This is a genomic window from Citrobacter sp. TBCS-14 (assembly GCF_005280805.1).
Classification (GTDB): Bacteria; Pseudomonadota; Gammaproteobacteria; order Enterobacterales; family Enterobacteriaceae; genus Citrobacter; species Citrobacter gillenii.
The window spans coordinates 1-230,686 of sequence record NZ_SZWM01001195.1 but is presented as its reverse complement, the minus strand read 5'-3'; the positions used below and the strand labels follow the sequence as shown (position 1 = coordinate 230,686).

Annotated in this window: 212 protein-coding genes, 3 tRNA genes, 1 other RNA gene and 3 pseudogenes (1 of these 219 cut by a window edge); 116 read left to right on the top strand and 103 right to left on the bottom strand. The window is 52.5% G+C overall.

Annotated features, from left to right (window positions below; all coding sequences use genetic code 11):
• A protein-coding gene (gene folB, locus FDX22_RS25870) for a bifunctional dihydroneopterin aldolase/7,8-dihydroneopterin epimerase (RefSeq protein WP_146717978.1) crosses the window boundary here: on the bottom strand, positions 1-18 show its 5' end (the start). 351 nt of this gene lie to the left of the window's left edge; 18 of the gene's 369 nt are visible here — the first part of the coding sequence; the start codon lies at positions 16-18; the stop codon falls past the left edge of the window.
• 106 nt (positions 19-124) lie between these two features.
• Between folB and plsY the strand changes: the two genes are divergently transcribed.
• Complete coding sequence (plsY, locus tag FDX22_RS25865; RefSeq protein ID WP_096759329.1) at positions 125-742, top strand: glycerol-3-phosphate 1-O-acyltransferase PlsY; 618 nt, start codon at positions 125-127, stop codon at positions 740-742.
• 40 nt (positions 743-782) lie between these two features.
• Here plsY and FDX22_RS25860 read toward each other — a convergent pair whose 3' ends face one another.
• The gene (locus FDX22_RS25860) at positions 783-1,715 is read right to left on the bottom strand and encodes a LysR family transcriptional regulator (RefSeq protein ID WP_135911392.1); all 933 of its coding nucleotides are present in this window, start codon (positions 1,713-1,715) and stop codon (positions 783-785) included.
• A 210-nt stretch (positions 1,716-1,925) separates the two neighbouring features.
• Here FDX22_RS25860 and ttdA point away from each other — a divergent pair, with 210 nt between their 5' ends.
• The 3 genes from ttdA to FDX22_RS25845 are packed head-to-tail and all read left to right on the top strand — an operon-like array spanning position 1,926 to position 4,951.
• Entirely contained in the window at positions 1,926-2,837 is a 912-nt protein-coding gene (ttdA, locus tag FDX22_RS25855) for a L(+)-tartrate dehydratase subunit alpha (RefSeq protein ID WP_096755621.1), read from the top strand.
• Entirely contained in the window at positions 2,834-3,439 is a 606-nt protein-coding gene (gene ttdB, locus FDX22_RS25850; RefSeq protein ID WP_115454410.1) for a L(+)-tartrate dehydratase subunit beta, read from the top strand. Before ttdA ends, ttdB begins: the two co-directional genes overlap by 4 nt.
• 48 nt (positions 3,440-3,487) lie before the next feature.
• Positions 3,488-4,951: an anion permease gene (locus tag FDX22_RS25845; protein WP_146717977.1), complete on the top strand. Its 1,464-nt coding sequence runs from the start codon at positions 3,488-3,490 to the stop codon at positions 4,949-4,951.
• A gap of 67 nt (positions 4,952-5,018) precedes the next feature.
• Here the strand turns inward: FDX22_RS25845 and tsaD are convergent, their stop codons facing one another.
• On the bottom strand, positions 5,019-6,032 hold the full coding sequence (gene tsaD, locus FDX22_RS25840; protein ID WP_096755618.1) for a tRNA (adenosine(37)-N6)-threonylcarbamoyltransferase complex transferase subunit TsaD: 1,014 nt from the start codon (positions 6,030-6,032) through the stop codon (positions 5,019-5,021).
• A gap of 235 nt (positions 6,033-6,267) precedes the next feature.
• On the opposite strand from tsaD, the gene rpsU reads away from it, so the two are divergent.
• The 3 genes from rpsU to rpoD all read left to right on the top strand — a co-directional run bounded on the left by rpsU (position 6,268) and on the right by rpoD (position 10,592).
• The gene (rpsU, locus tag FDX22_RS25835; RefSeq protein WP_001144069.1) at positions 6,268-6,483 is read left to right on the top strand and encodes a 30S ribosomal protein S21; all 216 of its coding nucleotides are present in this window, start codon (positions 6,268-6,270) and stop codon (positions 6,481-6,483) included.
• A 234-nt stretch (positions 6,484-6,717) separates the two neighbouring features.
• On the top strand, positions 6,718-8,463 hold the full coding sequence (gene dnaG / locus FDX22_RS25830; protein WP_117342687.1) for a DNA primase: 1,746 nt from the start codon (positions 6,718-6,720) through the stop codon (positions 8,461-8,463).
• A 284-nt stretch (positions 8,464-8,747) separates the two neighbouring features.
• Complete coding sequence (rpoD, locus tag FDX22_RS25825; RefSeq protein ID WP_096755616.1) at positions 8,748-10,592, top strand: RNA polymerase sigma factor RpoD; 1,845 nt, start codon at positions 8,748-8,750, stop codon at positions 10,590-10,592.
• A gap of 45 nt (positions 10,593-10,637) precedes the next feature.
• Here rpoD and mug read toward each other — a convergent pair whose 3' ends face one another.
• Positions 10,638-11,144: a G/U mismatch-specific DNA glycosylase gene (gene mug, locus FDX22_RS25820; protein WP_115257458.1), complete on the bottom strand. Its 507-nt coding sequence runs from the start codon at positions 11,142-11,144 to the stop codon at positions 10,638-10,640.
• Between the two features lie 124 nt (positions 11,145-11,268).
• On the opposite strand from mug, the gene FDX22_RS25815 reads away from it, so the two are divergent.
• Together FDX22_RS25815 and FDX22_RS32815 are read left to right on the top strand one after the other, a co-directional pair.
• A tRNA-Ile gene (locus FDX22_RS25815) sits at positions 11,269-11,344 on the top strand.
• A 264-nt stretch (positions 11,345-11,608) separates the two neighbouring features.
• Entirely contained in the window at positions 11,609-12,001 is a 393-nt protein-coding gene (locus tag FDX22_RS32815) for a LysR family transcriptional regulator (RefSeq protein ID WP_370317892.1), read from the top strand.
• A gap of 147 nt (positions 12,002-12,148) precedes the next feature.
• Here FDX22_RS32815 and FDX22_RS25805 read toward each other — a convergent pair whose 3' ends face one another.
• The 7 genes from FDX22_RS25805 to FDX22_RS25775 all read right to left on the bottom strand — a co-directional run bounded on the left by FDX22_RS25805 (position 12,149) and on the right by FDX22_RS25775 (position 18,856).
• Positions 12,149-12,796, bottom strand: coding sequence for a hypothetical protein (locus FDX22_RS25805; protein WP_135953047.1), 648 nt, complete (start codon positions 12,794-12,796; stop codon positions 12,149-12,151).
• A 68-nt stretch (positions 12,797-12,864) separates the two neighbouring features.
• Positions 12,865-13,203, bottom strand: coding sequence for a LysR family transcriptional regulator (locus tag FDX22_RS25800; protein WP_135911380.1), 339 nt, complete (start codon positions 13,201-13,203; stop codon positions 12,865-12,867).
• Positions 13,204-13,902: 699 nt separating this feature from the next.
• The gene (locus tag FDX22_RS25795; RefSeq protein WP_115257453.1) at positions 13,903-14,202 is read right to left on the bottom strand and encodes a DUF1889 family protein; all 300 of its coding nucleotides are present in this window, start codon (positions 14,200-14,202) and stop codon (positions 13,903-13,905) included.
• A gap of 134 nt (positions 14,203-14,336) precedes the next feature.
• Positions 14,337-16,151 (bottom strand): diol dehydratase reactivase subunit alpha, encoded by a 1,815-nt coding sequence (locus FDX22_RS25790; protein ID WP_146717975.1) that lies wholly within the window; start codon positions 16,149-16,151, stop codon positions 14,337-14,339.
• Positions 16,152-16,161: 10 nt separating this feature from the next.
• Positions 16,162-16,590 (bottom strand): diol dehydratase small subunit, encoded by a 429-nt coding sequence (locus FDX22_RS25785; protein ID WP_146717974.1) that lies wholly within the window; start codon positions 16,588-16,590, stop codon positions 16,162-16,164.
• A gap of 2 nt (positions 16,591-16,592) precedes the next feature.
• Entirely contained in the window at positions 16,593-17,177 is a 585-nt protein-coding gene (locus FDX22_RS25780; RefSeq protein WP_096755611.1) for a propanediol/glycerol family dehydratase medium subunit, read from the bottom strand.
• Positions 17,178-17,188: 11 nt separating this feature from the next.
• Positions 17,189-18,856, bottom strand: a complete 1,668-nt coding sequence (locus tag FDX22_RS25775; RefSeq protein ID WP_146717973.1) for a propanediol/glycerol family dehydratase large subunit — start codon at positions 18,854-18,856, stop codon at positions 17,189-17,191.
• Positions 18,857-19,247: 391 nt separating this feature from the next.
• Between FDX22_RS25775 and FDX22_RS25770 the strand changes: the two genes are divergently transcribed.
• From FDX22_RS25770 to FDX22_RS25755, 4 genes are read left to right on the top strand one after another with little or no spacing between them, the layout of a single operon-like run.
• Positions 19,248-19,676: a heme-binding protein gene (locus FDX22_RS25770; RefSeq protein ID WP_096755609.1), complete on the top strand. Its 429-nt coding sequence runs from the start codon at positions 19,248-19,250 to the stop codon at positions 19,674-19,676.
• A gap of 22 nt (positions 19,677-19,698) precedes the next feature.
• Positions 19,699-20,862 carry a 1,3-propanediol dehydrogenase gene (gene dhaT / locus FDX22_RS25765; RefSeq protein WP_096755608.1) on the top strand — a complete coding sequence of 388 codons (1,164 nt, stop codon included), beginning with the start codon at positions 19,699-19,701 and terminating at the stop codon, positions 20,860-20,862.
• A gap of 16 nt (positions 20,863-20,878) precedes the next feature.
• The gene (locus FDX22_RS25760) at positions 20,879-21,232 is read left to right on the top strand and encodes a glycerol dehydratase reactivase beta/small subunit family protein (protein ID WP_146717972.1); all 354 of its coding nucleotides are present in this window, start codon (positions 20,879-20,881) and stop codon (positions 21,230-21,232) included.
• Positions 21,233-21,763 (top strand): cob(I)yrinic acid a,c-diamide adenosyltransferase, encoded by a 531-nt coding sequence (locus tag FDX22_RS25755; RefSeq protein WP_146717971.1) that lies wholly within the window; start codon positions 21,233-21,235, stop codon positions 21,761-21,763.
• Here the strand turns inward: FDX22_RS25755 and dhaR are convergent.
• The 3 genes from dhaR to FDX22_RS32205 form a co-directional block, all read right to left on the bottom strand.
• Positions 21,741-23,666 carry a dihydroxyacetone kinase operon transcriptional regulator DhaR gene (dhaR, locus tag FDX22_RS25750; protein ID WP_117342703.1) on the bottom strand — a complete coding sequence of 642 codons (1,926 nt, stop codon included), beginning with the start codon at positions 23,664-23,666 and terminating at the stop codon, positions 21,741-21,743. The genes FDX22_RS25755 and dhaR overlap by 23 nt on opposite strands.
• A gap of 91 nt (positions 23,667-23,757) precedes the next feature.
• Complete coding sequence (locus tag FDX22_RS25745) at positions 23,758-24,855, bottom strand: glycerol dehydrogenase (protein WP_146717970.1); 1,098 nt, start codon at positions 24,853-24,855, stop codon at positions 23,758-23,760.
• Between the two features lie 258 nt (positions 24,856-25,113).
• The gene (locus tag FDX22_RS32205) at positions 25,114-25,236 is read right to left on the bottom strand and encodes a hypothetical protein (protein WP_255433080.1); all 123 of its coding nucleotides are present in this window, start codon (positions 25,234-25,236) and stop codon (positions 25,114-25,116) included.
• A gap of 183 nt (positions 25,237-25,419) precedes the next feature.
• On the opposite strand from FDX22_RS32205, the gene FDX22_RS25740 reads away from it, so the two are divergent.
• The gene (locus FDX22_RS25740; RefSeq protein WP_146717969.1) at positions 25,420-27,078 is read left to right on the top strand and encodes a glycerone kinase; all 1,659 of its coding nucleotides are present in this window, start codon (positions 25,420-25,422) and stop codon (positions 27,076-27,078) included.
• A gap of 252 nt (positions 27,079-27,330) precedes the next feature.
• On the opposite strand, the gene cfa is transcribed toward FDX22_RS25740, so the two are convergent.
• Positions 27,331-28,485: a cyclopropane fatty acyl phospholipid synthase gene (gene cfa / locus FDX22_RS25735; RefSeq protein WP_096755602.1), complete on the bottom strand. Its 1,155-nt coding sequence runs from the start codon at positions 28,483-28,485 to the stop codon at positions 27,331-27,333.
• 67 nt (positions 28,486-28,552) lie between these two features.
• On the opposite strand from cfa, the pseudogene FDX22_RS25730 reads away from it, so the two are divergent.
• Positions 28,553-29,400: pseudogene (locus tag FDX22_RS25730) on the top strand (helix-turn-helix domain-containing protein).
• On the opposite strand, the gene FDX22_RS25725 reads toward FDX22_RS25730, so the two are convergent.
• Positions 29,397-30,179 carry a siderophore-interacting protein gene (locus tag FDX22_RS25725; RefSeq protein ID WP_146717968.1) on the bottom strand — a complete coding sequence of 261 codons (783 nt, stop codon included), beginning with the start codon at positions 30,177-30,179 and terminating at the stop codon, positions 29,397-29,399. The pseudogene FDX22_RS25730 and the gene FDX22_RS25725 overlap by 4 nt on opposite strands.
• A 238-nt stretch (positions 30,180-30,417) precedes the next feature.
• Between FDX22_RS25725 and FDX22_RS25720 the strand changes: the two genes are divergently transcribed.
• Positions 30,418-31,038: a PadR family transcriptional regulator gene (locus FDX22_RS25720; protein ID WP_146717967.1), complete on the top strand. Its 621-nt coding sequence runs from the start codon at positions 30,418-30,420 to the stop codon at positions 31,036-31,038.
• A gap of 44 nt (positions 31,039-31,082) precedes the next feature.
• On the opposite strand, the gene FDX22_RS25715 is transcribed toward FDX22_RS25720, so the two are convergent.
• Positions 31,083-32,603 carry a PAS domain-containing methyl-accepting chemotaxis protein gene (locus tag FDX22_RS25715; protein WP_096755599.1) on the bottom strand — a complete coding sequence of 507 codons (1,521 nt, stop codon included), beginning with the start codon at positions 32,601-32,603 and terminating at the stop codon, positions 31,083-31,085.
• 430 nt (positions 32,604-33,033) lie between these two features.
• Between FDX22_RS25715 and ygjG the strand changes: the two genes are divergently transcribed.
• Positions 33,034-34,413 (top strand): putrescine aminotransferase, encoded by a 1,380-nt coding sequence (gene ygjG, locus FDX22_RS25710; protein ID WP_168246938.1) that lies wholly within the window; start codon positions 33,034-33,036, stop codon positions 34,411-34,413.
• A gap of 89 nt (positions 34,414-34,502) precedes the next feature.
• Here ygjG and FDX22_RS25705 read toward each other — a convergent pair whose 3' ends face one another.
• The gene (locus FDX22_RS25705) at positions 34,503-34,835 is read right to left on the bottom strand and encodes a tRNA-binding protein (RefSeq protein ID WP_137400181.1); all 333 of its coding nucleotides are present in this window, start codon (positions 34,833-34,835) and stop codon (positions 34,503-34,505) included.
• A gap of 209 nt (positions 34,836-35,044) precedes the next feature.
• Here FDX22_RS25705 and ebgR point away from each other — a divergent pair, with 209 nt between their 5' ends.
• The 7 genes from ebgR to FDX22_RS25670 all read left to right on the top strand — a co-directional run bounded on the left by ebgR (position 35,045) and on the right by FDX22_RS25670 (position 46,986).
• Entirely contained in the window at positions 35,045-36,028 is a 984-nt protein-coding gene (gene ebgR, locus FDX22_RS25700) for a transcriptional regulator EbgR (RefSeq protein ID WP_137400182.1), read from the top strand.
• A gap of 207 nt (positions 36,029-36,235) precedes the next feature.
• The gene (gene ebgA, locus FDX22_RS25695; RefSeq protein ID WP_146717966.1) at positions 36,236-39,328 is read left to right on the top strand and encodes a beta-galactosidase subunit alpha; all 3,093 of its coding nucleotides are present in this window, start codon (positions 36,236-36,238) and stop codon (positions 39,326-39,328) included.
• Entirely contained in the window at positions 39,325-39,774 is a 450-nt protein-coding gene (locus FDX22_RS25690; protein ID WP_146717965.1) for a beta-galactosidase subunit beta, read from the top strand. The genes ebgA and FDX22_RS25690 overlap by 4 nt, the downstream gene beginning before the upstream one ends.
• A gap of 65 nt (positions 39,775-39,839) precedes the next feature.
• Entirely contained in the window at positions 39,840-41,273 is a 1,434-nt protein-coding gene (locus FDX22_RS25685; protein WP_096755593.1) for an amino acid permease, read from the top strand.
• An 83-nt stretch (positions 41,274-41,356) separates the two neighbouring features.
• Positions 41,357-42,418, top strand: a complete 1,062-nt coding sequence (gene ygjJ, locus FDX22_RS25680) for a protein YgjJ (protein WP_146717964.1) — start codon at positions 41,357-41,359, stop codon at positions 42,416-42,418.
• Positions 42,419-42,434: 16 nt separating this feature from the next.
• The gene (gene ygjK, locus FDX22_RS25675; RefSeq protein WP_146717963.1) at positions 42,435-44,786 is read left to right on the top strand and encodes an alpha-glucosidase; all 2,352 of its coding nucleotides are present in this window, start codon (positions 42,435-42,437) and stop codon (positions 44,784-44,786) included.
• Between the two features lie 181 nt (positions 44,787-44,967).
• A complete protein-coding gene (locus FDX22_RS25670; RefSeq protein ID WP_096755590.1) occupies positions 44,968-46,986 on the top strand; it encodes an NADPH-dependent 2,4-dienoyl-CoA reductase in 2,019 nt (672 codons plus the stop codon).
• Between the two features lie 130 nt (positions 46,987-47,116).
• On the opposite strand, the gene rlmG is transcribed toward FDX22_RS25670, so the two are convergent.
• Positions 47,117-48,253, bottom strand: coding sequence for a 23S rRNA (guanine(1835)-N(2))-methyltransferase RlmG (gene rlmG, locus FDX22_RS25665; RefSeq protein ID WP_115257432.1), 1,137 nt, complete (start codon positions 48,251-48,253; stop codon positions 47,117-47,119).
• 84 nt (positions 48,254-48,337) lie between these two features.
• Between rlmG and FDX22_RS25660 the strand changes: the two genes are divergently transcribed.
• The 4 genes from FDX22_RS25660 (at position 48,338) to sstT (ending at position 52,637) form a co-directional block, all read left to right on the top strand.
• Positions 48,338-48,841 carry a M48 family metallopeptidase gene (locus FDX22_RS25660; RefSeq protein WP_117342711.1) on the top strand — a complete coding sequence of 168 codons (504 nt, stop codon included), beginning with the start codon at positions 48,338-48,340 and terminating at the stop codon, positions 48,839-48,841.
• Positions 48,842-48,910: 69 nt separating this feature from the next.
• Positions 48,911-49,909, top strand: coding sequence for a Gfo/Idh/MocA family protein (locus FDX22_RS25655; RefSeq protein WP_096755587.1), 999 nt, complete (start codon positions 48,911-48,913; stop codon positions 49,907-49,909).
• Between the two features lie 270 nt (positions 49,910-50,179).
• Positions 50,180-51,148 carry a TerC family protein gene (locus tag FDX22_RS25650; RefSeq protein ID WP_137400186.1) on the top strand — a complete coding sequence of 323 codons (969 nt, stop codon included), beginning with the start codon at positions 50,180-50,182 and terminating at the stop codon, positions 51,146-51,148.
• Positions 51,149-51,392: 244 nt separating this feature from the next.
• On the top strand, positions 51,393-52,637 hold the full coding sequence (gene sstT, locus FDX22_RS25645) for a serine/threonine transporter SstT (protein WP_096755585.1): 1,245 nt from the start codon (positions 51,393-51,395) through the stop codon (positions 52,635-52,637).
• Positions 52,638-52,653: 16 nt separating this feature from the next.
• Here the strand turns inward: sstT and FDX22_RS25640 are convergent, their stop codons facing one another.
• The 3 genes from FDX22_RS25640 to uxaC all read right to left on the bottom strand — a co-directional run bounded on the left by FDX22_RS25640 (position 52,654) and on the right by uxaC (position 56,342).
• Positions 52,654-53,208 (bottom strand): YgjV family protein, encoded by a 555-nt coding sequence (locus FDX22_RS25640; RefSeq protein ID WP_115257430.1) that lies wholly within the window; start codon positions 53,206-53,208, stop codon positions 52,654-52,656.
• Between the two features lie 220 nt (positions 53,209-53,428).
• Positions 53,429-54,916 carry a UxaA family hydrolase gene (locus FDX22_RS25635; RefSeq protein ID WP_146717962.1) on the bottom strand — a complete coding sequence of 496 codons (1,488 nt, stop codon included), beginning with the start codon at positions 54,914-54,916 and terminating at the stop codon, positions 53,429-53,431.
• Between the two features lie 13 nt (positions 54,917-54,929).
• Positions 54,930-56,342: a glucuronate isomerase gene (uxaC, locus tag FDX22_RS25630; protein ID WP_096755582.1), complete on the bottom strand. Its 1,413-nt coding sequence runs from the start codon at positions 56,340-56,342 to the stop codon at positions 54,930-54,932.
• Positions 56,343-56,815: 473 nt separating this feature from the next.
• Here uxaC and FDX22_RS25625 point away from each other — a divergent pair, with 473 nt between their 5' ends.
• The 11 genes from FDX22_RS25625 (at position 56,816) to FDX22_RS25555 (ending at position 64,875) form a co-directional block, all read left to right on the top strand.
• Complete coding sequence (locus FDX22_RS25625; RefSeq protein ID WP_096759328.1) at positions 56,816-58,117, top strand: MFS transporter; 1,302 nt, start codon at positions 56,816-56,818, stop codon at positions 58,115-58,117.
• A gap of 132 nt (positions 58,118-58,249) precedes the next feature.
• A complete protein-coding gene (gene exuR, locus FDX22_RS25620) occupies positions 58,250-59,026 on the top strand; it encodes a transcriptional regulator ExuR (protein WP_096755581.1) in 777 nt (258 codons plus the stop codon).
• A 350-nt stretch (positions 59,027-59,376) separates the two neighbouring features.
• Positions 59,377-60,039 (top strand): DedA family general envelope maintenance protein YqjA, encoded by a 663-nt coding sequence (yqjA, locus tag FDX22_RS25615; RefSeq protein ID WP_045447871.1) that lies wholly within the window; start codon positions 59,377-59,379, stop codon positions 60,037-60,039.
• A 3-nt stretch (positions 60,040-60,042) separates the two neighbouring features.
• On the top strand, positions 60,043-60,426 hold the full coding sequence (mzrA, locus tag FDX22_RS25610; protein WP_096755580.1) for an EnvZ/OmpR regulon moderator MzrA: 384 nt from the start codon (positions 60,043-60,045) through the stop codon (positions 60,424-60,426).
• 147 nt (positions 60,427-60,573) lie between these two features.
• Positions 60,574-60,942 carry a DUF1090 domain-containing protein gene (locus FDX22_RS25605; protein WP_096759327.1) on the top strand — a complete coding sequence of 123 codons (369 nt, stop codon included), beginning with the start codon at positions 60,574-60,576 and terminating at the stop codon, positions 60,940-60,942.
• A 33-nt stretch (positions 60,943-60,975) separates the two neighbouring features.
• Entirely contained in the window at positions 60,976-61,281 is a 306-nt protein-coding gene (locus tag FDX22_RS25600) for a YqjD family protein (protein ID WP_096755579.1), read from the top strand.
• A 2-nt stretch (positions 61,282-61,283) separates the two neighbouring features.
• Positions 61,284-61,679: a phage holin family protein gene (locus FDX22_RS25595; protein WP_096755578.1), complete on the top strand. Its 396-nt coding sequence runs from the start codon at positions 61,284-61,286 to the stop codon at positions 61,677-61,679.
• A complete protein-coding gene (locus FDX22_RS25590; protein ID WP_096755577.1) occupies positions 61,679-61,978 on the top strand; it encodes a YqjK-like family protein in 300 nt (99 codons plus the stop codon). Before FDX22_RS25595 ends, FDX22_RS25590 begins: the two co-directional genes overlap by 1 nt.
• Positions 61,979-62,196: 218 nt before the next feature.
• Positions 62,197-62,589 (top strand): DoxX family protein, encoded by a 393-nt coding sequence (locus FDX22_RS25585; protein ID WP_135324236.1) that lies wholly within the window; start codon positions 62,197-62,199, stop codon positions 62,587-62,589.
• Between the two features lie 71 nt (positions 62,590-62,660).
• On the top strand, positions 62,661-63,647 hold the full coding sequence (yqjG, locus tag FDX22_RS25580) for a glutathionyl-hydroquinone reductase YqjG (RefSeq protein ID WP_096755575.1): 987 nt from the start codon (positions 62,661-62,663) through the stop codon (positions 63,645-63,647).
• An 862-nt stretch (positions 63,648-64,509) separates the two neighbouring features.
• On the top strand, positions 64,510-64,875 hold the full coding sequence (locus tag FDX22_RS25555) for a DUF805 domain-containing protein (RefSeq protein ID WP_115257427.1): 366 nt from the start codon (positions 64,510-64,512) through the stop codon (positions 64,873-64,875).
• Between the two features lie 106 nt (positions 64,876-64,981).
• Here the strand turns inward: FDX22_RS25555 and yhaJ are convergent, their stop codons facing one another.
• Entirely contained in the window at positions 64,982-65,878 is an 897-nt protein-coding gene (yhaJ, locus tag FDX22_RS25550) for a DNA-binding transcriptional regulator YhaJ (RefSeq protein WP_115257426.1), read from the bottom strand.
• A 104-nt stretch (positions 65,879-65,982) separates the two neighbouring features.
• Here yhaJ and FDX22_RS25545 point away from each other — a divergent pair, with 104 nt between their 5' ends.
• Together FDX22_RS25545 and FDX22_RS30300 are read left to right on the top strand one after the other, a co-directional pair.
• Positions 65,983-66,684, top strand: a complete 702-nt coding sequence (locus FDX22_RS25545) for a pirin family protein (protein WP_146717961.1) — start codon at positions 65,983-65,985, stop codon at positions 66,682-66,684.
• 25 nt (positions 66,685-66,709) lie between these two features.
• The gene (locus tag FDX22_RS30300) at positions 66,710-66,871 is read left to right on the top strand and encodes a hypothetical protein (protein ID WP_096755571.1); all 162 of its coding nucleotides are present in this window, start codon (positions 66,710-66,712) and stop codon (positions 66,869-66,871) included.
• Positions 66,872-66,925: 54 nt separating this feature from the next.
• On the opposite strand, the gene FDX22_RS25540 is transcribed toward FDX22_RS30300, so the two are convergent.
• From FDX22_RS25540 to garP, 14 genes are all read right to left on the bottom strand, one after another.
• Positions 66,926-68,236: a serine dehydratase subunit alpha family protein gene (locus tag FDX22_RS25540; RefSeq protein ID WP_117342714.1), complete on the bottom strand. Its 1,311-nt coding sequence runs from the start codon at positions 68,234-68,236 to the stop codon at positions 66,926-66,928.
• Between the two features lie 24 nt (positions 68,237-68,260).
• Complete coding sequence (locus FDX22_RS25535; protein ID WP_096755569.1) at positions 68,261-69,592, bottom strand: amino acid permease; 1,332 nt, start codon at positions 69,590-69,592, stop codon at positions 68,261-68,263.
• 281 nt (positions 69,593-69,873) lie between these two features.
• The gene (gene tdcG / locus FDX22_RS25530) at positions 69,874-71,238 is read right to left on the bottom strand and encodes an L-serine ammonia-lyase (RefSeq protein ID WP_115257423.1); all 1,365 of its coding nucleotides are present in this window, start codon (positions 71,236-71,238) and stop codon (positions 69,874-69,876) included.
• Positions 71,239-71,328: 90 nt separating this feature from the next.
• Complete coding sequence (locus FDX22_RS25525) at positions 71,329-71,724, bottom strand: enamine/imine deaminase (RefSeq protein WP_096755567.1); 396 nt, start codon at positions 71,722-71,724, stop codon at positions 71,329-71,331.
• Between the two features lie 13 nt (positions 71,725-71,737).
• Entirely contained in the window at positions 71,738-74,032 is a 2,295-nt protein-coding gene (gene tdcE / locus FDX22_RS25520) for a 2-ketobutyrate formate-lyase/pyruvate formate-lyase (RefSeq protein WP_096755566.1), read from the bottom strand.
• 28 nt (positions 74,033-74,060) lie between these two features.
• Positions 74,061-75,269 (bottom strand): propionate kinase, encoded by a 1,209-nt coding sequence (tdcD, locus tag FDX22_RS25515; RefSeq protein WP_096755565.1) that lies wholly within the window; start codon positions 75,267-75,269, stop codon positions 74,061-74,063.
• 31 nt (positions 75,270-75,300) lie between these two features.
• Entirely contained in the window at positions 75,301-76,632 is a 1,332-nt protein-coding gene (gene tdcC / locus FDX22_RS25510; protein ID WP_115257422.1) for a threonine/serine transporter TdcC, read from the bottom strand.
• A 22-nt stretch (positions 76,633-76,654) separates the two neighbouring features.
• Positions 76,655-77,644, bottom strand: coding sequence for a bifunctional threonine ammonia-lyase/L-serine ammonia-lyase TdcB (gene tdcB / locus FDX22_RS25505; RefSeq protein ID WP_096755563.1), 990 nt, complete (start codon positions 77,642-77,644; stop codon positions 76,655-76,657).
• Positions 77,645-77,742: 98 nt separating this feature from the next.
• Entirely contained in the window at positions 77,743-78,681 is a 939-nt protein-coding gene (gene tdcA / locus FDX22_RS25500) for a transcriptional regulator TdcA (protein WP_096755562.1), read from the bottom strand.
• Positions 78,682-79,462: 781 nt separating this feature from the next.
• Positions 79,463-79,839, bottom strand: an RNA gene (gene rnpB / locus FDX22_RS25495) — RNase P RNA component class A.
• 32 nt (positions 79,840-79,871) lie between these two features.
• Positions 79,872-81,017 (bottom strand): glycerate 2-kinase, encoded by a 1,146-nt coding sequence (gene garK / locus FDX22_RS25490; RefSeq protein WP_117342717.1) that lies wholly within the window; start codon positions 81,015-81,017, stop codon positions 79,872-79,874.
• Between the two features lie 65 nt (positions 81,018-81,082).
• Positions 81,083-81,973: a 2-hydroxy-3-oxopropionate reductase gene (garR, locus tag FDX22_RS25485; RefSeq protein WP_096755560.1), complete on the bottom strand. Its 891-nt coding sequence runs from the start codon at positions 81,971-81,973 to the stop codon at positions 81,083-81,085.
• Between the two features lie 30 nt (positions 81,974-82,003).
• The gene (garL, locus tag FDX22_RS25480; RefSeq protein WP_117342718.1) at positions 82,004-82,774 is read right to left on the bottom strand and encodes a 2-dehydro-3-deoxyglucarate aldolase; all 771 of its coding nucleotides are present in this window, start codon (positions 82,772-82,774) and stop codon (positions 82,004-82,006) included.
• A 15-nt stretch (positions 82,775-82,789) separates the two neighbouring features.
• On the bottom strand, positions 82,790-84,124 hold the full coding sequence (gene garP, locus FDX22_RS25475; protein ID WP_096755558.1) for a galactarate/glucarate/glycerate transporter GarP: 1,335 nt from the start codon (positions 84,122-84,124) through the stop codon (positions 82,790-82,792).
• 396 nt (positions 84,125-84,520) lie between these two features.
• On the opposite strand from garP, the gene garD reads away from it, so the two are divergent.
• The 7 genes from garD to FDX22_RS25440 all read left to right on the top strand — a co-directional run bounded on the left by garD (position 84,521) and on the right by FDX22_RS25440 (position 92,908).
• On the top strand, positions 84,521-86,092 hold the full coding sequence (gene garD, locus FDX22_RS25470; protein WP_146717960.1) for a galactarate dehydratase: 1,572 nt from the start codon (positions 84,521-84,523) through the stop codon (positions 86,090-86,092).
• Positions 86,093-86,445: 353 nt separating this feature from the next.
• Positions 86,446-87,705, top strand: coding sequence for a sugar ABC transporter substrate-binding protein (locus FDX22_RS25465; protein WP_146717959.1), 1,260 nt, complete (start codon positions 86,446-86,448; stop codon positions 87,703-87,705).
• A 74-nt stretch (positions 87,706-87,779) separates the two neighbouring features.
• Positions 87,780-88,724 (top strand): carbohydrate ABC transporter permease, encoded by a 945-nt coding sequence (locus tag FDX22_RS25460; RefSeq protein WP_146717958.1) that lies wholly within the window; start codon positions 87,780-87,782, stop codon positions 88,722-88,724.
• Between the two features lie 9 nt (positions 88,725-88,733).
• Positions 88,734-89,558 carry a carbohydrate ABC transporter permease gene (locus tag FDX22_RS25455; protein ID WP_146717957.1) on the top strand — a complete coding sequence of 275 codons (825 nt, stop codon included), beginning with the start codon at positions 88,734-88,736 and terminating at the stop codon, positions 89,556-89,558.
• 11 nt (positions 89,559-89,569) lie between these two features.
• Positions 89,570-90,676, top strand: coding sequence for an ABC transporter ATP-binding protein (locus FDX22_RS25450; RefSeq protein WP_146717956.1), 1,107 nt, complete (start codon positions 89,570-89,572; stop codon positions 90,674-90,676).
• A 36-nt stretch (positions 90,677-90,712) separates the two neighbouring features.
• Positions 90,713-91,969: a Gfo/Idh/MocA family protein gene (locus FDX22_RS25445; protein WP_146717955.1), complete on the top strand. Its 1,257-nt coding sequence runs from the start codon at positions 90,713-90,715 to the stop codon at positions 91,967-91,969.
• An 18-nt stretch (positions 91,970-91,987) separates the two neighbouring features.
• Complete coding sequence (locus tag FDX22_RS25440; RefSeq protein ID WP_146717954.1) at positions 91,988-92,908, top strand: ROK family protein; 921 nt, start codon at positions 91,988-91,990, stop codon at positions 92,906-92,908.
• A 32-nt stretch (positions 92,909-92,940) separates the two neighbouring features.
• On the opposite strand, the gene agaR is transcribed toward FDX22_RS25440, so the two are convergent.
• Both agaR and FDX22_RS25430 read right to left on the bottom strand, forming a co-directional pair.
• Complete coding sequence (gene agaR, locus FDX22_RS25435) at positions 92,941-93,711, bottom strand: transcriptional repressor AgaR (RefSeq protein ID WP_146717953.1); 771 nt, start codon at positions 93,709-93,711, stop codon at positions 92,941-92,943.
• 321 nt (positions 93,712-94,032) lie between these two features.
• Entirely contained in the window at positions 94,033-94,836 is an 804-nt protein-coding gene (locus tag FDX22_RS25430) for a DeoR family transcriptional regulator (RefSeq protein ID WP_115257418.1), read from the bottom strand.
• A 220-nt stretch (positions 94,837-95,056) separates the two neighbouring features.
• Between FDX22_RS25430 and kbaZ the strand changes: the two genes are divergently transcribed.
• The 8 genes from kbaZ to kbaY all read left to right on the top strand — a co-directional run bounded on the left by kbaZ (position 95,057) and on the right by kbaY (position 102,464).
• Entirely contained in the window at positions 95,057-96,382 is a 1,326-nt protein-coding gene (gene kbaZ / locus FDX22_RS25425; protein WP_115257417.1) for a tagatose-bisphosphate aldolase subunit KbaZ, read from the top strand.
• Positions 96,383-96,401: 19 nt separating this feature from the next.
• Positions 96,402-96,875: a PTS N-acetylgalactosamine transporter subunit IIB gene (gene agaV, locus FDX22_RS25420; protein ID WP_117342721.1), complete on the top strand. Its 474-nt coding sequence runs from the start codon at positions 96,402-96,404 to the stop codon at positions 96,873-96,875.
• 10 nt (positions 96,876-96,885) lie between these two features.
• Positions 96,886-97,665: a PTS N-acetylgalactosamine transporter subunit IIC gene (gene agaW, locus FDX22_RS25415; protein WP_115257415.1), complete on the top strand. Its 780-nt coding sequence runs from the start codon at positions 96,886-96,888 to the stop codon at positions 97,663-97,665.
• A complete protein-coding gene (gene agaE / locus FDX22_RS25410) occupies positions 97,655-98,533 on the top strand; it encodes a PTS N-acetylgalactosamine transporter subunit IID (protein WP_115257414.1) in 879 nt (292 codons plus the stop codon). Before agaW ends, agaE begins: the two co-directional genes overlap by 11 nt.
• A 16-nt stretch (positions 98,534-98,549) precedes the next feature.
• Complete coding sequence (agaF, locus tag FDX22_RS25405; RefSeq protein WP_115257413.1) at positions 98,550-98,984, top strand: PTS galactosamine/N-acetylgalactosamine transporter subunit IIA; 435 nt, start codon at positions 98,550-98,552, stop codon at positions 98,982-98,984.
• Positions 98,981-100,114 (top strand): N-acetylglucosamine-6-phosphate deacetylase, encoded by a 1,134-nt coding sequence (nagA, locus tag FDX22_RS25400; protein ID WP_115257412.1) that lies wholly within the window; start codon positions 98,981-98,983, stop codon positions 100,112-100,114. Before agaF ends, nagA begins: the two co-directional genes overlap by 4 nt.
• Before the next feature lie 301 nt (positions 100,115-100,415).
• A complete protein-coding gene (locus FDX22_RS25395) occupies positions 100,416-101,570 on the top strand; it encodes an AgaS family sugar isomerase (RefSeq protein ID WP_146717952.1) in 1,155 nt (384 codons plus the stop codon).
• A gap of 12 nt (positions 101,571-101,582) precedes the next feature.
• Positions 101,583-102,464: a tagatose-bisphosphate aldolase subunit KbaY gene (gene kbaY / locus FDX22_RS25390; protein WP_146717951.1), complete on the top strand. Its 882-nt coding sequence runs from the start codon at positions 101,583-101,585 to the stop codon at positions 102,462-102,464.
• 55 nt (positions 102,465-102,519) lie between these two features.
• On the opposite strand, the gene rsmI is transcribed toward kbaY, so the two are convergent.
• Positions 102,520-103,383 (bottom strand): 16S rRNA (cytidine(1402)-2'-O)-methyltransferase, encoded by an 864-nt coding sequence (gene rsmI / locus FDX22_RS25385; RefSeq protein ID WP_115257408.1) that lies wholly within the window; start codon positions 103,381-103,383, stop codon positions 102,520-102,522.
• 62 nt (positions 103,384-103,445) lie between these two features.
• Here rsmI and FDX22_RS25380 point away from each other — a divergent pair, with 62 nt between their 5' ends.
• Genes FDX22_RS25380 through dolP form a run of 4 tightly spaced genes read left to right on the top strand, consistent with a single transcriptional unit; the run spans position 103,446 to position 107,049 of the window.
• Positions 103,446-105,500 carry a penicillin-binding protein activator gene (locus FDX22_RS25380; RefSeq protein ID WP_146717950.1) on the top strand — a complete coding sequence of 685 codons (2,055 nt, stop codon included), beginning with the start codon at positions 103,446-103,448 and terminating at the stop codon, positions 105,498-105,500.
• On the top strand, positions 105,458-105,853 hold the full coding sequence (locus tag FDX22_RS25375) for a YraN family protein (RefSeq protein ID WP_096755549.1): 396 nt from the start codon (positions 105,458-105,460) through the stop codon (positions 105,851-105,853). The genes FDX22_RS25380 and FDX22_RS25375 overlap by 43 nt, the downstream gene beginning before the upstream one ends.
• Positions 105,854-105,873: 20 nt before the next feature.
• A complete protein-coding gene (diaA, locus tag FDX22_RS25370; protein WP_048213380.1) occupies positions 105,874-106,464 on the top strand; it encodes a DnaA initiator-associating protein DiaA in 591 nt (196 codons plus the stop codon).
• Positions 106,465-106,473: 9 nt separating this feature from the next.
• Complete coding sequence (gene dolP, locus FDX22_RS25365; protein ID WP_115257406.1) at positions 106,474-107,049, top strand: division/outer membrane stress-associated lipid-binding lipoprotein; 576 nt, start codon at positions 106,474-106,476, stop codon at positions 107,047-107,049.
• 99 nt (positions 107,050-107,148) lie between these two features.
• Here dolP and FDX22_RS25360 read toward each other — a convergent pair whose 3' ends face one another.
• Both FDX22_RS25360 and FDX22_RS25355 read right to left on the bottom strand, forming a co-directional pair.
• Positions 107,149-107,784: an NAD(P)H-binding protein gene (locus FDX22_RS25360; RefSeq protein ID WP_137400195.1), complete on the bottom strand. Its 636-nt coding sequence runs from the start codon at positions 107,782-107,784 to the stop codon at positions 107,149-107,151.
• 32 nt (positions 107,785-107,816) lie between these two features.
• Positions 107,817-108,245 (bottom strand): YhbP family protein, encoded by a 429-nt coding sequence (locus FDX22_RS25355; RefSeq protein WP_146717949.1) that lies wholly within the window; start codon positions 108,243-108,245, stop codon positions 107,817-107,819.
• Between the two features lie 52 nt (positions 108,246-108,297).
• On the opposite strand from FDX22_RS25355, the gene FDX22_RS25350 reads away from it, so the two are divergent.
• A complete protein-coding gene (locus tag FDX22_RS25350; RefSeq protein ID WP_115257403.1) occupies positions 108,298-108,597 on the top strand; it encodes a GIY-YIG nuclease family protein in 300 nt (99 codons plus the stop codon).
• Here FDX22_RS25350 and FDX22_RS25345 read toward each other — a convergent pair.
• Complete coding sequence (locus tag FDX22_RS25345; protein ID WP_146717948.1) at positions 108,584-109,087, bottom strand: GNAT family N-acetyltransferase; 504 nt, start codon at positions 109,085-109,087, stop codon at positions 108,584-108,586. The genes FDX22_RS25350 and FDX22_RS25345 overlap by 14 nt on opposite strands.
• Positions 109,081-109,605, bottom strand: coding sequence for an SCP2 domain-containing protein (locus FDX22_RS25340; RefSeq protein ID WP_115257401.1), 525 nt, complete (start codon positions 109,603-109,605; stop codon positions 109,081-109,083). The genes FDX22_RS25345 and FDX22_RS25340 overlap by 7 nt, the downstream gene beginning before the upstream one ends.
• Before the next feature lie 219 nt (positions 109,606-109,824).
• On the opposite strand from FDX22_RS25340, the gene FDX22_RS25335 reads away from it, so the two are divergent.
• From FDX22_RS25335 to FDX22_RS25325, 3 genes are all read left to right on the top strand, one after another.
• On the top strand, positions 109,825-110,820 hold the full coding sequence (locus tag FDX22_RS25335; protein ID WP_096755542.1) for a peptidase U32 family protein: 996 nt from the start codon (positions 109,825-109,827) through the stop codon (positions 110,818-110,820).
• An 8-nt stretch (positions 110,821-110,828) separates the two neighbouring features.
• Positions 110,829-111,707 carry a U32 family peptidase gene (locus tag FDX22_RS25330; RefSeq protein WP_137400196.1) on the top strand — a complete coding sequence of 293 codons (879 nt, stop codon included), beginning with the start codon at positions 110,829-110,831 and terminating at the stop codon, positions 111,705-111,707.
• Between the two features lie 80 nt (positions 111,708-111,787).
• Complete coding sequence (locus FDX22_RS25325; protein WP_117342729.1) at positions 111,788-112,795, top strand: luciferase-like monooxygenase; 1,008 nt, start codon at positions 111,788-111,790, stop codon at positions 112,793-112,795.
• Between the two features lie 86 nt (positions 112,796-112,881).
• On the opposite strand, the gene mtr is transcribed toward FDX22_RS25325, so the two are convergent.
• The 12 genes from mtr to FDX22_RS25265 form a co-directional block, all read right to left on the bottom strand.
• Positions 112,882-114,126 (bottom strand): tryptophan permease, encoded by a 1,245-nt coding sequence (gene mtr, locus FDX22_RS25320; RefSeq protein ID WP_146717947.1) that lies wholly within the window; start codon positions 114,124-114,126, stop codon positions 112,882-112,884.
• A gap of 270 nt (positions 114,127-114,396) precedes the next feature.
• Complete coding sequence (locus FDX22_RS25315) at positions 114,397-116,346, bottom strand: DEAD/DEAH family ATP-dependent RNA helicase (protein WP_146717946.1); 1,950 nt, start codon at positions 116,344-116,346, stop codon at positions 114,397-114,399.
• Entirely contained in the window at positions 116,339-116,419 is an 81-nt protein-coding gene (gene yrbN / locus FDX22_RS25310; RefSeq protein WP_010723222.1) for a protein YrbN, read from the bottom strand. Before yrbN ends, FDX22_RS25315 begins: the two co-directional genes overlap by 8 nt.
• Before the next feature lie 106 nt (positions 116,420-116,525).
• Entirely contained in the window at positions 116,526-117,410 is an 885-nt protein-coding gene (gene nlpI / locus FDX22_RS25305) for a lipoprotein NlpI (protein WP_096755537.1), read from the bottom strand.
• Positions 117,411-117,518: 108 nt separating this feature from the next.
• Positions 117,519-119,651, bottom strand: coding sequence for a polyribonucleotide nucleotidyltransferase (gene pnp / locus FDX22_RS25300; protein WP_096755536.1), 2,133 nt, complete (start codon positions 119,649-119,651; stop codon positions 117,519-117,521).
• 248 nt (positions 119,652-119,899) lie between these two features.
• On the bottom strand, positions 119,900-120,169 hold the full coding sequence (gene rpsO, locus FDX22_RS25295; protein ID WP_096755535.1) for a 30S ribosomal protein S15: 270 nt from the start codon (positions 120,167-120,169) through the stop codon (positions 119,900-119,902).
• A 273-nt stretch (positions 120,170-120,442) separates the two neighbouring features.
• Positions 120,443-121,387 (bottom strand): tRNA pseudouridine(55) synthase TruB, encoded by a 945-nt coding sequence (gene truB / locus FDX22_RS25290; protein ID WP_096755534.1) that lies wholly within the window; start codon positions 121,385-121,387, stop codon positions 120,443-120,445.
• On the bottom strand, positions 121,387-121,791 hold the full coding sequence (rbfA, locus tag FDX22_RS25285) for a 30S ribosome-binding factor RbfA (RefSeq protein ID WP_115257397.1): 405 nt from the start codon (positions 121,789-121,791) through the stop codon (positions 121,387-121,389). The genes truB and rbfA overlap by 1 nt, the downstream gene beginning before the upstream one ends.
• Before the next feature lie 150 nt (positions 121,792-121,941).
• Entirely contained in the window at positions 121,942-124,638 is a 2,697-nt protein-coding gene (gene infB, locus FDX22_RS25280) for a translation initiation factor IF-2 (RefSeq protein ID WP_096755532.1), read from the bottom strand.
• Positions 124,639-124,662: 24 nt separating this feature from the next.
• The gene (gene nusA, locus FDX22_RS25275) at positions 124,663-126,150 is read right to left on the bottom strand and encodes a transcription termination factor NusA (protein ID WP_096755531.1); all 1,488 of its coding nucleotides are present in this window, start codon (positions 126,148-126,150) and stop codon (positions 124,663-124,665) included.
• A 28-nt stretch (positions 126,151-126,178) separates the two neighbouring features.
• Positions 126,179-126,631 (bottom strand): ribosome maturation factor RimP, encoded by a 453-nt coding sequence (rimP, locus tag FDX22_RS25270; protein WP_135911333.1) that lies wholly within the window; start codon positions 126,629-126,631, stop codon positions 126,179-126,181.
• Between the two features lie 208 nt (positions 126,632-126,839).
• Positions 126,840-126,916: transfer RNA gene (locus tag FDX22_RS25265), tRNA-Met, on the bottom strand.
• Between the two features lie 345 nt (positions 126,917-127,261).
• Between FDX22_RS25265 and argG the strand changes: the two genes are divergently transcribed.
• Complete coding sequence (gene argG / locus FDX22_RS25260; RefSeq protein WP_115257395.1) at positions 127,262-128,605, top strand: argininosuccinate synthase; 1,344 nt, start codon at positions 127,262-127,264, stop codon at positions 128,603-128,605.
• Between the two features lie 199 nt (positions 128,606-128,804).
• Here the strand turns inward: argG and FDX22_RS25255 are convergent.
• The 3 genes from FDX22_RS25255 to FDX22_RS25245 form a co-directional block, all read right to left on the bottom strand.
• Positions 128,805-128,891: transfer RNA gene (locus FDX22_RS25255), tRNA-Leu, on the bottom strand.
• Between the two features lie 13 nt (positions 128,892-128,904).
• Entirely contained in the window at positions 128,905-129,237 is a 333-nt protein-coding gene (gene secG / locus FDX22_RS25250) for a preprotein translocase subunit SecG (RefSeq protein ID WP_003025000.1), read from the bottom strand.
• A 169-nt stretch (positions 129,238-129,406) separates the two neighbouring features.
• Entirely contained in the window at positions 129,407-130,300 is an 894-nt protein-coding gene (locus FDX22_RS25245; protein ID WP_146717945.1) for a LysR family transcriptional regulator, read from the bottom strand.
• A gap of 151 nt (positions 130,301-130,451) precedes the next feature.
• Between FDX22_RS25245 and iadA the strand changes: the two genes are divergently transcribed.
• Positions 130,452-131,585 carry a beta-aspartyl-peptidase gene (gene iadA, locus FDX22_RS25240; protein WP_117342733.1) on the top strand — a complete coding sequence of 378 codons (1,134 nt, stop codon included), beginning with the start codon at positions 130,452-130,454 and terminating at the stop codon, positions 131,583-131,585.
• A 10-nt stretch (positions 131,586-131,595) separates the two neighbouring features.
• A complete protein-coding gene (dcuC, locus tag FDX22_RS25235) occupies positions 131,596-133,062 on the top strand; it encodes a C4-dicarboxylate transporter DcuC (RefSeq protein ID WP_115257391.1) in 1,467 nt (488 codons plus the stop codon).
• Between the two features lie 43 nt (positions 133,063-133,105).
• Here the strand turns inward: dcuC (FDX22_RS25235) and glmM are convergent, their stop codons facing one another.
• The 4 genes from glmM to rlmE all read right to left on the bottom strand — a co-directional run bounded on the left by glmM (position 133,106) and on the right by rlmE (position 138,229).
• Positions 133,106-134,443 (bottom strand): phosphoglucosamine mutase, encoded by a 1,338-nt coding sequence (gene glmM, locus FDX22_RS25230; protein WP_115257390.1) that lies wholly within the window; start codon positions 134,441-134,443, stop codon positions 133,106-133,108.
• Positions 134,436-135,284, bottom strand: a complete 849-nt coding sequence (gene folP, locus FDX22_RS25225) for a dihydropteroate synthase (RefSeq protein WP_146717944.1) — start codon at positions 135,282-135,284, stop codon at positions 134,436-134,438. The genes glmM and folP overlap by 8 nt, the downstream gene beginning before the upstream one ends.
• Positions 135,285-135,568: 284 nt before the next feature.
• On the bottom strand, positions 135,569-137,500 hold the full coding sequence (ftsH, locus tag FDX22_RS25220) for an ATP-dependent zinc metalloprotease FtsH (protein ID WP_115257388.1): 1,932 nt from the start codon (positions 137,498-137,500) through the stop codon (positions 135,569-135,571).
• Between the two features lie 99 nt (positions 137,501-137,599).
• On the bottom strand, positions 137,600-138,229 hold the full coding sequence (rlmE, locus tag FDX22_RS25215) for a 23S rRNA (uridine(2552)-2'-O)-methyltransferase RlmE (protein WP_004106110.1): 630 nt from the start codon (positions 138,227-138,229) through the stop codon (positions 137,600-137,602).
• A gap of 125 nt (positions 138,230-138,354) precedes the next feature.
• Here rlmE and yhbY point away from each other — a divergent pair, with 125 nt between their 5' ends.
• Positions 138,355-138,648: a ribosome assembly RNA-binding protein YhbY gene (gene yhbY, locus FDX22_RS25210; RefSeq protein ID WP_096755522.1), complete on the top strand. Its 294-nt coding sequence runs from the start codon at positions 138,355-138,357 to the stop codon at positions 138,646-138,648.
• Positions 138,649-138,801: 153 nt separating this feature from the next.
• On the opposite strand, the gene greA is transcribed toward yhbY, so the two are convergent.
• Positions 138,802-139,278, bottom strand: a complete 477-nt coding sequence (gene greA / locus FDX22_RS25200) for a transcription elongation factor GreA (RefSeq protein WP_096755520.1) — start codon at positions 139,276-139,278, stop codon at positions 138,802-138,804.
• A gap of 247 nt (positions 139,279-139,525) precedes the next feature.
• On the opposite strand from greA, the gene dacB reads away from it, so the two are divergent.
• Positions 139,526-140,962, top strand: coding sequence for a serine-type D-Ala-D-Ala carboxypeptidase (gene dacB, locus FDX22_RS25195; protein ID WP_146717943.1), 1,437 nt, complete (start codon positions 139,526-139,528; stop codon positions 140,960-140,962).
• 129 nt (positions 140,963-141,091) lie between these two features.
• On the opposite strand, the gene cgtA is transcribed toward dacB, so the two are convergent.
• The 4 genes from cgtA to rplU form a co-directional block, all read right to left on the bottom strand.
• On the bottom strand, positions 141,092-142,264 hold the full coding sequence (cgtA, locus tag FDX22_RS25190) for an Obg family GTPase CgtA (RefSeq protein ID WP_096755518.1): 1,173 nt from the start codon (positions 142,262-142,264) through the stop codon (positions 141,092-141,094).
• A gap of 15 nt (positions 142,265-142,279) precedes the next feature.
• Positions 142,280-143,245 (bottom strand): DMT family transporter, encoded by a 966-nt coding sequence (locus FDX22_RS25185; RefSeq protein WP_096755517.1) that lies wholly within the window; start codon positions 143,243-143,245, stop codon positions 142,280-142,282.
• Positions 143,246-143,372: 127 nt separating this feature from the next.
• Positions 143,373-143,630 carry a 50S ribosomal protein L27 gene (gene rpmA, locus FDX22_RS25180; protein ID WP_096755516.1) on the bottom strand — a complete coding sequence of 86 codons (258 nt, stop codon included), beginning with the start codon at positions 143,628-143,630 and terminating at the stop codon, positions 143,373-143,375.
• Positions 143,631-143,649: 19 nt separating this feature from the next.
• Positions 143,650-143,961, bottom strand: a complete 312-nt coding sequence (rplU, locus tag FDX22_RS25175; RefSeq protein WP_003025032.1) for a 50S ribosomal protein L21 — start codon at positions 143,959-143,961, stop codon at positions 143,650-143,652.
• A 258-nt stretch (positions 143,962-144,219) separates the two neighbouring features.
• Between rplU and ispB the strand changes: the two genes are divergently transcribed.
• Both ispB and sfsB read left to right on the top strand, forming a co-directional pair.
• Positions 144,220-145,191 (top strand): octaprenyl diphosphate synthase, encoded by a 972-nt coding sequence (ispB, locus tag FDX22_RS25170; protein ID WP_115257385.1) that lies wholly within the window; start codon positions 144,220-144,222, stop codon positions 145,189-145,191.
• 236 nt (positions 145,192-145,427) lie between these two features.
• Positions 145,428-145,712: a DNA-binding transcriptional regulator SfsB gene (gene sfsB / locus FDX22_RS25165; RefSeq protein WP_115257384.1), complete on the top strand. Its 285-nt coding sequence runs from the start codon at positions 145,428-145,430 to the stop codon at positions 145,710-145,712.
• A gap of 56 nt (positions 145,713-145,768) precedes the next feature.
• Here sfsB and murA read toward each other — a convergent pair whose 3' ends face one another.
• The 7 genes from murA to mlaF all read right to left on the bottom strand — a co-directional run bounded on the left by murA (position 145,769) and on the right by mlaF (position 150,619).
• Positions 145,769-147,028 (bottom strand): UDP-N-acetylglucosamine 1-carboxyvinyltransferase, encoded by a 1,260-nt coding sequence (gene murA / locus FDX22_RS25160; RefSeq protein WP_096755510.1) that lies wholly within the window; start codon positions 147,026-147,028, stop codon positions 145,769-145,771.
• A gap of 53 nt (positions 147,029-147,081) precedes the next feature.
• A complete protein-coding gene (gene ibaG / locus FDX22_RS25155) occupies positions 147,082-147,336 on the bottom strand; it encodes a BolA family iron metabolism protein IbaG (protein ID WP_005121314.1) in 255 nt (84 codons plus the stop codon).
• A gap of 171 nt (positions 147,337-147,507) precedes the next feature.
• Entirely contained in the window at positions 147,508-147,801 is a 294-nt protein-coding gene (gene mlaB, locus FDX22_RS25150) for a lipid asymmetry maintenance protein MlaB (protein ID WP_096755509.1), read from the bottom strand.
• Positions 147,801-148,436 carry a phospholipid-binding protein MlaC gene (gene mlaC / locus FDX22_RS25145; RefSeq protein WP_115257382.1) on the bottom strand — a complete coding sequence of 212 codons (636 nt, stop codon included), beginning with the start codon at positions 148,434-148,436 and terminating at the stop codon, positions 147,801-147,803. Before mlaC ends, mlaB begins: the two co-directional genes overlap by 1 nt.
• Positions 148,437-148,454: 18 nt before the next feature.
• Positions 148,455-149,012: an outer membrane lipid asymmetry maintenance protein MlaD gene (gene mlaD, locus FDX22_RS25140; protein ID WP_146717942.1), complete on the bottom strand. Its 558-nt coding sequence runs from the start codon at positions 149,010-149,012 to the stop codon at positions 148,455-148,457.
• Positions 149,013-149,016: 4 nt separating this feature from the next.
• A complete protein-coding gene (gene mlaE, locus FDX22_RS25135) occupies positions 149,017-149,799 on the bottom strand; it encodes a lipid asymmetry maintenance ABC transporter permease subunit MlaE (protein WP_045448070.1) in 783 nt (260 codons plus the stop codon).
• A 7-nt stretch (positions 149,800-149,806) separates the two neighbouring features.
• Entirely contained in the window at positions 149,807-150,619 is an 813-nt protein-coding gene (gene mlaF, locus FDX22_RS25130) for a phospholipid ABC transporter ATP-binding protein MlaF (RefSeq protein ID WP_115257381.1), read from the bottom strand.
• A 215-nt stretch (positions 150,620-150,834) separates the two neighbouring features.
• Between mlaF and FDX22_RS25125 the strand changes: the two genes are divergently transcribed.
• From FDX22_RS25125 to npr, 11 genes are all read left to right on the top strand, one after another.
• On the top strand, positions 150,835-151,812 hold the full coding sequence (locus FDX22_RS25125; protein ID WP_096755506.1) for a calcium/sodium antiporter: 978 nt from the start codon (positions 150,835-150,837) through the stop codon (positions 151,810-151,812).
• A 13-nt stretch (positions 151,813-151,825) separates the two neighbouring features.
• The gene (gene kdsD / locus FDX22_RS25120) at positions 151,826-152,812 is read left to right on the top strand and encodes an arabinose-5-phosphate isomerase KdsD (RefSeq protein ID WP_096755505.1); all 987 of its coding nucleotides are present in this window, start codon (positions 151,826-151,828) and stop codon (positions 152,810-152,812) included.
• 31 nt (positions 152,813-152,843) lie between these two features.
• A complete protein-coding gene (gene kdsC, locus FDX22_RS25115; RefSeq protein WP_115257379.1) occupies positions 152,844-153,410 on the top strand; it encodes a 3-deoxy-manno-octulosonate-8-phosphatase KdsC in 567 nt (188 codons plus the stop codon).
• Positions 153,407-153,982, top strand: coding sequence for an LPS export ABC transporter periplasmic protein LptC (gene lptC / locus FDX22_RS25110; protein ID WP_115257378.1), 576 nt, complete (start codon positions 153,407-153,409; stop codon positions 153,980-153,982). Before kdsC ends, lptC begins: the two co-directional genes overlap by 4 nt.
• Positions 153,951-154,505, top strand: coding sequence for a lipopolysaccharide ABC transporter substrate-binding protein LptA (lptA, locus tag FDX22_RS25105; protein WP_115257377.1), 555 nt, complete (start codon positions 153,951-153,953; stop codon positions 154,503-154,505). The genes lptC and lptA overlap by 32 nt, the downstream gene beginning before the upstream one ends.
• Positions 154,506-154,511: 6 nt before the next feature.
• Complete coding sequence (gene lptB, locus FDX22_RS25100) at positions 154,512-155,237, top strand: LPS export ABC transporter ATP-binding protein (protein WP_040234138.1); 726 nt, start codon at positions 154,512-154,514, stop codon at positions 155,235-155,237.
• Between the two features lie 46 nt (positions 155,238-155,283).
• Complete coding sequence (gene rpoN, locus FDX22_RS25095) at positions 155,284-156,717, top strand: RNA polymerase factor sigma-54 (RefSeq protein ID WP_135911328.1); 1,434 nt, start codon at positions 155,284-155,286, stop codon at positions 156,715-156,717.
• 22 nt (positions 156,718-156,739) lie between these two features.
• Entirely contained in the window at positions 156,740-157,027 is a 288-nt protein-coding gene (hpf, locus tag FDX22_RS25090) for a ribosome hibernation promoting factor (protein WP_003025078.1), read from the top strand.
• Positions 157,028-157,110: 83 nt separating this feature from the next.
• Positions 157,111-157,602 (top strand): PTS IIA-like nitrogen regulatory protein PtsN, encoded by a 492-nt coding sequence (gene ptsN, locus FDX22_RS25085; RefSeq protein WP_096755500.1) that lies wholly within the window; start codon positions 157,111-157,113, stop codon positions 157,600-157,602.
• Between the two features lie 45 nt (positions 157,603-157,647).
• Complete coding sequence (rapZ, locus tag FDX22_RS25080; protein WP_096755499.1) at positions 157,648-158,502, top strand: RNase adapter RapZ; 855 nt, start codon at positions 157,648-157,650, stop codon at positions 158,500-158,502.
• On the top strand, positions 158,499-158,771 hold the full coding sequence (gene npr, locus FDX22_RS25075) for a PTS phosphocarrier protein NPr (RefSeq protein ID WP_096755498.1): 273 nt from the start codon (positions 158,499-158,501) through the stop codon (positions 158,769-158,771). The genes rapZ and npr overlap by 4 nt, the downstream gene beginning before the upstream one ends.
• A gap of 137 nt (positions 158,772-158,908) precedes the next feature.
• Here the strand turns inward: npr and mtgA are convergent, their stop codons facing one another.
• The 4 genes from mtgA to FDX22_RS25055 all read right to left on the bottom strand — a co-directional run bounded on the left by mtgA (position 158,909) and on the right by FDX22_RS25055 (position 163,975).
• On the bottom strand, positions 158,909-159,628 hold the full coding sequence (gene mtgA / locus FDX22_RS25070; protein WP_137400200.1) for a monofunctional biosynthetic peptidoglycan transglycosylase: 720 nt from the start codon (positions 159,626-159,628) through the stop codon (positions 158,909-158,911).
• A complete protein-coding gene (elbB, locus tag FDX22_RS25065; protein ID WP_117342736.1) occupies positions 159,625-160,278 on the bottom strand; it encodes an isoprenoid biosynthesis glyoxalase ElbB in 654 nt (217 codons plus the stop codon). The genes mtgA and elbB overlap by 4 nt, the downstream gene beginning before the upstream one ends.
• Positions 160,279-160,507: 229 nt before the next feature.
• Positions 160,508-162,850 (bottom strand): aerobic respiration two-component sensor histidine kinase ArcB, encoded by a 2,343-nt coding sequence (gene arcB / locus FDX22_RS25060; RefSeq protein WP_146717941.1) that lies wholly within the window; start codon positions 162,848-162,850, stop codon positions 160,508-160,510.
• Positions 162,851-163,045: 195 nt separating this feature from the next.
• Entirely contained in the window at positions 163,046-163,975 is a 930-nt protein-coding gene (locus tag FDX22_RS25055) for a TIGR01212 family radical SAM protein (protein WP_115257371.1), read from the bottom strand.
• A 687-nt stretch (positions 163,976-164,662) separates the two neighbouring features.
• On the opposite strand from FDX22_RS25055, the gene gltB reads away from it, so the two are divergent.
• The 6 genes and pseudogenes from gltB to FDX22_RS25030 all read left to right on the top strand — a co-directional run bounded on the left by gltB (position 164,663) and on the right by FDX22_RS25030 (position 174,708).
• On the top strand, positions 164,663-169,123 hold the full coding sequence (gene gltB, locus FDX22_RS25050) for a glutamate synthase large subunit (protein WP_135953049.1): 4,461 nt from the start codon (positions 164,663-164,665) through the stop codon (positions 169,121-169,123).
• A 12-nt stretch (positions 169,124-169,135) separates the two neighbouring features.
• On the top strand, positions 169,136-170,554 hold the full coding sequence (locus FDX22_RS25045) for a glutamate synthase small subunit (protein WP_146717940.1): 1,419 nt from the start codon (positions 169,136-169,138) through the stop codon (positions 170,552-170,554).
• A gap of 211 nt (positions 170,555-170,765) precedes the next feature.
• Entirely contained in the window at positions 170,766-171,833 is a 1,068-nt protein-coding gene (locus FDX22_RS25040; RefSeq protein ID WP_146717939.1) for a YhcG family protein, read from the top strand.
• 21 nt (positions 171,834-171,854) lie between these two features.
• Positions 171,855-171,953 (top strand): annotated as a pseudogene (locus FDX22_RS32810) (glutamate synthase); the annotation flags it as partial.
• A gap of 197 nt (positions 171,954-172,150) precedes the next feature.
• Positions 172,151-173,438, top strand: a pseudogene (codB, locus tag FDX22_RS25035) (cytosine permease).
• A complete protein-coding gene (locus tag FDX22_RS25030; RefSeq protein WP_115257369.1) occupies positions 173,428-174,708 on the top strand; it encodes a cytosine deaminase in 1,281 nt (426 codons plus the stop codon). The pseudogene codB and the gene FDX22_RS25030 overlap by 11 nt, the downstream one beginning before the upstream one ends.
• A 64-nt stretch (positions 174,709-174,772) precedes the next feature.
• Here FDX22_RS25030 and nanQ read toward each other — a convergent pair whose 3' ends face one another.
• The 5 genes from nanQ to nanR all read right to left on the bottom strand — a co-directional run bounded on the left by nanQ (position 174,773) and on the right by nanR (position 179,621).
• Positions 174,773-175,240, bottom strand: a complete 468-nt coding sequence (gene nanQ / locus FDX22_RS25025) for an N-acetylneuraminate anomerase (RefSeq protein ID WP_117342745.1) — start codon at positions 175,238-175,240, stop codon at positions 174,773-174,775.
• Complete coding sequence (locus FDX22_RS25020; RefSeq protein WP_135911318.1) at positions 175,237-176,112, bottom strand: N-acetylmannosamine kinase; 876 nt, start codon at positions 176,110-176,112, stop codon at positions 175,237-175,239. The genes nanQ and FDX22_RS25020 overlap by 4 nt, the downstream gene beginning before the upstream one ends.
• Before the next feature lie 88 nt (positions 176,113-176,200).
• Positions 176,201-177,691, bottom strand: a complete 1,491-nt coding sequence (nanT, locus tag FDX22_RS25015; protein WP_117342747.1) for a sialic acid transporter NanT — start codon at positions 177,689-177,691, stop codon at positions 176,201-176,203.
• 110 nt (positions 177,692-177,801) lie between these two features.
• Complete coding sequence (gene nanA, locus FDX22_RS25010) at positions 177,802-178,695, bottom strand: N-acetylneuraminate lyase (RefSeq protein WP_146717938.1); 894 nt, start codon at positions 178,693-178,695, stop codon at positions 177,802-177,804.
• 134 nt (positions 178,696-178,829) lie between these two features.
• Positions 178,830-179,621, bottom strand: a complete 792-nt coding sequence (gene nanR, locus FDX22_RS25005; protein WP_115257365.1) for a transcriptional regulator NanR — start codon at positions 179,619-179,621, stop codon at positions 178,830-178,832.
• 359 nt (positions 179,622-179,980) lie between these two features.
• Here nanR and dcuC (FDX22_RS25000) point away from each other — a divergent pair, with 359 nt between their 5' ends.
• The gene (gene dcuC, locus FDX22_RS25000) at positions 179,981-181,348 is read left to right on the top strand and encodes an anaerobic C4-dicarboxylate transporter DcuC (protein WP_137362169.1); all 1,368 of its coding nucleotides are present in this window, start codon (positions 179,981-179,983) and stop codon (positions 181,346-181,348) included.
• A 46-nt stretch (positions 181,349-181,394) separates the two neighbouring features.
• Here dcuC (FDX22_RS25000) and sspB read toward each other — a convergent pair whose 3' ends face one another.
• The 5 genes from sspB to zapE form a co-directional block, all read right to left on the bottom strand.
• On the bottom strand, positions 181,395-181,898 hold the full coding sequence (gene sspB, locus FDX22_RS24995) for a ClpXP protease specificity-enhancing factor (RefSeq protein ID WP_096755484.1): 504 nt from the start codon (positions 181,896-181,898) through the stop codon (positions 181,395-181,397).
• A gap of 5 nt (positions 181,899-181,903) precedes the next feature.
• Positions 181,904-182,542, bottom strand: coding sequence for a stringent starvation protein SspA (sspA, locus tag FDX22_RS24990; RefSeq protein WP_096755483.1), 639 nt, complete (start codon positions 182,540-182,542; stop codon positions 181,904-181,906).
• Between the two features lie 314 nt (positions 182,543-182,856).
• On the bottom strand, positions 182,857-183,249 hold the full coding sequence (rpsI, locus tag FDX22_RS24985) for a 30S ribosomal protein S9 (RefSeq protein ID WP_062774136.1): 393 nt from the start codon (positions 183,247-183,249) through the stop codon (positions 182,857-182,859).
• A 15-nt stretch (positions 183,250-183,264) separates the two neighbouring features.
• Positions 183,265-183,693: a 50S ribosomal protein L13 gene (gene rplM, locus FDX22_RS24980; RefSeq protein ID WP_096755482.1), complete on the bottom strand. Its 429-nt coding sequence runs from the start codon at positions 183,691-183,693 to the stop codon at positions 183,265-183,267.
• A 218-nt stretch (positions 183,694-183,911) separates the two neighbouring features.
• Positions 183,912-185,039, bottom strand: a complete 1,128-nt coding sequence (gene zapE, locus FDX22_RS24975) for a cell division protein ZapE (protein ID WP_135911316.1) — start codon at positions 185,037-185,039, stop codon at positions 183,912-183,914.
• Between the two features lie 192 nt (positions 185,040-185,231).
• Between zapE and zapG the strand changes: the two genes are divergently transcribed.
• From zapG to degS, 3 genes are all read left to right on the top strand, one after another.
• Positions 185,232-185,630, top strand: a complete 399-nt coding sequence (zapG, locus tag FDX22_RS24970) for a Z-ring associated protein ZapG (RefSeq protein ID WP_045448139.1) — start codon at positions 185,232-185,234, stop codon at positions 185,628-185,630.
• Positions 185,631-185,798: 168 nt separating this feature from the next.
• Positions 185,799-187,166, top strand: a complete 1,368-nt coding sequence (gene degQ / locus FDX22_RS24965; protein ID WP_096755480.1) for a serine endoprotease DegQ — start codon at positions 185,799-185,801, stop codon at positions 187,164-187,166.
• A gap of 89 nt (positions 187,167-187,255) precedes the next feature.
• Positions 187,256-188,323, top strand: coding sequence for an outer membrane-stress sensor serine endopeptidase DegS (gene degS, locus FDX22_RS24960; protein WP_115257362.1), 1,068 nt, complete (start codon positions 187,256-187,258; stop codon positions 188,321-188,323).
• Positions 188,324-188,511: 188 nt separating this feature from the next.
• Here degS and mdh read toward each other — a convergent pair whose 3' ends face one another.
• On the bottom strand, positions 188,512-189,447 hold the full coding sequence (gene mdh / locus FDX22_RS24955; protein WP_115257361.1) for a malate dehydrogenase: 936 nt from the start codon (positions 189,445-189,447) through the stop codon (positions 188,512-188,514).
• Positions 189,448-189,883: 436 nt separating this feature from the next.
• Here mdh and argR point away from each other — a divergent pair, with 436 nt between their 5' ends.
• Both argR and yhcN-B read left to right on the top strand, forming a co-directional pair.
• Positions 189,884-190,354 (top strand): transcriptional regulator ArgR, encoded by a 471-nt coding sequence (argR, locus tag FDX22_RS24945; protein ID WP_115257360.1) that lies wholly within the window; start codon positions 189,884-189,886, stop codon positions 190,352-190,354.
• 375 nt (positions 190,355-190,729) lie between these two features.
• Positions 190,730-190,996 carry a DUF1471 family stress response protein YhcN-B gene (gene yhcN-B / locus FDX22_RS24940; protein ID WP_096755476.1) on the top strand — a complete coding sequence of 89 codons (267 nt, stop codon included), beginning with the start codon at positions 190,730-190,732 and terminating at the stop codon, positions 190,994-190,996.
• Between the two features lie 58 nt (positions 190,997-191,054).
• Here the strand turns inward: yhcN-B and FDX22_RS24935 are convergent, their stop codons facing one another.
• The 4 genes from FDX22_RS24935 to aaeX all read right to left on the bottom strand — a co-directional run bounded on the left by FDX22_RS24935 (position 191,055) and on the right by aaeX (position 194,567).
• The gene (locus tag FDX22_RS24935) at positions 191,055-191,333 is read right to left on the bottom strand and encodes a hypothetical protein (RefSeq protein WP_115257359.1); all 279 of its coding nucleotides are present in this window, start codon (positions 191,331-191,333) and stop codon (positions 191,055-191,057) included.
• 117 nt (positions 191,334-191,450) lie between these two features.
• On the bottom strand, positions 191,451-193,418 hold the full coding sequence (aaeB, locus tag FDX22_RS24930; protein WP_096755474.1) for a p-hydroxybenzoic acid efflux pump subunit AaeB: 1,968 nt from the start codon (positions 193,416-193,418) through the stop codon (positions 191,451-191,453).
• A gap of 5 nt (positions 193,419-193,423) precedes the next feature.
• Positions 193,424-194,356 (bottom strand): p-hydroxybenzoic acid efflux pump subunit AaeA, encoded by a 933-nt coding sequence (aaeA, locus tag FDX22_RS24925; RefSeq protein ID WP_096755473.1) that lies wholly within the window; start codon positions 194,354-194,356, stop codon positions 193,424-193,426.
• Between the two features lie 7 nt (positions 194,357-194,363).
• Positions 194,364-194,567, bottom strand: a complete 204-nt coding sequence (gene aaeX, locus FDX22_RS24920) for a p-hydroxybenzoic acid efflux pump operon protein AaeX (RefSeq protein WP_003025177.1) — start codon at positions 194,565-194,567, stop codon at positions 194,364-194,366.
• A gap of 184 nt (positions 194,568-194,751) precedes the next feature.
• Between aaeX and aaeR the strand changes: the two genes are divergently transcribed.
• Positions 194,752-195,681 (top strand): HTH-type transcriptional activator AaeR, encoded by a 930-nt coding sequence (gene aaeR / locus FDX22_RS24915; protein WP_117342751.1) that lies wholly within the window; start codon positions 194,752-194,754, stop codon positions 195,679-195,681.
• 93 nt (positions 195,682-195,774) lie between these two features.
• Here aaeR and tldD read toward each other — a convergent pair whose 3' ends face one another.
• From tldD to mreB, 7 genes are all read right to left on the bottom strand, one after another.
• Positions 195,775-197,220 carry a metalloprotease TldD gene (gene tldD / locus FDX22_RS24910; RefSeq protein ID WP_146718004.1) on the bottom strand — a complete coding sequence of 482 codons (1,446 nt, stop codon included), beginning with the start codon at positions 197,218-197,220 and terminating at the stop codon, positions 195,775-195,777.
• Between the two features lie 88 nt (positions 197,221-197,308).
• Positions 197,309-201,109: an AsmA2 domain-containing protein YhdP gene (gene yhdP, locus FDX22_RS24905; protein WP_146717937.1), complete on the bottom strand. Its 3,801-nt coding sequence runs from the start codon at positions 201,107-201,109 to the stop codon at positions 197,309-197,311.
• 105 nt (positions 201,110-201,214) lie between these two features.
• Positions 201,215-202,684 carry a ribonuclease G gene (rng, locus tag FDX22_RS24900; RefSeq protein WP_096755470.1) on the bottom strand — a complete coding sequence of 490 codons (1,470 nt, stop codon included), beginning with the start codon at positions 202,682-202,684 and terminating at the stop codon, positions 201,215-201,217.
• Entirely contained in the window at positions 202,674-203,267 is a 594-nt protein-coding gene (locus FDX22_RS24895) for a nucleoside triphosphate pyrophosphatase (RefSeq protein WP_115257357.1), read from the bottom strand. The genes rng and FDX22_RS24895 overlap by 11 nt, the downstream gene beginning before the upstream one ends.
• Before the next feature lie 7 nt (positions 203,268-203,274).
• Positions 203,275-203,763, bottom strand: coding sequence for a rod shape-determining protein MreD (gene mreD / locus FDX22_RS24890; protein WP_103928680.1), 489 nt, complete (start codon positions 203,761-203,763; stop codon positions 203,275-203,277).
• Positions 203,764-204,786 (bottom strand): rod shape-determining protein MreC, encoded by a 1,023-nt coding sequence (gene mreC, locus FDX22_RS24885; RefSeq protein ID WP_096755467.1) that lies wholly within the window; start codon positions 204,784-204,786, stop codon positions 203,764-203,766.
• Positions 204,787-204,850: 64 nt separating this feature from the next.
• Positions 204,851-205,894, bottom strand: a complete 1,044-nt coding sequence (gene mreB / locus FDX22_RS24880; protein ID WP_146717936.1) for a rod shape-determining protein MreB — start codon at positions 205,892-205,894, stop codon at positions 204,851-204,853.
• Between mreB and FDX22_RS30290 the strand changes: the two genes are divergently transcribed.
• Positions 205,863-206,192, top strand: coding sequence for a hypothetical protein (locus tag FDX22_RS30290; protein ID WP_186805474.1), 330 nt, complete (start codon positions 205,863-205,865; stop codon positions 206,190-206,192). The two genes, mreB and FDX22_RS30290, sit on opposite strands and share 32 nt — an antisense overlap.
• A gap of 8 nt (positions 206,193-206,200) precedes the next feature.
• On the opposite strand, the gene csrD is transcribed toward FDX22_RS30290, so the two are convergent.
• Positions 206,201-208,141: an RNase E specificity factor CsrD gene (csrD, locus tag FDX22_RS24875; protein WP_115257356.1), complete on the bottom strand. Its 1,941-nt coding sequence runs from the start codon at positions 208,139-208,141 to the stop codon at positions 206,201-206,203.
• Between the two features lie 225 nt (positions 208,142-208,366).
• Between csrD and FDX22_RS24870 the strand changes: the two genes are divergently transcribed.
• The 13 genes from FDX22_RS24870 to FDX22_RS24805 all read left to right on the top strand — a co-directional run bounded on the left by FDX22_RS24870 (position 208,367) and on the right by FDX22_RS24805 (position 219,958).
• Positions 208,367-209,341, top strand: a complete 975-nt coding sequence (locus FDX22_RS24870; RefSeq protein ID WP_117342754.1) for an MDR family oxidoreductase — start codon at positions 208,367-208,369, stop codon at positions 209,339-209,341.
• A 77-nt stretch (positions 209,342-209,418) separates the two neighbouring features.
• Positions 209,419-210,420: a protein-methionine-sulfoxide reductase catalytic subunit MsrP gene (gene msrP, locus FDX22_RS24865; protein WP_117342755.1), complete on the top strand. Its 1,002-nt coding sequence runs from the start codon at positions 209,419-209,421 to the stop codon at positions 210,418-210,420.
• The gene (msrQ, locus tag FDX22_RS24860) at positions 210,421-211,020 is read left to right on the top strand and encodes a protein-methionine-sulfoxide reductase heme-binding subunit MsrQ (RefSeq protein WP_117342756.1); all 600 of its coding nucleotides are present in this window, start codon (positions 210,421-210,423) and stop codon (positions 211,018-211,020) included. It abuts the gene before it with no gap.
• A 392-nt stretch (positions 211,021-211,412) separates the two neighbouring features.
• Positions 211,413-211,883 (top strand): acetyl-CoA carboxylase biotin carboxyl carrier protein, encoded by a 471-nt coding sequence (gene accB, locus FDX22_RS24855; protein WP_096755462.1) that lies wholly within the window; start codon positions 211,413-211,415, stop codon positions 211,881-211,883.
• A 10-nt stretch (positions 211,884-211,893) separates the two neighbouring features.
• Complete coding sequence (gene accC, locus FDX22_RS24850) at positions 211,894-213,243, top strand: acetyl-CoA carboxylase biotin carboxylase subunit (protein ID WP_096755461.1); 1,350 nt, start codon at positions 211,894-211,896, stop codon at positions 213,241-213,243.
• Between the two features lie 107 nt (positions 213,244-213,350).
• Positions 213,351-213,593, top strand: a complete 243-nt coding sequence (locus tag FDX22_RS24845; protein WP_096755460.1) for a YhdT family protein — start codon at positions 213,351-213,353, stop codon at positions 213,591-213,593.
• Entirely contained in the window at positions 213,583-215,034 is a 1,452-nt protein-coding gene (gene panF / locus FDX22_RS24840) for a sodium/pantothenate symporter (protein WP_096755459.1), read from the top strand. The genes FDX22_RS24845 and panF overlap by 11 nt, the downstream gene beginning before the upstream one ends.
• An 11-nt stretch (positions 215,035-215,045) precedes the next feature.
• Entirely contained in the window at positions 215,046-215,927 is an 882-nt protein-coding gene (gene prmA / locus FDX22_RS24835) for a 50S ribosomal protein L11 methyltransferase (protein WP_096755458.1), read from the top strand.
• 446 nt (positions 215,928-216,373) lie between these two features.
• Positions 216,374-217,153 (top strand): carbonic anhydrase, encoded by a 780-nt coding sequence (locus FDX22_RS24825; protein WP_146717935.1) that lies wholly within the window; start codon positions 216,374-216,376, stop codon positions 217,151-217,153.
• Between the two features lie 298 nt (positions 217,154-217,451).
• Positions 217,452-218,417: a tRNA dihydrouridine synthase DusB gene (gene dusB / locus FDX22_RS24820; RefSeq protein WP_096755457.1), complete on the top strand. Its 966-nt coding sequence runs from the start codon at positions 217,452-217,454 to the stop codon at positions 218,415-218,417.
• A 25-nt stretch (positions 218,418-218,442) separates the two neighbouring features.
• Entirely contained in the window at positions 218,443-218,739 is a 297-nt protein-coding gene (fis, locus tag FDX22_RS24815; RefSeq protein WP_000462905.1) for a DNA-binding transcriptional regulator Fis, read from the top strand.
• 87 nt (positions 218,740-218,826) lie between these two features.
• Complete coding sequence (yhdJ, locus tag FDX22_RS24810) at positions 218,827-219,711, top strand: adenine-specific DNA-methyltransferase (protein WP_135911307.1); 885 nt, start codon at positions 218,827-218,829, stop codon at positions 219,709-219,711.
• Between the two features lie 82 nt (positions 219,712-219,793).
• Complete coding sequence (locus FDX22_RS24805; protein ID WP_003025279.1) at positions 219,794-219,958, top strand: DUF2556 family protein; 165 nt, start codon at positions 219,794-219,796, stop codon at positions 219,956-219,958.
• A 62-nt stretch (positions 219,959-220,020) separates the two neighbouring features.
• Here FDX22_RS24805 and envR read toward each other — a convergent pair whose 3' ends face one another.
• Positions 220,021-220,677, bottom strand: coding sequence for an acrEF/envCD operon transcriptional regulator (gene envR, locus FDX22_RS24800; protein ID WP_096755455.1), 657 nt, complete (start codon positions 220,675-220,677; stop codon positions 220,021-220,023).
• A 413-nt stretch (positions 220,678-221,090) separates the two neighbouring features.
• On the opposite strand from envR, the gene FDX22_RS24795 reads away from it, so the two are divergent.
• The 7 genes from FDX22_RS24795 (at position 221,091) to FDX22_RS24765 (ending at position 230,479) form a co-directional block, all read left to right on the top strand.
• On the top strand, positions 221,091-222,248 hold the full coding sequence (locus FDX22_RS24795; RefSeq protein WP_115257348.1) for an efflux RND transporter periplasmic adaptor subunit: 1,158 nt from the start codon (positions 221,091-221,093) through the stop codon (positions 222,246-222,248).
• Positions 222,249-222,259: 11 nt separating this feature from the next.
• Positions 222,260-225,373 (top strand): efflux RND transporter permease subunit, encoded by a 3,114-nt coding sequence (locus FDX22_RS24790; protein WP_146717934.1) that lies wholly within the window; start codon positions 222,260-222,262, stop codon positions 225,371-225,373.
• Between the two features lie 270 nt (positions 225,374-225,643).
• Positions 225,644-225,865 carry a lipoprotein gene (locus FDX22_RS24785; RefSeq protein WP_096755452.1) on the top strand — a complete coding sequence of 74 codons (222 nt, stop codon included), beginning with the start codon at positions 225,644-225,646 and terminating at the stop codon, positions 225,863-225,865.
• A 458-nt stretch (positions 225,866-226,323) separates the two neighbouring features.
• Entirely contained in the window at positions 226,324-227,349 is a 1,026-nt protein-coding gene (locus FDX22_RS24780) for an amino acid ABC transporter substrate-binding protein (protein WP_146717933.1), read from the top strand.
• 69 nt (positions 227,350-227,418) lie between these two features.
• Positions 227,419-228,600, top strand: coding sequence for an amino acid ABC transporter permease (locus tag FDX22_RS24775; RefSeq protein WP_115257346.1), 1,182 nt, complete (start codon positions 227,419-227,421; stop codon positions 228,598-228,600).
• Positions 228,601-228,609: 9 nt separating this feature from the next.
• Entirely contained in the window at positions 228,610-229,713 is a 1,104-nt protein-coding gene (locus tag FDX22_RS24770; RefSeq protein ID WP_146718003.1) for an amino acid ABC transporter permease, read from the top strand.
• Positions 229,714-229,720: 7 nt separating this feature from the next.
• Entirely contained in the window at positions 229,721-230,479 is a 759-nt protein-coding gene (locus tag FDX22_RS24765; RefSeq protein WP_096755448.1) for an amino acid ABC transporter ATP-binding protein, read from the top strand.
• The last annotated feature ends 207 nt before the right edge of the window (positions 230,480-230,686 follow it).

Here is a 230,686-nt window from a genome sequence, read left to right as displayed (position 1 = left end):
TATAAATACAATATCCATCACGACCTGCCTGCTTTTTGGCTAACCCGGATACCACTTCCGGCGAAATATGCGTATTATCCACGGAAGTAGTGTTTTACACGACATTTTCAAAACGGAACAGCTTATGAGTGCAATCGCGCCTGGAATGATTATCTTCGCGTACCTCTGCGGCTCAATTTCCAGTGCTATTCTGGTATGCCGCCTCGCTGGATTGCCGGACCCACGTGATAGCGGTTCTGGAAATCCGGGCGCGACAAACGTATTGCGAATTGGTGGCAAAGGAGCCGCCGTCGCCGTGCTGATTTTTGACGTCCTGAAGGGTATGTTACCCGTGTGGGGTGCATACGCGCTAGGCGTTAGTCCTTTCTGGTTGGGGTTGATTGCTATCGCCGCCTGCCTGGGACACATCTGGCCGGTGTTCTTCGGTTTTAAAGGTGGGAAAGGCGTCGCCACCGCCTTTGGCGCCATTGCGCCGATTGGCTGGGATTTAACCGGCGTCATGGCGGGCACCTGGTTGCTGACCATCTTGCTGAGCGGTTATTCCTCGTTAGGAGCCATCGTCAGCGCCCTGATAGCCCCGTTCTATGTCTGGTGGTTCAAACCCCAGTTCACTTTCCCGGTATCCATGCTGTCGTGCTTAATTCTGCTGCGCCATCATGACAACATCCAACGTCTGTGGCGTCGACAAGAGCCGAAGATCTGGACCAAGCTGAAGAAAAAGCGCGAAAAAGATCCCGAGTGACGATACTGCCGGATAATGACGCGACGGTGTCTTATCCGGCTTACAGGATCTGATACCCGTCAACCGGCTTACCCAACCGCTGCTGGCACCACGTTGCCAGAAACTCTACGCACACCCGTAGCTTTACGCTGCGATACAATGGCTCCTGATACACCGCCCAGATATTGGCGCTCTGCGCATATTCTGGCAGCACGCGAACCAGTTCACCGCTGAGCAGAAACGGCTGTACGTCCCACTCAGAACGCAGCATGATCCCTTTTCCCTGTAACGCCCACTGCAACACAATCTCGCCGCTGTTAGAAGAAAGATGCCCCGCCACCTTAACCGATTTTTTCTCATGCCCATTATCAAGTTCCCAAACCCCGTGCGTCATATCGCGCTCTTTGGTAACCAGGCAATCATGGCGACTTAATTCCTGTAACGTCTTTGGATCCCCGTATTCTCGTAAATATGTCGGTGCAGCACACAATATTCTTTTATTTTTCGTTAACAAATGCGCAATATAATAATCGGGAATTTCATCATTAATACGAATATCCAGATCGATATTATCCTGCGCTAAATCAATTTGCCGATCGTACAGTTCAAAATGCACCTGTAATTCAGGATAGCTATGCATCAATTCGGTAATCGCTGGGGCGATATAACTGCGCCCAAACCCAAAGCTACAACCAATACGGATCATCCCTTCCGGACGCGTTTTGATTTGCGTGACGTCATCCACCAGATGCTGATAGCGGGCGAGGATCTCCTGCGCATGTTCATAGCACCGCTGACCGCTTTCCGTTAACGCCACACCGCGTGCGGAGCGGTTAAGCAGCGTGGCCCCTAGCGTAGACTCCAGAATCTGAATGCGTTTTGTCACAAACGCTGGCGTCTGCCCAAGGGTCGCTGCCGCCGCGCTAAAGCTGCCGCTATGCACAATTTCAACCAGCACCTGCAGGTCTTTCGCCAGGGGATAGGTGTTCAGCATGTTCAGGATATCCGTGAGGGTGTGAATCGCAGTGTAATTCCCCTGGACATAATAAACCCTGCCTTTGCGCAATTTTTATTATCTTAAGCGGACATCATTCACGAACTGTTAATTGGTTATTCACAGCGCTAAAAAATATAAAGCCACATTTTTAGTGGTAGTTTGTCCGGGAGAATTTATTTCCAGATAAATAAAAGAACTGGAGTTGACATGATGAGCCATCAAAATAACCAACATGCGATAAATACGCTGACTAACATTGTCGCTGATTTTACCGCCATGATTTCTACCCGTATGCCCGACGATGTCGTAGATAAATTAAAACAGCTACGCGAAGGCGAAACCTCGCCGATGGGTAAAATTATCTACCACACCATGTTTGACAACATGCAGAAGGCGATCGACCTGAATCGCCCGGCGTGTCAGGACACCGGTGAAATCATGTTCTTTGTGAAGGTCGGTTCCCGTTTTCCACTGCTGGGCGAACTGCAAAGCATCCTTAAGCAGGCCGTTGAAGACGCCACCGTTAAAGCGCCGCTACGCCACAATGCGGTAGAGATTTTTGACGAGGTAAACACCGGCAAAAATACCGGTACCGGCGTGCCATGGGTCACCTGGGACATCATCCCCGACGCTGACGACGCAGAAATTGAAGTCTATATGGCGGGCGGCGGCTGTACGCTGCCGGGGCGTTCCAAAGTGTTAATGCCTTCCGAAGGCTACGAAGGTGTCGTGAAGTTTGTTTTTGAGAATATCTCCACGCTAGCAGTAAACGCCTGCCCACCGGTGCTGGTCGGCGTAGGTATTGCGACCTCCGTTGAAACCGCCGCCGTGCTGTCACGCAAAGCCGTACTGCGCCCGATTGGCTCACGCCATCCCAATCCCAAAGCTGCCGAGCTGGAACTGCGTCTCGAGGAAGGACTTAACCGTCTGGGTATTGGCCCACAGGGGCTAACGGGTAACAGCTCCGTGATGGGCGTACATATCGAATCGGCCGCACGCCACCCGTCGACTATCGGCGTGGCCGTTTCTACCGGCTGCTGGGCGCACCGTCGCGGCACGCTGCGGGTTCATGCCGATCTCTCCTTCGAAAATTTGTCTCACACCCGGAGCGCGTTATGAAAAAGATCCTGACAACCCCGATCAAAGCCGAAGATCTGGCAGACATTCGCGTCGGCGATGTCATTTACCTGACCGGTACGCTGGTGACCTGTCGCGACGTGTGTCACCGCCGTTTGATCGAACTCAAGCGCCCGATCCCGTACGATCTGAACGGTAAAGCCATTTTTCACGCTGGCCCGATCGTGCGTAAGAACGGGGAAAAATGGGAGATGGTCTCCGTCGGCCCAACCACCAGCATGCGTATGGAAGCCTTTGAGAAAGAGTTCATCGAGCAAACCGGCGTCAAACTGGTGGTCGGCAAAGGCGGCATGGGACCGTTGACCGAAGAAGGGTGTAAACAATTCAAAGCACTGCACGTGATCTTCCCGGCTGGCTGCGCGGTTGTTGCCGCCACGCAGGTTGAAGAAATTGAAGAAGTGCACTGGACGGAATTGGGCATGCCGGAATCCCTGTGGGTGTGCCGGGTTAAAGAGTTCGGCCCGCTGATTGTTTCCATCGATACCCATGGCAACAACCTGATCGCCGAAAACAAAAAGCTGTTCGCTGAACGTCGCGACCCGATCGTCGAAGAAATCTGCGAGCACGTGCACTACATCAAATAACCCTCCCGGAGAGGCGCATACCTCTCCCCCTTTCGCAGGGATACAACAATGGCACCTTTAGCTGGTTGGTGGCGATACCTGGCTCCGCTGGTGGTCATCGCCATTATTGCTGTTTTGCCCGTTCCTGGCGGTCTTGAAAGCCACACCTGGCTCTATTTTGCCGTCTTTACCGGGGTCATCGTCGGGCTTATCCTGGAACCTGTTCCCGGTGCGGTAGTGGCGATGATTGGTATTTCTATCATTGCCGTGCTGTCGCCGTGGCTGTTGTTCAGCCCTGAGCAACTCGCCCAGGACGGATTTAAATTTACCGCCAAATCGTTGTCATGGGCGGTGTCGGGGTTTTCTAACTCGGTTATCTGGCTGATTTTCGCAGCCTTTATGTTCGGTACCGGTTACGAGAAAACGGGTCTGGGTCGGCGTATCGCGCTGATGCTGGTAAAGAAGATGGGGCATCGCACGCTGTTTCTCGGCTATGCGGTGATGTTCTCCGAACTGATCCTCGCCCCCGTAACACCGTCTAATTCCGCACGCAGCGCAGGCATTATCTACCCGATCATTCGTAACCTGCCGCCGCTGTATCACTCTCAACCCAACGATCCCAGCGCCCGCTCCATTGGCTCTTACATTATGTGGATGGGGATCGTCGCCGACTGCGTCACCAGCGCTATTTTTTTAACGGCGATGGCACCAAATCTGCTGCTAATTGGCCTGATGAAAGGCGCTTCCCATACAGCGTTAAGCTGGGGTGACTGGTTCTTAGGCATGCTGCCGCTGAGCATTTTACTGGTGTTGATCGTGCCCTGGCTGGCCTACGTGCTGTACCCACCGGTGCAGAAATCTGGCGATCAGGTCCCGCGCTGGGCGGAAACCGAGCTGAAGGCGATGGGGCCACTGTGCGCGCGTGAGAAAAAGATGCTGGTATTGATGGTGGGAGCGCTGGTGCTGTGGATCTTTGGCGGAGACTATATTGATGCCGCAATGGTCGGCTACAGCGTGGTGGCGTTGATGCTGGTACTGCGCATCATTTGCTGGGATGACATTGTCAGTAATAAAGCGGCATGGAACGTCTTTTTCTGGCTGGCTTCGCTGATTACCCTTGCCACCGGGCTGAACAATACTGGCTTTATCTCCTGGTTCGGCAAACTGCTGGCAAACGGACTCAGCGGCTACTCGCCGATAATGGTAATGGTGGCGTTGATCGTGGTGTTCTATCTGTTGCGTTATTTCTTTGCCAGCGCCACGGCCTATACCTCTGCCCTCGCGCCAATGATGATTGCAGCCGCGTTGGCGATGCCGGACATCCCGCTGCCGGTATTCTGCCTGATGGTCGGTGCCGCCATTGGTCTGGGCAGCATTTTGACCCCGTACGCTACCGGACCAAGCCCGATCTACTACGGCAGCGGCTACTTGCCGACGGCCGATTACTGGCGACTGGGCGCCATCTTCGGCCTGATATTCCTCGTCCTGCTGGTGATAACCGGCCTGCTGTGGATGCCTCTGGTTTTACTGTAAATCCCGCCGGGGCGGCGTAGTGTCGCCCCTTTTCCCTACGCATCTCACCAGTCCGCTCCCGGTGCGCTTACGCCGCCGGTAACTCCGCCAACGGCCAGCGTGGACGCACGGTGACACCAAGGTCTGCCGTTGCTCCGGATTTAAAACGCACCATGCCCGCATAGGCGATCATCGCCCCGTTATCGGTACAAAATTCCGGGCGCGCATAGAACACTTCGCCACGACGTTTTTGCATCATTTCCGCAAGTGCGGCCCGCAGGGTACGGTTAGCGCTCACGCCCCCCGCCATCACCAGACGCTTAAAACCGGTTTGATCCAGCGCGCGTTTGCACTTGATCATCAGCGTATCGACCACCGCATCTTCAAATGCACGGGCGATATCCGCACGGGTCTGATCGTCGTTTTCGTTATTACGAATGGTATTTGCGGCAAACGTTTTCAAGCCTGAGAAGCTGAAATCCAGCCCCGGACGATCGGTCATCGGGCGCGGGAAGACAAAACGCTTTTCCACGCCCTGAGACGCCAGCTTAGACAGCATCGGGCCACCTGGATAATCCAGCCCCAGCAGTTTGGCCGTTTTATCGAACGCTTCACCGGCCGCATCGTCAATCGATTCTCCCAGCAACTCATACTGTCCAATACCGGTGACGCTAATCAGCTGCGTGTGTCCGCCAGAAACCAGCAGCGCTACAAAAGGATATTCCGGCGGATTATCTTCCAGCATCGGTGCCAGCAAATGGCCTTCCATATGGTGTACAGGAATGGCCGGAACATTCCAGGCGAACGCCAGAGAACGCCCTACGGTCGCCCCCACCAGCAGCGCACCGACCAGACCCGGTCCTGCGGTATAGGCCACCGCATCAATATCTTTTGCCGTTAACCCTGCTTCAATTAGCGCCGCCTGAATCAACGGTACGGTTTTACGCACGTGATCGCGCGAAGCCAATTCAGGCACAACTCCACCGTAGTCAGCGTGCAATTTCACCTGACTATACAATTGGTTGGCTAAAAGACCTTTTTCATCGTCGTAAATGGCGATGCCGGTTTCATCGCAGGATGTTTCAATTCCCAGTACACGCATGACTTGTTTTACCTCGCTCTAATACCGCGCAGTGTAGGTCGAATGCGGGTTGATGTAAAACTTTGTTCGCCCAAGGAAGAACCCTCGTGTATACTCCTCACCCTTATAAAAGTCCCTTTCAAAATCGCGTCGGTGCTTTACAAAGCAGCAGCAATTGCAGTAAAATTCCGCACCATTTTGAAATAAGCTGGCGTAGATGCCAGCGGCAAACCGAATTTATAAAGGTGAGAGTTACATGCCGGTAATTAAAGTACGTGAAAACGAGCCGTTCGACGTAGCACTGCGTCGCTTCAAGCGTTCCTGCGAGAAAGCAGGTGTTCTGGCGGAAGTTCGTCGTCGTGAGTTCTATGAAAAACCGACTACCGAACGTAAGCGCGCTAAAGCTTCTGCTGTGAAACGTCACGCGAAGAAACTGGCTCGCGAAAACGCACGCCGCACTCGTCTGTACTAATCTATTGGGAGCTAAGGCTCTCAATTCAGACTGAGTTGTAGTTGTAAGGCCGTGCTTCCGGAAGGAATGCGCGGCTTATTTTCGTTTATACATCAGTAACTACACAAAATCATTCACACTGTATCAAGACGGCAAGTGAGTGAATCCCCGGAGCTTACTTAAGTAAGTGACAGGGGTGAGCGAGCGCAGCCAACGCAGAGACAGTTTGAAGGATGAAGTGTAATAACGGGGCATATGGCTGGACGAATCCCACGTGTATTCATTAATGACCTGCTGGCAAGAACCGACATCGTCGATCTCATCGATGCACGAGTTAAGCTGAAAAAGCAGGGCAAAAATTATCATGCGTGTTGTCCGTTCCATAACGAGAAAACCCCCTCTTTCACCGTAAACGGTGAAAAACAGTTTTATCACTGCTTTGGGTGTGGCGCGCACGGCAACGCCGTCGACTTTCTCATGAACTACGACAAGCTCGAGTTTGTGGAAACCGTCGAAGAACTGGCCGCAATGCACAACCTTGAAGTGCCTTATGAAGCAGGCAACGGCCCCAGTCAGATAGAGCGCCATCAACGGCAAAGCCTCTATCAATTGATGGACGGCCTGAACACTTTTTATCAACAGTCTCTGATACAACCCGCCGCTACCCCTGCGCGCCAGTACCTGGAAAAGCGAGGACTCAGTAGCGACGTGATCGATCGTTTTGCTATTGGTTTTGCCCCCCCCGGTTGGGACAACGTCCTGAAACGGTTTGGCGGCAACCCTGAGAATCGCCAGGCATTGATTGACGCGGGTATGTTGGTGACCAACGATCAGGGACGCAGTTACGATCGCTTCCGTGAGCGAGTGATGTTCCCTATCCGCGACAAACGCGGTCGGGTCATTGGTTTTGGTGGACGCGTGCTGGGCGATGCCCTGCCGAAGTACCTGAACTCCCCGGAAACCGATATTTTCCATAAAGGTCGCCAGCTGTATGGCCTTTATGAAGCCCAGCAGGATAACGCCGATCCGCAGCGCCTGTTAGTGGTTGAAGGCTATATGGATGTGGTGGCGTTGGCCCAATACGGCATTAACTACGCCGTGGCCTCCCTCGGGACGTCAACCACTGCTGATCACATCCAGCTGTTGTTCCGTGCGACGAACCAAGTGATTTGTTGTTACGACGGTGACCGGGCCGGACGCGATGCCGCATGGCGCGCGCTGGAAACTGCACTGCCGTATATGACGGACGGACGCCAGCTGCGCTTTATGTTTCTACCTGACGGTGAAGATCCCGATACGCTGGTGCGTAAAGAAGGGAAAGAAGCCTTTGAAGCCCGGATGGAGCAAGCCTTACCGCTCTCCGCGTTTCTGTTTAACAGCCTGTTACCACAGGTAGATTTGAGTACCCCGGACGGACGAGCACAGCTCAGTACGCTGGCATTGCCGCTGATCACGCAGGTCCCGGGCGAAACGTTGCGCATTTATCTGCGGCAGGAGTTGGGAAACAAGCTCGGCATTCTGGATGACAGCCAGCTTGAACGTTTAATGCCAAAACTGGCAGAAAATGGAGCTTCCCGCCCTGTTCCACAGCTAAAACGTACGACCATGCGTATACTTATAGGGTTACTGGTACAGAACCCAGGTTTAGCCCCGCTGGTGCCGCCGTTAGGCGCTCTGGATCAAAATAAGTTGCCCGGCCTTGGCTTATTCAGAGAACTGGTCAACACTTGTCTGGCCCAGCCAGGTCTGACCACCGGACAACTGTTAGAACACTATCGTGGCACAAATGATGCGGCCACCCTTGAAAAACTGTCGATGTGGGACGATATAGCAGATAAAGATATCGCGGAAAAAACCTTCACCGACTCACTCAACCATATGTTTGATTCGATGCTTGAACTGCGCCAGGAAGAGTTGATAGCTCGTGAGCGCACACATGGTTTAAGCAACGAAGAACGCCGGGAACTCTGGACGCTGAACCAGGAACTGGCCAAGAAATAAGAGAAAGACAAAACAAAGACAAAATCATTCGCGTTGTATCAAGGCAGCAAGTGAACGAACGCCTGGGAGTGTACATAAGTACATGACCAGGAAGAGAGAACGCAGCTAACGCAGAGACAACGTGAAAGATGAAGTATTTAACGGCTTAACTGCCGAATATCGATCGGGAAGCCCCCGACAGCCGCACGGAGAGGCAGCGGCAAAATATAAGTATGCCCTCGTTTTGCCGTTGGCGGTTTTACCGCCCAACACCAATCAAACGAATTAAGTGTGGATACCGTCTTATGGAGCAAAACCCGCAGTCACAGCTGAAGCTACTTGTCCAACGTGGTAAGGAGCAAGGCTATCTGACCTATGCCGAGGTCAATGACCATCTGCCGGAAGATATCGTCGATTCAGATCAAATCGAAGACATCATCCAAATGATCAATGACATGGGTATTCAGGTGATGGAAGAAGCACCGGATGCCGATGATCTGCTGCTTGCTGAAACCTCCAACAGCACCGATGAAGACGCGGAAGAAGCGGCTGCCCAGGTTCTGTCCAGCGTTGAGTCCGAAATCGGTCGTACAACTGACCCGGTGCGCATGTACATGCGTGAAATGGGTACCGTTGAACTGTTAACCCGTGAAGGCGAAATTGACATCGCTAAACGTATCGAAGACGGGATTAACCAGGTTCAATGCTCCGTTGCAGAATACCCGGAAGCCATCACCTATCTGCTCGAGCAGTACGATCGCGTAGAAGCTGAAGAAGCGCGTCTTTCCGACCTGATCACCGGCTTTGTCGATCCGAACGCGGAAGAAGACATGGCACCAACGGCGACGCACGTCGGGTCTGAACTCTCTCAGGAAGAGATGGATGACGACGAAGACGAAGATGAAGAAGAAGACGACGACAGCAGCGATGACGACAACAGCATCGACCCTGAATTAGCGCGCGAGAAATTCGGTGAACTGCGTACTCAGTACGAAATCACCCGCGACACTATCAAAGCGAAAGGCCGCAGCCATGCTGCCGCGCAGGAAGAAATTCAGAAGCTGTCTGAAGTGTTCAAACAGTTCCGCCTGGTGCCGAAGCAGTTCGACTACCTGGTAAACAGCATGCGCGTCATGATGGACCGCGTGCGTACTCAGGAACGTCTGATCATGAAGCTCTGCGTTGAGCAGTGCAAAATGCCGAAGAAAAACTTCATCACCCTGTTCACCGGCAACGAAACCAGCGAAACCTGGTTCAACGCGGCTATCGCGATGAACAAACCGTGGTCTGAAAAACTGCACGACGTGGCAGATGATGTCCACCGCGGCCTGCAGAAACTGCGTCAAATTGAAGAAGAAACCGGCCTGACCATCGAGCAGGTTAAAGACATCAACCGTCGTATGTCCATCGGTGAAGCGAAAGCCCGCCGTGCGAAAAAAGAGATGGTTGAAGCGAACTTGCGTCTGGTTATCTCTATCGCTAAGAAATACACCAACCGCGGTCTGCAATTCCTCGATCTGATTCAGGAAGGCAACATCGGTCTGATGAAAGCGGTAGATAAGTTTGAATACCGTCGTGGTTATAAGTTCTCCACCTATGCAACCTGGTGGATCCGTCAGGCGATCACCCGCTCTATCGCAGATCAGGCGCGTACCATTCGTATTCCGGTGCATATGATTGAGACCATTAACAAGCTCAACCGTATCTCCCGCCAGATGCTGCAAGAGATGGGCCGCGAGCCAACGCCGGAAGAGCTGGCTGAACGCATGCTAATGCCGGAAGACAAGATCCGTAAAGTGCTGAAGATTGCCAAAGAGCCTATCTCCATGGAAACGCCGATCGGCGACGATGAAGATTCGCATCTGGGTGATTTCATCGAGGATACCACCCTCGAGCTGCCGCTGGACTCTGCCACTACCGAGAGCCTGCGTGCCGCAACGCACGACGTTCTGGCTGGCCTGACAGCGCGTGAAGCAAAAGTTCTGCGTATGCGTTTCGGTATCGATATGAACACCGACCACACGCTGGAAGAAGTCGGGAAACAGTTCGACGTTACCCGCGAACGTATCCGTCAGATCGAAGCGAAGGCGCTGCGTAAACTGCGTCACCCGAGCCGTTCTGAAGTGCTGCGTAGCTTCCTCGACGATTAATCTCGCCGTATAAACATCAACGCCACCGCAAGGTGGCGTTTTTTTTCACATCCCACGCATAACCAGCGCGTCATCTAATTCCCGATACGCCGCCACTAACTTATCCAGCGTAATCCGGCTTAACCCACTCGGGTTCGGCAACACCCAGATCTGCGTCGCGCCAATCGTCAGCGTCTGTTTCCCCCACTGTGCACCACGCTGGCTAAAGCCTTGCTCAAATGCCTGTTTTCCCAAAATAGCGAGCGCCGCTGGCTGATAGTCTTCAATCTTCTCAACGAGCTGACGACCACCGCTACGCATCTCCTCGAGCTTCACTTCATTGGCCTGCACCGTCGGCCTGTCGACAAATTTGGTGACGCCACAGCGAAAATCCAGCAGGTGTTGTGCCTCTTCTGGCTTTAGCAGGCGATCGGTAAATCCCGCCTGATGGATGACCTTCCAAAAGCGGTTAGCAGGATGCGCAAAGGGAAAACCTGTACCTGCCGAAGAAAGCCCCGGATTGATGCCGCAAAAAACCACCCGCAGCCCCGGCGCCAGTATGTCCTTAACCATAATCACTCCGCACAATACATCAGGCAACCAGTATAACGGACTGAAAACACATTGTTTATAAAAACAGCATCCGTACGCTTATGGCTGGATTGCAACGCAGAGTTACTTTATAATCCACCGCCACGGCCCCTTAGCTCAGTGGTTAGAGCAGGCGACTCATAATCGCTTGGTCGCTGGTTCAAGTCCAGCAGGGGCCACCAAACAAAACAAGGAGTTAGATGAGAGATCGTCTGACTCCTTTTTCTTTGGATGCAATTTGGGTCCGCTTCCCCAACATGCAATACGGCTATGATCCCCATCCATTCTCAGGTATGTCTTCTTGAACACTACATCCTTGGTGATGGCGATGTCAGGAAAAGCCCTCTTATGCCGACATTGAATTGAAGGGAAAAATCAGAAAGGGTGGCTAACCCTCTATTTTCATTACATTATATCAAAACGTATATTTAGATATATCTATTATATTGTTTGTTTTGATTTTCTTATATGTTTATATTCTTTTAAGAAAATTAATTCAAAAGGATAATTCATTGCTTACACAATCTGATTTTTCAAAATTCAAAAACCTGAATATTTCGATTAACAACATTCTTGTTTTTGCCGCAGTCATGAATACAGGGGGGATAGTTTCTGCTTCATACTATATGAACTGTTCACCATCTGCAGTGAGCCTTTCGTTGAAAAAATTTTGTACTTGTTTTCCCGAAAAACTATTCAGCAGAGAGGGCCGTTGTTTAATACCAACAGAAGAGGCACAATTACTGTATAACGACATTAGCCCTGCAATAAGGAATCTCTTATATGCAATGACGTCCAGCACTGACATTTCCTCAACTGCCGTAGAGCAGATTTCATAAACGTCGTGGCAAGCACATAGTTATTCACAACGAGAACCCTAAATTGTGCATGCTGAGGTAAACTGACAATCGCTTTAATAATAAAATCACGACTACATTGCTGTCGGCAATCCGTACAGCGGGATATGGCAATATTATCTCTCTCACTTATAATCGTGACACTCTTTCATTAATTTCACGTAAACTTAATTGAAGACGGACTGATATTCTTTTCCGATAGGTAGCAGCAGTTTTATAGCTAATCCCCATTCGCCTCGCTGTTTCGTTCAGTCCTATTTTTTCTGTCTGCAGGACAAACCACTGCAATTCCCTTTGTGGTAATCGAACTCCGCTGACCTGGCCGACTTTCCTGGTGATTAACGGACTCATGATCGTGCCTGATGATGCGTCAGCGGAGAAAAACATGAGTTTAGATAAGATATTAATCGCCTCCGCGCGATGAACAATGCCCATAGGTTGAAGATTTGCGACTGCTGCCAGCAACAGAGGGTCACGTAAACGGGTAAAAACAATAATACTATATTGGTCTGCAGGCCACTCGTCCTTTGCAAATTTTAAGAATGCTAATCCTTCCGCCAGCGTCTCACTTTCGCTCGTTAACTCGGTAATAACGAGTACCCGCCCTGGTTCCCCATGACGGGCTGACACTTGTTTCTGCAATGCAGAAAGCGTCATTACTCTTAGACTAATTGAGCGACCTGCCAGGCTATCAATAAAGGCACATAGCCCAACGGCACTATAATAGATAGTGTCCATAACCAATACCCGCTCGTAGGAAAAATTTAAATTTTCCATATTATGCTCTATTTTTTGTCGAATACATTTTAAAAGCACTATTTAGCATAACCAATGGTTATGTTTCATTAATTTTTATTTTCACCGATAGCTAATTCACAATCGGCAACAGCACTTTCCCCATGACAGACAGTATCAAGATTATAAAATGCAAGTTTAAGTTGATGACTTAATTCCACAGCATATTCAGTAGGATTGAGATTGCGACCTTCACGTATGAAAAGGGTGTCATTAAAGTAACTTCTGACTCTTTTCAAGTGCAGGCTAATAGATGATGCAGAACAACCAAGTACCAGTGAGGCACCATACAAACTGCCCGTGTCAACAAAAACGATAAACGTTAGTATGGACCTAAAATCCACATCCATAAGATGACGAAGCCTAGAGTCATAATTAATTAAATCCATATTAAACGCCTCAATAACTTTTTACCAAAATATACTTTTCTTTTCAAAGGTGCAATAACCATGCAAAAATAGAAACATTAGGTAAAAACAATTAATAAAAGCAAAAACAAAGACGATTATTTCATACCTTTTTTAATAAGGAAGTGAAAAAAATCAGATAAATCAAAGCAGATAGAGTTAAATTCCGAAAACATTAAAAAATGAAATAGTTAAATATTACTCAATGATTTAATAAGTTTTATTATTTGAGATACTATCAATAATAAAATAAGAAACCGAATTCTATTAAAGCCCATGTTATTTAAGAGTTTTCTATTCTTAAAACTTACATTAGTCGTCGAAAAATGGTTGGCAAAACAAAAGAAATGTCGATTTATCAGTTAGGTTTCATAAATAAATAAATTCGAGAAAAGTCTTAACCGTCGTTTAGCAAAGTATTAAAAATTAGTTTCAATAGGGTAACCACGCACATTCCGGGCAGCGTAAAAGCACCCCCACCGTCCAGTGTTAATCTGATAATGTTAATGCTGAAGTTAAATTAGAGGATTCAACACGTTCAATTAAGCGGAGCGGTACACAATGTGTCCATCTGCACCAACGCAAAAAAATCGGCACTGTCTGGCTGGTTGAGGGCAACTCTTTTGGACGCCACCACCTTGAAAGTGGAAACGTCCGTTAGCGTGTTATTCGATAGTCAGCTCACACGAGTTCTTTGAGCTGCTCCTGCATATAGGTCGAAAAGTACTCAGGGTTCTTGATAAGGATACGGTTACCGGAGGCGACTTTTTCAGCCCATCCAGCGACTTTTTTTGTGAACTCAGGATTCCATCCCTCTTGCTCACCGCGTGCCATCACATCTGCTGCGCTCACTGGCACACCTAAATCATGCAAATATTTTAAAATTCCCTTGGCCGTACTTTCATCCATGGAATGGGGTACTGGCGCCGATGTGTTCATACCACCAATAAAATCCAATGCTTTCTCAATTGCTGTTGGCATGCTCTTATCCTTAAAATTAACCGCGTATTAAACACCTTTATACTATGTACCCAAGTCAGCCGGGATATCAAAGAGAACGTTGCCTTTATTTGATTTATGCCGCAGCCAAACGCTTGCGGTGGTGGTTTTCTGCACTATTTTTTCGCATCACCAGCCAAAACCAGCCCGGTTGCCACCGCATTTCGTGGCCCTTCGGTTCCCCGAATATTGCCCTGACCGGCAACAACGCCGTAATGCGCCAGCGCGTCGGTGATCATCTGCGGGATTTCAAAATCCAGCGATGAACCGCCCACCAGCACCACAAAAGAGATGTTGCGAATTGAGCCGCCGGGTGAGACCTGCCGCAATGCGCGCAGGCAGTTCGTCACAAAGACCTTCTCCTTGGCCTGACGACGTACCAGCCGAATTTTCTCCAGCGACGTCTGGTTCTCAATGGGGATGGCTTTGCCCGCTTTCAGATACACCACTTTGGCAAACACCGACGGGCTGAGCGGTTCACGAAAGAACTCCACCGCGCCGTTCTCGTGGCGAATACTGAACAGACTCTCCACTTTCGCCAGCGGATATTTTTTTATCTCCTCTGCCAGAAAAGAATCGCTCAAGCCGAGCTCCGTTTTGATAAGCAAGCTGACCATGTTCCCTGCTCCCGCCAGATGTATCGCCTTAACGGTGCCATCGTTATGGATAATCGCGGCATCGGTGGATCCGGCACCTAAGTCGAGGATCGCCAACGGCGCGGCGCATCCTGGCGTCGTCAATGCCCCGGCCACCGCCATATTGGCCTCCACGCCCCCCACTTCAACCGGCGTATTCAGCCGCACACTCAGCTCACGGGCGATCGTCTGCATCTGTAGCCGATCGGATTTCACCATCGCCGCAATGCCAACCGCGTTTTCCATTGAATATTCCCCGGCAACACCGCCCTGGACTTTACGGGGAATAAACGTATCGACCGCCAGCAGATCCTGAATATGTACTGAATTCATATCGTGCCCGCTCAGCGAGGCCATCACCTTACGCACGCGCTCCAGCATGCCACCCGCGTGAGTACCAGCCTCACCGCGAATGTCGCAGACCGGCGCACAGGCGTTCATCGCTTGCATAATTGCCTGAGCGCCTTGGGCCACATCGGCTTCTCCGCCGCGCTTTTCACCACTGATAAAGATCTTGCCCGCCGGGATCACCCGTGATTGCACTTCGCCCTGCGGGGTTTTCAGCACCACAGCGGATCGGTTGCCGATCAGTGCCCTGGCGATCGGGACGATCGTTTTTGTTTCCTCCGGCGTCAGGGCAAAGAAAGTGGCGATGCCATAAGGATTCGACAGTACCCGAACCACCTGTCCTGCTGCCGCCACTTCTACCGCCGCCAGCACCCCTTCCGGGACCTTCTCCAGCAGCGTGACTTCATCAATCACCGGCAGCGTTCGTCGCAGACGATTATTGACCAGTACGCCATCGTCCTTTTTCAGGATCGCCGCCACCACGTCGACGCCGCGATCCAGCGCCGCATTGATAAGCCACACCGCCTCGAGAAAATCCATCTCTGCGCCCACCAGCGGGATCCAGCCCTGCGCAAACCGATCGAGGCTCAACGATGCCAGTTTCTCCACGGCGATCGTGGTACCCATCCCTACGCCAACACCGCCTGGCGTTTGCGGGTTATGACCAATCATTGTCGATTCAGTGATGATGGTTTCGGTGATCGTCTCCATCGCCACATCACCAATGACCGGCGCGGCCTCGTTGATGCAGATTTTCGTCACATCCTGAAGCGACGACGACGTTTTTTCCAGCGCCTGCTGCAGGGAGGCCACTACCCCGGCAATGTTATCCCGCGTGCCTTTCATGCCCGTGGTCGCGACGATCCCGCTGGCAACAAACCGGCCATCCTGCGCCAGCGCCACTTCCGTGGTGGCGTTGCCGATATCAATCCCTGCAATTAACGGCATACCGCCTCCGTCACTGACTGCCTTTACGCAGCTTGTTTCTCTGCTGGTACACGTCTGCCGACTCGCGGACAAACCCGGCATTCACCGTGGCATGCCAGGTGTGCTCCAGTTCATCGGCAATGGCCTGTAACTCCGTAAATGAAGAACGAAATGGGCGCAGCGCATTGTAGATTTCCAGAATGCGAGCATCTGGGATGTCAATCAGTTCCGCCGCACGGCGGAAATTACGCGCCACGGCGTGACGCTGCATCTGCTCGGCGATCTGCGCCTGATACTCCAGCGTTTGCTGAGAAATACGCACATCCTGTGGCCCCACACGCCCTGCCAGTACATTCTCAAGAGTAATATCAGTTAACGGCTTTCCGGTGGGCGTGAGGATTTTCTCCGGGCAGCGAGTCGCTAACGGATAATCCTGCGCGGTCATGATGTTTTCGTTCATCGTCATTCCCTTACTAAGGCAATATGCAGCGTGACAGGCGCGGCATCCTGCACCACGTGTTTGGTTTCTTTAATGTGGAACAGCGCAGCCTTGGCCATAAATTTCGGTCGCACCATCTGGTCATTAACGACCGGTACCGGCGAGGGCGACTCTTTGCGTGCGTAACGCGCGGCGTTCTTACCAATCTGGCGATAGGTTTCCAGCGTCAGCAGCGGGGCCTGAGAAAAAAGCTCCAGGTTGCTCAGCGGCAGCAAATCACGCTGATGAATCACCGTGGTTCCTTTCGACTGAATACCAATGCCGATGCCGGAGCCGCTCAGATTTGCTGCATCCCAGGCCATAAAGGAGACATCCGAAGTGCGCAAAACTCTGACCACCCGCGCATGTAATCCCTCTTCTTCAATTCCGGCCACCAGCTCTTTCAGGATCGCCTTGTGCGGCATATCAATCAGGGTCTTATGCTGGTATTTATCAAAGGCTGGCCCAACGCCAATCACCACTTCATCCGCGCGATCGTCCGCTTTTGCCGCCTCGCCTTCGCTAACCTGCAAGGTGAAAACCGGCTTACGTTCAGTTGTACATTCCACCGCATACCGCCTTATTCAATGCTGCCAGGCTGAACCACACCCGCAATATTTTTAATTTCCGCCCAGCGTTCGGCAGAGATGCGATAGCCGGTGCCGGGCCCCTGATAATCATTGATGTCATTAACGGCGCTGACCACCTCAAACTGGCGATCCAGAATGGCGGATGTTTGCAGATAATCGCCGGTCACACGCTGCCTCAACATGTTGAGAATGTTGCTGGCGATATCGTCAAAACCGCTGGCACTCAGCGCGCCAACAACATCCAGCCCGGTGATATTGCGCTTCATCATTTCTTCCACCGCGGCCAAATCCTCTACCACATTACGCGCGGGCATATCTTTGCTGCCGTGAGCATAGGTGGCGGCGTCGACCTCTTCATCGCTAATCAGCGGCAGGCCCAGCTCGCGAAACACCGCCTGAATAGCGCGAGCCGCCTGATTGCGAATAGCGATAGTTTCCTCTTCCGTTACCGGACGCAGACCGCCATCAACCATCAGATCACGTTGCAGAATGTTGTAATCATCAAAGTCCTCGGCATCGAAGTTCGACCCAGCAAACATGTTGTCGTAGTTCGGTACCGCGCTGTAGCCGGAAAAGATAAAGTCGGTACCGGGCAGCATCTGCATCAATGTGCGGGCGGTGCGGCGAATATCGGAGTGCGAGAAGGTCTGGTCATTCGCCGACGCCACTTCGAGGTCGAGCATCGAGGCAATCAGGTTTTCCGCCAGCACAGCACGGATCCCCGACGGTACAGCCCCGGTCATACCAATACAGCTGACCGCGCCGTTTTGCAGCCCCTGAACGCCCGCGCCCTTAGTGATAAAAATGCAGCGCGACTCCAGATACAGCATTGATTTGCTTTCTGAGTACCCCATCAGCGCCTCCGAGCCAGTGCCAGAGGTGTAGCGCATCTTCAGCCCGCGGGAAGCGTAGGCCGAGGCGAGAAAGGATTTTGACCACGGCGTGTCATCGCCGTCAGTAAACACTGACTCTGTACCGTATACCGACACCGTTTCGGCGTAGCTGGTTAAGCCGCGCATACCCAGTTCCAGTTCGGTGGCTTCTTCAACGGAACATTGGGTAAGCACGCCAGGACGGCCGCACTGCGAACCAACCAGCAGCGCCAGCGCGTTAAACGGCGCATAGCGGGCGATGCCTACGGTCGTTTCTTGCTCGGAAAAACCACGGATCCCCGCCTCGGCGGCATCGGCGGCAATTTGCACCGGGTTATCTTTCAGGTTGGTGACGTGACACTGGTTAGAGGGTGTGCGTCTGGCGCGCATTTTTTGCAGCGCCATCATCATTTCCACCACGTTCATTTTTGCCATCACCTCCACCGCTTTCGCCGGGGTGATGGCGGTGGTAATGGCAATAATATCTTCCCGACTGACGTGGATATCCACCAGCATTCTGGCGATGTCCAGCGCGTCGAGTTGCATTGCCCGTTCGGTTTCCGCGACGTTAATCGCGTAGTCAGCAATAAAACGGTCAATCATGTCGAACTGTGCACGATCTTTACCGTCCAGTTCCACAATACGGCCATTTTCCACCTTCACCGACGACGCGGGATCGTAGGGGCTTTCCATGGCGATCAGCCCCTCTTCCGGCCATTCGCCAATCAGCCCATCCTGATTGACAGGCCGCTGGGCAAGAACTTCGAATCGTTTTGATCTTCTCATAGCGCGTTGACTCAAAAAGTAAATAATAAGGACGCCGGGCCGTATCGCTGGTGGTTTACCGTCCCAGCAATCGCCTTTATCAGCAATAGCCGAACTTTAAATGAGCAGAATAATAAAAAAATAAAATTAATTACGTTCCAATTTGGCACGCAATTAAAACGCATCGTTTCATATTGAAACGCGTATTTGGAATATTCATAGAGAATTGTGACGAGGTTAAATGATCATTATCAATAAACGCCAAAGGAAGATCACTCACTTGCTATTTTAGAATTTTTTACTGTATTGACTTAATAACGTGCTGCGCGAAAATAAAGAAAACCCAATGATAAAAATAGCTGCGCGCGATATTTTTCGTGACCTCAGCCCTACACAATTAACAGGAGATACCGTGAATAAGAGCCAACCCATCGCCACCATCACGCTGGCGGCCGCACAGAAAATGGCGGCCGCCGTTGAGGCTAAAGCGCTTGAAATCAACGTCCCGGTCGTCTTTTCCGTTGTTGACCACGGCGGAAACACGCTGCTGATCCAGCGTATGGATGAGGCGTTTGTCACCAGCTGCGATATTTCACTCAATAAGGCCTGGACCGCCTGCTGCCTGCGACAGGGTACTCACGAAATTACCGATGCGGTGCAACCCGGTGCATCGCTTTATGGCCTGCAGCTCACCAACCAACAGCGCATTATTATTTTCGGCGGAGGGCTTCCAGTTATATTAAATGGAAAAATAATTGGCGCCGTCGGCGTGAGTGGTGGCACCGTCGAACAGGACCAGCTATTAGCTGAAACCGCACTATATTGCTTCTCTGAATTATAAAATAAACGTAAGAAGGTATATTATGAGCTATCGTATGTTTGATTATCTGGTGCCAAATGTGAACTTTTTTGGCCCCAATGCTGTTTCCGTAGTGGGTGAACGCTGCAAACTACTGGGTGGGAAAAAAGCCCTGCTGGTGACCGATAAAGGCCTGCGGGCAATTAAAGACGGTGCGGTAGATAAAACGCTCGCGCATTTGCGTGAAGCCGGTATTGAAGTAGCAATATTTGACGGCGTCGAGCCAAACCCCAAAGACACCAACGTACGCGATGGCCTTGCGGTGTTTCGTCAGGAGCAATGCGATATTATTGTCACCGTCGGCGGCGGTAGCCCACATGACTGCGGTAAAGGTATTGGTATCGCGGCCACTCACGAAGGCGATCTCTACAGCTATGCCGGAATTGAAACCCTGACCCACCCGCTACCGCCTATCATTGCGGTCAACACCACCGCCGGTACCGCCAGTGAAGTGACCCGTCACTGCGTACTGACCAACACCAAAACAAAAGTGAAATTTGTCATTGTCAGCTGGCGCAACCTGCCGTCAGTATCGATTAACGATCCGCTGCTGATGCTTGGCAAACCTGCGCCTCTGACCGCGGCCACCGGGATGGATGCCTTGACCCACGCCGTGGAAGCCTACATTTCCAAAGATGCAAATCCGGTCACCGATGCCGCCGCTATTCAGGCAATCCGCCTGATCGCCCGTAACTTACGCCAGGCCGTAGCGCTGGGCAGCAACCTGAAAGCTCGCGAGAACATGGCCTACGCTTCACTGCTGGCGGGGATGGCCTTTAACAACGCCAACCTCGGCTACGTACACGCCATGGCGCACCAGCTTGGCGGCCTGTATGACATGCCGCACGGCGTGGCGAATGCCGTACTGCTACCGCACGTGGCACGTTATAACCTGATCGCTAATCCGGAAAAATTTGCCGATATCGCCGAGTTTATGGGCGAGAACACCGACGGCCTGTCTACCATGGACGCCGCCGAGTTGGCGATTCACGCTATTGCCCGCCTGTCTGCTGATATCGGCATTCCACAGCATCTGCGCGAACTGGGCGTAAAAGAGGCCGATTTCCCGTATATGGCAGAGATGGCCCTGAAGGACGGCAACGCATTCTCGAACCCACGTAAAGGTAACGAGAAAGAAATTGCCGCGCTCTTCCATCAGGCTTTCTGACAACAAAGGGGACGCGATGCCACTTTCATCACCGAGCGTAAACCTGTTTTATCACCCATGCTGGCAGGATTCCCGCGTGCTTGATGAACTATGCTGGGGGCTGGAAGAGCAAGGCGTCCCGTGCCGGGCCATCAGCTGCGACGACAGCGGCAACGCGCTGGCGCTCAGCAGACGGGCTGCAAAAAGCTCGGCGCTGCGCGTAGGTCTCGGCCTCAGCGTGAGCGGCGAGATTGCCTTAACGCATGCCCAGTTGCCCGAGGATCGGGCGCTGATCTGCGGGCATATCGCCGCCGGGATCGAGCAGATCCGCACGCTCGGCGCCAACGCAGGCCAACTGGTCAACGTGCTTCCCTTCAGTGAGATAACATAAATGTATCGCATCTATACCCGAACCGGCGATAAAGGCACCACCGCGCTATTTGGCGGCAACCGCATCGACAAAGACGACATCCGCGTTAACGCCTATGGCACGGTAGATGAACTGATTTCCCAACTGGGCGTATGCTATGCCACAACCCACCAGACCGAGCTACGCAAGGATCTGCATACCGTCCAGAAGACGCTGTTTGTGCTGGGTGCGGAACTCGCCAGCGACGATAAAGGGATCATTCGCCTGAAGCAGACGATTAGCGATGAAGATATTCAGAGACTGGAGCGGCTGATTGACCGCAATATGGCGCACAGCGGCCCGCTGAAAGAATTTGTCATTCCGGGGAAAAACCTCGCATCGGCACAACTACACGTAGCGCGCACGCTGGCACGTCGGCTGGAGCGTATTCTCACGGCGATGGACAGAACGCTCGCCGTGCGCGACGAACTAAAGCGGTACATCAATCGCTTGTCCGACGCGCTCTTTTCGATGGCCAGAATCGAAGAAACTACTCCAGATGTTTGCGCTTAAACTGGCTGGCGTCGATGTCGTATTGCTTCATCTTGCGCCACAGCGTGGTGCGCCCAATGTTCAGCAGCTGCGACATCTCCTGCACGCGCCCGCTGGTGACGCGGGCGGCGTGGATAATCGCCTCTTTTTCGATGGCGGTAAACGTCAGGCTGGCAGGCAGCAGCGAAGATGTCGTATCCATACCCGGTCGTTCGGCAAACAGATAATCTGGCAGGTTGCTCAGGCGAATATGGCCATTCTCGCTGCTGATGGCGATGTTCTCGATAATGCTGTTCAGCTCGAAATCATTACCCGGCCACGAATAAGCCACCAGCTGCGCCAGCGCGTCATCATCCACCTTCAGGCTGGATGAAAAGCGTTTTTTCAGGCTGTTCAGGCGAGTATAAATCAGCGCCGGAATGCTGTTGCGCCGCGCGCGCAGCGGCGGAATAACGATTTCAAACGAGTGCAGCGCGTAATACAGCTGACGACTAAAGCGGTTTTGTTCCACCAGATTGGCAAGATCGACCGTGGTGGTGGCGATCACTTTCACATCCACCGGGATCAGGCGTCGAGCGTCGAGACGGGTCAGCACCCCCTGCTTGATCACCTGCAATAATGCAGACTGTAACTCCGGTGCCAAATATTCGATTTTTTCCAGAAACAGCGTACCGCCGTTCGCCAGTTCAAGGCGGCTCAGTCGGCCGTTTTCATCATCGGTTGGCGCGCTGCCCATAAAATCCTGTCCCAGCACGCTGTTGGCATACAGCTGACAGTTAACGGCGATATACGGGCCGCTGGCCCGTTCACTTTCATTGTGGATCGCCTGACTGAGCAGCTCTTTACCGACGCCCTCTTCGCCGCACAGCAGGATCGGAAAACTTCCCCTCGCCGCCTGGCGGCCAAAATGGATCAGCCGTCGGGTTTCCGGATCGTCCGCCGACATCTGCTCAAAAGTATGGCTTACTTTGCCCAACTGACTGGTCATCAGCTGGCGCATTTGCTCGACCGGATGCAGCAGCAGAATAAAGCTGTTGCCCTGCTCTTCCACAATCGGCTTTAAAGTGATCACCGCATCAACAAACTGGTGCTGGCTCTCAAAGGTGACTTCGACGTGATTGAGGCCACGAGCATGTTTGATTGCCCGGCGCAACAGCATCGGCATATTCACCAGGTCATGAAGATTTTTCCCCTGACTGGCCTGCACATCCAGATGTAACAGCATGGCGGCACGCGCATTGAGGAACTGCAACACACCCTGTTCGTTCCATGCCATCACGCCATCATCCATGCTCTCCAGCAGCCCGTACATCTGATTCAGATGGCGATTAGATTCAGCCAACAGGCTGTCGGTCAGCAACGAATTGCCTACCTCTCTGGCAATCGCCAGCGTCAGGGAGAGATCGGAAACGGACTCATGTTCCACCAGGCAGCACAGCGAGATGGAGCCAAACAGTCGCCCGTGGTTATCAAATACCGGCGTTGAGCAGAACGACCACGGATGTAGCGCTTTTTTAAAGTGCTGATCGCCTGAAGTTTTTGTTGGCTGCCCCGGCATAGTCGCCAGCGACAGCGCACAGCTACCAATAATACTCTCCGCACAGTAGCTGCCGTCGAGAAAACCCAGCTCCGCCAGCTGTTCCACCGTCTGTGGATCGCCGCAGCGGCTGAGAATACAGGCGGACTCATCGAGGATAAACAGTGCACAGGGACGACCATCCATAAACTCCCAGGCGTCTTCCAGTGCGGCCTGAGCAATCGTCACCAGCGCAGTCTTGCGGCGGCAAATCGAGGCAAACGTCAGCCCTTGCGCCTGATGCGGCGCCTGCCAGGTTTCCCGCTGCATAAACTTACTGCAACGGTGCCATGACTGGGCAATAACCGAAGAGACGTCCTTTCCAATGTTCTGAGTGTGCGCCGTCATATTCCTTTCCGCTGTTTTACCCTGGACACCCCCTCCGACAGAGACGGTCAGAGGGGAGAAAATGCCGGCGCAGAGCGTTACTGATGTCTGATTAACGCGCCAGCCACTGCTGTCCCAACAGGTCTGCCGTCAGAATAGCGGCATGCACGCTTTCAGGCGTCACCGGGAACGGCATGTTGTGAATGGTTTCACCTTCTGTGCAGGTGGCTTTGGCAACAGCATGAATTTTGTCGTCAATGCCGTCTTTCACGCCCATTTGCGCCAGGGTGACTGGCAGGCCGACTTTTTGACAGAACGCCAGCACGGTTTCGATCTCTTCCATCGGGCTGTTCTGCAACACCAGCTGCGCCAGCGTACCAAACGCGACTTTTTCGCCATGGTACAAATGGTGGCACTCTTCCAGAATCGTGAAGCCGTTATGAATCGCATGCGCCCCCGCGAGGCCGCTGCTTTCAAAACCAATACCGCTAAGATAGGTGTTCGCTTCCACAATGCGCTCCAGCGCATCGGTTACGACGCCTGCCTGCGCCGCGCAGCGGGCTTTTTCGCCTTCTGCCAGCAACGTATCATAACACAGGCGCGCCAGGCTCAATGCTGCCACGGTGGACTGTCCACCCGCCATGCTGGTCGCGCGGGCGTCATAACAGGCCTTCGCTTCAAACCAGGTAGAGAGCGCATCGCCCATCCCGGCAACCAACAAACGCACCGGTGCTTTGGCGATAATCGCGGTATCCATCACCACCATATCCGGGTTTTTCGGGTAGATCAGATACTCTTCAAACTCACCGGCTTCGGTATAAATGACCGACAGCGCGCTGGTTGGCGCATCGGTCGAGGCGATGGTCGGGATCACCACCACCGGCAGCTTCTGGTAATAGCCAATCGCTTTGGCGGTATCCAGCGTTTTGCCGCCACCGATCCCGACCACGCCACGGCAACCGTGTTGCTTCAGAATGGCAATCAAACGATTAATTTCCACATGGCTGCATTCGCCGTTAAAGCGTTCCGCATGGCAGCTAATATCGTGATTATGCAGGCCATTGAGCACTTTCTCTCCCGCCAGATTCATCACGAAATCATCCGCAATCACAAAAAAGCTGTCCGCCAGATTTTTAGCATATTGACCAAATAAGATAGATGCATCAGGGCCCTGGAGATATTTGGCTGGAGATTGAATAACGTTTAGCATTCCTTTCATCCTCAAATAAGTACATGTTTTGACATGATGAGCCCTGGCATTGACCTGTTTAGCCTGATGCTAACGGCGAAAACAAAGCGCTACCGGAGCGATGCAATCACTGTATGGCGAGGCGAGTACAAAAAAATCATTCGTCTTTTTGTTCTGATATGAAACGGATAAAAGGAACATACGTTCCACATTGAAACAATTAACCCCAAAAAAGATAAGGTTTGCGATCCCGATCCGTTCCTTTAGCCCATATTTCTGTCACGCAAAGAGGCCCGGTTTCGCCTTTTCGTTATCTACCGCCGGAATAACCGGCAAAAAAAAGCGCTCTGTCCCGAACAGCCCGCCCTGACGGCCGGTGAAAAAAGCCGCGTGGGTTCGCATTTAGCCATTTCCATTCGTCATTACGTTCCATTTAGGAACAAAAAACAGTTTTTACGTTCCGAAATGAAACTCATTTTACTTGAGTTTTTTTCCGCGCTGACTCGGCCAGAATCTCTCCATCGCCTCCGCTACCATGACCATGCATTCGGGGGTTTGTTTAATACTCAACCTGCCGGAGCCGTTATGTCTCAATTCTTTTTTAACCAGCGTACCCATCTCGTTAACGATGTCATCGACGGTACGATTATCGCCAGTCCGTGGAATAACCTGGCACGCCTGGAGAGCGATCCGGCCATCCGCATCGTGGTGCGTCGCGATCTCAACAAAGAGAACGTCGCGGTGATCTCCGGCGGTGGCTCAGGTCACGAACCCGCCCACGTTGGATTTATCGGTAAAGGCATGTTAACCGCCGCGGTTTGCGGTGACGTGTTTGCCTCCCCGAGCGTCGATGCGGTACTGACCGCCATTCAGGCGGTGACCGGTGAGGCAGGCTGCCTGCTGATCGTGAAGAACTACACCGGCGATCGCCTAAATTTTGGCCTGGCCGCCGAGAAAGCGCGTCGGCTCGGTTATAACGTCGAAATGCTGATCGTCGGCGACGACATTTCGCTACCGGATAACAAGCACCCACGCGGGATCGCTGGCACCATCCTGGTGCACAAAGTTGCCGGCTATTTCGCCGATCGTGGCTACAACCTCGCTACCGTGCTGCGTGAAGCACAGTATGCGGCGAACAACACCTTCAGCCTGGGCGTCGCACTCTCCAGCTGTCATTTGCCACAGGAGACCGACGAGGCTCCGCGTCACCATCCGGGCCATGCAGAGCTGGGCATGGGCATTCACGGCGAGCCGGGTGCGTCGGTGATTGACACGCAAAACAGCGCGCAGGTGGTTAATCTGATGGTAGAGACGCTGATGGCCGCCCTGCCGGAAACCGGCCGTCTGGCAGTGATGATCAATAACCTCGGCGGCGTTTCCGTTGCCGAAATGGCCATCATTACCCGCGAACTGGCCAACAGCCCGCTGCACGAACGTATCGACTGGCTGATTGGCCCGGCCTCGCTGGTCACCGCGCTGGATATGAAAGGCTTCTCGCTGACCGCCATGGTGCTGGAAGAAAGCATCGAAAAAGCGCTGTTGACCGAAGTGGAAACCAGTAACTGGTCAACGCCCGTGCCGCCACGTGACATCACGACCGTGCCGTCATCTCAGCGCAGTGCACGCGTGGAATTTCAGCCTTCGGCTAACGAACAGGTTGCCGGGATTATTGAGCAAGTCACCGCAACGCTCGCCAATCTTGAAGCACACCTCAATGCGCTGGATGCGAAAGTCGGCGACGGCGATACCGGGTCAACCTTTGCCGCAGGTGCGCGTGAAATTGCCGACCTGCTACATCACCAGCAGCTTCCGCTGGCTAACCTTGCCACGTTGTTTGCACTGATTGGCGAGCGCCTGACCGTGGTCATGGGTGGCTCCAGCGGCGTATTGATGTCAATTTTCTTCACCGCTGCCGGACAAAAGCTGGAGCAGGGTGCCGAGGTCGCCGATGCGCTGAATACGGGGCTAGCCCAGATGAAGTTCTACGGTGGTGCAGATGAAGGCGATCGTACGATGATTGATGCGCTGCAGCCCGCGCTAACATCGCTACTGGCACAACCACATAACCTGCAAGCCGCCTATGACGCTGCGCTGGCAGGCGCAGAACGGACCTGCCTGTCGAGCAAAGCCAACGCCGGGCGCGCGTCGTATCTCAGCAGTGAGAGCCTGCTTGGTAATATGGACCCCGGCGCACACGCGGTGGCAATGGTGTTTAAAGCGCTGGCAGAGAGTGAGTTGGGCTAAGTTCTTCGTTCTACGGGTTATCAATGCCTGATGGCGCTATGCTTATCAGGCCTGCGGTTTACTCGCTTTTGTAGGCCGGATAAGGCGCTTGCGCTGATATCCGGCGAAGAAATGCCTGATGGCGCTTCGCTTATCAGGCCTACGGTTTGCTCACTTTTATAGGCCGGATAAGGCGTTTGCGCCGCCATCCGGCGAAGAAAGGCTGTTGCGCTTCGCTTATCCGGCCTACGAAGTACGCACTCCGGCAAAACATTAACGATAAACGCGAAGTCCTCCCTCTACGCCCCGGCTAAACAGCACCTGCCAAAGCTCGATATCTCTGGCACGGAATGCCCCAGCACACGCGCATAAATAGTAATTAAACATCCTTTTGAAGGTCGCGGAATAACGCGACGACAGAGTCGGCCATGCCTGGTTAAACCGTTCATGCCAGGCCATCAGCGTTTTATCGTAGTCGCTGCCGAAGTTATGCCAGTCCTCCATCACAAACCGCGATTCGCTGGCCTCGGCAATGTGGGAAATCGCCGGTAAACAGCCGTTTGGGAAGATATATTTATTGATCCACGGATCCACACTCATCCCTTTTTTATTGCTACCAATGGTATGCAGCAGGAACAGTCCATCGGGTTTTAAGCAGCGGTCGGCAATACTGAAATAGGTGTCGTAGTTTTTCGGGCCCACGTGTTCAAACATCCCCACGGAGACAATACGATCATAGTGTTTATCGAGGTCGCGATAATCCTGCAGCAGAATAGTGACATCCAGCCCGTCACAGCGCTGCTGCGCCATTTTCTGCTGTTCTTTCGAGATGGTAACCCCGTCTACCGCTACGCCATAATGGCGTGCGGCATATTCAGCCAGCCCGCCCCAGCCGCAACCGATATCCAGCAAACGCATGCCCGGTTGCAATTGCAGCTTCTCGCAAATCATTTTTAATTTGGCATTCTGCGCGTCGTCTAATGTTGTCGCGTCTTTCCAGTAGCCGCAGGAATATTGCATGTGGGGATCAAGCATCAGGGCGAAAAGATCGTTACCTATATCGTAGTGTTCTTTGCCGACAATCCAGGCACGGCTGCGTGATTGCAGATTAAACAAACGCGCGCTGGCAATGCGTAAAATATCTTTCAGATTGCCCGGCATTTTTTGGTCGAGTTTTGCTTTAAGGATTTTGCAGAACAGAATATCGAGCCGCTCGCAATCCCACCAGCCTTCCATATAGCTTTCACCCAGCCCTAACGAGCCTTGTTGCAGCACCCGTTTAAAGAAACCGGCATGGTGAAGTTGAATGTCCCAGGCGCGCGAACCATTAATCTGGATATCAGCCTGCTGGAGCAGGTCTTTCCCCATTCGGGTCCAGTTATCATTTGTTTCATTGACGATGACAGCATCAGAACACAGCGAATTCATGGTATTTACCAAAGGTGGACGAATAATTCTTACGCAAGATTATTATGGAAAACAGGGTGTATGTATTATGATTTGCGGACAAGATCTATCGAACAGAAGCCACATCACCGGAAGTATCAGGTATTTTTTATGGACACCCTCAGGCAAAAACAGTGGAGTTCTTTCCCGGATGATTCAATGGCGGAACTGCCGCAGGACGTGTACTTTCGTTCTTATGTCCTTGAAGCGAATAACCATGTTCCACCGCATTCACACGCATTTACCCAGTTTCACTTCGCCCGTAAGGGCAGTATGCGCATTGATGTCGCCGGTAAATGCTGGATAATTCCCGCACATTACGGTATCTGGATCCCGAATAATATTGAGCATGCGGTATGGGCGCTGGATGACGTGTATTTAGAGAATCTGGATATTAAGCCAGGCTTTCTAGAGAAGCGCATCGACGAGTGTAAAGTGGTGGCGATCAGTGATTTCGCCAGAGAGTTTATTCATTACGCCACCAACGTTATTTCAGGCCATTATGATAGCCAGTCAAAAGAAGGAAAACTGGTGAGCGTGCTGGTCGATATTATTTTGCAATTACCGGAAGTCGCCTTTGTATTACCCTGGCCGCAGGATGCAGAATTAACAAAAGTGTGCCGGACAATACAGGAATCTCCTGCACGGGAACACTCGGTGGAGTACTGGGCTAATCATCTTGGCATGTCCGCCCGAACTTTCTCGCGTCATTTCAAAAAAGAAACCGGGTTACCGTTCAGCGTCTGGAAGCAAAAGATGCGTATTCTGGAATCGGTGTTAATGCTGAAGAAAAATAAAAGCGTTACCGCCGTGGCGCTCGACGTGGGGTATTCGAGCACCGCGGCGTTTAGCTACGCGTTCCGCCAGGCATTTGGCGTTCCGCCGTCAAATTATTAATCAGCCGCTTTCCGCTGATGCCAGTAGGCTGCCGCACGCACCCGCTGCGGGTCAAACGCTTCGGTTTCAAAGCGGGCGCTCAAATTTTTTACCACTTTCCCTTCGCCGGTTACCCAGATGAAATAATCGTCTGCAGGCACCGTCAGCCGAGCCAGCGCGTCATCCACCGCCTGTTCGTCATGCCCGACAAACCACTGGATAGCAAACCCATCCAGATGGGCAAGGTAGTCCTGATACGCCGCATCCTGCACGCTCACCAGCGCCGTGACGTTCGGGCGTCGCGCTAAACGACAGAGCGCTTCCAGGCGACGGCGCAATGCAGGCATTCCCGATTCATCGCACACATAAACCTGATACGCATACTCTTCCGGTACCACCAGCGAGCCGCGCGGTCCGCCAATCGTCAGTGTATCCCCTGCACGGGCATGCATCGCCCACGTACTCGCCACGCCACCGTCGTGAATATAAAAATCCAGCGCCAGTTCATGACGCGCATCATCGTATAGCGGCGTGTAATCCCGGGACGCAGGGCGCACACCGTCAGCCCAGACGATGCCCTCATCGGTAACCACCGGCGGCACAAAATGGCTGCCTGGCTCAGGAAAGAAAACTTTGGCGTGGTCATCAAAGCCGCGTGAGCTGAAGCCGTCCAGCGCCTCCCCGCCCAGCACGATGCGCTGAAAACCTGCGCTGATACGCTCAACGTGCAGGACGGTAAGTTCACGGAAGCGCAGTTCATTACGAACGCGCTGGGGGTAGCGTGAGGTGTTTTTTGTCATTTTTCGCCTTCGTGAGGATAATACGATATATCTAAATTAACATTCAAATGATAATGATTGCTAATAACAAAGATTGCAAGCATTTTTTTGATACACGCCACGGCGTAAATCCCCTTCTCACCATTGATAATAATTGACATAAAAATCAATCAATTAAAACACCAGCCTATCACGCACTTGCAAAATCATAACTTTTAGATATAAATTAGATATATCGAAATAACATCTGGAGACTACTATGCAAAACCACCATGACGGTTGCTGCAAACATACAGATCACCCACACGAAGGTTGCTGCAAAGGCGAAGAACATCGCCACGAAGGCTGCAACAGTGAAGGACATCACCACGAGCACGGCTGCGGGCATCGCCATGGCCGCGGTGGCGGCGGGCGTCGTCAGCGTTTCTTCGGTCACGGCGAATTACGCCTGGTGATTCTGGATATTTTGACCCGCGATGCCAGCCACGGCTATGAGCTGATCAAAGCCATCGAAACGCTGACCCAGGGCCACTACACGCCGAGTCCAGGGGTGATTTATCCGACGCTGGATTTCTTGCAGGATCAAGAGCTGATTGTCATCAGCGAAGAGGAAGGTGGGCGTAAACAGATCACGATCACGGCGCAAGGCCAGCAGTGGCTGGAGGAGAATCGCGAGCATCTGGCGCTTATTCATGAACGCGTTAAAGCACGCTGCGTTGGCTTTGAATTACGTAAAAACCCGCAGATGAAACGCGCGCTGGAAAACTTTAAAGCCGTGCTGGATCTGCGGGTCAATCACGGTGACACCAGCGATGCGCAGATCAAAAAAATCATCGGTATTATCGATCGCGCAGCGCTGGATATCGCTCAGCTGGATTAATCGGGTCATCGGGCGGAACCGTTGTTCCGCCCGAATAGCGGTGCTTAATGCAGCACCGTCACCGCATCTTCCAGGCGCCCGGCGCGATGTTTCACCCGCACTGAAATTTGCGCGCTCTCTTCAACCAGTTCGGCATTTTTCTGCGTAATGTTGCTCAACTCATTCACCGCACGAGTCAGGCTGGTCAGCCCGTCTGCCTGTTCCAGCGTCGAATGACTGATTTGTGCAATCAGTTGGGTGACGTTCTGTACCTGCGCCACAATGTCGTCCATCGTGCGGCCAGCGGCGTGAACCTGGCTGGATCCGGACTGCACCTTGTCGGCACTGGCATCAATCAGCTTGCGGATGTCATTCGCCGCACTGGCGCTCCGGCTGGCAAGATGGCGTACTTCCCCCGCCACGACGGCAAACCCTTTCCCCTGCTCGCCCGCTCGCGCCGCTTCAACCGCCGCATTCAATGCCAGGATATTGGTCTGGAAAGCAATATCGTTAATCAGCGTGGTGATGGTGCCGATACGCTGGGTGCTGCTGGCGATATCGTCCATCGTTTTGATCACCGTCTCCATCGCCTCGCCTCCCTGCGTTGCCGCACTGCTGGCGGCAATCGAGAGTTTGTCAGCCGCAGATGCTGTCGCCGAGTTTTGCTTCACCGACGCCGCCATCTGGTTCATCGTCGTCACCGTTTCCTGCACGTTTTCAACCGTTTGCTGGGTGTGCTTGTTTAAATCATCGCTACCTTTTGCCAGCGTATCGCTGTCGTTACGCACGCAGGAAACCTGGCTTGAAACGTCGTGAATAAGCCAGCGGCACATTAATCCCAGTTGCCCCACCGCCCGCAGCATCAGGCCCAACTCATCGCTGCGGTTCAGGTGCGTCACGCTGTTGCGCTCGCCGGTCGCCACTTTCAGCGCCTGGCGGGCGACATTTTCTATCGGGCGTACAATTTGCCATTCGAAAATCGCCGTACCCGCCAGCATCACCAGCGCACTCACCAGCAGCAGCGGCCACGCCGCGCCCATTTGCTGCAACGCTGCCGCCAGCACGGCAAACATCAGTGTCATCACGCTGCGCACCCGCCAGCGAACCGGCAGCGCCGGCAGCTTTCCCAGCCAACTTTTACGCACCACGAGTCCCTTATGGATGCGTTTGTTGCAACGTCCTTCATTTAGCGCCTGATACAACGGCTCGACCGCCGCAATCTCCTCCTGCGTCGCCCGGGTTCGAATCGACATATACCCGGTCATTCGCCCTTCACGTACCATCGGCACCGCATTGGCTCGCACCCAGTAGTGATCGCCGTTTTTACAGCGATTTTTTACAATACCGCTCCATGGCTCCCCCTGTTGCAGCGTGTACCACATATCAGCAAATGCCGCCTTGGGCATGTCCGGGTGACGAACCTGATTATGCGGCTTGCCGAGCAGCTCGCTCAGCTGATAGCCGCTAACCTGGACAAATGTGTCATTCGCATGAGTGATGTAGCTTTGTAAATCGGTAGTCGACATGAGGGTAATATCATCATCCAGCGGAGTATGCTGCTGACTAACGTAGGGATCAGAAGACATGGTTGCGTCCTATGCAGGTTATCTGGTTGTTAACTTTTTCGGCATATGTTATTTCGGCGATAATTTTTTTATCTTTAGTTGTTAAATTTGATTTAGATCGCAATTTGCGATTAAACCTCAGAATTTGTATGTTTTCTAATTCATTGATTTAAAATACTTTCACCCTGTAACTATTCAATCAGGCTTCACTCTGCGCACCGTCACAGTGCAACTTCTGCCTGTTTTTGGCGCAGAAGATCGCGTATCTCACCTGTTTTCAGAGAGTCAACCTGGGCAAAATACCGCCAAATGTTAACTTTTGGCATTAAATGTTTCGCAAATGAAATGTATCCTGGTGTTTATCCCGATTTTCGTTAAGCGCGCCGGGATGGCGTAATCCCTGCAATACTTAATTCAGTATCATGTGATACGCGAACTCCGGGAGCATATTTTGAACAGGTTACCTTCCAGCGCATCGGCCCTGGCCTGCAGCGCACACGCACTGAACCTCATCGAAAAGCGAACGCTTGATCATGAGGAAATGAAAGCACTTAACCGAGAGGTCATTGAATACTTCAAAGAGCATGTCAATCCGGGGTTCTTAGAGTATCGAAAATCTGTAACTGCCGGCGGGGATTACGGAGCCGTAGAGTGGCAAGCGGGAAGCCTGAATACGCTTGTCGACACCCAGGGACAGGAATTTGTTGACTGCCTGGGCGGTTTTGGAATTTTCAACGTGGGGCACCGTAATCCAGTAGTGGTCTCCGCCGTACAGAATCAACTCGCTAAACAACCTCTGCACAGCCAGGAATTACTTGACCCCTTGCGGGCCATGTTGGCGAAAACGCTCGCCGCACTGGCGCCCGGCAAGCTGAAATACAGCTTCTTTTGCAACAGTGGAACCGAGTCGGTTGAAGCGGCGCTGAAGCTGGCGAAAGCCTATCAATCGCCACGCGGCAAATTTACGTTTATTGCCACCAGCGGCGCGTTCCACGGTAAATCGCTGGGCGCACTGTCCGCGACGGCCAAATCCACGTTCCGTAAACCGTTTATGCCATTGCTGCCGGGCTTCCGTCATGTTCCGTTTGGTGACATTGACGCGATGCGTACCATGCTCAGCGAGTGTAAAAAGACCGGTGATGATGTAGCTGCCGTGATCCTCGAGCCGATTCAGGGTGAAGGTGGCGTGATCCTGCCACCGCAGGGATACCTGACCGCCGTGCGCAAACTGTGCGACGAGTTTGGCGCGCTGATGATCCTTGATGAAGTGCAAACCGGCATGGGTCGTACTGGCAAGATGTTCGCCTGCGAGCACGAAAACGTGCAGCCCGACATTATGTGTCTGGCGAAAGCGCTAGGCGGCGGCGTAATGCCTATCGGTGCGACCATCGCTACCGAAGAGGTGTTCTCCGTACTGTTCGATAACCCATTCCTGCACACCACCACCTTTGGCGGCAACCCGCTTTCCTGTGCGGCGGCACTCGCAACCATCAATGTCCTGCTGGAGCAGAATTTACCGGCTCAGGCAGAACAAAAAGGCGATATGTTGCTGGATGGCTTCCGACATCTGGCGCGGGAATACCCGGATCTGGTGCAGGACGTACGCGGTAAAGGCATGCTGATGGCGATCGAATTTGTTGATAATGAGATCGGCTACAACTTTGCCAGCGAGATGTTCCGCCAGAGGGTGTTGGTTGCCGGAACGCTGAACAACGCGAAGACGATCCGCATCGAACCGCCGCTCACGTTAACCATCGAACAATGTGAGTTGGTATTACGCTCAACGCGTAAAGCGCTGGCCGCATTACGCGTCAGCGTGGAGCAAGTGTGACAGACGCCGGATGGCGCTGCACTTTTCCGGCCTACGGGATCAAATGTAGGCCGGATAGGGCATAGCCGCCATCCGGCAGCATCACACGCTTACACAATCCGCACGCCTGCGGGCATCACGCGCTCTGGCGTCAACAGCACGCTTTCACTGCCATCGTCCGTTTCCGCACACAACAGCATGCATTCTGACGTTTCGCCGCGCATTTTCGCTTTTTGCAGATTACACAGCACCACCACCGTTTTCCCCATCAGCTCATCTTCGCGGTAGTAAGGCACCAGGCTGGTCACGGTTTGCAGCGTTCGTTCGCCGACATCGACCTGAACGATGTAGAGTTTATCGGCATTGTCATGACGCTTTACCTGGGTAATTTTTCCCACGCGAATTTCCATTCGGGTGAAATCCGTAAATGCGATCGTGTCCATTCTTTTCTCCTTTGGTAAAATTTTACTAAATGTTAGCAAAAAACCGTCCTGGCATTGTTCTCAAAAGCCGTAAAATGATGCGCCCATCACACTCTGAAAGCGGGGTTTTACCGTGAATATGTCAATTAGAAGTACTTTTTTTACTGAAAACAGGTGAATAGATAAGCACTTCATTTACAATGCGGGGGTAACTCAGGGAAAAGGTAAACATGGCAACACTTAAAGACATCGCAATCGAAGCTCGTGTATCCCTGGCGACAGTGTCCCGGGTGTTAAATGATGACCCTACGCTAAACGTAAAAGAAGAAACCAAGCGTCGCATTCTGGAGATCGCGGAAAAGCTGGAGTACAAAACCAGCAGCGCGCGTAAACACCAGACCAGTACGGTCGGCCCCCAGCATATTCTGGCGCTCTACAGCTACCAGCAGGATTTGGAAATCAACGATCCTTACTATCTCGCCATACGACACGGGATTGAAACGCAATGTGAAAAGCTGGGGATCGAACTGACCAACTGCTATGAACACAGCGGGTTGCCCGACCTTAAAAATATTACCGGCATTCTCATCGTTGGTAAGCCATCTCCTGCCCAGCGCGCCGCAGCAACCGCGCTGACCGACAATATCTGCTTTATCGACTTTCATGAACCCGGTAGCGACTATGATGCCGTCGATATCGATCTGACCCGCATCAGCAAAGAGAGTATCGATTTTTTCATCGCCCAGGGCGTGACCCGCATTGGCTTCATCGGCGGTGAAGACGAGCCGGGCAAAGCGGATATCCGCGAGGCCGCGTTTGTCGAATACGGTCGCCTGCAGCAGGTGGTCTCGGAACACGATATCTATCGTGGCGGATTCTCCAGCTCGTCAGGTTATGAGTTGGCGAAAAAAATGCTGGCCAAAGAAGATTATCCCAGCGCCCTGTTTGTCGCCTCAGACTCAATCGCCATTGGCGTTCTGCGCGCAATTCACGAACGTGGCCTGGCGATTCCACAGGATATTTCGCTGATTAGCGTCAATGACATTCCGACGGCACGATTCACCTTCCCTCCGCTGTCCACCGTGCGTATCCATTCAGAAATGATGGGCAGTCAAGGCGTTAACCTGCTGTTTGAAAAAGCCCGTGACGGACGCGCGCTGCCGCTGCTGGTTTTCGTGCCCAGCAAGCTGAAACTGCGCGGCACCACCCGCTAACCTCCCTTTTTTCGCGCCCGGTTTCTTCTGATACCGGGCATGCTTTGTCATGCCTTGTTTTTCTCTGCACGGGTTATTTTCGTGATCAAGTTAAAGTAAATCATCTTACCCGCTATATTTTAGTAAAACTTTTACTAAAATCACCTGCAATGACACTTACTCACCATCACTTTGAATGGTTCCGATTTCTCTCCACCGGGAGGCCTTATGAATCGCTGGGAAAACATTCAGCTCACCCACGAAAATCGACTGGCGCCACGCGCATACTTTTTCTCTTATGACTCGGTTGCGCAGGCTCGCTCGTTTGCCCGTGAAACCAGCAGCCTTTTTCAACTGCTGAGCGGTCAGTGGAATTTTCAGTTCTTTGAGCATCCGCTGCAGGTGCCAGAAGCCTTTACGTCGCAGTATATGCACGACTGGGGCAGCATCACCGTCCCCGGCATGTGGCAGATGGAAGGACACGGCAAGCTGCAATATACCGACGAAGGTTTCCCGTTCCCGATTGATGTGCCCTACGTCCCCACCGATAACCCGACCGGTGCATATCAGCGGATGTTTACCCTCAGCGAAGGCTGGCAGGGAAAACAAACGCTGATTAAGTTCGACGGCGTTGAAACCTACTTCGAAGTGTACGTCAACGGCCAGTACGTGGGCTTCAGCAAGGGCAGCCGTCTGACGGCCGAATTTGATATCAGCGCAATGGTGCACACCGGTGACAACCTGCTGTGTGTGCGCGTGATGCAGTGGGCAGACTCTACCTACGTTGAAGACCAGGATATGTGGTGGTCTGCGGGGATCTTCCGCGACGTCTATCTGGTGGGCAAGCAGGCGACCCATATTCAGGATTTTACCGTTCGTACCGAGTTCGATGATAACTACCGTGATGCCACTCTTTCCTGCGACATTGTGCTGGAAAACCTTGCCGATTCACCGGCACAGACCTCGCTGGAATACACCTTATTTGACGGCGAGCGGGTGCTGCACAGCGGTGTTATCAGTCATCTGACTCTCGATAAGCTCACCCGTACTGCCTTTGATTTCGAGGTTAGTGCGCCACAGCAGTGGTCGGCTGAGTCGCCGTATCTTTATCATTTAGTGATGACGTTAAAAGATGCCAGCGGCAATATTATTGAGGTGGTTCCGCAGCGCGTCGGATTCCGCGACATTACGATCCGCGACGGGCTGTTTTACATCAACAACCACTACGTAATGCTGCACGGTGTTAACCGCCACGATAACGATCATCTGAAAGGCCGCGCGGTCGGAATGGATCGGGTCGAAAAAGATCTGCTGCTGATGAAGCAGCACAACATTAACTCGGTGCGTACCGCGCATTACCCGAACGATCCGCGCTTCTATGAGCTGTGCGATATCTACGGCCTGTTTGTGATGGCCGAGACCGACGTCGAATCCCACGGCTTCGCCAACGTCGGCGATATCAGTCGCATCACCGACGATCCGACCTGGGAACCGGTATACGTTGAGCGCATCGTGCGCCACATCCACGCACAGAAAAACCATCCGTCGATCGTCATCTGGTCACTGGGCAACGAATCCGGGTACGGCTGTAATATTCGTGCCATGTACCACGCTGCGAAAGCGCTGGATAACACGCGTCTGGTGCATTACGAAGAAGATCGCGACGCCGAAGTGGTGGACATTATTTCCACCATGTATACCCGCGTGCCGCTGATGAATGAGTTTGGTGAATATCCGCATCCGAAACCACGCATCATCTGCGAATACGCCCACGCCATGGGTAACGGCCCCGGCGGGCTGACGGAATATCAAAACGTTTTTTACCAGCACGATTGCATTCAAGGACACTATGTCTGGGAATGGTGCGACCATGGCATTCAGGCAAAAGATGATAACGGCAACGTCTGGTATAAATTTGGTGGTGACTACGGCGACTACCCGAATAACTACAACTTCTGCCTCGACGGCCTGATTTACCCCGATCAAACACCGGGACCGGGTCTGAAAGAGTATAAGCAGGTGATCGCCCCAGTGAAGGTCTACGCGAAGGACCTGACGCGCGGTGAACTGCGTGTCGCAAATAAGCTGTGGTTCACCACGCTTGACGACTACACCCTGCAAATTGAAGTGCGGGCCGAAGGAGAAACGCTCTCCACGCAGCGGATTAAACTTCACGACGTGGCCCCCAACAGCGACACACTGCTGCACTGCACGCTGCCGACGCTGGATGAGAGGGAAGCCTTTCTCAATGTCATCGTCAGCAAAGACTCCCGCACGTCCTACAGCGACGCCGGGCACCATATTGCCACTTACCAGTTCCCGCTGAAGGCCAGAACCGCTACGCCAGTGCCGTTTAGTCAGCAAAACGCCAGCGCCCTGACGCTGGAGGACGATCGCCTGCGCTGCACCGTTCGCGGCTATAACTTCGCGATAACCTTCTCAAAGCTGAACGGGAAGCCGATCAGCTGGAACGTGAATGGCGAAGAGCTCATTACCCGCGAGCCGAAGATTAATTTCTTCAAGCCGACGATTGATAACCACAAACAGGAGTTCGAAGGTCTCTGGCAGCCAAATCATTTACAGATTATGCAGGAGCATCTGCGGGATTTTGCCCTCGAACACACTGACAATGCGGTGGTGATTACCAGCCAGACGATCATCGCCCCGCCGGTATTTGATTTCGGTATGCGTTGCACCTACCGCTGGCGGGTAACGGTCGACGGTCAGCTGAATGTTGAGCTTTCCGGTCAGCCTTACGGCGAGTATCCGCACATTATTCCGTGCATTGGCTTCACCATGGGCATCAACGGTGATTTGGGGCAAGTCGCGTATTACGGACGTGGTCCGGGCGAGAATTACGCCGACAGCCAGCAGGACAACATTATCGATATCTGGCGTTCGACCGTGGATGCGATGTTCGAGAACTACCCATTCCCCCAAAACAACGGCAATCGCCAGGATGTGCGCTGGGCAGCGCTGACCAACCGCCATGGCAACGGTCTGCTGGTCGTCCCACAACGTCCTGTCAATTTAAGTGCCTGGCGCTATACGCCCGAAAATCTCTTTGCCGCACAGCACTGCAATGAACTCCAGCGCAGCGATGACATCACTCTGAATCTGGACCATCAGCTACTGGGCCTGGGTTCCAACTCCTGGGGAAGCGAGGTGCTCGACTCCTGGCGCGTCTGGTTCCGCGAGTTCAACTACGGCTTTACGTTGCTGCCCATTTCCGGCACCGAGGCCACCGTTCAGACCACTGCTAATCGCGCCTTTGGCACGGAGTTCTTTTCCACGAATTTGCACAGCGAGAATACAAAATGAGGATCATCGATAACTTAGAGCAGTTCCGACAACTCTACGCTTCAGGTCGGAAGTGGCAGCGCTGCGTTGAGGCGATTGAAAATATCGACAACATTCAGCCCGGCGTCGCCCATTCCATCGGTGATTCGCTCACTTACCGCGTGGAGATCGACTCCGCTACCGATGCGCTATTTACCGGTCATCGCCGTTACTTTGAGGTGCATTACTACCTGCAAGGGCAGCAAAAAATTGAGTATGCCGCCAAAGAGGATTTACAGGTGGTTGAATACTATCGCGATGAAACCGATCGCGAATACCTGAAGGGATGCGGAAAAACGGTAGAAGTACACGAAGGGCAGCTGGTTATTTGCGACAACCACGAAGCCTACCGCTTTATCTGTAATAGCGCGGTGAAGAAAGTCGTACTCAAAGTCACCATCGAAGATGGTTATTTTCATAATAAATAAAAAGACAGGCGGCACAGAAGTTGTGCCGCCAGTACCCTACAATAATCAGGAATCGGAGATGTGCTATGTCTGATACCAAGCGTAATACCATCGGCAAGTTCGGCTTACTGTCGCTGACCTTTGCCGCCGTTTATAGTTTTAACAACGTAATCAATAATAATATTGAGCTTGGTCTGGCATCTGCACCGATGTTTTTCCTCGCCACGATTTTCTACTTTATTCCGTTCTGCTTAATCATTGCCGAATTTGTTTCACTGAACAAAAACTCCGAAGCCGGTGTTTACGCATGGGTAAAAAGCTCACTGGGCGGGCGCTGGGCATTTATTACCGCCTACACCTACTGGTTCGTTAACCTGTTCTTTTTTACCTCGTTACTTCCGCGCGTAATCGCCTATGCCTCCTATGCATTTTTAGGCTACGAATACATTTTGACGCCGTTCGCTACCACCGTGTTAAGTATGGTGCTGTTTGCCTTCTCAACCTGGGTTTCGACCAACGGCGCAAAAATGCTCGGGCCGATTACCTCCGTCACTTCCACGCTGATGCTGCTGTTGACGCTGTCTTATATTTTACTGGCGGGGACTGCGTTGGTTGGCGGCGTACAGCCTGCCGATCCCATCACCGTGGATGCCATGATCCCGAATTTTAACTGGGCCTTCCTCGGTATTACGACCTGGATTTTTATGGCGGCAGGCGGCGCGGAGTCCGTGGCGGTGTACGTCAACGACGTGAAGGGTGGCTCAAAATCATTTGTGAAAGTGATTATTATCGCCGGGATTTTTATCGGTGTGCTTTACTCAATCTCCTCAGTACTGATCAACGTTTTTGTCAGCAGCAAAGAGCTGAAGTTTACCGGTGGCTCGGTGCAGGTATTCCACGGTCTGGCCGCATACTTCGGCTTACCTGAGCTGGTGGTTAACCGCTTTGTCGGTCTGGTGTCCTTTACCGCAATGTTTGGGTCACTGCTGATGTGGACCGCAACGCCGGTTAAAATTTTCTTCTCCGAAATCCCGGAAGGTATTTTTGGCAAGAAAACCGTCGAACTGAATGAAAACGGCGTTCCCGCTCGCGCAGCCTGGATCCAGTTTTTGATCGTGATCCCGCTGATGATTATCCCCACGCTCGGTTCGAATACCGTGCAGGATTTAATGAATACCATCATTAACATGACCGCTGCGGCATCCATGCTGCCTCCGCTGTTTATTATGCTGGCCTATTTGAATCTGCGCGCCAAGCTGGACCACTTACCGCGCGACTTCCGCATGGGATCGCAAAAAACCGGGATTATCGTGGTATCGATGCTGATTGCCCTGTTCACCATTGGATTTATCGCTTCAACGTTCCCAACCGGCGGCAACATTATCACCATTATTTTCTATAACGTCGGTGGTATTGTTATTTTCCTCGGTTTTGCCTGGTGGAAATACAGTAAATACATCAAAGGACTAACCAAAGAAGAAAAAGCCATTGAAGCCGCACCAGCTTCAGACAGTCATTAATTCATAAAACATAATAACAATAAACAATATTCGCCAAGGCTATAACAATAAAAACATTATTTTATTTTGCTTAGGATAGAAGCATGAAAATCAATAGCCATTGTTGCAGGGTATTTATTGCCCTGCCCTTTTTCTGTGTCTCCTCTCTGGGTGCAGAAGAAGTGCGACCGGCAGAACACGACGACACAAAAACGCCCGCAATATCCTCTCCCTCATTTCGTTTTTATGGCGAACTGGGAATGGGGGGATATATGGATTTAGAGGGACAGGATAAACATAAATACAGTGACGGAACCTATATCGAAGGGGGCCTGGAAATTAAACACGGCTCGTGGTTTGGTCTGATCTATGGCGAAGGCTGGACCGTACAGGCGGATCACCAGGGAAACGCCTGGGTGCCCGATCATAGCTGGGGCGGGTTTGAAGGTGGAATTAACCGATTTTACAGCGGTTACCGCACCGATGACGGCACGGAGCTAATGCTCAGCCTGCGCCAGGACTCATCGCTCGATGACCTGCAATGGTGGGGAGACTTCACGCCGGATCTGGGCTACGTCATCCCCAACACGCGCGACATCATGACCGCCATTAAGGTGCAAAACCTGACCGGCCCGCTGCGTTATAGCGTGACCGCCACGCCTGCCGGACATCATGATGAAAGCAAGGCCTGGCTGCACTTCGGCAAATACGATCGCTACGACGATAAGTATACCTATCCAGCCATGATGAATGGCTACATCCAGTACGACCTGACCGAAGGCGTAACCTGGATGAACGGTCTGGAGATCACCGACGGCACCGGACAACTGTTCCTGACCGGCCTTCTCTCGCCTAACTTTGCTGCGCGCGCCTGGCATCACACCGGACGCGCCGACGGCCTGGATGAATGGGGTACAGAGACCGGCTATATGGTCAGTGCCATGTATGAAGCGCTCAAAGGCGTCTACCTCTCCACCGCCTACAGCTATGCCAAACATCGGCCAGACAACGCCGAGGATGAAACCACCTCTTTTATGCAGTTCGGTATCTGGTATGAATACGGCAGCGGTCGTTTCGCCACCGCCTTCGACAGCCGGTTCTATATGCAAAATGCATCTGGCGACCCGAGCGACCAGATCTTCCTGATGCAATATTTCTATTGGTAACAAGGACCGGAATACCATGAACATGACACCTATTCTTACGCCGCTGGCGTGTGGGCTGCTGATGAGTTTTTCCGCACTGGCTGCTAACGTAGACAGCGTTAAAAACGTCATCAATCGCACCGGCGCGCCAGGTTATATGCACGACTACGATTATGACGACCATCAGCGCTTTAATCCCTTTTTCGACCTCGGCGCATGGCACGGACACCTGTTGCCGGATGGCCCTGCAACAATGGGCGGCTTCCCTGGCGTGGCGCTACTGACGGAAGAGTACATCAACTTTATGGCCACAAATTTTGACCGGCTGACGGTGTACCAGAACGGTAAAAAGGTCGATTTCACTCTCGAGGCTTACAGCCTGCCCGGCGCACTGGTACAGAAACTGTCATCCACTGCGGTGCAGATCGAGATGACGCTGCTCTTTGCCAGTTCACATACCTCACTACTGGAAACCAAAATCACCAGCAATACGCCGCTGGATCTGGTGTGGGACGGAGAGTTACTGGAAAAGCTGGAAGCGAAAGAGGGAAAACCCCTCTCCGATAAAACCATTGATGGCGAGTATCCGGACTACCAGCGAAAAATCATCGCTACGCGCGACGGCCTGAAGGTCACCTTCGGTAAAGTGCGATCAACCTGGGATCTGCTGACCTCCGGCGAGTCGGAGTATCAGGTACACAAATCACTTGCCATGAACACCACTGTTGATGGCCACCGATTTACCAGTAAAGCGCATATCAATGGCTCTACCACGCTTTACACCACCTATTCACATCTGTTGACCGCGCAGGAGGTCAGCAAAGAACAGGCGCAGATCCGCGATATTCTGGCGCGCCCGTCTTCTTACATGCTCGCCTCACAGCAGCGCTGGGAATCCTATCTCAAAAAAGGTTTAAACAACCCGGATGCCACCCCAGAACAAACCCGCGTGGCGGTGAAGGCTATCGAAACGCTGAACGGTAACTGGCGCTCACCGGGCGGCGCAGTTAACTACAATACCGTGACGCCGTCGGTAACGGGCCGCTGGTTCTCTGGCAACCAGACCTGGCCGTGGGACACCTGGAAGCAGGCGTTTGCAATGGCGCACTTTAACCCGGATATCGCGAAAGAAAATATTCGCGCTGTTTTCTCGTGGCAGGTTAAACCCGGCGATCCGGTGCGCCCACAGGACGCGGGATTTATTCCCGATCTGATTGCCTGGAACCTCAGCCCGGAACGCGGTGGTGATGGCGGTAACTGGAACGAGCGCAACACCAAGCCCAGCCTGGCGGCATGGTCGGTGATGGAAGTCTACAACGTCACCAAAGACAAATCCTGGCTCGAAGAAATGTACCCGAAACTGGTGGCATACCACGACTGGTGGCTGCGTAACCGCGATCATAACGGCAACGGCGTTCCAGAGTACGGCGCCACTCGCGATAAAGCGCACAACACCGCCAGCGGCGAGATGCTGTTCACGGTGAAAAAGGGTGACAAAGAAGAAACCCTGTCAGGGCTGCAAAACTATGCCGCTGTTACCCGCAACGGCCAGTATGACAGCCTGGAGATCCCGGCGCAGGTCGCCGCCTCGTGGGAATCCGGACGTGACGACGCCGCGGTGTTTGGTTTTATCGACAAAGAACAACTGGATAAGTACGTCGCTAACGGTGGCAAACGCAGCGACTGGGTGGTGAAATTCGCTGAAAATCGCAGCCACGACGGAAAATTACTGGGCTATTCGCTACTCCAGGAGTCGGTCGATCAGGCCAGCTACATGGTCAGCGATAACCATTACCTGGCGGAAATGGCGACCCTGCTCGGGAAAACGCAGGTGGCGAAACGCTATCAGGCACTGGCGACGAAACTGACGGATTACATCAATACCTGTATGTTCGATGCGAATACGCAGTATTTCTATGACGTTCGCATTGAAGATAAGCCGCTGGCAAACGGCTGTGCCGGAAAACCGATTGTCGAACGAGGGAAAGGGCCGGAAGGCTGGTCACCGCTGTTTAACGGCGCGGCCACGCAGTCTCATGCTGACGCGGTGGTGAAGGTGATGCTAGACCCGAAAGAGTTCAACACCTTTGTGCCGCTGGGCACCGCGGCGCTCACCAACCCGGCTTTCGGCCCGGATATTTACTGGCGCGGGCGCGTGTGGGTGGATCAGTTCTGGTTTGGCTTAAAAGGCATGGCGCGCTACGGCTACCGCGATGAAGCGCTGAAAATGGCGGATACGTTCTTCAATCATGCCAAAGGACTCACCGCGGACGGCCCGATTCAGGAAAACTATAACCCGCTGACCGGCGCGCAACAGGGTGCCCCCAACTTCTCCTGGAGCGCGGCGCATCTGTACATGTTGTATAATGATTTTCTTAAAAAACAGTAAGCTGTGACCTATTGCCGGATAAAGTGCTTGCACCGACATCCGGCAAATTCTTTCTCTGGCCCCACTCCTTTTTTGAATCCCATCACAATCACGGCATTCCCCTTTTCCCTTTTGCGCCGCGACGGCTAAATTAGTAACTCATCCGACCACATAACAATAATTTTACATACTGGACACCATTATGAGCTATCCGTCGCTGTTCGCCCCGCTCGATCTGGGATTCACCACGCTTAAAAACCGCGTGTTGATGGGTTCAATGCATACCGGTCTGGAAGAGTATCCCGATGGCGCAGAACGGCTGGCCGCGTTCTACGCCGAGCGCGCCCGTCACGGCGTCGCTCTGATTGTGAGCGGCGGTATTGCCCCTGCGCTTTCCGGCGTGGGTATGGAAGGCGGCGCGATGTTAAACGATGCCAGCCAGTTACCACATCACCGCGTAATTACCGACGCGGTGCATGACGAAGGCGGCAAAATCGCGCTGCAAATTCTGCATACCGGACGCTATAGCTATCAGCCGCACCTCGTCGCGCCCTCCGCTATTCAGGCGCCGATCAACCGCTTTACCCCGCACGAGCTGACCCACGATGAAGTACTGCAACTGATTGAGGATTTTGCCCATTGCGCACAGCTGGCGCGGGAAGCAGGCTACGACGGCGTAGAGGTCATGGGCTCGGAAGGCTATCTGATCAACGAATTTCTCACCCTGCGCACCAACCAGCGGACTGACCAATGGGGCGGCGATTACGCCAACCGCATGCGTTTTGCCGTCGAGGTGGTACGGGCCGTTCGTCAACGTGCCGGTAACGACTTTATTATTATCTTTCGTCTGTCGATGCTCGACCTGGTGGAAAATGGCGGCACGTTTGACGAAACTGTCCAACTGGCGAAAGCCATTGAGGCGGCAGGTGCTACGATCATCAACACCGGGATCGGCTGGCACGAAGCACGGATCCCGACCATCGCCACGCCGGTGCCGCGCGGGGCGTTTAGCTGGGTGACGCGCAAGCTGAAAGGTCACGTAACGGTTCCACTGGTCACCACTAACCGCATTAATGATCCGGGCGTTGCCGACGATATTCTGGCCCGTGGCGATGCTGATATGGTGTCGATGGCACGCCCGTTCCTCGCCGATGCCGAGCTGCTGTCAAAAGCGCAAAGCGGGCGAGCGGATGAGATCAACACCTGCATAGGCTGTAATCAGGCCTGTCTGGATCAGATCTTCGTCGGCAAAGTGACGTCCTGCCTGGTGAATCCCCGCGCCTGTCATGAAACCAAAATGCCGATCGTAGCGGCGACACATCTGAAGAATCTGGCGGTAGTCGGTGCCGGTCCTGCGGGGCTCGCCTTTGCCATCAACGCCGCTTCACGCGGTCATCAGGTCACGTTGTTTGATGCCAACGCGGAGATCGGCGGACAGTTCAATATCGCCAAACAGATCCCCGGCAAAGAAGAATTTTACGAAACATTGCGCTATTACCGCCGGATGATCGACGTCACCGGCGTGACGCTGAAGCTGAATCATTTTGTCACCGCAGACGATCTGCTCTCGTTTGATGAAGTGATCCTCGCCAGCGGGATCGAACCACGCACGCCGCCGATCGACGGCATCGATCATCCTAAGGTACTGACCTATCTTGATGTCTTACGAGATAAAACGCCGGTAGGTCAACGCGTGGCGATTATCGGCAGCGGCGGGATCGGCTTTGATACCGCCATGTATCTGAGCCAGCCCGGCGAGCCCACCAGCCAAAACATTGCAGAATTCTGCGTGGAATGGGGAATCGATACCAGCCTCCAGCAAGCAGGTGGTTTACGCCCGGAAGGGCCACAGTTATCCCGTAGCCCGCGCCAGATAGTCATGTTGCAGCGTAAAGCCAGTAAACCGGGACAAGGGCTAGGTAAAACCACGGGCTGGATCCATCGCGCCACCCTGCTGTCTCGTGGAGTGAAAATGATCCCGGCGGTGAGCTATCAGAAGATCGATGATGATGGACTGCACGTGTTGATCAACGGCGAGCCTCAGCTCTTGAACGTGGATCATGTGGTAATTTGTGCAGGTCAGGAACCTCGTCGTGGACTGGTCGATCCGCTGCATGCTGCCGGTAAAACAGTACATCTGATCGGCGGGTGTGATGTGGCGTTAGAACTGGATGCCCGACGCGCCATCGCGCAAGGCACTCGACTGGCGCTGGAAATTTAACGTTATGTCTTTACGTTGGCCGGATAAGGTAATTGCACACATCATTGCCTGATAAGCGTAGCGCCATCAGGCCTACGAGGCAGTTCGTTGTAGGCCTGATAAGGTGTTAACCGCCATCCGGCATCAGCGATTAGCGGCGACGCCCTAATTTCACCGCTTTCAGCACCACAAATTTGTTGTTGGTGGCGATGGTTTCGCAGTTGCCGAAAATCTTCTTCAGCTTGTGGAAGTAGTCGAGGTGACGGTTTGCCACGATATACAGCTCGCCGTTAATCTTCAGGCAACGGCGGGCGTGGTGGAACATCTCCCACGCGATGTTATCGGTCAGCGCGTGCTTCTGATGGAACGGCGGATTACACAGCACAGCGTTATAGCGGAACGGTTCCACGCCAGACAGTGCGTTGTTGATCATAAACTCGCAGCGATCCAGCGCGTCTGGCATGTTGGTTTCCACGTTCAGGCGGCTGGACGCCACCGCCATCGGCGATTCATCCACAAACACCACGCTCGCTTGCGGGTTCTTCTCCAGCAACGTCAGACCCACTACGCCATTACCGCAACCGAGATCGACAATCTCACCTTCCAGATTGTCCGGCAGATGTTCGATAAAGAAACGTGCGCCAATATCCAGCCCGGTACGGGAGAAGACGTTAGCGTGATTGTGGATCGTCCAGTCGGTGCCTTCCAGCTTCCAGCTCAGCGTTTGTGAGGCGTCAGCCAGTTCAGGATTGCTGAACGTACAGTTGATCAGACGGGCTTTTTTCCATGCCAGCGTGGTGGTGGTTGGGCCCAGCACCTTTTCAAACAGCTCAAGCGTCGAGGTATGCACATCGCGCGCCTTCGCCCCGGCGATAATACGCGTTTGCGGCGTGACGACCAGGCGTAACGCACGCAATTGCTGTTCCAGCAGCGCCATGGTTTTTGGCAGCTTAATCAGTACCACGCCCGGCGCCTGTGGGTAATCGACCGTGCTGTCGAGGAACTGGACGCTGGATTCGGCAATGTCGTTATGACGCAGGTTTTCACGCGTTGCCAGTTCGCTTAAATAAGAGTCGCCAATGCTGTACGGCGAATGTTCCGCCAGCGCACAGCCCAGCGCACCGAAGGTATCATTCAGGAGCAGCACCGGGCCGCAAATCTCGGTATCGTCCAGCTGTTGCAGCAGATATTCATCTGCAGCTTCCCACGCCAGCAGCGGGTTAACGTCATCCGTTTCCGGGAAACGTTTAAGTGACAGCGAACGGAAACCGTTGTCTATGTGGCTCATCGGCCCTCCTGAATGGTAAAATTTCGGCGTATCCCTGAAAAGGGTGCGTGAGTATACACTTTTTATACTTTATATGGGGCAAAAATGAGTCAGTTGACCTATCTGCAGGGCTACCCGGAGCATTTACTTGATCAGGTTCGAACCTTGATCAGCGAGCAACGTCTGGGCGCGGTCCTGGAAAAGCGTTACCCGGGTACGCATGACTTCGCGACCGATAAGGCGCTCTGGCAATATACCCAGGATCTGAAAAGTCAGTTTCTGCGCAATGCCCCACCGCTCAATAAAGTGATGTATGACAGTAAGATCCACGTGTTGAAGAATGCGCTTGGACTGCATACTGCCGTCTCTCGCGTGCAGGGCGGCAAGCTGAAAGCAAAAGCGGAAATTCGCGTCGCCACCGTATTTCGCAACGCCCCGGAACCTTTTTTACGCATGATCGTGGTTCATGAACTGGCGCATCTGAAAGAAAAAGAACACGACAAAGCGTTTTACCAGCTGTGCTGCCATATGGAACCTCAGTATCACCAACTGGAGTTCGACACCCGCCTGTGGCTAACGCAACAATCGCTAAAGCAAACTGCGCAGTAGCGCACTGGCTTTGTCAGCAAGGCATGCTAAATTGGCGCAAGGATCCCTTTTCGCAGCCTGAAGGCCTTTATGATACGTTTCGCAGTGATTGGCACAAACTGGATCACCCGCCAGTTTGTGGATGCCGCCCATGAAACCGGCAAATATAAGTTAACCGCAGTCTATTCCCGCAGCCTTGAACAGGCGCAAAGCTTCGCTAACGATTATCTCGTCGAGCATTTGTTTACTTCGCTGGATGCAATGGCGCAGAGTGACGCTATTGATGCAGTGTATATCGCCAGCCCAAACTCTCTGCACTTCCCGCAGACCGAGCTGTTCTTACGCCATAAAAAGCACGTCATTTGTGAGAAACCGCTGGCATCAAACCTGGCAGAAGTCGATGCCGCTATCGCCTGCGCTCGGGAAAATCAGGTGGTGCTGTTTGAGGCGTTTAAAACCGCCTGCCTGCCCAATTTCCTGCTGCTGCAGCAATCTCTGCCCAAGGTAGGAAATGTCAGAAAGGCGTTTATCAATTACTGCCAGTACTCTTCACGCTACCAGCGTTATCTGAACGGTGAAAACCCGAATACCTTTAATCCAGCGTTCTCAAATGGCTCGATTATGGATATCGGCTTTTACTGCCTGGCTTCGGCGGTTGCGCTGTGGGGCGAACCGCAGAGCGTACAGGCCAGCGCCAGCCTGCTGGCAAGCGGTGTTGATGCCCACGGCGTTGTGGTGCTGAACTACGGTGATTTCAGCGTCACGTTACAGCATTCCAAAGTGAGCGACTCGGTGCTGGCCAGCGAGATTCAGGGCGAATCAGGGTCACTGGTCATTGAGAAAATCTCCGAATGCCAGAAAGTCTGTTTTGTTCCGCGTGGTGGAAAAACGCAGGATCTGACGGTGCCTCAGCACATCAATACTATGCTGTATGAGGCAGAGCGCTTTGCTCATCTGGTTGAATCCGGCGAAGTGGATCACCCGGCACTGGCTGTCAGTCGCATTACCGCTAAGCTGCAAACGGAAATTCGCCGCCAGACCGGCGTCGTTTTCCCAGCAGATAGCGCGAATACGTCGCTGATTGCGTAAAACTGTGTAAAACAAATGTTGCAGGCCATTGACTGAAAGCGTGGCCTGTAATACTTTGTTACCCGCAAAGGGGAGTAACTTCGTTGTCGGTTGATCGTCATTACGATGTGTGAAAAACCACATCCGGTCGCCGGGCGATAACAAAGGAATACGTCAACGTATTCCTTTGTTGTTGTAAGTGAGACCTTGCCGAATGGCAAGGTCTATGCATGAAAAGCAGCGGCTAACGTCATTCGGCGTTGGCCGTTTTTTTATGCATGGGGAAATATAATGAATACTGTCGGCACACCGTTGTTATGGGGTGGCTTCGCTGTTGTAGTGGTGATTATGCTGGCCATCGACCTGCTGTTGCAGGGTCGTCGCGGCGCGCATACGATGTCAATGAAGCAGGCGGCTGCCTGGTCAATCGTCTGGGTCACCTTGTCGTTACTGTTTAACGCCGTATTCTGGTGGTATCTGGCAGAAACCCAGGGGCGTGCGGTCGCAGACCCGCAGGCGTTGGCGTTCCTCACCGGCTATTTGATCGAGAAATCATTGGCGGTGGATAACGTCTTTGTCTGGCTGATGCTGTTTAGCTACTTCTCGGTGCCGCCAGCGTTGCAGCGTCGAGTGCTGGTGTATGGCGTGCTGGGGGCGATTGTTCTGCGTACTATCATGATCTTCGCGGGCAGTTGGCTAATCACCCAGTTCGAATGGCTGCTGTACGTGTTCGGCGCGTTCCTGCTGTTTACCGGCGTGAAGATGGCGCTGGCAAAAGATGATGCTTCCGGGATTGGCGACAGGCCGTTAGTGCGCTGGCTGCGCGGTCATCTTCGTATGACCGACACCATCGAGAACGAGCATTTCTTCGTACGTAAAAACGGTCTGCTGTTCGTTACGCCGCTGATGCTGGTGCTGATTCTGGTTGAGTTGAGCGATGTTATCTTTGCCGTCGACAGCATTCCGGCAATCTTTGCCGTGACCACCGACCCGTTCATCGTGCTGACCTCTAACCTGTTTGCCATCCTTGGTCTGCGTGCGATGTACTTCCTGCTGGCCGGCGTGGCGGAGCGTTTCTCGATGCTGAAGTACGGCCTGTCGATCATTCTGGTGTTTATCGGCATCAAGATGCTGATTGTCGACTTCTACCATATCCCTATCGCTATCTCGTTAGGCGTGGTGTTCGGGATCCTGTTTGTGACGCTGATTGTGAATGCGTGGGTCAACCACCAGCACGATAAAAAGCAGCAAACGCAGTAACACTCATCCACTAGCCTACAAAGCCCGACGCCCACTGTGTGTGCGTCGGGCTTTTTGTTTAACATGTCATCACAATGTTAATTTAAAGTTATAAAATATGATCTCAGCGTAAAATCCAGGATATTTCGCTTCCCGAAGCGTGTTCTTTCCTTATACTCAGCCATGCAAACATTTGCCTCACTCTGAAAGATGCGTCTATAGAACGCACAAGGGTCAGGCGACAACACAATAAAAGGATTACGAAATGACTACGCAACGTTCGTCGGGGCTGATCTCGCGTTTGGCGCAAGGGAGCCTTGTTAAGCAAATTTTGATAGGTTTAGTACTGGGGATTGCGCTGGCACTGATCTCAAAACCGGCTGCAGAAGCCGCTGGTTTGCTGGGCACCCTGTTCGTCGGCGCATTAAAAGCCGTCGCTCCCATCCTGGTTCTGATGCTGGTAATGGCCTCTATTGCGAACCATCAGCATGGGCAAAAAACCAATATCCGTCCGATTCTGTTCCTCTACCTGCTCGGTACCTTCTCCGCGGCATTAGCGGCAGTGGTGTTCAGCTTTGCCTTCCCCTCGACGCTGCATCTTGCCAGCAGCGCTAACGATATTGTGCCACCATCGGGCATTGTCGAAGTGATGCGTGGGCTGTTGATGAGTATGGTGTCGAACCCGATTGATGCCCTGCTTAACGCGAACTATATCGGCATTCTGGTATGGGCCGTCGGCCTGGGCTTTGCCCTGCGCCACGGGAATGAAACGACCAAGAATCTGGTCAACGATATGTCCAACGCCGTCACCTTTATGGTGAAACTGGTGATTCGTTTCGCCCCGATCGGTATTTTCGGCCTGGTCTCCTCCACGCTTGCCACCACGGGTTTTGCTACATTGTGGGGCTATGCGCAGCTGTTGGCAGTGCTGGTAGGTTGTATGCTGCTGGTGGCGTTCGTGGTTAACCCGCTGCTGGTGTTCTGGAAAATTCGTCGCAACCCGTATCCGCTGGTGCTGGCTTGCCTGCGTGAAAGCGGCGTGTATGCCTTCTTTACCCGCAGCTCTGCCGCCAACATTCCGGTGAATATGGCGCTGTGTGAGAAGCTGAATCTGGACCGCGATACCTACTCGGTTTCTATCCCACTGGGTGCAACCATCAACATGGCTGGCGCGGCGATCACCATTACCGTGCTGACGCTGGCAGCGGTGAATACACTGGGGATCCCGGTTGATTTACCGACTGCGCTGCTGTTGAGCGTCGTGGCATCGCTTTGTGCCTGTGGCGCATCTGGCGTGGCGGGTGGCTCTCTGCTGCTGATCCCACTGGCGTGTAATATGTTCGGTATCCCGAATGATATCGCCATGCAGGTAGTTGCCGTCGGCTTTATTATCGGCGTGTTGCAGGACTCCTGTGAAACCGCACTGAACTCCTCAACCGACGTATTGTTTACCGCTGCAGCCTGCCAGGCTGAAGACGAACGTTTGGCAAACAACGCCCTGCGCGGCTAATCACTTTTCCCCTCCGTCATGGTGCGGAGGGGTTTTCTTTCTGTACGCTTTTTTCAATTTTGAAGGGATCTATCCCCCGTTTTTGCATGCGTCTGAAACGAATAATATTCAGGCCGTTCATCACCAGAAAACTGCCTTCAATCATCGTGCCGCCAATCGATCCCAACCAGAAATTATGCACCACCCAGCAGGCAGTCGCGCACCACATCACACAGCGGACGGTTAATCCTTTACAGCGAAACAGCGCCCAAGTGCTGGCCAGCGTGCCAATAATGGGGAGTAACTCCATCGCATGCTGTAGTTTCGCCAACCCAAGAACCAGCGTGAGAACGATAAAAACGGTCATCACCCACAGTTTGCGGGTGCGCATCGAGACCAGGGTTCGGATGGTGTTTAGCTCCGCACTCATCCCCGCGGGCCAGGCCCCCATCAAAAAGAAGTGTACCCCGATAGTGGCACTATAGACGGCAAGCTGCAGCCGGAAGCGGCGCTCATCGCGGTTGAAAAAGGTGGTAATCCCGATCAGAAAGGCGATGACACCTACGCCCTGGGCCAGCCAATACGCGGTCATGAAAAATCCTTGTGAGGAAATGCAAAAACAAACGGCGCCTCATATTATGAAACGCCGTTTTTAAAATCTACTCTATTTCGATTACCCAATAGATTTCGTGCGACAGCAAGGCGGCAAGCATGTAGGCCGGATAAGGCGTTTACGCCGCCATCCGGCAACGGTTTATGCCTGATGGCGCTACGCTTATCAGGCCTACTGATCGCGTAGGCCTGTACAATTATTACAACGTTACGCCACTTTTGAAAATAGCCAGCTCGCGGAAGTCATTACGTTCGTTACAGGTCGGTTTACCATTAGCAAACTCGACGATGGTATCGACAAACTCATTCAGCAGTTGAGGCATGGCTTTACCGTGGATCAGCTGTCCCGCATCAAAATCGATCCAGTGCTTTTTCTTCGCCGCCAGCTCGCTGTTCGTGGCGATTTTCACCGTCGGTACAAATCCGCCGTAAGGCGTGCCGCGACCGGTACTGAATAGCACCATATGGCAGCCAGCACCCGCCAGCGCGCTGGTGGCAACGGCGTCGTTCCCCGGTGCGCTTAACAGATTCAGACCGTGCGTTTTTAGCCGTTCGCCGTAACGCAATACATCGACAACCTGGCTGGAACCCGCTTTCTGCGTGCAGCCCAGTGATTTATCTTCCAGCGTGGTGATGCCCCCCGCCTTGTTACCCGGTGACGGGTTCTCATAAATCGGCTGGTCGTGGGCAATGAAGTACTGCTTGAAGTCATTGACCATCGTCACCAGCTTGCCAAACGTCTCTTCGTCACGGCAATGGCTCATCAGCAGTTGCTCAGCGCCAAACATTTCCGGAACTTCGGTCAGCACGGTGGTGCCACCGTTGGCAATCACATAGTCGGAGAAACGTCCCAGCATCGGGTTAGCCGTGATGCCGGACAGGCCGTCAGACCCGCCGCATTCCAGACCAAACTTCAGCTCGCCCAGTTTACCCGGCTCACGCTTATCGTGGCGCATCACGTTGTACAACTGATGGAGATGTTCGATCCCCGCCTCCACTTCGTCTTCCTGATGTTGGCAGACCATGAAGTGCACGCGTTCAGGATCGAACTCGCCCAACGTTTCGCGGAAGGCATCCACCTGGTTGTTTTCACAACCAAGCCCCACCACCAGCACCGCCCCCGCGTTCGGGTGACGCACCATGTTTTGCAGCATGGTGCGGGTGTTGATGTGATCGTCACCCAGCTGCGAGCAGCCGTAGGTGTGGCTGAAAAGATGAACGCCATCGATGCCTTCAGCATCGTTGGTCTCTTTCAGGAAGCGGGTCTGCATCAGACGCGCCATGGCGTTAACGCAGCCGACGGTCGGCAGGATCCACAGTTCGTTACGCACCCCGACATCACCGTTGGCACGACGGTAGATCTGCACATCGCGATCTGCCGGTTGTACCTCAGGTTCCTGAAAGTCGGGTTGATAGCTATATTCATCCAGATCGCTCAGATTGGTGCGCGTATTGTGAGCATGGATATGTTCACCCGCCGCAATATCCGCCAGAGCATGGCCAATCGGCAGGCCATATTTAATGACGTTCTCACCCTGAGCAATATCGCTCAAGGCAAATTTGTGTCCACGTACAACGTCCTGTCGTAGCGTTACGGTATGGCTATCTACACTAACCTGCGTGCCTTGCGCCAGATCGGCCAGCGCAACCGCAACGTTATCCAGCGTATGGATCTTGATGTATTGCATATCAACCCGGACCTTAGTTCAGTTCAATGGCAAAATAATCGCGCGCATTGTTGAAGCAGATATTTCTCACCATTTCACCCAGCAACTGGATATCTGCCGGGGCTTCACCCGCGGCAACCCAGCGGCCAATCATCTGGCACAGAATGCGGCGAAAATATTCATGGCGCGTATATGACAGGAAGCTACGGCTGTCGGTCAGCATGCCGACAAAACGGCTCAGCAGACCGAGCTGCGCCAACTGCGTCATTTGGCGTTCCATTCCGTCTTTCTGATCGTTGAACCACCAGCCGGACCCGAACTGCATTTTTCCCGGCATACCTTCGCCCTGGAAGTTGCCGATCATGGTGCCCAGCACTTCGTTGTCGCGCGGGTTCAGGCAGTACAGGATGGTTTTTGGCAGCAGGTTTTCTTCATTCTGCTTGCTCAGCAGTTTGGAAAGTTCTTCCGCAACCGGACGATCGTTGATCGAATCGAAGCCCACATCCGGCCCCAACAGTTTGAACTGACGCAGGTTGTTATTACGCAGTGCGCCAATATGGTACTGCTGGACCCAACCACGACGGGCATATTCCGCACCAAGGAACACCAGCACGGCCGTTTTAAACTGCGCCACTTCATGCTCGCTCAGCGTTTCACCGGCCAGACGACGCGTCAGGATGTTGTCGAGTTCAGATTCATTAGATTCAGCAAACAGCACCACATCCAGCGCATGGTCAGACACTTTACAGCCGTGTGCAGCGAAGTGATCCAGGCGTTTGGTCAGCGCGGTTTGCAGATCGGTGAAGCGACGGATATCGGTGTCGGACACCTCACCCAGCTTCGTCATGTAGTCGTTAAAGGTTGCCTGCTCAATATTGAAGGCTTTATCCGGGCGCCAGCTCGGCAGCACTTTGACGGCAAAGGTGCTGTCCTTGGCGACCGAGGCGTGATGTTCCAGTGAATCAATCGGATCGTCAGTGGTACCGACCATTTTCACGTTCATCTGCTGCATGATGCCGCGCGCGGAAAATTGTTCCTGCGCCAGCAGTTCATTGCACTGATTCCAGATTTCATCCGCCGTCGCAGGCGACAGCAGCTTACCTGTAATACCAAACGGGCGACGCAATTCAAGATGCGTCCAGTGGTAAAGCGGGTTGCCAATAGTGTGCGGAACCGTCGCGGCCCAGGCGTCAAACTTCTCACGATCGGACGCATCGCCGGTACACAGGCGCTCAGCAACACCGTTAGTACGCATAGCGCGCCATTTGTAGTGATCGCCTTTCAGCCAGATGTCATACAGGTTGTTAAAACGGTAGTTATCCGCGATTTGCTGCGGCGGCAGATGGCAGTGGTAATCGAAGATTGGCTGATCTTTGGCGTAATCATGATACAGACGGCGGGCAAATTCGGTATCCAGCAGAAAATCTTCAGTCATAAACGGGGTCATTATCGTCTTCCTCTCAGCGAGTGCGTCAGATTGCTTATGTTTTGATGCTGACAAAGTTATCACACCAATTTCCACAGACTGAAGATATTTTCGTGAGTTAGATCAATAAATGGCGACAAAAAAATTACTCTCAAAGAGGTAAATCTTACGCCAACCCGCGCCAGCACTGGCTTTGCTGAATCGAAATAATGACCACACGAAGATTCACACTTTTGTGATGGCACTCACCTTTTAAAGCTGTATGACAAGTTATCTTTTTGCCGTCGCAATACATAAGCCGACGGAATGCAAATTACCGATGGTCCACCATCGGATTGACCGGTACGGAAACCGAATTAGCACGATTCTTGAAATGGCAAAGTTCGGGGAGTACCGGTTTTTTTCGGTCACCCCTTTCGTAAAAAGAACATCCTCCGCCCTACACAGGAAGATGACCGCTCGTTCGCGGAAATAACAAAACGATGAGGTTTTACATGCGTAAAATTAAAGGGTTACGTTGGTATATGATCGCACTGGTGACGCTTGGCACCGTGCTGGGTTACCTGACGCGTAACACTGTGGCGGCAGCTGCGCCAACGCTGATGGAAGAGTTACACATCTCCACTCAACAGTATTCCTATATCATCGCAGCGTACTCTGCTGCTTACACCGTTATGCAACCCGTTGCTGGCTACGTTCTGGACGTGCTGGGAACAAAAATAGGTTACGCGATGTTCGCCGTTCTGTGGGCCGTCTTCTGTGGCGCGACTGCACTGGCTGGAAGCTGGGGTGGACTGGCGCTGGCGCGAGGCGCGGTCGGTGCAGCTGAAGCGGCGATGATCCCAGCGGGTCTGAAAGCCAGCTCGGAGTGGTTCCCGGCCAAAGAGCGCTCCATTGCCGTCGGTTACTTTAACGTCGGTTCCTCTATTGGTGCGATGATTGCACCGCCGCTGGTAGTCTGGGCCATCGTGATGCACAGCTGGCAGATGGCGTTCATTATCTCTGGTGTCCTGAGCTTCATCTGGGCTATGTGCTGGCTTGTGTTTTACAAACACCCACGCGATCAGAAAAAACTGTCCGACGAAGAACGTGATTACATTCTCAACGGCCAGGAATCACAGCATAAAAACGGCACGGCGAAGAAAATGTCCGTCGCGCAGATCCTGCGTAACCGCCAGTTCTGGGGCATTGCACTGCCGCGTTTCCTGGCAGAGCCGGCCTGGGGTACCTTTAACGCCTGGATCCCGCTGTTCATGTTTAAAGTTTACGGCTTTAACCTGAAAGAAATTGCCATGTTCGCCTGGATGCCCATGCTGTTTGCTGACCTCGGCTGTATCGTTGGTGGGTATCTGCCGCCGCTGTTCCAGCGCTGGTTCGGCGTCAACCTGATTGTGTCACGTAAAATGGTCGTCACCATGGGCGCATTCCTGATGATTGGCCCGGGCATGATTGGTCTGTTTACCAGCCCGTATATTGCCATCGCGCTGCTGTGCGTCGGGGGCTTTGCTCACCAGGCCCTGTCCGGTGCGCTGATCACCCTCTCTTCTGACGTCTTTGGTCGTAATGAAGTGGCTACAGCGAACGGTCTGACCGGGATGTCTGCCTGGCTGGCAAGCACCCTGTTTGCGCTGGTCGTGGGCGCCCTGGCTGACACCATCGGCTTTAGCCCACTGTTTGCGGTACTGGCAGTATTCGACTTGCTCGGTGCGTTAGTCATCTGGACGGTGCTGCAAAACAAACCGGCCAGCGAGGTCGACTCGGGACCGCAAACCGGCGATCCCGCACCACAAAGTTGACCTGACTCAATCACCAACGAAATACGTTCAAAGCCGCCAGCGTTCTGGCGGCTTTTTTATCGTCACAAGTGGAGCCAAATTCGCAAAAGTGGTATAACAAATAGAGTCTGCCGTATCATGCCTGGAGCGCATATGGAAATCACCGAACCACGACGTTTGTACCAACAACTTGCTGCCGATCTGAAGGCGCGCATTGAGCAGGGTGTTTACCTGGTGGGTGAAAAACTTCCCGCCGAGCGCTTTATCGCCGATGAAAAGAACGTCAGCCGTACCGTGGTCCGTGAAGCCATTATCATGCTCGAGGTTGAGGGCTACGTTGAGGTGCGTAAAGGATCCGGGATCCACGTCATCTCTAACCAGCCAAAACACTACGTCGCGCCAGATGCCAATCTTGAGTTTGCCAGCTACGGTCCATTTGAACTGCTGCAGGCACGCCAGCTTATAGAGAGCAATATTGCCGAGTTTGCCGCCACCCAGGTGACTAAACAGGACATCATGAAACTGATGGAAATCCAGGAGAAGTCGCGCAACGAAAAAAGCTTCCGTGACTCCGAGTGGGATCTCCAGTTCCATGTGCAAGTGGCGCTGGCAACGCAAAATACCGCACTGGCGGCGATTGTTGAAAAAATGTGGACTCAGCGTGTTCACAACCCGTACTGGAAGAAATTGCACGATCACATCGACCTGCGCACGGTAGATAACTGGTGCGATGACCATGACCAGATCCTACGGGCATTAATCCGTAAAGATCCTCATGCTGCCAAACTGGCGATGTGGCAGCACCTTGAGAACACCAAACAGATGCTGTTTAACGAAACCAGCGATGATTTTGAGTTCAACGCCGACCGTTATCTTTTTACCGATAATCCGGTGGTTCATCTGGATACGGCCGCTAACGGGGCAAAATAAGCGTTCTCATATTCACAGGCGCGCCAGGGCGCCTGTTTCTGACGCTCGGTAAGCATTAGGTATAAAGTGTCAGCCTGTGTAAATCCTCTCGCCACCCTCCTTTGCGATAAGCAAAATCACGGTTCAGCGACCGTAATTTCTATAACGGACTACGTTGACCTTTGTTACAATTACATGCGTTTTGAATTTTTGTGTATCAGTGCTTGCTTACTTTGCAACTTAACAGGGAACAGTTCAGGCCGTGAATTTGTGTCAGACCGCGATACATGCAAAAAAAGATCAATAATATTGCGGCGTTACAAAATCCAGAAAACCGGCATGACGACAACCGATTTCTCCAGGAATACTGAATGGAACTACTGACTCAATTACTGAATGCCTTGTGGGCTCAGGATTTTGAAACTCTGGCCAATCCGTCGATGATTGGCATGCTGTATTTTGTCCTGTTTACCATTTTGTTTCTGGAAAACGGGCTGCTTCCTGCGGCCTTTTTACCTGGTGACAGCTTACTGGTGCTGGTCGGCGTGCTTATTGCTAAAGGCGCAATGGGCTTTCCACAAACGGTGCTGCTCCTCACCACCGCGGCCAGCCTCGGCTGTTGGGTCAGCTACATCCAGGGACGATGGCTGGGGAATACCCGCATCGTGCAAAACTGGCTTTCTCATCTTCCCGCGCATTATCATCAGCGCGCGCACCATCTGTTCCATAAACATGGCCTGTCTGCGTTGCTGGTCGGGCGATTCATTGCCTTCGTCAGAACGCTGCTGCCGACCATTGCAGGACTCTCCGGCCTGAACAATGCGCGCTTTCAGTTCTTCAACTGGATGAGCGGACTGCTGTGGGTCTTGATCCTGACGTCACTCGGTTATCTGCTGGGCAAAACGCCGGTGTTCCTCAAGTACGAAGATCAGTTAATGTCGTGCCTGATGCTGCTTCCCGTTGTTTTACTGGTGTTTGGCCTCGCCGGTTCACTGGTTGTTTTATGGAAAAAGAAATACGGGAACCGGGGATAAATTATGCTGCTACCACGCATAACGCTCCGACGATTGGCCTGGACAACCACCTTTATCCTGTTTCTAGGCGCGCTTATCCTGACCTGGTCTGCCATTCGTCAGCAGGAGTCGACGCTAGCCATTCGCGCCGTTAATCAGGGCGCCAGCATGCCAGACGGTTTTTCTATCTGGCATCATCTGGATGCCAACGGCATTCGCTTTAAAAGCATTACCCCGCAAAATGATGCGCTGCTGATCACCTTTGATTCCAGCGCGCAAAGCGCAGCCGCGAAGGTCGTTCTCGACAGAACGTTGCCGCATGGCTTCGTCATCGCCCAACAGGATGATGATAATCAGGCAGTGCAGTGGTTATCACGTTTGCGTGATAACCCACACCGTTTTGGTTAACTTCCAGGAATCTGAATTATTTCACCCACTTTGGTGATTTCGCCGTTTAGTGCCTATGATTAATAAGCTGGGTTTATGGCCCACGCTTTTTTATCTGGAGCAACGACCCTCGCGTTACCGGGTCGAATCACAATGGAAGGTTCAAGTATGAAATACCGCATCGCTTTGGCTGTTACCCTTTTCGCTCTCAGTGCCAGCAGCTACGCCAACACCCTCTGTCAGGAAAAAGAACACGATATTCAGCGGGAGATTAGCTATGCCGAAAAGCACAACAATCAGAGTCGTATCAACGGCCTGAACAAGGCCCTGAGCGAAGTCCGGGCCAATTGTTCTGACAGCAAGCTACGTGCCGAGCATCAGAAAAAAATTGCAGAACAGAAAGATGAGATCGCCGAGCGTAAACGTGATCTCGCCGAGGCGAAACAAAAAGGCGATACAGATAAAATCACCAAACGCGAGCGCAAGCTTGCCGAAGCTCAGACTGAACTGAAAGAACTCGAGTCACGCGATTACTAAGTACGGTAACGACCCACTCACCTGGAGAAAACTATGTCAAAAGATAATGCTACGGAACACCTGCGCGCTGAGCTGAAATCCCTTGCGGATACGCTTGAAGAGGTACTGAGCTCCTCTGGCGATAAGTCGAAAGAAGAGTTGAGTAAAATTCGCAGTAAAGCAGAACGCGCGCTGAAAGAGAGCCGCAATCGCCTGGGTGAAACCAGCGATGTGATTGCTAAGCAAACTCGCGAAGCCGCGGCAAAAGCCGACAACTACGTACGCGAAAATCCATGGACAGGCGTCGGTATTGGCGCTGCGGTCGGCGTGGTGCTTGGCGTACTGCTGTCGCGCCGCTAACAATGGCGGACTCCGATCACGCACAAGGTCCAGGCAAAAACGTACTGGGTATCGGACAACGGATCATCACGATCCTCGTCGAGATAGTTGAGACCCGGTTACGTCTGGCCGTTGTTGAACTGGAAGAGGAAAAAGCCAACCTCTTTCAGCTACTGCTGATGCTGGGGCTAACCATGCTGTTCGCAGCATTTGGCCTGATGAGCCTGATGGTGCTTATCATCTGGGCCATTGACCCTCAGTACCGTCTCAACGCGATGATAGCCACCACCGTTGTGCTGTTGCTTCTGGCGCTCATTGGCGGGATATGGACGCTACGTAAAGCCCGTAAGTCAACGCTGTTACGTCATACCCGCCATGAACTTGCTAACGACAGGCAGGCCCTGGAGGATGATGCATAATGAGCAGTAAAGTCGAACGCGAAAAACGTAAGGCGCTGCTGCTTAGTCAGATCCAGCAGCAACGGCTGGATCTGACCGCCACCCGCCGCGACTGGCTGGAGGTCACTGCTGCATACGATCGCGGCTGGAACACGCTGTTGAACCTGCGCTCGTGGATACTGGTTGGCAGCAGCATCATAGCCGTTCGTACTATTCGCCACCCAAATATGCTCGTCCGTTGGGCCAAACGCGGCTTTAGCGTCTGGAGCGCCTGGCGACTGGTCAAAGCGACCATCAGACAGCAGCAACTGCGCGGTTAATCTCTTCTGTTCTCCCCACGTAGGCCTGATGGCAAGGCCTACTTCATTCTATCACCCCCCTTCACTCAAAATTTTTGAAAAATACTGACAGTTTTCCTTGCTAACAATTGTCATTCGTCACGTTTATGATTCTCTCCATCGACAGCAATAACGCCCTATACAGCGTTAATGCAACAAAAAACAAAATCAGCCGCCTGAGTGGTTTCCTGGAGAGTACGATGAAAAAATTAGAAGATGTTGGTGTACTGGTAGCGCGCATTCTGATGCCAATCCTGTTTATTTCTGCAGGCTGGGGAAAAATCAGCGGATATGCGGGTACCCAACAATATATGGAAGCCATGGGCGTTCCGGGATTCATGTTACCGCTGGTTATTCTGCTTGAGTTCGGCGGCGGCCTGGCCATTCTGTTCGGCTTCCTGACCCGTACTACCGCGCTGTTTACCGCAGGCTTCACGGTGCTGACCGCGTTCATCTTCCACAGCAACTTTGCGGAAGGGATGAACTCGCTGATGTTCATGAAAAACTTAACCATCGCAGGCGGTTTCCTGCTGCTGGCTATCACCGGTCCAGGCGCATTCAGCATTGACCGCGTACTGAATAAAAAGTGGTAAGCAAGCTATACTAAACGCATCAAAAAGCGAGGAGACATCTCCTCGCTTTTGCTATCTGAGGAGGCAAAACCATGGGACAACTTATTGACGGCGTCTGGCATGACACCTGGTATGACACAAAATCTACCGGGGGAAAATTTCAACGTTCTGCATCGGCTTTCCGTAACTGGCTCACCGCGGATGGCGAACCTGGCCCGACCGGCACAGGCGGTTTTGCCGCCGAAAAAGACCGTTACCACCTGTACGTTTCCCTCGCCTGTCCGTGGGCGCATCGCACGCTGATTCTACGCACGCTCAAAGGTCTGGAGCCATTTATCTCCGTTTCCGTTGTGCATCCGCTGATGCTAGAGAACGGCTGGACGTTTGATGATAATTTCCCGGCCGCCACGGGAGATACGCTCTACCAGCACGAGTTTCTCTATCAGCTCTATTTGCACGCCGACCCGCAGTACAGCGGCCGCGTCACCGTACCGGTGCTGTGGGATAAAAAGAATCACACCATCGTCAGTAATGAATCGGCGGAGATCATCCGCATGTTTAACACGGCGTTTGATGCACTGGGCGCCAAAGCCGGTGATTACTACCCGCCTGCCCTGCAAAGTAAAATTGACGAGCTGAACAGCTGGATTTATGACAACGTCAATAATGGCGTCTATAAAGCCGGTTTTGCCACCAGTCAGGAGGCATATGATGAGGCGGTTGATAAAGTGTTTCACTCACTGGCGCGACTGGAGCAGATTCTGGGTCAGCATCGCTATCTGACCGGTGACCAGTTGACCGAGGCAGATATTCGCCTGTGGACCACGCTGGTACGCTTTGATCCGGTGTATGTTACCCACTTCAAGTGCGATAAGCACCGCATCAGTGACTACCTGAATCTGTACGGTTTCCTGCGCGATATTTACCAGATGCCGGGCATTGCGGAGACCGTCAATTTTGACCATATCCGTCATCACTACTTCCGTAGCCACAAAACCATCAATCCGACCGGTATTATTTCAATCGGGCCATGGCAGGATCTCAGCGAGCCACATGGACGAGACAGCCGTTTTGCATGATTTACACGGGTCTCATCTGGGCAATGCCGTTCAGTTAACGCTTCAGTTTCAGAAAGTATAAACCTGTATTGACGGAAGTAATGAACATGCTACCTCAGAGAAAGGGTTCCGTTCACCTCATGTTAATCATTTCTCTGAAGCACTGATTACGGTGAACGTGTAAAGGGCGTTCTTCGCCACGCCCTTTACAATCCCGGCTCCCGGCACGGAAAATTGTTGCTTCGCAATCCCCTACGCTTATTCCTCCAGGCTATCGGGCCGGGCGCGAGGTAGCATCCCTGCAAAACGCGCCCTGAACCCGCATCCTTGCGGGTTCTCCCGGCCTTACGGAAACACGTCGGCAATTTTCAGCCGGACCAGCCCACACCTGACCACTTGCGCTTTAATTTGAATATCTCTGAACAGCAAAACGGATATAGCTGAAAGTCAGAGCGCTGAAGCGACACCCTGGTCCGGCTGAAAATCGATGAGGCGTTGACGGCTGACCGGGTCTGTCCGCAGGGATGCGGACAGAGGGGACGGCCTGCGGGGATGCAGGCTCGGCCCCGACCCGACAGGCAGACGGAATAAGACGAATGAATCGCGCAGCGACGATTTTCCCGCCGGGAGCCTGGGTTGCAAGGGAGGCGGCGGTGAGCCTCCCTTGCACGTTCACGGGTATCTGCGCTTCAGAGAAATGACATCGCTGAGGTGAACGGAACCCTGAGTTGGAATCACATGTTCTCCATAATGTTTAACTGACAAGCAATACTCCTATAGGCGCCAATAATTAATACGACAAATATTTACCACCATTTCATTCGCAGCTATTCTTAATTTGATTACTTTAAAAACAAGTGATTGAACGCAAAATGAGGCGCAAATGGATTGGTATCTAAACGTTCTTAAGAACTATTTTGGTTTTGGCGGCCGGGCTCGGCGCAAAGAGTACTGGATGTTTGTTCTGGTCAACATCATCTTTTCTTTCGTACTCAGCATCCTGGACAACATGCTTGGCTGGCAACGCGCCGGGGGAGAAGGCGTATTAACGACGATTTATGGTGTGCTGGTATTTATACCGTGGTGGGCAGTGCAGTTCCGTCGTTTGCATGACACCGACCGTTCTGCATGGTGGCTGCTGATCCTGTTGATCCCCATCATTGGCTGGTTGGTTATCATTATTTTCAACTGTCAGAACGGCACGCCGGGTAGCAACCGCTTCGGTGCAGACCCTAAACAACTGTCCTGACGTAGCACGTAGAGATGCCTGATGGCGCTGCGCTTATCAGGCCTACAACCTACTCCGTTTTGTAGGCCGGATAAGGTGCTTGCACCGCATCCGGCTTAACCCCACCTTATTTCCCCGCAAACAGCTTCGGAATTTCCCGCAGACACCAGGATTTGGCCTCACCCATACTGTCCCGTCGCCAGGCCATGATGATATCAATTTCGTTGGTGGACTCCGGGCTCACCACGCGCAAACGACCTGCGGCAATATCCTCTTCCACCAGCGGATACGGCATGGTCGCCACACCCAGCCCGGCCAACAGCGCCTGGCGCTTATCTTCGATTGAACTCACCGTCAGGCGCGGCTGTTTATCCAGTAACTGGACGGTCAGCACCGGGCGCTCACGGGCGGTATCCGCCACCGCAATGCCCCGGTATTTCACTCGGGTCACTTCCGACAACGGCTCCGGCTCCTGATGGATAGGATGATCCGGCGCAGCCACGTAGACGTTCATCAGCGTGTACAGCTTGCGGGAATTAATTTCTGACGATGAACGAAAATGCATATCCGGGGCGATCACGATATCCGCCCTTCCCTGCTCCAGGCGTTCCCATGCCCCAGCCAGCACCTCAGTGATCACTGAAAGCTGAGTATTGGCCTTCACGGCGAGCCGGTCGATGAGCGGAAAGAACGCTGCCGTGGGTACCAGCGCTTCGGTGACGATCGTCAGATGCGTTTCCCAGCCGCGGGCCAGCGCTTCGGCATCGGTGGTCAGCTTATCAGCCGCCTCGAGCAGCACGCGCCCACGTTCCAGTAGCATGCGTCCAACGTTAGTAAATTTTGTGCGATGGCCTGAGCGGTCAAACAACACCACATCCAGCTCTTCTTCCAGCTTTTGCATGGTATAGCTGAGAGCGGAAGGAACGCGCCCCAGTTCGTCCGCCGCAGCGGCAAAGCTGCCACGTCTGTCGATTGCATCCATTACGCGTAACGCTTCAAGCGTTAATGCCCTTTCTTTGGCCATGTCGTTCTCATTCAGGAAATTTGAACATACCGGGCAGAATATCTGGCTAACAATACAGCGTCCAGCCATTTAACATAAAAGGAAGTAAAGAGAGGTCAAGAAAGATGATTACTACCCGAACAGCAAAACAGTGCGGACAAGCAGACTACGGCTGGCTGCAAGCCCGTTATACCTTCTCCTTTGGACACTATTTTGATCCTAAGCTGCTGGGTTACGCCTCGCTGCGTGTTCTGAACCAGGAAGTTCTGGCACCGGGGGCCTCTTTCCAGCCGCGTACCTATCCGAAGGTGGATATTGTCAACCTGATCCTTGAAGGGGAAGCGGAATATCGCGACAGCGAAGGCAACCATGTCCGGGCAAAAGCCGGTGAGGTTTTACTGCTCGCCACGCAGCCTGGGATTAGCTACAGCGAGCACAACCTTAACAAGGATAAGCCATTAACCCGCATGCAATTATGGCTGGACGCCTGCCCGCAGCGGGAAAATGCCTGTGTACAGAAAGCCACGCTGGAGACCGGCAAGCATCAACTGATCGCCTCCCCGGACGGAGAACAAGGCAGCCTGCATCTTCGCCAGCAGGTGTGGATACACCATGTCGAATTGAAGCAAGGTGAATCACTGAGTTTTCAGTTACATGGCCCACGCGCCTATCTGCAGTCGATCCACGGCACGTTCCATGCGCTAACGGCTGGAGCAGAAAAAGAAGCGCTGACCTGTGGTGACGGCGCATTTATTCGTGACGAAGCTAACATAACATTAGTTGCCGATACGCCTTTGCGCGCTTTGCTGATAGATTTGCCCGTATAGTCAGGAAAAACAAGGGAGTACGACTATGAGCAAGAAAGCGTCAAAAAAGCGTAAGCCGGCGGTCAAAGCCAAAATTCAGGACACGGTCGTCCAGACCAAAACCTTTGGCTATGAAGATATGCTGACGGAACTGGAAGCGATTGTTGCCGATGCCGAGCAAAGGCAGGAAGAAGAAGACGCCGCCTGATAAGGCGGCTCAGACTGACGCCGGGTGGCGGTTACGCCTTACCCGGCCTACAGATTAATGCGCTTTGCTGGCCATGATCTCAATGATCTGCTTGTCGGTTTCCTGCATCGAACGACATGCCAGCGCACACAGATTCGCAATAGATTGCTCGACATTATGCGCCACAATCCCTTCGTTACCGGTCACTGCCGTATCGTCCAGCGCCATGAGTACCGCCTTCCATGCCGCCGACGCGCTGGTAGACACTTTCATCGCACAGCTGTTTGACGCGCCATCGCAAATCATCCCACTCACATCGCCAATCATGCTGCTGATCGCCATAGCGATGGTGTTATAGCGCCCATCCACCAGCCATGCCATCCCCGCCGCCGCGCCCATCGCCGCCGTCGTTGCCGCACACAGAGCCGACAAGCGAGGAAGCTGATGATGGATATAGATTGCACTCAGGTGTGACAACATCAGCGCACGCGCCAGTTTTTCATCATCCGCACCAAAGTGCTCGGCCACCACCATCACCGGAACCGTGGCGGTGATCCCCTGGTTCCCGGAACCGGAGTTACTCATCGCCGGCAGCGTCGCGCCGCCCATTCTCGCATCCGACGCCGCACTGGTACGGATCAGAATAGCGGTTGAAAGATCGTTTGCCAGCAGGCCACGGGCACACTGCTTCTCCAGCGTAGCACCGATATGTAATCCCCATGTCCCGCGTAACCCTTCCTGAGACAGCGCCCCGTTTAGTTTTGCCGCCTGCAGAATAAAGCGGATGGACTCAAACGGCACCGCATTCACAAACGCCAGAATCTCTTCCAGCGAGGTGTGGGATAACACCGCCAGCGGCGAATCCAGCTCTTCATCCTGCGTCTGTTCTTCTTTACTGAACACCACACCATTATGGGTTTCGATGTGCACAATGTTGGTATGACCGCCAACAATCGTGACGCACGCCCACCCGTCACGGCTGTACACCTTAGCGCGTGAGAAGAGAATATCTTCGCAAGGTTGCTGCAGCATCACCGCCACGTTTCCGGCAGCCAGCATGGCTTTGGCGTCGGCGATGGCCTCTGCGGACGCATCCTTCAGCACTTCTAAACCCGCGTGGGCATTGCCACCCAGCGCACCCAGCGCAGCGGCGACGGGCAACCCGACCATTCCGGTGCCCGGTACGGTCACGCCCATGCCGTTTTTCATCAGGTTGGGTGAGACCCACGCATCAATGCGTTCAACCGCGCCGTTCAGCTCAGCGGATGCGACTGCCGCCGCCAAAGCCAGAGAGATAGGTTCGGTGCAGCCCAGGGCAGGTTTGACTTCTTCCTGCACCGCGCGGATAAAACAGTCCCATAATGGATTCAATGTAGTCTCAAACATAGCAACGACCTTCACTCAGATAACTCAAGAAAATGCCAGGAACGGAGAAACGCACAACAGCAGGCCTGTGATGATGATCAGGTACAGGGAAGCGCCTTTATATTTGTGCAGTGCAGGAACTTTGTAGACCAGCCAGGCCGGGATCAAACAGCCCACCATGCCGAAGATTGGGCTACAAATAGAGGTGAAGCTCAGTACCGGCGCATTGAGCACAATTGCACTCCAGGCCAGTAAAATAGCGAAGACCATGATGCCGCGCTGAACGAAGATTTCGTTGATCTTCTCAGCAGGCATGTAGCGACGCAGCACATTCATCACAATGCCTTGAGTCGCTTCACGGAAGCCTAAGTACACACCGAAGAACGCGGTCATCACGGCAAAGATGTTCAGAATAACGCTGACGATTTTCACCCAACCCGCGCCGTCACCGCTAATAAACTGTGCGGCAATCGCCAGGGCGGAAATGTTCTGCTCGTAGGCTTTCACCGCTTCATCATGGCCCATTGCCAGGGTGAAAGAGACGGCGTAGAAGAAGACGGTGACAAACAGTATGCCAAACGCGATGTTCATGGCGCGCAGCGCTTTATGACGCGCGACCTCAATGGATTTTGCGCGAGAACGGTACGAGATAACCATCGGGCTTAAGGTTTGAATAAACAGAATCGAGGTCAGCGTAAAGGGCAGCGTAATAATCGCATTCTTAATCAGCAGCCCCATCGGTGGCAGCGAGCCAGCGTTATGCAAATGCCACATCCCGACCATCGACACGCCAAGGGCGGCAACGACCAGCAGCTTGGTCAACACCATGCCGGTGGAGATTTTAAACAGTAATTTTTCACCGCGTGACGAGATAGCCACCAGGATGCAAATCAGCACCAGGCCATAGAACGGGCTGTCGGACAGTAACCCTTCGGTCACGCCAAATGTATGCAGATACGAAGCGCTGTCGTTAGTGATGGCGGTGGAATAAACAAACATCCAGATAACCAACATCACAAAATACAACGCCCCTAACAGAATGCCCCAGTTTTTGCCTAAATAACCGCTAATGACGCTTGGGTAATCTTTGCACTCAGGAGACTCAGCCAGCGTGTTGATGAACAGACGCTGGAACAAATACATCGCGGGATAGCCGATAATCGAGGACAGCAGGAATACCCACAACCCCATCAGACCCACCTGGACGGGAAGAAAAACAATCCCCGCGCCAATCGCCATACCGATACTCATAATGACCCAACCGGTGTCCATGCTGTCGAATTTAATGGCTTCCTGCCATTCACTTTCGGTCATTCCCGCCCGGCGCGCCGGAGCGGATGCGTCGAGTATTACGCTGTTATTCGTAGCCGTTTCCATAATTTCCCGCTTAATGTGTAGGTAGAGGTTTTTTTATTTTTTTCGTATTGCGTCAAGGCGATACGCAATTCATAAGATGCAGGCGAGCTCTTAGAATGAAGAAAATCATACGCTCAGGGTCAGAGAAAAACTTCACAAACAAAACCCTATAATCCCTACAGGTAAAGAAAGATTTTCTCTTGAAAGCATCAAAGGTGGGATCGATTTCTGTTTTTGAAGCAGATCACAACAAAAAAAGGTGCACTTCTGTGCACCTTTTTGGTCATGCTATTTTGATTAACTCACATACACACTACTTTGATCGCCAGACCGCCGCGTGAGGTTTCGCGGTATTTATCGTTCATGTCTTTGCCAGTTTCATACATCGTCTCGATAACTTTATCGAGCGACACCCGAGGTTCTGACGTGCGGCGCAGCGCCATACGTGCGGCGTTAACCGCTTTTACTGCGTTGATCGCATTACGTTCAATGCACGGAATTTGCACCTGTCCGGCGACCGGATCGCAGGTTAACCCCAGGTTATGCTCCATGGCGATTTCAGCGGCAATACAGACCTGCGCCGGGCTCCCGCCAAGCAGTTCTGTCAGTCCGGCGGCAGCCATGGAACAGGCCACACCAATCTCACCCTGGCAGCCCACTTCGGCCCCAGAGATAGACGCATTCATCTTATACAGCGCGCCTATCGCCCCCGCAGCCAGTAAATAACGGGCGATGGAGTTCGCATTCACCGGGCGGCGGAACTTGTCGTAATAGGCCAGCACGGCGGGGATAATGCCACACGCACCGTTTGTCGGGGCGGTAACAACCCGGCACCCGGCGGCGTTCTCTTCGCTCACGGCCAGTGCGAACATGTTAATCCAGTCGATGACGTTCATTGGGTCACTGGACAGATTGTCGCTGGAAACCAGCAACCGACGTAATGCCACGGCGCGACGCGGAACGTTAAGCGGACCGGGCAGGACGCCTTCGGTGTTCATACCGCGCTCGATACCGGCGTGCATGACATCCCAGATTGCCGCAAAACCCGCGTCAATCTCATCTTTACTGCGCATCGCCAGTTCGTTTTGCATCATCAGGCCGGAAACGGAAAGCCCGTTTCGCTCACACAGTTTCAGCAGCTCGCTGGCAGAATGGAAATTGTACGGCACATGCGCTTCAACGTCGTGCGCCTGACCAAAGTGATCCTCCTCAACGATAAAACCACCGCCAACGGAGTAATAGGTTTTGCTTAATAGCGTCTCGTTGCTGTTCCACGCGGTGATGCGCATACCATTTTCATGGCGCGGGAGCGTTTCGCTATGGAAGAGAATGTTCTCAGCAGGAGGGAAATCAACGATATGCGTGCCCTCTGCCACCGGGAGACGTCCGGTACGGGCCACGTCCTGGGTAAAACCCGCAATGGTATCAATCTGCACGTTTTGCGGACTGTTACCTGCGAGGCCCATCATGATGGCGACATCGGTCGCATGACCTTTTCCGGTCAGGGAGAGTGAACCATAAAGATCGACCACAATGCGCGTGGTCTGGTGCAATTCTCCGCTACTGACCAGTTGGTCGATAAAGCTTTTACCTGCGTTCATTGGCCCCACGGTATGGGAGCTGGAAGGTCCAATGCCAATCTTAAAAATATCGAATGCGCTAATCATATCCACACCCTCGGATTGCCGTTCAGTGAAGACCAGGTTTCACACTCATTAACGGGATCGGGGCGATCCTGACGATCGCCCCGCGGGGAGTTACACCGTGTCGCCGCGTACGGCGATGGCTTCAATCTCCAGCTTCACATCCTTCGGCAAGCGAGCAACCTGCACACAGCTGCGTGCCGGATAGATAGCCTCGTGCTCATCAAAGAACTGCTGATACACCTGATTAATGGTGGCGAAGTCGTTCAGATCGGCCACGAAAACGGTGGTCTTCACGATATCGTTCACTTTCAAACCGGCGGACTCAACGATCGCTTTCACGTTTTCCAGACTCTGACGCGCCTGATCGGTCACGTGTTCGGCAACTTCACCGGTCTGCGGACATACCGGGATTTGACCTGAGGTCAACACCATGCTGCCCAGATCCACGCCCTGTACGTAAGGCCCAATCGCCCCTGGCGCACAGTCGGTTGCAATAACTTTTCTCATAAACCCTCCGGCGTTAAAGCGCCTGGGTGAAAGTGCGTGAAATAACGTCCTGCTGCTGTTCGCGGGTTAGCGCGTTAAAGCGCACCGCATAGCCAGACACGCGGATCGTCAGGTTCGGATAGTTTTCCGGGTGCTCAATAGCATCCATCAGCATTTCGCGGTTCATGACGTTGACGTTCAGGTGCTGACCGCCTTCGACATGCGCTTCATGATGGAAATAACCGTCCAGCAGACCGACCAGGTTGGTTTTACGCACGCTATCTTCTTTGCCCAGTGCAGCCGGCACAATCGAGAAGGTGTACGAGATACCATCTTTGGCATAGGTAAACGGCAGTTTAGCCACCGAGGTCAACGAGGCGACGGCACCTTTGCGATCGCGGCCGTGCATCGGGTTCGCACCTGGCGCAAACGGCGTACCTGCGCGACGCCCGTCCGGGGTATTCCCGGTTTTCTGGCCGTACACCACGTTAGAGGTGATGGTCAGAATGGACTGCGTCGGCACCGCGTTGCGATAGGTTGGCAACACTTTAATTTTCTTCATAAAGCGTTCAACCAGGTCGCAGGCAATGCTGTCTACGCGCTCATCGTTGTTACCGTACTGCGGATAGTCACCTTCAATTTCGAAGTCGACCGCCAGGCCGTTTTCATCACGGATCGGTTTGACGCGAGCGTACTTGATAGCCGACAGGGAGTCCGCAGCAACGGACAGACCCGCCATACCGCATGCCATGGTGCGATAAACATCACGATCGTGCAGCGCCATCAGCGAGGCTTCGTAGCTGTACTTGTCGTGCATATAGTGAATGATGTTCAGCGCACTGATGTACTGCACGGCCAGCCAGTCCATAAAGTGGTCCAGGCTCTCCATCACCGTGTCGTAATCCAGCACGTCATCCATCAGCGGCGCAGTTTTCGGCCCGACCTGGATTTTCAGCTTCTCATCCACACCGCCGTTGATTGCGTACAGCAATGTTTTGGCGAGGTTGGCACGCGCACCAAAGAACTGCATTTGTTTGCCGATGACCATCGGGCTGACGCAGCAGGCAATGGCATAGTCATCGCTTTCAAAGTCAGCGCGCATCAGATCGTCATTTTCATACTGTAAAGACGACGTGACGATAGACACCTGTGCGGCATATTTTTTGAAGGCAATCGGTAAGCCTTCAGACCACAGCACCGTCAGGTTCGGCTCAGGTGCCGGTCCCATGGTGTGCAGCGTATGCAGGTAGCGGAACGAGTTTTTGGTGACCAGCGTGCGGCCGTCCAGCCCCATCCCACCAATAACTTCGGTCGCCCAGATAGGATCGCCGGAGAACAGGGTGTCGAATTCCGGGGTACGCAGGAAGCGCACCATGCGGATCTTCATGATGAAGTGGTCGATCAACTCCTGCGCCTGCTGCTCGTTTAAGATACCGGCTTTGAAGTCGCGCTCAATGTAAATGTCGAGGAACGATGCAGTACGGCCCAGCGACATCGCGCCGCCGTTCTGCGATTTCACCGCGGCCAGATAAGCAAAATACACCCACTGTACGGCTTCCTGTGCGTTACGCGCCGGACGGGAAATATCGCAACCGTACTTCGCCGCCATTTCCTGCATTTGCAGCAGCGCACGACGGTGCTCAGACAGCTCTTCACGCAGGCGAATCGTCGCCTCCAGATTCTGCCCCCACTCCAGATTTGACTGGAGATCGGCAAACTGCTGCTCGCGTTCACGCACCAGGTAGCGAATACCGTACAACGCAACACGGCGGTAATCGCCAATGATACGACCACGGCCATAGCCATCCGGCAGACCGGTTAATACGCCGGACTTACGGCAGCGCAGCATATCCGGGGAATACGCGTCGAACACGCCCTGGTTATGGGTTTTACGCAGTTCGGTATACTGGTACTCAAAATCAGCATCCATTTCACGACCGTAAGCATCAAAAGAGCTTTTGATCATGTTGATGCCGCCGAACGGATGCAGCGCACGCTTCAGCGGCTTATCCGTTTGCAGACCGACGATCTTTTCCAGTTCTTGTTCAATATAACCGGCATCGTGCGCGGTGATCGTAGTGGCAATATTGGTATCGAAATCTACCGGCGCATGCGTCGAGTTTTCAATACGGATGCCCGCCATGACTTTTTCCCACAATGCGGTGGTTGCCGGCGTCGCTTCGGCGAGGAAAGATTCATCCCCTTCATAAGGCGTGTAGTTATGCTGAATAAAATCACGGACATTAATTTCTTCTTTCCAGTCCGTACCTTTAAAGCCAAGCCACGCGTCGGCATACAGCATATCGCTGGTATCGATATTTACCTTCATGAAAAATAATCTCTCTACAGAAAATTAATTATGCAAATTCTACTGGTGTGTTAATTCTGCCTAAATGAATGGCATCACGAGCAATCATTTTCTCTTCATTCGTCGGAATAACTGCACAAATAACTCGAGCATCATTAGCAGAGATAATTCTCTCGCCATGAGAATTTGGCAGACTATTCATTTCGCTGTCGATATTCACACCTAATACGGCCAGATGTTCAATCACCAGACGGCGAATTAAGACTGAGTTTTCACCAATGCCGCCGGTGAAAATAATCCCATCAAGACGATGTAACGATGCAGCATGTCCGGCGATATGGCGTGCAATACGATGCACAAAGGTTTTAATCGCCAGCTGCGCACGCTCGTGTCCTTCGTGCCAGGCTTTTTCCAGCGTACGTAAGTCAGAGGACAAACCGGAAATACCCAGCAGGCCAGACTCTTTATTAACGACACGCTCAAGGTCGCTCAGCGTCTGATTGGTTTCACTGGCGATCCACGCCATTGCGCCAAAGTCCACATCACCGCTACGCGTGCCCATCATCAGTCCTTCCAGCGGCGTCATACCCATTGAGGTATCCACGCTTTGTCCGTTACGGACCGCACAGATGGACGCGCCGTTACCCAGGTGCGCGACAACCAGGCCAGAATCATCATCCTGGAGGTCGAGAAGCTCGTGCGCTCGCTGAGAAACATAGCGGTGCGACGTGCCGTGGAAGCCATAACGACGAACACCCAGCTCCTCGTAATATTTCCACGGTAAACCGTACAGATAGGCTTCAGGTGCCATCGTCTGGTGGAAGCTGGTATCAAATACCGCCACCTGCTGTACACCCGGAAAAAGATGCTGTGCGGATTCAATCCCGCTCAGGTTCGCATAATTATGTAATGGTGCTAAAGGAGATACCCGACGAATATTGTCGATAACGTCATCTGTAATTATCGCTGATTCCGTAAAGATACTTCCACCGTGGGCAATGCGGTGGCCAATTAAGGCCACGCTGTCCATTAAATTACGTTGTTCCAGTTCAGCGGCAATAGCCTTTAATGCGTCTTCGTAGCTGTGGTGAGCCAGCTTAGCCGGCTCCCCACCATTAATTGCTATGAACGCATTTTCAGAGTTAATACCGTCTGCAATTCCCGCCATTAAAACATCACAGTTGGCTGCATCCAGCACTGAGAATTTAATGGAAGATGAACCACAATTAATAACCAGTACTACCGGAAACTCATTCATTTCACTACTCCGCTCATCCTGAGCTTAAGGATTAAAACAGTTTGTAGACGATGTTCAGGATAGTCAGCAGACCAATCGCAGTAACAAACACGTTATCCAGACGGCCACGGTATTTCGCCAGAGACGGCGCTTTACGGATGGCATACATCGGCAGCAAGCAGAGCAGTGAGGCGATAATTGGCGCGCCCATCGCTTCAATCAGGTCCAGGATGTTCGGGTTGGCGTAAGCCACAACCCAGGTGGAACCCATGATGAAGATCATGCTGATGGTGTTAAGTTTGCCAACAGAGACTTTGTTCTTATCACCTTTATAACCAAACTTCAGGACCAGACCGTTCAGACCTTCCAGCGTGCCCAGATAGTGGCCGAAGAAAGATTTGAAGATAGCGACCAGTGCGATGATAGAAGCACCGTATTCCAGAACGGTTGCGAAGGTCGACTTGGTGCCGGACAGTGAAGCAAAGTGGTTCGCCAGGTATGACAGTACCGGAATGTTCTGCGCTTTGGCTTCGGCCATATTTGCCGGAGACAGCGTGAACAGGCAGCTAAAGGCGAAGAACATGACCACTGCAACCATCAGCATACTGGCGCGGGAGATGATCTTGGAACATTTCTGCTCGGTAAATTCGCGGCCATAATCTTTTTCATACTCTTCGCGTTTAGACACCACGAAAGAGGAAACAATTGGCGAGAAGTTGAAGGAGAACACCATGATGGAAATACCCAGCCATACGGTGACCAGAATACCGTCATGCCCGGTCAACGCTATATTGCTGAGATCCACCTGCTGGATAACCGCTGAGTTCCAGTAAGGGATCAGGGACAGAGAGATAAGTACCAGGCTGGCAATAAATGGCCATACCAGGAAGCTCATCACTTTAACCATCAGATCTTTACCGAAGTAGATGACGAATGCCATCAACAGCAGCAGGAACAGCGCGACGAAGCCACGATTAAGCGCTGGCATCTGCAACTGGTTTTCCCAGAAGGTCATAAAGGTGTTGGTAATGGTGACGCCATAAATCCACAGCAGTGGGCAAATTGCAAAGAAGTAGAGGAACGTGATGACCACGCCGCCCGTTTTACCAAAATGCTCTTCAACCGTTTCTGTGATGTTGCCGGAAGGGTTAGAACCGGAAAGACACAGGCGCGCCAGTGCACGGTGGCAATAGAACGCGATGGGGTACGCTAACACCAGCATTAACAGAATGGGGATCAGCCCGCCAAAGCCTGCGCGGATAGGGAAGAACAACACCCCGGCGCCGATGGCTGTACCAAATAAACCCAGTGTCCAGGTGGTGTCCGATTTGCGCCAGGACGATTGTTTTGTCTGGCTGGATACAATGCTATCAGTAGTACTCATATCCTATCCTCAACGAAATATATTAAGCGTCAACTAAACCAGTAATTTGGGATACACGAGAAAGGTCGATATTACCGCCAGAAATAATGCTGACTGTTTTTCTATTCTGGATGTAGCTATCTAATTTCCCGCTTAATAATGCAGCACATGCCAGCGCACCTGCGCCTTCTGTCACAACTTTATTTCGCTGAATTAATGCCACCATACTGTTGCGAATTTCATCTTCGCTGACCAGGACAATGTCATCCACTAACTCACGAACGATTTCATAGGTCAAAGTACCCGGGCGGGAGACGTCACAACCATCCGCCAGGGTGCCGGTCGTTCGGTGTGTGGTTATTTCTCCAGCGTGGAAAGAAGCCGCCATGCCGTGAACGTTTTCAGACTGTACGCCAATAATTTTTATGGTCGGGTTGATGGATTTAATGGCTATCGCAATACCGGCAATCAGTCCGCCGCCACCAATTGGCACAATCACGTTATCGACATCATACAGATCTTCCAGAATTTCCAGACCGATAGTCCCCTGGCCGGCAATCACTTTCGGATCATCATAAGGCGGAATAAAGATGCGGCCTTCAGTTTCAACAATCTCGCTCACTTTAGCGATCGTGTCGTTGAAGTTGTCACCGTGCAGCACAACTTCTGCGGAGTAGTCGCAGGTAGCAGCCACTTTAGACTTCGGTGCGCCTTTTGGCATCACCACTTTGCCGTCAATACCGAGCATCGCACAAGAGAGGGAAACCCCTTGCGCATGGTTACCTGCAGAGCAGGCCACCACGCCTTTACATCTTTCCGCTTCAGTTAAAGAACTGAGCTTGTTAAAGGCGCCGCGAATTTTAAATGAACCAGTACGCTGCATGTTCTCAAACTTAAGGAAAATTTCCCCTTTGCAACGTTCACTAAAATAGTTAGAGCGAGGCATTCCCGTTTTATAAATTTTCCCCGCCAGTCTTTTTTTCGCTTCGAGGATATCTTCAATTGCAACTGGGAGATCGTATGTAATGTGCATTAGAACCTCTTACCTGGGTATTAAAGTAAATAGATAGCCGTGACCAACGTCTGATATAGACCGATGGCATTAATTCCGTATTAAATCGAGTTTAATCTTTAATCAACTTCAATTAATTGCTTTCGTCGCTGGCAATTATATGATGAATATTCTTTGGCTAATTCCACCAAAATTGATGCTGCTTTTTTAATTCGATAATTTTTAGACCAGACGGCGGCGTAACGCGCGACCGGTAAGGCCTCTTCTACCGGAATAGTAATAAACTGGTTTGAACCAAATGGAGTGGTCATATCGCAGGGAATTACTGTTAAGAAATCAGCATTGAGAACAAGATTATAAATTGTGACGACCGAGTCTGTTTTAACGATGTTTTCACTGCTGATGCCATTTTTTTGTAACGTAGTAAGAAGCTCGCTGTAGTAACCCATATTCGTTTGCGGCAACACCCACTGTTCATTTTGCAATGCGCTCAGCGTAGTGATGCCGGTGCGTGTTCGGGACTTACTGGCAACCAGAACAAACTCTGACTCGAACAGCGGCTCCACATGCAGGTCGTGCAATTTCATCTCATCGCTTAACGTGCCGATTGCAAAGTCCAGACGCCCATCACGAACCGCTGGTAAGAAAGAGGAAAGCTGGGCTTCATACATGGAAACCTGCGCGTTCGGGAACACCTCTTTAAACTTCTTAATCATGCCGGACATGATGGTAAAGGCGATCAGTGAGGGGAAACCGAACGACACATCAACAACCGCATTGCTCGTCATGCTATTCATCTCATCAACCATGTTTTTCATTTCACGGGTAATAGATTCAGACCATGAGAGCATCACCTGACCGGCTTGGGTCAATGTGACGCCTGTATTTTTACGCACCACCAACTCAATACCAAAATAAGCCTCAACATCATTAATGATTTTGCTTACTGCGGGTTGAGTTAAACCTAATTCTTTTGCAGCTGAGCCGATAGAACCACTTCTAATGACTTCCTGAAAGACCACTAAGTGCTGTGTTTTAGGGAGAGAAATAGTATTCATATCGGCCTGCTCTAATTACTTTGTTGACGGCAGGAAGTGTACCAAATTAAACGTTCACGGATATGTGCGACCACTCACAAATCCCCTTCACTTACATTTTGTAAGATTATTATAAACCAATAAAATCGTTATTTATCAATGCAATAAAGAAAAACGATCTCACTTTAACCTGACTTTAATCAAAAAAAGATGGGGGGATAACGAAAATTTATGGCGATAACACATGCACGTTAACGGTTATTTAACCGACGGTTGAAAGATGATAATTCAAGCAATTACAGAGTAATTATCGGTCGGGATAACGTTTAAATTTAATGAGCAATTTATCAAATAAAATTATATTTTAATTATTATCGTGGTTAAATAACGCCATGCATCACACTATTTTGCCTTATTTGTTTGTAAAGAAACATTGCGTTTATCATTATTCAAAACAAAACAAACAATAAATTATCAAATGCAACAATAAATTAACGCTGGTTTTTGATGTTTTCACAGCAAGTAATTTTGTGATTTCGATCGATTGCGTGTGTTTTTTCTATAGCGAAACGTATCGATAAGCGTTTTGTGTTAGCTGTCACAAAACTGGAAATTTTCAGCAACCCCTTTGCCGCTGAAAAAGACGTTTTCGAATAAATAACGGGAAAATAAAAATGAGATTTACCGCAAATTTGCCGGATGGCGGTGCAAGCACCTTATCCGGCCTACAAAAAATCGGGGCCAGCAGGCATAAAAAACACGCCATAAAAGCAAAAACCCCGCCGAAGCGGGGTTCTATAAAGAGTGAAGCTGACCGATAAGCCGGGTTCTGTCGTGGACAGTCATTCATCTAGGCCAGCAATCGCTCACTGGCTCAAGCAGCCTACCCGGGTTCAGTACGGGCCGTACCTTGTGAACCCCTATTTGGCCTTGCTCCGGGTGGAGTTTACCGTGCCACGGACTGTTACCAGCCGCGCGGTGCGCTCTTACCGCACCCTTTCACCCTTACCTGATCCCACTTGCGTGGGCCATCGGCGGTTTGCTCTCTGTTGCACTGGTCGTGGGTTTCCCCCCCAGGCGTTACCTGGCACCCTGCCCTATGGAGCCCGGACTTTCCTCCCCTCCGCCCGTCTCCCCCGAAGAGGACGACGACGAAGCGGCGACTGTCTGGTCAGCTTCGGCGCGAAGTATAGAGGGTTTGCGGGCCAATGTCACCCCGCACTGCGCATTCCTATCGCCAGCGTAGCGGCGATGTTTCTGGATGACCGATAAATATTATCAAATGCTCCCCGGAAGGCCTCTTCCAGCGTACCTATGCTGGTCAATACGCTAAACACGGCATCGATACCATATTGATGCACCACGCCCACATCGCGTGTCAGGCTGCCCGCAATACCAATCACCGGCTTGTGGTATTTCTTCGCCACACTTGCCACGCCGACAGGCACTTTGCCGTGAATACTCTGGCTGTCGAGGCGTCCTTCACCGGTAACCACCAGCGTACAGTCGTGAATATGCTCTTCCAGATTCAGCGCCTGGGTCACAATCTCTATCCCGCTACGCAGTTCTGCACCTAAAAATGCCATTAATGCCGCCCCCATACCGCCAGCGGCTCCGGCTCCGGGCACATTTTTCACATCAACGCGCAACGATTTTTTTATGATGTCGGCAAAGTGAGACAAATTTCTATCCAGCTCGATAATGCGTTCTTCAGTCGCGCCCTTCTGCGGACCAAAAATGCGGGATGCACCGTTTTCGCCGGTCAATGGATTCGTCACATCACAGGCAACACGAATCGAACAGGTTTTTAAGCGCGGGTCCAGACCCGAGATATCAATGGTATTCAGGCTATTCAGGCAACCGCCGCCAAAGCCAATGTCAGTACCGTTGGCGTCACAGAGTTTCGCCCCCAGCGCCTGTACCATACCCGCACCACCGTCGTTGGTCGCACTGCCGCCAATACCAATAATGATATTTTGCGCGCCGCTTTCCAGCGCCTTGAGAATCAACTCCCCGGTACCACGCGACGTGGTGACTAAGGGGTTGCGTTTTTCTGGAGGGACCAGCGCCAGCCCACTGGCTGCCGCCATTTCGATAAACGCGGTGTTACCGTCTCCGGACATGCCCCAGCTGGCATTCACTTTTTCGCCCAACGGTCCCGTTACCCACGCGAAATGTTCCGTTCCCTGCGTGGCGGCAATCATCGCTTCAACGGTCCCTTCGCCGCCATCGGCGACCGGAACAGAAACATAGTGCGCATCGGGAAAAATTTCCCGAAATCCTTTTTCTATCGCCTGCGCTACCTCGGTGGCAGAAAGGCTTTCTTTATAAGAGTCTGGGGCAATTACGATTTTCATAGTTATGTAGCCTGACAGTGCCGCGCGAGGCAAGAATTACAGGGCGCGCAGTCGCGCCCTTCTTGTTAGCGAGTGACTTCCACTTTCGCCAGTTTTTCGTAGTAGCATGCCAACGCACTGTGGTCAGCCGTTCCCAGCCCGTCAGCGCGCAGCGCCTGCATCATTTCCATTACCGCTGCAGTCAGCGGCAGCTGTGCACCCACGCCGTGTGAGGTATCCAGCGCATTCGCCAGATCTTTGATGTGCAGGTCAATACGGAAGCCCGGTTTAAAGTTACGGTCCATCACCATCGGCGCTTTGGCATCCAGCACGGTGCTGCCCGCCAGTCCGCCGCGAATAGCCTGATACACCAGATCCGGGTTCACGCCCGCTTTGGTCGCCAGGGTCAGCGCTTCAGACATCGCCGCAATATTCAGCGCCACGATCACCTGGTTTGCCAGCTTAGTGACGTTACCCGCACCAATGTCGCCGGTATGCACCACAGAACCCGCCATCGCTTTCAGCAGATCGTAGTACTTGTCGAAAATCGCTTTATCACCACCGACCATCACCGACAACGTGCCATCAATCGCCTTCGGTTCGCCGCCACTCACCGGTGCATCCAGCATATCCACGCCTTTCGCTTTCAGCGCATCGCTGATTTCACGACTGGCTAACGGGGCGATTGAACTCATGTCGATCAGAACGGTGCCCGGCTTCGCGCCTTCGATGATACCGCCTTCGCCCAACGCCACTTCTTTTACGTGTGGAGAATTCGGCAGCATGGTGATAATCACATCGCACTGTTCAGCAATGGCTTTCGCCGTGGTAGCGGTTTCTGCGCCTGCGGCGATGACTTCCGCAATCGCTTCTGGGTTACGGTCAGCAACCACCAGCGAGTAACCTGCCTTGAGGAGGTTTTTACTCATTGGTTTACCCATAATACCGAGGCCAATAAAACCTACTTTCATTGTCATGTCTTTATCTCTCTATACTGTCGATGGTGGTTATTTCTTAAAAGAATCAGCCAGTTTTTGCGTCGCTGAACGGAACACGCCGAGATCGCTACCGACGGCAACAAACGTCGCGCCCCAGTCCAGATAGCGACGGGCATCTGCATCAACCGGTGCCAGAATGCCGCTTGGCTTACCGTGCTTTTTCGCGACCGCAAAGATGTGCTGAATCGCCTTTTGCACTTCCGGATGGGAGGCATTGCCCAAGTGGCCTAACGCGGCGGCCAGGTCGCTTGGGCCGACGAAAATACCGTCCACGCCTTCGGTTGCGGCAATCGCATCCACGTTATCAACACCCTGCTGACTTTCGATCTGCACGATGATGGTGATGTTTTTGTTTGACTGTGCGAAGTAGTCCGGCACGGTGCCAAACATATTGGCGCGGTGAGAAACCGATACGCCGCGAATACCTTCCGGCGGATAGCGGGTAGATGCCACGGCGTTCACCGCATCTTCTTCGGTCTCAACAAACGGAATCAGGAAGTTATAGAAACCAATATCCAGCAGACGCTTGATGATCACCGGCTCGTTGGTCGGCACACGTACAACCGGCGCGCTGGAACTGCCTTTCAGCGCCATCAGCTGTGGGATAAACGTCGAGATATCGTTTGGCGCATGTTCACCGTCCAGCACCAGCCAGTCAAAACCGGCCAGGCCTAATACTTCGGTACTGATCGGGCTTGCCAGCGCGGACCAGCAGCCAATCTGAACCTGATGCGCCGCAAGTGCCGCTTTAAATTTGTTTGGGAAAATCGTGTTATTCATCGCCTATACCTTTGTTTATTTCTGCAATTCCATACGTTTAATGTCACCGACAATAAACAGGTAGCAAACCATCGCCATCAGCGCCGAGCACCCTACAAACACCAGCGCAGCATTAAATGAGTGCAGCTCGCTCACCAGGTAACCAATCACCAGCGGGGTTACGATAGAAGCCACGTTACCAAATACGTTAAACACGCCACCGCACAGACCCACAATCTCTTTCGGGGCGGTATCGGAAATCACCGGCCAACCCAGCGCGCCAAAACCTTTACCGAAGAACGCCAGCGCCATCAGCGCCACTACGAAGGTGGTATTATCCGTGTAATTGCACAGGATAATGGTTGAGGCGAGCAGCATTCCGAGCACGATCGGCAGCTTACGCGCCAGGGTGATGCTAGCGCCGCGTTTAATCAGGTAATCCGAGAACACGCCGCCCAGTACACCTCCGGCAAATCCACACAGTGCCGGAATAGACGCGACCAGGCCGACTTTCAGGATCGACATACCTTTTTCCTGCACCAGGTAGATAGGGAACCAGGTCAGGAAGAACCAGGTGATGGTGTTGATAAAATACTGTCCAAAGAACACCCCCAGCATCATGCGGTTTGTCAGCAGTTGCTTGATGTAATGCAGTTTCGGACCGCTCGCCGCAGCACCACCCGGCTTCTTGTGGTCCATATCCACTACCGCGCCGTTATCCGAGATAAACTTCAGCTCTTCCTGCGACATCCGTGGGTGATCGGTAGGGTTATGGATCAGTTTTACCCACAGTCCGGTCAGCACAAAGCCAATCACGCCCATCACGGTAAAGACGTGTTCCCAACCCCAGGCGAAGGTCAGCCAGCCCAGCAACGGTGAAAACAGCGCCAGTGAGAAATACTGCGCGGAGTTAAAAATCGCAGAGGCCGTGCCACGCTCTTTGGTCGGGAACCAGGCCGCAACAATACGGGCGTTAGCCGGGAAGGAAGGCGCTTCCGAGAAGCCCAGCATAAACCGCATGATAAACATGGAGATCCCCGCCCAGGCCAGCGGGAACATATCGACAAAACCCTGCAGGAAGGTAAACAGCGACCAGAAGAAAAGACTGTAGGTATAGACTTTCTTCGAACCAAACTTGTCGAGCAGCCAGCCGCCGGGAATTTGCATCAGCAAATAGGCCCAGCCGAAGGCGGAGAAAATGTAACCCATTGATATGGCGCTGAGCTGCAACTCTTTGGCCACTTCGGTACCGGCAATAGACAACGTCGCGCGGTCTGCATAGTTTACGGCAGTGACAATAAATATTATCAGCAGTATTAAATATCGGGTGTGCGTACCTTTCTTTTTCTCTACAACCGTATCCAGTATCATTCTATTTACCTCAGGTACAAAAAGATTTTTATTATTATTTTGAAGGATGTTTACGCTGATAAATTACCGTAAGATAAAATACGCTTTTATTTATCAGTCGCTATTAAACCGTGATTCAGTATAATCAGCGCAGCGTCGTTAATCATTGTGCAAGCGCTCATTAAAAGCATAATATTAAAATATTATTTTATGCATATGCACATAACCATGGGCGCTGATGCACACATTTACGTATTGATACCCTTGGTGGCGCGGCGTTTCTAAGTTTAAGTGATCTCGCTCACATTCTTAAATTAAAACTCCTGACATTCTTATTCCACGACACTGAGTCTTTATTACTTATAATTAGATTCGATATATATCTATTATCACCACCTGGCTGGAGAATACTGGACAATGGCCGACATCGAAATTAGACAAGAATCGCCCACGGCGTTTTATATTAAAGTACACGACACTGATAATGTGGCGATTATTGTCAATGACAATGGTCTGAAAGCCGGGACACGTTTCCCGGACGGACTGGCGCTGATTGAACATATTCCCCAGGGTCATAAAGTGGCGCTAACGGATATTGCTGTTCACGGCGAAATCGTGCGCTATGGTGAAGTGATCGGTTACGCCGTTCGCGACATCGCACGCGGTAGCTGGATTGATGAGTCAATGGTTGAGCTGCCCAAAGCCCCGCCGCTGGAGACGCTGCCGCTGGCAACCAAAGTGCCGGAGCCGCTTCCTCCTCTTGAAGGCTACACCTTCGAAGGCTACCGTAATGCCGACGGCAGCGTGGGCACCAAGAACCTGCTCGGCATCTCCACCAGCGTACACTGCGTAGCGGGCGTGGTGGATTATGTGGTGAAAATCATTGAGCGCGATCTGCTGCCCAAATACCCGAACGTTGACGGCGTGGTGGGGCTGAACCATCTGTATGGTTGCGGTGTAGCCATCAATGCACCGGCCGCTATCGTGCCAATTCGAACCATCCATAACATTGCCCTGAACCCCAACTTCGGTGGCGAAGTGATGGTTATCGGACTCGGCTGCGAAAAACTCCAGCCGGAACGCCTGTTAGAAGGCACGCACGATGTGAAAAGCATCCCGGTAGACAGCGCCAGCATTGTCAGCCTGCAGGATGAAAAACACGTAGGCTTCAAATCGATGGTTGAAGACATTTTGCAGGTTGCCGAGCGCCATCTGGTAAAACTCAACCAGCGTCAGCGAGAAACCTGCCCGGCCTCTGAACTGGTGGTCGGCATGCAGTGCGGCGGCAGCGATGCGTTTTCTGGCGTCACAGCTAACCCGGCAGTGGGCTACGCGTCCGATCTGTTGGTGCGCTGCGGTGCCACCGTGATGTTTTCGGAAGTGACTGAAGTGCGTGACGCCATCCACCTGTTAACGCCACGCGCCATCAATGAAGAAGTGGGCAAGCGCCTGCTCGAAGAGATGGCCTGGTACGATAACTACCTGGATTTGGGACAAACCGACCGCAGCGCTAACCCCTCTCCGGGCAACAAGAAAGGCGGTCTGGCTAACGTGGTCGAAAAAGCGCTGGGCTCCATTGCCAAATCGGGTAAGAGCGCCATTGTGGAAGTGTTATCGCCGGGCCAGCGTCCGACCAAACGCGGCCTGATTTACGCGGCAACGCCTGCCAGCGACTTTGTATGCGGCACGCAGCAGGTCGCGTCCGGGATCACCGTGCAGGTGTTCACCACCGGTCGCGGTACACCGTACGGTCTGATGGCAGTTCCAGTGATTAAAATGGCAACACGCACCGAACTGGCCAACCGTTGGTTTGATCTGATGGATATCAATGCCGGAACCATCGCTACCGGTGAGGAAACCATTGAAGATGTCGGTCTGAAGCTGTTCGAGTTCCTTCTCGACGTGGCGAGCGGACGTAAGAAAACCTTCTCGGATCAGTGGGGACTGCACAACCAGCTGGCGGTGTTTAACCCGGCACCGGTGACCTGATTTTCGAAATGAAAGCCAAAAGCAAAACGGGGATTTATCCCCGTTTTTATTCTCTGTTCATAAAGAGATAAAGTGATAGCCTTCGCATTTTCAACGGTTTTTTTTCTTGTCTCATTTTTTCGTTTCTGTGAGTCAAAAAAGTTTAAGTACATGAAATAAAAAGAAATATAGATAATATCAATTTATATCATATTTTCGTTTTGATAAAAAAGAAACCTACCGAAAGCCCCTCCTGTTTTTATATGATAACCCCCTCTTTTTCCCCCTTTGACTTTGCCCCTTGTTATACAGATTATTCAATAGCTCCTGTAATTTACCTCCCAAGCACTCTGACCTAAATAAAGAGGGAAGTTATGTCTACCCTGAATAAAAATAATATCGCATTGGCGTGCCTTGTTTCATGTTTACTGGCTACTCCTGTCGTCGCAAACGCTGAAGGACAGGCTGACGCTAAGCCTGTGAAATTACGCTACACGCTGTGGGACCGAAATCAACTTCCCGGCGAGCAGCAACTGGTTAATGAGTTTGAAAAAAATAATCCCAACATTAAAGTTGAAATTGAGTTAACGCCTTATGATCAGTATTTCATCAAGCTGAGCTCAGCGGTCGGTGGAAATGTGGCTCCGGATGTATTCTGGATGAACATGCCTAATTTCCAGCAATACGTTAAGAACGGTATGCTGGAACCACTGAGCGATTATTTAAAGGATAAGTCATCTCCTAATCTTGATGACTTTGTGAAAAGCTCGGTAGAAGCCTATCAGTACCAGTCTAAACAATATGCCATTCCTCGTGATATTGACGCCATTGCCGTCTGGTACAACAAAAAACTTTTCGATCAGGCTGGCGTTACCTGGCCAGATAAAAACTGGACATGGGACGATTTAAAACAAAAAGCGGAACAACTGCGTAAAGGGCTGGATAAGCAATCTTATCCGCTGGCCATGGAATTCAGTAGCGGACAGGACAGTTACTTTAACCTGCTACTGCAGGCCGGAGATAAGATAGCCCTGCCGGACGGTAAAACAGATGTTGCCAATGACAAAGCCATCGCCATGTATCGCGATGTTCAGGGCATGCTGAAGGCTGACCTTATCCAGCCACCAGGAGAAATGGAGGCCTCAGATGTCTTTCAGTCCAACCGAGTAGCCATGGTATATGCAGGCTCATGGTGGGCACTGCCATTCTCACAAAATGAGCTGATTAAGGATCATATCGGCGTGGTGCCCATGCCGAAAATGGCCGAGCAGGCTGGCGTGTCTCATAGCCTAGCCTTTGCCATGTCAGCGAAAAGCCAGAATAAAGAAGCGGCCTGGAAATTCATTGAGTTTATGAGCTCTGAACATGCGCAAAATACGCTGGCAACAGGAAAAGTCGTTATTCCTGCTAACCAAAAAGTGGCGAAAGAGTGGGCTGCAGGCTTTAAAGATATTGATGTTTATGCCTATATCGACTCACTGGCTTTTTCGCATAAGTACCCAACTGCAGGTTCAAATACGGCTAAATGGAATAGCATCCTGAATGATGGCTTGAAAAAAGTATGGACGGGTAATGATCCGGAAAAAGTCATGCCCGGTGTTGCAAAACGTGTTGAACGTGAAATGCAGAAATAATCCTGAGGGAGCACAGCTCCCTCTCACCTTTATTATTTCTTTTGTGATTGTAACGTGAGCATCCCGGAGTCTGTATGAGCTATTCAGATGAAGCAGCATCCTCGCAATTACCGGCCAGGGAAGAACAACAAAAAACCCTTTCAAAGCTGGAGAAAGAGGAACGATTTTGGGGTTGGATAATGATTATGCCCCTACTGGCGGGGTTGATTATTTTCTACTTTACGCCATTTTTCCAGAACGTTTTTTATAGTTTCACCGACCTTGGCGAATTTCAAATTTGGACGACGCTAAGCTTAGATAACTATATTAATTTATTCAGCGATGATGAGTTTCGTGCGGCAATATATAACACGCTGGCCTATGTATTTATTTGTGTCCCCATTATCACCGTCCTGTCATTACTGCTCGCCATTGGCCTGAATCAGGCGATACGTGGGCAGTGGCTGTTTCGCACATTGCTGTTCCTGCCAGCTGTCACTATGCCTGCTGCTATTGCGATGGTCTGGCAATGGCTGATGAACCGTAACTTTGGTTTAATAAATCAGGTTCTGGCTTTCTTTGACATTCCCGCCATTGGCTGGCTATCCGATCCGGAGGTCGTTCGCCTGAGCGCCTCACTGGTCATAATTTGGTCGGCAATTGCGCTAAAGATGATCATTCTACTCGCTGGGCTCCAGGGTATCCCCAAACAAATTTATGAAGCGATGTCCCTGGATGGCATCAGCAAATTACGCGGATTCTGGTCTATCACATTGCCGTTGATGATCCCGACGCTGTTTTTCGTTCTGGTTATCTCGTTTATCGAAACGCTGCAAATATTCGATGTCGTGTACCTGCTGTTTGGCAGCTCATCCATGGTTGATGATCAGACGATGACCATCGCCTATCTCTTCTACAAATACGCCTTTATCTACCACGAAAAAGGGTATGCCTCAGCCATTGCCGTCGTGATATTTGTGATCACGATGGTACTGACCTTGCTGCAGGTATGGCTTGGCAAACGACTTAAAGCACAGTAAGGCATCGCTATGTTTATGACAAAACGTGAAAAATGGCTTATTTACGGCCTGATGACCCTGGCGACACTGGTCACTGTGGTTCCCTTTATCTGGATGATCATCACCTCTTTTAAAACCCAGGCAGAAAGTATCGCTTTTCCCCCGGTCCTTCTGCCCTCCAGACCTGGATTTCAGGCTTACTACAAAATATTACATGAAATGCCCTTTGGCAGTTTTTACGCTAACTCGATCATCTCCACGTTAGTCATCGTCATTTTGCAGACATTGATTGCGGCCATGGCGGCATATGGGTTCTCACGACTGCGCTTCAAAGGCCGTGACGTCCTGTTTATGCTGTGTATTTCCATTCTGATGGTACCTGGGCAGATATTTTTAATCCCGCAGTTTTTGACCATTGAGAAAATGGGTCTGTTGAACTCGATTCCGGGTCTGGTGCTTCCAGGATTATTCAGTATTTATAGCGCCTTTTTGTTACGCCAGTTTTTTCTTTCCGTACCGAAAGAACTTGAAGAAGCCGCCATTATGGATGGCTATAACCATCTGACCATTTTTTTCAAAATCATGCTGCCGTTAATTAAGCCAGGACTGATTGCCTGCGTCATTATTAACGGATTATGGAGTTGGAATAACTTGATGTGGCCGCTGATCGTTAACACCTCAATGGATAAAATGACGTTGCCGGTAGGACTGGCCTCACTTTCCGGCCGCTCAGGTGTTGAATATCCGATGTTAATGGCGGGCGCATTGCTGGCGATTATCCCTATGTTATTACTTTATATTTTCTTCCAGCGCTATTTTATTCGTGGCATCGCAGGTGCCGGAATTAAAGGATAAGGGGCAGTGTTATGTCAGGCATTCAGTTACAGGCAGTAAGTAAAGTCTATCCCAATGGTTTTCAGGCAATTCACGGCGTTGACCTTGAAATTCACGATGGCGAATTTATGGTTTTTGTTGGGCCGTCGGGGTGCGCAAAATCAACGTTACTGCGCATGATCGCCGGTCTGGAAGATATCACTCAAGGTCATATTGCCATCGGAAAACGCTGCGTAAATGATCTGCTGCCGAAAGAACGCGGCGTAGCCATGGTCTTCCAGAACTATGCTCTCTATCCCCATATGACAATTTATAAAAATATGGCGTTCAGTCTGCAGGGAAAAATGAACAAGCAGGAAATTGATGCGCGCGTACGAGAAGCGGCACACAAGCTAGAAATTGAAACGCTACTTGATAAAAAGCCGGGTCAGCTTTCAGGTGGGCAATGCCAGCGCGTAGCCGTTGGCAGAGCCATTGTACGCAAACCTGAAGTCTTTCTATTTGATGAGCCCCTGTCCAACCTTGATGCCAAACTGCGTGTTTCCATGCGCGTACGTCTCACGGAACTGCATCGTCAGCTACGCCACGAAGGTGTCAGTGCCACCATGGTATATGTCACCCACGATCAAATTGAAGCCATGACCATGGGGGATCGAATTTGCGTGCTGAACGGCGGTCGTATAATGCAGGTAGATACCCCCGGCAATATCTACCATCATCCAAAGAATAAATTCGTAGCTGGGTTTATTGGTAATCCCGCGATGAATATTCTGCTTCTCAATGTCGAATCCAGCGGTCGGGGACTCCGTCTTGCTGACAATTTAATCCTGCCATTGAATACGCAACTGGCTAGCCTGCTGGAGCAATATCCGCATACCAGCGTCTGGTTTGGCATCCGTCCAGAGGCTATTCAGATAGCACCGCTGAATGATAATTCAGCATTCAACGCAAAAATTACCAACGTTGAAAGAATGGGAAATGAAGATCTCCTGCATTTTGTTATTGGCGAACAACATATGATTTTGCGAATTAACTCTTCGGCGGACTGGAACCCTCTGCCGGGCGAATCTATCAACGTTAAATTTAATCTTGAAGCCGCCTTTTTATTTGATAAGCAGCATGAAGAGAATTTGGCCTAACCGTCATTCGGGTAGGGTACAAAATGAGAGGTTTATATGTGTGCGAATAAAGTGACCGTTTTAGTGGTAGGGGCAGGTGCGCGCGGCGAAATATACTCACGCTATGCGCTTGAGCATCCGGACAGAATGCAAGTGGTTGGCGTTGCCGAGCCCAGAGAGGCTTATCGCCAACAATTTGTGGCGCAGCACAGCATTGATCGAAATAACGTATTTCGCAATTGGCAAGAGGCCGCAGCCCAGCCCAAAATGGCTGACGTGGTGCTTATTTGTACGCAAGATAATATGCACAAAGATCCTGCCGTGGCGTTTGCCAACCTTGGTTACCACATCTTACTGGAAAAACCGCTCGCCCCGACGCCAGAAGATTGTCGCATCATCATTGATGCCGTCAAACGTAATAACGTCCTGCTGGCCGTCGCCCACGTCCTGCGTTACACCCGTTATACGCAAAAGCTGAAATCCCTGCTAGATGACGGTGTGATTGGCGACATTGTCAGCATGCAGCACTTCGAGCCAGTGGGGTACTGGCATCAGGCCCACTCTTTTGTACGCGGTAACTGGCGTAACGAAACAGAGTCGTCGTTTATGCTGCTGCAAAAATCCTGTCATGATCTGGACTGGATCCGTTACATCATGAGCGACAACTGCCGGGATGTGGGTTCATTTGGCAGCCTGAGCCACTTTGTGAAGGAAAACCAACCCGCCGGCGCGGCAGATCGCTGCCTCGATTGCCTGGTTGAGGCTACGTGTCCCTGGTCCGCCTGCAAAATATATCTGGGAGATAACCACAAATGCACTCCACACTTCCGTCGCGTACTGACCGCCGATCCCAGCGAAGAAAACGTGCGTCAGGCATTGCGTGATGGGCCATACGGCCGCTGCGTTTATCGTTGTGATAATGACGTAGTGGATCATCAGGTTGTTAATCTACGCTTTGCCCACCAACAGACTGTAACGTTCACCATGACCGCCTTTACCAAAATGGAGGATCGAAAAACACGCCTGTTTGGTACAAGAGGTTATCTGGAAGGCGATGGTGAACAAATCCGGGTATTTGATTTCCTGACCGACAAAGAAACAGTGCATCAGATTGAGGAGATCGCTGAAGGAACACAAACGCAGATGGGTGGCCATGGCGGTGGCGATTATTACCTGATGGACCGTTTTATTCATGCCGTGATGGCTGAAGATCAAAATATGATCCTCTCCGGTCCTGATGAATCGCTGGAAAGCCACTTAATGGTCTTTGCCGCTGAGCGCGCTCGCAAGGAAAACTGTCTGGTTACGCTGTGAAGTCGGAGGAGATAAGGCATGTTTTACGGTGTTGATATTGGTGGAACAAAAACTGAAATTGTCGCTTTTGATAAGGAAATGCAGGTTTGCTGGCGCAAGCGCGTTGCCACGCCTGTTCAGGATTATGAACTCTTTCTTTCGACTTTTACCTCTCTTATCGATACCGCCGACTGGGCGACTGGCACGCAGGGTAAAATTGGTATCGGCATGCCCGGATTGATGGACCGACATACAGGAAAACTGCTGTCATCTAATGTCCCTTGTCTGACCGGGCGCCAGGTAATGGACGACCTGGCTCGTCGGCTCAACCGTTCAGTCGAACTAGACAATGACTGTTGCTGCTTCGCGCTGTCTGAAGCCCATACCCAACAAGCTCGTCAGTTCTCCAGAATTTTTGGCGCCATCATTGGCACCGGTATGGGCGGCGGACTAGTCATCGACGGTCAGCTTTATCGAGGGCGTAATCGGATGGCCAGTGAGTTTGGTCATTTACCGCTTCCGGCAACGTTTATGCGTCGATATCACCTGCCGGAACTGAAATGCGGCTGCGGCTTGCAAGGGTGTCTGGAACGATATCAATCTGGTCCAGGCCTACTCTGGCTGCACAAGCATTTCTGCGGCGAACAGCTCAAAATGGAGACCCTGCTGGAACACTACCGCCATGGCAATAGCAGTGCGGTGATCACCGTTGAAGCATGGATAGATATGCTGGGCTGCACGCTGGCGCAGTTACAACTGATCCTGGATGTCGATGCCTTTGTGCTCGGCGGTGGCGTTTCCAATATTGAGGAAATCTATACGTTACTGCCCACCGCCATGTCACGTTATCTTTTCCCAGGGTTAGAGCCCGCCCGCGTGTTTCCGGCCATCCATGGCGCTTCGAGCGGCGTACGTGGCGCGGCATTGCTACTGGTTGAGCACGGTACACCTGTCCACTAAAACAGGACTGGCGAGCACACCTCGCCAGTTTTTTATTCGTCAGCAATCACCACATCAATACCAAGCTGGATTAACGTCTGATGATAATGCTCCGGGATGCCGCTATCGGTAATCACCCGATCAATCCCGCTGATTTCGCTAATCATGCAGAAGCTTTTCCGCCCAAACTTACTGGAGTCCGCCACGACGGTGACCTCCTGCGCCACCTGACACATCACCTGATTAAGATGCGCTTCACCCGGATGTGGCGTAGTGATCCCTGCTTCGAGACAGAATCCATCTACACCTAAAAACAGTTTATCAAACCGATATTGTCTGAGCTGGTGCTCGGCCGACGGTCCGTACAGCGAATACACGCTTTGCCTTACGTTTCCGCCCAGAATCATGACATCTACACGTTCAAAATTGGCGAGTTCCCAAGCGATGTTCAGCGCATTGGTCATCACCACCAGGTCGCGTCGATTTTTTAACATAGGAGGGATTAGCGTCGTCGTAGATCCAGAATCAAGAATGAGCGTGTCGCCATCTTTCACAAAGCTGGCGGCTTTCTCCGCGATACGTGACTTCACATCGCGATTAAGCCGATCTTTATCCTGCAAGGGCCGATCAAGCGCAAAGTGCTGATTCAATACCGCACCGCCGTAAGAGCGCATGACGCACCCTTTCTGCTCCAGATAACGCAAGTCGTTGCGGATCGTGACAGATGACACGCCAAAGTGGACGCTGAGTGGCTCCACTCGAACGCAGCCCTGATCGCACAGCAGGTCGATAATCTGCTCGCGACGTCTTAAGTTATCCAGCATTTCTATTGCTCCATCAGCTATTCATGTTGTTATGTTTTAGCGCTTTAGCACTTTCGTTTTGTTATGAATATATTACATCAGAAGCTATAAGGTGAATTTGTGAACACCACTCCAGCATTTATTTTTGAATAAATTAGGTTTTTTCTTTCGTTTCAGACAAACCGAAAAAGCAATAAGCGAAAGAATGAAAAGGGGCAGAGTACATGATGTGGTAGAAAGAGGCAGAAAAACGAAAGCGGGCCTTCTGAAAGAGCCCACTTATTTATTCTTTCCATTTAATTGAAGGAAATCACATTTTTGTATTTTGACGGTAGAACACGATCACTGAACAATGATCACTTCGACGCCGCTACGGTGTAATTCTTGTAGACATTCCGCTGGAATACCTTCATCCACAATGATGGTATGAATACGTTGTGTATCAATGATTTTATGCAGGCTGGAGCGATTGAATTTGCTGGAATCAGTCACCACGATAATCCGCTCAGCCACTTCGCACATCCGACGGTTAAGCCGGGCTTCGTCTTCATTGTGCGTACTCACACCGCGTTCTAAATCAATAGCATCAACACCAAGAAACAGCATGTCGAAGTGGTAATTCTGCAGAGACTGCTCGGCCTGATCACCATAAAAAGACAGCGACTGACGACGCAGATGTCCACCGGTCATCAGCAGCTCGACACCTTCAGCTTCCAACAAGGCACTGGCGACATTCATCCCATTGGTCATCGCAATCACATCGGTATGCTGGCGCATCAGACGGGCAATTTCATAGGTCGTAGTGCCGGAATCCAGGATCACGCGATGCCCTGGTTTGATCATTTCAGCGGCAGCCTTGGCGATACTGCGTTTAACCGCCGTATTCAGCGAGCTCTTATCTTCAACAGAAGGCTCCACGCCCGGCGTATTGCTGTCACAGATCAGCGCCCCACCATAGGCACGAACGGCAATACCCTGCTTTTCCAGAAACGCCAGATCGTTGCGGATCGTCACCGTAGAGACGCCAAATAAAACAGAAAGATCGTTCACCTGCACGCTTCCTTGCTGTCGCAACCGCTGGATAATCTGCTCGCGCCGCTCGCTGGTACCTGTTACCCGCTTACTTGCAGAATCGGTATTGCTCATAAGAGATCCTTTAGTTAATTCTTTCGTTTCATTTCGTTTTGCCTATTAACGCCTTTCTTTTACCGGATTGCAAGCACTACAACCGGCTCAGATAGCGATAGAATCGCCGCTGAAACCTTTCATTATGTTTCTTTTGTGAAACAGATCGGAAAACAAGAATCTTTCGTTTTATTTTTATGGCAACTTGGATCAGTATCAAATGAAACAAAACGAAAGATTGATGTCGCAGCAATCTGACCTGGAGAGGAAAGTGAAACATCTAACTAAAATGGTGGAGCAGCATAAACGGGGGAAAGCAAACGGGATTTATGCCGTTTGTTCCGCGCATCCATTGGTACTGGAATCAGCAATACGCTACGCCCATGCAAACCATACACCGTTGCTGATAGAAGCAACGTCCAATCAGGTTGACCAGTTTGGCGGCTATACCGGTATGACGCCAGCCGATTTTCGCAGTTTTGTCTGTCGCCTGGCAGAATCTTTTGACTTTCCTCAGGAAATGCTAATTCTGGGTGGGGACCATCTCGGACCAAACCGTTGGCAAAACCTACCCGCAGAGCAGGCAATGGCCAATGCTGACGACCTCATTAAAAGCTACGTGGCTGCAGGATTTAAAAAAATCCACCTGGATTGCAGCATGTCCTGCCAGGGCGATCCTGTTCCATTAACGGATGCCATCGTCGCTGAACGCGCGGCACGCCTGGCGAAGGTTGCCGAAGAAACCTGTAAGGCACATTTTGGCGAGTCCGATCTGGTTTACGTGATCGGCACGGAGGTTCCGGTTCCCGGCGGTGCCCACGAAACGTTAACGGAGCTGGAAGTTACTACACCTGACGCGGCACGTGCCACGCTGGAAGCTCATCATCATGCGTTTGAAAAACAGGGTCTGGACGCCATCTGGCCACGCATTATCGCGCTGGTGGTGCAACCCGGCGTTGAATTTGACCACACACATATTATTGATTATCAGCCGCAAAAAGCCGTTGCTTTAAGCAAGATGGTAGAAGCCTACGACACATTGGTCTTTGAAGCGCATTCCACCGATTATCAAACACCACAGTCACTGCGCCAGTTGGTCAAAGATCACTTTGCGATCCTGAAAGTTGGCCCAGCCCTGACCTTCGCCCTGCGTGAAGCGTTGTTCTCACTGGCCGCTATTGAAGAAGAATTACTGCCAGCAAAGGCCTGCTCAGGTCTACGCCATGTTCTGGAAAGCGTGATGCTCGATCGCCCGGAATATTGGCAGAGCCATTACCACGGAGATGGCAACGCACGTCGACTGGCACGAGGTTACAGTTACTCCGATCGGGTTCGTTACTATTGGCCAGACAGCCAGATTGATGACGCCTTCGACCGACTGGTACGCAACCTGGCAGACGAGCCAATTCCGCTGCCGCTCATCAGCCAATATTTACCGTTGCAGTACGTAAAAGTGCGCGAGGGAGATCTCAACGCCACACCACGAGAACTCATCATTAACCATATTCAGGACATACTGCAGCAATACCACCGTGCCTGCCAGGGCGCATCATCCCATAACGCATAAAAAGAAAGAGAAAAACACTATGCCAAACATTGTATTAAGTCGCATTGACGAACGTTTAATTCACGGTCAGGTCGGTGTGCAGTGGGTCGGATTTGCGGGGGCAAATCTGGTTCTGGTTGCCAATGATGAGGTCGCTGAAGATCAGGTTCAGCAAAACCTGATGGAAATGGTGCTCGCGGAAGGGATTGCCGTGCGCTTCTGGTCACTGCAAAAAGTGATCGACAATATCCACCGTGCTGCCGATCGTCAGAAAATTCTGCTGGTCTGCAGAACCCCGGCAGACTTCTTACGGCTGGTTGAAGGCGGCGTTCCGGTTAACCGCATCAACGTTGGCAATATGCACTACGCCAACGGCAAGCAGCAAATCGCTAAAACCGTTTCTGTAGACGCGAACGATATTACGGCATTTAACGGGCTGAAAGCCGCCGACGTGGAATGCTTCGTTCAGGGCGTACCAACCGAACCCGCCCAGGACCTCTTTAAACTTCTCTGAGGAATTCACAATGGAAATTAGTCTGTTGCAGGCTTTTGCGTTGGGTATTCTCGCCTTTATCGCAGGCCTGGATATGTTCAACGGGTTAACGCATATGCACCGCCCGGTGGTTCTTGGACCGCTGGTCGGGCTGATACTGGGCGATCTGCATACCGGTATTTTAACCGGTGGTACGCTGGAACTGGTGTGGATGGGCCTGGCCCCACTGGCGGGTGCTCAGCCACCAAACGTCATCATCGGGACCATTGTCGGAACAACATTTGCTATTACGACCGGCGTAAAACCAGAGGTTGCCGTTGGTGTGGCTGTGCCATTCGCCGTAGCGGTTCAAATGGGGATTACCTTCCTGTTCTCCGTGATGTCGGGTGTTATGGCTCGCTGCGATCGGATGGCAGCGAATGCCGATACAGCCGGAATTGAGCGGGTGAACTATCTGGCATTACTGGCATTGGGGACGTTCTACTTCTTATGCGCCTTCCTGCCGATTTACTTTGGCGCGGAACATGCCAAAACCGCCATTGATGTGCTACCCACACGCCTGATTGACGGCCTCGGCGTCGCCGGCGGCATCATGCCAGCAATCGGTTTTGCCGTACTGCTGAAAATCATGATGAAGAACGTCTACATCCCCTATTTTATTCTGGGTTTTGTTGCCGCTGCCTGGCTCAAGCTCCCGGTACTGGCTATCGCCGCCGCCGCACTGGCAATGGCGCTGATCGATTTTCTGCGTAAATCACCTGAACCTACAGCCCCGGTAGCACAAAAAGAGGAATTCGAAGATGGAATCTAACCAAACGGCTCTGCCGAACGTTTCCGATACCGAAGATACGCTGCTTACCGGCACCAATGAAAACATCTATGAAGATCAGAACATTGGGGCGGAGCTGACAAAAAAAGACATCAACCGCGTAGCCTGGCGTTCCATGCTGCTACAGGCATCTTTTAACTACGAACGTATGCAGGCATCAGGATGGCTGTACGGTCTGTTGCCCGCACTGAAAAAGATTCACACCAATAAACGCGATCTTGCGCGTTCAATGAAAGGCCATATGGGGTTCTTTAATACCCATCCGTTTCTGGTGACGTTTGTTATTGGCATCATCCTCGCGATGGAACGCTCCAAGCAGGACGTGAACAGTATTCAAAGTACCAAGATTGCCGTAGGCGCACCGCTCGGGGGCATCGGGGATGCGATGTTCTGGTTAACGCTGCTGCCCATTTGCGGAGGGATCGGAGCCAGCCTGGCGCTACAGGGGTCTATTCTTGGCGCAGTCGTGTTTATTGTTATGTTCAACGTTGTCCATCTTGGTTTGCGTTTTGGCCTGGCACACTACGCGTATCGGATGGGCGTCGCGGCCATCCCACTGATTAAGGCCAATACCAAGAAGGTTGGGCATGCGGCATCCATCGTTGGGATGACGGTGATTGGCGCCCTGGTTGCAACTTACGTTCGCCTTAACACCACGTTGGAAATTACCGCAGGTGATGCGGTGGTAAAACTGCAGACGGATGTTATTGACAAACTGATGCCGGCTTTCCTGCCACTGGTCTACACATTAACCATGTTCTGGTTGGTTCGTCGTGGCTGGAGTCCTCTGCGTCTTATCGCCATTACTGTGGTGCTCGGCGTAGTCGGCAAATTCTGTCATTTCCTGTAAATACAAGGGGCTGTAGATGTTAGGTATTATTTTGACGGGTCATGGCGGGTTTGCCAGCGGAATGGAAAAGGCGATGAAACAGATTCTGGGGGAACAGTCTCAGTTTATCGCCATCGACTTTCCAGAAACCTCAACCACCGCCTTGCTCACTTCGCAACTTGAACAAGCGGTGAGTGAACTGGACGCTAAGGAAAATATCATTTTTCTGACTGACCTGCTGGGTGGCACTCCGTTTCGTGTCGCGTCTACCCTGGCGATGCAAAAACAAGGAAGTGAAGTGATCACCGGTACCAATCTGCAGCTTCTGCTGGAGATGGTGCTGGAGCGTGAAGGCTTGAGCAGCGAAGAATTTCGTCTACAAGCACTGGAGTGCGGGCATCGCGGCCTGACCAGCCTGGTCGATGAGCTGGGACGGTGTCGCGAGGAACACCCCGTTGAGGAAGGGATATGACACAACTGCTGCGCGCCAGACGTCTGCTGACTGAACAGGGCTGGTTGGACGATCATCAATTACGTATAGAAGAAGGCACTATCACGACGATTGAGCCTATCCCCTCTGGCGTGATGGGGCGTGATGCCGACCTGCTGTGCCCTGCTTACATCGACACCCATGTCCACGGAGGGGGTGGCGTCGATGTTATGGATGAAGCGGCAGACTCACTCGACAAGCTGGCGATGCACAAAGCACGTGAAGGGGTAGCCAGCTGGCTGCCCACTACCGTCACCGCCCCATTGCAGGATATTCACGGGGCACTGCAACGAATTGCCCATCGCTATCATTCAGGTGGCCCCGGTGCGCAAGTGCTGGGCAGCTATCTGGAGGGACCGTATTTCACGCCACAGAATAAAGGCGCGCACCCGCCTGAGTTATTTCGGGAGCTGGAACTTAACGAGCTGGATGAGCTGATTGCAATTTCCCGGCAAACTTTGCGCGTGGTGGCGCTGGCACCAGAGAAACCAGGCTCATTGCAGGCTATTCGGCACCTCAGGCAACAGGATGTCAGGGTGATGCTGGGTCATAGTGCTGCAACCTGGGAACAAACCCGAGCCGCCTTTGACGCCGGTGCAAATGGGTTAGTGCACTGCTACAACGGCATGACAGGGCTGCATCATCGGGAACCCGGTATGGTCGGCGCGGGGTTAACCGATCCGCGCGCATGGCTGGAGCTTATTGCCGACGGACACCACGTCCACCCGGCAGCCATGACGCTGTGCTGCAATTGTGCAAAAGATCGGATAGTGCTAATCACCGATGCAATGCAGGCCGCCGGTATGCCCGATGGGCGCTATACGCTGTGTGGCGAAACGGTAGATATGCGCGGCGGTATCGTACGGACCGCTTCTGGCGGTCTGGCCGGCAGTACGCTGTCCGTTGATGCGGCCGTTCGCAATATGGTCGAATTCACCGGAAGTACGCCAGAAGATGCTATCCATATGGCTTCACTGCATCCTGCTCGCTTGTTAGGTATTGATCACCAGCTAGGATCTTTAAAAACGGGCAAGCGTGCCAGCATTATTGCCCTTGATAGCGCTCTGCATTTACAACAAATCTGGATCCAGGGCCGCACGTTCCCACTCTAGACCTTTCACTATGTATGCTATTGGCCTTCGCTTAAACACCGCAAGGCCTTTCTTTTCCTTTCGAAGTAACAAACACCATACGCTACGATTCCAAATTTAAATCTTATATATCAACAAGATAATAAAACCATACTCTTGCACGATCACAATTTTCGTTTTATTTCCTTTTATTCATTTGAACTTTCAATTTCTTTTCTATACATTTAATTCAACTGATTACATGTACAAGTGAAACGAAACGAAAGATAGCGACAAGTTTGCCAGCGTCTGATGTGGAATTCACACGACTAAGGACTGAGTTATGCCAGAAACCTACACCCCTGTTCGCGCGATAACGGGCACCTGGACAGAAGAAGAAATTCGCCAGCAGCCCGCCAGTTGGATCCGCTCACTCAGCAATATCGAAAAAATCCGATCCTCCATCGACAGTTTTCTCGCACCCTTGTTGCGTAAAAGCGATCTGCGGATCGTACTGACGGGAGCGGGAACCTCCGCGTTTATCGGTGACATTATTGCTCCATGGCTCGCCAGCCACACCGGAAAGAACATCAGCGCCATCCCGACAACCGATCTGGTCACCAATCCAATGGATTATTTGGCACCAGCGCATCCGCTGCTGTTGGTCTCTTTTGCCCGGTCGGGTAACAGCCCGGAAAGTGTTGCAGCAGTTGAGTTGGCGAATCAGTTTGTCCCTGAATGCTATCACCTCTCAATCACCTGTAACGAAGCGGGCAGCCTGTACCAAAACGCGGCCGATAGCGATAACGCGTTTGCACTGCTCATGCCTGCAGAAACGCACGATCGCGGTTTCGCGATGACCAGCAGTATCACCACTATGATGGTCAGTTGTCTGGCGGTATTTGTTCCAGAGAAAATCAACAGCCAGACATTCCGCAACGTGGCCGATCGCTGTCAGGCGATCCTGACGTCACTGGGCGATTTTAGCCACGGCGTGTTTGGTAACGAACCGTGGAAACGGATCGTTTACCTCGGCAGCGGTGGATTACAAGGTGCCGCACGTGAATCAGCGTTGAAAGTTTTGGAACTCACGGCGGGTAAACTGGCCGCATTCTATGACTCGCCAACCGGTTTTCGCCATGGTCCTAAATCACTGGTCGATAACGAAACGCTGGTCGTGGTGTTTGTCTCCAGCCATCCCTATACACGTCAGTACGATCTCGATCTGCTGGCAGAGTTACGTCGTGATCAACAGGCACTGCGCGTTGTGGCCATTGCCGCAGAGACCGATGCCATTATTGAAGCCGGTCCACATATTCTATTGCCACCTTCACGCACTTTTATCGATATGGAGCTCGCTTTCTGCTTCCTGATGTATGCCCAGGTGTTCGCACTGACGCAATCCATCAGTATCGGCAATACACCGGATACGCCTTCTGCCAGCGGTACAGTCAACCGCGTCGTTCAGGGCGTTGTTATTCATTCCTGGAACGGCTAAAAGGATCGCATCATGAGCATTATTTCTACGAAATACCTCCTGCAGGATGCCCAGGCAAAGGGCTATGCCGTACCTGCGTTTAACATCCACAATGCCGAAACGATCCAGGCTATCCTCGAAGTCTGTAATGAAATGCGATCGCCGGTGATCCTCGCCGGAACACCAGGCACCTTTAAGCATATTGCGTTAGAAGAGATCTACGCGCTATGCAACGCCTACTCCACAACCTATGACATGCCTCTGGCACTGCATCTTGACCATCACGAATCGCTGGACGATATCCGTCGTAAGGTGAACGCTGGAGTGCGTAGCGCGATGATTGACGGCAGCCACTTCCCGTTCGAAGAAAACGTGAAGCTGGTGAAATCCGTTGTGGATTTTTGCCACGCCAAAGATTGCAGCGTTGAAGCTGAATTGGGTCGTCTGGGTGGCGTTGAAGATGACATGAGCGTGGATGCAGAAAGCGCTTTCCTGACAGATCCTCAGGAAGCAAAACGTTTTGTCGAACGTACTGGTGTAGACAGTCTCGCCGTCGCTATCGGCACCGCGCACGGTCTCTATACCAAAACCCCGAAAATTGATTTCCAGCGTCTGGCAGAAATTCGTGAAGTGGTCGATATCCCACTGGTATTGCATGGCGCAAGCGATGTACCTGATGAATATGTCCGCCGCACCATTGAGCTGGGGGTGTGTAAGGTCAACGTCGCCACCGAACTGAAAATCGCCTTTGCCGATGCGGTCAAAGCCTGGTTTGCAGAAAATCCACAGGGTAACGATCCCCGTTACTACATGCGTGTCGGTATGGATGCCATGAAAGAAGTGGTACGCAGTAAAATTAATGTCTGCGGATCGGCAAACAGATTATTAATTAGCGAAACTCTCGTTCATTCTTGAAAGTCATGCTGAATGATGTCCACACCCTGGCTGGTGTGGACATCAACAATTGGAATTACTCCCCCTGCTGTTCCAGGGCGTACTTATACAACGCATTCTTTTTCACGCCGTGGATTTCGGCAGCCAGTGCGGCGGCCTTTTTCAGCGGCAGTTCTGCCTGTAACAGCGCCAGCGTCCGCAAGGCATCGGCCGGGAGATCGTCGTCCTGCGCTTTATGGCCCTCAACAATCAGCACCATTTCGCCTTTACGGCGGTTTTCATCTTCTTTTACCCACGCCAGCAATTCGCCGACCGGGGCGCCGTGAATGGTTTCCCAGGTTTTAGTCAGCTCGCGCGCCAGCACTACATAACGCGACTCTCCCCATACGGCGACCATGTCTTCCAGGCTGTCGAGCAGACGGTGGGTGGACTCATAAAAAATCAGTGTACGAGGTTCCGCTTCAATGGCCTTCATTGCATCGCGACGGCCTTTGGATTTGGCGGGCAAAAAGCCTTCGTAGCAAAAACGGTCTGATGGCAGGCCTGCAGCACTTAATGCGGCGATGGCCGCGCAAGGACCCGGTAGCGGCACAACTCGAATACCCGCCTCACGACAGGTACGCACCAGGTGATAGCCAGGATCGTTAATCAGCGGCGTTCCGGCATCGGAAACCAGCGCGATGTTCTGGCCCTCCTTGAGCTTCGCCACCAGCATTTGGGCTTTTTGTTGCTCATTGTGATCGTGTAACGCAAACATACGGGCGCTAATCGCGAAGTGTTGTAATAATAATCCGGTATGACGGGTGTCTTCAGCAGCAATTAAATCAACGGCTTGTAAAACTTCGAGCGCTCGTTGGGTAATATCAGCCAAATTTCCGATAGGAGTAGGTACAATAAAGAGTTGGCCTTGAGAATTATCCGCCGATTCGTGTTGTTTCATTGTGTCGTCCGTATTGCCGATTTAATATTGAGCATTGCGTAAAAAATATCACTGGATACAGTATGGTACCCTCAACATTTTCTCGTATGAAAGCCGCGCGCGCTCTGCCAGTCATTCTGGCAGCATTGATTTTCGCCGGTTGTGGCACCCAGGCGCCAGACCAGAGTGCAGCCCATATGCAGGGCACAGCACAAGCTGATTCCGGCTTTTATCTGCAACAGATGCAGCAAAGCTCAGATGATAGCAAGACCAACTGGCAATTACTCGCCATTCGTGCACTGCTGAAAGAAGGTAAGAGCCAGCAGGCTGTCGATCTGTTCAACCAATTGCCGCAGAACCTGAACGATGCCCAGCGTCGTGAACAATCCCTGCTGGCCGTTGAGATCAAACTTGCGCAGAAAGATGTCGCGGGCGCGCAGGCCCTGCTGGAGAAGCTAAAACCAGCCGATTTCGATCAGAACCAACAGGCGCGTTACTGGCAGGCACAAATTGATGCCAGCCAGGGGCGTCCATCGTTAACACTGCTGCGTGCGCTAATCGCTCAAGAGCCGCTGTTGGCCGCCAATGATAAGCAGAAAAACATCGATGCGACCTGGCAGACACTCTCGTCAATGACACCAGAGCAGGCGCAGGCTCTGGTCATCAACGCTGATGAAAATGTTCTGCAAGGCTGGCTGGATCTCCAGCGCGTCTGGTTTGATAACCGTAGCGATGCCGACATGATGAAGGCCGGCATTGCCGACTGGCAAAAACGCTATCCGCAAAACCCGGGGGCAAAATTACTGCCCACGCAGTTGGTTAACGTCCAGAGCTATAAGCCAGCGTCCACCAGCAAGATAGCCCTGCTACTGCCGCTGAACGGTCAGGCCGCTGTTTTTGGTCGCACTATTCAGCAGGGTTTTGAAGCAGCGAAAAACAATGGCACGCAACCGGTATCAACCCCTGTCGCCGCAGCACCTGCAGCCGTCACGGACGCCACCACGCCCGTTGCACAGCCGCAGTCTGTCGACGGCGTGGCCAGCCCTTCCCAGGCCTCGGTGAGCGATCTGACCAACGATGCGCCAGCACAGCCAGCCACACCGGTTAGCGCGCCGCAAACAGCACCAACTCAGCCAACGACGGCCAGCGCCCCGGCGAATCCTTCCGCAGAGCTGAAAATTTATGACACCTCGTCACAGCCGCTGAATCAGATCCTGGCCCAGGTGCAGCAGGATGGTGCCAGCATTGTTGTCGGCCCTCTGTTGAAGAACAATGTTGAAGAACTGATGAAGAGCAGCACGCCGCTGAACGTACTGGCGCTTAATCAGCCTGAAGCCGTGCAGAACCTGGCGAATGTGTGCTACTTCGCGCTGTCACCGGAAGATGAAGCGCGCGATGCCGCACGTCACATCCGCGATCAGGGAAAACAAACCCCGCTGCTGTTAACGCCGCGTAGCGCGTTAGGCGATCGCGTGGCCAACGCCTTTGCACAGGAATGGCAAAAACTTGGCGGCGGCGTGGTGTTGCAACAGAAATTCGGCTCTACAGCAGAACTGAGAATGGGCGTCAACGGTGGTGCAGGGATTGCCCTGACGGGCAGCCCGGTCGTCTCCTCTACACCAGCACAGCCTGGCGTCACGATTGGTGGACTCACCATCCCGGCTCCGCCGACCGATGCGCAAATCACCGGTGGTAGCGGTCGTGTTGACGCCGTGTATATTCTGGCCACGCCGGAAGAGATCGCCTTTATTAAGCCGATGATCGCCATGCGTAACGGCAGCCAAAGCGGTGCCACGCTGTATGCCAGCTCCCGTAGCGCGCAGGGTACTGCCGGTCCTGACTTCCGCCTGGAAATGGAAGGCTTGCAGTACAGTGAAATTCCGATGCTGGCCGGCGGTAACGAACCGCTCATGCAGCAGGCGCTTAGCGCCGTGCACAACGATTACTCGCTGGCACGCATGTACGCCATGGGCGTCGATGCGTGGTCGCTGGCTAACCACTTCACGCAAATGCGTCAGGTGCAGGGCTTTGAAATTAACGGCAACACTGGCGCATTAACCGCCACGCCGGATTGTGTGATTAACAGGAAGTTATCATGGCTCAAATACCAGCAAGGACAGGTCGTCCCCGCCAGTTAACGAGTAAACAGACCGGTGACGCGTGGGAAGCCACCGCGCGTTGCTGGCTGGAGGGCAAAGGACTGCGTTTTATCGCCGCCAACGTGCGCGAACGCGGCGGCGAAATCGACCTGATAATGCGTGAAGGCAAGACCACCGTCTTTGTTGAAGTCCGTTTTCGTCGTTCCGCTCTTTTTGGCGGGGCGGCGGCGAGTGTGACCCGCAGCAAACAACAGAAATTATTACACACCGCCCGCTTGTGGCTTGCGCGCCACAATGGGAGTTTTGATACTGTGGATTGTCGGTTCGATGTGTTAGCCTTCACCGGAAATGATGTTGAGTGGTTAAAGGATGCCTTTAACGACCACTCATAATTGAAGATTTAAGGATTAGCGTGTTAGACAGAATTAAAGTCTGCTTTACAGAAAGCATTCAAACTCAGATTGCTGCGGCTGAAGCGCTCCCGGATGCGATTTCCCGTGCAGCCATGACGCTGGTTCAATCCCTGCTCAATGGCAACAAAATTCTCTGTTGTGGTAATGGGACATCCGCTGCCAACGCACAGCATTTTGCTGCCAGTATGATCAACCGTTTTGAAACAGAACGGCCCAGTTTACCTGCTATTGCACTAAATACTGATAATGTGGTCTTAACTGCGATTGCCAACGATCGCCTGCACGACGAAGTTTATGCAAAACAAGTCCGTGCGCTGGGACATGCAGGTGATGTTCTGTTGGCAATTTCTACGCGTGGCAACAGTCGCGATATCGTTAAAGCCGTTGAAGCTGCCGTCACCCGCGACATGACGATCGTCGCTCTGACCGGTTATGACGGGGGAGAGCTGGCCGGATTATTAGGGCCGCAGGATGTCGAAATCCGCATTCCCTCACACCACAGCGCACGCATTCAGGAAATGCATATGCTGACGGTGAACTGCCTTTGCGATCTTATCGATAACACGCTTTTCCCTCACCAGGATGATTAAGGAGTACACATGAAGGCATTTTCGCCGCTCGCAGTGGTTCTTTCTGCGCTGCTGTTGCAAGGCTGTGTCGCTGCCGCCGTTGTCGGAACGGCAGCTGTCGGAACGAAAGCCGCAACTGACCCTCGCAGCGTCGGCACCCAGGTAGATGATGGAACCCTGGAATTACGCGTCAGTACCGCGTTATCAAAAGATGCCCAGATCAAGAAAGAAGCGCGCATCAACGTCAGCGCCTATCAGGGTAAAGTGCTACTGGTGGGGCAGTCTCCTAACAGCGAGTTGTCTGCGCGGGCGAAACAGATTGCAATGGGTGTAGAAGGCACGACGGAAGTGTTTAACGAAGTCCGTCAGGGTCAGCCAATCGGCCTGGGTGAAGCCTCCAACGATACCTGGATCACCACCAAAGTGCGCTCCCAGCTGCTCACCAGCGATCAGGTAAAATCATCCAACGTTAAAGTGACCACCGAGAACGGGGAAGTCTTCCTGCTGGGTCTGGTTACCGACCGTGAAGCGAAGGCTGCGGCGGATATCGCCAGCCGGGTCAGCGGCGTGAAACGCGTCACGACCGCGTTTACATTTATTAAGTAATACTGCTACAGATGCCGGATGGCGACGCCTGGGCGTCTTATCCGGCCTACAGGACTTCATCGTTTGTAGGCCGAATAAGCGTCAGCGCCATCCGGCATTTTATTTAGCCCTTTCGCGCAGCTCGGACGAGGTCAGGATCGAAACCCCTTCATGTCCTGGCGCAAGTGCCTCCACCAGCATTGCCCGTGCGACATCACGTGCCTCAATAGATTTCCAGTTCCCCGGTAGCAGCTTGAATAATGGCGCAAAGAGCTTTTCATTCGCTCGCTGTTGTTCCCTGTCACCCAGCAACATCGAAGGCCGTACAATCGTCAGCCGGGGCCATTTCTGCGCAATCAGCGCCTCTTCCATCTCACCTTTAACCCGATTGTAGAAAAATGGCGAGTGCGCATTGGCCCCCATCGAACTCACTACCAGCATATGCTGAGCCCCCAGACGACGCCCCGTCAGGGCGGTATCTACCACCAGCGTATAATCAGCGTGGATAAAGGCCTCTTTACTGCCCGCTTCACGTCGGGTGGTTCCCAGACAGCAAAAAACAATGTCGACCGGATCGGTGACCTGTGCCAGCGCATCGGTCAACTGCGGATCGTGAGGGTTAAAGACGCCAACCGTATCGGCGAGCGGGCGGCGCGTTGGAGCCGTAATCGCATGGACCCGGGGCTCGTTCAGTAGCATCCGCAATAAATGTCCGCCCACCAGACCCGTGGCTCCGGTTATTAACACCTGGCTCATCGCTTATCCTTTCCCTTCAATCATTCCTCTAACTATAGATCACGTAGCCAGAGCAGCTTTTTACCAAAGCCCAGCGTGTTGTCAGTGAACTTGATTTCATCAAGACGAATCTCCCACACGGGTGCAGACAGCATTCTGGCGACGGGGAAGCGACGATTATACGCTTTACGCGCGTCGTCGCTCTCCTGCCCCTCCAGACGCCTGATTTCGCCTTTAAACTGGACGCCACGGATCAGCGCGACCGTTTTAGGTTGACCGTTTACCGTCCCGGCAACGGACGCGCATGGGCCGGACATCTGGGCATGGCGAGTTTTATCTTCGGTGAGCACATAGAAGGCAACCTTCTGCGCATCAAACAGATAAAACGCATTGGCGCACCACAGTTCACCGTCATGATGCACACACCAGGTCACGACGTGCTGTTTTGCCAGCCAGCACGTCACCGCAGTCAGTGTTTCCATTTCTGTTCTCTTTTATACTGTAGGCCTGAAAATTATCACGTCGATGGTGACAATGACACCCTGGTATCTGTACCTGATCCGTACCGCAGACAACGCCCTGTACACCGGAATAACCACCGATGTGCAGCGCCGCTATAAGCAACATCAAAGCGGAAAAGGCGCGAAAGCCTTGCGTGGGAAGGGAGAGTTAACTCTGGCATTTGCCGCGCAGGTCGGCGATCGTTCGCTGGCCCTGCGTCTGGAATATCGAGTCAAGCAGCTCACAAAGCGTCAGAAAGAACGCCTTGTAGAAGGTGAAGGGCTTGAGGCATTGCTGAGTAGCCTACAAGCCCCGGTGCTTAAAAGCGATTGAAGTACTCGTGGTATTCCACCAGACCAGACACGCCCTCCAGCGCATCTTCTGCCAGGCGATGCACCTGGAACGCGCTTTCGGTGCCCGGCCAGCGGCAGTGTAGATCGTGGTGGGCTGCCAGCTCAAAGCCAAAGCGACTGTACAGTGCCGGATCGCCCAGCGTGACCACCGCGGCGTACCCAAACTCGTTCAGTGAATCCAGTCCCTCATAGACCAGCTGACGCGCCAGGCCCTGCCCACGGTAGTTTTCATCTACCGCTAACGGAGCCATACCGACCCATTGCAGATCTTCACCTTGCACATCAACAGGACTGAACGCGACGTAGCCGACCACCTGACCTTCGTCGTCGGTGGCAACCAGACCCAGCGTCAGAAAACCGTCTTCACGCAGGTCGTGCACTAACTTCGCTTCCGCATCGCTTTCAAAGGAACGACGCAGCAGCGCATCAATACCTGGGGCATCAATGGGAATTTCAACTCGAATCAGCATGGTTCACCTACCGAGGTCTGTTTGGTTTCTGGCGAATGTTTCATACCCGCCTCAACAAAGTCCGCCAGTTGCAGCAGCATAACGCGTAATGCTTTCGGCATCTGCTCCAGTTCAATGGCGTCCATCAGATTTTTCACATGTAGCCCTAATTCTGTATCGCCTTCAATCACCAGGCGACGCTGGAAGAAAAGCGTATCCGGATCCTGCTTACGCGCCGCAATCATCAATAAATCGCTGGCGTCTGCGCTAAAACTCACATCAGCGTCTGCGTTCTGACTGACGATAAGTTTGTCGTTCTCAACAGAGGTATACCATCTGAGGCCAATATCACGAACATTTATGCTCAACCAGCGACCGTCGAGAAACTCCAGTTCCCCGTCGGCCAGCGCCTGGCGAAATTGCCAGCTCAGAACCTGTTCCAGTACCTGGCGCTTGAGCGTAAAGGGCGTCAGTTTAACCGGTACACTCATCAGAGAAGGACCAAAATGTACTAAGCGTGAACGCAGTTTATCCAACACGAGCTTTACTCCCTGTTTCTATAGTCCGGCTATTTTGCCATATCAAATAAACGACATAGCGGCATAAATCAACAATTCGATACGAAATTGTTACCTCTTTATTGGTGATACCAATACGACTTTAACTGCCTCAAATCAAAAATTGTCTCAGCAAGGTTAACTAAAATCCCTCTTCGTTAACATTTTTGCGCCCAGGCGGCGTAACTTTCAGGATAAATTATGGAGCTGCTGTGCCCTGCCGGAAATCTCCCGGCGCTTAAGGCGGCCATCGAGAACGGCGCTGATGCTGTGTACATCGGGCTAAAAGATGATACCAACGCCCGTCATTTCGCCGGCCTTAATTTTACCGAGAAAAAATTGCAGGAAGCGGTGAGTTTCGTCCATCAACATCGCCGTAAGCTGCACATCGCGATTAACACCTTTGCCCACCCGGATGGGTACGCTCGCTGGCAGCGTGCCGTGGATATGGCGGCACAACTGGGCGCGGATGCACTGATCCTCGCCGATCTCGCCATGCTTGAGTATGCCGCAGAACGCTACCCGCATATTGAGCGCCATGTCTCTGTTCAGGCATCGGCAACCAATGAAGAAGCGGTAAATTTCTATCACCGTAACTTTGACGTCGCACGTGTGGTGCTGCCGCGTGTGCTGTCGATTCATCAGGTGAAACAACTCGCGCGCGTAACACCAGTTCCTTTGGAAGTGTTTGCCTTCGGCAGCCTGTGCATTATGGCGGAAGGCCGCTGCTATCTTTCGTCTTATCTGACGGGCGAATCCCCCAATACCGTCGGCGCGTGTTCCCCAGCCCGTTTTGTACGCTGGCAGCAGACCGCGCAGGGGTTGGAATCTCGCCTGAACGAAGTGCTGATTGACCGTTACCAGGATGGTGAAAACGCCGGATATCCCACGCTGTGTAAAGGGCGTTATTTGGTGGATGGCGAGCGCTATCATGCGCTGGAGGAGCCCACCAGCCTCAACACCTTAGAACTGCTACCTGACCTGCTGGCCGCCAATATTGCCTCGGTGAAAATCGAGGGGCGTCAGCGTAGCCCGGCCTATGTCAGCCAGGTGGCGAAAGTGTGGCGTCAGGCGATCGACCGCTGCAAAGCAGATCCGCAAAACTTCGTTCCGCAAAGCGCCTGGATGGAAACGCTCGGCTCTATGTCCGAAGGCACGCAGACCACACTTGGCGCGTATCACCGTAAATGGCAGTGAGAAAAGCAATGAAATATTCCTTAGGACCGGTGCTCTACTACTGGTCGAAAGAGACGCTGGAAGACTTTTATCAGCAGGCAGCCACCAGCCATGCCGACGTTATCTATCTTGGCGAAGCCGTGTGCAGCAAGCGCCGGGCGACCAAAGTGGGTGACTGGATCGACATGGCGAAGTCCCTCGCCGGGAGCGGTAAGCAGGTGGTCCTGTCCACGCTGGCACTGGTGCAGGCGTCATCTGAGTTGGGTGAGTTGAAACGCTATGTAGAAAACGGTGACTTCCTGCTGGAAGCCAGCGATCTCGGCGTGGTCAATATGTGCGCCGAACGTAAGCTGCCGTTCGTGGCCGGGCACGCACTCAACTGCTACAACGCCGTAACGCTGCGTATTCTGCTCAAGCAGGGCATGGTGCGCTGGTGTATGCCGGTTGAGCTGTCACGTGATTGGCTGGTGAACCTGCTTAACCAGTGTGACGAACTGGGTATTCGCGACCAGTTTGAAACCGAAGTACTGAGCTACGGGCATTTGCCGCTGGCCTACTCTGCCCGCTGCTTCACCGCACGCTCCGAAGATAAGCCTAAAGACGAGTGCGAAACCTGCTGCATCAAGTATCCCAACGGGCGTGATGTCCTGTCGCAGGAGAATCAGCAAGTGTTTGTCCTCAACGGTATTCAGACCATGAGCGGCTACGTCTACAACCTCGGTAATGAGCTGGCGTCCATGCAGGGGCTGGTTGATATTGTGCGCCTGTCCCCGTTGGGAACCGAGACATTCGCCATGCTGGATGCCTTCCGTGCCAACGAGAATGGTGGTGCCCCGTTACCGCTTGCCACCCACAGTGACTGCAACGGCTACTGGAAACGACTGGCAGGCCTGGAACTGCAGATGTGATTAATAGCTCACTTTGTTAACAACAATCGCTAGTCTTTAATGCAATATTAAAAGATTAACCGGTAACAAAGTGAGCCGTTATGACTGACAAAACCATTCCGTTCTCGGTGCTCGATCTAGCGCCGATCCCTGAAGGATCCAGCGCAAAGCAGGCCTTCTCGCACTCTCGTGATCTCGCCCAACTGGCGGAAAAGCGCGGCTACCATCGCTACTGGCTGGCTGAACATCACAATATGACCGGCATCGCCAGTGCGGCAACCTCGGTGCTCATCGGTTATCTGGCGGCCAATACCACAACCCTGCATCTGGGTTCTGGCGGCGTGATGTTACCCAACCATTCCCCGCTAGTGATTGCCGAACAGTTTGGCACGCTGAATACGCTGTATCCGGGACGTATTGACCTCGGTCTGGGTCGAGCGCCGGGCAGCGATCAACCAACCATGCGCGCGCTGCGCCGCCATATGAGTGGTGATATCGATAACTTTCCCCGCGACGTAACAGAACTGGTGGACTGGTTTGACGCACGTGATCCGAATCCCCACGTGCGTCCGGTTCCCGGCTACGGAGAGCAAATCCCGGTTTGGCTGTTAGGCTCCAGTCTGTATAGCGCACAGCTGGCCGCTCAGCTTGGCCTGCCGTTTGCCTTCGCCTCCCACTTCGCCCCGGATATGCTGCACCAGGCGCTGCATCTTTATCGCACTCAGTTCAAACCCTCCACGCGTCTGGCAACACCATATGCGATGGTGTGCATCAACATCATCGCTGCCGACAGCAATCGCGACGCTGAGTTTCTCTTCACCTCTATGCAGCAGGCGTTTATGAAACTGCGTCGGGGTGAAACCGGACAACTCCCACCGCCGGTGGAGAATATGCATCAGCTGTGGTCCGCATCCGAGCAATATGGCGTACAGCAGGCATTAAGCATGTCGCTGGTGGGGGACAAAGCGAAAGTGCGTCACGGGCTGGAGTCAATCCTACGTGAAACCCAGGCCGATGAGATTATGGTTAACGGGCAGATTTTTGACCATCAGGCACGCCTGCATTCGTTTGAGTTGGCGATGCAGGTGAAAGAGGAGTTGGTTGGGTAGGTTTGGGTTGCCCGGTGGCGCTACGCTTACCGGGCCTACGGGTTCGAGTAGGCCGGATAAGGCGTAGCCGCCATCCGGCACGCTACTTACTGATACACCGGCAACAAATTAACGCTCGACAGGATATGGATAACCGCGTTGCCGACACCGAACACCAGAATCAGCGCAATCATCGGCTTGCCGCCCCAGACGCGGAATTTCGGGCTACCAAACCGCTTGCGGGATTTACGTGCCAGCAGCGCCGGCACAATGGCCGCCCAAATAGTGGCTGCGAGCCCTGCATAGCCAATGGCGTACAGGAAGCCGTTCGGCCACAGCAGGCCACCGACAATCGGTGGGACAAAGGTCAGTAAAGCGGTTTTCAAACGCCCCATTGCTGAGTCATCAAAACCAAACAGATCCGCCAGATAGTCGAACAGGCCCAGCGTCACGCCAAGGAACGAACTCGCCACGGCAAAGTTGGAGAACACCACCAGCAGCAGGTCCAGACTGCGGCTGTTCAGCACCCCACTCAGCGCCTGTACCAGTACATCAATGTTACCGCCCTGCTTAGCAATGCCAATGAATTCCGGGCGTGGAATATTGCCCATCGTCCCCAGCAACCATACGGTGTATAGCACCAGCGCCAGCAACGTGCCGTACACCAGGCACTTCGCGATGGTCTTCGGATCTTTACCGTAATACTTCATCAGACTCGGTACGTTACCGTGATAACCAAAGGATGCCAGACAGAACGGCAGCGTCATCAGCAGATACGGTGTGTACGACGCATTGCTTTCTGCGACGTTAAACAGCGTGGTTGGGGATACATGTCCCATCAGGCTGCCGAAGGTCAGGAAGAAGGTGATCACCTTCGCACCCAGCACGATGGCCGTCATGCGGCTCACCGCTTTGGTACTCAACCACACCACAAACGCCACCAGTAGCGCGAAACCAAACCCTGCCGCTCGCGCCGGGACGTTCAGCGACATCTCGGCAAAGGTATGGTGCAGAATCGAGCCGCTCGCCGAGATATACGCATAGGTCAGGATATACAGTACGAACGCAATCGAGATGCCGTTGACAACGTTCCAGCCTTTTCCCAGCAGATCTTTGGTGATGGTGTCGAAGCTCGAACCAATACGATAATTGAGGTTAGCCTCGAGGATCATCAGCCCGGAATGCAGCATGCAGAACCAGGTAAAGATCAGTGCCGCCATTGACCAGAAGAACCACGCCCCGGACATGACCACGGGCAGAGAAAACATCCCCGCGCCAATAATGGTGCCGCCGATAATCACCACGCCGCCAAGCAGCGATGGTGACGTTTGGGTGGTGGTTAGTGTTGCCATTTAGCCTGATCTCCAGTGTATTTACCCGTCATACTTCAAGCTGTAGATGCCTTGGCTGCACTCCGCCATCCCAGTCACTTACTTGAGCAAGCTCCTGGAATGTCCTCGTTTGCCGCCTTCCTACAACTCGAATTATTTAGGGTTAAAATTAGCTAATACAGTTCAATGCGCTGCACTGTACCAGTACACGAGTACAAAAGGAATAAAAAAAGCCCCGACCGTTAAGATCGGGGCTGTATATTTTACTTTACAGCTATGAAGCCAAGAGGCTTATGCGTCACCGCCGAAACGACGACGACCTGCGGAGTCATCACGACGCGGAGCGGAAGTATCGTCACGACGTGGAGCACGGCTGCCTTCACGACGTTCGCCACTGAAACGACGACCATCACCACGGCCACCTTCACGACGCTCAGTGCTGTTACCACGGTTTTCGCCACGACCACCTTCACGACGTTCGCCGCTAAAACGACCACCGCCGCCGCCACGACGCTCACCACCGGTGTGCGGTACTGCATCGCCAACCAGCTGCATGTTCATCGGCTTGTTCAGGATGCGAGTACGGGTAAAGTGCTGCAGCACGTCGCCCGGCATACCTTTCGGCAGTTCGATGGTGGAGTGCGTACCGAACAGCTTGATGTTACCGATGTAACGGCTGCTGATGTCACCTTCGTTAGCGATAGCGCCAACGATATGACGTACTTCAACACCGTCATCACGACCCACTTCAATGCGGTACAGCTGCATATCGCCAACGTCACGACGTTCACGACGCGGACGGTCTTCACCACCGCGTTCCGGACGGTCACCACGCGGGCCACGATCGTTACGATCATTACGATCGCCACGTGGAGCACGTTCATCACGGTCGCGGAATTCGCGCTTAGGACGCATCGGTGCATCTGGTGGCACGATCAGCGGACGTTCACCCTGTGCCATTTTCAGCAGTGCTGCGGCCAGCGTTTCGATATCCAGCTCTTCTTCCGGCTGCATTTTCGCCAGCAGAGCACGGTACTGATCCAGATCGCTGCTTTCCAGCTGCTGCTGTACTTTCGCGGCGAATTTTTCCAGACGGCGTTTGCCCAGCAGATCTGCGTTCGGCAGTTCAACTTCCGGAATGGTCAGCTTCATGGTGCGTTCGATGTTACGCAGCAGACGACGCTCACGGTTCTCAACGAACAGCAGCGCACGGCCAGCACGACCCGCACGACCGGTACGGCCGATACGGTGAACGTAAGACTCGGAGTCCATCGGGATGTCATAGTTAACAACCAGGCTGATACGCTCAACGTCCAGGCCACGGGCCGCAACGTCGGTTGCAATCAGAATATCCAGACGGCCGTCTTTCAGACGTTCCAGAGTCTGCTCACGCAGGGACTGGTTCATGTCGCCGTTCAGTGCAGCGCTGCTATAGCCGCTACGCTCCAGCGCTTCTGCCACTTCCAGGGTCGCATTTTTGGTACGAACGAAGATAATCGCCGCATCAAAATCTTCTGCTTCCAGGAAACGCACCAGCGCTTCATTTTTACGCATGCCCCAGACAGTCCAGTAGCTCTGGCTGATGTCAGGACGCGTGGTGACGCTGGACTGAATGCGTACTTCCTGCGGCTCTTTCATAAAGCGGCGGGTAATACGGCGAATCGCTTCCGGCATGGTTGCAGAGAACAGAGCGGTCTGATGACCTTCCGGGATCTGCGCCATAATCGTTTCAACGTCTTCGATGAAGCCCATACGCAGCATTTCATCGGCTTCGTCCAGCACTAAACCGCTCAGTTTAGAGAGGTTCAGGGTACCGCGCTTCAGGTGATCCAGCAGACGACCCGGCGTACCGACGACGATCTGCGGGCCCTGACGCAGGGCACGTAACTGCACGTCATAACGCTGGCCGCCGTAAAGGGCTACCACGTTCACGCCGTGCATATGTTTAGAGAAATCCGTCATGGCTTCTGCAACCTGAACCGCCAGTTCGCGGGTCGGTGCCAGCACCAGAATCTGAGGTGCCTTCAGCTCAGGATCAAGATTGTTGAGCAGCGGTAAGGAGAACGCTGCAGTTTTGCCGCTACCGGTCTGGGCCATACCCAGAACATCGCGACCGCCCAGCAGATGCGGAATGCACTCTGCCTGGATTGGAGATGGTTTTTCGTAACCCAGATCGGTAAGGGCTTCAAGGATAGGAGCCTTCAGGCCCAGATCTGCAAAAGTGGTTTCGAATTCAGCCATGTAGTACGTGTGCCTCAAAATTAATGGCGGCCAGTCTACATAACTCATCATGAAATTGATCTGCAATTTTCATTGAAAAGTGTGAACCGGCTCAAAGTAGGTGTATTAACGAACAACAACGCCCTCACCGGTGAAGGTGATGGCAATCAAAAAAGATTACGGGCTGATGTGTACGTCAGCTATTGCTGGTCCGATTCTGCCAGGTCATCTTGGTCCTGGCCCAGGAGCGATAATTCCAACAATGCGTATCGGTGCTCAACAAAGTTATGAACGTTGTTAGCCACCGCCAGTTTGAACAATGCCGTAGCGTTGTCCAAATCCCCCAGACTTAGGTAGTACTTACCTAAATAGAAGTTGGTTTCACTGAGATGCTCAGCGAGCGAGGTGTTATCCGTTGCGTCCGCCTTCAGGCGCTCCATCAGCGTTGCTTCGCTAATGTTGCCCAGGTAGAACTCGACAATGTTCCATCCCCATTGCTCTTTATCCGATTTCTCGAAGCGCTGTATTAACGCTTCTTTAGCCTGCTTCTCATCGAGCTTCTGCTCGGCGAGATACAGCCACAGACTGCGGAATGGATCATTGGGATCGTCTTGATAAAACGCTAGCAGATCATCTTGCGCTAACTTGTCGCGACCGCCGTAATACAATGCGATACCGCGATTTAAGTGCGCGTAGTTGTAAGTTGGATCAAGCTCAAGTACAGAATCAAACGCTTCATAGGCAGCATCAAAATTGCCTGCCTGCGTTAAATATATACCTAAGTAATTGAATACTTCAGGCATATCTGGTCGGATTGCCAACGCTTGTGAAAAATCATTTCGCGCTAGTGCCCTCAGACCGAGACTATCATACAACACTCCGCGCTCATATAAAAGCTGTGCGCGTTCGTCATCGGTTAAAGCCCGACTGGCAAGAATTTGTTCCATACGTGCCAGAATCACTTCCTGCTGTAAAGTCGGTTGCAGTGGTACTGCGAGGACTTCACTCTTACGCCAGGCGGAATTACTGCATCCAGCCAGCGTGAGTGCTGTCGCAACGAAACACCAGCGCAAAAAAGGCTTCATTTCCCACTCCCGAAGACAACGATTGAATGAACGTCCTGTTCCCCGGTTGCTAACAAGGCTTCCTGCCGGGTTAAAGGCCCCCCGCTCACGCGGAGGGCAATGGCAACCTTACTCGCCGAGGCTTGCCGGTGCTTCCGGCGCAGCTGCTGGCTGAGACTGCTCAGTTGCTTCTTTAATGCTCAGACGTACGCGGCCCTGGCGATCAACTTCCAGAACTTTAACCGGTACTTCCTGACCCATCTGCAGGTAATCGGTCACTTTCTCTACGCGCTTGTCAGCGATCTGAGAGATGTGTACCAGACCTTCTTTACCGCCACCGATGGCAACGAATGCGCCAAAGTCAACGATACGGGTCACTTTACCATTGTAGATACGGCCAACTTCGATCTCTGCAGTAATCTCTTCGATACGACGGATAGCATATTTCGCTTTTTCACCGTCGGTCGCCGCGATCTTCACAGTACCATCATCTTCGATTTCGATGGTGGTGCCGGTTTCTTCGGTCAGAGCACGGATAACAGAACCGCCTTTACCGATAACGTCTTTGATTTTGTCCGGGCTGATCTTAATGGTGTGGATACGCGGAGCGAACTGAGAGATGTCGCCGCGCGGCGCATTGATCGCCTGTTCCATCACGCCCAGGATGTGCAGACGCGCACCTTTAGCCTGGTTCAGAGCAACCTGCATGATCTCTTTGGTGATACCTTCGATTTTGATATCCATCTGCAGTGCAGAGATACCATCGCGGGAACCCGCCACTTTAAAGTCCATGTCGCCCAGGTGATCTTCGTCACCCAGAATGTCAGACAGAACCACAAAGTTATCGCCTTCTTTCACCAGACCCATCGCGATACCCGCAACAGCGGCTTTGATCGGCACACCTGCGTCCATCAGTGCCAGAGAAGCACCGCACACTGAAGCCATGGAAGAAGAACCGTTGGATTCGGTGATTTCAGACACAACACGTACGGTGTACGGGAATTTGTCCAGTTCCGGCATCACTGCCAGCACGCCGCGTTTCGCCAGACGGCCGTGACCAATCTCACGACGCTTCGGAGAACCGACCATACCGGTTTCGCCTACGCAGTACGGAGGGAAGTTGTAGTGGAACAGGAAGTTGTCAGTACGCTCGCCCATCAGTTCGTCGAGGTTCTGCGCATCACGGGTGGTGCCCAGGGTCGCAGTAACCAGCGCCTGAGTTTCGCCACGGGTGAACAGTGCGGAACCGTGAGTACGCGGCAGTACGCCAGTACGCACGTCCAGACCACGGATCATGTCTTTTTCGCGGCCATCGATGCGCGGCTCGCCTGCCAGTACGCGGCTACGAACGACGTTTTTCTCGATAGCGTGCAGGATTTCACCCAGTTCGTTAGCGTCCAAGGTTTCGTCTTCTGCAACCAGCTGAGCGATGGTTTCAGATTTGATCACGTCAACCTGAGCATAACGCTCTTGTTTGTCGGTGATACGGTAAGCATCGCTCAAACGCGTTTCTGCCAGCGCGGCAACGCGTGCATTCAGCGCTTCGTTGACAGCTTCTGGCTGCCAGTCCCAACGCGGTTTGCCAGCGACTTTAACCAGCTCGTTGATTTCTTTGATAACAATCTGCTGCTGTTCGTGACCGAATACGACAGCGCCCAGCATCTGGTCTTCGCTCAGCAGTTCAGCTTCGGATTCAACCATCAGTACGGCAGCTTCAGTACCGGCAACAACCAGGTCCAGCTTGCTTTCTTTCAGTTCGTCTTGAGTCGGGTTCAGTACATACTGGTCATTGATATAACCAACACGAGCAGAACCGATCGGGCCGTTGAACGGCAGACCAGACAGGGACAGCGCAGCGGATGCGCCGATCATTGCCACGATATCTGGGTTAACCTGCGGGTTAACGGAGACAACGGTCGCAATAACCTGAACTTCGTTGATGAAACCTTCCGGGAACAGCGGACGAACCGGGCGGTCAATCAGACGCGCGATCAGGGTTTCGCCTTCACTCGGACGGCCTTCACGACGGAAGAAGCTACCCGGGATACGGCCAGCAGCGTAGGTACGCTCCTGATAGTTAACGGTCAGCGGGAAGAAATCCTGGCCTGGCTTGGTCTTTTTCTGACCAACAACGGTCACAAATACCGCGGTGTCATCCATGCTAACCATAACAGCAGCAGTAGCCTGACGAGCCATCATGCCGGTTTCCAGCGTTACGGTATGTTGGCCGTACTGGAATTTACGAACGATCGGATTAAGCAAAATAATATCCTTTCTCTTTTTTTAACGGCGTATTTATACACGCCATCGTTAATACCCGACCTTCTGCGCATCCTCGCGACTAATGACAACCCTAACCCACGCGTATTGGGTAAAGCCTCTCATTAGCCGCGCGAACCTCTGCGACGGAAGATCATTCATAGCAACAATACATTAGTTTCCAGCGAATTGCTGCCATCTGCTGGAAAAAAGGGGCCATGAAGGCCCCCTCTTTCTGAAACTCGAAAGACTTAGCGACGCAGACCCAGACGCTCGATCAGCGCAGTGTAACGTGCAACATCTTTACGCTTCAGGTAGTCGAGCAGTTTACGACGCTGAGAAACCATACGCAGCAGACCACGACGGCTGTGGTGATCTTTTTTGTGTTCAGAGAAGTGACCCTGCAGGTGGTTAATCTGTGCAGTTAACAGAGCAACCTGAACATCGGTAGAACCGGTGTCGTTTGCATCACGACCAAACTCAGAAACAATTTTAGCTGTAGCTTCAGTACTTAGAGACATTTTAAAACTCCAAAGTGTTAAGAATGTAAGGACGCCGATCTCTAATTCAGCGATCCCAGTGTATACACTTCATCCTTCAAACTGCCTCTGCGTTGGCTGCGTCCGCTCACCTCAGTCACTTACTTCAGTAAGCTCCTGAGGATCCTCAGACTTGCCGCCTTGATGCAGCTCGAATGATTTTGTGTACACGCCGCGCGAACTGTTAAATAATTTACGCGACGTTAAGCGGCGGTATTCTACTCGCAGCGCCTTCTTATCGCAAGACAGAGAGCGCTATGCAGGATACTCAACCACCAGTCGACGAGGGGCGACACGACCTTCATCGTCGATCTCCCCCATGCCGATAAATTTGCCATCATCGCCTTCCGTCACGCGAACCAGCCCTTCCAGCGGCACGCCCGACGTACGTACCGGATTACCATTTTTAAAGTAAACCGATGATGTTAAAGGCAGATTAACAATGGGATAGTCCGATGCCGGACTGTCCATTGGCATCAGCAGCGGATCAAGTAATTCTGCCGCCGGAATGTTCTGCTGTTCAGCCTGTTCAACCAGGCTGTGCAGATGTTCCAGCGTGACCATGCGGTCTACCGGATACTTGCTGACCGTCAGACGACGCAGATACGTCACGTGCGCGCCGCATCCGAGCTTCTCGCCCAGATCGTCAACAATCGTGCGAATGTACGTGCCTTTGGAGCAATGGACTTCCAGCTCCAGTTCATTACCTTCGTGGCGAATAAACAGCAGTTCGTACACGGTAATCGGTCTGGATTCACGCGGGACCTCAATACCCTGACGCGCGTACTCGTACAGCTTTTTACCCTGATACTTCAGCGCTGAGTACATCGACGGGATCTGTTGGATGTCACCGCGAAACGTCTCCAGCGCACTGGCAAGCTGTTCCGGGGTAAACGTCACCGGACGCTCCTGCACAATTTGCCCATCGGCATCAGAGGTATCAGTACGCTGCCCCAGGCGGGCCACCACGCGATAGCGTTTGTCAGAGTCCAGCAGGTACTGCGAAAACTTGGTCGCTTCTCCCAGGCAGATAGGCAGCATGCCTGTCGCCAGCGGATCCAGCGCACCGGTATGACCGGCACGGTTGGCATTGTAGAGGCGTTTTACTTTTTGCAGCACGTCATTGCTGGACATGCCTTGCGGCTTATCCAGCAACAGGACGCCATGAATGTCGCGACCACGACGACGAGGACGACTCATTAGTCCTCCTTGCTGTCGTCCGCAGGATTCACACGACGTTCATCGTCATGCTTCACCACGCTGGTCACCAGGTTAGACATGCGCATCCCTTCGACCAACGAGTTGTCGTAGAAGAAAGTCAGTTCCGGCACGATACGCAGGCGCATGGCTTTACCCAGCAGAGAGCGGATGAAACCAGAGGCTTCCTGCAAGGCTTTAATACCGTTCTTCACGGCAGCTTCGTCCTTGTCATTCAGGAACGTCACGAACACTTTGGCATACGCCAGGTCACGAGACATCTCAACGCCGGACACGGTAGTCATCACGCCGACGCGCGGATCTTTGATTTCGCGTTGCAGGATGAGTGCGATCTCTTTTTGCATCTCCTGGGCCACGCGCTGCGGGCGACCAAATTCTTTCGCCATAATAAATTCTCCAGAATAAAGACAAAAAAGGGGCCATAAGCCCCTTTTTAAATTTCATTGCCGGGTGGCGCTTCGCTTACCCGGCCTACCTCAAATAAGCTTCTATGCCTTGAACTGCCAACACAGCGGCAGCCCAAAAGACGACGAAAATTATGCGATGGTACGTTTGATCTCGATGATTTCGAACACTTCGATCATATCGCCAACGCGAACGTCGTTGTAGTTCTTAACGCCGATACCACATTCCATGCCGTTACGGACTTCGTTAACGTCATCTTTGAAGCGGCGCAGGGATTCCAGCTCGCCTTCATAGATAACCACGTTGTCACGCAGAACGCGGATTGGGTTGTGACGTTTAATCGTACCTTCGGTAACCATACAACCTGCGATGGCGCCAAATTTCGGTGATTTGAACACGTCACGTACTTCAGCCAGACCGATGATCTGCTGTTTCAGTTCCGGAGACAGCATGCCGCTCATCGCAGCTTTCACTTCGTCGATCAGGTGATAGATGACGGAGTAGTAACGCAGATCCAGGCTTTCAGATTCAATCACTTTACGTGCAGAGGCATCAGCACGAACGTTGAAGCCAACCAGAATCGCGTTGGATGCCGCAGCCAGCGTGGCGTCGGTTTCGGTGATACCACCTACGCCGGAACCGATGATCTTCACTTTCACTTCGTCGGTAGACAGTTTCAGCAAGGAGTCGGAGATCGCTTCGACAGAACCCTGAACGTCAGCTTTCAGGACAACGTTCACTTCGTGAACTTCGCCTTCGGTCATGTTGGCGAACATGTTCTCGAGTTTAGATTTCTGCTGGCGAGCCAGTTTAACTTCACGGAATTTGCCCTGACGATACAGTGCAACTTCACGCGCTTTTTTCTCGTCACGTACGACGGTAACTTCGTCACCCGCAGCCGGAACGCCGGACAGACCCAGGATTTCAACTGGAATAGACGGACCTGCTTCCAGGACTTCCTGACCCAGTTCGTTACGCATTGCACGAACGCGGCCATACTCGAAGCCACACAGTACGATATCGCCCTTATTCAGGGTACCTTCACGAACCAGGACGGTAGCAACTGGGCCACGACCTTTGTCCAGGAAGGATTCGATTACCGCACCGCTTGCCATACCTTTACGAATCGCTTTCAGCTCCAGAACTTCAGCCTGCAGCAGGATAGCGTTCAACAGGTCATCAATACCGGTACCTGCTTTCGCAGAAACAGGGATGAACTGAGATTCGCCGCCCCACTCTTCCGGCATAACGCCGTACTGAGACAGTTCGTTCTTAACGCGATCCATATCGGCTTCTGGCTTATCGATTTTGTTGACTGCAACAACCATCGGCACCTGCGCTGCTTTCGCATGCTGGATAGCTTCAATGGTCTGAGGCATCACGCCATCATCTGCTGCAACAACCAGAACAACGATATCTGTTGCCTGTGCACCACGAGCACGCATAGAGGTAAACGCGGCGTGCCCCGGGGTATCCAGGAAGGTGATCATACCGTTGTCAGTTTCAACGTGGTATGCACCAATGTGCTGGGTAATGCCGCCCGCTTCGCCAGAGGCGACTTTCGTTGAACGAATGTAGTCCAGCAGAGAGGTTTTACCGTGGTCAACGTGACCCATGATAGTCACAACCGGTGCACGCGGTTCAGCCGCTGCGCCAGTGTCACGGTCGCTCATTACCGCTTCTTCCAGCTCGTTTTCACGACGCAGGATAACTTTGTGGCCCATCTCTTCAGCAACCAACTGCGCGGTTTCCTGATCGATGACCTGGTTGATGGTGGCCATCGCACCCAGCTTCATCATCGCTTTGATGACCTGAGAACCTTTAACCGCCATCTTGTTCGCTAAGTCGCCAACGGTGATGGTTTCGCCAATCACTACGTCACGGTTAACGGCCTGAGCTGGCTTCTGGAAGCCTTGCTGCAGGGAAGAACCTTTACGCTTGCCGCCTTTACCACCGCGACCAGCAGCACGTGCTTCTTCGCGATCGGCTTTAGATTCAGCGTGCTTATTGCCTTTCTTCTGAGGACGAGCAGCTTTCGTCGCAGTACGCGTACGGCCACGGCCGCCTTCTACTTCGCGATCGTTTTCGTCTTCTGCCTGGCGAGCATGCTGAGAAGTGGTGACGTGATAATCGGTCTTATCCTCTTCACCTTTTGCTTTCTCTTGCTCTGCCCAAACACCGGCATTTTCTTCCGCCATACGACGGGCTTCTTCAGCCACACGGCGAGCTTCTTCTTCAAGCTTGCGACGCGCTTCTTCTTCCGCTTTACGCTTCAGTTCTGCGGCTTCATTTTCACGGCGGGCTTTTTCGGCCTGGGCGGTTTTAGTCATATCGTCGGTCTGTTGATTGCTCACTTTGTCTTTTTCCGCAGCTTCACGTTTCGCTTTATCAGCGGCTTCACGTTTAGCTTGTTCTGCGGCCTCACGTTCGGCTTTTTGTTGCGCCTCGCGTTTAGCAGTTTCTTCTGCCTCACGACGGGCTTGCTCTTCCGCTTCACGCTGCGCCTGCTCTTCCGCGGCAAGGCGTTCTGCCTCTTGCGGATCGCGTTTCACAAAGGTGCGTGTCTTGCGGACTTCGATTTGTACCGATTTACTTTTTCCACCGGTACCAGGAATATTGAGAGTACTGCGCGTTTTACGCTGCAATGTCAACTTATCTGGTGCAGAGCCGTTCTCACGGTTCAGGTGCGCCAGTAAGGTTTGTTTCTCTTGTGCGGACACAGAGTCGTCAGCAGACTTCGGGATACCTGCATCAGCAAATTGCTGTACCAGGCGATCCACGGAGGTCTGTATCTCTGCAGCCAGCGTTTTTACGGTTACATCTGTCATACTGTTCCTTCCTGCTACAGTTTATTACGCTTCGTCACCGAACCAGCAAATATTACGGGCAGCCATAATCAGCTCACCGGCTTTTTCGTCGGTCAACCCTTCGATATCAGCCAGATCATCAATGCCCTGTTCAGCGAGATCTTCCAGCGTACAAACACCACGGGCAGCCAGTTTGAAGGCCATATCACGATCTAATCCTTCCAGATTCAGCAGATCGTCAGCCGGTTTGTTATCACCGAGGCTTTCTTCCTGGGCCAGTGCCAGAGTGGTCAGTGCGTTTTTAGCACGCTCGCGCAGCGCTTCAACGGTTGCTTCATCCAGGCCGTCGATTGCCAGAAGCTCTTTCATTGGCACGTAGGCCAGCTCTTCCAGCGTAGCAAAACCTTCTTCTACCAGAACCGTCGCGAAATCTTCATCGATATCGAGATATTTGGTGAAGGTATCAATAGCAGCATGCGCTTCAGCCTGATGCTTAGCCTGCAGGTCATCAACGGTCATTACGTTGAGTTCCCAACCGCTCAATTGTGAAGCCAGGCGGACGTTCTGACCATTACGTCCAATCGCCTGAGCCAGGTTACCGGCTTCAACCGCGATATCCATGGTGTGTTTATCTTCATCCACCACGATAGACGCGACGTCTGCAGGCGCCATTGCGTTGATCACGAACTGTGCCGGGTTATCATCCCACAGGACGATATCGATACGTTCGCCGCCCAGTTCGGTAGAAACCGCCTGAACGCGTGCACCGCGCATACCTACGCAAGCACCCACCGGATCGATACGCTTATCGTTGGTTTTCACCGCAATTTTCGCACGAGAACCCGGATCGCGAGCCGCCGCTTTAATTTCAATCACTTCTTCGCCAATTTCTGGCACTTCAATACGGAACAGTTCAATCAGCATTTCCGGTTTGGAACGCGTCACAAACAGTTGCGCGCCGCGTGCTTCCGGGCGAACGGAGTACAGAACACCACGGATACGGTCACCCGGGCGGAAGTTTTCACGCGGCAGCATGTCTTCACGCAGGATCACTGCTTCAGCATTACTGCCGAGGTCCAGCGCAATGTTGTCACGGTTAACTTTCTTCACCACACCGGTGACGATCTCACCTTCGTGCTCGCGGAATTGATCAACAACCATCGCACGTTCAGCTTCACGTACTTTCTGTACGATAACCTGTTTCGCCGTCTGGGTGGTGATACGGTCAAAGGTGACTGATTCAATCTGGTCTTCAACGTATTCACCCACGTTCAGACTCTCGTCTTCGTAACGTGCGGCTTCCAGAGTAATTTCTTTGGTTGGCTGAGTGACTTCTTCCACAATTACCCAACGGCGGAAGGTATCGAAATCACCGCTTTTACGATCGATTTCTACGCGAACGTCGATCTCTTGTTCGTATTTTTTCTTTGTTGCTGTAGCCAGCGCACTTTCCAGCGCTTCAAAAATTTTCTCGCGTGGCAGCGATTTTTCATTGGATACGGCTTCAACAACAGCCAAAATTTCTTTGTTCATCGCGGGCTTTTCACCTCAATCCAGACTGTTAAAAGTGGGGAACCAGGTTCGCCTTCTGGATATTACTCAGCGCGAACACTTCATCTTTACCGTCGACTGTGACAGTGATCATCTCACCATCCACCGCTTTGATAACGCCCTGCCATTTACGGCGATTTTGTACCGCCATACGAAGAACCAGCGTGACTTCTTCACCCAGGAAACGCACGTAGTGTTCAGCCGTGAACATAGGACGGTCGAGACCCGGTGAGGATACTTCCAGGTTATAAGCAACGGTGATCGGATCTTCAACGTCCATCACGGCGCTAACCTGGTGGCTCACATCAGCACAATCATCAACATTGATGCCATCTTCACTATCAATATAGATGCGCAGTGTGGATGTGCGACCACGAATAAATTCGATGCCGACCAGCTCGTAGCCCAAGGCTTCAACTGGTGCTTTAATCATCTCTGTTAATTTTTGCTCTAATGTGGACAAGCCCACCCCCAAGACATAAAAAAAGGGCCTAAAGCCCAGTTATTCTGTAATCAGATAACAAAAAACCCCGATAAATCGGGGCTTTAGATAACTGAACCCTATAACCGCACCTGCGGTTCGGAGAACCTTCCGAAAGAATTTTTTTTCAAATCCATCTACGAAGGCCTAAGTCTTCACAGTATATTTGAAAAAGAACTCTAAGGGAAAGTGGTTGCGGGGGCCGGATTTGAACCGACGACCTTCGGGTTATGAGCCCGACGAGCTACCAGGCTGCTCCACCCCGCGCCTGAAACGTGGCAAATTTTACTCGCTTTGGGTAAAAAATGCAAATACTGCTGGGATTTGGTACCGAGGACGGGACGTAAAATCTGCGCACAGTATATTGATTTTCTATCCCTTATGTCAACCTTGTTACTACTATGCAAATGAATGAATGCCAGCCTGCGCAAATTTAGCAAAGTACAACAAAGATAAATCTGCCTTCAACGCCGTTATTTAACGAAATTATCACTAAACTCTTCCTGTCACCGTTAAAAGGTGATTAAATGAAAACTCATTTATTTTGCATAAAAATGCACTTAGCATAAAAAACCAACCTCTTCACCAGTCTATCAAGCAGGGTTTTATTTTATGACGACGATTCTCAAGCATCTCCCGGTAGGTCAACGTATTGGTATCGCTTTTTCTGGCGGCCTGGACACCAGTGCTGCACTGCTGTGGATGCGACAAAAAGGGGCTGTCCCATATGCATATACTGCGAATTTGGGACAACCGGATGAGGATGACTATGACGCCATCCCTCGCCGTGCAATGGAATATGGTGCTGAGAACGCTCGCCTGGTTGATTGCCGCAAGCAACTGGTTGCCGAAGGGATCGCAGCGATTCAATGTGGTGCATTCCATAATACCACCGGCGGACTGACCTATTTCAACACCACGCCACTAGGCCGCGCGGTGACCGGCACCATGTTGGTGGCCGCCATGAAAGATGACGGTGTGAATATCTGGGGTGATGGCAGTACCTATAAAGGCAACGATATTGAGCGTTTCTATCGTTACGGTCTGCTGACCAATGCCGAACTGCAGATTTACAAACCATGGCTGGACACTGACTTCATTGACGAACTCGGCGGTCGCCATGAGATGTCTGAATTTATGATCGCCTGCGGTTTCGACTACAAAATGTCTGTCGAAAAAGCGTATTCCACTGACTCCAACATGCTCGGCGCTACGCACGAAGCGAAAGATCTGGAATTCCTTAACTCCAGCCTGAAGATCGTTAACCCGATTATGGGCGTCAAGTTCTGGGATGAAAGCGTGAAGATCCCGGCGGAAGAAGTAACCGTACGTTTTGAGCAGGGACATCCAGTTGCGCTGAACGGCAAAACCTTCAGCGACGATGTTGAGATGATGATGGAAGCCAACCGCATTGGCGGCCGTCATGGTCTGGGCATGAGCGATCAAATTGAAAACCGTATTATCGAGGCGAAAAGCCGTGGTATTTACGAAGCCCCGGGGATGGCGCTGCTGCATATCGCTTACGAGCGTCTGCTGACCGGTATTCACAATGAAGATACCATTGAGCAGTATCACGCTCACGGCCGCCAACTGGGTCGTCTGCTGTACCAGGGTCGCTGGTTTGACTCCCAGGCGCTAATGCTGCGTGACGGTCTGCAACGTTGGGTTGCGAGCCAAATCACCGGCGAAGTTACGCTGGAGCTGCGTCGCGGTAACGACTATTCCATTATGAATACCGTCTCCGACAACCTGACCTACAAGCCAGAACGTCTGACCATGGAGAAAGGGGATTCCGTCTTCTCACCGGACGATCGTATCGGTCAGTTGACTATGCGTAACCTGGATATTACCGATACCCGTGAGAAGCTGTTCGGCTACGCCCAGTCAGGCCTGCTGACCGCCTCTTCCGCCACCGGTCTGCCGCAGGTAGAGAATCTGGAAAACAAAGCGAAGTAATCGCCAACAGAAATGACAAAAGCCGCGCAAGCGGCTTTTTTATGCGCGGAATTTAAGGCGTGTAGCCGCCATCCGACAATTTGCAGGACATGCCTGATGGCGCTATCGCTTATCAGGCCTACGTGCTACTACGCACACCTACGGATCACAACATACAGACGAAAAAAAGACGCTTTTCAGCGTCTTTCTTTCGGAATATTGGTACTGAGGATGGGACTCGAACCCACAAGCCCGTTAGGGCACTACCACCTCAAGGTAGCGTGTCTACCAATTCCACCACCTCAGCACAGATACTACTATTAGCGCGGGATATCGCTGGTCGGCTGAGCCGGAGCAGCTGGCTGAGTTTGCTCGGTTTTCGCCGGTGCACTCAGATTTTCCCACTCACTTCCTTTATTGGTCTTATTGCTGTTCATGTTACCCAGCACCAGACTGATAATGAAGAACAAGGTTCCCAATACAGCTGTCATTCGGGTCATGAAGTTACCAGAACCACTTGAACCAAACAGTGTACCAGAAGCGCCTGCGCCAAAAGAGGCTCCCATATCAGCGCCTTTGCCTTGCTGCAGCATGATCAAGCCTACCAGGCCAATTGCTACAATAAGGAAAACTACTAAAAGAGCTTCGTGCATAATCAACCTGTTCCTTGCGGAGTTGCCGCGTACCAATGCTTCGACCATTAAAGCGGGAATGTTTAACTGTTTCCCACTGAAGCGGGTGTGAATACTAACCAATGCGAATAACCTTCGCAAGGGCAATTTAAGTGTATTGTATCAACTGAAGAAAAAATCGCCACATCAATCAAAAACGCAGCAATTTATCCCAGCATCGCTGCATCACGGGTCGCTGATCGTCAAGGTTTGCCCAAACAACGACCGGGATTTCACCTATCAGATCTGAATTATCTGGCCAACAGTGGATAACTTCATTATTCACTAATTCTTCAGCCACCATCGACTCGGGCAACCATGCCATTCCCATATGGCGCAGCACCATTTCCCGGATTGTTTCGCTTAACCCACTCTCAAAGACCTTTTTCAGTCGTGGGTGAACCTGTTGCTCTAGCGGATCGATAATGCGTCTGACAAAGGTATAGTCGCTGTAGCAAAGCCAGGGAATCGGAGCATCTGGAGAATCAAGCTTGTCCGCCAGTTGGGCTGAAATCACCGGGATGAACCGCTCATATCGCCACAATGAGCGTTTTAGCCCCCCGACAATCTCCAGCCCCGGCTGCGAAGACGGCAAATCGTAGGTCACCAGAAAATCAATTTTCCGGTTTATCAGCGCGTTAAAGTGATTATCAATTCCCTGGATGCTGGCGTTTACCGTAAAACTTAATTGCGGTTCGCTTTGGCGCAGGTAATTGATCATGTCAGGCAGGATATTCACCGACAGCGTGTGAAGACTGACCATCACCAGCGTATTTTCCGTTGCCGGCATCATGGCGGCCAGTTCATGACGCGCCTCCGTCAGCGTACTGAGGACATGCCGGGCATAGGGTTCAAACCGTTCACCATAACGGGTTAACGTAACGGGTGTCGTGGTACGATCAAATAGCGGGACGCCTAACGTCTCTTCCAGTGCTTTAATACGCCGACTTAGTGCAGGCTGAGTAATATGCCGCTGTATGGCGGCCTGGGAGTAATTCCCATGCTGACTTAAAGCCAGGAAATCATCTAACCACTTACTATCCACGTCGCATTCTCCACCATTCCATATCCGTATCCTCCGATAACAAATCGGAAATAGTCACAGTTATAGTAATGGCTTTAGTGTGGACCGCATAACAACAATATTCTGTTTCACCTGCCGAGTCTCCCTCCCCTTGACGTTTGACAGGACTAATATGTTTACTTTACTGACTAATGCCCGTGTCTTTTCCCCGGAGGATTTAGGCCTCTGCTCTCTGCTCATATATGCCGATCGTATTGTGGCGGTAGGCAACGATATTTCACGTTTCGATGGCGTCAACGAGGTCATCGATTGCCGGGGTAAATGGGTAATTCCGGGGATTATCGACCAGCATGTCCATCTGACCGGCGGCGGTGGTGAAGCAGGATTTGCCAGCCGAACGCCTGCCGTAAAACTGCGCGATCTGCTTCAAGCTGGCATTACGACGGTCGTCGGCGTGCTGGGCACCGATGCCATTTCTCGCTCGCCCAAAGATCTGTACGCCAAAATGCAGTCACTGAATCTAGAGGGCGTGCGCGCGTTTATGCACACTGGGGCTTACGCGGTACCCAGCCCGACGATTACGCAATCCATTCGCGATGACATAACCTTTATCCCGGCCATTCTCGGCGTTAAAATCGCCCTCGCCGATCATCGGGGTTCATATCCCTCTTTCCAGGAGCTGCTGAGAATCGTCAGCGATATCCGCGTGGCCTCACTGCTGGCGGGGAAAAAAGGGCTGCTGCATGTGCACCTGGGCAACCTGCCGGAAGGCATGTCGCAACTTATCGCGCTTTGCGATGCTGGTATTCCGATCCACCATATTTCACCGACTCACGTGGCCAGAACCGAAGCCCTGTTCAACCAGGCGATCGCTTTCGCCCATCGCGGCGGCCATATTGACGTGACGTCTGGCGGTAGCCGTTTTATGCCCCAGGAACAGGCCATTCTCCACGCGCTGGAGGCTCAGGTTCCAGCCGATCGCATCACCATCAGCTCAGATGGCAATGGCAGCGTGCCGCGCTTTAATGCTCAGGGTATGGTTGAAGGACTCACGGCCGCGCCGGTAGGCGGTAACCTTGCACTGCTCCCTCGCCTGATTGATGCGGGCATTCCGATCGCACAGGCCGTGGCCATGATGACGGCAAACGTTGCATGCTCGCTGGGAATTTCCGGCGGCAAGCTTTGTGCCGGAGAACGCGCCGATATTTGCGTCCTCAATGATGACCTGTCGCTGGCGCATCTGTTCGCCGCGGGTAGGCTGTTACTGCGCGATGGAGAGTGTTTGGTCAACGGCAACTTTGAGTGAGGATGAAAGAATGTCTTTATTGCTGGCGCTAGTCGCCATTGTCTTTGCCGGACGGCTGATCCTGAAAAAGTACCATCCCCAGTCCGTGCTGCTGCTCACCGGGATTGTATTACTACTCATCGCCCATTTTAGCGGAATGACCACGCTCAGTAGCCTGGTGAAGAAAAGCACCGGGTTTGGCCCCTTTGATGCGTTTGAGTTTATCCGCGATACCCTGAGCGTGCGCCTGGGTGGCCTTGGTCTGCAAATTATGCTGATTGGCGGCTTTGCCACCTATATGTCAGCCATTGGTGCCAGTCAGGTGCTGGTTCGGGTGACTTCGCGTCCATTACAGCGTCTGAACTCGCCATATCTCCTACTGGGGCTGGCGTTGCTGCTGGGGCAATTTTTGTCGCTGTTTATCAGTAGCGCTACGGGGTTGGGTTTGTTGCTGATGGCAACGCTTTATCCGCTGCTCACCCGCCTTGGCTGCAGCCGTGCCGCCGTCGCCGCCGTTATCGCCAGTACCTGTGCGGTTGAATTCGGCCCCGGTTCCGGTAACTCGGTTCTTGCCGCCAAAACAGCGGGTATCGAGGTGGTGAACTATTTTGTTCACGATCAGCTTCCCATCGTCGTGCCGGTCATTCTTTTCATCGCCCTGCTCCATATTGTCGTCCAACGCTTTTTCGATCGCCGGGAAAGCGGCGGCGATGTAACCCAGCAGATGCAAACGTTGACCGCCACAGAAGAAACCCACGCCCCGATCGCCTGGCTGTTTCTGCCGATGCTACCGTTGGTATTGATGCTGCTGTGCAGTGATTTACTGTTTAGCTCGCTCAAAATTACGCTGGATACCGCCGTTCTGATTAGCCTGGCCATTACGCTGATTTGCGAGTATTGGCGTCATCGCAAGGCACGTGAAGTGATGGCTGGCGTGCAAAAAGTTTTCGACAGCATGGGCAGCGTGTTTGCCACCGTCGTAACGTTGATTATCGCGGGTGAAGTTTTTTCAGCCGGGCTAAAAGCCATTGGTGCAGTCGACGCGCTGCTCTCACTCTCCGGTGAATTTGGTCTCAGTGCCGCCTCGATAATCCTGCTGATGACGCTGATCACCTTTGCGATTTCTGCGTTGATGGGGTCGGGGAATGCCGCTTTCTTCTCCTTCGCCCCCATGGTGCCGGATATCAGCCGCCATATCGGCAGCGACATCGCCGTGATGATGCTACCTATTCAGATTTCGGCGGGTATTGGCCGGACGTTATCGCCGATCGCTGGCGTGATCATTGCCATTGCCGGGATCGCAGGCGTATCGCCAGTGGATATTGTTAAACGTACCGCAATTCCAATGCTGGGAGGGTGGTTGTTGATGATTGCCCTGACATTTGCCCGTTCAGGGCATTTGCTGGCGGTCCTGCCGTGGCTGGCTGCTCTTGTGCTGATGATGGCCGGGGGCTACTTCTGGCAGCATCGACGCAAACAAGCACTTTCAGTAGGATAAAAAAAAGCCGGAGTCTCGGACTCCGGCTCTCAAACTTCAGGACTTATACGGCTTTCACCGCATCTGCAATACGGTGCGCGAACTCAGTAACCTGCGCTTCATCTTCGCCTTCAACCATCACACGGATTAACGGCTCAGTGCCTGATTTACGCAGCAGAACACGACCTCGGTTACCCAACGCCGCTTCAACGTCCGCCATCACCGCTTTCACGGTTTCATGTTCCAGCGGATCGCCGCTACCGGCGGTAAAGCGAACGTTAACCAGCAGTTGTGGGAACATTTTCATACCGCTGCACAGGTCGTGCAAACTCATATGGTTACGTACCATTGCTGCCAGCACCTGCAGACCCGCCACAATACCGTCACCGGTGGTGGTTTTATCCAGCAGGATCACATGCCCTGAGTTTTCAGCCCCGATGCGCCAGCCTTTTTCCTGCATTTTTTCCAGCACGTAGCGGTCACCCACTTTCGCCCGAGCAAAGGGAATACCCAGCTGCTTCAGCGCCAGCTCGAGACCCATGTTGCTCATCAGCGTACCGACAGCACCACCACGCAGTTGCCCCTGACGTAACGCTTCACGGGCAATGATATACATGATCTGATCGCCATCGACCTTATTACCTTCGTGGTCCACCATGATCACGCGGTCGCCATCACCATCCAGCGCAATACCCAGATCGGCTTTTTCTGCAATCACGCGCGCCTGCAGCGCACGAACGTCGGTCGCACCCACTTCTTCATTGATGTTGACGCCATCCGGCTCACAGCCAATCGCAATGACATTTGCGCCCAGTTCACGGAGTACATTTGGCGCAATGTGATACGTCGCGCCGTTCGCACAATCCACCACGATTTTTAGCTCGTTCAGGCTCAGCTCGTTCGGGAACGTACCTTTGCAAAATTCGATATAGCGGCCCGCAGCATCGACAATACGGCTGGCTTTCCCCAGTTCAGCAGAGTCCACACAGGTGAGCGGCTTTTCCATCTCGGCTTCGATAGCTTCTTCAACGGAGTCAGGCAATTTGGTCCCGTCGATGGAGAAGAACTTAATTCCGTTATCATAAAACGGGTTGTGCGAGGCAGAGATGACAATCCCTGCTTCGGCGCGGAAAGCGCGCGTCAGATACGCAACCGCGGGGGTTGGCATTGGCCCGGTGAATGAAGCAGACAGGCCCGCTGCGGCCAAACCAGCCTCCAGCGCTGACTCCAGCATATAGCCAGAAATACGCGTATCTTTACCGATAATAATTTTACGTGAACCATGACGTGCCAGCACTTTTCCTGCCGCCCAGCCCAGTTTAAGCACAAAATCAGGCGTAATTGGGGTATCGCCAACGCGACCGCGGATACCGTCAGTGCCAAAATATTTACGATTACTCATAGCGTTTTTTTTCCTTTGCAGACAATGTGGCTTCCACCACACGCATCGCTTCTACGGTTTCTTTGACGTCATGGACACGAATAATCTGCGCGCCCTGCATGGCAGCAATCACCGCACATGCCAGGCTTCCGCTCAAACGTTCAGATGGCCCCACGTTCAGTAACTGACCAATCATTGATTTTCGTGACATCCCGACCAGCAGCGGCAGATTAAAATGATGAAACTCCGCCAGGCGTGCCAGTAATGTGTAGTTGTGGGTAAGATTTTTACCGAAACCGAATCCCGGGTCGAGCAACAATTTATCTTTTGCGATCCCAGCCCTTTCACAACGTGCTATTTGCTCAACAAAGTAGCGATTTACATCAGCAAAAACATCTTCGTACTTTGGCGCTTCCTGCATGGTCTTCGGCTGCCCCTGCATATGCATCAGACACACGGGTAATCCAGTTTCCGCCGCAGCTTCCAGTGCGCCTGGTTCTGTCAGGGAGCGAATATCATTAATGATATGCGCACCGACTCGGGCACATTCACGAATCACCTCCGGTTTTGAGGTATCCACCGAGATCCACACCTCAAAGCGTTGGGCAATGGCCTCAACGACCGGGATCACCCGTTCCAGTTCTTCTTCTACGCTGACGTCTGCCGCCCCCGGCCGCGTGGATTCGCCACCCACATCAATGATAGTCGCCCCGGCGTTAATCATCAGATTGGCGTGTTTCACCGCCTCAACCAAGGTGTTGTGCGCGCCGCCATCGGAAAAAGAGTCCGGCGTGACGTTTAAAATCCCCATGACGTGGGGATGGCTGAGATCCAGCGAAGAACCCTGAGCAAAGAGTTTCATAGTGTTATCCCTGGTATATACCCATCGTCTTTCAAGCTGCATCTGCGTTAGCTTTATTCGGCCTTCGGCCTCACCCCTTCGGGGCCAGCGCAAGCGCTGTTCAAACCGGCATAGCCGGTTTGTCCTCGCTCACCCCAGTCACGTACTGATGTACGCTCCTGGGGATTCCCTGCGTCGCCGCCTTGATGCAACTCGAAATTCATTGGGTATAAGTTGATAAATAAAAAAACCCCGGAGCAAGCCCCAGGGTTTTCAATTAAAGCACGGTCATCAGCAACGATAACTTATTTGTCACCTAACTGCTCTGACATGTTACCCGGATTCGGCGAGGTCGGTTCATCAACCGGACGCGGCGCACTTGGGGTGCCATTATTGCCAGAGTTGTTAGACGTACCTGACTCTTCCCAACCTGCTGGCGGACGCACATCGCGGCGAGCCATCAGATCGTCAATCTGCGGTGCATCGATGGTCTCATATTTCATGAGCGCATCTTTCATCGAGTGCAGAATGTCCAGGTTATCGTTCAGAAGACGACGAGCACGCTCGTAGTTACGTTCAATCAGCAATTTAACTTCCTGATCGATAATGCGCGCGGTTTCATCGGACATATGTTTTGCTTTAGCAACAGAACGACCGAGGAACACTTCGCCTTCTTCTTCCGCGTACAGCAACGGACCCAGCTTTTCAGAGAAGCCCCACTGCGTCACCATATTACGTGCCAGGTTAGTCGCGACTTTAATGTCGTTCGACGCGCCGGTAGAAACATGTTCAGCACCGTAGATAATCTCTTCAGCCAAACGACCGCCGTACAGCGTAGAGATCTGACTTTCCAGTTTCTGACGGCTAGCGCTGATTGCATCGCCTTCCGGCAGGAAGAAGGTCACACCCAACGCACGACCGCGTGGAATAATCGTTACTTTGTGCACCGGATCGTGTTCCGGTACCAGGCGACCGATAATCGCGTGGCCTGCTTCGTGGTACGCGGTAGATTCTTTCTGCGCTTCCGTCATCACCATGGAGCGACGTTCCGCACCCATCATGATTTTGTCTTTCGCTTTCTCGAACTCAACCATCGATACAACGCGCTTGTTACCACGGGCAGCGAACAACGCTGCTTCGTTCACCAGGTTCGCCAGGTCTGCACCGGAGAAACCAGGCGTACCGCGGGCAATAATTGCCGCATCGATGTCCGGAGACAGCGGTACGCGACGCATATGCACTTTCAGAATCTGCTCACGACCACGAACATCCGGCAGACCTACAACCACCTGACGGTCAAAGCGACCTGGACGCAACAGCGCAGGGTCAAGAACGTCCGGACGGTTAGTTGCCGCGATAACGATGATACCTTCGTTACCTTCGAAGCCATCCATCTCAACCAGCATCTGGTTCAGCGTCTGCTCACGTTCATCGTGACCACCGCCCAGACCCGCGCCACGTTGGCGGCCGACGGCGTCGATTTCATCGATAAAGATGATGCACGGTGCTGCTTTCTTGGCCTGTTCGAACATGTCACGCACACGAGATGCGCCGACACCCACAAACATTTCCACGAAGTCAGAACCAGAAATTGTGAAGAATGGAACCTTCGCTTCACCCGCGATGGCTTTTGCCAACAGGGTTTTACCGGTACCCGGAGGGCCGACCATCAGGACGCCTTTCGGGATCTTACCGCCCAGCTTCTGGAAACGGCTCGGTTCGCGCAGGTACTCAACCAGCTCAGCCACCTCTTCTTTCGCTTCGTCACAACCTGCAACGTCGGCAAAAGTGGTTTTGATCTGATCTTCCGTCAGCATGCGCGCTTTACTCTTACCGAACGACATGGCGCCTTTGCCACCCCCGCCCTGCATTTGACGCATGAAGAAGATCCAGACACCAATCAGCAGCAGCATTGGGAACCAGGAAATGAAGATAGAAGCCAGCAGGCTCGGCTCTTCAGGCGGCTCGCCAACAACCTTGACGTTTTTGGTCAGCAGGTTATCAAGCAGCTTCGGATCGTTAACCGGGATGTAGGTCGTGTAACGGTTACTGTCTTTCTTGGTAACGTTAATCTCACGTCCGTTGATACGCGCTTCACGAACCTGGTCCTGATTGACCTCTTGCAGGAAGGTAGAGTAATCCACCTTACGGCCATTAGACTCGCTGGGCCCAAAGCTCTGGAATACTGACATCAGCACAACGGCAATGACCAGCCAGAGTATTAGGTTTTTCGCCATGTCACTCAAGGGATTAACCTCTTATTACAACTGTGTTAAAAACAGCGTCAGGATACTCTATATCCAGCGTCTTTCAAACTTTCGTTTAAAATCTGCCGGTTATGGTTTACGCCCGGTCGCTACAATGTACACTTCACGCGAACGAGCGCGGGAAGAGTCCGGCTTACGAACTTTGACCTTCGTAAACAGGGAGCGAATCTCTCTTAGATACTCATCGAAGCCTTCGCCCTGGAACACCTTAACTACAAAACTACCACCTGGCGCTAATACATCACGAGCCATTCCAAGCGCCAGCTCTACCAAATACATGGCCCGGGGAATGTCCACCGCCGGTGTTCCACACATATTTGGTGCCATATCGGACATGACAACTTGTACTTTACTGTCACCTACGCGCTCAAGTAACGCTTTCAGGACTAATTCATCACGAAAGTCGCCCTGAAGGAAGTCCACACCAACGATTGGATCCATAGGTAAAAGATCGCAAGCGATAATGCGGCCGCTGTTTCCGATCTGCGTAACCGCGTATTGCGACCAGCCACCGGGTGCAGCGCCGAGGTCAACTATCGTCATCCCCGGTTTAAAAATTTTGTCACTTTGCTGTATTTCATCAAGTTTAAACCAGGCACGGGAACGTAACCCCTTTTTCTGTGCCTGCTGAACATATTTATCGCTAAAGTGTTCCTGAAGCCAGCGGCTTGAGCTGGCAGAACGCTTTTTACCTGTCATTTTACTTTCCCATCGGGCAGTTCATCGTAACCAATGGTGTAAATTTCTACACTGCTATTTGGTGATATATGGGAGATGGCGGTAGAATGACCCGTTTTCAATCCCAACCTAAGCAAAAATATACGATGAATCTGAGTACTAAACAAAAACAGCACCTGAAAGGTCTGGCACATCCGCTCAAGCCTGTAGTCATGCTTGGCAATAATGGTTTGACCGAAGGGGTACTGGCCGAGATTGAACAAGCGCTAGAGCACCATGAACTTATCAAGGTGAAAATCGCCTCGGAAGATCGCGATAACAAAACCTTGATCGTGGAAGCTATCGTACGCGAAACCGGCGCCTGTAACGTACAGGTCATCGGCAAAACGCTGGTACTGTATCGCCCGACTAAAGAACGTAAAATCTCGCTGCCACGCTAAGAATATCCCAAAGTTGAACACGTAGTTTGTGTAAAACGCGGGAATTTCCGCTAGCAGGAGAGCAAAATGCCACGCTCTCTTCGTTGATAAAAGGCCGCTATGCGGCCTTTTTCCTTTCTTTACAATGTATCAACATCTTAACCAAGATGCGAATTACAGGTATTCTACTTTCACCACTTCATATTCCACTTCACCGCCCGGCGTTTTGATAACCACCACGTCATCCTGCTCTTTGCCAATCAGGCCACGAGCAATAGGCGAGTTAACTGAAATCAGGTTCTGTTTAAAATCGGCTTCGTCATCACCTACGATGCGCCAGGTCTGTTCTTCATCGTTATCAAGATTCAGAACGGTCACCGTTGCACCGAAAACGACACGGCCATTGTTCGGCATTTTAGTGACGTCGATAACCTGCGCGTTAGACAGCTTAGCTTCGATATCTTTAATGCGTCCTTCGCAGAATCCCTGCTGTTCACGGGCCGCGTGGTACTCCGCGTTCTCTTTCAAGTCACCGTGTTCACGCGCATCGGCGATCGCGGCAATGATTTCAGGGCGGCGCACAGATTTCAGAAAATCCAGCTCTTCACGCAGTTTTTCAGCACCACGTAAGGTCATCGGGATAGCTTGCATTTGTTATACCTCTTGAACATTCCTGTAGGGGGCGGTTGTCCTCACCCCGGCTGCTAAGCCCACCCTGGCAAACGCGATGCCAGAGTCAGAAGCAAAAAAATACCGACCCGGGCCCGAGGACCCAGGTCAGCTACAATTCTCTATTTGATGATCATTTTACCCTGGAGTTCCCTATGGGTCATCGTTTACTTTTTGGGGCGTTGCGCCGTAGTATGACGGCCTGTTTCCAGGTTGTTAGCGCGAGATTATGCGATTTCCCAGATTTACCATCGGATTGACTGCCAGTATTGCGGCGTTCAGCGTTCAGGCTGCGAATGTTGACGAGTATATCAACCAGCTCCCTGCCGGGGCCAACCTCGCCCTTATGGTACAGAAGGTTGGGGCTCCGACGCCTGCTATTGATTACCATAGCCAACAAATGGCCCTACCCGCCAGCACCCAAAAAGTCATCACCGCCCTGGCGGCCTTGATCCAGCTTGGGCCGGACTTCCGTTTTACTACTACGCTAGAAACCAAAGGTAGCGTGGAAGGCGGGGTATTGAAAGGTGACTTGGTGGCGCGATTTGGTGCCGATCCGACGCTAAAACGTCAGGATATTCGCAATATGGTAGCAACCCTGAAAAAATCAGGCGTGACGCAAATTGCCGGAAATGTCCTCATCGACACGTCCATTTTCGCCAGTCATGATAAAGCACCTGGCTGGCCCTGGAACGACATGACGCAGTGTTTTAGCGCACCGCCTGCGGCAGCGATTGTTGATCGTAACTGCTTCTCGGTGTCGCTTTACAGTGCGCAAAAACCTAACGATCTCGCCTTTATTCGCGTGGCATCATACTACCCGGTAACCATGTTCAGCCAGGTTCGCACCCTCGCACGTGGTTCTGCAGAAGCGCAATATTGTGAACTGGATGTCGTTCCTGGCGATTTAAACCGCTTCACGCTAACCGGTTGTCTGCCCCAGCGCACCGACCCACTGCCGCTGGCGTTTGCCATTCAGGACGGCGCCAGCTATGCCGGGGCAATTATTAAAGATGAGCTGAAACAAGCGGGTATCGCCTACAGCGGTACGCTGCTTCGCCAGACGCAAGTCAACGAGCCGGGTACCGTTGTCGCCAGCAAGCAGTCAGCACCTTTACATGACCTGCTTAAGATTATGCTGAAAAAGTCGGACAACATGATTGCTGACACCGTTTTTCGTATGATCGGCCACGCGCGATTTAATGTCCCTGGCACCTGGCGCGCAGGTTCCGATGCCGTACGCCAGATCCTGCGCCAGCAGGCGGGTGTCGATATTGGTAACACGATCATTGCCGACGGATCCGGCCTCTCTCGCCACAACCTGATTGCGCCTGCCACCATGATGCAGGTGCTGCAGTACATCGCACAGCATGACAACGAGCTGAACTTTATTACGATGCTGCCGCTGGCAGGCCATGACGGCTCTCTGCAATACCGTGCGGGTCTGCATCAGGCTGGCGTGGATGGCAAAGTCTCCGCGAAGACCGGCTCGTTACAGGGGGTGTATAACCTTGCAGGATTCATTACCACGGCAAGCGGGCAACGCATGGCGTTTGTACAGTATCTGTCTGGCTATGCGGTAGAACCCGCTGACCAGCGTAACCGCCGTATCCCGCTGGTACGCTTTGAAAGCCGGTTGTACAAAGATATTTATCAGAACAACTGACGGTGATGCTGTCGGATAGCGCTTGCGCGTATCCGACCTACAGCGCACATAACAAAACGGGCCGCATTTGCGGCCCGTTGATATTGTTGGCCGGATAAGACGCAATCGCGTCGCCATCCGGCACCAGGATTAACGCTTGTAGATGAACTCAACGCCTTCTTCGTCGTCTTCGTCCCAATCTTCATCCCAGTCATCTTCCGCTTCGTCTTCGACTTCAGCGAGCTGCTGACGGTGATAATCGTCCCACATGAACTCCACTTTCTCTGGCTGCTTCGCTTCTTCAGCCTGAACAATTGGGTTCTCAATGATAAACGTCATCACATCCCAGCAAAGATCCTTCACGCCCAGCTGACTGGCAGCAGAGATCAGGTAATATTTACCTTCCCAGCCCAGCGCTTCAGCGATCGCTTTCGCTTTCTCTTCCGCTTCGTCTTTGTCCATCAAATCAATTTTGTTGAACACTAACCAACGCGGCTTGGAGGCCAGATCCTGACTGTATTTCTCCAGTTCGCCAATAATAATACGGGCGTTTTCTACCGGATCTGAACCGTCAATCGGATCGATATCGATGAGGTGCAGCAGGACGCGGCAACGCTCCAGGTGCTTCAGGAATCGGATCCCCAGACCCGCGCCTTCCGCAGCGCCTTCAATCAGACCCGGGATGTCAGCAACCACAAAGCTCTTTTCGTTGTCCATACGCACAACGCCCAGACTCGGCACCAGCGTGGTGAACGGATAATCCGCCACTTTCGGTTTCGCTGCAGAGACCGCACGGATAAACGTTGATTTACCGGCGTTTGGCATACCCAGCATACCGACATCCGCTAACAGCATCAGCTCCAGCATCAGATCGCGTTTATCGCCCGGCGTACCCATTGTTTTCTGACGTGGAGTACGGTTGACCGAGGATTTGAAACGGGTGTTACCCAGACCGTGCCAGCCGCCTTTAGCGACCATCAGACGCTGACCGTGCTTGGTCATGTCGCCCATGGTTTCGCCCGTGCCCTGATCGATCACACGCGTACCGACAGGCACTTTAATCGTAACGTCTTTACCACGCTTACCGGTGCAATCACGGCTCGCGCCATTCTGACCACGTTCCGCACGGAACGATTTTTCGAAGCGGTAATCGATCAGCGTGTTCAGGTTTTCGTCGGCTTCCAGCCAGACGTCACCACCATCACCACCATCACCGCCGTCCGGACCGCCTCTCGGGATGTACTTTTCGCGGCGGAAGCTGACGCAACCATTACCGCCATCACCTGCAACGACCAGAATCGATGCTTCATCAACAAACTTCATTTTACTCTCCGTAAATCATTCGCCTGAGCGGGGTTGCGAAACCACCGTTTCATGCTTACGTAAACCGCCCCAAATACGATGACCAATGGCGGAATACATCGCGCCCGCAACCACGATAAACGCACCGAGATAACCTAAAAGGTTTAGCATCGGTCTGGCGAAGAAATCGGGCCAGGCCAGTGATAATAAATCTGAAAATAATAACGTAAACAGCGGTGTGAGCGTAATAATGGCGCTCACCTGAGCCGCCTGCCAGCGCGCCATTGCTTCCGCAAGTGCGCCGTATCCTACCAGCGTATTCAGGCCGCAGAATATCAGGCAAGCCAGCTGCCAGTCACTGAGCTGCGTTATCACACCGGGTTTAGCCAGCGGCAACAACGCGAGCGTACATAAAGTGTACAGTAAAAACAGGATCTGCTGTGATGCCAGGCGACGCAATAACACCTTTTGCGCAACCCCATAGCTCACCCAGACCGTCGCCGCACCCACACCAAAGATCACACCCCAGGTGTAATCAGTGAGTTTGGTAAAAATCTCGATCAGACTGGTATTAAAAAACATCACCAGTCCACTCAGCAGCATTATGGCGCCAATAATCTGCGTACCGCGCATCTTTTCCTTCAGGATAAAGACGCTAGCGACCATCATGCCAACCGGTGACAATTGTCCGATAACCTGCGAAGTCGTTGGGCTCAAATATTGCAAAGATGAACTAAACAGAATGAAGTTACCAAACAGCCCACCGGTGGCGATTGCCAACAGTACCAACCAACGCGCTTTGCGAAAAATACGCAATGGCGGGAGCTTTTTTTTAACCGCAAGAATCGCCCCAAGGCCAATACTTGCCATTAAAAAACGGTAGAACACTACCGTAGGAGGCTCCATCACCTCCAGCACTTGCTTCATCGCTATTGGTAAAGCGCCCCAACAGACTGCCGTCGTCAGCGCTAAAAGAATACCAATACCTGCCTGCTGCTTCATGCCGTATTCCCTGCAAGAGCTCGTTTCCGGGTTGTCACGGCGAGACGAGCATATTTACCGGCCATCGAATGTAAAAAGCCCCGCAACACGTTGCGGGGCTTTCATCCGTTACCGGGACGCGAAAAACTTATTCAGCAACAATGCTGATGAAACGACGGTTTTTCGGGCCTTTCACTTCGAATTTCACTTTACCGTCTGCTTTAGCAAACAGAGTGTGGTCTTTGCCGCAGCCCACGTTAGAACCAGCGTGGAACTGAGTACCACGTTGACGAACGATGATGCTACCTGCCAGAACTGTTTCGCCGCCAAAGCGTTTTACGCCCAGACGTTTAGCTTCTGAATCGCGACCGTTACGAGTCGAGCCGCCAGCCTTTTTATGTGCCATTTAATCTGCTCCTCTTAACTTAAGCGCTGATGCCAGTGATTTTCACATCAGTGAACCACTGACGATGGCCCTGCTGCTTACGGTAGTGTTTACGACGACGAAACTTAACAATTTTAACTTTCTCGCCACGACCGTGAGCAACAACTTCAGCTTTGATAACGCCGCCATCAACGAAAGGAACGCCGATTTTGACTTCTTCACCGTTTGCGATCATCAGAACTTCTGCGAATTCAACAGATTCGCCAGTTGCGATGTCCAGCTTTTCCAGGCGAACGGTCTGACCTTCGCTTACTCGGTGTTGTTTACCACCACTTTGGAAAACCGCGTACATAAAAAACTCCGCTTCCGCGCACACCTTTTTGATGATTCAGAGTGCGCTATAAATATTCACAATAGGGCGCGAATATTACGCAAAACGCGAGCCTTTGACAAGTGCTACCGTCAATACATGCAGAAAAAAAACACAACGTGTATGGTAACGTTTATCTGTGGCGTTTTTTCAGTACAATCAGCATATATTTCTAACCCTAAACCCGTAGTTACCTTGCCATACAGTGAGGTAATCGGGGCGAGAAGCCCGGCTTTTGCGATGAATTTAGAAAAAATCAATGAGTTAACCGCGCAAGATATGGCGGGTGTCAATGCGACAATCCTTGAACAGCTCAATTCCGACGTCCAGCTGATCAATCAGTTGGGGTACTACATCATCAGCGGCGGCGGAAAACGCATTCGCCCAATGATCGCCGTACTTGCTGCTCGCGCCGTTGGCTATCAGGAAAACGCCCACGTTACGATCGCGGCCCTAATCGAGTTTATCCACACCGCAACCCTGCTTCATGACGATGTGGTGGATGAATCCGACATGCGCCGTGGGAAAGCAACGGCAAACGCAGCGTTTGGTAATGCAGCCAGCGTACTGGTCGGCGATTTTATCTATACCCGCGCCTTTCAGATGATGACCAGCCTTGGCTCACTGAAAGTGCTGGAAGTGATGTCTAAGGCAGTGAACGTCATTGCTGAGGGTGAAGTTCTGCAATTGATGAACGTCAACGACCCTGACATTACCGAAGAAAACTACATGCGCGTCATCTACAGCAAGACAGCGCGCCTGTTTGAAGCGGCAGCACAGTGCTCTGGTATTCTTGCCGGCTGCAGCGAAGAACAAGAGAAAGGCTTGCAGGATTATGGCCGCTATCTTGGCACAGCTTTCCAGTTAATCGACGACTTACTCGATTACAGCGCAGACGGCGAGCAGCTGGGTAAAAACGTGGGCGACGATCTCAACGAAGGGAAACCGACGCTGCCGCTGCTGCATGCGATGCGCCACGGCACCCCAGAACAGGCGCAAATGATTCGTCAGGCTATCGAGCAAGGAAACGGGCGTCATCTTCTGGAGCCGGTTCTGGAAGCCATGAACGCCTGCGGCTCGCTGGAATGGACCCGCCAGCGTGCAGAAGAAGAGGCCGACAAGGCCATCGCCGCGCTTCAGGTACTTCCTGAAACGCAATGGAAAGAAGCCCTGATTGGCCTGGCACATATCGCCGTACAGCGCGACCGTTAATCCTTTCCTCACCTTTCTTCGTATAACATCATCCCGTGCACTGCACGGGGTTTTTTATATTCCAGTAAATTCCAATAAGCACAACAATTTTACATAACACTAGAAAAAATCTTGATTTATTCTGAATATACAAACCCTTTACACGAACATTTTAGAACATTCGTTCTCCGCGAGTATAGTGTCACTACTGGCTAATTGTTAAACCATAAGTGGTGAACCAAAGGAGAAAGGGACGTATGGAAAGCAAACTCATTGACTGGCATCCAGCTGATATCATCGCAGGACTGCGCAAGAAAGGGACCTCAATGGCCGCAGAGTCGCGGAGAAATGGGTTGAGTTCATCAACGCTGGCAAATGCGTTAACTCGTCCATGGCCAAAAGGAGAAGTCATTATCGCGAAAGCGCTAGGCACTGAACCCTGGGTAATTTGGCCGTCGCGATATCACGACGCAAAGACGCATGAATTCATCGACAGAACACGGATGATGAGAGTGCGTAAAGAGAAAATGCCCCTCGAGTGAAGTGCTGAACAGTGACCCCTGAGCAAAAACCAAGGGGTCACTAGACACGTTGGCTATTACTCGCCTTTCACGCGCTCGATATTTGCGCCCAGCGCACGCAGCTTATCTTCGATGCGCTCATAGCCACGATCGATGTGATAAATGCGATCAACTACCGTGGTGCCTTCTGCAATACAGCCTGCCAGTACCAGGCTTGCTGATGCACGCAGATCCGTTGCCATCACCTGCGCGCCGGAGAGCGTTTCAACGCCGTGACAAATCACGGTATTGCTTTCAATCTCTGCGTGAGCGCCCATACGGCTAAGTTCAGGCACGTGCATGAAGCGGTTTTCAAACACGGTCTCCGTGATGAAACCGGTGCCTTCTGCCACCAGATTCAGCAGCGTGAACTGTGCCTGCATGTCAGTCGGGAACGCCGGATGCGGAGCAGTGCGCACATTGACCGCTTTCGGACGCTTGCCGTGCATGTCGAGGCTAATCCAGTCGGCCCCGACTTCAATATCCGCACCTGCATCACGCAGTTTCGCCAGAACGGCATCCAGCGTGTCCGGTTGTGCGTTATGGCAGATGATTTTGCCGCGAGAAATCGCCGCTGCCACCAGGAACGTCCCGGTTTCAATACGGTCTGGCAGAACGCGATACACGCCGCCACCGAGACGCTCAACGCCCTCGATGGTGATACGATCGGTGCCCTGACCGGTGATCTTCGCACCCAGTGCAATCAGGAAGTTCGCGGTATCAACGATTTCCGGCTCGCGCGCGGCGTTCTCGATGATGGTCGTACCTTCGGCAAGCGTAGCCGCACACATGATAGTGACCGTCGCGCCGACGCTCACTTTATCCATCACGATGTGCGCGCCTTTCAGACGGCCATCAACGGACGCCTTCACATAGCCTTCTTCCAGCTTGATGGTCGCCCCTAACTGCTCCAGACCGGTAATGTGCAGGTCAACTGGACGCGCGCCAATCGTGCAGCCGCCCGGCAGTGATACCTGGCCCTGACCAAAGCGAGCCACCAGCGGCCCCAGCGCCCAGATAGACGCACGCATGGTTTTTACCAGGTCGTATGGCGCGCAGAAGACGTTAACGTCGCGAGCATCAATGTGCACGGAACCGTTACGTTCAACCTTTGCGCCCAGCTGACTCAGCAGCTTCATCGAGGTGTCAACGTCCTTCAGTTTCGGGACGTTTTGGATTTCGACAGGTTCTTCTGCCAGCAATGCCGCAAACAGGATTGGCAGTGCGGCGTTTTTAGCGCCTGAAATTGTGACTTCGCCCTGGAGCTTAGTCGGCCCCTGTACACGAAACTTATCCATTATTCTGTTCTCTGTTAAGAATTCATATTCGCTACCGGCGCATCACCCGTAGCTCAAAAACCGTTAAGTTTGCGATCGCGTGCCCATTCCGCTGGGGTAAATGCTTTGATCGACACGGCATGAATGCGGTTGTCCGCAATGTACTCCATCAATGGGCCATAGACCGATTGCTGCTTCTTGACCCGGCTCATGCCGTCAAACATCTCACCCACGGCAATAACCTGAAAGTGACTGCCATCGCCAGAGACGTGGACTTCCTGGAGGGAGAGTGCGTTCATCAGCACGCTCTGAATTTCATTATTTTCCATGGGCTCTTCATTCGTCAGATAGTGAAAACAGCCCAACATCTTAGAGCAAAGTTGCGCTGTCATAAATAAGCAAAAAGCCTCGCCGATAAATCAGACAAGGCTTTGGTGGCTGCTACCCCCTCAGGGGGTTTGCCGGATGGCGGCACAAGACCTTATCCGGCCTACAAAAAATTAACGCGGAAGGACATCGTCAGGCAGATTGTAAAGCTTTGCCAGCGTATAAACCTTATCGTTCACACCGCTGAGTACAACACGGTTCCCCTGCCTCTTGCCCTGGTCAATAAGATGGACCAGCAGTGCCAGTCCACCGGTATCAACCCGGGAAACCTGGCTCAGATCGATGCAGGTAACCCCTTTCATCGCTTCAACACGCGCATCCCATAATGGGTTTAACACGTCCTGATCCAGTTCCCCCACCAGCAACAACTTGTCACCTTCACGCGCCCAGGCGAGTGACTGCGTCATTATTTTTTCTCTTCCAGCGTGATTTTCTGCTGAGAAATAGATTTCAGCTGCGCCGTCAGGCCATCAATACCTTTGGTCCGCAGCAGGTCACTCCACTCATTTTGTTTGGTGGTGATCATGCTGACGCCTTCGGCGATCATGTCATACGCCTGCCAGTGACCGGTCTGGGAGTTTTTACGCCACTGGAAATCCAGACGTACCGGAGGACGGCCGTTCGGATCGATGATGGTGACACGGATCGGCACGATGGTCGCATCGCCCAGCGGTTGTTCCGGGGCAATCTGATAAGTCTGGCCATGGTACATCGCCAGCGCCTGGCCGTAGGCCTGTTTCAGGTACTCACGAAACGCAGCAAAATACGCGTCACGTTGTGCAGGCGTCGCTTCTTTGTAATAACGACCCAGCACCAGCGCGCCGGCATATTTCACCTGCACGTACGGCAACAGCTCCTGATCGACGATATCACGCAGGTAATCCGGGTTAGAACGGATTTTCGGCTGTTCGTTCTTCAGACGGTCGAAGGTTTTCTGCGCCGCCTCATCCATCTGTTTGTAAGGGTTGGCTTGATCCGCTGCCGTTGCTGCGCTAAGTGGAGCAATGACCAGCATAGCCACCATCATCAATCGTTTAAACATATGTCGATTCTCCTGAGATTATTTCGTCGCGCCCGCAGGCGTGGTGGCTTCATTATTACCCTGAGCCGCAGTCGGCGCATCGCCAGAATTCTTATTGTCATCGCCTTTACTGTTACTGTTGTAAAGGAACTGACCAATCATATCTTCCAGCACCATCGCCGATTTGGTGTCCTGGATCGTATCACCATCCTTGAGAATAGCGGTTCCCAGTTCAGGATCCTCAAAACCGACGTTCAATGCCAGATATTGCTCACCCAGCAGACCGGAAGTGCGGATACTCAGCGAACTGGTATCTGGAATCTGGTTAAAGCGCGATTCAATCTCCAGCGTCACACGCGGCAGGTACGATTTCGGATCCAACGAAATGTCCGACACGCGTCCAACAACTACCCCGCCAATCCGCACCGGAGAGCGTTCTCTCAAGCCGCCAATGTTATCAAAGGTCGCATAAATCGTGTAGGTCGGCTCAGTACGCATAGAGGTGACGTTAGCTGCTTTCAGGCAGACAAACATCGCCGCCAGCAGCGCAACCAACAGGAATAACCCGACCCAAATTTCATTTTTTTTCGTTTGCATGAACTCAATTCCCAAACATCAGTGCGGTCAGCACAAAATCCAGCCCCAGAACGGCAAGAGAGGCGTGCACAACGGTACGTGTCGTTGCCCGGCTAATCCCGGCAGAGGTCGGGATTGCATCATAACCATTGAACAATGCAATCCATGTGACCGTAATGGCGAACACCACGCTCTTAATTAAACAGTTGACCAGGTCCAGGCGCCAGTCGACGGCATTTTGCATCGCAGACCAGAAAAAGCCTGCATCAATACCTTTCCAGCTTACGCCGACCAGTGAACCGCCCCAGATACCTACCGCGACAAAAATAATCGTCAGCAGCGGCAGTGAAATCACCCCCGCCCAAAAGCGTGGGGATATCACCCGACGCAGGGGATCAACCGCCATCATTTCCATACTGGAAAGCTGTTCGGTTGCCCGCATCAGACCAATTTCTGCGGTTAAGGCCGACCCGGCTCGCCCGGCGAACAGCAGCGCCGCCACAACCGGTCCCAGTTCACGCAGCAGCGAAAGCGCCACCAGCATACCAAGACTGGTTTCCGCACTGTAGGTGGTCAGAACCAGGTATCCCTGCAGCCCCAACACCATACCGATGAACACGCCAGAAACGATAATAATCAGCATCGATAAGACGCCGACATTATAGAGCTGACGGATCAGAAGCGGCGCATGTTTGCGAAACTCCGGCTTGCCGACTACCGCATTGAACAACATTAATCCAGCACGCCCGAACGTCCTGAGGGTTTTAATCCCTCGATGTCCGAGTGAGGCCAGCGCATTTAACAACATGGATGGCTTAACTCCCTGTTTTAAGTAAATCGGAGTGGTAATCGCCCGCCGGGTAGCGGAACGGAACCGGCCCATCAGCAATGCCATCGAGGAACTGACGTACACGCGGATCGGCATTTTCTTGCAGTGCCTGAGCACTACCGTAGGCCACAATTTTTTTATCCGCCATTATATAGGCGTAATCCGCAATACTCAGAACCTCCGGCACATCATGAGACACCACCACACAGGTGACGCCCAGCGTGCTGTTCAGTTCAGAGATCAGCTTCACCAGCACGCCCATGGTGATGGGGTCCTGACCGACAAACGGCTCATCAAACATGATCAGGTCTGGTTCCAGCGCAATGGCGCGTGCAAGTGCGGCACGTCGCGCCATCCCACCAGATAATTCAGAAGGCATTAATTTTGCTGCACCGCGCAGGCCAACGGCCTCAAGCTTCATCATCACCGTGCTTTTCAGCAACGGCGCGGGTAGCGTCGTATGCTCACGTAGCGGATAAGCAACGTTGTCGAACACGTTCATATCGGTAAACAGCGCACCCGATTGAAACAGCATACTCATACGTTTACGCACGGTGTATAACCGCGAACGAGACATGGCCGGGACGTTCTCGCCATCAAACAGGATCTCACCCTTATCCGGGGGAATTTGTCCGCCAATCAGACGCAACAGCGTCGTTTTGCCGATGCCTGATGGCCCCATGATCGCCGTTATCTTGCCGCGCGGCACCGTCAGGGAAATATTATCAAAAATGCAGCGGTCGCCTCGGGAAAAGCTGACATCGTGCATATCGACTAGATTCGCCACAGACTGACCCATTGATTCATCCTTTACTATTGCCTCGTTGATCGAAGAGTTTGGCGCTCAATTTAGCCATGAACCCAACATATTTACAGATTATTACCCGCTCTGGTTAGCGAAAGCTGGCATTTGTTTTACTTTTTAGCCGCATAAAGTCAAAATTAAGACTTCGTTACGGCTTCCAGAAGATCCTTCACGTGGACCGGCGAGTATACCTGAAGAAAGGACTTTAGATGCTTTTAGCGACGGCGCTGTTAATAATTGGTTTACTTCTGGTGGTCTACGGTGCCGACCGTCTGGTATTTGCCGCCTCTATTTTATGCCGCACCTTCGGCATTCCCCCCATCATCATTGGGATGACCGTCGTCAGCATAGGCACATCGTTACCTGAAATTATTGTCTCCGTTGCCGCCTCTATGAATGGGCAGCTCGATTTAGCCGTCGGCACCGCGCTCGGCTCAAACATCACCAATATTCTCCTGATTTTAGGCCTGTCAGCGCTGATTCACCCTTTTACCGTGCATTCTGATGTTCTGCGTCGCGAATTACCGCTAATGTTGCTGGTCAGTATTCTGGCCGCATCCGTGCTGTACGACGGGGAACTAAGCCGCAGCGATGGTTTTTTTCTTCTGCTTCTGGCCGTGCTATGGCTGCTATTCATTGTTAAAATCGCGCGGTTGGCGGAACGGGAAGGCAATGACAGCCTGACCCGGGAGCAAGTGGCAGAACTGCCGCGCGAAGGAGGACTACCTGTCGCCTTTCTGTGGCTGGGCATTGCGCTGATTATTATGCCAATGGCAACGCGAATGGTGGTCGATAACGCCACCGTACTGGCGAATTACTTTGCCATGAGCGAACTCACCATCGGATTAACGGTGGTGGCGATTGGCACCAGCCTGCCAGAGCTGGCAACGGCTATCGCGGGCCTGCGTAAGGGTGAAAATGATATTGCTGTCGGCAACATCATCGGGGCCAACATTTTTAATATTGTTATCGTTCTCGGACTCCCCGCACTGATCACACCGGGCGAGGTCAATCCGATGGCCTTCGTCCGTGACTACAGTGTGATGCTACTGGTAAGTGTTATTTTTGCATTACTCTGCTGGCGACGTCCGCGCCAGATTGGTCGCGGCGCGGGTGCGCTGCTGACCGGCGGTTTTATCATATGGCTGGCGATGCTGTATTGGGTATCGCCACTTCTCGTTGGATAACTGGAAACGCATTATGTCGCACTTAGAGTTGCAACCGGGTTTTGACTTTCAGCAAGCAGGCAAGGAAGTCCTGGCTATTGAACGTGAAGGCCTGGCGGAGCTTGATCAGTACATCGACCTGAACTTTACCCTCGCCTGTGAGAAAATCGTCAACTGCGCGGGTAAAGTTGTGGTGATGGGAATGGGGAAATCCGGGCATATCGGGCGCAAAATGGCCGCCACGTTTGCCAGTACCGGTACGCCGTCCTTTTTCGTACATCCTGGTGAAGCCGCACACGGCGATCTGGGCATGGTATCGCCGCAGGACGTGGTGATCGCCATTTCTAATTCCGGTGAATCCAATGAGATTGCCGCATTAATTCCGGTGCTCAAACGCCTTCACGTCCCGCTTATCTGCATGACCGGTCGTCCGGAAAGCAGCATGGCGCGTGCAGCAGATGTGCATCTGTGTGTTAAAGTACCCAAGGAAGCCTGCCCATTAGGTCTGGCGCCGACCAGCAGCACAACCGCGACGCTGGTGATGGGCGATGCGCTCGCCGTGGCATTATTGAAAGCCCGCGGCTTTACTGCGGAAGATTTTGCGTTGTCGCACCCCGGTGGCGCACTGGGGCGTAAGCTTTTGCTGCGCGTTAACGATATTATGCATACGGGCGACGAGATCCCGCATGTGAATAAAAACGCCAGCCTGCGCGATGCGTTACTTGAGATTACGCGTAAAAATCTCGGCATGACCGTCATTTGCGATGACACCATGAAGATCGACGGCATCTTCACGGATGGTGACTTACGCCGCGTCTTTGATATGGGCGTTGACGTTCGCCAGTTGGGGATTGCCGACGTGATGACCCCCGGGGGCATTCGCGTGCGTCCGGGCATTCTTGCCGTGGACGCTCTGAATTTAATGCAATCCCGCCATATTACCTCGGTGATGGTTGCTGATGGCGACCGTTTACTCGGTGTGTTACATATGCATGATCTCCTGCGTGCAGGCGTAGTGTAAAAAGTAGAGTAGAAACGCAAGGATAAAAGAAATGAGTAACGCAGGTGCGTCGCTTGCGACCTGTTATGGACCCGTCAGCGCTGAAGTCATCACCAGGGCAGAGAATATTCGTCTGCTGATCCTTGATGTGGATGGCGTACTGTCTGATGGCCTGATTTATATGGGCAACAACGGCGAAGAGCTCAAGGCGTTTAACGTCCGTGATGGCTACGGAATTCGTTGTGCGCTCACTTCCGGTATCGAGGTTGCTATTATTACCGGACGAAAGGCTAAACTTGTAGAAGACCGCTGTAACACGTTGGGGATTACCCATCTGTACCAGGGACAGTCGGACAAACTGGTCGCCTTCGACGATCTGCTCAACAAGCTGGCGATCGCGCCGGAACAGGTGGCATACGTCGGCGACGATCTGATCGACTGGCCGGTGATGGCGAAAGTCGGATTAAGCGTGGCGGTAGCGGATGCCCACCCGCTGCTGATCCCCCGTGCCGACTATGTCACGCGCATTGATGGAGGGCGCGGCGCGGTACGTGAGGTCTGCGATTTATTACTCCTGGCGCAGGGCAAACTGGACGAGGCCAAAGGTCAATCGATATGAGCAAAACCAGACGTTGGGTTATCATTCTACTGTCGCTGGCCGTCCTTGTGCTGATCGGTATTAACCTGGCAGACAAAGACGACACCACTCAGGTGGTAATCAATAACAACGAGCCGACCTATAAGAGCGAACATACCGACACTGTCGTGTATAGCCCGGAAGGCGCACTGAGCTATCGACTTATCGCTCAACACGTTGAATATTATTCCGATCAGGCTGTTTCGTGGTTTACTCAACCGGTATTAACCACGTTTGATAAGGATAAAGTGCCGACCTGGTCTATCAAGGCTGATAAAGCAAAATTGACTGAGGATCGGATGCTGTATCTGTATGGCCATGTTGAAGTCAACGCCCTGGTGGCAGACTCTCAACTACGCAGAATTACGACCGATAACGCGCAGATTAACCTGGTGACGCAAGATGTCACCTCAAACGATCTGGTCACGTTGTATGGAACAACATTTAACTCCAGCGGACTGAAGATGCGCGGCAATTTACGCAGCAAGAACGCCGAGCTGATTGAAAAGGTTAGAACCTCATATGAAATCCAAAACAAACAAACTCAGCCTTAATCTTGTGCTTGCCAGCTCCCTTCTGGCCGCCAGCATTCCGGCATTTGCCGTCACCGGCGATACCGAGCAGCCGATTCACATTGAATCGGATCAGCAGTCCCTGGATATGCAGGGTAACGTGGTGACATTTACCGGTAATGTTATCGTGACGCAGGGCACCATCAAAATTAATGCCGATAAGGTTGTCGTGACCCGTCCGGGCGGTGAAGACGGTAAAGAAGTAATCGATGGCTACGGCAATCCGGCAACGTTTTACCAGATGCAGGATAACGGTAAACCCGTTAATGGCCATGCCTTACAGATGCACTATGAACTGGCAAAAGATTTCGTTGTGCTGACGGGTAAAGCCTATCTGGAGCAGGTGGACAGCAACATCACCGGCGACAAAATTACCTATCTGGTAAAAGAGCAGAAAATGCAGGCCTTCAGCGATAAAGGCAAACGCGTCACTACCGTTTTAGTGCCGTCACAGCTGCAGGATAAAAACAAAACCAAAGCTCCGGCAGAGAAAAAAGGTAACTGATTCGTTATGGCAACATTAACTGCAAAGAACCTTGCAAAAGCCTATAAAGGCCGCCGTGTGGTGGAAGACGTCAGTCTGACCGTCAACTCCGGGGAGATCGTCGGTCTGCTCGGCCCTAACGGTGCGGGCAAAACAACGACCTTTTACATGGTGGTGGGCATTGTGCCGCGCGATGCGGGTAACATCATCATCGATGACGAAGACATCAGCCTGCTGCCGCTGCATGCACGCGCCCGTCGCGGCATCGGTTATTTACCGCAGGAAGCCTCTATTTTTCGTCGTCTGAGCGTGTTTGATAACCTGATGGCGGTACTGCAAATTCGTGACGATCTCTCCAGCGAACAGCGCGAAGATCGTGCTAACGAACTGATGGAAGAGTTCCATATCGAACACCTGCGTGACAGCCTGGGACAGTCGCTGTCCGGAGGGGAACGTCGCCGTGTGGAAATCGCTCGTGCATTGGCTGCAAATCCGAAATTTATCCTGCTGGATGAACCGTTTGCCGGCGTTGACCCGATCTCCGTTATTGATATCAAACGTATCATTGAACACCTGCGCGACAGCGGACTGGGCGTGCTGATCACCGACCATAACGTGCGTGAAACGCTGGCGGTCTGTGAACGCGCCTATATTGTGAGTCAGGGACATCTGATAGCACACGGCACGCCAACCGAAATACTGCAAGACGAACACGTTAAGCGCGTATACCTTGGGGAAGACTTCAGACTCTGATAGGGTAGAAGACGTCACGTTACTGCAGGAGAAAACCACTCTGAACATGAAGCAAGGTTTGCAACTCAGGCTTAGCCAACAACTGGCAATGACGCCTCAGCTACAACAGGCTATCCGTCTGTTGCAGTTGTCTACGCTGGAACTTCAGCAAGAACTTCAGCAAGCGCTGGAAAGTAACCCACTGCTCGAGCAAACCGATCTTCACGACGAAATTGATACCCAGGAAAAACAGGACAGCGATTCCCTCGATACCGCAGATGCTCTCGAACAAAAAGAGATGCCGGAAGAACTGCCGCTGGATGCCAGTTGGGATGAAATTTACACCGCAGGCACGCCGTCGGGCACCAGTGGGGATTACATCGACGACGAACTGCCTGTGTATCAGGGTGAAACTACGCAATCATTACAAGATTACCTGATGTGGCAAGTGGGATTGACCCCGTTCTCGGATACCGATCGCGCCATTGCGACGTCAATTGTCGATGCGGTTGATGACACCGGATATCTCACCGTTTCTCTGGATGATATTCTCGAGAGCATGGGTGATGACGACATTGGTCTCGATGAAGTCGAAGCCGTGCTAAAACGCGTTCAACGTTTTGATCCAGTTGGCGTGGCGGCGAAAGATCTCCGCGACTGCCTGTTGATTCAACTGTCGCAGTTTGACAAAGCCACAGCATGGCTGGAAGAAGCCCGCCTGATCATCAGCGATCACCTCGATCTGTTAGCCAATCACGATTTCCGCTCGCTCATGCGCGTTACCCGGTTGAAAGAAGATGTGCTGAAAGAAGCCGTCAACCTGATCCAGTCGCTGGATCCGAGACCCGGGCAGTCGATCCAAACCGGTGAGCCAGAGTACGTGATCCCAGATGTACTGGTGCGCAAACATAACGATCGTTGGGTCGTCGAACTGAACAGCGACAGCATTCCGCGTCTACAGATTAATCAGCACTATGCCGCCATGTGCAATGGCGCGCGCAACGATGCCGACAGCCAGTTTATTCGCACCAATCTCCAGGATGCAAAGTGGCTGATTAAAAGTCTGGAAAGCCGTAACGACACGCTGTTGCGCGTCAGTCGATGTATCGTTGAGCAACAGCAAGCCTTCTTTGAGAAAGGCGAAGAATTTATGAAGCCGATGGTGCTGGCGGATATCGCCCAGGCCGTCGAGATGCACGAATCAACCATTTCCCGAGTGACCACGCAAAAGTATCTGCACAGTCCACGCGGCATTTTTGAACTCAAGTATTTCTTTTCCAGCCACGTCAACACTGAGGGCGGGGGCGAAGCCTCTTCTACAGCGATACGCGCACTGGTGAAGAAATTAATTGCTGCGGAGAACCCTGCGAAACCGCTGAGTGACAGCAAGTTAACCTCTATGCTGTCAGAACAGGGTATCATGGTGGCGCGCCGCACCGTTGCGAAGTACCGAGAGTCTTTATCCATTCCGCCGTCTAACCAGCGCAAACAGCTGGTCTGACCCAACCGATAAGGAAGACACTATGCAGCTCAACATCACTGGAAACAACGTCGAAATCACTGAAGCACTGCGTGACTTTGTGAACACAAAGTTCGCCAAACTTGAGCAATATTTCGACCGGATTAATCAGGTCTATATTGTGTTGAAGGTGGAGAAGGTGACACACATCTCGGATGCAACACTGCATGTGAACGGTGGCGAAATTCATGCCAGCGCGGAAGGTCAGGATATGTACGCAGCCATTGACGGTTTAATTGATAAACTGGCTCGGCAGTTAACAAAACATAAAGATAAACTGAAACAGCACTAACTTGTCCGGGCAGTTAGCGGGTGCAGGACGGCCTGTTGTGCAGCACAACGGGCCATTTGTACAGTTAGCGCTTAGGTGAAATTATGACAAATAACGATACGACTCTACAACTGAGTACTGTTCTTAACCAGGAATGTACGCGCTCTGGTGTTCACTGCCAAAGCAAAAAACGCGCTCTGGAAATCATCAGCGAACTGGCAGCAAAGCAGCTCAGCTTGCCTTCTCAGGTGGTATTTGAAGCCATTCTGACGCGTGAAAAAATGGGCAGTACCGGCATCGGCAATGGTATTGCCATTCCGCACGGAAAGCTGGAAGAAGACACGATGCGCGCGGTCGGCGTGTTTGTGCAGCTCGAAACGCCTATCGCATTCGACGCCATTGATAATCAACCGGTCGATCTGTTGTTCGCCCTGCTGGTTCCCGCAGACCAAACCAAGACGCATTTGCACACCTTGTCACTGGTTGCAAAACGTCTGGCGGATAAAACCATCTGTCGCCGCCTGCGTTCCGCGCAGAGCGATCAGGAGCTGTATCAAATCATCACGGACACCGAAGGTGTACAGGATGAAGCATAACAACCCAATGGCACCCTTTTTTGTCGTTGTGAGGAGAAACAGTACATGGTACTGATGATCGTCAGCGGTCGTTCAGGGTCAGGCAAATCTGTTGCCCTGCGAGCGCTGGAAGATATGGGTTTTTACTGCGTGGATAACCTTCCCGTAGTGCTGTTGCCCGATCTGGCCCGCACCCTGGCCGATAGCCAAATTTCTGCGGCCGTCAGCATTGATGTGCGCAATATGCCTGAGTCACCAGAAATTTTCGAGCAGGCAATGAATAACCTGCCTGAAGGTTTCTCGCCGCAGCTGCTGTTCCTCGATGCTGATCGTAACACGCTGATCCGTCGCTACAGTGATACCCGTCGACTGCACCCACTCTCCAGCAAAAATCTGTCACTGGAAAGTGCTATCGATAAGGAAAGTGACTTACTGGAGCCACTGCGTTCTCGCGCGGACCTGATCGTCGATACCTCTGAAATGTCCGTGCACGAGCTGGCAGAAATGTTGCGTACCCGACTGCTGGGCAAACGTGAACGTGAACTGACCATGGTATTCGAGTCCTTTGGCTTCAAGCACGGCATCCCGATTGATGCGGATTACGTCTTTGACGTGCGCTTCCTGCCAAATCCACACTGGGACCCTAAACTGCGCCCGATGACCGGCCTGGACAGGCCCGTTGCCGCGTTTCTCGACCGTCACACAGAAGTACACAATTTTATCTACCAGACTCGCAGCTATCTTGAGCTATGGTTACCGATGCTGGAGACTAACAACCGCAGCTACCTCACCGTAGCCATCGGCTGTACCGGCGGGAAACACCGATCGGTGTATATTGCAGAGCAACTGGCTGACTACTTCCGCTCTCGCGGTAAAAACGTGCAGTCACGCCATCGCACGCTGGAAAAACGCAAATCATGACCGTAAAACAGACTGTCGAAATCACCAATAAGCTGGGCATGCACGCCCGGCCTGCGATGAAGCTGTTTGAATTAATGCAGGGTTTTGAGGCGGAAGTGCTGTTGCGTAACGATGAAGGTACAGAGGCGGAAGCGAACAGCGTCATCGCCCTGCTGATGCTGGATTCCGCCAAAGGTCGCCAGATAGAGGTTGAAGCCTCTGGCCCACAGGAAGTAGAAGCCCTGGCAGCGGTGATTGCGCTGTTTAATTCGGGGTTTGACGAGGATTAGTCAGTACAGAGCTACCATTTCAGCACGTAGCGAGTAGGTCGGATAAGGCGTTTACGCCACATCCGGCAATGTCGTTGTGTCGTATTCTGCCTGATGCGCTGCGCTTATCAGGCCTACAAAAACAGCGTCAGCATCGACTAATACAGCTTATTTTCCCGCATAAACGACTCACCGCCTAACTGGCGCATTTGCCGCATGATCCATGCCTGCCGGTTACGTACATAGCCTGACGGGGCATTCGCCTTAAAACGCAGAGGATTTGGCAGCACCGCCGCCAGCAGCGCTGCTTCAGACTGACTCAGGCGGCTGGCCGGTTTATGGAAATAACGTTGTGCTGCCGCTTCTACGCCGAATACACCGTCGCCAAACTCGGCGATATTCAGATAAACCGTCAGAATACGTTTCTTACTCCACACTGTTTCCATACCCAGTGTGAGTCCGGCCTCAAGACCTTTACGCACCCAACTGCGTCCATCCCACAGAAAGAGATTTTTTGCTGTCTGCTGCGAGAGCGTCGATGCTCCACGAATGCGGCTTTCATTGCGCTCATTATGCGCCAGCGCCTTTTCTATCGCAGAGACATCAAATCCCCAGTGCTGCGGAAATTTTTGGTCTTCTGCGGCAATAACCGCCAGCCCCATCCACGGTGAGATCTCATCCATACTGACCCAGTCAGAATGCGCCACATAGCCGAAATCACCGTGCAACCAGGCGCTAATTTGTCGTTCAGCCATCACCGCTGAAAAGGGCACGGGCAGCACGCTGAAGAGGGCGATGCCCCCGCCCCAGAACACGGCGAGGACAATGACCGCCCGCAGAAAGAGTCGCCGCAAACTGGCGGTCACCCCTTTTTTCATTCAGTCAGCACCAGCACACGCGAGACCAGCTTGTCGATACCGCTCGCCGCCTGGGCAATATCCTGCGCCAGCATATAAGCCGGCGTGGTGACGATTTTGTGGTCTTCATCAACCACAATATCATCGACCGGACACGGCACATGCTCTGCCCCCATATCCTCCAGCACTTCCGCAGTATCGATATCGGTGCCAATCGTCAGACGCAGCGGAAAATCGAATATTTTAGGCAGCATCGCTGGAGCAATACACATGAACCCCAACGGCTTACCGGATTGATGCATGGCGACTGCCAGCGCGGCTAAGTCGCTATCCACCCGGCATTCGCTTCCCTGGCTGGCGAAATTGCTCAGGTTCTTCGCTGCACCGAATCCACCTGGGACAATCAGCGCATCCAGTTCAGCAGAGACCGCCTGGGCAAGCGGGCGAATATCACCACGGGTTATACGTGCAGCCTCAATCAGGACATTGCGGGTCTCCTGCATGGGTTCGCCCGTCAGATGATTAATCACATCTGCTTGTTGTTTATCCGGCGCAAAGCAGATGGCCTGAGCCCCGTTGCGGGCAATAGCCAGCAGCGTTAACACGGCTTCATGGATCTCCGAGCCGTCATACACGCCGCATCCACCGAGCACTACGCCAATTTTCTTCATCGTGATACTCCTTTCGCAACTGGCTGTAGCATATTAATAATTCTTATTAAAATGCTACGCTTCACACATTTAACTGATTCATGTAACAAATTATTTAAGATTTGCTATCTTAACTGCGTGCGGCCTGAAAATTAGGGCTGCGCCCTTGTAAACAATGATAATAATTTACGGCGCAGCCACGATTTCCCTGGTGTTGGCGCAGTATTCGCGCACCCCGGCTAAGCCGGGGTCATTTTTTTTCAACACTCGCCACCCAGGCTCTTAATACCGCCACGTCGTGCTGCCACTCCTGCTTCATCTCTTCAATCCATTCCCCCACGTTGTCCTCCCAGGCAGGAAGGTCCGGGGATTGAATTTGCTGACCCAGCTGCTGCAGATGGCGCAGTCCCACTGACCCCGCGGCACCTTTGATTTTATGGCCTTCCTCAACAACGCCTTTTTTATCACGCGCGGTCAGGTTGGACTCCAGCACACTTAAATAACCCGGCATCATCTTCTCAAATACCGCCAATCCGTCGGTAATTAACTTCGGTCCCACCAGCTCGAGGTATTGTTCCAACATGGGAATATCTAACAGCGCTTGCGATTTACTGCTTTCTTCAGATGTCACAGTGCTCTCCTCTTTGTTTCGGGTATCCCAGTATTTTTTAATCATGGCGGTTAACGCCGGTACCGACAGTGGCTTGCTCAGCACGTCATCCATACCCGCTTCCAGATATTCTTTTTTGTCTTTCAGAACGTTAGCAGTGAGCGCCACCAGCGGCGGCAGATCTTCCCGCGCGTACTTTTGCGTTAACTCTCTGGAGATATCCAGACCCGTCATATCCGGCAACTGAATATCCAACAGCACCAGGTCGTCCTCACCCGGTTTGAACATTTCCAGCGCGGCTTTCCCGGTCATGGCGACGTCCACGCTGTTACCCAGTTTTTCCAGCACCGAACGGGCGACAATCACGTTCAGTTCAATGTCCTCAACCAGCAGCACATTCAGGGCAGGCAACGGCATGTCGTCTTCTTCGAAGGCGTCTTCAATCTCTTCCGCAACGGCTGGGGCATGAACGGTAAGGGTAAAGACGGAACCTTTCCCCGGCTGGCTGGAAACCGTAATATCGCCGCCCATGTTTTTCGCCAGACGACGAGACACCGCCAGACCAATCCCGGTCCCGGTCCCGGTGGCCGGTTTACCGCCATTGCTGTCCTTCACCTGATAATACATGGCGAAGATTTTATCCTGCTCATCCTGCGGAATACCGATACCAGAATCTTCCACTTCAAAATGCAGCATGTTGCCTTTGTCATAGCGCGCCCGCACGGTGACCTGCCCTTTCTGGGTAAACTTCACGGCGTTGCTGATCAGATTCCACAGGATTTGACGCAGACGCGTCCCGTCGGTAATGACCTTATGCGGCAGCGGCAAGGTCGGATCAAGTACAAAGCGCAGCCCTTTTTGCTGCGCCTGCAGGCCGGAGAGGTTTTCCAGATCCGCCATAAAGCTGGTGAAATCTATCGGCTGGTTATCGAGCTGAACTTTACGCCGCTCCATCTTATCCATGTCGATAATATCGTTGAAAATATTCTCAAGCGTAACGGCAGAAACATGGATAGTTTTCAGGTATTTTTCCTGCTCTGCGGTCAGATCCGTATCCAGCAGGATCCGACTCAAACCGACAATACCGTTCAGCGGCGTACGCAGTTCGTGGCTGATGGTGGAAATAAAGGTCGTCTTGTCACGGCTGGCACGTTCAAGTGCATCCTGGTAGCGCTTGCGCTCGGTAATATCGCGGCCAAAGCCCATCAGGCCGTGTCGTTTACCGACGCGGTCGTAATAAGGCACTTTACGAATTTCAAAGCAGGCTTTACGTCCGTCCGGGTAATCCAGCCATTGTTCATAGGTCAACGAGACATTATGGCGGAACACTTTCTCGTCGGTTTCGATAACTTTTTCAGCCGCTTCTGGCGAGTAAACTTCAATCGGTTTTAAATTCACCAGTTGCTTTTCGCTCTTGCCTGTCAGCAATTCCATGGCGCGGTTACAGCCGGAGAACTCTTTATCTTCATTGCGATAAAAAACCAGATCCGGTGAAGCATCGAGAAAAGAACGCAGAAAAGAGGATTGTTGTTCCAGTTGGATCTGCGCTTCTTCACGCTCTTTAATTTCGACTTTGAGTTGTTCAAACGTTTCCTGGCGCTCCGCTTCCGCCTTTTCACGTTCGACAATCTCCTGGTTAAGCTGCGCAATATTGTCCTTTAACTGCACGTTAAGCTTGAGATCGCGTTCGCGCATCTCTTCCAGCTTCTGCACCAGTCGTGACAGGCGTTGCCGGGACTCCTCCAGTTGCTCCACGACCACTGACAGGAAATAGACCGCCCAGGGGGTAATTAACAGGCCAAAAAAGATGGAACGTATTACATCAATACTTTCTACCTGGCCATGCAGCACCATGGTGACGGCCATTTGCACCACTATGGCCAACACCACCAGAGCCAGCGCCAATAGCAGCGAAAAGCGCACCAGACCTAATTTCATCATCAGGTCGACATAATACTGCGCCAGCATTCGAATTTGCTTCATAGAGGGTTCCTTCACGACAACTTGGCACAATAATACTCAATTCTCGGCGTGACGTTTGAGATTGTGCAATAAATGCGGAGGCTATCGGTGAAATGACTGAGGAGAGGTCATCGTAGACCTGATAAGCGAAGCGCCATCAGGCAAGCAGGCGCAGATTGCCGGAGGTCGGCTTTGCCTTATCCGGCCTACAGAGGGTTAGCTCCCCGGCTGAGCCCACGGCGTTCCAAGAGCGGAGCCTTGTACACCATGCTCATTGAGATAACGGTCCAGTTCGACCATCCCGGTCCAGCGATTTTCACACCACAGCGGCGCCAGTAACGTCGGGCGACGGGCGCTGGCAGAAATACGATGATAAATAACCTCTGGCGGCGTATGGCGAATCATCTCGCCCGCCGTCACGGTGTAATCGGCCAGCTCAATACCGCTCAGACGCCCTGCTTCCCAGGCCTTCGCCATAATGCTGCCCTTCACGATATGCAGCGGATGCAGCTTAATGCCATCAACGCCGGTCTCCACCACGCGCGCCAGCGTTTGCAGACATTCCGCTTGCCCTTCTCCCGGCAGGCCGACAATCAGATGTGAGCACACTTTCAACCCACGCTCACGCGCCAACTGCGTGGTGCGTTGATAGCAGGCAAAGTCATGCCCACGGTTAATACGGTGCAGCGTTTTATCATGGGCCGTTTGCAGCCCCAGTTCCAACCACACCTCGTAGCCCTGATCTTTATATTCGCACAGCAGATCGAGCACCGCCTCTGGCACGCAGTCAGGGCGTGTCCCGACGCACAGCCCGACAATATTGGCCTGAGTGACCGCCTGCTGGTACATCGAACGCAGCACCTGCACTTCGGCAAACGTGCTGGTATAAGCCTGAAAATAGGCCAGGTAGCGCTTGGCGCGATTCACCAGTTGAGCCTGATGTTCGAGCTGCTCAGCAATCGAATGATGCTGCTGTGCCTCATCGGCAAAGGAGGCGACATTACAGAAGGTGCACCCGCCACGTCCAATGGTGCCATCGCGATTTGGGCAGCTAAACCCGCCGTGCAGCGTGAGTTTATGAACCTTTTGCCCATAACGACGAGAAAGATCCCCACCAAACATATTGACTAATTTCTGTAACTGCATAATCTGATAGACCGCGCCTTGAAAAGAGGCCAAAGCCTGCCATTTTTAGCCCCCGTCGGCGATGACCTGGATCAATCGCCCCGGCTTGCTTTTACTCATTGCATATTCAAGCAAAATAAATGAAATTTCATTCAATCAAAATGTGATTACTTTTCCTTATATCCGATGATTTTTTTTATCTTCCGACGGCCAACGGATAAAAACAGTATCTTTAAGACGCGTAAACTCTATAAACCAGCATAAAATACCAAACATCGCGATAAACAAAGGGAGGACAAGCGATAACGGACCTTTCTGACAGTGAGACAGATCACACTTCCCTCGCCATCCACTGTGCGTTAAATCAATGTAAAAACGCTATTAATTTCAATATATTCATATCGTTAATCGACCTATAGCACATTTCTGCATAAATAAGATTGCCATTTGACCTGTGTGTGGATTCCCGATAACGTGGAAATCCGCTGGAAGCTTTCTGGATGAGCAGCCTGCTCATCATATTTATGCAGTAATTGAGATTCCCTCTGAAGCAAGTCCTCAAACTTGTTTGACCTATGCGAAAAGGATTAAAGAGGGCGAATGCGAGGTGAGCGTATAACGCGCAACCCCCGTCGCCATGCTCTTGGTGTGCCTGTGCGCAAACGGTATCGGAGAGGCGTCCCGCAGAGCCTGGGGAGGTTCACTGATATGTTGTACGATAAATCCCTTGAGAAGGATAACTGTGGTTTCGGCCTGATCGCCCACATAGAAGGCGAACCTAGCCACAAGGTAGTGCGTACCGCCATACACGCACTAGCCCGTATGCAGCACCGTGGAGCCATCCTCGCGGACGGTAAAACCGGCGACGGCTGTGGCCTGTTATTACAAAAACCCGATCGCTTTTTCCGCATTGTTGCGCAAGAGCGCGGCTGGCGTTTAGCCAAAAACTACGCGGTCGGCATGATCTTTTTAAATAAAGACGCTGAACTGGCGGCGGCATCTCGTCGCATCGTTGAAGAAGAGTTACAGCAGGAAACCCTGTCGATTGTGGGCTGGCGCGACGTGCCGACCAACGACGGTGTTCTCGGTGAAATTGCCCTCTCCTCCCTGCCCCGTATTGAGCAAATTTTTGTTAACGCCCCTGCGGGCTGGCGTCCACGCGATATGGAGCGCCGTCTGTTCATCGCGCGTCGCCGCATCGAAAAACGTTTACAGGACGATAAAGACTTCTACGTCTGTAGCTTGTCCAATCTGGTCAATATCTATAAAGGTCTGTGTATGCCGGCGGATCTGCCGCGCTTTTACCTGGACCTCGCGGACCTGCGTCTGGAATCGGCCATCTGCCTGTTCCACCAGCGCTTTTCCACCAACACCGTACCGCGCTGGCCGCTGGCCCAACCGTTCCGCTACCTGGCGCACAACGGCGAAATCAATACCATTACCGGTAACCGCCAGTGGGCGCGCGCCCGTACATATAAGTTCCAGACCCCGCTGATCCCGGATCTCCACGATGCCGCGCCGTTCGTCAACGAAACCGGCTCCGACTCCAGCTCAATGGATAACATGCTCGAACTGCTGCTGGCAGGCGGGATGGACATCATCCGCGCGATGCGCCTGCTGGTGCCACCAGCCTGGCAGAACAACCCAGATATGGACCCGGAGCTGCGCGCATTCTTTGACTTTAACTCCATGCACATGGAGCCGTGGGACGGCCCGGCAGGCATTGTCATGTCTGACGGTCGCTTTGCCGCCTGTAACCTTGACCGTAACGGCCTGCGCCCGGCGCGCTACGTCATCACCAAAGACAAGCTCATCACCTGCGCCTCCGAAGTGGGTATCTGGGATTATCAGCCCGATGAAGTCGTCGAGAAAGGTCGCGTCGGTCCCGGCGAACTGATGGTGATCGACACCCGCTCGGGTCGCATTCTGCACTCGGCGGAAACCGATGATGACCTGAAAAGTCGCCATCCGTACAAAGAGTGGATGGAAAAGAACGTCCGCCGTCTGGTGCCGTTTGAAGACCTGGCTGACGATCAAGTCGGCAGCCGTGAGCTGGACGACGACACCCTTGCCAGCTACCAAAAACAGTTTAACTACAGCGCCGAAGAACTGGATTCCGTGATTCGCGTGTTGGGTGAAAACGGCCAGGAAGCGGTCGGTTCAATGGGCGATGACACCCCGTTTGCCGTGCTTTCCAGCCAGCCGCGCATCATTTATGACTACTTCCGTCAACAGTTCGCGCAGGTGACCAACCCGCCTATCGATCCGCTGCGTGAAGCGCACGTGATGTCGCTGGCCACCAGCATTGGTCGTGAGATGAACGTCTTCTGTGAAGCCGAAGGCCAGGCGCATCGCCTGAGCTTTAAATCACCGATCCTGCTGTACTCTGATTTCACCCAGCTCACCACCATGAAAGAGGAACATTATCGCGCTGACCGGCTCGATATCACCTTCGACGTGAGTGAAACCACGCTGGAAGAGACCGTCAAGGCGCTGTGCGATAAAGCCGAACAGATGGTGCGTAACGGCACGGTATTGCTGGTGCTCTCTGACCGTAACATCGCCAAAAATCGCCTGCCGGTCCCGGCACCGATGGCGGTTGGTGCGGTGCAAACGCGTCTGGTGGAACAAAACCTGCGCTGCGACGCTAACATCATCGTCGAAACCGCCAGTACCCGCGATCCACATCACTTCGCGGTACTCCTCGGCTTTGGTGCCACAGCAATCTATCCGTATCTGGCCTATGAAACGCTGGGGCGTCTGATTGACACTCACGCTATTGCCAAAGATTACCGGACCGTGATGCTGAACTACCGTAACGGCATCAACAAAGGTCTGTACAAAATCATGTCCAAAATGGGCATTTCGACCATCGCCTCCTACCGCTGTTCGAAGCTGTTTGAAGCCGTCGGTCTGCATGACGACGTGGTGGCACTGTGCTTCCAGGGCGTGGTCAGTCGCATCAGCGGCGCAGGCTTTGCCGACTTCCAGCAGGATCTGCTGAACCTCTCCAAACATGCCTGGCTGGCGCGCAAACCGATTAGCCAGGGCGGCCTGCTGAAGTACGTTCACGGTGGCGAATACCACGCCTACAACCCGGACGTAGTACGCACCCTGCAACAGGCAGTACAAAGCGGCGAATACAGCGACTACCAGCAATACGCTAAGTTGGTTAACGAGCGTCCGGCAGCAACGCTGCGCGATCTGCTGGCTATCGCACCTGGCAATGAAGCAGTAAGTATTGACGACGTCGAACCCGCAACCGAGTTGTTTAAACGTTTTGATACCGCAGCCATGTCCATCGGCGCGTTAAGCCCGGAAGCGCACGAAGCGCTGGCCGAAGCGATGAACAGCATCGGCGGCAATTCCAACTCCGGCGAAGGCGGTGAGGACCCAGCACGCTATGGCACCAACAAGGTGTCACGCATCAAGCAGGTGGCTTCTGGTCGCTTCGGTGTAACCCCGGCGTATCTGGTCAACGCTGACGTCATTCAGATTAAGGTCGCACAAGGCGCGAAGCCCGGCGAAGGCGGTCAGTTACCGGGAGATAAAGTTACTCCGTACATCGCCAAACTGCGTTATTCGGTGCCGGGCGTGACGCTGATCTCCCCGCCGCCACACCACGATATCTACTCTATCGAGGACCTGGCGCAGCTGATTTTCGACTTAAAACAGGTTAACCCGAAGGCGATGATCTCTGTGAAGCTGGTTTCCGAACCGGGCGTCGGCACCATCGCCACTGGCGTGGCAAAAGCCTACGCGGATCTGATAACCATTGCCGGTTACGACGGCGGCACCGGTGCCAGCCCGCTCTCTTCGGTGAAATACGCAGGTTGTCCGTGGGAACTGGGGCTGGTAGAAACTCAGCAGGCACTGGTGGCTAACGGTCTGCGCCATAAGATCCGTTTACAAGTTGATGGCGGTCTGAAAACCGGCGTCGACATCATCAAAGCAGCCATTCTCGGCGCGGAAAGCTTCGGCTTTGGTACCGGGCCGATGGTCGCGCTGGGCTGTAAATACCTGCGTATTTGCCACCTGAACAACTGTGCAACCGGTGTAGCAACCCAGGACGAAAAACTGCGTAAGAACCACTACCACGGTCTGCCGTTCAAAGTGACCAACTACTTTGAGTTTGTCGCCCGTGAAACCCGCGAGCTGATGGCATCGCTTGGCGTAACACGCCTGGTGGATCTGATTGGCCGTACCGACCTGCTCAAAGAGCTGGACGGGTATACTGCCAAGCAGCAGAAACTGGAGCTGTCTCATCTGCTGGAAACCGCACAACCTCACCCAGGCAAAGCGGTGTACTGTACTGAGAACAACCCACCGTTCGACAACGGCGTGCTCAACGCGCAGTTGCTGCAACAGGCCAAACCATTTGTTGATGAGCGCCAGAGTAAAACTTTCTGGTTCGACATCCGCAACACCGACCGTTCTGTCGGCGCATCACTGTCGGGCTATATCGCTCAGACGCACGGCGATCAGGGGTTGGCTTCCGACCCGATCAAGGCGCATTTCAGCGGTACCGCAGGCCAGAGCTTTGGCGTGTGGAACGCGGGCGGCGTGGAGCTGTATCTGACCGGCGATGCCAACGACTATGTCGGTAAAGGTATGGCGGGCGGCCTGCTGGCGGTACGTCCTCCGGTCGGTTCTGCCTTCCGCAGCCATGAAGCGAGCATCATCGGCAACACCTGCCTGTACGGCGCAACCGGCGGTCGTCTGTTTGCCGCAGGTCGCGCGGGTGAACGCTTTGGGGTACGTAACTCAGGTGCCATCACCGTGGTCGAAGGCATCGGTGACAACGGCTGTGAATACATGACCGGCGGCATCGTCTGTATTCTCGGTAAAACGGGCGTCAACTTCGGCGCTGGCATGACGGGCGGGTTCGCCTACGTGCTGGACGAAGACGGCGAATTCCGCAAACGCGTGAATCCGGAACTGGTCGAAGTCCTGAGCGTGGACTCGCTGGCTATCCACGAAGAGCATTTGCGTGGACTGATCACCGAGCATGTACAGCATACCGGTTCGTCACGCGGAGAAGAGATCCTGGCCAACTGGCCGGCATTCTCGGCGAAATTCGCACTGGTTAAACCGAAGTCCAGTGATGTGAAAGCACTGTTGGGTCACCGTAGTCGTAGCGCAGCTGAGCTGCGCGTGCAGGCGCAGTAAGGGGTAGCAGCAATGAGCCAGAACGTATACCAATTTATCGACCTGCAGCGCGTTGATCCGCCGAAGAAACCGCTGAAGATCCGCAAGATCGAGTTTATCGAAATCTACGAGCCGTTTTCCGAAGGCCAGGCTAAGGCGCAGGCAGACCGCTGCCTGTCCTGCGGCAACCCGTACTGCGAGTGGAAATGCCCGGTGCACAACTACATCCCGAACTGGCTGAAGCTGGCTAACGAAGGACGTATTTTTGAAGCAGCCGAGCTGTCACACCAGACCAACACGCTGCCGGAAGTCTGCGGTCGTGTGTGTCCGCAGGACCGTTTGTGTGAGGGTTCTTGCACGCTGAACGATGAGTTCGGCGCGGTAACCATCGGCAACATTGAGCGCTATATCAACGATAAAGCGTTTGAAATGGGCTGGCGCCCGGATATGACCGGCGTACGCCAGACCGATAAACGCGTCGCCATTATCGGTGCCGGTCCGGCAGGGCTAGCCTGTGCCGACGTACTCACCCGTAACGGCGTAAAGGCGGTGGTGTTTGACCGTCATCCGGAGATTGGCGGCCTGCTGACCTTCGGTATTCCAGCCTTCAAGCTGGAAAAAGAGGTGATGACACGTCGTCGTGAAATCTTCACCGGTATGGGCATTGAGTTCAAACTCAATGTAGAGGTGGGTCGTGACGTGCAGCTCGACGATCTACTGAAAGATTATGACGCTGTGTTTCTCGGCGTCGGAACCTATCAGTCGATGCGCGGTGGGCTGGAAAACGAAGATGCCGATGGCGTATTCGATGCCCTGCCGTTCCTGATTGCCAATACCAAGCAGTTGATGGGCTTTGGCGAAAGCAGCGACGAACCGTACATCAGTATGGAAGGCAAACGCGTGGTGGTGCTGGGCGGCGGTGATACTGCGATGGACTGCGTACGTACTTCCGTTCGTCAGAACGCCTCACACGTGATTTGCGCCTATCGTCGCGACGAAGAAAACATGCCTGGCTCGAAACGCGAAGTAAAAAACGCGCGTGAAGAAGGTGTAGAGTTCCAGTTCAACGTGCAGCCGCTGGGCGTGGAAATTAACGCCAACGGCAAAGTGTGCGGTGTGAAAATGGCGCATACTGAAATGGGTGCACCGGACGCACAAGGCCGCCGCCGTGCGGAGATCATGCCCGGTTCTGAACACGTGGTACCCGCCGATGCCGTGGTGATGGCATTCGGTTTCCGTCCGCACAGCATGGAATGGCTGGCAAAGCACAGCGTCGAGCTGGACTCGCAGGGCCGCATTATCGCCCCGGAACGCAGCGACAACGCATTCCAGACCAGCAACCCGAAAATCTTCGCCGGTGGCGACATCGTGCGCGGTTCGGATCTGGTGGTGACGGCAATTGCCGAAGGCCGTAAAGCCGCTGACGGGATCCTGAATTACCTGGAAGTATAAAAAGCCTCTCTGCTGGCCCCCTGCCAAAATTCACATTGCTGGATGGGGGCCTGTTTTCTTCTGCCTCACACATTCACGTCATTCCTGGAAAGCGACTCGCAAATGCTGATGCAGGTCCATGTAATGCAATCGTCATGGATTGACGGCATTAGACCTCGAGCGTATTGATAACGATATATTTTCATTTCGCAACTATCACGCCAGGGAAGACATGAATACACTCACCTCGACACACCATGCTGAGGATTATCAGCAAATCCATGACGGAATAATCCATTTATTGGATAACGCCAGGACAGAAACGGTCAGCAGCATCAACGCAATTATGACGGCAACCTATTGGGAGATTGGCCATCGAATTGTCGAATTTGAACAAGGCGGTGAAGCGCGAGCGGCTTACGGTACTCAACTGATTGAACGTTTGTCCGTCGATTTAAACCAGCGGTACAAACGTGGGTGTTCCACGGGAAACTTGCGACAAATACGAGCGTTTTATCTTTATTTTCAAAATATTGAAATTCAGCAGACAGTGTCTGGTGAATCTTCCCGTCTGGCACAACTCGCCAAAATTTTCCCGCTTCCCTGGTCAGCCTATGTCCGCCTGCTATCGGTTAAAAATCCTGATGCCCGCATCTTTTACGAGAAAGAGACGCTACGTAACGGCTGGTCAGTACGGCAACTCGACAGGCAAATCACCACCCAATTTTACGAAAGAACATTATTGTCCCACGACAAAACCGCCATGTTACAGCAGGTCGCCCCCACCGTCGCTGACGTTACGCCAGAACAAGCAATACGTGACCCGTTCATTCTTGAATTCCTAGATTTAAAGGACGAATATTCTGAATCTGACCTTGAAGAAGCGCTGATAAACCACCTGATGGATTTTATGCTGGAACTCGGTGATGATTTTTCCTTTGTGGGTCGCCAGCGTCGCTTACGCATTGACGATAGTTGGTTTCGCATCGATCTGCTGTTCTTCCACCGACGCTTACGCTGCCTGCTCATCGTTGACCTCAAGGTAGGAAAATTCAGCTACGCCGATGCAGGGCAAATGAATATGTACCTGAATTACGCCCAAGAGCACTGGACAATGCCTGGAGAGAATCCGCCCGTAGGCTTAATCCTGTGCGCGGAAAAAGGTGCTGGCGAAGCTCACTATGCCCTAACCGGTTTACCTCATAAAGTGCTTACCAGCGAATACAAAATGCAGTTGCCTGACGAGAAATTACTGGCGGATGAACTTGCCCGTTCACAAACTCGATTAGCGTCTCAATGAGAGCATTCACGGAGCGACTGAGCCAATGGCGACAGCGTGCGCGGTTCGGATCTGGCGGTGGCGGCAATTGCCGAAGGCCGTAAAGCCGCTGACGGGATCCTGAGTTACCTGGAAGTATAAACACATCTTTTCTGGCATCTCGTCCGCACATATGGATGAGATGCCGGATATCCGTCTTCTCTTCTAAAAATACGTAGTTGCTACATAGCATAAATTCGCGACCAACCAGCTTAAAAATCCAGTACGTAAACGTTTGCATTCTTCTGAAAAGTGTATATTATGCGGCGGATTTTTTGGGCAAAATTCATGGAGGTGTTGTGTCGCAAGATAACAATTATAGCCAGGGCCCCGTCCCTCTGGCCGCGCGGAAAGGTGTAGTTCCACTGACATTTGTAATGTTGGGATTAACGTTTTTTTCCGCCAGTATGTGGACCGGGGGCACACTCGGTACCGGTCTTTCCTATAATGATTTCTTCCTGGCAGTTCTCTTCGGTAATCTTCTCCTCGGTATTTACACTGCCTTTCTGGGTTTCATCGGCGCAAAAACCGGACTCTCTACCCATCTCCTGGCGCGTTACTCATTTGGCGTAAAAGGTTCATGGCTTCCCTCAATGCTGTTAGGCGGCACGCAGGTGGGCTGGTTTGGTGTTGGCGTGGCGATGTTTGCTATCCCAGTCAGCAAAGCGACGGGAATCGACGTTAATATCCTGATTGCTGTGTCTGGCCTGTTGATGACCATGACCATCTTTTTTGGCATTTCGGCGCTGACGGTTTTATCAATTATCGCCGTACCCGCTATCGTTATTCTTGGTAGTTACTCCGTCTGGCTGGCAGTATCCGACGTGGGCGGCTTAGATCATTTAAAAACGATTGTGCCACAGACGCCGCTGGATTTTTCAACCGCGCTGGCGCTGGTCGTAGGATCGTTTGTCAGCGCAGGTACCTTGACGGCCGACTTCGTTCGCTTTGGCCGTAATGCCAAAGCTGCGGTGCTGATTGCCATGGTGGCTTTTTTCCTCGGCAACTCCCTGATGTTTATCTTCGGTGCTGCTGGCGCTGCCGCTGTAGGACAGGCGGACATCTCCGACGTGATGATTGCCCAGGGGCTCCTGCTACCAGCGATTGTCGTTCTCGGCCTGAATATCTGGACCACCAACGACAACGCGCTGTATGCGTCGGGTCTGGGCTTTGCCAATATTACCGGTTTTTCCAGCCGTACATTGTCGGTGGTTAACGGTATTATTGGCACGCTGTGCGCGCTGTGGCTGTACAATAACTTTGTCGGCTGGCTGACATTTCTGTCGGCCGCGATCCCTNTGTTCTCGCCACTGAAATACGCCAGCATATCTTCAGAGGTATCCAGGGGTGATTATTGCCGACTATCTGTTAAACCACCGCCGATACGCCGATTTCAACAACGCACAATTTACGCCGGTGAATTGGATAGCCATTCTGTCCGTTGCACTGGGCATCGCTGCCGGCCACTATATTCCCGGTATTGTGCCCGTCAACGCCGTACTCGGCGGTGTAGTCAGCTATATCCTGCTGAATCCACTTTTTAATCGCAGTCTTGCTCAGTCCACGGAGGTCAGCCATGCAGACTAATACCCTCACCATTCGTCAGGCACGTTTACAGGGACGCGACGGGTTATGGCAACTTACAATTGAAAACGGGCGTTTTAGCCGTATTGAATCCCAGGAAGCCGCATCTTTACCGCAAGGTGAGGTACTGGACGCTGAAGGTGGACTCGCCATCCCGCCATTCGTCGAGCCGCATATCCATCTGGACACCACGCAAACGGCAGGCGAGCCAAGCTGGAATCAGTCGGGTACGCTGTTTGAAGGTATTGAGCGCTGGGCTGAACGTAAAGCGATGCTGACTCACGAAGACGTGAAGACGCGTGCCATGCAAACCCTGAAATGGCAGATGGCCAACGGCATCCAGTATGTTCGTACGCACGTTGACGTTTCCGATCCCACGCTAACGGCACTGAAAGCGATGCTGGAAGTGAAGCAAGAGGTCGCACCGTGGGTGGAGCTGCAAATTGTGGCATTCCCACAAGAGGGGATTCTATCTTACCCCAACGGTGAGGCGCTGTTAGAAGAAGCGGTGCGCCTGGGCGCCGACGTGATTGGTGCGATTCCCCACTTTGAATTTACGCGTGAATATGGCGTGGAGTCGCTGCATAAAATTTTCGCCCTGGCCCAGAAGTACGACCGCCTTATCGATGTGCACTGTGACGAAATTGATGATGAACAATCACGCTTTGTTGAAACCGTTGCAGCACTGGCGCATCGCGACGGAATGGGCGGGCGCGTCACTGCCAGCCATACCACAGCGATGCATTCCTACAACGGCGCGTATGCTTCCCGTCTTTTCCGTCTGCTGAAAATGTCAGGTATTAACTTTGTTGCGAATCCTCTGGTGAACATTCACCTGCAGGGACGTTTTGACACCTATCCCAAGCGTCGCGGTGTCACCCGCGTCAAAGAGATGCTGGAGGCAGAGATCAACGTCTGCTTTGGCCATGATGATGTCTTTGATCCGTGGTATCCGCTGGGCACCGCGAATATGCTGCAGGTGCTGCATATGGGATTACACGTGTGCCAACTGATGGGATACGGGCAGATTAATGATGGGCTGAACCTGATAACCACTCACAGCGCAAAAACCCTGCACTTGCAAGACTACGGCCTGAGCGTTGGAAATTCCGCTAACCTGGTAATTTTACCGGCAGAAAATGGGTTTGACGCAGTTCGTCGCCAAACACCTGCCCGTTATTCCATTCGCCACGGGCGGGTCATCGCCGAGACCGTACCGAGCCAAACAACGTTGCATCTGTCGCAGCCGGAAATAGTGACATTTAAGCGGTAGGTTGTCTTTTGGATAATTGCCGCAGACACGCAGCTGCGGCAATTACCATGTTGGCGCATTCCTATCAGGCGTGTAGCAAGCTGGCTCGGACCTTCACCACCACCTTCTTAATTTCTCCAGATGCACTCGCCACGCAGCCCGGTTTATGTGGCTCGCCAGGCATAAACACCGCGAACATCCCCGGTTTCAGGGTGACAACCTGTTCATCGGCAATCTCGCTGCACAGTTGATAATCCTCTTCAACATGCACGTCTTCGCACTGACGTGCGGAACCTGCCAAACCGAAAAAAATACGCTCTTCACCTGCCAGCAGCAATTGGATATCAATATAGCATTCATGCAGCTCCGCCTTTTTTTCTTGTGGCGGTTGCGTGGCGAACTGCATCACGTTCATAAACAGATCGTCGCCTTTCAGTACATAGTGTCCCGGCGCGTTATTCTGCACGTCTGCCGCCAGCGCAAGGGTCAGCGCATCAAGCAGAACAGGGGGTAATCCCGCGGCGGATAGCGACTGTAACTCGCCTAATATCATGATAACTCTCCTTGTGCTAACAATGCTGCGCCCAGCAACCCGGCGTCATGTCGGTAATGTGCGGTGCGCAGTGGGACGTGATACACCGAGGGTTCCTGCGCCAGCAGCGTGCGGACCTGCGTCAGATATCCTTGCGCCAGCCCAACGCTGCCACCCACAACTACGCACTGGCAGTCGGTAGACGCTTTGACGTCGGCAATCAGTCGCGCCAGCACCTGTGCAGAATGTGCAATCAACCGCGTGGCCTGTTCATGCCCTTGCACCGCACGCGTAAACACCGTTCTGGCATCACAACCGGCAAGGTCGCCCTGTGCGGCAGCGGCAATTCCGCGACCAGATGCAATAGCCTCCACGCAGCCGGTACGACCGCAGCCACAGACTGGTCCATTAGGGTCTGCCAACGTATGCCCTAAATGCCCCGCCAGACCACCAGCCCCGGTGAGTAACTTGCCGTTGCTGACCACGCCGCCGCCCACACCGGTCGACACGGTGATAAATACCATGTCGCTTATCTCGTCAGCCATTACGTGGTATTCCGCCCAGGCCGCCGCCTGCGCATCATTGACCGCCATGGTCGGCAAGCCGGTCAACTCTCTTAAGGTTTGTACCAGCGGGAAGTGCATCAGCCCGCCAAGATTGAGCGGATTAATCGCCAGTAGTGTGCCCTCGCGGATAATACCGGTGGAGGCAACGGCAACGCGCTCTGCTTGCGCCTGCAGCGGCTCAATGAGCGTCTGTAACGCGGCCCGCAGGGCATCCGGCGTTTTGCTGGCAGGTGTCGGCAGTTCACGGCGTTCGCGGATCTGTAAATCGCGGTCTACCCGTGCAGCGGCCAGTTTGGTGCCGCCAATATCAATCGCCAGCGTTGTCATAGCACGACCTTTTTCAGCGTCAGTAGCTCAAGTAACGACATACTTACTCCCTTACCAAAATAGCCCGGTGCAGGACCGGGCTATCGGATTAACTTTTTGATTTCACCAGCGCGCTTTTATCGCTGCCAAACGGCACGGCTCCGCTAAACGGTTTACCATCAATGGCATCATGGGTACGCAGCGCTTCCGGGCGCAGCCAGCGCTGCACGCGGGACGGCATATCAAGGCCAATCAGCAGGATCACCACGAAAGTCAGGCTAAACGACAGCGATCCCAGCGCCGTACCCAGATCCAGACGCTGTGCAATCAGCGCACCGATGATCGGCGCCAGTGCCCCGCCCAGCGCACCCACGTTGTAGGTAAAGCCCAGACCCGCCGCACGTTGGTCGGTATCGAAATAACCGCCGATCAGTTTGGGTAAGATCCCGGAGATCCCCTGCCCGAGCATTTGCTGGAAAAACAGCAGCAGACCCAGTACCCAGACGTTGGCACCGCCAATCGCAAACACGGGAATAATCAGCAACTGTGAGGCCAGCAGGCTGTAGACATAGGCTTTGCGCGTACCCAGCCAATCACCCAGAAAACCACCGACACAACAGCCTACCGCCGCCCCAAAGCCGCTGAAGAACAGCACCCTGGCGACCGTCGACGGGTCATACATCAATTCAGTTTTCAGGTAGGTCGGCAGCAGCGCCTGAATTGGCCACGAGTAGAGGAAGGCGAACAGCACCACTACCATCAGCATTACGCCCGTCGGCCAGCGTTTACCGCTGCTTTGCACCATAAAGCTAATGAAGATAAACGCGCAGACCAGACCGAGGATCGCCACGATAGCCGCGTTTTGCAGGTTACCGGCAAAACAGAACCACAGCGCGGTTGCGGCGGCGAGCGTCATCAGAATATTAATGACCCGATGTTCACCCCGATAGAGGGTATCCACCATCGTGCGCACCGGCGCTTTGCCTTCGTGTTTTTCCTTCCAGTCTTCGGCTTCCGGAATATTTTTACGCAGCCAGAGGGCGAAGATAATCGGTACAATGCCGATGAAAAACAGCGCGCGCCACCCCCACACCGGTACCACCAGACTGTAGACCTGAGCGGCGATCACGGCCCCCACGGAGAAGCCCGAAATCAGGAAACCACTGGCTTTATTGCGCAACTGTTTAGGCCAGCTTTCAATCACATAGGTCGCACTTGAACCGTACTCACCTGCCATCCCCATACCGATGACCAAGCGGGCAATAAACATGGTGGTGTAGCCCGGTGCAAAACCGCAAGCCAGCGTCCCTAGCGAGAACAGAATAATGCTGGTGACCATCGCCAGGCGACGCCCGTAGCGATCGCCCATCGCCCCCAGCATCAGCCCGCCAAACCAGCGAGAAATAAAGGCGGCCGAGATCAGGCTGGCAGCCTGCACCGTCGTCAACCCGAATTCACCTTGTACTTCCGTCAGCACAAGGGCAATTAAGACAAAATCAAAACCATCCAGCAAATATCCCAGCCAGGCGGCAGAGAACGCACGCCATTGTGCCCGGTTGAGATGGCGGTACCACGGAATGCTCTGGGTAGAAGTACTCATGTGACTCTCCCGACGATTTTCATTGTTGTACTGGTGGGCGACTGTGCCTCATCCGGCCTACGGTCTGCCTGTGTAGGCCTGGCAAGCAAAGAGCCCCCGGCAATCCGCTGTTACGCCTTTTCTGCCAGCAGTTGGTCAGCCAGCGCTTTCAGTTCTGGCAGGTACTTTTCGTCAACAGGGGCAAACGGCTTACGGCACAGTGGGACGGAAATCACGTCCATATAGTGCAGAACCGTTTTCAGTCCACGGAACACGCCGACTTTAATCAGTAAATCGATAACCTTATTGCACTCGGTTTGCAGCTTTTGTGCCGTCTGGATGTCGCCTTCTTTGAGTGCTTTCACGATTCCCTGATAGCGCCAGCCCATAATGTTGTAGGTACTGCCGATACCACCGTCTGCCCCAGCCAGCAGGCCTGACGCGAAAATTTCGTCATAGCCGTTGTACAGCACCAGATCCGGATGGGCGCGACGGATCTGCTCCATTTGATAGAGATCGCCAGAGGTCTGCTTCAACGCACCAACACCCGGCAACGTGACCAGCGTGTTGATCTGATCCAGCGTCAGTTTTACGCCGCTCAGCGCCGGGATGTTATAGACCACCATTGGCAAGCCATCAGAGGAATCAATAATTGCACGGTAGTGATCGCAGTGCTCTTCAAAACTGAACGGATAGTAAAACGGCGTGACGGCAGAGACAGCATCAAAGCCGTAACGATGGGCTGCGCTCGCCAACTGCTGGCTCTCTTCGGTGCTCACCGTGCCCACATGTGCGATAAGCGTGACTTTACCCTTCGCTTCTTCCGCCACGATCTCCAGTACCTGCTCTCTTTCAGCCCGGTTCTGGACAAACGCTTCACCCGTTGAGCCACCGACGTACAGGCCATCAACACCCTGCCCAATGTTGAAACGTACCAGACGACGTAGGCTCTCAATGTCCAGCCGCTGTTGGTTGTCGAATGGGGTTAACAACGCTGGCATTACGCCTCTTAAATCTCTTGCCATAACTACCTCTGTCGATGATTAGTGTTGTCTAACTGCGTACCTTTATACCTGTTATACCAGATCAAATAAGCAGCAATACAATACAGAACGCTTATATTGCGATCTGCCTCACTAAACGATCATCAGGATCGCGATCACTTCCTCAATTTTTTATTTTTACCGAAGGCGTGCCAGGTAGCGGACACGCTGTTGAGATGGTCCTGTAATGCGCGGTCTGCTTCATCAGGATCGTGCTGACGAATGGCGTCGACAATAGCAATATGCTGTTGATAACTTACGCTATTGTGCTCGTATAATTCGCGGTCAGCGACGGTCGGACGTGCGGCGATCAGCCAGTCCAGCAGCGCGACATGGATCGCCATAAAGATAGGATTACCAGGGATCTCCGCCAGCACACGGTGAAAATCCACGTCCGAACGAATGAACAGCGCGTTGTCATCCAGCGACTGGCTGTTAATCTCCAGCGCTTTCGCCAGTCTGTCAATTTGCTCGTCGGTTGCATGCTCTGCGGCGTAACGCACCAGGCTTGACTCAAAGAACAGTCGCAACTGTTCAAAGTGCGCGATGCCGCCGGGATGCGAGAGAAAATCTTTCGCCATCCCCGACAGTTCACCAATGATGGTGTCCGCAGATGGACGCGAAACGCGGGCACGTTCGCCGTTGTTGATTTGCACCAGGCCTTTACGTTTTAACGCCGCCAGGGCTTCTCGTACCGAGGGACGACCGACGTTAAAGAAGGCCATCAGCTCCCGCTCGGACGGCAACTGTTCACCCTCGCCAAACTCCCGACGACGAATCATCTGTTCCAGTTCTTCTTCAACCATTTCAGACAGCTTTTTACGCGCCAGCGGGCGGTTACGTAAACTACGGCCAATGGTGGATGGAGAGTCTTCAGCTTGCGAATCAAATGCGTTCATAGGGTCCATTCAGCTAAGTCATTGGTGAAAAACAACAGCGGGTTCATCGTAACACATGATCGAAAGCGGGGTGAAATGGAGGTCAATCGGGTTAGCCCGCTTATTGATAACATATGAAATACAAATATATTTTCACTCAAAAACAATATGATGAATTTTAATTTCTGAGTATGACATCGAACTTATGAAATCTGCGAATATGATCGTGAAAAATTATCATAACCTACTATTTTAAAACGAAAAATAATTTAATCTCGATTTTAAAAATACGATATTCACTCCATAAAAAACGGTAAAAAAAATATAACATCCGCTTTTATAACAGCGCTATTACCGGATTTATCTTCTTTCCTGCATGGAGTGAAAAAATGTTCGGCATCATACTTTCTGTCATCGTTTTATTAACGATGGGTTACCTGATCCTCAAAAACTACAAACCCCAGGTGGTCCTTGCGGCGGCTGGGATCTTCCTAATGATCTGCGGCGTCTGGCTGGGGTACGGTGCGCTGGTTGCACCCGAAAAAAGCAGCGGCTACCTGCTGGTTGATATTTATAACGAAATTCTGCGCATGCTCTCCAGTCGTGCAGCAGGCCTGGGGCTATCGATTATGGCCGTCGGTGGCTATGCCCGCTATATGGACAGGATGGGAGCCAGTCGGGCGATGGTGAGCCTGCTGAGCCGTCCGCTAAAGCTTATCCGCTCACCGTATATCGTGCTTGCCGCCACCTATGTGATCGGTCAGATCATGGCGCAGTTCATTACCAGCGCCTCCGGGTTAGGGATGTTGCTGATGGTCACCCTCTTCCCGACGCTGGTCAGCCTTGGCGTAAGCCGTTTGTCGGCAGTGGCGGTCATCGCAACGTCAATGTCGATTGAATGGGGTATTCTGGAAACAAACTCGATTTTTGCCGCTCAGGTAGCGGGAATGAAAATCGCCACCTACTTCTTCCACTACCAGTTACCCGTGGCCACGTGCGTGATTATCGCTGTTGCTATTGCGCACTTTTTTGTACAGCGCCAGTTTGATAAAAAAGCGGCACCAGAAAACATCGGCTTTACCGAACAAAAGGTGCTGGAAGATGTTCCGCCGCTCTATTACGCCATTTTACCGGTGATGCCACTGATCCTGATGCTAGGCTCGCTGTTCCTTGCACATAGTGGACTCATGAAAACAGAGCTGAATCTGGTGGTGGTGATGCTGATGAGCATGACAGTCACCATGCTTGTCGAATTCTTTCGCACCCATAATCTGCGCGAAACCATGGATGATGTGCAGGCGTTTTTTGATGGCATGGGCACCCAGTTTGCCAACGTCGTGACGCTGGTCGTCGCCGGTGAGATCTTTGCCAAAGGCTTAACCACCATCGGCACTGTCGACGCGGTGATTAGGGGGGCGGAACATTCCGGGCTTGGCGGTATCGGCGTGATGATCATCATGGCGGTGGTCATCGCCGCCTGCGCCATTGTCATGGGTTCCGGTAACGCGCCGTTTATGTCTTTCGCCAGCCTGATCCCGGACATCGCCGCAGGGCTGCATATTCCGGCGGTGGTAATGATTATGCCAATGCACTTTGCCACTACCCTGGCCCGCGCGGTTTCACCCATTACTGCGGTCATTGTAGTAACTTCCGGTATTGCGGGTGTATCGCCTTTTGAGGTGGTTAAACGCACGGCGATCCCAATGGCGGTAGGATTTGTGGTGAATATGATAGCCACGATTGTGCTGTTTTATTGATGGCTGGCACAGAAAGCAAAACAGGCCCGCAAGGGCCTGTTTGATTTTACTTCACTACGCGTAGCGCCGGACGCCCGCCACGCGGAGGTGGCGGCGTATCATCCGGGTCGTTGTCATCACCGTGATCGGGCTTATCGCCATCAATGACGGACATGACCGTTTCGCTTTCAAAGCCGGACGTGTCGTTGTCGTCATCATTTAAGCTGGCGACATCTTCGTCGTAGGCCGCTTCTGGCTCGAACATGGTACCTGCACCGTTTTCACGGGCATAGATAGCCAGAACAGCAGCCAGCGGCACGGAAACCTGACGCGGTATACCGCCAAAGCGCGCGTTAAAACGCACTTCGTCATTTGCCAGTTCCAGGTTGCCCACTGCACGTGGAGCAATATTCAGAACAATTTGCCCGTCACGCGCATATTCCATAGGAACCTGCACATCCGGAAGCGTCACATCCACCACCAGGTGCGGCGTGAGCTGGTTGTCTAACAACCACTCATAGAATGCGCGCAGCAGATACGGACGGCGCGGTGATAGCTGTGGCAAATCCATACAGATTAACCCCGGCCCAGACGCATTTCACGTTCAGGCTCAGTCAGAGAAGCCAGGAAAGAGTCACGTTCAAATACGCGGGTCATATACCCTTTCAGCTCTTTCGAACCAGCACCGCTGAATTCAATACCCAGCTGCGGTAAACGCCACAGCAGCGGCGCCAGGTAGCAGTCTACCAGGCTGAACTCATCGCTCAGGAAATACGGTTTCTGACTAAACACTGGCGCAATTGCCAGCAGCTCTTCGCGCAGTCGCTTACGCGCGACGTCCGCTTCAGAAGCAGAACCGTTTACGATGACGTTCATCAGCGTATACCAGTCTTTTTCAATACGCTGCATGTACAGGCGGCTTTCACCACGTGCAACCGGGTAAACCGGCATCAGCGGCGGATGCGGGAAACGCTCATCCAGGTATTCCATAATGATGCGAGATTCCCATAGGGTCAGCTCACGATCCACCAGTGTCGGTACGCTCTGATTCGGGTTGAGGTCGATCAGATCCTGAGGTGGATTGTCTTTCTCCACATGCTCAATCTCGAAACTAACACCTTTCTCCGCCAGTACAATGCGGACCTGATGGCTATAGATGTCAGTAGGACCAGAAAACAGCGTCATTACCGAACGTTTGTTGGCAGCGACAGCCATGAAAACCTCCAGGTATATTAAGAATTTTACTGCTACCAGCCACCAGGTGGCCAGCCAGAAGTGATGTCACCCAGATTCGGAAAGCCATTGCTGTTCAAAATACAAACAAAAAATGAACAATACCGCACATTTGGGCAGAAAATTGGATGATAGTTTACCAGATTTTGTGACCTTTGTGGTGAGTCGATTCTGGAAATGGGAAAAAAGAGGTGGCAATCAGCAGATTACCGTGCTTATTCGCGGGTAAAAATCCATAAAAAAACCCGCCGAGGCGGGTTTTTTCGCAAATTGCAATCTGCCGAAGCAGAAACCAATTAACGCTTGGAGAACTGAGGACGACGACGTGCTTTACGCAGGCCGACTTTCTTACGTTCAACTTCACGAGCATCACGAGTAACGAAGCCTGCTTTACGCAGTTCGCCACGCAGTGACTCGTCATATTCCATCAGTGCGCGGGTGATACCGTGACGGATCGCACCAGCTTGACCAGAAATACCACCACCTTTAACGGTGATGTACAGGTCCAGTTTACCAATCATGTCGACCAGTTCCAGCGGCTGACGAACTACCATGCGGGCAGTTTCACGACCGAAGTACTGTTCCAGAGAACGTTGATTGATAACGATTTTACCACTGCCCGGTTTGATGAAAACGCGAGCTGCAGAACTTTTGCGGCGACCAGTGCCGTAGTATTGATTTTCAGCCATTGCCTATAATCCCGATTAGATGTCAAGAACTTGCGGTTGCTGTGCCGCGTGGTTGTGCTCATTGCCCGCGTAAACTTTCAGTTTACGGTACATTGCACGACCCAGCGGGCCTTTTGGCAGCATGCCTTTAACCGCGATTTCAATCACACGCTCAGGATGGCGAGCAATCATCTCTTCAAAGGTCGCTTCTTTAAGACCACCGACGTAGCCACTGTGACGGTAGTACATTTTGTCAGTACGCTTGTTGCCAGTTACCGCAACTTTGTCAGCGTTCAGAACGATGATGTAATCACCGGTATCTACGTGCGGAGTGTATTCCGCTTTGTGCTTACCGCGCAGGCGCAGAGCCAGTTCGGAAGCCAGACGGCCCAGAGTTTTACCGGTCGCGTCAACAACATACCAGTCGCGTTTTACGGTTTCTGGTTTAGCTGTAAAAGTTTTCATTAAAAGCTTACCCAAATAAATTAGTTACACGTTGGTGAACACCCAAACGTTTTGTCAGTTGAGGTTCACACGACATTGTCCAGCAAACCTACCCCTTCGAATAGCCTATGCCGGCACATAGAAAGTTTTGGGAAAAAAACTCTCTCGTAACGTGGGGTCGCAAGATTATAGAGAAGTCAGGGTCAAAGATCGACCCCTTTATGTGATTTGCGATGGGTTTAACCGGCTAAATGTTCGCGCTTCAGATACTCTTCGCTTTGCATCTCCTGCAAACGCGACAAACAGCGCTGGAATTCAAACTTTAGGCGCTCTCCCCGGTAGATCTCATATAAAGGAACTGCCGCACTCACCACCAGCTTGACGTGGCGTTCGTAGAACTCATCTACCAGCGCGATAAAGCGCCGTGCTTCGCTCTCCATCAACGACGTCATCACTGGGACGTCAGAGAGCAACACGGTGTGAAACAGGCGCGATAGCGCAATATAGTCGTGCTGGCTGCGGGCATCGACGCACAGGGTAGTAAACGAGACGGCCAGCGTTTGGTTTTCGACGGCCAGTGTCTGCATCGGGCGATGATTTATCTCAAGCGTCGGCGCATGTTCACTTTTGCTTCCCGCTAACGCCAGCCACAGCTTATCCATCTGCTGTTGGGTTTCATCATTCAGCGGCGATAACCATAAATGCGCCTGGGTTAACGTACGCAGACGGTAATCAACTCCGGCATCCACATTCATGATGTCGCAGTACTGTTTAATAGCCTCAATCGCCGGAAGAAAGCGGGCACGTTGCAGACCATTGCGGTACAGGTCATCAGGCGGAATATTGGATGTCGCCACGAGCGTGATGCCGCGGGCGAACAGCGCTTTCATTAATCCACCGAGCAGCATCGCATCGGTGATATCTGAGACAAAAAACTCATCAAAGCACAGCACGTCGGTTTCTGCCTTAAAGCGGTCGGCAATCACTTCCAGCGGGTCGCTTTGCCCTTGCAGGGCGGTCAACTCTTCATGTACGCGCAGCATAAAGCGGTGAAAGTGCAAACGCTGTTTACGCGTGCCCGGCAGGCTATGGTAGAAAAGGTCCATCAGCCAGGTTTTCCCGCGCCCCACGCCCCCCCACATATACAGACCACGCACCGGCGTGCTCTCCGTCGGTTCACGTTTACCCAAAAATTTGCTAAAGCGAGCAATCAGCCCACTTTCCTGCAACGCAGGACGGGCTGGGGCAGTCAGTTCCTGGAAAATAATATCCAGTCGATTCACTGCCTCTTGCTGTACGTTGTCGGGTTGATGACTGCCGTCGTTGAGGGCCTGCAGGTAACGCGATGTCGGGGAAAAGCTTTGCATGATGTTATTGTTATTCCTTGAGAATCGATGTGCCGTCGCTCACGGTTGACGAAAAAAAGGCCGTTCTACACTACGCGATATAAAGTCGGGATTCCACTTCTACGGGATTAGCGGTTATAGTGGCATAATCAGGCGCAGGCATGGAGCCTAAAGCCAACACCCTACGGAAACACAAGACAACGGGAGATGTTCATGACCTGGGAATATGCGCTAATTGGGTTAGTCGTCGGTATCATTATTGGTGCCGTAGCCATGCGTTTTGGTAATCGTAAATTACGCCAACAGCAGGCATTGCAGTACGAACTGGAAAAAAACAAAGCTGAGCTGGAAGAGTATCGTGAAGAGCTGGTAAGCCACTTTGCCCGCAGCGCTGAGCTACTGGATAACATGGCCGACGACTATCGTCAGATCTACCAACATATGGCAAAAAGTTCCAGCAACCTGCTGCCGGGTATGTCGCCAGAATCCAACCCGTTCCGTAACCGTCTGGCAGAGTCTGAAGCAGGCAACGATCAGGCACCGGTTCAGATGCCACGCGACTATTCCGAAGGGGCCTCCGGCCTGCTGCGTAGTGGCGCAAAGCGCGACTAACTGCACATCGTTAAGAAATTTATTGGGCGCAGCAATTGCGCCCTCCGCTTCTCTTCCCGTCCCAGCTATTATTTAGTCGTTAGCCGCATTGTGACCAAACCGAAAATTCAATAACATCAAACTGTTTTGAATCATCTTCCGTTTACTCAAGGTACGAGAGCAGGATCAATGAAAAAACAAACCCAGCTGTTGAGTGCATTAGCGTTAAGTGTCGGGTTAACTCTCTCGGCGCCGTTTCAGGCAATTGCGTCGATACCCGGCCAGGTTCCCGGTCAAGCCGCACTCCCCAGCCTCGCACCAATGCTGGAGAAAGTGTTACCTGCGGTCGTGAGCGTGAGGGTCGAAGGTACCGCCGCGCAGGGGCAGAAAGTCCCGGAAGAATTCAAAAAATTTTTTGGCGATGACCTACCCGATCAGCCGTCACAACCGTTCGAAGGCCTGGGTTCAGGAGTCATCATCGACGCAGCCAAAGGCTACGTGCTAACCAATAACCACGTTATTAATCAGGCACAGAAGATCAGTATCCAGCTCAACGACGGTCGCGAGTTTGACGCCAAGCTGATTGGTAGCGACGATCAGAGCGATATCGCCCTGCTGCAAATCCAGCACCCTAGCAACCTGACACAAATTGCCATCGCCGACTCCGACAAACTCCGCGTGGGTGATTTTGCCGTCGCCGTCGGTAACCCGTTCGGGCTGGGGCAAACGGCAACCTCCGGCATCGTCTCGGCATTGGGTCGCAGCGGCCTGAATCTGGAAGGTCTGGAAAACTTTATTCAGACCGATGCGTCCATTAACCGGGGTAACTCCGGTGGCGCGCTGCTTAATCTGAATGGTGAATTGATCGGTATTAACACCGCCATTCTGGCACCGGGCGGCGGCAGTATCGGCATTGGCTTTGCCATTCCCAGCAACATGGCGCGCACGCTGGCGCAGCAGTTAATGCAGTTTGGCGAAATCAAACGCGGCCTGTTGGGTATTAAAGGGACGGAAATGACCGCCGACATCGCCAAAGCGTTCAAGCTGGATGTACAGCGCGGCGCGTTTGTTAGCGAAGTGCTGCCGAACTCTGGCTCCGCGAAGGCGGGCGTGAAATCCGGTGACGTCATTACCAGCCTCAACGGCAAGCCGCTGAACAGTTTTGCCGAGTTACGTTCGCGTATTGCCACCACCGAACCGGGCACCAAGGTTAAACTGGGTCTGCTACGTAACGGTAAGCCGCTGGAGGTGGAAGTCACACTGGATACCAGCACGTCGTCGTCCGCCAGTGCGGAAATGATCGCCCCGGCATTACAAGGTGCAACGCTTAGCGACGGTCAGTTAAAAGACGGCACTAAAGGCATCAAGATTGATAACGTCGAAAAAAGCAGCCCAGCCGCGCAAGCCGGTCTGCACAAAGATGACGTTATCATCGGTGTAAACCGCGATCGCGTGAACTCCATTGCCGAAATGCGCAAGGTGCTGGAAGCGAAACCGTCGATCATCGCGTTGCAGGTGGTACGCGGTAACGAGAATATTTATCTGCTCCTGCGTTAAGCTGGTAGACCGGACATCAGCCCACCGTGTGATGTCCGGTAAACTCGTGATATGCTGCTGCCGTTCCCCTTTTTAATGACGCCGCTATCATGTTTGTGAAGCTTTTACGTTCGGTCGCGATTGGTTTAATCGTCGGCGCCATTCTGCTGGCCGCGATGCCCTCTCTGCGCAAAATTAATACGCTTACAGCACCCCAGTTTGACAGTGCTGATGAAACGCCTGCCAGCTATAACCCGGCGGTTCGCCGTGCCGCCCCCGCCGTTGTTAACGTGTATAACCGCAGTATGAACAGCACGACGCACAACCAGCTCGAGATCCGCACGCTCGGCTCCGGCGTTATCATGGATCAGCGCGGCTATATCATCACCAACAAACACGTGATTAATGATGCCGACCAAATCATCGTCGCTCTGCAGGATGGACGCGTGTTTGAAGCGCTGCTGGTCGGCTCCGATACCCTGACTGACCTGGCGGTGCTGAAAATCAACGCCTCTGGTGGGCTGCCCACAATCCCTATCAACAACAAACGGATACCGCACATTGGCGACGTCGTTCTTGCTATCGGGAACCCGTACAACCTCGGGCAAACCATTACTCAGGGGATCATCAGTGCTACCGGTCGCATTGGCCTGAACCCCACGGGACGGCAAAACTTTCTGCAAACGGACGCCTCTATCAACCACGGCAACTCCGGCGGTGCGCTGGTCAACTCGCTGGGTGAGCTGATGGGCATTAACACCCTGTCGTTTGATAAGAGCAACGATGGCGAAACGCCGGAAGGGATCGGCTTTGCTATTCCGTTCCAGTTAGCAACCAAGATTATGGATAAGCTGATTCGTGATGGTCGCGTCATTCGCGGGTATATCGGGATTAGCGGTCGCGAGATTGCGCCACTGCACGCGCAGGGCGGCGGAATGGATCAAATTCAGGGGATAGTGGTTAACGAAGTCTCCCCGGATGGCCCGGCGGCACAAGCAGGCATTCAGGTTAACGATCTGATTATCTCGGTCAATAATAAACCGGCCGTCTCTGCGCTGGAGACCATGGATCAGGTAGCGGAAATTCGCCCAGGCTCAGTGATCTCCGTCGTCGTGATGCGTGATGATAAACAGTTAACGTTGCAGGTCACCATTCAGGAATACCCGGCCACCAATTAACATCACGCCTCCCACTTACCATAAAAAACCGGAGCAATTTGAATTAGCTCCGGTTTTTATTAGGCGATATCGTAGGACTTAGCACGTAATGCCTGATGGCGCTACGCTCATCAGGCCTACAAATACACGCTGACCGTAGGCCGGATAAGGTATTTACACCGCCGTCCGGCATCCGGCCTCTTGTCGCGTTACTTAACGAACTCTTCGCCCAGGGTGATATCTTTCTTCAGCGTGTCCAGCATGCCTTCCAGCGAGCTCTGTTCAAACGCGCTCAGCTTGCCGATAGACTGACGCTCTTCTACGCCGTTTTTGCCCAGCAGCAGCGGCTGAGAGAAAAAGCGAGCGTACTGGCCGTCACCTTCAACGTATGCACATTCCACCACGCCTTTTTCGCCGTTCAGTGCGCGAACCAGCGACAGACCGAAACGTGCTGCGGCCTGGCCCATAGACAGGGTTGCGGAACCGCCACCGGCTTTAGCCTCGACGACTTCAGTACCCGCATTCTGGATACGTTTGGTCAGCTCAGCAGCTTCTTGCTCGGTGAAGCTTACGCCAGGGATCTGTGACAGCAGTGGCAGAATAGTCACGCCAGAGTGTCCGCCGATAACCGGAACTTCAACGTCGGTCGGCTGCTTGCCTTTCAGTTCCGCCACAAAGGTGTTGGAGCGGATGATGTCCAGCGTGGTCACGCCAAACAGTTTGTTCTTGTCGTAAACGCCTGCTTTTTTCAGCACTTCTGCAGCGATTGCAACGGTGGTGTTCACCGGGTTAGTGATGATACCGATGCATGCTTTCGGGCAGGTGGTCGCAACCTGCTGAACCAGATTCTTCACGATACCTGCGTTGACGTTAAACAGGTCGGAACGGTCCATACCCGGTTTACGCGCGACGCCTGCTGAGATCAGTACCACGTCAGCACCTTCCAGTGCCGGGGTCGCATCTTCGCCACTGAAACCTTTGATTTTCACAGCAGTAGGGATATGGCTCAAATCAACGGCCACACCAGGCGTTACTGGAGCGATGTCGTACAGGGAGAGTTCTGAACCTGAAGGCAGTTGGGTTTTTAACAGTAATGCTAGCGCCTGACCGATTCCACCAGCAGCGCCGAGGACTGCAACTTTCATCCTAAACTCCTTATTATATTGATAAGCAAAGTGTCTGTTGCTCCGCGGCGGCGACCATAATTCACAAATCCGATGAACACAACAACCACGCGTCAAGAATGCGTAGTTACGCAAATTTGGCTTTTATGCATTTAACTTACGTAAATTAAAAGCTAAGTTACGTAATTCAATACGACTCGCACAGTAGAGCAACTTTCCAACAGGTGCTGACAATATACCTAACTGCCCTCCCAAAACAACATCAATTTGATAACAATTGATTTACTTTTAAGCTTATTTGCATGCCGTGACATAGGCATGTTTCTTGATAACGAAATTTGATAAAATTCCGCTCTTTCATAACATTATTTCAGCCTTGAATGAGGCAGACCGTTTGCATAAAAATTCATCTGTATGCACAATAATGTTGTTTCTACCGCCATATTACGGGTGACTTATGCGAAGCTCGGCAAAACAAGAAGAATTAGTAAAGGCGTTTAAAGCGCTTCTCAAGGAAGAGAAATTCAGCTCTCAGGGCGAAATCGTCCTCGCATTGCAGGATCAGGGCTTTGATAATATCAACCAGTCCAAGGTTTCACGCATGCTGACCAAGTTTGGCGCCGTGCGTACCCGCAATGCCAAAATGGAAATGGTGTACTGCCTTCCGGCAGAGTTGGGGGTACCGACAACCTCCAGCCCACTGAAAAATCTGGTGCTGGACATTGATTACAACGATGCCGTGGTGGTCATTCATACCAGCCCAGGCGCCGCACAGTTGATCGCACGTATGCTGGATTCACTGGGTAAAGCAGAAGGTATCCTCGGCACTATTGCGGGCGACGATACTATCTTCACCACTCCGGCGATGGGGTTCTCGGTAAAAGATCTGTACGAAGCTATTCTGGAACTGTTCGAACAAGAACTGTGATCCCCTCCCCGTCGCATCACGTGGCGGGGAAAAATCTTTCTTTCTGACTCCTGACCACTCTTTTCCTCTGCCTGCCATTTAACAAATAGTGCGTTTCACCATCCAAAAACATTCACACAGTGAATACTTCGAATTATAAACGCACAAATTGCGAAGTTAACTATCACCATGAATTTACTGTATTTTTTTAAAATAATGAGTTCAATTATGTGTTTTTAATTCCAATAAGTTATTAAAACCACATTTCTTAACACTTAATTACAGCAGAAACCATTAGCGTGGTATTAATTTATCGAGTGATTAGTGTATACTTGATTTTGTGATGAGGGTCACGAAACGTAGACCCCAATAAAAGAATTCGACGAGGTAAATATCATGAAAATCAAAACGACTGTTGCAACCTTAAGCCTTCTTTCCGTTCTCTCTTTTGGCGCCAGTGCGGCGGTTAATCAGGTGAACACACAAGAAGCACAGAATTTGCAATCCATGGGTACCATCTCTGTTTCTCAGATTGGCAGCTCACCGATGGATATGCGTCAGGAAATCGTCGCCAAAGCTGAAAAAGCAGGCGCCAGCAGCTACCGCGTGACCGAACTGCGTGAAGGCGCGCATTGGCACGCAACCGCTGAACTGTACAAATAAACCCTCGTCGTCTGGTCCGAGACGACTTGCCCCCGCCTGTCGGGGGCTTTTTTATGCCTTACATTGAATGACGGACGTTAAAGCGTAATTGCCCTTCCAGCTCTTCTTCTGCTTCATCAAACAGCAAAATCAGCGCTCCGTAGCGTCGGCGTTGTTTGTCCGGTAAATGGACAAACTCAATCTCCAGCGGCAGAGGTAGAACGTCGCCCATCACCACCTCCCACAGCGAATCGAGATCGCTTACCTTTTCCCGATCAAGGCCGAATGCCCGCGTAAACTCGCGGTAGAAATCACCCTGTTCTTCAATCTCGTCAAAATCAAATGTATAGATGTTCATCTATAGCTACCATCCCAACGCCAGTCGCTCTACAGGCTCTCTCTATGCAGGGATTCCCGCACATCAGGTAAGTATAGCCATAAAAAAACCGACGTTTTTAGCGCCGATTTCTCACTTTCAACTGCTGGTCAAGGCATGCTGATACTTGTGGAGCATGCCGGTGAGTCGTTTGACCGGTTCCGTCACCTGAGGCGGCGCTTGCCAGAGGGTTAACTTCTCCTGATAGACATCCAGCTCCTCCAGCAATTGGCTAAAGTAGCGTCGGCGTTTGTCGTCGTTCCCTGCGGATATGATGTGATCGGCAGTACGTCGCAGCTGACGGTGAAAGGCGGATAAATCCTCGTTTACCGGTACTGGTGCATCGCGCAGACGCTGGTGTGCGATGATCATCGTCAGCGCCAGACGAAACTTCGCCAGGTCACCGGGGAATTTGTTCATCAGCAAAAAGAGCTGCTGGTAAAGCGCCGGGAGATGGTTTTCTTTGCGGCGAACCACATTGGTGGTCATCGCTGAAACCGCCGCCGACACGAACTGATTAAGCAGCACGCGACCAGTTCTGTCACGCGAGTTATCACGCACCAGTAAGATCACCAGAAACGCCAACACGCATCCGACAATCTGCCCAAGCGCACTGTCGAGGAACTGACTAAAGTGGAAGGTCATCGGGTTATCCAGCACGATGATGTTAATGGTACTGGCCAGCGCGCCCATTGAGCCCAGACGTCGCTTCTGAACCTCGATGCCCAGAAAGAACCCCAGCACTGCCAGGCTCAGGCACAGTAACAACATACTTTGCTGCGTATTGGGGATGATAACCAGAAAGTAGAGCGCACCCAGCGGTAACGCCGCCAGCGTGCCGTAAATAAAGTCGATTGCCACCATCCGCGGGTTGGGTAAACGCATCGCCAGTGAGGTCACCACCGCAATCATCACCATTGCGCCGCTACCTGACGTCCAGCCAGTCCACAGCCAGAACAAGGTGCCCAGCACGCAGGACAGCGTGGTGCGCCAGAAGTTGACCATCGCATGGTGGCGTTCGGCGGATTCCACTTTCACCACCGGCTCGCCCTGCAGGATCTCTTCTTCCGTAGCGCTGATTTTCGTGTTGCTAACCACCCCACGTTTCAGCAGCAAGTAACGGGTTGCCGCACTGGCCCAACTATAAAGGGTCACCGGCGTTTCGCGCTCGCCGGTCCAGACCATCACCCGGCGCATGCGCTTCAGTTGTTTATGCACATCCTGCACGGTTTCTACCGGCGTATCGAACAGTTCACGGAAGGTATCCGTAATCAGTTCCGGCCGCGTGTTCTGGATAAGATAGGTTTCACAGGATTGGGTAATCAACGTCAGTGACAGCGTGTTCAGCGCTTTGAGCCTGCGGTTGGCGCGCCCCCAGCGTGAGGACTCCATATTCAGGTTACTGCGCATGCCTTCCAGCGCCGCAGTCCGACGAACTAAATCGCCCCAGGCTTTGTCCACTTCTTCGCTGTCACCATGCTTAATACACAGTTGCATAAGTCGATACTGCGCCACCAGAAGGCTGTCCAGTTCAACGTCAATTTCTTGTTTCACCGAGCGGGGAGAAAAGAGCAGATCAGCAACAATTGCGCAGACAATACCGATCACAATCTCGCTGCAGCGCTCGAGGGCAAATTGCGGTGTCAGCAGAGGCTCAGCCTGGATAGTAATGACGATAATCAGCGCCGTATAACCCGAAAGCCCCCAGGCATAGGAGTTCTCGATCTTCACCAGCGAAGAGATCCAGGTACAAAAACCGGCCCAGACACAGCACACGAGGATCATCAGCAGCGGCGCACGGATCATGCTGATGATAATTACCAGTGCCGCAATACAGCCGATAAACGTCCCGATAATACGCAGCATCCCACGATAGCGGATCGCACCCGAATAAGGTTCTCCGCCCGCCGCAAAAGCGGGGCCTGCTGCCACAATCGCTGCGGTCAACACCGCCCAGCGCGGGGTCTCAAGCTGAAAATGAAAGCCAACGAACAGCGCCAGCACAATGGCGCATGCCAGTTTTAACGCAAAGCGGATATGCTGATTGGCAATGGAGAAAATGCCCATCGCAATTAACCAAACTCGCGCAGACGGTGCGCCATTTTACGGAAGAAGGACTCCTGGCTGGCATCGCGATCCTGCTTCCCGGTAATGACCACCGTCGCCGTGGTCCCAGCTGGCCACAGCGTTCCCTGCTGGTCATCAAGACGGACGCGTACTGGCACACGCTGAGCCAGTCGCACCCATTCAAGGTTGGAGTCAATGGTCGCCATGCCTTTCGCATCCTGCGTACTGCTGGCATTCGTCACGCCCGCCGCCACGCTATCAACGGTACCTTTCAAAACCTTGTTGCTGCCAAGCGGCGTAATTTCAGCGCGGTAACCCGGACGCACACCTTCCAGTTTGGTCTCTTCCATATAAGCCAGCACGTAGAAAGAGTGCTGTTTGACCAGCGCCACCGCCGTCGAACCACGGGTAATAAACTCACCGGAATAGACGTTAAGGTTCGTCACCCAGCCGTCGGCTGGCGCACGGATAACCGTACGTTCAAGATCGAGTTTTGCCAGATCGCGGGTCGCCTGCGCCTTCGCCAGCTGATGTAATACGGTTTGCAGCACGTTATTCGACTGGTCAATCTCTTCGCGGGACATGGCCTGAACGCCAAGACGGTTACGACGCCCCGCTTCCTGGCGTTTTTCCTGCGCCAGGACCTGATAATAGGCGACGTCCGCTTCGGCTTGTTCGAGGGCTTTTTTATAGCGCGGTTGGTCGATGGTGAACAGGACCTGATCCTTTTTCACCAGCTGGTTATCATGCACGTTAACGTGAGTAATCAGGCCCGCGACGTCCGGGGCGATAGCAACAACCTCAGCACTAAAACGCGCATCACGCGTCCACGGCGACTCGGTGTAATAGACCCATGCGCGGAAAATAGCGATAAAAGCCAGAATGACCAGTACGAGAGTCATGGCCGTACGGGAGAGTTTTCTTGTTAGTGTTTTCACTTCAACCTCAAACGAACAGGCGCGTTATTAGATAGAACAGACAGCAATACAGCGCGGTGTTAAACAGGGCCGGATGCCAGACAAAATCATAGATGCCAGTTGGAACCAGCACCCGGCGCACCAGCCAGAAAATCGCCAGTGACAAAAGTAACTCGAAAAAAATCGGTGGGAAGGAAAGACCAAACACCACGATAACGGGAAACAGACTCATGTTGACCTTGGTAGCTTAAGAGAGTGCAGGCGATCGTTTATTGAGCGTATGTCACCGCAGAGAAGGGCAAGGATGAGCCAGGCGAGAGCGACATAGCTGTTATTTGAATAATAATATATTAACGTAACTGTTATGCTGTTATCTATATTATGTGATCTAAATCACTTTTAAGCCAGAGTGAACAATGGAACGATTAAAACGTATGTCGGTGTTCGCCAAAGTCGTCGAGTTTGGCTCCTTCACCGCCGCTGCCAGACAACTGCAAATGAGCGTTTCATCAATAAGCCAGACGGTATCAAAACTGGAAGATGAACTGCAGGTTAAGCTGCTAAACCGCAGTACACGCAGCATTGGGTTGACCGAGGCCGGAAAAATTTATTATCAGGGCTGCCGTCGCATGCTGCACGAAGTGCAGGACGTTCATGAGCAGCTCTATGCGTTTAACAACACGCCGATCGGTACACTGCGGATCGGCTGTTCTTCAACCATGGCACAAAATGTCCTCGCCGGACTGACCGCGAAAATGCTGAAAGAGTACCCTGGACTGGCGGTCAATCTGGTCACCGGCATCCCGGCCCCGGACTTAATTGCTGACGGTCTGGACGTGGTTATCCGTGTGGGCGCTCTCCAGGACTCCAGTCTTTTTTCACGTCGTCTGGGGACGATGCCAATGGTGGTCTGTGCCGCTAAAAGCTATCTCGCCCAGTTTGGCATCCCGGAAAAGCCCGCCGATCTCAGCAACCATTCGTGGCTGGAATACAGCGTGCGTCCAGATAATGAATTTGAGCTTATTGCCCCGGAAGGGATTTCAACCCGACTGATCCCGCAGGGACGCTTCGTAACTAACGATCCCATGACGCTGGTGCGTTGGCTGGCCGCAGGCGCGGGGATTGCCTATGTCCCACTGATGTGGGTGATCAATGAGATCAATCGTGGTGAATTGGAGATCCTGCTGCCCCGCTACCAGTCAGATCCGCGTCCGGTTTACGCGCTATATACGGAAAAAGACAAGCTGCCGCTCAAGGTGCAGGTCGTGATTAACTCTCTCACAGATTATTTTGTCGATGTGGCGCAGTTGTTTCAGGGGATGTACGGCAGGGGTAAAGATAAATAAAAATGCCCGGTGGCGCTTCGCTAACCGGGCCTACGGTCGGTGCAGATATGTAGGCCGGATAAAACGCGAAGCGTTGCCATCCGGCATGTACAGTTACGCGGTACCGCCTACGGTAAGGCTATCTACCTTCAACGTCGGCTGACCCACGCCCACTGGCAGACTCTGCCCTTCTTTACCGCAAACGCCGACGCCGTTATCCAGTTTCAGGTCATTACCCACCATCGAAACCTGCTGCATCGCTTCAATGCCGGAGCCGATCAACGTCGCACCTTTCACCGGCTTGGTCACTTTACCGTTTTCAATCAGATACGCTTCAGACGTTGAGAACACAAACTTCCCGGACGTGATGTCCACCTGACCGCCGCCGAAGTTCGGAGCATAAATACCGTATTCAACGGACTCAATAATTTCCTGCGGCGTAGATTTACCCGGCAGCATATAGGTATTGGTCATGCGCGGCATTGGCAAATGTGCGTAAGATTCACGACGTCCGTTGCCGGTCGGCGCTACACCCATCAGACGCGCGTTCAGCTTGTCCTGCATATAGCCTTTCAGAATACCGTTTTCAATCAGGACATTGTACTGGCCAGGCGTACCTTCATCATCAATAGCCACTGAACCACGGCGATCCGCCATCGTGCCATCATCCACGATGGTGCACAGCTCAGATGCCACCAGCTCACCCATGTGGCCGCTAAAGACTGATGTCCCACGACGATTGAAGTCACCTTCAAGGCCATGACCGACCGCTTCGTGCAGCAGCACGCCCGGCCAGCCTGCACCCAGCACGACCGGCAGTGCGCCTGCTGGCGCGGCTACCGCGGAGAGATTCACCAGCGCCATGCGCACGGCTTCTTTCGCCCATGCATCGGCACGGACTTCGCCGTCAAGGGAGGCGAGGAAATAGTCATAGCCAAAACGACCACCACCGCCGCTAGCGCCACGTTCACGCTTACCGTCATCTTCAACCTGCACGCTAACGGACAGGCGCACCAGAGGACGAACATCAGCCGCCAACGTACCGTCAGTCGCCGCAACCAGAATCAGCTCATAAACGCCGGTCAAGCTAGCGGTCACTTCCTGCACACGTTTGTCGGCGGCACGCGCGACCTTATCAACGCGACGCAGAATATCCAGCTTCTCTTCACGGCTCATGCTCTGCAACGGATCAAGTGAGGTATAAAGCGCCTGATGCTCTACTGCACCCAGCGTTTTCACTTTGCCATCACCGTTGTCGCGCACAATAGTACGGGCAGCAAGAGCACTTTGCTCCAGCGCCAGCAGACTTATCTGGTCCGCATAGGCAAACCCGGTTTTTTCGCCGCTGATGGCACGCACACCAACGCCCTGATCGATATTGTAAGAACCATCTTTAATGATGCGGTCTTCTAAAATCCAGGATTCGTGATAGCTCGACTGAAAATAGAGATCGCCGTAATCAAGACGGCGTTCGGCCAGTTGGCCCAGAATGGCAAACAGGTCCTGATGTTTCAGGCCATTCGCCGCTAGCAATTGTTCACTTACCAGGTTCAGACTCATCGTTTTGCTACTCATTAGTTGCCGCCGTAAAACAGCGGTAAGAAGATCATATTTACTGAGATTGGGGCAATTACTCGCCCCCGTCAAATCATTGCTGGCTTTCTTTACGCGGCTGGCGCAGAACTTCGTTAATCTGCGGTTTATCGACCGGACCAGTAATGCGATAGCGCAGAATCGAGACTTTGCTCCACAGCGGCCCCAGAACTTTACTGGCGGCAAACACCGCCGCGCCGACAATCGGGTTAACGGCAAATGCGGCGGCAACCCCCACGGTGGCAGAAATTTCCGGCGCGACCACGGCTTCCATATTCAGCTCACGGCGCACCAGATTGACCGAGCCTTTCATGGCGATATCGGCTTCCAGACCATCCACCAGCGTATCGTCGGTATGCATCACGCCATCTTTTATCCACGCCGTACTGCGAATGGAGTCAAAATAAAAGCCTTCGTTAAACGTATCGCTAAAATCGAAACGCAGTTTACGCAGCAACGCATCAAAGCTCAGTAGGCGCAGCAACTGCCCCGCATGCCCGGTGCTGAGTTCAGTAATCTCACCTTTGCCCAGACGGGTCCGCAAAATACCATTCAGCGACGCTTCATCCGGATCCCAGGGCGGGTTACGCCAGTGCAAATCGTACTCGACGTTGAATGAGGAGTTGCGGATCGGGGTCGATACACCAAAGAAACCGGCCGCTGAATCAATTTTATTACCGTTCAGTTTTCCTTTAAGCGACGTACGCACATTACCCGGCGCGTTAACCCATTCACCGTCGAGGGTCAGTCTGGCAAAGCCCGTATCCAGCAGTCCGTTATCCAGGGTCAACGTATCACCCTTAATCGCGACGTCAGCATCAATGCGCCCGTATTTCTGCCCCCACATCCAGCACTCTTCGCAGCGCAGTTGAACGTCCGGCCAGCCACGGAAGCTGACGTTATTGATCGTGGAAAACGGTGAGGCCGGAGTGGCGTTCGGTGCGGGTTTCGCGGCGCTCGGGTTGTAATAGAGATACTTCACGTTTGCCAGCCACGGTGCGTTATTGCGCATCGCCAACGTCGCGTTGATCTCACGCCCCTGCGCCTGCACTTTACTGCCATTCAGTGAAGGCTCAGATACAATACTGAGATTATTCCACTGCTGACCGCCCAACGATAGCGACGGCGTGCGCACCGTTATACGCTGCGGGAAGTCCGCATTGGTGCCCACGCTGTCCGCCGCGCCTTTGTTAAACAGTGCCAACCATTGCGCACCATCCATTGGCGGCAAATTGAGCTCAATACCTTGCTGCTCGGGCAGGTCAGGCACAGTGCGGCTTTCAGAAGCCCAGATAGCACGATCAAGGGTCAGTTTCTGATTCAACAGCCAGTGGCTGTTAAAGTGATTTTTAGGCCCCGCGTTACCCGTCAAATCGAAACTGCGCAGGTTGCCGTCGGCCTTCACGTTTAATGGCAGAGACTCGCCGGCCGCTTTATTCAGCGGCGCAGGTAAGTGACTGCTTACATTCTTCAGGTCGCCTTTAAGCTCAATGCTGTAGGTCGCCCCGGCATGGTACGGAAGATCGATACCCACTTTGCCATTCCACGCTACGCTGCCGCCTAAGGCCTCATTCACCTGCGTTGGCAGGATACCCATGCGGGTTGGCTGCCAGTCCCCGTTCAGGTTTACCGCAACCTGATAGGCTTTAGCACCCTCGGTGGTGGAAAAGTCGACGTTCAGCGGCTGATTAAACCAGTTGGCCGTCATCGGCTCGCTTTGAAGTGAGCCGTTGATAAAGCTGAATTTGCCGTTCAGGTTCTTTAATGTACTGTCGAGTGGCTTAATAAACAGGCTGTTATTACGTAGGTTAACATCACCTTTGGCCGTCACCAGCGAGCCATCAAAGGGGATATCCAGATGTAAGCGAGCATTCACATCGCCGTCAATCTGGAGCTGCTCCAGCGTGGCGCCCAGTGAATCCTTCAACGGCGTCTCATCAAAATACGGTCCAACTGCCTTGCCCGGACCATTAATGTCGGCATCAATCAACAGCTTTTCTTTCGCGTAGTCGGGAATATCAGCTGTCAGGTTGCTGGCTCTCACCCCACCTAAATTGACGCCGTCGGTCTTCATCCACAGACCGTTATTCATGAAGTTCAGCTCAATGTTGAGATTGGTAAGCGCTGGCCAGTCAGGCTGGAAAGCAAACTTAGCATTGCGCAGCGGCACCAGTACCTGGAACTGACCTTCGTTATGTGGATACGGGAACAGGCGCGGGTTGCCGCCGTACACCAACGTGGCGTTATCCGCTTCACCACCCTGAATTGCACCGCTCAGGTAGTCGACCAGGTCTTTACCCATCAGGTTTTCCGGGAAATAACGCCACGCCTGAGAACCGTCGTCGGTGCTGATACCCGCCAGAATGCCCAGCCACGGCTCATCACCTGTCGGCTGCAGATAGCGAAAGCCGCCGCGCGCATGGACGGCTTTCGCTTTAACATCAATATTTCGCCCATCCAGCTGAAAACCTTTGTCATTCTTCAGCCAACTTAGCGTCGCCACCCCGTCTTCGATTTCCAGCGGCGCGCGGAAGACGGTTTCATACGGCATTTTTGCCTGCTTCATCGAAACGGTGAGCGCACCATTTTCCACGCTACCGGCAAGCGTACCGGAGAAATGCTCGGCGCCCGGTAACAGCTTCCACTGCTTCCAGGCCAGATCGGTCCACGAGGACTGGAAGCGCGTTTTTTCTGTCGCCTGTAACGGGATATCCAGCGCCAGCGTATCTATCTTGCCGCTCGGCTGCGTGGCCCGCCAGATGTCACCTAACGCCGAAGAGAGCTTTGCCGCCATGGGGCGCAACCCTTCCAGGCCAGCCAGCTCGAGGTTACTGGCTCGAATGCGCAGCTCATCGCTGCGTTTGTTATTCTCGCCCCCCACTTCCTGCTCGGGGATCCAGGCCAGGGTGAGCGCGCCACTCGGCCAGGGCTTGTTATCCATCGTAATGCGCGTATCCGGGATCGCGAACACCCAGCCGGGCTGCTCGCGGCTAATATGCGCGGTCAGGTTATCAACGGACAGCGTGTGCGTGTTGTTGTCACCTTTCCAGCTTGCCCCGCCTTTCTTCAGCCAGACATCGCCACTGGAAATTTCGCCTTTGCTGAGCGTCATCCACCCTTCCAGGCTAAAGCGTGCCGTTTGCAGTGCGACGTTATCCTGCATCCATTTCCCCAGCCACGGTTTGACGTCGATGTCATCGGCCTGTAGCCAGACCCGGCCATTGTTCAGCAGCCCTTCGTCATCACGCAGATCCATCCGTACCTGCATGATACCGTGCTGCCCGGTCAGGCTGGAGAGGCTGACCTGGCCTTCGGCGCGGTGTCTGTTTTTTCCGTTCAGCCAGGTAAGCTGCGGGATCGCCAGTTCTGCACGCTGACCAGAGAGGGTCAAGAAACTGATTTGGCTGTCGCGGAGATCGAAGTGATCGAACTGGCGTAAAAACAGATCGCTAACGCGGCCGGGTTCGACTCCATCGTCATTGTTGCTGCGCTGGATAGGCGTATTAGTGCGTAAATGCAGTTGCCAGAAGGTGAGGTCGCGAAACTGCCAGCGCATGTGCAGCAAGCTTTGCCAGACATCCAGCGCCAGCGTGACGCGTTTGACCGAGAATTCGCCGCCGTCGCTAAGCTGAGTGTGGATATCGCGGGCTTCAAGGGTGGGGCCAAAATTCTGCCAGTTGGCGGAGAGCTGGCTGGCAGAAACGGTCATACCGGTGGCCGACTCAATTTTACTGAGGATCGCAGGCCGCCAGCTATCGAGATGCGGCAACGCAAGGCGCAGGCCACTGACCAGTAGCGCTGCGATGACGACGAGCGCGGCTCCAGTGAGCAGTAAAATCCCCGGCAATCGCCTCACGCATCTCTCCTTGTCTGCCAAAAAATGTGACTCACAAAATCGTTTTGCCGGATGGCGGCGTGAACGCCTTATCCGGCCTACAAGGTATCGCCATCAGGTGGTTAACTACATCATAACGACGTCGAACTGCTCCTGGTTATAGAGCGGTTCGATTTGTACTTTAACCTGCTTACCGACAAAAATTTCCACTTCCGCCAGCGCGTGTGACTCTTCACCTTTCAGGGCTTCCGCCACGGCCGGAGAAGCATAGACCAGGAAACGATCGGAGTCGTAAGCATGATGGACACGCACGATCTCCCGCATAATTTCATAGCATACGGTTTCGACCGTTTTGACCGTACCGCGTCCGTGGCAGGTCGGGCACTCGTTGCATAGCACATGCTCGACGCTTTCACGCGTGCGCTTACGCGTCATCTCCACCAGCCCCAGCTGTGAAAAGCCGTTAATGCTGGTTTTAACGCGATCTTTACTCAGCGCCTGCTCCAGAGAGTGCAGCACCCGGCGGCGGTGATCCTCATTACTCATGTCGATAAAATCGATAATGATAATGCCGCCCAGGTTACGCAGACGCAGCTGACGCGCAATCGCCTGCGTAGCTTCAATATTGGTATTAAAGATGGTGTCATCGAGATTACGATGCCCAACGAACGCACCGGTATTGATATCCACGGTGGTCATGGCTTCGGTTTGATCGATAATCAAATAGCCACCGGATTTCAGCTCAACCTTGCGTTCCAGCGCACGCTGAATTTCATTTTCCACATCAAAGAGATCGAAAATGGGCTGTCGTCCACTGTAATGTTCCAGCTTGCTGGTCATCTCAGGGATGTATTCTGCTGTAAACTCCAGTAACGCTTCGTAGGTCAGACGGGAGTCCACCCGGATCCTGTCGAGCTGAGCATCAGCAAAATCACGCAACACGCGCTGCGCCAGCGCCAGCTCGCCGTACATCTGGTAACGGGTTTGCGGGCGCTTTTTGCGCTCCATGACTTTGGTCCAGACACGCTTGAGATACGCCGCATCTGAGGCCAGATCGTCCTCGCACACGCCTTCTGCAGCCGTGCGAATAATAAATCCACCCTGCTCATCGCAGTAATCCGCCACCACTTTTTTCAGGCGTTCACGCTCGGTTTCGCTTTCGATACGCTGGGAAACCCCAACGTGCGAAGCACCAGGCATAAAGACCAGGTAACGGGAAGGCAGCGTGATGTCTGTCGTCAGGCGAGCGCCCTTGGTGCCCAGCGGATCTTTGACCACCTGTACCATCAGGTCCTGGCCCTGACGAACCAGTTCGGAAATGTCGCGCACGGTGAACTGCTTCTGTTCTTCACCCGCCACGCATTCGGTGTGCGGCATGATGTCTGAAGCGTGAAGAAAAGCGGCTTTATCCAGCCCAATATCTACAAAAGCCGCCTGCATACCCGGAAGTACACGACTTACACGACCTTTGTAGATATTGCCTACGATTCCGCGTCGCGCCTCACGTTCAATATGAATTTCCTGCAGAATACCGCCATCAATGTACGCCACGCGTGTTTCCGAGGGCGTTACGTTTACCAACAATTCAGCCGTCATGTTTATCCCTTTTTTCACGCAGTGCGTTAAAATTGCTCAGCAACTCATACGTTTCTACCAGCGGTAAGCCGACCACGGCGTGATAGCTGCCATTTATCTTCCTGACAAAACAACCACCCAACCCTTGAATACCGTATGCACCTGCTTTATCCATCGGTTCACCGCTGGCAACATAGCCCGCGATGTCCTCATCTGTTAGTGCTCTGAACGTGACGTCCGTAACCACCAGGCAGTCCAGACTGTGCTGACGATCGGCTAATGCCACCGCCGTCATCACCTGATGCGTTTTGCCTGACAGCTTATGCAGCATTGCGGCCGCATGCGCGGCGTCGTGCGGTTTTTCCAGCACTTCGCCATTCAGGATGACAATGGTATCAGCCCCCAGCACCGGTAAATCTCGCGCAGCCAGCGCAACACCAGCCTGCGCCTTCTCACGCGCCAGGCGAACAACATACTGCTGCGCGCTCTCTTGCGGGTGACGCTGTTCCTCAATCCCTGGAACCAGCCGTTCAAAGGTGACGCCAAGTTGGGTCAATAATTCCTGACGGCGTGGAGAACCTGAAGCCAGATACAGAGTATTCATATCAACCTTATTGCACCGCAAACTGCTGGCGGACTTTACGCATCAGTAAAAATAGCCATGGCCAAAGCACACCATTTACTACACTACTCCAGAACACTTCAGGTCTGAAAGAGACGTTGATCACTAAAAACTCGGCCCAGAAAACAATAATGTCCACGACCAGTGATAACAACATAACCACCAGCGCCTGTTGCCAGAGCGCCAGGTTACGGAATAGCTGGAATTTCAGCGCAACCAGGTAGGCAATGATACTCATCGACAAAGCCCGCACGCCAAGTGTGGAGCCGCTAATGAGATCCAGTATGGCACCCACCACAAATCCTGTGCCCACATTTACGCGATGCGGCAGTGCCAGGATCCAATACAACAAGATGAGCAGCACCCAGTTTGGCCGGTAAACAAGAATGTCGTCCGGCCAGGGCATGACTTGCAGTAAAAGTGCGATAAGGAACGAGAGCCAAATAACCCAACGCCCCTGACTACGATAGCTTGCCACTTACTGCCCTCCCGGCTTACGCGGAGAAGGTGCTGGCGGCGTTGTCGTTGCAGGCGTTGGCGTCACGCCAGTCGCTGGTGCAGGAACGGGCGCAGGCGGGCCCATCGCGTCCGGTGCAGGCAGAACCTGCGGCATCATTTGCATCAGACGCTCATTGGCTACGCGATGCACTTCTTCCGGCGTCATCGGATTGGCACCATTACGATCCGCACCCCACAACAGCAGCAGATAACGCAGACGCTGTAACCCTGCCGTCGGACGCGCCTGAATCACGGTGTAAGCACGCTGAGTGTCCAGTTTAACGGAAGAGACCACGGCAACCGGATAGCCTTCAGGGAAGCGGCCGCCCAGACCGGAGGTTACCAGCACGTCGCCAACGCGAATGTCGGTATTAGCCGGCAGATGCTCGAGCTGCAGATCGTCCGTACAACCGTTACCGGCAGCAATCACGCGGATATCGTTACGCAATACCTGGATTGGCAGCGCATGGGTGGCATCACAAATCAGCAGCACGCGACTGGTCAGTTTCGCCACGGCAACAACCTGGCCCACAACGCCTTTGTCGCTGATGACCGGCTGCCCTTCATAGACACCGTTCACGCTACCCTTGTCGATAACTACCTGATCGCTGTAAGGGTCATTAACCGTTGAGATGACCTGAGTCACCATCTTTTGTTCATCCTGGCGCAGCGGCGATCCCAGCAGCTCGCGCAAGCGCGCGTTCTCCTGTTTATATTGCCCCAGCATCAGCAGTTCACTGTTTTTCAGCAGCAGTTCCTGACGCAGCGCCCGGTTTTCAAGTTCAAGTTGGTCACGCGAGGCCAGCGTTTGCGACACGCCATCGAGTAATTCACGGGGACCATTAGAAATAAAGTAGAAAGGACTGACGGCGGTATCCATGTATGTTCGGATTTGACTAAACATACCCAGGCGGCTGTCGGCAATAATAACGCCGAGCGCCACCAGCACCGCCAGAATAAGGCGAATCTGTAGCGACGGGCCACGGCTAAAAATTGGCTTCATAAGTTTGCGTATTCTCGTATCAGATTCGGCAGGGCAATCGGATGTTAACCCTGCCGGTATCCGATTACTCTTCGCTGAACAGGTCGCCGCCGTGCATATCGATCATTTCCAGCGCCTTGCCGCCGCCGCGCGCCACACAGGTCAGCGGATCTTCAGCAACAACGACTGGAATACCGGTCTCTTCCATTAACAGACGGTCAAGGTTACGCAGCAGTGCACCACCGCCGGTTAACACCATACCGCGCTCGGAGATGTCAGACGCCAGTTCTGGCGGACATTGTTCCAGGGCAACCATGACCGCGCTGACGATACCGGTCAGCGGTTCCTGCAGCGCTTCCAGAATCTCGTTAGAGTTCAGGGTAAAGCCACGTGGAACGCCTTCAGCCAGGTTACGGCCGCGAACTTCGATCTCAAGCACTTCGTCGCCCGGATAAGCCGATCCGATTTCATGTTTGATACGTTCAGCGGTCGCTTCGCCGATCAGGGAACCATAGTTACGACGCACATAATTAATGATGGCTTCATCGAAACGGTCACCACCGATACGTACGGAGGAGGAGTAAACGACGCCGTTCAGGGAGATAACGGCAACTTCAGTGGTACCACCACCGATATCCACAACCATAGAACCGGTTGCTTCGGAAACAGGCAGACCTGCACCGATCGCTGCCGCCATCGGCCCTTCAATCAGGAATACTTCACGCGCACCGGCACCCTGAGCAGACTCACGAATGGCACGACGTTCAACCTGAGTTGCGCCAACCGGAACACACACCAGCACGCGCGGGCTTGGGCGCATAAAGCTGTTGCTGTGCACTTGTTTGATAAAGTGCTGAAGCATTTTTTCAGTCACGAAGAAGTCAGCGATAACGCCGTCTTTCATTGGGCGAATTGCAGCAATGTTGCCCGGCGTACGACCCAGCATCTGCTTCGCATCATGACCTACTGCTGCCACGCTTTTCGGCGAACCGGCACGATCCTGTCGAATGGCCACAACAGAAGGCTCATTCAATACGATGCCTTGTCCTTTTACATAAATAAGGGTATTCGCGGTACCCAGGTCAATGGACAGGTCATTGGAAAACATGCCACGAAATTTTTTCAACATACTAAGGGATAATCCTGAAAGCTGGGGCGGAAAACAAAATCCGCTTACTTTACCAACCACACGCAGCAGCGACAAGGCGGAAAAATCATCTGCTACGGTGAAAATTAGTGCAGTTCGTTTCCTTTGTTACAAAACCGGCCTGAGTCCATCAGGGCTGAAAAAATCAGCAGCACTCCTCGCTTTTGTTTGCAACCTGTCAAAGGTCATTCACCTGCATGTTTGCTGTTACATTCTGGCGAGCAGACAAGCACACCCCCAGAAGGCACAACGCGCGTTATTCTACGTGAAAACAAATTAAACGGCAGGTTAAACCGAGTATCTTTGCGAATATTTTTTCACGTTTGTGTCAAGTGGCTGTGATGCGGCAAAAAAATCCCCTTGCCCACCCGCGACTCCACGTTCTGTCAGCGTACGCCACTCACTACGCGAACGAACGCCAGTGGCATACACCTGCGTTGGCGTGCCTGAGCAGGCCTCCACCAGGCTCTGAACCAACAGCTGGTTCTCCGTACGTTTATCAATGTTTCTCACCAGACTTGGATGAAGCTTCAAGAGCTCGACATTGAGTTCTTTAATCCAACTGGTACTCACCAGCGTCAACCCCGCCTGCGTCACGGCAATGCGAACACCCAGCGCATCCATCAAACGAATAACGGGCTGTAACCGGCTGATGTGTTGACAAACATCTGCCTCAGCAAGTTCAATAATTATGCGTTTTCGCAGCGATTTTTCGCACTGCATCAAGGTATCACGCAGCCAACGCTGAAAACGCGGTCGAATAAGTGACTCAACCGTCGTCTGGATCGCCAGACTTTCCTGCGGCCAATATCCCAATAACAAGATCAGACGGCTAATCTGCAAACGGTCATATTCTTCCGCCAGGCCAAATTGCAGCACCATCGGCATATATTCCGCCGAGATAACCTCTTCACTGCCATCAAAAATGCGGCACATTAATTCCCGATGGTGTACTCGTCCTTCATGGGTGACCGCGGGTTTCTGATAGAGCCTTGGACCGCCCCGACTGAGCATCTGCTCAATGAGCGTGCGCCAGCGTACATTACCCCGACCTTTTTCCGGCAGCGAGTCATCATAAACTGACCAACTGTTTCCACCCTGTAATACCGAGTTCCGGGTTGCCGCTTCAGCGTGCTCCATCACCTGTTCAGCGGACTGGCCGCTGCGACAGACGCAAATGCCAATATGAATCATATCGGCACGATCAATTTTTTTATTAGTCGGAAGGGCATCGACCGCTTTTAACAACTGCCCAGCGATGCTTTCCGCCTCTTTCAAGGTGCGGTGCGGCAGCAGGATGGCAAAATCGCTACGGTGGTAACGCGCCAACAGCGCCCCAGGATAACGCGCAATAAAGGTCGATAATAAATTGACCAGCGCCGAGATTTGTTCTTCCGCAAGATCCCCCCCCCAACTGTCGCGCAAAAGCGTAAAGTCCGGCAAACGCACCATCATTACCACGCCGTGGGCGCCCACTTTCTCCTGATCTTCCAGCAGCGTCGCCAGTTGATTGTCAAAAAACAGACGATTGCTGAGTCCGGTTTTTGTATCCTGCGCCACATACGATCGGATAAGCGTATCCAGCCTGCTGCGCTGCTCGCGAGCGCTTTGAATTTCGGTGAGCAGCATATCGAGCGCACTGCTGGTGCGCGCCGGCCATTCATACACGGTTCCCCGCACGTTCGGCCCACGTTCACCGTTAAGGATCCGCGTGGAACGAATCTCCAACAGTTCCTGCCCGGAAAGCTGGCGCTGTAACCAGCGCACCGACAAAAATAACATCAGGATAATAAAACCAATCGATAACGTGAGCGGTGCGGTGGTCATCAGCGAATGGAAATAATTGCCCATCGGATCCTGATACACCAGGCGCAGCGACATCCCCGGATGCTTGAGCAAAGGGACGGTGATCTCACGGTACAGATTGTTTGTTCCCGCCGGGCGATAACTGCTGGTGCGGGAATGGCTATAAACCTTGCTTTCCCCCTGCAGCAGCTCAACGCGAACGATATCAACCGACACCATCAGCTCGTCTATTTGCGGCGTTAAGGTGACAAAATCTTTAGAGACCAGGTGCGTGTCGATCGCCGTCGCGACGGCCTGGACACGACTAGTGAACTTATATTGGATCGCATTGTAGAAACTCAGCGAGCAGCCGATCAGCGTCACGAAGATCGTTAACCCTGTGAGCAAAGTCACAAAAGCTGAAAATTTCGTCGTTAATCGCATCCTTGTGTTAACTCCGACAGTTATGAATTAGGCATGAAAATGGAAAAGCGACACGAAAATGCAAAAATGAACGCGAAATCCGTCAATTTACATAAATAGTGTGGGCATACTACCAAATCAGGTATATCTGGCAATTTATTGCGCAGAATCGGCATCATGTTTTGATTAACGAGTATAGTCTTCATCATTCATTTTCCAATCCACTATATGAATTGAGGACAGGTTATGCAGGCTTTGATCTTAGAACAGCAGGACGGTAAAACCCTCGCATCCGTTCAACCCCTCGACGAAAATCAGCTACCGGAAGGCGATGTGACGGTGGATGTTCACTGGTCGAGCCTGAACTATAAAGATGCCCTGGCCATCACCGGCAAGGGAAAAATTATCCGTAATTTTCCGATGATTCCTGGTATCGATTTCGCCGGTACCGTTCGCCACAGTGAAGATCCCCGTTTTCACGCTGGTCAGGAGGTGTTGCTGACCGGTTGGGGCGTGGGCGAAAACCATTGGGGCGGACTGTCCGAACGGGCTCGTGTAAAAGGTGACTGGCTGGTTGCGCTACCAAATGGACTGAGTAGCCGCAACGCGATGATCATCGGCACTGCCGGTTTTACCGCCATGCTGTGCGTGATGGCGCTTGAAGATGCCGGTATTCGCCCGCAAGACGGTGAGATTGTTGTCACCGGTGCCAGCGGCGGCGTGGGTAGCACTGCCGTTGCGTTACTGCACAAGCTGGGGTATCAGGTTGCAGCGGTATCGGGTCGCGAAAGCACGCACGACTATCTGCGTAGTCTGGGCGCCAACCGAATCCTCGGTCGTGATGAATTTGCTGAAACTCGCCCGCTGGAAAAACAGCTGTGGGCTGGCGCCATTGATACTGTTGGCGACAAAGTACTGGCAAAAGTCCTCGCGCAGATGAACTATGGTGGCTGCGTTGCTGCCTGTGGTCTGGCAGGTGGTTTTGCACTGCCCACCACGGTGATGCCATTCATTTTGCGCAATGTGCGCCTACAAGGTGTTGATTCCGTTATGACGCCAGCAGCGCGTCGTGCTCAGGCCTGGCAACGTCTGGTCACTGACCTGCCGGAATCTTTCTACGCTCAGGCTGCAACTGAAATTACGCTCGCCGACGCGCCGAAGCTTGCTGACGCCATCATTAATAATCAGGTGCAGGGCCGCACGCTGGTGAAAATCGCCTAATCTGCAATTTTTCGTGATAAATTCGCGATAAGCCTGTGCCTCCGTCATGCTTAGCAAAACGCATGACGGAGGATGATATGAAATCCAAAAAACTGACGGAAACCGACGTAACGGCAGAATCTGTTTTTATGCTGCAACGTCGCCAGGTATTGAAAGCGCTGGGCATCAGTGCGACAGCCCTTTCCCTCTCTCCCAACGCCCAGGCCGATCTGCTAAGTTGGTTTAAAGGCAATGACCGACCGCCCGCACCCGCCGGAAAACCGCTTGATTTCACGAAACCTGCCGCCTGGCAAAATACATTGCCGTTAACGCCGGAAGATAAAGTCACCGGCTACAACAACTTCTATGAGTTCGGTCTCGATAAAGCAGACCCGGCGGCCAACGCGGGCAGTTTAAAAACCGATCCGTGGACGCTGAAAATCAGTGGCGAAGTGGCAAAGCCATTAACCCTCGATCACGATGCGTTGACCACCCGCTTCCCGCTGGAGGAACGCATTTATCGCATGCGCTGTGTAGAAGCCTGGTCCATGGTCGTGCCGTGGATTGGCTTTCCTTTACATAAGCTGCTGGCACTGGTTGAACCCACCAGCAATGCGAAATATGTGGCGTTCGAAACGCTCTACGCACCGGATGATATGCCGGGACAGAAAGATCGCTTTATTGGCGGAGGGCTGAAATACCCCTACGTTGAAGGTTTACGCCTTGATGAAGCCATGCACCCGCTCACGCTGCTCACCGTGGGCGTTTATGGCAAAGCGCTTCCCCCGCAGAATGGCGCCCCTATTCGATTAACCGTACCGTGGAAATACGGTTTTAAAGGAATTAAGTCGATAGTCAGCATTAAGCTGACGCGCGATCGCCCGCCGACCACCTGGAATATGGCGGCGCCTAATGAATATGGGTTTTATGCCAATGTTAACCCCGGCGTCGATCACCCCCGCTGGTCACAAGCCACAGAACGTTTTATTGGCGCAGGCGGTATCCTCGACGTACAGCGTCAACCTACGCTGCTGTTTAACGGCTATGCCGATGAGGTCGCTTCGCTGTATCACGGCCTTAACTTGAGGGAGAATTTTTAAGTGCGTCTGACGGCAAAACACATCACCTGGCTGAAAGTTTGCCTGCATCTTGCCGGCTTTTTACCTTTTGTCTGGCTCTTTTGGGCCATTAATAATGGCGAATTAAGCGCCGATCCGGTCAAGGACATTCAACACTTTACCGGTAGGACGGCTCTGAAATTCTTGTTGGCAACCTTGCTGGTCTCGCCGCTGGCGCGCTACGCTAAGCAGCCACTCTTAATACGCACTCGCCGCCTGTTAGGACTCTGGTGTTTTGCCTGGGCCACCTTGCATTTAACCAGTTATGCGCTGCTGGAGCTGGGCATTAACAACCTGAGTCTGTTGGGTCGAGAGCTAACGACACGGCCTTATCTGATGCTGGGAATTATCAGTTGGACTCTGTTATTTGCCCTCACACTCACCTCCACCCAGGCTGCGCAGCGGAAACTGGGAAAACGCTGGCAACTTTTACACAACTTCGTCTATCTTGTGGCGATCCTGGCCCCCGTGCATTACCTGTGGTCGGTGAAGATTTTATCCCCGCAACCAATCATTTATGCCGCGCTCGCCGTCGTGCTTTTAGCCTGCCGTTATAAGAAGTTCCGCCAGTGGTGGCGGTAGTTTCGGGATATGTGCAGTGCGTTGCAAAACACAGACGAACCCACGTTCTTTACATGCAGGCGGTTGATTATCTTCCCTGATAAGACCAGTATTTAGCTGCCAATTGCTACGAAATGGTTATAATGTGCGACCTTGCTTTCCCTGGAGGCGTTTTTACAGCGCGGAAAGGGTGACAATCGGGTATTGAAGGTATATTTTGTCTTTTACCCGAAAATGGCAGAAGATAGCCACACAATGACTGGTAAGTTTTGATATCTCGTTTAATGGCTGCAGCACGCAGTGCAACGCCAGAGAGGGGTGACATCTTGTCACCAACAGTTATTCAAATGCTATACAGACGGCGATAAAACGCCTGTCACAATTTCACTAAACAAAGAGTACGGAACCCACTCATGGATATTCGTAAGATTAAAAAACTGATCGAGCTGGTTGAAGAATCAGGCATCTCCGAACTGGAAATTTCTGAAGGCGAAGAGTCTGTACGCATCAGCCGCGCAGCGCCAAATGCAGGTTTCCCGATGATGCAACAGGCTTATGCTGCACCAATGATGCAACAACCTGCTCCGTATAACGCTGTCGCGCAAACTGCAGCGCCAAGCATGGAAGCCCCTGCTGCAGCGGAAATCAGTGGTCACATCGTACGTTCCCCGATGGTTGGTACTTTCTACCGCACCCCGGGCCCTGACGCTAAACCGTTTATCGAAGTGGGCCAGAAAGTGAATGCGGGCGATACCCTTTGCATCGTTGAAGCCATGAAAATGATGAACCAGATCGAAGCCGATAAATCCGGCGTGGTAAAAGCGATTCTGGTAGAAAGTGGTCAACCGGTAGAATTTGACGAGCCGCTGGTCGTCATCGAGTAACGAGGCGAACATGTTGGATAAAATCGTTATCGCCAACCGTGGCGAGATTGCCCTGCGTATTCTTCGTGCCTGTAAAGAACTGGGCATCAAGACCGTCGCTGTACACTCAAGCGCGGATCGCGATCTAAAACACGTATTACTGGCAGATGAAACGGTCTGTATTGGCCCGGCTCCGTCTGTTAAAAGCTATCTGAATATCCCGGCAATCATCAGCGCCGCTGAAATCACTGGCGCGGTCGCTATTCACCCGGGCTACGGCTTCCTGTCTGAAAACGCCAACTTTGCTGAGCAGGTAGAACGCTCTGGCTTTATCTTCATCGGCCCGAAAGCCGACACCATCCGCCTGATGGGCGACAAAGTGTCTGCAATTACTGCCATGAAGAAAGCAGGTGTACCGACCGTTCCAGGTTCTGACGGCCCACTGGGCGACGATATGGACGCAAACCGCGCCCATGCCAAGCGCATCGGCTATCCGGTCATCATCAAAGCCTCCGGCGGTGGCGGCGGTCGCGGTATGCGTGTTGTACGTGGCGATGCTGAACTGGCTCAATCCATTTCCATGACCAAAGCTGAAGCGAAAGCCGCTTTCAACAATGACATGGTTTACATGGAAAAATACCTGGAGAACCCACGCCACATCGAAATTCAGGTGTTGGCTGACGGTCAGGGTAACGCAATCTATCTGGCAGAACGTGACTGCTCCATGCAGCGCCGTCACCAGAAAGTGGTCGAAGAAGCACCAGCACCGGGCATTACCCCGGAACTGCGTCGTTACATCGGCGAACGTTGCTCCAAAGCCTGTGTGGATATCGGCTACCGTGGAGCGGGTACTTTCGAGTTCCTGTTCGAAAACGGCGAGTTCTATTTCATTGAAATGAACACCCGTATCCAGGTAGAGCATCCAGTTACCGAAATGATCACCGGCGTTGATCTGATCAAAGAGCAGCTGCGTATCGCTGCGGGTCAGCCGCTGTCCATTACGCAGGATGAAGTTGTGGTTAAAGGCCATGCGGTAGAATGCCGTATCAACGCCGAAGACCCGAACACCTTCCTGCCAAGCCCGGGTAAAATCACGCGTTTCCACGCGCCGGGTGGTTTTGGTGTGCGCTGGGAGTCTCATATTTACGCGGGTTACACCGTACCGCCTTACTATGACTCAATGATCGGCAAACTTATTTGTTATGGCGAAAACCGTGACGTGGCGATTGCCCGCATGAAAAACGCCTTGCAGGAACTGATCATCGACGGGATCAAAACCAACGTCGATCTGCAGATCCGCATCATGAATGACGAGCACTTCCAGCGTGGAGGTTCCAATATCCACTACCTGGAGAAGAAACTCGGACTTCAGGAAAAGTAAGTACGCATTAACTGCAAAGGCCGGATCCTCCGGCCTTTTGTTTTTCTCCCCTCCGGCACGTCCCATAAGGTACAATCCCCGCTTTCTTTATCCACAAGGGACAAAAAATGGACGCTCGTTTTGTTCAGGCCCATAAAGAGGCGCGCTGGGCGCTGTGGCTGACCCTTTTCTATCTTGCTACATGGTTAGTAGCCGCTTACTTACCAGACTCCACGCTGGGCTTTACTGGCTTACCACACTGGTTCGAAATGGCCTGCTTGCTAACCCCGCTGGTTTTCATTGTTCTGTGCTGGGCGATGGTGAAATTTATCTATCGCGATATTCCTCTGGAGGATGACGATGCAGCTTGAAGTGATTTTGCCGCTTGTCGCCTATCTGGTAGTGGTGTTTGGTCTCTCTGTGTACGCGATGAGAAAGAGAACAACCGGCACGTTCCTGAATGAATATTTCCTCGGTAGCCGCTCAATGGGCGGGGTCGTTTTAGCCATGACGCTGACCGCAACATACATCAGCGCAAGCTCGTTTATTGGTGGCCCGGGGGCCGCGTATAAATACGGGCTGGGATGGGTGCTGTTGGCGATGATCCAACTGCCGGCCGTCTGGTTGTCGCTGGGTATTCTTGGCAAGAAATTTGCGATTCTGGCGCGACGCTACAACGCCGTCACCCTTAACGATATGCTGTTTGCCCGCTATCAGAGCCGTTTGCTGGTCTGGCTGGCGAGCCTCAGCCTGTTGGTAGCTTTCGTTGGCGCGATGACAGTGCAATTCATCGGCGGCGCACGTTTGCTGGAAACCGCGGCGGGTATTCCATACGAAACAGGTCTGCTGATCTTTGGTATCAGTATTGCGTTATACACCGCATTCGGCGGATTTCGTGCCAGCGTGCTCAATGACACCATGCAGGGCATGGTGATGCTAGTTGGGACCATTGTCCTGCTTGTGGGTGTGGTCCACGCAGCAGGCGGCCTCAGCAACGCGGTGGAGACGCTGCAAACAATCGATCCGAAATTGGTGACCCCACAAGGCGCTGATGACATGCTGTCCCCAACCTTTATGACTTCGTTCTGGGTTCTGGTGTGCTTTGGCGTGATTGGCCTGCCGCATACCGCCGTGCGCTGTATCTCTTATAAGGACAGTAAAGCGGTCCATCGTGGGATGATTATCGGCACGATTGTGGTGGCGATCCTGATGTTTGGTATGCACCTGGCGGGTGCATTGGGACGCGCGGTGCTCCCTGACCTGACGGTACCGGATCTGGTTATCCCCACCTTGATGGTAAAAGTCCTGCCACCGATTGCTGCGGGGATCTTCCTTGCCGCACCGATGGCGGCGATCATGTCGACGATCAACGCCCAATTGCTGCAAAGTTCCGCTACGATCATTAAAGATCTCTACCTGAATCTGCGCCCGGAACAGCTGAAAAATGAAACCCGCCTGAAGCGCATGTCGGCGGTGATCACCCTGTTATTGGGGGCGTTGTTGTTGCTGGCCGCGTGGAAACCACCAGAGATGATCATCTGGCTCAACCTGCTGGCGTTTGGCGGGCTGGAAGCGGTATTCCTGTGGCCGCTGGTGCTGGGCCTGTACTGGGAGCGAGCGAACGCAGCGGGCGCACTGAGCGCCATGATTGTCGGCGGTGTGCTGTATGCCATACTCGCTACCTTTAACATTCAGTACCTGGGCTTCCATCCAATTGTGCCCTCGTTGCTGCTAAGTTTGCTGGCTTTCCTGGTCGGAAACCGTTTTGGTTCTGCCGCCCCGCAAGCCGCCATATTGACTACTGATAAATAAAGAGTTTTGCCATGCCATGGATCCAACTGAAACTGAACACCACCGGTGCTAATGCAGAAGAGTTGAGCGATGCGCTGATGGAAGCGGGTGCCGTTTCTATCACCTTCCAGGACACGCATGATACGCCGGTGTTTGAACCACTGCCGGGCGAAACCCGCCTTTGGGGCGACACCGATGTAACGGGTCTGTTCGATGCAGAAACCGACATGAAAGAAGTGGTTGCCCTTCTGGAACAGCATCCGCTGCTCGGTGCGGGGTTTGTGCATAAAATTGAGCAGCTTGAAGATAAAGACTGGGAGCGTGAATGGATGGATAACTTCCACCCAATGCGCTTTGGCGAACGTCTGTGGATTTGCCCAAGCTGGCGCGATGTGCCGGATGAGAACGCCGTCAACGTGATGCTGGACCCAGGTCTGGCGTTTGGTACCGGCACTCACCCAACCACCTCTTTGTGTCTGCAATGGCTGGATGGCCTCGACCTGAACGGAAAGACGGTAATCGACTTTGGTTGCGGTTCCGGCATTCTGGCTATTGCAGCGCTCAAATTGGGTGCAGCAAAAGCCATTGGTGTAGACATCGATCCGCAAGCCATTCAGGCAAGCCGCGATAATGCACAGCGTAATGGCGTTTCTGACCGCCTGGAACTGTACCTGCCACAGGATCAGCCAGAAGCCATGAAAGCCGATGTGGTGGTTGCCAACATCCTTGCTGGCCCATTGCGTGAACTGGCACCGTTAATCAGCGTGTTGCCAGTTGAGGGCGGCTTACTGGGCCTTTCCGGTATTCTTGCCAGCCAAGCGGACAGCGTCTGCGAAGCCTACGCCGATCTCTTTACGCTCGATCCGGTGATCGAGAAAGAAGAGTGGTGCCGCATTACTGGCAGGAAAAAATAAACTCCCCTCGTGGCCTCTTCGCAGGCCACGTCTTTCCCGTTTTTTGTACATCCCGCACAACGTCCCTGCGCTAGAATATTTGTTTAACTCATTGAAGTTAAAAACAAATAAACACTAACCATTCACTATACCGATGGACCGGCCACGCTCATCAACAACCGGCCAGAACAACCGCTCAATGGCCGCGTGATCGTGGAGTAATCCTCAGAACCAGCTCAGAAGGCGTCTGCGAAGACTACGCCGATCTCTTTACACTCGATCTGGTGCTCGAAAAAGAAGAGTGGTGCCGCATTACCGGTCAAAAAAAATCTTTACGGCGTGGTTCTCTGGCTGCGCCATTTTCAGACAATACACCAGCCAGTAATCCCCCACCCCAACGCTAAAATACTCAACATAGTCATTTGATTTTATTTGTTTTTAAACACAGGCATTTACTGGGTGAATATATGTATCTAATCCGTGTTAGAACAACGCTGCTGTTGGCATGCCTCATGTCCTTTTCAGTGCAGGCATCGTCATGGGGATATAGCATCGGAGATACCTCCCCTGAACATTGGGGGGAAATCAACAAAGAGTATAAAAGTTGCCAGACCGGGATAAATCAATCCCCTATCAATATTCAGCCCACCGATACCAGCAAACTTGGGCTCCCTATACTCACCATGCAGTACACCGATAGCCCAGTAAGGTTCCAGAGCATCAATCATACGCTTCAGGCGACGATGAACAGCTATACCCCTGATACCCTCAACATCGACAATCAGCTTTACTATTTAAAGCAATTGGATTTTCACGCACCGAGTGAACACACCATCGAGGGGAAACACTACGCGATGGAGCTCCAGCTGCTCCACAAAAATCAGCAAGGTGATACCGTTATTGTGGCTGTCATGTTTGATGTTGACGAACCGAATCAAGCCATTAAAAACTTGTGGGAATCCTTTCCAACCATGGAAGGTAGCAACATGCCCATCTTCTCACCGGTCAACATCAACCAACTTTTGCCCGACAATAAAGTCTACTGGCGCTACAGCGGCTCATTGACGATTCCGCCATGTAGTGAAAACGTTACCTGGATTGTCCTGAAAACGCCAATGTCCCTCTCAACCGAACAGCTTGAAAATTTCAGGTACATCGTAGGACATATGAACAACCGTCCACTGCAACCACTGAATGGTCGCGAGGTTGAGGACAGCCAATCAGGCAACACCGAGATCCTGTACTAAAATGAGGTGACGATCACACAATGTCCCGATAATTTGCTGATTAATTCAGCAGATTATCTTGCCAGTATCTCCAGGCGATGAAGAAAAAATTAGAAGTTACGCAAAATTATATGCGTATATAAAACAGACACATTTTTATAATCCAATGATTTATATAATTAATTATTTTCATCCGTTCACATTTACGGCAATTCATTGATCCACCTCAGTGGATTGGTCAAAGTTTGGCCTTTCATCTCGTGCAAAAAATGCGTAATATACGCCGCCTTGCAGTCACAGTATGGTCATTTCTTAACTCATGCGTATCGGACAATATCAGCTCAGAAATCGCCTGATCGCAGCACCTATGGCTGGCATCACTGACAGACCATTCAGGACGCTGTGCTACGAGATGGGAGCAGGATTGACGGTATCCGAGATGATGTCTTCTAACCCGCAGGTTTGGGAAAGTGATAAGTCTCGTTTACGGATGGTGCACGTTGATGAACCAGGAATTCGCACGGTGCAAATTGCCGGTAGCGACCCTGTTGAAATGGCCGATGCCGCACGTATTAACGTGGAAAGCGGCGCCCAAATTATTGATATCAATATGGGGTGTCCGGCTAAAAAAGTGAATCGCAAGCTTGCAGGTTCAGCCCTCTTGCAGTACCCGGATTTAGTGAAATCGATACTAACCGAGGTCGTCAATGCAGTGGACGTTCCTGTCACTCTCAAGATTCGCACCGGCTGGGCTCCGGAACACCGTAACTGCGTAGAGATTGCCCAACTGGCTGAAGACTGTGGCATTCAGGCTCTGACCATTCATGGACGCACCCGCGCCTGTTTGTTCAATGGAGATGCTGAGTACGACAGTATTCGGGCAGTTAAGCAGAAAGTTTCCATTCCGATTATCGCGAATGGCGACATTACTGACCCGCATAAAGCCAGAGCTGTGTTCGACTATACGGGGGCTGATGCCCTGATGATAGGCCGTGCAGCTCAGGGAAGACCCTGGATCTTTCGGGAAATCCAGCATTATCTGGACACTGGGGAGCTGCTACCCCCCCTGCCTCTGGCAGAGGTGAAGCGCTTGCTTTGTGCGCACGTTCGGGAACTGCACGACTTTTATGGTCAGGCAAAAGGGTACCGAATTGCGCGTAAACACGTATCCTGGTATCTCCAGGAACACGCTCCAAATGACCAGTTTCGGCGCACATTCAACGCCATTGAAGATTCCAGCGAACAGCTGGCGGCGTTGGAGGCATACTTCGAAAATTTTGCGTAAACAGAAATAAAGAGCTGACAGAACTATGTTCGAACAACGCGTAAATTCTGACGTACTGACCGTTTCTACCGTTAACTCTCAGGATCAGGTAACTCAAAAACCCCTGCGTGACTCGGTTAAACAGGCACTGAAGAACTATTTTGCTCAACTGAATGGTCAGGATGTTAATGATCTCTATGAGCTGGTACTGGCTGAAGTAGAACAGCCCCTGTTGGACATGGTGATGCAATACACCCGCGGTAACCAGACCCGTGCTGCCCTGATGATGGGCATCAACCGTGGTACGCTGCGTAAAAAACTGAAAAAATACGGCATGAACTGATACTAATCAGTTAAATGTTTGTTTTAAAAGGCGCTACTCGGCATGGGGAAGCGCCTTTTTTATAAGCATCATAAGGAGGCTTTGACGATGAACGCAGGATGTGAACCCGTCTATTTTGGCGATGAATCGAAAAAGATAATCCACGGTGATGCGCTGACCGAACTGAAAAAACTGCCGTCTACAAGCGTCGACCTCATTTTTGCTGACCCACCTTATAACATCGGCAAAGATTTTGACGGGCTCGTAGAATCCTGGGACGAAGAGACCTTTCTGGCATGGTTGTTTGAGTGTATTGATGAATGCCATCGAATACTCACGCCGCAGGGTACCATGTACATCATGAACAGTACGGAGAACATGCCGTATATCGACCTCAAATGTCGCCAGCTTTTCACCATCAAAAGCCGCATCGTGTGGTCCTATGATAGCTCGGGAGTCCAGGCCAAAAACTTCTTTGGCTCAATGTATGAGCCTATCTTGATGATGGTCAAAGACTCGAAAAGCTATACCTTTAATCGTGATGACGTTCTGGTTGAGGCTAAAACGGGCGCCAAGCGCGCGCTAATCGATTACCGAAAGAACCCACCTCAGCCGTACAATCATCAAAAGGTGCCCGGTAACGTCTGGGATTTTCCCCGCGTACGCTATCTGATGGATGAGTACGAAAACCATCCGACCCAAAAACCTCAGGCGCTGTTAGAACGCATTATTCTCGCGTCCTCCAACCCGGGTGAGATTGTGTTAGATCCGTTCGCAGGAAGCTTCACCACGGGCGCGACGGCAGTGGCGTTGAATCGCAGATTTATCGGTATCGAAGTCAATGATGAATACGTAAAAATGGGGCTTAGAAGACTGAGCATTAGCTCCCACTTTTCAGAAAATGACCTTGCAAAGGTCAAAAAGCGAAAGACAAAAAACCTGTCTAAAAAGAGTCGATTAGCTGAAAAGAACAACGTAATTTCAACAAAGTAAAAGCATTGTAAGTCTGCTTTTCAGCATAGAGATTTCGTGTATATTCCCTGCACGCTTGGGTATGAATACACAGGATTTGGTAATGATTCGCAAGTATTGGTGGCTGGTTGTTTTTGCTGTCTTTGTTTTTCTTTTTGATGCCCTACTCATACAGTGGATTGAGTTAATGACAACAGAGCATGATAAGTGCCGGAATATGAACTCGGTGAATCCCCTCAAGCTGGTCAACTGCGTCGACCTTGAATAACGCATCCGCTAACGCGCGTTTCCAGCCGTCATGCCATGGCGGCTGACTGCGATCAGCCGAATCTACCCTACCTGATTTTCACGCTCAACAAATTGCATCACACAGCCATCGGGACTTAGCATTTTTAATACGTTATCGACTAATACTGGCGCCTGTTCATAAAGATCATAACTGACTGGATTCATTAACCAGTTTTTTATTATCCCACTAAAGCTCCCGTGTAAAATAATCAGGATAACGTCTAAATCCAGACTGGTAGCGATAAGATTTTCATCCATACATTTCTGTAATGAATCACGTATTCTTTGATGGCAAAGGCCTATTTTATCGCGAATATCCTGTTCCGATATCATATCGTTATGGAATTCACATTTATGATATAAAATTTGCATTAATGCCTGCTGGCGGGGGATTTTTGCAATATATTGCAAACCCACGACTAATTTCTCCCGTAGCCTCTGTAGCGGATTGTCACCCCAACGTCCGATGAGTTGGTCCTGAATAAGATCGCGCAAGGGAGGTTGCTGCAGCCAAAGCTCATTAAACAGTTGACTCTTATTGTCGAAATGCCAATAGATTGCACCTCGCGTCACGTTAGCGGCATCCGCTATGTCATTAAGCGTTGTATTGCCGACACCCCGTGCCGCAAACTGTACAATCGCCGTTTCAATCAGGTGCTGGCGCGTTTTGAGGGCATCAGCTTTCGTTTTTCTCGCCATGGTTCGAATGCCTGAGACAGAGTAGGGAATGATAAACTTTCTTATCTAATATTTACTGTACGGAATTAATGTATCACTTAGCCTTTATTTAGACGAGTTCTAAAATATTTCATTACATACACTCAGCACAAATAAACAATGTGAATAAAATGAAAAAATACATTCACCAATGCAATACCTATTTCTATATGTGTTAATGCAAGTCATAACATGACTAATCTTCGCTTAATGAATGGGCAGTTGTTTCTTCTTTTTTTGTTTTTATGTGCCGTGGATTACGCCGCAAAATAAGTATTGCTTACATCGCAAGCTAATTATTTGTAGGATAGCTAACTATTATTTTTTATTTGTGCGCGTTATCACCTGCCATTACTCCGGTAAATAACGAGCCTTCGGTTCTTTAAGGAATAGAAATGACGAAAACTGCCAGGTTCTCGCTCCTGCCCTCATTCATCATCATCTCCGCTGCATTACTCGCCGGCTGTAACGATCAAGGAGAAACACAGGCACATCCCACCGAGCCACAGGTGACAGTCCATGTTGTTGAGTCAGCCCCCTTAGCCGTGACGACCGAATTACCGGGGCGTACAAGCGCATTTCGCATTGCAGAAGTACGCCCTCAGGTCAGCGGGATTGTACTTAAACGGAATTTCACCGAAGGCAGTGATGTTGAAGCTGGCCAGTCGCTTTACCAGATCGATCCCGCGACCTATCAGGCTGACTATGACAGCGCTAAAGGTGAACTGGCAAAAAGCGAAGCCGCGGCAGCAATCGCGCACTTAACGGTAAAACGCTATGTTCCACTGGTCGGAACAAAATATATCAGCCAGCAAGAATACGATCAGGCCATTGCTGACGCACGTCAGGCCGATGCCTCCGTTATTGCCGCCAAAGCGGCTGTCGAAAGCGCGCGTATTAACCTTGCCTACACCAAAGTGACATCACCGATTAGCGGACGCATCGGTAAATCTAGCGTCACCGAGGGCGCGCTGGTCACTAATGGTCAGGCTACAGCGCTCGCTACCGTGCAACAGCTCGATCCGATTTACGTCGATGTGACGCAGTCCAGTAACGACTTTATGCGCCTCAAACAGTCTATTGCACAAGGCAGTCTGCATAAAGACAACACCAGCAGCACCGTCGAACTGGTGATGGAAAATGGCCAGTCATACCCGCTGAAAGGCACGTTGCAATTTTCTGACGTGACGGTTGATGAAAGCACTGGGTCAATCACTCTCCGAGCCGTATTCCCTAACCCGCAGCACACTCTACTACCCGGTATGTTTGTGCGCGCACGCGTTGATGAAGGCGTTCAACCCAATGCCATCCTCGTTCCACAGCAGGGCGTGACGCGTACGCCGCGCGGCGATGCCACCGTGATGGTCGTTAACGACAAGAGCCAGGCTGAAACTCGCCCAGTCGTCGCCGTGCAAGCTATTGGCGACAAGTGGCTGATTAGCGAAGGCTTACAGTCGGGTGACAAAGTCATCGTAAGTGGTTTACAGAAAGCGCGCCCTGGCGTGCAGGTTAAAGCCACCACCGATGTCCCTGCAGCGACTGCGGCGCAATAAGGTAACAGGACATGGCAAACTTTTTTATTAGGCGTCCTATCTTTGCCTGGGTACTGGCCATCATTTTGATGATGGCGGGTGCGCTGGCAATCATGCAGCTGCCCGTGGCGCAGTATCCTACTATTGCCCCTCCTGCCGTTGCGATTTCCGCAACCTACCCAGGTGCGGATGCGCAAACCGTGCAGGACACGGTCACACAGGTTATCGAACAAAACATGAACGGTATCGATAACCTGATGTATATGTCATCCACCAGCGACTCAGCTGGCAGCGTGACTATCACGCTGACGTTCCAGTCCGGCACCGATCCTGATATTGCTCAGGTACAGGTACAAAACAAACTGCAGCTCGCGACCCCATTACTGCCACAGGAAGTCCAGCAGCAGGGTATCGGCGTTGAGAAATCAAGCAGCAGCTTTTTGATGGTCGCGGGCTTTGTTTCTGACAATCCACAGACCACGCAAGATGACATCTCGGACTATGTCGCCTCAAACATTAAAGACTCCATCAGTCGTTTAAACGGCGTGGGCGACGTGCAGCTGTTTGGTGCACAGTACGCCATGCGTATCTGGCTGGATGCGAATTTATTGAACAAATACCAGCTCACACCGGTTGATGTCATTAACCAGTTGAAGGTGCAAAACGATCAGATAGCCGCAGGCCAGTTAGGCGGGACACCTGCATTGCCTAATCAGCAGCTTAACGCTTCGATAATTGCGCAAACACGCCTGAAAGATCCTCAAGAGTTCGGCAAAGTGACATTACGCGTGAACAGTGATGGCTCTGTTGTTCACTTGAAGGATGTGGCGCGCATTGAGTTAGGTGGAGAAAACTACAACGTCGTTGCCCGTATTAACGGTAAACCGGCATCCGGCCTTGGTATCAAGCTGGCTACCGGTGCTAACGCGCTGGATACCGCCAACGCAATTAAAGCTAAACTGGTCGAACTGCAACCGTTCTTCCCGCAGGGAATGAAGGTTGTTTACCCATATGACACCACGCCGTTCGTCACCATCTCTATTCATGAGGTAGTGAAAACACTGTTCGAAGCGATCGTGTTGGTGTTCCTCGTGATGTACCTGTTTCTGCAAAACATCCGCGCCACGCTCATTCCAACCATCGCCGTGCCCGTCGTATTACTGGGTACCTTTGCCGTACTGGCAGCGTTTGGCTACTCGATAAACACCCTGACGATGTTCGGGATGGTACTCGCCATCGGCCTGTTGGTCGATGATGCGATAGTGGTGGTCGAGAACGTTGAACGCGTGATGATAGAAGAAAATCTCCCCTCCAAAGAGGCGACGGAGAAATCCATGTCGCAGATTCAGGGGGCGTTGGTGGGTATCGCCATGGTGCTGTCTGCGGTGTTTATCCCGATGGCCTTCTTTGGTGGTTCCACCGGGGCAATTTACCGCCAGTTCTCAATCACCATCGTTTCTGCCATGGCACTTTCGGTACTGGTCGCATTGATTTTGACCCCTGCGCTCTGTGCCACATTGCTCAAACCGGTGTCAGCAGAGCACCACGAGAAAAAGAGCGGCTTCTTCGGCTGGTTTAATGCCAAATTCGATCACAGCGTCAACCACTATACCAATAGCGTCAGTGGCATTATTCGTAAAACCGGACGTTATCTGGTCGTCTATCTGATCATCGTTGTGGGAATGGCGGTGCTGTTTATGCGCCTACCCACCTCCTTCCTGCCGGAAGAAGATCAGGGCGTATTCCTGACCATGATTCAACTTCCGGCTGGCGCAACACAAGAACGTACCCAAAAGGTGCTGGATCAGGTCACCCACTATTACCTGAACACGGAGAAAGCCAACGTTGAAAGCGTCTTTACGGTTAACGGCTTTAGCTTCAGCGGACAAGGGCAAAACTCAGGGATGGCGTTTGTCAGCCTCAAGCCCTGGGAAGAGCGTAGCGGAACGGAAAATAACGTTGAATCGATTATTGCCCGTGCAACCCGCGCCTTTAGCCAGATTCGTGATGGTCTGGTATTCCCCTTCAACATGCCCGCCATTGTTGAATTGGGCACGGCAACTGGCTTTGACTTTGAGCTGATTGACCAGGGAGGACTGGGACACACGGCGTTAACCCAGGCACGTAATCAGTTGATGGGGATGGTCGCCCAACACCCGGACCTGCTGGTTCGTGTACGCCCTAATGGCCTGGAAGATACAGCACAGTTCAAGCTGGATGTCGATCAGGAAAAAGCGCAGGCGCTGGGTGTTTCGCTATCTGATATTAACGAAACCATTTCCGCTGCACTGGGCGGCTACTACGTCAATGACTTCATTGACCGCGGCCGCGTGAAAAAAGTGTACGTCCAGGCTGATGCAAAATTCCGTATGTTGCCGGAAGACATCAATAATCTGTATGTCCGCAGCGCCAATGGCGAAATGGTGCCATTCTCAACATTTAGTTCTTCTCAATGGGTCTATGGTTCACCGCGGCTGGAACGTTACAACGGTATGCCATCAATGGAGCTACTGGGAGAAGCCGCACCGGGTAGAAGTACCGGTGAAGCCATGGCGATGATGGAAAGCCTGGCAGAAAAACTGCCAACCGGTATCGGTCATGACTGGACCGGTATGTCTTACCAGGAACGCCTGTCAGGTAACCAGGCACCTGCGTTGTATGCCATCTCGTTAATCGTTGTCTTCCTTTGCCTTGCCGCATTGTATGAGAGTTGGTCGATTCCCTTCTCCGTCATGCTCGTGGTTCCACTGGGTGTTGTGGGCGCGCTACTGGCCGCGTCGCTACGCGGAATGAATAACGATGTGTACTTCCAGGTCGGCCTGCTTACCACCATCGGTCTCTCTGCCAAAAACGCCATACTGATTGTGGAATTTGCCAAAGACCTGATGGATAAAGAGGGTAAAGGCTTGATTGAAGCGACGCTGGAAGCCTCCCGAATGCGTCTTCGCCCAATCCTGATGACTTCGCTGGCCTTTATTCTGGGGGTTATGCCGTTGGTAATCAGTCGCGGCGCAGGTAGTGGCGCACAAAATGCGGTTGGTACCGGTGTGATGGGGGGAATGCTCACCGCCACATTGCTCGCTATCTTCTTCGTTCCTGTCTTCTTTGTTGTCGTTAGACGACGTTTTAGTCGACACAATGATTAATTTGTAAAATAAAGGCGTCTACGGACGCCTTTTTACCGGATATTGAGATCTTTATTTATTAATAAGATAGCCATTTATTTTTTCCCACCCCTCAGAAAAAAAGCATTTATTGCTATGTGCTTTATTCATTATGTTTACAAACCACACGAATTGAGATTATTCCTCATGTCAGTCTTTTTTTAAGAGGTGGTAAAATAGCTTTCGATTTCGCAGATGGCTTTGCGTTTGTCTTTGCTTTATTAGCGAAACGTTTATTTTAGAGGTAACACCATGAAAAGATTAATTTCCGTTGCATTGCTGACAGCATTACTGGCAGGCTGTGCACACGATTCTCCTTGCGTACCTGTCTATGACGATCAGGGCCGCCTGGTTCATACCAATACCTGTATGAAAGGCACCACGCAGGATAACTGGGAAACAGCAGGTGCAATCGCCGGTGGTGCCGCTGCCATTGCCGGCCTAACACTTGGGATCGTTGCCCTAACCAAATGAATCCTCTTAAAAGCGCGGTACCTGCCGCGCTTTTAATCAGAATGATAATTATCATATAAGACAAAAGGTTGGTGTAAGACATCAATCATAGAATAAGATTATTATAGATTCCACTCACATATCCGCGATGTGAAATTAGCATTTTTTGTATTCTTCGTAACAACATGTCCTCCTATCGTTATTCTCACGTCATCAATATTACCGCCCGAAATCGTTATCCTGCGTCCTGTCTGAATTTTAAATTTTTTGCGCCGAAATGTGGCTTACGTTTCAATTTTGCACCACTTCAGGGCGCTGCATTTATTTTTTCCTGTCTACACTCTGCATATTGCGTCGAATATTCGGTCGCAAAAAACTGGCACTACCTTTGCTTAGAAGAGTATGGCCAAAGCCACAGACAGGTAAAAGACGTTTTCAAAACGTCTCCATAACAATAATTCCTCCACACAGGATGCTCTATGAAAAAGATGATAATAGCCAGCCTGGCTGCGGCCGGCGTGATGCTTGCGATCGCAAATCAGGCACATGCCGGCGCAACGCTTGATGCCGTAAAGAAAAAAGGATTTGTACAATGTGGTATCAGTGATGGTTTACCTGGCTTTTCTTACGCCGATGCGAACGGTAAATTTTCGGGTATTGATGTCGATGTTTGCCGCGGTGTTGCCTCTGCCGTATTCGGTGATGATACAAAAGTAAAATATACTCCACTCACCGCCAAAGAACGCTTCACAGCGTTACAGTCCGGCGAAGTCGATCTTCTCTCACGTAACACCACCTGGACCTCTTCTCGTGATGCTGGTATGGGCATGTCCTTTACTGGTGTAACGTATTACGATGGCATTGGTTTTCTCACCCACAATAAAGCTGGTCTGAAGAGCGCTAAAGAACTGGATGGCGCAACGGTGTGCATTCAGGCAGGTACAGATACCGAACTGAACGTGGCCGATTACTTTAAGGCCAACAACATGAAGTACACCCCCGTCACCTTTGACCGATCGGACGAATCCGCCAAGGCACTGGAATCTGGTCGCTGCGATACGCTTGCCTCCGACCAGTCTCAGCTGTATGCCCTGCGAATCAAGCTAAGCAATCCTGCAGAATGGATCGTCCTGCCTGAAGTTATCTCCAAAGAGCCGCTGGGACCTGTCGTCCGCCGTGGGGATGACGAGTGGTTTGCCATTGTTCGCTGGACCCTGTTCGCCATGCTGAACGCTGAAGAGATGGGTGTTAACTCGAAAAACGTTGATGAAAAAGCAGCTAACCCGGCAACACCGGATATGGCTCACCTGCTAGGCAAAGAAGGTGACTACGGCAAGGATCTGAAGCTCGATAACAAATGGGCTTACCATATTATTAAGCAGGTAGGAAATTACGCGGAGATCTTTGAACGTAACGTGGGATCGGAAAGCCCGCTGAAGATCAAACGCGGACAGAACAACCTCTGGAATAACGGCGGCATCCAATACGCACCGCCGGTGCGTTAATCCGTAGCGATGTAACGGGCGCCGCAGCTGCGGCGCTCAGCCCAGAGTCACAGTTACCGAGGTTTTCTTATGCCCCATCGCCGCTCAAGCGTAAAAGGATCATTCTCCTTTTCTAACCCTGCGGTCCGCGCCTGGTTATTTCAAATACTCGCCGTCATTGCGGTCGTCAGCATTGCGGTCTACCTCATTCATAACACGATTAATAACCTGAGCAGCCGCGGTATTACCTCGGGGTTTTCTTTTCTCGATCGCAGTGCCGGATTTGGCATTGTTCAGCATCTGATTGATTACGAGCAGGGCGATACCTATGGCCGCGTCTTTCTGGTCGGTCTGCTTAATACACTGTTAGTCTCAGCGCTGTGCATTGTTTTCGCGTCATTTCTCGGTTTTTTTCTCGGACTGGCGCGGTTGTCGGATAACTGGTTACTGCGCAAGCTCTCAACGATTTATATCGAAACGTTCCGCAATATTCCCCCGCTGCTACAAATCTTCTTCTGGTATTTTGCTGTGTTACGTAATTTACCTGGCCCACGCCAGGCTGTTAACGCATTGGATATCGCATTCCTGAGCAACCGCGGGCTCTATATTCCGGCACCACAAATGGCAGAGGGTCTTGTTGCTTTTTGCGCTGCCGCCCTGATTGCTGCCATCATCTCCATTGGGTTATTTCGCTTTAATAAAATGCATCAGACTAAAACAGGTCAGTTACGACGGACCTGGCCTACGGCCCTGGCGCTGTTCGCTTTTTTACCGATGCTTTCACAGTGGATTTTTGGCGCAGCGCTACACTGGGATGTGCCTGAACTACGCGGCTTTAACTTCCGTGGCGGCATGGTGCTTATACCAGAACTGGCTGCGCTGACGCTGGCACTTTCGGTGTATACCTCCGCATTTATTGCAGAAATTATTCGCGCAGGTATTCAGGCCGTGCCTTATGGTCAGCACGAGGCAGCACGCTCACTGGGGCTGCCAAATCCGGTAACCCTTCGCCAGGTTATTATCCCGCAGGCGCTGCGCGTCATCATTCCCCCGCTGACCAGCCAGTACCTGAATATCGTAAAAAACTCCTCCCTGGCTGCAGCCATCGGCTACCCGGATATGGTTTCACTGTTTGCTGGGACCGTACTTAACCAAACAGGACAGGCCATTGAAACCATTGCCATTACCATGTCGGTGTATCTGATCATCAGCCTGAGCATTTCTCTGTTGATGAATATTTATAACCGTCGGATAGCACTGATTGAGCGCTAAGGAGCCATGATGACAAAAGCACTGCTGTCTCACCCCTCGCGCCAGAACAGTAATCACGCAGGACGCGTTATTTTGTGGGTACGCAAGAACCTGTTCTCTAGTTGGTCAAATAGCCTGCTCACGCTGTTGTGCGTGTGGTTAATGTGGGCGTTTATTCCCCCTCTATTGAACTGGGCATTTCTACAGGCGAACTGGGTAGGATCTACCCGGGCAGATTGTACGAAAGCAGGAGCCTGCTGGGTGTTCATCCATGAACGCTTTGGCCAATTTATGTATGGACTCTATCCACACGATCAACGTTGGCGAGTAAATCTGGCCCTGGTTATCGGTCTGCTTTCTATCGCCCCGATGTTCTGGAAAACCATGTCCCACCGTGGTCGCTATATCGCCGTCTGGGCAGTGGTTTACCCCATTGTGGTCTGGTGGCTGATGTACGGTGGTTTTTTCGGTCTCGAACGTGTCGAAACCCGGCAGTGGGGAGGATTAACGCTAACCTTGATTATCGCCTCCGTCGGTATTGCCGGTGCACTTCCATGGGGAATTTTACTGGCATTAGGTCGTCGTTCTCATATGCCCGTCGTGCGGATTTTATCCGTTATTTTCATTGAGTTCTGGCGTGGAGTACCGTTGATCACCGTGCTGTTTATGTCCTCAGTGATGCTGCCATTGTTTATGTCGGAAGGTACCAGCATCGACAAACTAATTCGCGCGCTGGTTGGGGTGATCCTTTTCCAGTCTGCCTATGTCGCGGAGGTGGTGCGCGGAGGATTACAAGCCTTACCAAAGGGGCAGTATGAAGCCGCCGAGTCACTGGCACTAGGATACTGGAAGACGCAGGGACTGGTTATTCTTCCCCAAGCGCTTAAGTTGGTTATTCCCGGCCTGGTCAACACGATTATCGCGCTGTTCAAAGATACCAGCCTGGTCATCATCATAGGTCTGTTTGATCTTTTTAGTAGCGTACAACAAGCAACCGTCGATCCCGCCTGGCTGGGGATGTCGACAGAAGGCTACGTTTTTGCCGCACTGATTTACTGGATTTTCTGTTTCAGCATGTCTCGTTACAGCCAGCATCTGGAAAAACGTTTTAACACCGGGCGTACACCGCACTGAGGAATTTATGAGCCAATTATTAATGCCGTCTACCGACGCGATGATTACGCTGGAAAACGTCAACAAGTGGTATGGGCAGTTTCATGTTCTTAAGAATATTAACCTGAAGGTAAAACAGGGGGAGCGCATCGTATTATGTGGGCCTTCTGGCTCTGGTAAATCGACAACCATCCGCTGTATTAATCATCTGGAAGAGCATCAGCAAGGACGCATTGTGGTGGATGGGATTGAACTCAACGAAGACATCCGCAATATTGAGCGTGTCAGGCAAGAAGTCGGTATGGTCTTTCAGCACTTTAATCTCTTTCCGCATTTGACGGTCTTGCAAAACTGTACATTGGCCCCTATTTGGGTCCACAAGATGCCAAAGAAAGAGGCTGAGGTTCTGGCCATGCACTATCTTGAACGGGTTCGTATTGCGGAACATGCGCATAAATTCCCGGGACAAATCTCCGGAGGACAGCAGCAGCGTGTGGCTATTGCGCGCTCGCTGTGTATGAAACCCAAAATTATGTTGTTTGACGAACCCACCTCGGCGCTGGATCCTGAAATGGTGAAAGAAGTACTGGATACTATGATTGGCCTGGCGCAATCAGGAATGACGATGTTGTGTGTCACCCATGAAATGGGCTTTGCACGCACGGTAGCCGACAGAGTGATTTTTATGGATCTAGGTGAAATAGTGGAACAGGCACCCCCGGATGAGTTTTTTGCCAATCCACGTTCTGAACGTACGCGAGCGTTTTTATCGCAGGTAATACATTAATATTATCATCCACTTGCATATAACGGCACTACATTTATCAGACCAATAATGGTACCAATCCTAAAGGTCGGATAGGGCGTTGACACCGTCATCTGGCCTTTTCTGAGTACACATAACGCAAAAATGCCATCCTTTCGGATGGCCTTTTCACTTATTTGATGTCTGGCAGTTCCCTACTCTCGCATGGGGAGACCCCACACTACCATC

Bases quoted from the DNA above. Each gene is read 5' to 3' on its own strand.
- nusA (WP_096755531.1), bottom strand. From the start codon at position 126,150: ATGAACAAAGAAATTTTGGCTGTTGTTGAAGCCGTATCCAATGAAAAA.
- sfsB (WP_115257384.1), top strand. From the start codon at position 145,428: ATGGAAAGCAAACTCATTGACTGGCATCCAGCTGATATCATCGCAGGA.
- ibaG (WP_005121314.1), bottom strand. From the start codon at position 147,336: ATGGAAAATAATGAAATTCAGAGCGTGCTGATGAACGCACTCTCCCTC.
- nlpI (WP_096755537.1), bottom strand. From the start codon at position 117,410: ATGAAGCCTTTTTTGCGCTGGTGTTTCGTTGCGACAGCACTCACGCTG.
- FDX22_RS25395 (WP_146717952.1), top strand. From the start codon at position 100,416: ATGCCAGAAACCTACACCCCTGTTCGCGCGATAACGGGCACCTGGACA.
- csrD (WP_115257356.1), bottom strand. From the start codon at position 208,141: ATGCGATTAACGACGAAATTTTCAGCTTTTGTGACTTTGCTCACAGGG.
- FDX22_RS25545 (WP_146717961.1), top strand. From the start codon at position 65,983: ATGATTACTACCCGAACAGCAAAACAGTGCGGACAAGCAGACTACGGC.
- mtgA (WP_137400200.1), bottom strand. From the start codon at position 159,628: ATGAAAAAAGGGGTGACCGCCAGTTTGCGGCGACTCTTTCTGCGGGCG.
- kbaY (WP_146717951.1), top strand. From the start codon at position 101,583: ATGAGCATTATTTCTACGAAATACCTCCTGCAGGATGCCCAGGCAAAG.
- rpsU (WP_001144069.1), top strand. From the start codon at position 6,268: ATGCCGGTAATTAAAGTACGTGAAAACGAGCCGTTCGACGTAGCACTG.
- degS (WP_115257362.1), top strand. From the start codon at position 187,256: ATGTTTGTGAAGCTTTTACGTTCGGTCGCGATTGGTTTAATCGTCGGC.
- sspB (WP_096755484.1), bottom strand. From the start codon at position 181,898: ATGGATTTGCCACAGCTATCACCGCGCCGTCCGTATCTGCTGCGCGCA.
- nanT (WP_117342747.1), bottom strand. From the start codon at position 177,691: ATGAGTACTTCTACCCAGAGCATTCCGTGGTACCGCCATCTCAACCGG.
- arcB (WP_146717941.1), bottom strand. From the start codon at position 162,850: ATGAAGCAAATTCGAATGCTGGCGCAGTATTATGTCGACCTGATGATG.
- FDX22_RS25040 (WP_146717939.1), top strand. From the start codon at position 170,766: ATGAATACACTCACCTCGACACACCATGCTGAGGATTATCAGCAAATC.
- FDX22_RS25525 (WP_096755567.1), bottom strand. From the start codon at position 71,724: ATGAGAAAAGTTATTGCAACCGACTGTGCGCCAGGGGCGATTGGGCCT.
- FDX22_RS24765 (WP_096755448.1), top strand. From the start codon at position 229,721: ATGAGCCAATTATTAATGCCGTCTACCGACGCGATGATTACGCTGGAA.
- plsY (WP_096759329.1), top strand. From the start codon at position 125: ATGAGTGCAATCGCGCCTGGAATGATTATCTTCGCGTACCTCTGCGGC.
- infB (WP_096755532.1), bottom strand. From the start codon at position 124,638: ATGACAGATGTAACCGTAAAAACGCTGGCTGCAGAGATACAGACCTCC.
- dacB (WP_146717943.1), top strand. From the start codon at position 139,526: ATGCGATTTCCCAGATTTACCATCGGATTGACTGCCAGTATTGCGGCG.
- npr (WP_096755498.1), top strand. From the start codon at position 158,499: ATGACCGTAAAACAGACTGTCGAAATCACCAATAAGCTGGGCATGCAC.
- FDX22_RS25705 (WP_137400181.1), bottom strand. From the start codon at position 34,835: ATGGACACGATCGCATTTACGGATTTCACCCGAATGGAAATTCGCGTG.
- glmM (WP_115257390.1), bottom strand. From the start codon at position 134,443: ATGAGTAATCGTAAATATTTTGGCACTGACGGTATCCGCGGTCGCGTT.
- rpmA (WP_096755516.1), bottom strand. From the start codon at position 143,630: ATGGCACATAAAAAGGCTGGCGGCTCGACTCGTAACGGTCGCGATTCA.
- ttdB (WP_115454410.1), top strand. From the start codon at position 2,834: ATGAAAAAGATCCTGACAACCCCGATCAAAGCCGAAGATCTGGCAGAC.
- FDX22_RS24790 (WP_146717934.1), top strand. From the start codon at position 222,260: ATGGCAAACTTTTTTATTAGGCGTCCTATCTTTGCCTGGGTACTGGCC.
- agaV (WP_117342721.1), top strand. From the start codon at position 96,402: ATGCCAAACATTGTATTAAGTCGCATTGACGAACGTTTAATTCACGGT.
- yrbN (WP_010723222.1), bottom strand. From the start codon at position 116,419: ATGAAAATTGCAGATCAATTTCATGATGAGTTATGTAGACTGGCCGCC.
- FDX22_RS25690 (WP_146717965.1), top strand. From the start codon at position 39,325: ATGAGGATCATCGATAACTTAGAGCAGTTCCGACAACTCTACGCTTCA.
- lptC (WP_115257378.1), top strand. From the start codon at position 153,407: ATGAGCAAAACCAGACGTTGGGTTATCATTCTACTGTCGCTGGCCGTC.
- FDX22_RS24770 (WP_146718003.1), top strand. From the start codon at position 228,610: ATGACAAAAGCACTGCTGTCTCACCCCTCGCGCCAGAACAGTAATCAC.
- yqjG (WP_096755575.1), top strand. From the start codon at position 62,661: ATGGGACAACTTATTGACGGCGTCTGGCATGACACCTGGTATGACACA.
- FDX22_RS25595 (WP_096755578.1), top strand. From the start codon at position 61,284: ATGGCGGACTCCGATCACGCACAAGGTCCAGGCAAAAACGTACTGGGT.
- FDX22_RS25345 (WP_146717948.1), bottom strand. From the start codon at position 109,087: ATGCTGATTCGAGTTGAAATTCCCATTGATGCCCCAGGTATTGATGCG.
- dusB (WP_096755457.1), top strand. From the start codon at position 217,452: ATGCGTATCGGACAATATCAGCTCAGAAATCGCCTGATCGCAGCACCT.
- FDX22_RS25775 (WP_146717973.1), bottom strand. From the start codon at position 18,856: ATGAGAAGATCAAAACGATTCGAAGTTCTTGCCCAGCGGCCTGTCAAT.
- sspA (WP_096755483.1), bottom strand. From the start codon at position 182,542: ATGGCTGTCGCTGCCAACAAACGTTCGGTAATGACGCTGTTTTCTGGT.
- FDX22_RS25455 (WP_146717957.1), top strand. From the start codon at position 88,734: ATGTTTATGACAAAACGTGAAAAATGGCTTATTTACGGCCTGATGACC.
- accC (WP_096755461.1), top strand. From the start codon at position 211,894: ATGTTGGATAAAATCGTTATCGCCAACCGTGGCGAGATTGCCCTGCGT.
- FDX22_RS25760 (WP_146717972.1), top strand. From the start codon at position 20,879: ATGCCACTTTCATCACCGAGCGTAAACCTGTTTTATCACCCATGCTGG.
- zapG (WP_045448139.1), top strand. From the start codon at position 185,232: ATGACCTGGGAATATGCGCTAATTGGGTTAGTCGTCGGTATCATTATT.
- yhbY (WP_096755522.1), top strand. From the start codon at position 138,355: ATGAATCTGAGTACTAAACAAAAACAGCACCTGAAAGGTCTGGCACAT.
- sstT (WP_096755585.1), top strand. From the start codon at position 51,393: ATGACTACGCAACGTTCGTCGGGGCTGATCTCGCGTTTGGCGCAAGGG.
- FDX22_RS24805 (WP_003025279.1), top strand. From the start codon at position 219,794: ATGATTCGCAAGTATTGGTGGCTGGTTGTTTTTGCTGTCTTTGTTTTT.
- lptB (WP_040234138.1), top strand. From the start codon at position 154,512: ATGGCAACATTAACTGCAAAGAACCTTGCAAAAGCCTATAAAGGCCGC.
- dolP (WP_115257406.1), top strand. From the start codon at position 106,474: ATGAAGGCATTTTCGCCGCTCGCAGTGGTTCTTTCTGCGCTGCTGTTG.
- FDX22_RS32205 (WP_255433080.1), bottom strand. From the start codon at position 25,236: ATGCGAACCCACGCGGCTTTTTTCACCGGCCGTCAGGGCGGGCTGTTC.
- FDX22_RS24935 (WP_115257359.1), bottom strand. From the start codon at position 191,333: ATGAACATCTATACATTTGATTTTGACGAGATTGAAGAACAGGGTGAT.
- rplM (WP_096755482.1), bottom strand. From the start codon at position 183,693: ATGAAAACTTTTACAGCTAAACCAGAAACCGTAAAACGCGACTGGTAT.
- aaeB (WP_096755474.1), bottom strand. From the start codon at position 193,418: ATGGGCATTTTCTCCATTGCCAATCAGCATATCCGCTTTGCGTTAAAA.
- garP (WP_096755558.1), bottom strand. From the start codon at position 84,124: ATGATACTGGATACGGTTGTAGAGAAAAAGAAAGGTACGCACACCCGA.
- folP (WP_146717944.1), bottom strand. From the start codon at position 135,284: ATGAAACTCTTTGCTCAGGGTTCTTCGCTGGATCTCAGCCATCCCCAC.
- FDX22_RS25055 (WP_115257371.1), bottom strand. From the start codon at position 163,975: ATGCAGTTACAGAAATTAGTCAATATGTTTGGTGGGGATCTTTCTCGT.
- rsmI (WP_115257408.1), bottom strand. From the start codon at position 103,383: ATGAAACAACACGAATCGGCGGATAATTCTCAAGGCCAACTCTTTATT.
- ygjK (WP_146717963.1), top strand. From the start codon at position 42,435: ATGAACATGACACCTATTCTTACGCCGCTGGCGTGTGGGCTGCTGATG.
- FDX22_RS25640 (WP_115257430.1), bottom strand. From the start codon at position 53,208: ATGACCGCGTATTGGCTGGCCCAGGGCGTAGGTGTCATCGCCTTTCTG.
- ttdA (WP_096755621.1), top strand. From the start codon at position 1,926: ATGATGAGCCATCAAAATAACCAACATGCGATAAATACGCTGACTAAC.
- ptsN (WP_096755500.1), top strand. From the start codon at position 157,111: ATGACAAATAACGATACGACTCTACAACTGAGTACTGTTCTTAACCAG.
- nagA (WP_115257412.1), top strand. From the start codon at position 98,981: ATGACACAACTGCTGCGCGCCAGACGTCTGCTGACTGAACAGGGCTGG.
- tdcD (WP_096755565.1), bottom strand. From the start codon at position 75,269: ATGAATGAGTTTCCGGTAGTACTGGTTATTAATTGTGGTTCATCTTCC.
- FDX22_RS25335 (WP_096755542.1), top strand. From the start codon at position 109,825: ATGGAGCTGCTGTGCCCTGCCGGAAATCTCCCGGCGCTTAAGGCGGCC.
- envR (WP_096755455.1), bottom strand. From the start codon at position 220,677: ATGGCGAGAAAAACGAAAGCTGATGCCCTCAAAACGCGCCAGCACCTG.
- aaeX (WP_003025177.1), bottom strand. From the start codon at position 194,567: ATGAGTCTGTTTCCCGTTATCGTGGTGTTTGGTCTTTCCTTCCCACCG.
- FDX22_RS25655 (WP_096755587.1), top strand. From the start codon at position 48,911: ATGATACGTTTCGCAGTGATTGGCACAAACTGGATCACCCGCCAGTTT.
- rpoN (WP_135911328.1), top strand. From the start codon at position 155,284: ATGAAGCAAGGTTTGCAACTCAGGCTTAGCCAACAACTGGCAATGACG.
- exuR (WP_096755581.1), top strand. From the start codon at position 58,250: ATGGAAATCACCGAACCACGACGTTTGTACCAACAACTTGCTGCCGAT.
- nanA (WP_146717938.1), bottom strand. From the start codon at position 178,695: ATGGCAAGAGATTTAAGAGGCGTAATGCCAGCGTTGTTAACCCCATTC.
- agaE (WP_115257414.1), top strand. From the start codon at position 97,655: ATGGAATCTAACCAAACGGCTCTGCCGAACGTTTCCGATACCGAAGAT.
- FDX22_RS25185 (WP_096755517.1), bottom strand. From the start codon at position 143,245: ATGAAGCAGCAGGCAGGTATTGGTATTCTTTTAGCGCTGACGACGGCA.
- mtr (WP_146717947.1), bottom strand. From the start codon at position 114,126: ATGGCAACACTAACCACCACCCAAACGTCACCATCGCTGCTTGGCGGC.
- secG (WP_003025000.1), bottom strand. From the start codon at position 129,237: ATGCACGAAGCTCTTTTAGTAGTTTTCCTTATTGTAGCAATTGGCCTG.
- FDX22_RS30300 (WP_096755571.1), top strand. From the start codon at position 66,710: ATGAGCAAGAAAGCGTCAAAAAAGCGTAAGCCGGCGGTCAAAGCCAAA.
- FDX22_RS24795 (WP_115257348.1), top strand. From the start codon at position 221,091: ATGACGAAAACTGCCAGGTTCTCGCTCCTGCCCTCATTCATCATCATC.
- FDX22_RS25795 (WP_115257453.1), bottom strand. From the start codon at position 14,202: ATGCCAACAGCAATTGAGAAAGCATTGGATTTTATTGGTGGTATGAAC.
- accB (WP_096755462.1), top strand. From the start codon at position 211,413: ATGGATATTCGTAAGATTAAAAAACTGATCGAGCTGGTTGAAGAATCA.
- mlaC (WP_115257382.1), bottom strand. From the start codon at position 148,436: ATGTTTAAACGATTGATGATGGTGGCTATGCTGGTCATTGCTCCACTT.
- FDX22_RS25800 (WP_135911380.1), bottom strand. From the start codon at position 13,203: ATGGATTTAATTAATTATGACTCTAGGCTTCGTCATCTTATGGATGTG.
- mug (WP_115257458.1), bottom strand. From the start codon at position 11,144: ATGGTTAAGGACATACTGGCGCCGGGGCTGCGGGTGGTTTTTTGCGGC.
- lptA (WP_115257377.1), top strand. From the start codon at position 153,951: ATGAAATCCAAAACAAACAAACTCAGCCTTAATCTTGTGCTTGCCAGC.
- agaF (WP_115257413.1), top strand. From the start codon at position 98,550: ATGTTAGGTATTATTTTGACGGGTCATGGCGGGTTTGCCAGCGGAATG.
- tdcC (WP_115257422.1), bottom strand. From the start codon at position 76,632: ATGAGTACTACTGATAGCATTGTATCCAGCCAGACAAAACAATCGTCC.
- agaR (WP_146717953.1), bottom strand. From the start codon at position 93,711: ATGCTGGATAACTTAAGACGTCGCGAGCAGATTATCGACCTGCTGTGC.
- FDX22_RS25635 (WP_146717962.1), bottom strand. From the start codon at position 54,916: ATGCAATACATCAAGATCCATACGCTGGATAACGTTGCGGTTGCGCTG.
- fis (WP_000462905.1), top strand. From the start codon at position 218,443: ATGTTCGAACAACGCGTAAATTCTGACGTACTGACCGTTTCTACCGTT.
- FDX22_RS25605 (WP_096759327.1), top strand. From the start codon at position 60,574: ATGAAATACCGCATCGCTTTGGCTGTTACCCTTTTCGCTCTCAGTGCC.
- FDX22_RS25585 (WP_135324236.1), top strand. From the start codon at position 62,197: ATGAAAAAATTAGAAGATGTTGGTGTACTGGTAGCGCGCATTCTGATG.
- mlaD (WP_146717942.1), bottom strand. From the start codon at position 149,012: ATGCAAACGAAAAAAAATGAAATTTGGGTCGGGTTATTCCTGTTGGTT.
- mdh (WP_115257361.1), bottom strand. From the start codon at position 189,447: ATGAAAGTTGCAGTCCTCGGCGCTGCTGGTGGAATCGGTCAGGCGCTA.
- FDX22_RS24775 (WP_115257346.1), top strand. From the start codon at position 227,419: ATGCCCCATCGCCGCTCAAGCGTAAAAGGATCATTCTCCTTTTCTAAC.
- kdsC (WP_115257379.1), top strand. From the start codon at position 152,844: ATGAGTAACGCAGGTGCGTCGCTTGCGACCTGTTATGGACCCGTCAGC.
- FDX22_RS25440 (WP_146717954.1), top strand. From the start codon at position 91,988: ATGTTTTACGGTGTTGATATTGGTGGAACAAAAACTGAAATTGTCGCT.
- FDX22_RS24870 (WP_117342754.1), top strand. From the start codon at position 208,367: ATGCAGGCTTTGATCTTAGAACAGCAGGACGGTAAAACCCTCGCATCC.
- rbfA (WP_115257397.1), bottom strand. From the start codon at position 121,791: ATGGCGAAAGAATTTGGTCGCCCGCAGCGCGTGGCCCAGGAGATGCAA.
- argR (WP_115257360.1), top strand. From the start codon at position 189,884: ATGCGAAGCTCGGCAAAACAAGAAGAATTAGTAAAGGCGTTTAAAGCG.
- FDX22_RS25670 (WP_096755590.1), top strand. From the start codon at position 44,968: ATGAGCTATCCGTCGCTGTTCGCCCCGCTCGATCTGGGATTCACCACG.
- rpsI (WP_062774136.1), bottom strand. From the start codon at position 183,249: ATGGCTGAAAATCAATACTACGGCACTGGTCGCCGCAAAAGTTCTGCA.
- prmA (WP_096755458.1), top strand. From the start codon at position 215,046: ATGCCATGGATCCAACTGAAACTGAACACCACCGGTGCTAATGCAGAA.
- tsaD (WP_096755618.1), bottom strand. From the start codon at position 6,032: ATGCGTGTACTGGGAATTGAAACATCCTGCGATGAAACCGGCATCGCC.
- FDX22_RS24785 (WP_096755452.1), top strand. From the start codon at position 225,644: ATGAAAAGATTAATTTCCGTTGCATTGCTGACAGCATTACTGGCAGGC.
- rlmG (WP_115257432.1), bottom strand. From the start codon at position 48,253: ATGAGCCACATAGACAACGGTTTCCGTTCGCTGTCACTTAAACGTTTC.
- ygjJ (WP_146717964.1), top strand. From the start codon at position 41,357: ATGAAAATCAATAGCCATTGTTGCAGGGTATTTATTGCCCTGCCCTTT.
- FDX22_RS24845 (WP_096755460.1), top strand. From the start codon at position 213,351: ATGGACGCTCGTTTTGTTCAGGCCCATAAAGAGGCGCGCTGGGCGCTG.
- elbB (WP_117342736.1), bottom strand. From the start codon at position 160,278: ATGAAGAAAATTGGCGTAGTGCTCGGTGGATGCGGCGTGTATGACGGC.
- FDX22_RS25790 (WP_146717975.1), bottom strand. From the start codon at position 16,151: ATGCCGTTAATTGCAGGGATTGATATCGGCAACGCCACCACGGAAGTG.
- truB (WP_096755534.1), bottom strand. From the start codon at position 121,387: ATGAGTCGTCCTCGTCGTCGTGGTCGCGACATTCATGGCGTCCTGTTG.
- FDX22_RS24825 (WP_146717935.1), top strand. From the start codon at position 216,374: ATGTATCTAATCCGTGTTAGAACAACGCTGCTGTTGGCATGCCTCATG.
- FDX22_RS25020 (WP_135911318.1), bottom strand. From the start codon at position 176,112: ATGACAACGCTGGCGATTGATATTGGCGGCACCAAACTGGCCGCTGCA.
- cgtA (WP_096755518.1), bottom strand. From the start codon at position 142,264: ATGAAGTTTGTTGATGAAGCATCGATTCTGGTCGTTGCAGGTGATGGC.
- panF (WP_096755459.1), top strand. From the start codon at position 213,583: ATGCAGCTTGAAGTGATTTTGCCGCTTGTCGCCTATCTGGTAGTGGTG.
- garK (WP_117342717.1), bottom strand. From the start codon at position 81,017: ATGAAAATCGTAATTGCCCCAGACTCTTATAAAGAAAGCCTTTCTGCC.
- tdcG (WP_115257423.1), bottom strand. From the start codon at position 71,238: ATGATTAGCGCATTCGATATTTTTAAGATTGGCATTGGACCTTCCAGC.
- zapE (WP_135911316.1), bottom strand. From the start codon at position 185,039: ATGCAAAGCTTTTCCCCGACATCGCGTTACCTGCAGGCCCTCAACGAC.
- tdcA (WP_096755562.1), bottom strand. From the start codon at position 78,681: ATGAATACTATTTCTCTCCCTAAAACACAGCACTTAGTGGTCTTTCAG.
- ebgR (WP_137400182.1), top strand. From the start codon at position 35,045: ATGGCAACACTTAAAGACATCGCAATCGAAGCTCGTGTATCCCTGGCG.
- yhcN-B (WP_096755476.1), top strand. From the start codon at position 190,730: ATGAAAATCAAAACGACTGTTGCAACCTTAAGCCTTCTTTCCGTTCTC.
- rpoD (WP_096755616.1), top strand. From the start codon at position 8,748: ATGGAGCAAAACCCGCAGTCACAGCTGAAGCTACTTGTCCAACGTGGT.
- FDX22_RS25720 (WP_146717967.1), top strand. From the start codon at position 30,418: ATGCAAAACCACCATGACGGTTGCTGCAAACATACAGATCACCCACAC.
- FDX22_RS25030 (WP_115257369.1), top strand. From the start codon at position 173,428: ATGCAGACTAATACCCTCACCATTCGTCAGGCACGTTTACAGGGACGC.
- FDX22_RS24780 (WP_146717933.1), top strand. From the start codon at position 226,324: ATGAAAAAGATGATAATAGCCAGCCTGGCTGCGGCCGGCGTGATGCTT.
- FDX22_RS25600 (WP_096755579.1), top strand. From the start codon at position 60,976: ATGTCAAAAGATAATGCTACGGAACACCTGCGCGCTGAGCTGAAATCC.
- FDX22_RS25460 (WP_146717958.1), top strand. From the start codon at position 87,780: ATGAGCTATTCAGATGAAGCAGCATCCTCGCAATTACCGGCCAGGGAA.
- argG (WP_115257395.1), top strand. From the start codon at position 127,262: ATGACGACGATTCTCAAGCATCTCCCGGTAGGTCAACGTATTGGTATC.
- msrP (WP_117342755.1), top strand. From the start codon at position 209,419: ATGAAATCCAAAAAACTGACGGAAACCGACGTAACGGCAGAATCTGTT.
- murA (WP_096755510.1), bottom strand. From the start codon at position 147,028: ATGGATAAGTTTCGTGTACAGGGGCCGACTAAGCTCCAGGGCGAAGTC.
- FDX22_RS25845 (WP_146717977.1), top strand. From the start codon at position 3,488: ATGGCACCTTTAGCTGGTTGGTGGCGATACCTGGCTCCGCTGGTGGTC.
- mlaF (WP_115257381.1), bottom strand. From the start codon at position 150,619: ATGGGTCAGTCTGTGGCGAATCTAGTCGATATGCACGATGTCAGCTTT.
- tldD (WP_146718004.1), bottom strand. From the start codon at position 197,220: ATGAGTCTGAACCTGGTAAGTGAACAATTGCTAGCGGCGAATGGCCTG.
- FDX22_RS25045 (WP_146717940.1), top strand. From the start codon at position 169,136: ATGAGCCAGAACGTATACCAATTTATCGACCTGCAGCGCGTTGATCCG.
- kdsD (WP_096755505.1), top strand. From the start codon at position 151,826: ATGTCGCACTTAGAGTTGCAACCGGGTTTTGACTTTCAGCAAGCAGGC.
- yqjA (WP_045447871.1), top strand. From the start codon at position 59,377: ATGGAACTACTGACTCAATTACTGAATGCCTTGTGGGCTCAGGATTTT.
- FDX22_RS25725 (WP_146717968.1), bottom strand. From the start codon at position 30,179: ATGACAAAAAACACCTCACGCTACCCCCAGCGCGTTCGTAATGAACTG.
- yhaJ (WP_115257426.1), bottom strand. From the start codon at position 65,878: ATGGCCAAAGAAAGGGCATTAACGCTTGAAGCGTTACGCGTAATGGAT.
- ftsH (WP_115257388.1), bottom strand. From the start codon at position 137,500: ATGGCGAAAAACCTAATACTCTGGCTGGTCATTGCCGTTGTGCTGATG.
- FDX22_RS25650 (WP_137400186.1), top strand. From the start codon at position 50,180: ATGAATACTGTCGGCACACCGTTGTTATGGGGTGGCTTCGCTGTTGTA.
- mreB (WP_146717936.1), bottom strand. From the start codon at position 205,894: ATGTTGAAAAAATTTCGTGGCATGTTTTCCAATGACCTGTCCATTGAC.
- garR (WP_096755560.1), bottom strand. From the start codon at position 81,973: ATGACAATGAAAGTAGGTTTTATTGGCCTCGGTATTATGGGTAAACCA.
- gltB (WP_135953049.1), top strand. From the start codon at position 164,663: ATGTTGTACGATAAATCCCTTGAGAAGGATAACTGTGGTTTCGGCCTG.
- FDX22_RS25805 (WP_135953047.1), bottom strand. From the start codon at position 12,796: ATGGAAAATTTAAATTTTTCCTACGAGCGGGTATTGGTTATGGACACT.
- mlaB (WP_096755509.1), bottom strand. From the start codon at position 147,801: ATGACGCAGTCACTCGCCTGGGCGCGTGAAGGTGACAAGTTGTTGCTG.
- rplU (WP_003025032.1), bottom strand. From the start codon at position 143,961: ATGTACGCGGTTTTCCAAAGTGGTGGTAAACAACACCGAGTAAGCGAA.
- greA (WP_096755520.1), bottom strand. From the start codon at position 139,278: ATGCAAGCTATCCCGATGACCTTACGTGGTGCTGAAAAACTGCGTGAA.
- FDX22_RS25540 (WP_117342714.1), bottom strand. From the start codon at position 68,236: ATGTTTGAGACTACATTGAATCCATTATGGGACTGTTTTATCCGCGCG.
- dcuC (WP_137362169.1), top strand. From the start codon at position 179,981: ATGTTCGGCATCATACTTTCTGTCATCGTTTTATTAACGATGGGTTAC.
- FDX22_RS25555 (WP_115257427.1), top strand. From the start codon at position 64,510: ATGGATTGGTATCTAAACGTTCTTAAGAACTATTTTGGTTTTGGCGGC.
- FDX22_RS25325 (WP_117342729.1), top strand. From the start codon at position 111,788: ATGACTGACAAAACCATTCCGTTCTCGGTGCTCGATCTAGCGCCGATC.
- FDX22_RS25380 (WP_146717950.1), top strand. From the start codon at position 103,446: ATGGTACCCTCAACATTTTCTCGTATGAAAGCCGCGCGCGCTCTGCCA.
- rlmE (WP_004106110.1), bottom strand. From the start codon at position 138,229: ATGACAGGTAAAAAGCGTTCTGCCAGCTCAAGCCGCTGGCTTCAGGAA.
- garD (WP_146717960.1), top strand. From the start codon at position 84,521: ATGGCCGACATCGAAATTAGACAAGAATCGCCCACGGCGTTTTATATT.
- degQ (WP_096755480.1), top strand. From the start codon at position 185,799: ATGAAAAAACAAACCCAGCTGTTGAGTGCATTAGCGTTAAGTGTCGGG.
- rapZ (WP_096755499.1), top strand. From the start codon at position 157,648: ATGGTACTGATGATCGTCAGCGGTCGTTCAGGGTCAGGCAAATCTGTT.
- tdcE (WP_096755566.1), bottom strand. From the start codon at position 74,032: ATGAAGGTAAATATCGATACCAGCGATATGCTGTATGCCGACGCGTGG.
- dhaT (WP_096755608.1), top strand. From the start codon at position 19,699: ATGAGCTATCGTATGTTTGATTATCTGGTGCCAAATGTGAACTTTTTT.
- FDX22_RS25445 (WP_146717955.1), top strand. From the start codon at position 90,713: ATGTGTGCGAATAAAGTGACCGTTTTAGTGGTAGGGGCAGGTGCGCGC.
- dnaG (WP_117342687.1), top strand. From the start codon at position 6,718: ATGGCTGGACGAATCCCACGTGTATTCATTAATGACCTGCTGGCAAGA.
- ispB (WP_115257385.1), top strand. From the start codon at position 144,220: ATGAATTTAGAAAAAATCAATGAGTTAACCGCGCAAGATATGGCGGGT.
- kbaZ (WP_115257417.1), top strand. From the start codon at position 95,057: ATGTCGCAGCAATCTGACCTGGAGAGGAAAGTGAAACATCTAACTAAA.
- aaeR (WP_117342751.1), top strand. From the start codon at position 194,752: ATGGAACGATTAAAACGTATGTCGGTGTTCGCCAAAGTCGTCGAGTTT.
- FDX22_RS25360 (WP_137400195.1), bottom strand. From the start codon at position 107,784: ATGAGCCAGGTGTTAATAACCGGAGCCACGGGTCTGGTGGGCGGACAT.
- FDX22_RS25860 (WP_135911392.1), bottom strand. From the start codon at position 1,715: ATGCTGAACACCTATCCCCTGGCGAAAGACCTGCAGGTGCTGGTTGAA.
- ebgA (WP_146717966.1), top strand. From the start codon at position 36,236: ATGAATCGCTGGGAAAACATTCAGCTCACCCACGAAAATCGACTGGCG.
- iadA (WP_117342733.1), top strand. From the start codon at position 130,452: ATGTTTACTTTACTGACTAATGCCCGTGTCTTTTCCCCGGAGGATTTA.
- FDX22_RS25125 (WP_096755506.1), top strand. From the start codon at position 150,835: ATGCTTTTAGCGACGGCGCTGTTAATAATTGGTTTACTTCTGGTGGTC.
- dhaR (WP_117342703.1), bottom strand. From the start codon at position 23,666: ATGACGGCGCACACTCAGAACATTGGAAAGGACGTCTCTTCGGTTATT.
- agaW (WP_115257415.1), top strand. From the start codon at position 96,886: ATGGAAATTAGTCTGTTGCAGGCTTTTGCGTTGGGTATTCTCGCCTTT.
- hpf (WP_003025078.1), top strand. From the start codon at position 156,740: ATGCAGCTCAACATCACTGGAAACAACGTCGAAATCACTGAAGCACTG.
- garL (WP_117342718.1), bottom strand. From the start codon at position 82,774: ATGAATAACACGATTTTCCCAAACAAATTTAAAGCGGCACTTGCGGCG.
- FDX22_RS25745 (WP_146717970.1), bottom strand. From the start codon at position 24,855: ATGCTAAACGTTATTCAATCTCCAGCCAAATATCTCCAGGGCCCTGAT.
- FDX22_RS25315 (WP_146717946.1), bottom strand. From the start codon at position 116,346: ATGGCTGAATTCGAAACCACTTTTGCAGATCTGGGCCTGAAGGCTCCT.
- mlaE (WP_045448070.1), bottom strand. From the start codon at position 149,799: ATGTTGTTAAATGCGCTGGCCTCACTCGGACATCGAGGGATTAAAACC.
- nanQ (WP_117342745.1), bottom strand. From the start codon at position 175,240: ATGATATTAGGCGAGTTACAGTCGCTATCCGCCGCGGGATTACCCCCT.
- yhdJ (WP_135911307.1), top strand. From the start codon at position 218,827: ATGAACGCAGGATGTGAACCCGTCTATTTTGGCGATGAATCGAAAAAG.
- FDX22_RS25740 (WP_146717969.1), top strand. From the start codon at position 25,420: ATGTCTCAATTCTTTTTTAACCAGCGTACCCATCTCGTTAACGATGTC.
- FDX22_RS25755 (WP_146717971.1), top strand. From the start codon at position 21,233: ATGTATCGCATCTATACCCGAACCGGCGATAAAGGCACCACCGCGCTA.
- nanR (WP_115257365.1), bottom strand. From the start codon at position 179,621: ATGGACCCTATGAACGCATTTGATTCGCAAGCTGAAGACTCTCCATCC.
- FDX22_RS25375 (WP_096755549.1), top strand. From the start codon at position 105,458: ATGGCTCAAATACCAGCAAGGACAGGTCGTCCCCGCCAGTTAACGAGT.
- FDX22_RS25350 (WP_115257403.1), top strand. From the start codon at position 108,298: ATGACACCCTGGTATCTGTACCTGATCCGTACCGCAGACAACGCCCTG.
- dcuC (WP_115257391.1), top strand. From the start codon at position 131,596: ATGTCTTTATTGCTGGCGCTAGTCGCCATTGTCTTTGCCGGACGGCTG.
- rng (WP_096755470.1), bottom strand. From the start codon at position 202,684: ATGACGGCTGAATTGTTGGTAAACGTAACGCCCTCGGAAACACGCGTG.
- FDX22_RS25330 (WP_137400196.1), top strand. From the start codon at position 110,829: ATGAAATATTCCTTAGGACCGGTGCTCTACTACTGGTCGAAAGAGACG.
- uxaC (WP_096755582.1), bottom strand. From the start codon at position 56,342: ATGACCCCGTTTATGACTGAAGATTTTCTGCTGGATACCGAATTTGCC.
- FDX22_RS25785 (WP_146717974.1), bottom strand. From the start codon at position 16,590: ATGAACGAAAACATCATGACCGCGCAGGATTATCCGTTAGCGACTCGC.
- rpsO (WP_096755535.1), bottom strand. From the start codon at position 120,169: ATGTCTCTAAGTACTGAAGCTACAGCTAAAATTGTTTCTGAGTTTGGT.
- mreC (WP_096755467.1), bottom strand. From the start codon at position 204,786: ATGAAGCCAATTTTTAGCCGTGGCCCGTCGCTACAGATTCGCCTTATT.
- cfa (WP_096755602.1), bottom strand. From the start codon at position 28,485: ATGAATTCGCTGTGTTCTGATGCTGTCATCGTCAATGAAACAAATGAT.
- FDX22_RS25590 (WP_096755577.1), top strand. From the start codon at position 61,679: ATGAGCAGTAAAGTCGAACGCGAAAAACGTAAGGCGCTGCTGCTTAGT.
- FDX22_RS25535 (WP_096755569.1), bottom strand. From the start codon at position 69,592: ATGGAAACGGCTACGAATAACAGCGTAATACTCGACGCATCCGCTCCG.
- FDX22_RS25450 (WP_146717956.1), top strand. From the start codon at position 89,570: ATGTCAGGCATTCAGTTACAGGCAGTAAGTAAAGTCTATCCCAATGGT.
- mzrA (WP_096755580.1), top strand. From the start codon at position 60,043: ATGCTGCTACCACGCATAACGCTCCGACGATTGGCCTGGACAACCACC.
- FDX22_RS25355 (WP_146717949.1), bottom strand. From the start codon at position 108,245: ATGGAAACACTGACTGCGGTGACGTGCTGGCTGGCAAAACAGCACGTC.
- FDX22_RS25430 (WP_115257418.1), bottom strand. From the start codon at position 94,836: ATGAGCAATACCGATTCTGCAAGTAAGCGGGTAACAGGTACCAGCGAG.
- FDX22_RS25465 (WP_146717959.1), top strand. From the start codon at position 86,446: ATGTCTACCCTGAATAAAAATAATATCGCATTGGCGTGCCTTGTTTCA.
- FDX22_RS24895 (WP_115257357.1), bottom strand. From the start codon at position 203,267: ATGAATACTCTGTATCTGGCTTCAGGTTCTCCACGCCGTCAGGAATTA.
- tdcB (WP_096755563.1), bottom strand. From the start codon at position 77,644: ATGCACATTACATACGATCTCCCAGTTGCAATTGAAGATATCCTCGAA.
- FDX22_RS25660 (WP_117342711.1), top strand. From the start codon at position 48,338: ATGAGTCAGTTGACCTATCTGCAGGGCTACCCGGAGCATTTACTTGAT.
- FDX22_RS25625 (WP_096759328.1), top strand. From the start codon at position 56,816: ATGCGTAAAATTAAAGGGTTACGTTGGTATATGATCGCACTGGTGACG.
- FDX22_RS25715 (WP_096755599.1), bottom strand. From the start codon at position 32,603: ATGTCTTCTGATCCCTACGTTAGTCAGCAGCATACTCCGCTGGATGAT.
- FDX22_RS25685 (WP_096755593.1), top strand. From the start codon at position 39,840: ATGTCTGATACCAAGCGTAATACCATCGGCAAGTTCGGCTTACTGTCG.